184 protein-coding genes, 1 tRNA gene and 2 pseudogenes are annotated in these 212,015 nt (G+C 71.9%); 110 read left to right on the top strand and 77 right to left on the bottom strand.

Annotation, left to right across the window (positions count from 1 at the left end; translation table 11 throughout):
- The first annotated feature begins 1,046 nt into the window (after positions 1-1,046).
- A complete protein-coding gene (gene rny / locus AB0I21_RS02385; protein ID WP_360558443.1) occupies positions 1,047-2,831 on the top strand; it encodes a ribonuclease Y in 1,785 nt (594 codons plus the stop codon).
- 104 nt (positions 2,832-2,935) lie between these two features.
- Here the strand turns inward: rny and AB0I21_RS02380 are convergent, their stop codons facing one another.
- The 5 genes from AB0I21_RS02380 to AB0I21_RS02360 all read right to left on the bottom strand — a co-directional run bounded on the left by AB0I21_RS02380 (position 2,936) and on the right by AB0I21_RS02360 (position 9,439).
- Positions 2,936-5,980, bottom strand: coding sequence for an ABC transporter substrate-binding protein (locus AB0I21_RS02380; RefSeq protein ID WP_360558442.1), 3,045 nt, complete (start codon positions 5,978-5,980; stop codon positions 2,936-2,938).
- A 52-nt stretch (positions 5,981-6,032) separates the two neighbouring features.
- A complete protein-coding gene (locus AB0I21_RS02375) occupies positions 6,033-6,896 on the bottom strand; it encodes an amino acid ABC transporter permease (RefSeq protein ID WP_344507747.1) in 864 nt (287 codons plus the stop codon).
- Positions 6,893-7,549: an amino acid ABC transporter permease gene (locus AB0I21_RS02370; RefSeq protein ID WP_344507745.1), complete on the bottom strand. Its 657-nt coding sequence runs from the start codon at positions 7,547-7,549 to the stop codon at positions 6,893-6,895. The genes AB0I21_RS02375 and AB0I21_RS02370 overlap by 4 nt, the downstream gene beginning before the upstream one ends.
- A 146-nt stretch (positions 7,550-7,695) precedes the next feature.
- Positions 7,696-8,655 carry a glutamate ABC transporter substrate-binding protein gene (locus tag AB0I21_RS02365; RefSeq protein WP_360558440.1) on the bottom strand — a complete coding sequence of 320 codons (960 nt, stop codon included), beginning with the start codon at positions 8,653-8,655 and terminating at the stop codon, positions 7,696-7,698.
- A 28-nt stretch (positions 8,656-8,683) separates the two neighbouring features.
- Positions 8,684-9,439 (bottom strand): amino acid ABC transporter ATP-binding protein, encoded by a 756-nt coding sequence (locus AB0I21_RS02360; protein ID WP_360558438.1) that lies wholly within the window; start codon positions 9,437-9,439, stop codon positions 8,684-8,686.
- Positions 9,440-9,549: 110 nt separating this feature from the next.
- Between AB0I21_RS02360 and AB0I21_RS02355 the strand changes: the two genes are divergently transcribed.
- Positions 9,550-10,332 carry a 5'/3'-nucleotidase SurE gene (locus AB0I21_RS02355; RefSeq protein WP_360558436.1) on the top strand — a complete coding sequence of 261 codons (783 nt, stop codon included), beginning with the start codon at positions 9,550-9,552 and terminating at the stop codon, positions 10,330-10,332.
- Between the two features lie 13 nt (positions 10,333-10,345).
- On the top strand, positions 10,346-11,818 hold the full coding sequence (gene miaB, locus AB0I21_RS02350) for a tRNA (N6-isopentenyl adenosine(37)-C2)-methylthiotransferase MiaB (protein WP_360558435.1): 1,473 nt from the start codon (positions 10,346-10,348) through the stop codon (positions 11,816-11,818).
- 283 nt (positions 11,819-12,101) lie between these two features.
- Here the strand turns inward: miaB and AB0I21_RS02345 are convergent, their stop codons facing one another.
- Together AB0I21_RS02345 and hflX are read right to left on the bottom strand one after the other, a co-directional pair.
- Positions 12,102-13,661 (bottom strand): hypothetical protein, encoded by a 1,560-nt coding sequence (locus AB0I21_RS02345; protein ID WP_360558433.1) that lies wholly within the window; start codon positions 13,659-13,661, stop codon positions 12,102-12,104.
- 119 nt (positions 13,662-13,780) lie between these two features.
- Complete coding sequence (gene hflX, locus AB0I21_RS02340; protein ID WP_360558431.1) at positions 13,781-15,181, bottom strand: GTPase HflX; 1,401 nt, start codon at positions 15,179-15,181, stop codon at positions 13,781-13,783.
- A 113-nt stretch (positions 15,182-15,294) separates the two neighbouring features.
- On the opposite strand from hflX, the pseudogene AB0I21_RS02335 reads away from it, so the two are divergent.
- Positions 15,295-16,695 (top strand): annotated as a pseudogene (locus tag AB0I21_RS02335) (NAD-dependent malic enzyme); the annotation flags it as partial.
- 132 nt (positions 16,696-16,827) lie between these two features.
- On the opposite strand, the gene dapF reads toward AB0I21_RS02335, so the two are convergent.
- Genes dapF through AB0I21_RS02320 form a run of 3 tightly spaced genes read right to left on the bottom strand, consistent with a single transcriptional unit; the run spans position 16,828 to position 19,218 of the window.
- The gene (dapF, locus tag AB0I21_RS02330) at positions 16,828-17,679 is read right to left on the bottom strand and encodes a diaminopimelate epimerase (RefSeq protein WP_354888565.1); all 852 of its coding nucleotides are present in this window, start codon (positions 17,677-17,679) and stop codon (positions 16,828-16,830) included.
- A gap of 4 nt (positions 17,680-17,683) precedes the next feature.
- Positions 17,684-18,595: a tRNA (adenosine(37)-N6)-dimethylallyltransferase MiaA gene (miaA, locus tag AB0I21_RS02325; protein WP_360558454.1), complete on the bottom strand. Its 912-nt coding sequence runs from the start codon at positions 18,593-18,595 to the stop codon at positions 17,684-17,686.
- Complete coding sequence (locus AB0I21_RS02320; protein WP_360558453.1) at positions 18,586-19,218, bottom strand: class III extradiol dioxygenase subunit B-like domain-containing protein; 633 nt, start codon at positions 19,216-19,218, stop codon at positions 18,586-18,588. The genes miaA and AB0I21_RS02320 overlap by 10 nt, the downstream gene beginning before the upstream one ends.
- 232 nt (positions 19,219-19,450) lie before the next feature.
- On the opposite strand from AB0I21_RS02320, the gene AB0I21_RS02315 reads away from it, so the two are divergent.
- Entirely contained in the window at positions 19,451-20,659 is a 1,209-nt protein-coding gene (locus tag AB0I21_RS02315) for a DUF349 domain-containing protein (RefSeq protein ID WP_360558429.1), read from the top strand.
- Positions 20,660-21,349: 690 nt separating this feature from the next.
- Here AB0I21_RS02315 and lexA read toward each other — a convergent pair.
- Positions 21,350-22,030 carry a transcriptional repressor LexA gene (gene lexA / locus AB0I21_RS02310; protein WP_344503255.1) on the bottom strand — a complete coding sequence of 227 codons (681 nt, stop codon included), beginning with the start codon at positions 22,028-22,030 and terminating at the stop codon, positions 21,350-21,352.
- Between the two features lie 254 nt (positions 22,031-22,284).
- Here lexA and AB0I21_RS02305 point away from each other — a divergent pair, with 254 nt between their 5' ends.
- From AB0I21_RS02305 to AB0I21_RS02295, 3 genes are all read left to right on the top strand, one after another.
- Positions 22,285-22,749: a LysM peptidoglycan-binding domain-containing protein gene (locus AB0I21_RS02305; RefSeq protein WP_360558427.1), complete on the top strand. Its 465-nt coding sequence runs from the start codon at positions 22,285-22,287 to the stop codon at positions 22,747-22,749.
- Between the two features lie 266 nt (positions 22,750-23,015).
- A complete protein-coding gene (gene nrdR / locus AB0I21_RS02300; RefSeq protein ID WP_360558425.1) occupies positions 23,016-23,564 on the top strand; it encodes a transcriptional regulator NrdR in 549 nt (182 codons plus the stop codon).
- 65 nt (positions 23,565-23,629) lie between these two features.
- On the top strand, positions 23,630-26,479 hold the full coding sequence (locus AB0I21_RS02295; RefSeq protein WP_360558423.1) for a vitamin B12-dependent ribonucleotide reductase: 2,850 nt from the start codon (positions 23,630-23,632) through the stop codon (positions 26,477-26,479).
- Positions 26,480-26,532: 53 nt separating this feature from the next.
- Here the strand turns inward: AB0I21_RS02295 and AB0I21_RS02290 are convergent, their stop codons facing one another.
- The gene (locus tag AB0I21_RS02290; RefSeq protein WP_360558421.1) at positions 26,533-27,441 is read right to left on the bottom strand and encodes a LysR substrate-binding domain-containing protein; all 909 of its coding nucleotides are present in this window, start codon (positions 27,439-27,441) and stop codon (positions 26,533-26,535) included.
- Between the two features lie 22 nt (positions 27,442-27,463).
- Between AB0I21_RS02290 and AB0I21_RS02285 the strand changes: the two genes are divergently transcribed.
- The 4 genes from AB0I21_RS02285 to AB0I21_RS02270 are packed head-to-tail and all read left to right on the top strand — an operon-like array spanning position 27,464 to position 29,628.
- Positions 27,464-28,306 (top strand): NAD(P)-dependent oxidoreductase, encoded by an 843-nt coding sequence (locus AB0I21_RS02285; protein ID WP_360558419.1) that lies wholly within the window; start codon positions 27,464-27,466, stop codon positions 28,304-28,306.
- Positions 28,306-28,698, top strand: a complete 393-nt coding sequence (locus tag AB0I21_RS02280) for a RidA family protein (RefSeq protein ID WP_360558417.1) — start codon at positions 28,306-28,308, stop codon at positions 28,696-28,698. Before AB0I21_RS02285 ends, AB0I21_RS02280 begins: the two co-directional genes overlap by 1 nt.
- A gap of 58 nt (positions 28,699-28,756) precedes the next feature.
- Positions 28,757-29,020 carry a hypothetical protein gene (locus AB0I21_RS02275; RefSeq protein ID WP_360558416.1) on the top strand — a complete coding sequence of 88 codons (264 nt, stop codon included), beginning with the start codon at positions 28,757-28,759 and terminating at the stop codon, positions 29,018-29,020.
- Positions 29,021-29,031: 11 nt separating this feature from the next.
- On the top strand, positions 29,032-29,628 hold the full coding sequence (locus AB0I21_RS02270) for a hypothetical protein (RefSeq protein ID WP_360558415.1): 597 nt from the start codon (positions 29,032-29,034) through the stop codon (positions 29,626-29,628).
- Positions 29,629-29,671: 43 nt separating this feature from the next.
- Here AB0I21_RS02270 and AB0I21_RS02265 read toward each other — a convergent pair whose 3' ends face one another.
- On the bottom strand, positions 29,672-31,555 hold the full coding sequence (locus AB0I21_RS02265) for a hypothetical protein (protein ID WP_360558413.1): 1,884 nt from the start codon (positions 31,553-31,555) through the stop codon (positions 29,672-29,674).
- A gap of 45 nt (positions 31,556-31,600) precedes the next feature.
- On the opposite strand from AB0I21_RS02265, the gene AB0I21_RS02260 reads away from it, so the two are divergent.
- Positions 31,601-32,752: an acyltransferase gene (locus AB0I21_RS02260; RefSeq protein ID WP_360558411.1), complete on the top strand. Its 1,152-nt coding sequence runs from the start codon at positions 31,601-31,603 to the stop codon at positions 32,750-32,752.
- Positions 32,753-32,761: 9 nt separating this feature from the next.
- Here the strand turns inward: AB0I21_RS02260 and AB0I21_RS02255 are convergent, their stop codons facing one another.
- The gene (locus tag AB0I21_RS02255; RefSeq protein ID WP_360558409.1) at positions 32,762-33,718 is read right to left on the bottom strand and encodes a carbohydrate kinase family protein; all 957 of its coding nucleotides are present in this window, start codon (positions 33,716-33,718) and stop codon (positions 32,762-32,764) included.
- A 349-nt stretch (positions 33,719-34,067) separates the two neighbouring features.
- Here AB0I21_RS02255 and AB0I21_RS02250 point away from each other — a divergent pair, with 349 nt between their 5' ends.
- Positions 34,068-35,120, top strand: a complete 1,053-nt coding sequence (locus tag AB0I21_RS02250) for an XRE family transcriptional regulator (protein ID WP_360558408.1) — start codon at positions 34,068-34,070, stop codon at positions 35,118-35,120.
- Positions 35,121-35,132: 12 nt separating this feature from the next.
- Here the strand turns inward: AB0I21_RS02250 and AB0I21_RS02245 are convergent, their stop codons facing one another.
- Positions 35,133-35,666 carry a hypothetical protein gene (locus AB0I21_RS02245; RefSeq protein ID WP_360558406.1) on the bottom strand — a complete coding sequence of 178 codons (534 nt, stop codon included), beginning with the start codon at positions 35,664-35,666 and terminating at the stop codon, positions 35,133-35,135.
- Positions 35,667-35,683: 17 nt separating this feature from the next.
- Positions 35,684-36,865 (bottom strand): L-2-hydroxyglutarate oxidase, encoded by a 1,182-nt coding sequence (lhgO, locus tag AB0I21_RS02240; protein ID WP_360558405.1) that lies wholly within the window; start codon positions 36,863-36,865, stop codon positions 35,684-35,686.
- A gap of 67 nt (positions 36,866-36,932) precedes the next feature.
- On the opposite strand from lhgO, the gene AB0I21_RS02235 reads away from it, so the two are divergent.
- Positions 36,933-37,988 (top strand): lysylphosphatidylglycerol synthase transmembrane domain-containing protein, encoded by a 1,056-nt coding sequence (locus tag AB0I21_RS02235; protein WP_360558403.1) that lies wholly within the window; start codon positions 36,933-36,935, stop codon positions 37,986-37,988.
- A 45-nt stretch (positions 37,989-38,033) separates the two neighbouring features.
- Here AB0I21_RS02235 and AB0I21_RS02230 read toward each other — a convergent pair whose 3' ends face one another.
- A complete protein-coding gene (locus tag AB0I21_RS02230; RefSeq protein WP_360558401.1) occupies positions 38,034-38,762 on the bottom strand; it encodes an NAD(P)H-binding protein in 729 nt (242 codons plus the stop codon).
- Positions 38,763-38,917: 155 nt separating this feature from the next.
- Between AB0I21_RS02230 and AB0I21_RS02225 the strand changes: the two genes are divergently transcribed.
- Together AB0I21_RS02225 and AB0I21_RS02220 are read left to right on the top strand one after the other, a co-directional pair.
- Positions 38,918-39,325: a hypothetical protein gene (locus tag AB0I21_RS02225; RefSeq protein ID WP_360558399.1), complete on the top strand. Its 408-nt coding sequence runs from the start codon at positions 38,918-38,920 to the stop codon at positions 39,323-39,325.
- On the top strand, positions 39,322-39,747 hold the full coding sequence (locus AB0I21_RS02220) for a hypothetical protein (protein WP_360558398.1): 426 nt from the start codon (positions 39,322-39,324) through the stop codon (positions 39,745-39,747). Before AB0I21_RS02225 ends, AB0I21_RS02220 begins: the two co-directional genes overlap by 4 nt.
- Here the strand turns inward: AB0I21_RS02220 and AB0I21_RS02215 are convergent.
- Together AB0I21_RS02215 and AB0I21_RS02210 are read right to left on the bottom strand one after the other, a co-directional pair.
- Positions 39,744-40,091: a helix-turn-helix domain-containing protein gene (locus AB0I21_RS02215; protein WP_344503215.1), complete on the bottom strand. Its 348-nt coding sequence runs from the start codon at positions 40,089-40,091 to the stop codon at positions 39,744-39,746. The two genes, AB0I21_RS02220 and AB0I21_RS02215, sit on opposite strands and share 4 nt — an antisense overlap.
- Complete coding sequence (locus tag AB0I21_RS02210; protein WP_344503254.1) at positions 40,091-40,771, bottom strand: metal-dependent transcriptional regulator; 681 nt, start codon at positions 40,769-40,771, stop codon at positions 40,091-40,093. Before AB0I21_RS02210 ends, AB0I21_RS02215 begins: the two co-directional genes overlap by 1 nt.
- 203 nt (positions 40,772-40,974) lie before the next feature.
- Between AB0I21_RS02210 and AB0I21_RS02205 the strand changes: the two genes are divergently transcribed.
- On the top strand, positions 40,975-42,135 hold the full coding sequence (locus AB0I21_RS02205; protein WP_344503253.1) for an acetoin utilization protein AcuC: 1,161 nt from the start codon (positions 40,975-40,977) through the stop codon (positions 42,133-42,135).
- A 220-nt stretch (positions 42,136-42,355) separates the two neighbouring features.
- Here AB0I21_RS02205 and AB0I21_RS02200 read toward each other — a convergent pair whose 3' ends face one another.
- Positions 42,356-42,625 (bottom strand): DivIVA domain-containing protein, encoded by a 270-nt coding sequence (locus tag AB0I21_RS02200; RefSeq protein WP_360558395.1) that lies wholly within the window; start codon positions 42,623-42,625, stop codon positions 42,356-42,358.
- 40 nt (positions 42,626-42,665) lie between these two features.
- On the opposite strand from AB0I21_RS02200, the gene AB0I21_RS02195 reads away from it, so the two are divergent.
- Entirely contained in the window at positions 42,666-45,245 is a 2,580-nt protein-coding gene (locus AB0I21_RS02195) for a GNAT family N-acetyltransferase (RefSeq protein ID WP_360558394.1), read from the top strand.
- 391 nt (positions 45,246-45,636) lie between these two features.
- Here the strand turns inward: AB0I21_RS02195 and sigB are convergent, their stop codons facing one another.
- The 6 genes from sigB to AB0I21_RS02165 form a co-directional block, all read right to left on the bottom strand.
- Positions 45,637-46,635: an RNA polymerase sigma factor SigB gene (gene sigB / locus AB0I21_RS02190; RefSeq protein ID WP_344503211.1), complete on the bottom strand. Its 999-nt coding sequence runs from the start codon at positions 46,633-46,635 to the stop codon at positions 45,637-45,639.
- 111 nt (positions 46,636-46,746) lie between these two features.
- Entirely contained in the window at positions 46,747-47,169 is a 423-nt protein-coding gene (dtd, locus tag AB0I21_RS02185) for a D-aminoacyl-tRNA deacylase (protein ID WP_360558392.1), read from the bottom strand.
- A complete protein-coding gene (locus AB0I21_RS02180) occupies positions 47,166-48,629 on the bottom strand; it encodes a methyltransferase (protein ID WP_360558391.1) in 1,464 nt (487 codons plus the stop codon). Before AB0I21_RS02180 ends, dtd begins: the two co-directional genes overlap by 4 nt.
- 17 nt (positions 48,630-48,646) lie before the next feature.
- Positions 48,647-48,988 (bottom strand): hypothetical protein, encoded by a 342-nt coding sequence (locus AB0I21_RS02175; protein ID WP_344503208.1) that lies wholly within the window; start codon positions 48,986-48,988, stop codon positions 48,647-48,649.
- A gap of 44 nt (positions 48,989-49,032) precedes the next feature.
- Positions 49,033-49,479, bottom strand: a complete 447-nt coding sequence (locus tag AB0I21_RS02170) for a hypothetical protein (RefSeq protein ID WP_360558390.1) — start codon at positions 49,477-49,479, stop codon at positions 49,033-49,035.
- 43 nt (positions 49,480-49,522) lie between these two features.
- Positions 49,523-49,984, bottom strand: coding sequence for a heme-degrading domain-containing protein (locus tag AB0I21_RS02165; RefSeq protein WP_344503206.1), 462 nt, complete (start codon positions 49,982-49,984; stop codon positions 49,523-49,525).
- Positions 49,985-50,168: 184 nt separating this feature from the next.
- Between AB0I21_RS02165 and AB0I21_RS02160 the strand changes: the two genes are divergently transcribed.
- On the top strand, positions 50,169-50,600 hold the full coding sequence (locus tag AB0I21_RS02160; protein WP_344503205.1) for an SRPBCC domain-containing protein: 432 nt from the start codon (positions 50,169-50,171) through the stop codon (positions 50,598-50,600).
- Here AB0I21_RS02160 and AB0I21_RS02155 read toward each other — a convergent pair.
- The 4 genes from AB0I21_RS02155 to AB0I21_RS02140 form a co-directional block, all read right to left on the bottom strand.
- Positions 50,584-52,404, bottom strand: coding sequence for a glycosyltransferase 87 family protein (locus AB0I21_RS02155; protein WP_360558387.1), 1,821 nt, complete (start codon positions 52,402-52,404; stop codon positions 50,584-50,586). The two genes, AB0I21_RS02160 and AB0I21_RS02155, sit on opposite strands and share 17 nt — an antisense overlap.
- A gap of 184 nt (positions 52,405-52,588) precedes the next feature.
- Positions 52,589-52,936: a type II toxin-antitoxin system PemK/MazF family toxin gene (locus AB0I21_RS02150; protein WP_360558385.1), complete on the bottom strand. Its 348-nt coding sequence runs from the start codon at positions 52,934-52,936 to the stop codon at positions 52,589-52,591.
- Positions 52,923-53,153 carry a ribbon-helix-helix domain-containing protein gene (locus tag AB0I21_RS02145; RefSeq protein ID WP_360558383.1) on the bottom strand — a complete coding sequence of 77 codons (231 nt, stop codon included), beginning with the start codon at positions 53,151-53,153 and terminating at the stop codon, positions 52,923-52,925. Before AB0I21_RS02145 ends, AB0I21_RS02150 begins: the two co-directional genes overlap by 14 nt.
- A 219-nt stretch (positions 53,154-53,372) precedes the next feature.
- Positions 53,373-54,032, bottom strand: coding sequence for a DUF998 domain-containing protein (locus AB0I21_RS02140; protein ID WP_360558381.1), 660 nt, complete (start codon positions 54,030-54,032; stop codon positions 53,373-53,375).
- Between the two features lie 273 nt (positions 54,033-54,305).
- Here AB0I21_RS02140 and AB0I21_RS02135 point away from each other — a divergent pair, with 273 nt between their 5' ends.
- From AB0I21_RS02135 to AB0I21_RS02120, 4 genes are read left to right on the top strand one after another with little or no spacing between them, the layout of a single operon-like run.
- Entirely contained in the window at positions 54,306-55,253 is a 948-nt protein-coding gene (locus tag AB0I21_RS02135; protein WP_360558380.1) for a hypothetical protein, read from the top strand.
- A 54-nt stretch (positions 55,254-55,307) separates the two neighbouring features.
- Positions 55,308-55,901, top strand: a complete 594-nt coding sequence (locus AB0I21_RS02130; RefSeq protein ID WP_360558378.1) for an HhH-GPD-type base excision DNA repair protein — start codon at positions 55,308-55,310, stop codon at positions 55,899-55,901.
- On the top strand, positions 55,876-56,361 hold the full coding sequence (gene mscL, locus AB0I21_RS02125) for a large conductance mechanosensitive channel protein MscL (RefSeq protein ID WP_360558376.1): 486 nt from the start codon (positions 55,876-55,878) through the stop codon (positions 56,359-56,361). Before AB0I21_RS02130 ends, mscL begins: the two co-directional genes overlap by 26 nt.
- A gap of 28 nt (positions 56,362-56,389) precedes the next feature.
- Positions 56,390-56,764: a DUF3099 domain-containing protein gene (locus AB0I21_RS02120; RefSeq protein ID WP_360558375.1), complete on the top strand. Its 375-nt coding sequence runs from the start codon at positions 56,390-56,392 to the stop codon at positions 56,762-56,764.
- A gap of 244 nt (positions 56,765-57,008) precedes the next feature.
- On the opposite strand, the gene AB0I21_RS02115 is transcribed toward AB0I21_RS02120, so the two are convergent.
- Both AB0I21_RS02115 and AB0I21_RS02110 read right to left on the bottom strand, forming a co-directional pair.
- Positions 57,009-57,902 (bottom strand): PfkB family carbohydrate kinase, encoded by an 894-nt coding sequence (locus tag AB0I21_RS02115; RefSeq protein WP_360558373.1) that lies wholly within the window; start codon positions 57,900-57,902, stop codon positions 57,009-57,011.
- Entirely contained in the window at positions 57,899-58,843 is a 945-nt protein-coding gene (locus tag AB0I21_RS02110) for a pseudouridine-5'-phosphate glycosidase (protein ID WP_360558371.1), read from the bottom strand. The genes AB0I21_RS02115 and AB0I21_RS02110 overlap by 4 nt, the downstream gene beginning before the upstream one ends.
- Before the next feature lie 26 nt (positions 58,844-58,869).
- Between AB0I21_RS02110 and AB0I21_RS02105 the strand changes: the two genes are divergently transcribed.
- Together AB0I21_RS02105 and AB0I21_RS02100 are read left to right on the top strand one after the other, a co-directional pair.
- Positions 58,870-59,148, top strand: coding sequence for a DUF3039 domain-containing protein (locus tag AB0I21_RS02105; RefSeq protein WP_360558369.1), 279 nt, complete (start codon positions 58,870-58,872; stop codon positions 59,146-59,148).
- 142 nt (positions 59,149-59,290) lie between these two features.
- Entirely contained in the window at positions 59,291-61,003 is a 1,713-nt protein-coding gene (locus tag AB0I21_RS02100) for a DEAD/DEAH box helicase (protein WP_360558368.1), read from the top strand.
- A 1,173-nt stretch (positions 61,004-62,176) separates the two neighbouring features.
- Here AB0I21_RS02100 and AB0I21_RS02095 read toward each other — a convergent pair.
- A complete protein-coding gene (locus AB0I21_RS02095; protein WP_344503192.1) occupies positions 62,177-62,410 on the bottom strand; it encodes a hypothetical protein in 234 nt (77 codons plus the stop codon).
- 295 nt (positions 62,411-62,705) lie between these two features.
- On the bottom strand, positions 62,706-64,352 hold the full coding sequence (locus AB0I21_RS02090) for an RNA polymerase sigma factor (RefSeq protein WP_360558365.1): 1,647 nt from the start codon (positions 64,350-64,352) through the stop codon (positions 62,706-62,708).
- A gap of 251 nt (positions 64,353-64,603) precedes the next feature.
- Here AB0I21_RS02090 and AB0I21_RS02085 point away from each other — a divergent pair, with 251 nt between their 5' ends.
- Positions 64,604-65,401: an inositol monophosphatase family protein gene (locus AB0I21_RS02085; protein ID WP_360558364.1), complete on the top strand. Its 798-nt coding sequence runs from the start codon at positions 64,604-64,606 to the stop codon at positions 65,399-65,401.
- Positions 65,402-65,438: 37 nt separating this feature from the next.
- On the opposite strand, the gene AB0I21_RS02080 is transcribed toward AB0I21_RS02085, so the two are convergent.
- Positions 65,439-65,975 (bottom strand): LytR C-terminal domain-containing protein, encoded by a 537-nt coding sequence (locus AB0I21_RS02080; RefSeq protein WP_360558363.1) that lies wholly within the window; start codon positions 65,973-65,975, stop codon positions 65,439-65,441.
- Between the two features lie 357 nt (positions 65,976-66,332).
- Here AB0I21_RS02080 and AB0I21_RS02075 point away from each other — a divergent pair, with 357 nt between their 5' ends.
- Positions 66,333-66,629 (top strand): DUF4193 domain-containing protein, encoded by a 297-nt coding sequence (locus AB0I21_RS02075; RefSeq protein ID WP_344503188.1) that lies wholly within the window; start codon positions 66,333-66,335, stop codon positions 66,627-66,629.
- Between the two features lie 79 nt (positions 66,630-66,708).
- Positions 66,709-67,506, top strand: a complete 798-nt coding sequence (locus AB0I21_RS02070) for a hypothetical protein (protein ID WP_360558361.1) — start codon at positions 66,709-66,711, stop codon at positions 67,504-67,506.
- Here the strand turns inward: AB0I21_RS02070 and AB0I21_RS02065 are convergent.
- On the bottom strand, positions 67,493-67,933 hold the full coding sequence (locus AB0I21_RS02065) for a DUF3093 domain-containing protein (RefSeq protein WP_344503186.1): 441 nt from the start codon (positions 67,931-67,933) through the stop codon (positions 67,493-67,495). The genes AB0I21_RS02070 and AB0I21_RS02065 overlap by 14 nt on opposite strands.
- Positions 67,934-67,984: 51 nt before the next feature.
- On the opposite strand from AB0I21_RS02065, the gene dut reads away from it, so the two are divergent.
- The 4 genes from dut to AB0I21_RS02045 all read left to right on the top strand — a co-directional run bounded on the left by dut (position 67,985) and on the right by AB0I21_RS02045 (position 70,407).
- Positions 67,985-68,446, top strand: a complete 462-nt coding sequence (gene dut / locus AB0I21_RS02060) for a dUTP diphosphatase (protein WP_354888485.1) — start codon at positions 67,985-67,987, stop codon at positions 68,444-68,446.
- 80 nt (positions 68,447-68,526) lie between these two features.
- Positions 68,527-69,210, top strand: coding sequence for a DUF3710 domain-containing protein (locus AB0I21_RS02055; RefSeq protein WP_360558451.1), 684 nt, complete (start codon positions 68,527-68,529; stop codon positions 69,208-69,210).
- A gap of 63 nt (positions 69,211-69,273) precedes the next feature.
- Positions 69,274-69,681, top strand: coding sequence for an OB-fold nucleic acid binding domain-containing protein (locus AB0I21_RS02050; protein WP_360558358.1), 408 nt, complete (start codon positions 69,274-69,276; stop codon positions 69,679-69,681).
- A 6-nt stretch (positions 69,682-69,687) separates the two neighbouring features.
- Positions 69,688-70,407: a DUF3159 domain-containing protein gene (locus AB0I21_RS02045; protein ID WP_360558356.1), complete on the top strand. Its 720-nt coding sequence runs from the start codon at positions 69,688-69,690 to the stop codon at positions 70,405-70,407.
- Positions 70,408-70,968: 561 nt separating this feature from the next.
- On the opposite strand, the gene AB0I21_RS02040 is transcribed toward AB0I21_RS02045, so the two are convergent.
- Positions 70,969-71,679, bottom strand: a complete 711-nt coding sequence (locus AB0I21_RS02040; protein WP_344503251.1) for a TrkA family potassium uptake protein — start codon at positions 71,677-71,679, stop codon at positions 70,969-70,971.
- On the bottom strand, positions 71,676-72,341 hold the full coding sequence (locus AB0I21_RS02035) for a TrkA family potassium uptake protein (RefSeq protein WP_360558354.1): 666 nt from the start codon (positions 72,339-72,341) through the stop codon (positions 71,676-71,678). The genes AB0I21_RS02040 and AB0I21_RS02035 overlap by 4 nt, the downstream gene beginning before the upstream one ends.
- A gap of 97 nt (positions 72,342-72,438) precedes the next feature.
- Here AB0I21_RS02035 and AB0I21_RS02030 point away from each other — a divergent pair, with 97 nt between their 5' ends.
- A complete protein-coding gene (locus AB0I21_RS02030) occupies positions 72,439-74,448 on the top strand; it encodes an APC family permease (RefSeq protein ID WP_360558352.1) in 2,010 nt (669 codons plus the stop codon).
- 8 nt (positions 74,449-74,456) lie between these two features.
- Positions 74,457-75,620, top strand: coding sequence for a TRAM domain-containing protein (locus tag AB0I21_RS02025; protein ID WP_360558350.1), 1,164 nt, complete (start codon positions 74,457-74,459; stop codon positions 75,618-75,620).
- Here AB0I21_RS02025 and AB0I21_RS02020 read toward each other — a convergent pair.
- The gene (locus tag AB0I21_RS02020; RefSeq protein WP_360558348.1) at positions 75,617-77,158 is read right to left on the bottom strand and encodes a TROVE domain-containing protein; all 1,542 of its coding nucleotides are present in this window, start codon (positions 77,156-77,158) and stop codon (positions 75,617-75,619) included. The genes AB0I21_RS02025 and AB0I21_RS02020 overlap by 4 nt on opposite strands.
- Before the next feature lie 111 nt (positions 77,159-77,269).
- A tRNA-Ser gene (locus AB0I21_RS02015) sits at positions 77,270-77,337 on the bottom strand.
- A gap of 88 nt (positions 77,338-77,425) precedes the next feature.
- Between AB0I21_RS02015 and AB0I21_RS02010 the strand changes: the two genes are divergently transcribed.
- The 10 genes and pseudogenes from AB0I21_RS02010 to AB0I21_RS01965 form a co-directional block, all read left to right on the top strand.
- The gene (locus AB0I21_RS02010; protein ID WP_360558346.1) at positions 77,426-78,208 is read left to right on the top strand and encodes an RNA ligase family protein; all 783 of its coding nucleotides are present in this window, start codon (positions 77,426-77,428) and stop codon (positions 78,206-78,208) included.
- Positions 78,209-78,255: 47 nt separating this feature from the next.
- On the top strand, positions 78,256-78,981 hold the full coding sequence (gene aroD, locus AB0I21_RS02005) for a type I 3-dehydroquinate dehydratase (RefSeq protein WP_360558345.1): 726 nt from the start codon (positions 78,256-78,258) through the stop codon (positions 78,979-78,981).
- Positions 78,982-79,208: 227 nt separating this feature from the next.
- Positions 79,209-79,478, top strand: coding sequence for a hypothetical protein (locus AB0I21_RS02000; RefSeq protein WP_354888463.1), 270 nt, complete (start codon positions 79,209-79,211; stop codon positions 79,476-79,478).
- 1,145 nt (positions 79,479-80,623) lie between these two features.
- Positions 80,624-82,318 (top strand): hypothetical protein, encoded by a 1,695-nt coding sequence (locus AB0I21_RS01995; RefSeq protein ID WP_360558344.1) that lies wholly within the window; start codon positions 80,624-80,626, stop codon positions 82,316-82,318.
- Between the two features lie 31 nt (positions 82,319-82,349).
- On the top strand, positions 82,350-83,600 hold the full coding sequence (locus AB0I21_RS01990) for an ABC transporter substrate-binding protein (protein WP_360558342.1): 1,251 nt from the start codon (positions 82,350-82,352) through the stop codon (positions 83,598-83,600).
- Between the two features lie 105 nt (positions 83,601-83,705).
- Positions 83,706-85,658, top strand: a complete 1,953-nt coding sequence (gene dxs / locus AB0I21_RS01985; protein ID WP_360558341.1) for a 1-deoxy-D-xylulose-5-phosphate synthase — start codon at positions 83,706-83,708, stop codon at positions 85,656-85,658.
- A 612-nt stretch (positions 85,659-86,270) separates the two neighbouring features.
- The gene (locus AB0I21_RS01980) at positions 86,271-87,689 is read left to right on the top strand and encodes a PQQ-binding-like beta-propeller repeat protein (RefSeq protein WP_360558339.1); all 1,419 of its coding nucleotides are present in this window, start codon (positions 86,271-86,273) and stop codon (positions 87,687-87,689) included.
- 31 nt (positions 87,690-87,720) lie between these two features.
- On the top strand, positions 87,721-89,094 hold the full coding sequence (locus tag AB0I21_RS01975) for a PQQ-binding-like beta-propeller repeat protein (protein WP_360558338.1): 1,374 nt from the start codon (positions 87,721-87,723) through the stop codon (positions 89,092-89,094).
- A gap of 150 nt (positions 89,095-89,244) precedes the next feature.
- On the top strand, positions 89,245-90,501 hold the full coding sequence (locus AB0I21_RS01970; RefSeq protein ID WP_360558337.1) for a hypothetical protein: 1,257 nt from the start codon (positions 89,245-89,247) through the stop codon (positions 90,499-90,501).
- Positions 90,429-90,848 (top strand): annotated as a pseudogene (locus tag AB0I21_RS01965) (SPFH domain-containing protein); the annotation flags it as partial. The gene AB0I21_RS01970 and the pseudogene AB0I21_RS01965, both read left to right, overlap by 73 nt.
- Positions 90,849-90,907: 59 nt before the next feature.
- On the opposite strand, the gene AB0I21_RS01960 reads toward AB0I21_RS01965, so the two are convergent.
- Entirely contained in the window at positions 90,908-92,275 is a 1,368-nt protein-coding gene (locus AB0I21_RS01960; protein WP_360558335.1) for a PQQ-binding-like beta-propeller repeat protein, read from the bottom strand.
- A 181-nt stretch (positions 92,276-92,456) separates the two neighbouring features.
- Here AB0I21_RS01960 and AB0I21_RS01955 point away from each other — a divergent pair, with 181 nt between their 5' ends.
- The 3 genes from AB0I21_RS01955 to AB0I21_RS01945 all read left to right on the top strand — a co-directional run bounded on the left by AB0I21_RS01955 (position 92,457) and on the right by AB0I21_RS01945 (position 96,161).
- Positions 92,457-93,122 (top strand): response regulator transcription factor, encoded by a 666-nt coding sequence (locus AB0I21_RS01955; protein WP_344503167.1) that lies wholly within the window; start codon positions 92,457-92,459, stop codon positions 93,120-93,122.
- A complete protein-coding gene (locus AB0I21_RS01950) occupies positions 93,119-94,321 on the top strand; it encodes a HAMP domain-containing sensor histidine kinase (RefSeq protein ID WP_360558333.1) in 1,203 nt (400 codons plus the stop codon). Before AB0I21_RS01955 ends, AB0I21_RS01950 begins: the two co-directional genes overlap by 4 nt.
- A gap of 82 nt (positions 94,322-94,403) precedes the next feature.
- Positions 94,404-96,161: a diguanylate cyclase gene (locus AB0I21_RS01945; protein WP_360558331.1), complete on the top strand. Its 1,758-nt coding sequence runs from the start codon at positions 94,404-94,406 to the stop codon at positions 96,159-96,161.
- 105 nt (positions 96,162-96,266) lie between these two features.
- On the opposite strand, the gene AB0I21_RS01940 is transcribed toward AB0I21_RS01945, so the two are convergent.
- From AB0I21_RS01940 to AB0I21_RS01925, 4 genes are all read right to left on the bottom strand, one after another.
- Complete coding sequence (locus tag AB0I21_RS01940) at positions 96,267-97,361, bottom strand: peptidoglycan DD-metalloendopeptidase family protein (protein ID WP_344503162.1); 1,095 nt, start codon at positions 97,359-97,361, stop codon at positions 96,267-96,269.
- A gap of 123 nt (positions 97,362-97,484) precedes the next feature.
- The gene (locus tag AB0I21_RS01935) at positions 97,485-99,554 is read right to left on the bottom strand and encodes a 3-hydroxyacyl-CoA dehydrogenase NAD-binding domain-containing protein (RefSeq protein ID WP_360558330.1); all 2,070 of its coding nucleotides are present in this window, start codon (positions 99,552-99,554) and stop codon (positions 97,485-97,487) included.
- A complete protein-coding gene (locus AB0I21_RS01930; RefSeq protein ID WP_344503160.1) occupies positions 99,551-100,744 on the bottom strand; it encodes an acetyl-CoA C-acyltransferase in 1,194 nt (397 codons plus the stop codon). Before AB0I21_RS01930 ends, AB0I21_RS01935 begins: the two co-directional genes overlap by 4 nt.
- Positions 100,745-100,845: 101 nt before the next feature.
- Positions 100,846-102,120 (bottom strand): HRDC domain-containing protein, encoded by a 1,275-nt coding sequence (locus AB0I21_RS01925; protein ID WP_344503159.1) that lies wholly within the window; start codon positions 102,118-102,120, stop codon positions 100,846-100,848.
- A 520-nt stretch (positions 102,121-102,640) separates the two neighbouring features.
- Here AB0I21_RS01925 and AB0I21_RS01920 point away from each other — a divergent pair.
- Together AB0I21_RS01920 and AB0I21_RS01915 are read left to right on the top strand one after the other, a co-directional pair.
- Entirely contained in the window at positions 102,641-103,582 is a 942-nt protein-coding gene (locus tag AB0I21_RS01920; RefSeq protein ID WP_344503158.1) for a trypsin-like peptidase domain-containing protein, read from the top strand.
- Positions 103,583-103,675: 93 nt separating this feature from the next.
- Complete coding sequence (locus AB0I21_RS01915; protein ID WP_344503156.1) at positions 103,676-104,494, top strand: hypothetical protein; 819 nt, start codon at positions 103,676-103,678, stop codon at positions 104,492-104,494.
- A 45-nt stretch (positions 104,495-104,539) separates the two neighbouring features.
- On the opposite strand, the gene AB0I21_RS01910 is transcribed toward AB0I21_RS01915, so the two are convergent.
- Positions 104,540-105,088 (bottom strand): DUF3000 domain-containing protein, encoded by a 549-nt coding sequence (locus AB0I21_RS01910; RefSeq protein ID WP_360558329.1) that lies wholly within the window; start codon positions 105,086-105,088, stop codon positions 104,540-104,542.
- Between the two features lie 81 nt (positions 105,089-105,169).
- On the opposite strand from AB0I21_RS01910, the gene hemE reads away from it, so the two are divergent.
- A complete protein-coding gene (gene hemE, locus AB0I21_RS01905; protein WP_360558327.1) occupies positions 105,170-106,177 on the top strand; it encodes a uroporphyrinogen decarboxylase in 1,008 nt (335 codons plus the stop codon).
- Here the strand turns inward: hemE and AB0I21_RS01900 are convergent.
- Both AB0I21_RS01900 and AB0I21_RS01895 read right to left on the bottom strand, forming a co-directional pair.
- Complete coding sequence (locus AB0I21_RS01900) at positions 106,174-107,334, bottom strand: HEAT repeat domain-containing protein (RefSeq protein ID WP_360558326.1); 1,161 nt, start codon at positions 107,332-107,334, stop codon at positions 106,174-106,176. The two genes, hemE and AB0I21_RS01900, sit on opposite strands and share 4 nt — an antisense overlap.
- Before the next feature lie 126 nt (positions 107,335-107,460).
- On the bottom strand, positions 107,461-108,216 hold the full coding sequence (locus tag AB0I21_RS01895) for an SDR family oxidoreductase (protein ID WP_360558324.1): 756 nt from the start codon (positions 108,214-108,216) through the stop codon (positions 107,461-107,463).
- Between the two features lie 58 nt (positions 108,217-108,274).
- On the opposite strand from AB0I21_RS01895, the gene hemG reads away from it, so the two are divergent.
- The 4 genes from hemG to AB0I21_RS01875 all read left to right on the top strand — a co-directional run bounded on the left by hemG (position 108,275) and on the right by AB0I21_RS01875 (position 113,976).
- On the top strand, positions 108,275-109,648 hold the full coding sequence (hemG, locus tag AB0I21_RS01890) for a protoporphyrinogen oxidase (protein ID WP_360558322.1): 1,374 nt from the start codon (positions 108,275-108,277) through the stop codon (positions 109,646-109,648).
- A gap of 4 nt (positions 109,649-109,652) precedes the next feature.
- A complete protein-coding gene (gene hemQ, locus AB0I21_RS01885) occupies positions 109,653-110,351 on the top strand; it encodes a hydrogen peroxide-dependent heme synthase (RefSeq protein WP_344503150.1) in 699 nt (232 codons plus the stop codon).
- 959 nt (positions 110,352-111,310) lie between these two features.
- Positions 111,311-112,429 carry an ATP-dependent DNA ligase gene (locus tag AB0I21_RS01880; protein ID WP_360558320.1) on the top strand — a complete coding sequence of 373 codons (1,119 nt, stop codon included), beginning with the start codon at positions 111,311-111,313 and terminating at the stop codon, positions 112,427-112,429.
- Positions 112,426-113,976, top strand: a complete 1,551-nt coding sequence (locus AB0I21_RS01875) for an alpha/beta hydrolase (RefSeq protein ID WP_360558319.1) — start codon at positions 112,426-112,428, stop codon at positions 113,974-113,976. Before AB0I21_RS01880 ends, AB0I21_RS01875 begins: the two co-directional genes overlap by 4 nt.
- On the opposite strand, the gene ligD is transcribed toward AB0I21_RS01875, so the two are convergent.
- Together ligD and AB0I21_RS01865 are read right to left on the bottom strand one after the other, a co-directional pair.
- Positions 113,977-114,993, bottom strand: coding sequence for a non-homologous end-joining DNA ligase (gene ligD, locus AB0I21_RS01870; protein ID WP_360558318.1), 1,017 nt, complete (start codon positions 114,991-114,993; stop codon positions 113,977-113,979). It abuts the gene before it with no gap.
- 48 nt (positions 114,994-115,041) lie between these two features.
- Positions 115,042-116,595: a hypothetical protein gene (locus AB0I21_RS01865; protein ID WP_360558316.1), complete on the bottom strand. Its 1,554-nt coding sequence runs from the start codon at positions 116,593-116,595 to the stop codon at positions 115,042-115,044.
- A gap of 154 nt (positions 116,596-116,749) precedes the next feature.
- On the opposite strand from AB0I21_RS01865, the gene msrB reads away from it, so the two are divergent.
- Together msrB and AB0I21_RS01855 are read left to right on the top strand one after the other, a co-directional pair.
- On the top strand, positions 116,750-117,160 hold the full coding sequence (gene msrB, locus AB0I21_RS01860; RefSeq protein ID WP_360558315.1) for a peptide-methionine (R)-S-oxide reductase MsrB: 411 nt from the start codon (positions 116,750-116,752) through the stop codon (positions 117,158-117,160).
- 28 nt (positions 117,161-117,188) lie between these two features.
- The gene (locus tag AB0I21_RS01855; RefSeq protein ID WP_360558313.1) at positions 117,189-117,629 is read left to right on the top strand and encodes a hypothetical protein; all 441 of its coding nucleotides are present in this window, start codon (positions 117,189-117,191) and stop codon (positions 117,627-117,629) included.
- Here the strand turns inward: AB0I21_RS01855 and AB0I21_RS01850 are convergent.
- Both AB0I21_RS01850 and AB0I21_RS01845 read right to left on the bottom strand, forming a co-directional pair.
- On the bottom strand, positions 117,626-118,393 hold the full coding sequence (locus AB0I21_RS01850) for an ABC transporter permease (RefSeq protein WP_360558311.1): 768 nt from the start codon (positions 118,391-118,393) through the stop codon (positions 117,626-117,628). The genes AB0I21_RS01855 and AB0I21_RS01850 overlap by 4 nt on opposite strands.
- Entirely contained in the window at positions 118,386-119,339 is a 954-nt protein-coding gene (locus AB0I21_RS01845) for an ATP-binding cassette domain-containing protein (RefSeq protein WP_344503142.1), read from the bottom strand. Before AB0I21_RS01845 ends, AB0I21_RS01850 begins: the two co-directional genes overlap by 8 nt.
- Before the next feature lie 80 nt (positions 119,340-119,419).
- Here AB0I21_RS01845 and AB0I21_RS01840 point away from each other — a divergent pair, with 80 nt between their 5' ends.
- The 8 genes from AB0I21_RS01840 (at position 119,420) to AB0I21_RS01805 (ending at position 128,487) form a co-directional block, all read left to right on the top strand.
- Positions 119,420-120,172 (top strand): TetR/AcrR family transcriptional regulator C-terminal domain-containing protein, encoded by a 753-nt coding sequence (locus AB0I21_RS01840; RefSeq protein ID WP_360558309.1) that lies wholly within the window; start codon positions 119,420-119,422, stop codon positions 120,170-120,172.
- Positions 120,173-120,263: 91 nt separating this feature from the next.
- Complete coding sequence (locus tag AB0I21_RS01835; protein ID WP_360558308.1) at positions 120,264-122,621, top strand: hypothetical protein; 2,358 nt, start codon at positions 120,264-120,266, stop codon at positions 122,619-122,621.
- A gap of 18 nt (positions 122,622-122,639) precedes the next feature.
- Positions 122,640-123,542 (top strand): methyltransferase domain-containing protein, encoded by a 903-nt coding sequence (locus tag AB0I21_RS01830; protein WP_360558307.1) that lies wholly within the window; start codon positions 122,640-122,642, stop codon positions 123,540-123,542.
- The gene (gene dgt / locus AB0I21_RS01825; protein WP_360558305.1) at positions 123,539-125,068 is read left to right on the top strand and encodes a dGTP triphosphohydrolase; all 1,530 of its coding nucleotides are present in this window, start codon (positions 123,539-123,541) and stop codon (positions 125,066-125,068) included. Before AB0I21_RS01830 ends, dgt begins: the two co-directional genes overlap by 4 nt.
- Before the next feature lie 5 nt (positions 125,069-125,073).
- Entirely contained in the window at positions 125,074-125,538 is a 465-nt protein-coding gene (locus AB0I21_RS01820; protein ID WP_360558303.1) for a GNAT family N-acetyltransferase, read from the top strand.
- Between the two features lie 182 nt (positions 125,539-125,720).
- Complete coding sequence (locus AB0I21_RS01815; RefSeq protein ID WP_360558302.1) at positions 125,721-126,677, top strand: hypothetical protein; 957 nt, start codon at positions 125,721-125,723, stop codon at positions 126,675-126,677.
- 8 nt (positions 126,678-126,685) lie between these two features.
- The gene (locus AB0I21_RS01810; protein WP_360558300.1) at positions 126,686-128,059 is read left to right on the top strand and encodes an FAD-dependent oxidoreductase; all 1,374 of its coding nucleotides are present in this window, start codon (positions 126,686-126,688) and stop codon (positions 128,057-128,059) included.
- Positions 128,056-128,487 (top strand): GNAT family N-acetyltransferase, encoded by a 432-nt coding sequence (locus AB0I21_RS01805; protein ID WP_360558299.1) that lies wholly within the window; start codon positions 128,056-128,058, stop codon positions 128,485-128,487. The genes AB0I21_RS01810 and AB0I21_RS01805 overlap by 4 nt, the downstream gene beginning before the upstream one ends.
- A gap of 852 nt (positions 128,488-129,339) precedes the next feature.
- On the opposite strand, the gene AB0I21_RS01800 is transcribed toward AB0I21_RS01805, so the two are convergent.
- The 6 genes from AB0I21_RS01800 to AB0I21_RS01775 all read right to left on the bottom strand — a co-directional run bounded on the left by AB0I21_RS01800 (position 129,340) and on the right by AB0I21_RS01775 (position 137,579).
- The gene (locus tag AB0I21_RS01800) at positions 129,340-130,266 is read right to left on the bottom strand and encodes a DNA-3-methyladenine glycosylase 2 family protein (RefSeq protein WP_360558449.1); all 927 of its coding nucleotides are present in this window, start codon (positions 130,264-130,266) and stop codon (positions 129,340-129,342) included.
- A 41-nt stretch (positions 130,267-130,307) separates the two neighbouring features.
- Entirely contained in the window at positions 130,308-131,249 is a 942-nt protein-coding gene (locus AB0I21_RS01795; RefSeq protein WP_360558297.1) for a hypothetical protein, read from the bottom strand.
- Entirely contained in the window at positions 131,246-133,723 is a 2,478-nt protein-coding gene (locus AB0I21_RS01790; RefSeq protein ID WP_360558295.1) for an SMC family ATPase, read from the bottom strand. The genes AB0I21_RS01795 and AB0I21_RS01790 overlap by 4 nt, the downstream gene beginning before the upstream one ends.
- A 1-nt stretch (position 133,724) precedes the next feature.
- Positions 133,725-134,876, bottom strand: a complete 1,152-nt coding sequence (locus tag AB0I21_RS01785) for an exonuclease SbcCD subunit D C-terminal domain-containing protein (RefSeq protein WP_360558293.1) — start codon at positions 134,874-134,876, stop codon at positions 133,725-133,727.
- Positions 134,877-134,898: 22 nt separating this feature from the next.
- A complete protein-coding gene (locus tag AB0I21_RS01780; protein ID WP_360558291.1) occupies positions 134,899-136,662 on the bottom strand; it encodes an ATP-binding protein in 1,764 nt (587 codons plus the stop codon).
- Between the two features lie 200 nt (positions 136,663-136,862).
- Positions 136,863-137,579 carry a pyrimidine reductase family protein gene (locus AB0I21_RS01775; protein WP_360558289.1) on the bottom strand — a complete coding sequence of 239 codons (717 nt, stop codon included), beginning with the start codon at positions 137,577-137,579 and terminating at the stop codon, positions 136,863-136,865.
- Between the two features lie 177 nt (positions 137,580-137,756).
- Here AB0I21_RS01775 and AB0I21_RS01770 point away from each other — a divergent pair, with 177 nt between their 5' ends.
- The 9 genes from AB0I21_RS01770 (at position 137,757) to AB0I21_RS01730 (ending at position 149,394) form a co-directional block, all read left to right on the top strand.
- Positions 137,757-138,302, top strand: a complete 546-nt coding sequence (locus AB0I21_RS01770) for a plasmid pRiA4b ORF-3 family protein (RefSeq protein ID WP_360558288.1) — start codon at positions 137,757-137,759, stop codon at positions 138,300-138,302.
- 481 nt (positions 138,303-138,783) lie between these two features.
- Positions 138,784-140,028: an extracellular solute-binding protein gene (locus tag AB0I21_RS01765; protein WP_360558287.1), complete on the top strand. Its 1,245-nt coding sequence runs from the start codon at positions 138,784-138,786 to the stop codon at positions 140,026-140,028.
- Positions 140,029-140,115: 87 nt separating this feature from the next.
- On the top strand, positions 140,116-141,102 hold the full coding sequence (locus AB0I21_RS01760) for a sugar ABC transporter permease (protein ID WP_360558286.1): 987 nt from the start codon (positions 140,116-140,118) through the stop codon (positions 141,100-141,102).
- 198 nt (positions 141,103-141,300) lie between these two features.
- Entirely contained in the window at positions 141,301-142,182 is an 882-nt protein-coding gene (locus AB0I21_RS01755) for a carbohydrate ABC transporter permease (RefSeq protein ID WP_360558447.1), read from the top strand.
- Positions 142,179-143,582 (top strand): GH1 family beta-glucosidase, encoded by a 1,404-nt coding sequence (locus AB0I21_RS01750; protein WP_360558284.1) that lies wholly within the window; start codon positions 142,179-142,181, stop codon positions 143,580-143,582. Before AB0I21_RS01755 ends, AB0I21_RS01750 begins: the two co-directional genes overlap by 4 nt.
- A gap of 16 nt (positions 143,583-143,598) precedes the next feature.
- Positions 143,599-144,615 (top strand): LacI family DNA-binding transcriptional regulator, encoded by a 1,017-nt coding sequence (locus AB0I21_RS01745; RefSeq protein ID WP_360558445.1) that lies wholly within the window; start codon positions 143,599-143,601, stop codon positions 144,613-144,615.
- Between the two features lie 38 nt (positions 144,616-144,653).
- Positions 144,654-147,089, top strand: coding sequence for a glycosyl transferase (locus tag AB0I21_RS01740; protein ID WP_360558282.1), 2,436 nt, complete (start codon positions 144,654-144,656; stop codon positions 147,087-147,089).
- 103 nt (positions 147,090-147,192) lie between these two features.
- Positions 147,193-148,251 carry a LacI family DNA-binding transcriptional regulator gene (locus AB0I21_RS01735; protein ID WP_360558280.1) on the top strand — a complete coding sequence of 353 codons (1,059 nt, stop codon included), beginning with the start codon at positions 147,193-147,195 and terminating at the stop codon, positions 148,249-148,251.
- Positions 148,252-148,974: 723 nt separating this feature from the next.
- Positions 148,975-149,394 carry a hypothetical protein gene (locus tag AB0I21_RS01730; protein WP_360558279.1) on the top strand — a complete coding sequence of 140 codons (420 nt, stop codon included), beginning with the start codon at positions 148,975-148,977 and terminating at the stop codon, positions 149,392-149,394.
- 132 nt (positions 149,395-149,526) lie between these two features.
- Here AB0I21_RS01730 and AB0I21_RS01725 read toward each other — a convergent pair whose 3' ends face one another.
- Both AB0I21_RS01725 and AB0I21_RS01720 read right to left on the bottom strand, forming a co-directional pair.
- Entirely contained in the window at positions 149,527-150,738 is a 1,212-nt protein-coding gene (locus AB0I21_RS01725; RefSeq protein ID WP_360558277.1) for an acyl-CoA dehydrogenase family protein, read from the bottom strand.
- Complete coding sequence (locus AB0I21_RS01720; RefSeq protein ID WP_360558276.1) at positions 150,738-151,763, bottom strand: phosphotransferase family protein; 1,026 nt, start codon at positions 151,761-151,763, stop codon at positions 150,738-150,740. The genes AB0I21_RS01725 and AB0I21_RS01720 overlap by 1 nt, the downstream gene beginning before the upstream one ends.
- A gap of 256 nt (positions 151,764-152,019) precedes the next feature.
- On the opposite strand from AB0I21_RS01720, the gene AB0I21_RS01715 reads away from it, so the two are divergent.
- The 7 genes from AB0I21_RS01715 (at position 152,020) to AB0I21_RS01685 (ending at position 160,020) form a co-directional block, all read left to right on the top strand.
- Positions 152,020-152,793, top strand: a complete 774-nt coding sequence (locus AB0I21_RS01715; RefSeq protein WP_360558274.1) for an amino acid-binding protein — start codon at positions 152,020-152,022, stop codon at positions 152,791-152,793.
- A 1-nt stretch (position 152,794) separates the two neighbouring features.
- A complete protein-coding gene (locus AB0I21_RS01710) occupies positions 152,795-153,331 on the top strand; it encodes an ACT domain-containing protein (protein WP_344503117.1) in 537 nt (178 codons plus the stop codon).
- Positions 153,332-153,439: 108 nt separating this feature from the next.
- Positions 153,440-154,687 (top strand): cytochrome ubiquinol oxidase subunit I, encoded by a 1,248-nt coding sequence (locus tag AB0I21_RS01705; RefSeq protein ID WP_360558272.1) that lies wholly within the window; start codon positions 153,440-153,442, stop codon positions 154,685-154,687.
- Entirely contained in the window at positions 154,684-155,643 is a 960-nt protein-coding gene (locus AB0I21_RS01700; protein ID WP_360558270.1) for a cytochrome d ubiquinol oxidase subunit II, read from the top strand. Before AB0I21_RS01705 ends, AB0I21_RS01700 begins: the two co-directional genes overlap by 4 nt.
- A 15-nt stretch (positions 155,644-155,658) precedes the next feature.
- Positions 155,659-157,503: a thiol reductant ABC exporter subunit CydD gene (cydD, locus tag AB0I21_RS01695; protein ID WP_360558269.1), complete on the top strand. Its 1,845-nt coding sequence runs from the start codon at positions 155,659-155,661 to the stop codon at positions 157,501-157,503.
- Positions 157,500-159,071: a thiol reductant ABC exporter subunit CydC gene (cydC, locus tag AB0I21_RS01690; RefSeq protein ID WP_360558267.1), complete on the top strand. Its 1,572-nt coding sequence runs from the start codon at positions 157,500-157,502 to the stop codon at positions 159,069-159,071. The genes cydD and cydC overlap by 4 nt, the downstream gene beginning before the upstream one ends.
- Positions 159,072-159,336: 265 nt before the next feature.
- Positions 159,337-160,020 (top strand): hypothetical protein, encoded by a 684-nt coding sequence (locus AB0I21_RS01685; RefSeq protein ID WP_360558266.1) that lies wholly within the window; start codon positions 159,337-159,339, stop codon positions 160,018-160,020.
- 3 nt (positions 160,021-160,023) lie between these two features.
- Here AB0I21_RS01685 and AB0I21_RS01680 read toward each other — a convergent pair whose 3' ends face one another.
- Positions 160,024-160,356, bottom strand: coding sequence for a helix-turn-helix transcriptional regulator (locus tag AB0I21_RS01680; protein WP_344503111.1), 333 nt, complete (start codon positions 160,354-160,356; stop codon positions 160,024-160,026).
- A gap of 184 nt (positions 160,357-160,540) precedes the next feature.
- Here AB0I21_RS01680 and AB0I21_RS01675 point away from each other — a divergent pair, with 184 nt between their 5' ends.
- Positions 160,541-161,863: a hypothetical protein gene (locus AB0I21_RS01675; protein ID WP_360558264.1), complete on the top strand. Its 1,323-nt coding sequence runs from the start codon at positions 160,541-160,543 to the stop codon at positions 161,861-161,863.
- Positions 161,864-161,873: 10 nt separating this feature from the next.
- Here AB0I21_RS01675 and AB0I21_RS01670 read toward each other — a convergent pair whose 3' ends face one another.
- The 4 genes from AB0I21_RS01670 to AB0I21_RS01655 form a co-directional block, all read right to left on the bottom strand.
- Positions 161,874-162,725, bottom strand: a complete 852-nt coding sequence (locus tag AB0I21_RS01670; protein WP_360558262.1) for a hypothetical protein — start codon at positions 162,723-162,725, stop codon at positions 161,874-161,876.
- A gap of 64 nt (positions 162,726-162,789) precedes the next feature.
- The gene (locus AB0I21_RS01665; RefSeq protein WP_360558261.1) at positions 162,790-163,719 is read right to left on the bottom strand and encodes a CPBP family intramembrane glutamic endopeptidase; all 930 of its coding nucleotides are present in this window, start codon (positions 163,717-163,719) and stop codon (positions 162,790-162,792) included.
- A 5-nt stretch (positions 163,720-163,724) separates the two neighbouring features.
- Positions 163,725-164,435: a CPBP family intramembrane glutamic endopeptidase gene (locus tag AB0I21_RS01660; RefSeq protein WP_360558260.1), complete on the bottom strand. Its 711-nt coding sequence runs from the start codon at positions 164,433-164,435 to the stop codon at positions 163,725-163,727.
- 79 nt (positions 164,436-164,514) lie between these two features.
- The gene (locus tag AB0I21_RS01655; RefSeq protein ID WP_360558258.1) at positions 164,515-165,759 is read right to left on the bottom strand and encodes an Ig-like domain-containing protein; all 1,245 of its coding nucleotides are present in this window, start codon (positions 165,757-165,759) and stop codon (positions 164,515-164,517) included.
- A 430-nt stretch (positions 165,760-166,189) separates the two neighbouring features.
- On the opposite strand from AB0I21_RS01655, the gene gltB reads away from it, so the two are divergent.
- From gltB to AB0I21_RS01600, 11 genes are all read left to right on the top strand, one after another.
- Positions 166,190-170,758 (top strand): glutamate synthase large subunit, encoded by a 4,569-nt coding sequence (gltB, locus tag AB0I21_RS01650; protein WP_360558257.1) that lies wholly within the window; start codon positions 166,190-166,192, stop codon positions 170,756-170,758.
- The gene (locus tag AB0I21_RS01645; protein ID WP_360558255.1) at positions 170,751-172,223 is read left to right on the top strand and encodes a glutamate synthase subunit beta; all 1,473 of its coding nucleotides are present in this window, start codon (positions 170,751-170,753) and stop codon (positions 172,221-172,223) included. Before gltB ends, AB0I21_RS01645 begins: the two co-directional genes overlap by 8 nt.
- 58 nt (positions 172,224-172,281) lie before the next feature.
- Positions 172,282-173,052: a neutral zinc metallopeptidase gene (locus AB0I21_RS01640; protein ID WP_360558253.1), complete on the top strand. Its 771-nt coding sequence runs from the start codon at positions 172,282-172,284 to the stop codon at positions 173,050-173,052.
- Between the two features lie 81 nt (positions 173,053-173,133).
- Positions 173,134-174,222 carry a hypothetical protein gene (locus tag AB0I21_RS01635; RefSeq protein ID WP_360558252.1) on the top strand — a complete coding sequence of 363 codons (1,089 nt, stop codon included), beginning with the start codon at positions 173,134-173,136 and terminating at the stop codon, positions 174,220-174,222.
- The gene (locus AB0I21_RS01630) at positions 174,219-175,295 is read left to right on the top strand and encodes a S8 family serine peptidase (RefSeq protein WP_360558251.1); all 1,077 of its coding nucleotides are present in this window, start codon (positions 174,219-174,221) and stop codon (positions 175,293-175,295) included. The genes AB0I21_RS01635 and AB0I21_RS01630 overlap by 4 nt, the downstream gene beginning before the upstream one ends.
- A gap of 103 nt (positions 175,296-175,398) precedes the next feature.
- Positions 175,399-175,803 carry a hypothetical protein gene (locus tag AB0I21_RS01625; protein ID WP_344503101.1) on the top strand — a complete coding sequence of 135 codons (405 nt, stop codon included), beginning with the start codon at positions 175,399-175,401 and terminating at the stop codon, positions 175,801-175,803.
- Positions 175,803-176,939 (top strand): hypothetical protein, encoded by a 1,137-nt coding sequence (locus tag AB0I21_RS01620; RefSeq protein ID WP_360558249.1) that lies wholly within the window; start codon positions 175,803-175,805, stop codon positions 176,937-176,939. The genes AB0I21_RS01625 and AB0I21_RS01620 overlap by 1 nt, the downstream gene beginning before the upstream one ends.
- A 35-nt stretch (positions 176,940-176,974) precedes the next feature.
- Positions 176,975-178,006: a S8 family serine peptidase gene (locus tag AB0I21_RS01615; RefSeq protein WP_360558248.1), complete on the top strand. Its 1,032-nt coding sequence runs from the start codon at positions 176,975-176,977 to the stop codon at positions 178,004-178,006.
- Positions 178,007-178,157: 151 nt separating this feature from the next.
- Positions 178,158-179,237, top strand: coding sequence for a hypothetical protein (locus AB0I21_RS01610; RefSeq protein WP_360558246.1), 1,080 nt, complete (start codon positions 178,158-178,160; stop codon positions 179,235-179,237).
- A gap of 38 nt (positions 179,238-179,275) precedes the next feature.
- Complete coding sequence (locus tag AB0I21_RS01605; protein ID WP_360558244.1) at positions 179,276-180,313, top strand: S8 family serine peptidase; 1,038 nt, start codon at positions 179,276-179,278, stop codon at positions 180,311-180,313.
- Positions 180,314-180,344: 31 nt separating this feature from the next.
- Complete coding sequence (locus tag AB0I21_RS01600) at positions 180,345-181,505, top strand: mechanosensitive ion channel family protein (RefSeq protein WP_360558242.1); 1,161 nt, start codon at positions 180,345-180,347, stop codon at positions 181,503-181,505.
- Here the strand turns inward: AB0I21_RS01600 and AB0I21_RS01595 are convergent.
- On the bottom strand, positions 181,502-182,608 hold the full coding sequence (locus AB0I21_RS01595) for a low temperature requirement protein A (RefSeq protein WP_360558240.1): 1,107 nt from the start codon (positions 182,606-182,608) through the stop codon (positions 181,502-181,504). The genes AB0I21_RS01600 and AB0I21_RS01595 overlap by 4 nt on opposite strands.
- A gap of 102 nt (positions 182,609-182,710) precedes the next feature.
- Between AB0I21_RS01595 and pyk the strand changes: the two genes are divergently transcribed.
- The 4 genes from pyk (at position 182,711) to AB0I21_RS01575 (ending at position 186,256) form a co-directional block, all read left to right on the top strand.
- On the top strand, positions 182,711-184,141 hold the full coding sequence (gene pyk, locus AB0I21_RS01590) for a pyruvate kinase (protein ID WP_360558238.1): 1,431 nt from the start codon (positions 182,711-182,713) through the stop codon (positions 184,139-184,141).
- Between the two features lie 19 nt (positions 184,142-184,160).
- On the top strand, positions 184,161-185,039 hold the full coding sequence (locus tag AB0I21_RS01585; RefSeq protein ID WP_360558236.1) for an acyl-CoA thioesterase II: 879 nt from the start codon (positions 184,161-184,163) through the stop codon (positions 185,037-185,039).
- A gap of 3 nt (positions 185,040-185,042) precedes the next feature.
- Positions 185,043-185,498: an Rrf2 family transcriptional regulator gene (locus AB0I21_RS01580; RefSeq protein WP_360558235.1), complete on the top strand. Its 456-nt coding sequence runs from the start codon at positions 185,043-185,045 to the stop codon at positions 185,496-185,498.
- Positions 185,499-185,755: 257 nt separating this feature from the next.
- On the top strand, positions 185,756-186,256 hold the full coding sequence (locus AB0I21_RS01575; protein ID WP_344503090.1) for an NAD(P)H-dependent oxidoreductase: 501 nt from the start codon (positions 185,756-185,758) through the stop codon (positions 186,254-186,256).
- Between the two features lie 33 nt (positions 186,257-186,289).
- Here the strand turns inward: AB0I21_RS01575 and AB0I21_RS01570 are convergent, their stop codons facing one another.
- Together AB0I21_RS01570 and AB0I21_RS01565 are read right to left on the bottom strand one after the other, a co-directional pair.
- The gene (locus tag AB0I21_RS01570) at positions 186,290-186,514 is read right to left on the bottom strand and encodes a hypothetical protein (protein ID WP_344503089.1); all 225 of its coding nucleotides are present in this window, start codon (positions 186,512-186,514) and stop codon (positions 186,290-186,292) included.
- A gap of 49 nt (positions 186,515-186,563) precedes the next feature.
- Positions 186,564-187,019: an Rrf2 family transcriptional regulator gene (locus AB0I21_RS01565; protein WP_344503088.1), complete on the bottom strand. Its 456-nt coding sequence runs from the start codon at positions 187,017-187,019 to the stop codon at positions 186,564-186,566.
- A 224-nt stretch (positions 187,020-187,243) separates the two neighbouring features.
- Between AB0I21_RS01565 and AB0I21_RS01560 the strand changes: the two genes are divergently transcribed.
- The 3 genes from AB0I21_RS01560 to xylB all read left to right on the top strand — a co-directional run bounded on the left by AB0I21_RS01560 (position 187,244) and on the right by xylB (position 191,184).
- Positions 187,244-188,473, top strand: a complete 1,230-nt coding sequence (locus AB0I21_RS01560) for an ROK family transcriptional regulator (protein WP_360558233.1) — start codon at positions 187,244-187,246, stop codon at positions 188,471-188,473.
- 133 nt (positions 188,474-188,606) lie between these two features.
- On the top strand, positions 188,607-189,767 hold the full coding sequence (gene xylA / locus AB0I21_RS01555) for a xylose isomerase (protein WP_360558231.1): 1,161 nt from the start codon (positions 188,607-188,609) through the stop codon (positions 189,765-189,767).
- A 4-nt stretch (positions 189,768-189,771) separates the two neighbouring features.
- On the top strand, positions 189,772-191,184 hold the full coding sequence (xylB, locus tag AB0I21_RS01550) for a xylulokinase (RefSeq protein ID WP_360558230.1): 1,413 nt from the start codon (positions 189,772-189,774) through the stop codon (positions 191,182-191,184).
- A 467-nt stretch (positions 191,185-191,651) separates the two neighbouring features.
- On the opposite strand, the gene AB0I21_RS01545 is transcribed toward xylB, so the two are convergent.
- From AB0I21_RS01545 to AB0I21_RS01530, 4 genes are all read right to left on the bottom strand, one after another.
- Positions 191,652-191,912, bottom strand: coding sequence for a DUF4235 domain-containing protein (locus tag AB0I21_RS01545; protein ID WP_344503084.1), 261 nt, complete (start codon positions 191,910-191,912; stop codon positions 191,652-191,654).
- On the bottom strand, positions 191,909-192,295 hold the full coding sequence (locus tag AB0I21_RS01540; protein ID WP_360558229.1) for a DUF3618 domain-containing protein: 387 nt from the start codon (positions 192,293-192,295) through the stop codon (positions 191,909-191,911). The genes AB0I21_RS01545 and AB0I21_RS01540 overlap by 4 nt, the downstream gene beginning before the upstream one ends.
- The gene (locus AB0I21_RS01535) at positions 192,292-192,771 is read right to left on the bottom strand and encodes a phage holin family protein (protein ID WP_360558228.1); all 480 of its coding nucleotides are present in this window, start codon (positions 192,769-192,771) and stop codon (positions 192,292-192,294) included. The genes AB0I21_RS01540 and AB0I21_RS01535 overlap by 4 nt, the downstream gene beginning before the upstream one ends.
- A 690-nt stretch (positions 192,772-193,461) precedes the next feature.
- The gene (locus AB0I21_RS01530) at positions 193,462-194,952 is read right to left on the bottom strand and encodes an MFS transporter (RefSeq protein ID WP_360558226.1); all 1,491 of its coding nucleotides are present in this window, start codon (positions 194,950-194,952) and stop codon (positions 193,462-193,464) included.
- A gap of 49 nt (positions 194,953-195,001) precedes the next feature.
- Here AB0I21_RS01530 and AB0I21_RS01525 point away from each other — a divergent pair, with 49 nt between their 5' ends.
- The 3 genes from AB0I21_RS01525 to AB0I21_RS01515 all read left to right on the top strand — a co-directional run bounded on the left by AB0I21_RS01525 (position 195,002) and on the right by AB0I21_RS01515 (position 197,370).
- Positions 195,002-195,829, top strand: coding sequence for a TetR/AcrR family transcriptional regulator (locus AB0I21_RS01525; protein WP_360558225.1), 828 nt, complete (start codon positions 195,002-195,004; stop codon positions 195,827-195,829).
- Positions 195,826-196,380, top strand: coding sequence for a hypothetical protein (locus AB0I21_RS01520; protein ID WP_344503078.1), 555 nt, complete (start codon positions 195,826-195,828; stop codon positions 196,378-196,380). The genes AB0I21_RS01525 and AB0I21_RS01520 overlap by 4 nt, the downstream gene beginning before the upstream one ends.
- A gap of 150 nt (positions 196,381-196,530) precedes the next feature.
- The gene (locus AB0I21_RS01515) at positions 196,531-197,370 is read left to right on the top strand and encodes a DUF1028 domain-containing protein (RefSeq protein ID WP_360558223.1); all 840 of its coding nucleotides are present in this window, start codon (positions 196,531-196,533) and stop codon (positions 197,368-197,370) included.
- Positions 197,371-197,394: 24 nt separating this feature from the next.
- Here AB0I21_RS01515 and AB0I21_RS01510 read toward each other — a convergent pair whose 3' ends face one another.
- A complete protein-coding gene (locus AB0I21_RS01510; protein ID WP_360558221.1) occupies positions 197,395-198,327 on the bottom strand; it encodes a LysR family transcriptional regulator in 933 nt (310 codons plus the stop codon).
- Between the two features lie 87 nt (positions 198,328-198,414).
- Here AB0I21_RS01510 and AB0I21_RS01505 point away from each other — a divergent pair, with 87 nt between their 5' ends.
- On the top strand, positions 198,415-200,013 hold the full coding sequence (locus tag AB0I21_RS01505; protein ID WP_360558219.1) for an aminotransferase class III-fold pyridoxal phosphate-dependent enzyme: 1,599 nt from the start codon (positions 198,415-198,417) through the stop codon (positions 200,011-200,013).
- On the opposite strand, the gene AB0I21_RS01500 is transcribed toward AB0I21_RS01505, so the two are convergent.
- A complete protein-coding gene (locus AB0I21_RS01500; protein ID WP_360558218.1) occupies positions 200,010-200,633 on the bottom strand; it encodes a response regulator transcription factor in 624 nt (207 codons plus the stop codon). The genes AB0I21_RS01505 and AB0I21_RS01500 overlap by 4 nt on opposite strands.
- On the bottom strand, positions 200,623-202,236 hold the full coding sequence (locus AB0I21_RS01495) for a GAF domain-containing sensor histidine kinase (protein ID WP_360558216.1): 1,614 nt from the start codon (positions 202,234-202,236) through the stop codon (positions 200,623-200,625). Before AB0I21_RS01495 ends, AB0I21_RS01500 begins: the two co-directional genes overlap by 11 nt.
- On the opposite strand from AB0I21_RS01495, the gene AB0I21_RS01490 reads away from it, so the two are divergent.
- The 3 genes from AB0I21_RS01490 to AB0I21_RS01480 all read left to right on the top strand — a co-directional run bounded on the left by AB0I21_RS01490 (position 202,230) and on the right by AB0I21_RS01480 (position 204,891).
- Positions 202,230-202,889: an SDR family oxidoreductase gene (locus tag AB0I21_RS01490; RefSeq protein WP_360558214.1), complete on the top strand. Its 660-nt coding sequence runs from the start codon at positions 202,230-202,232 to the stop codon at positions 202,887-202,889. The two genes, AB0I21_RS01495 and AB0I21_RS01490, sit on opposite strands and share 7 nt — an antisense overlap.
- The gene (locus tag AB0I21_RS01485; protein WP_360558212.1) at positions 202,886-203,908 is read left to right on the top strand and encodes an S-adenosylmethionine:tRNA ribosyltransferase-isomerase; all 1,023 of its coding nucleotides are present in this window, start codon (positions 202,886-202,888) and stop codon (positions 203,906-203,908) included. The genes AB0I21_RS01490 and AB0I21_RS01485 overlap by 4 nt, the downstream gene beginning before the upstream one ends.
- A gap of 557 nt (positions 203,909-204,465) precedes the next feature.
- A complete protein-coding gene (locus AB0I21_RS01480) occupies positions 204,466-204,891 on the top strand; it encodes a hypothetical protein (protein ID WP_360558211.1) in 426 nt (141 codons plus the stop codon).
- Positions 204,892-205,247: 356 nt separating this feature from the next.
- Here AB0I21_RS01480 and mug read toward each other — a convergent pair whose 3' ends face one another.
- Positions 205,248-205,877, bottom strand: coding sequence for a G/U mismatch-specific DNA glycosylase (gene mug / locus AB0I21_RS01475; RefSeq protein ID WP_360558209.1), 630 nt, complete (start codon positions 205,875-205,877; stop codon positions 205,248-205,250).
- Between the two features lie 48 nt (positions 205,878-205,925).
- On the opposite strand from mug, the gene AB0I21_RS01470 reads away from it, so the two are divergent.
- Both AB0I21_RS01470 and AB0I21_RS01465 read left to right on the top strand, forming a co-directional pair.
- Complete coding sequence (locus AB0I21_RS01470) at positions 205,926-206,351, top strand: ester cyclase (RefSeq protein ID WP_360558208.1); 426 nt, start codon at positions 205,926-205,928, stop codon at positions 206,349-206,351.
- Positions 206,352-206,367: 16 nt separating this feature from the next.
- The gene (locus tag AB0I21_RS01465; RefSeq protein ID WP_360558207.1) at positions 206,368-206,778 is read left to right on the top strand and encodes a RidA family protein; all 411 of its coding nucleotides are present in this window, start codon (positions 206,368-206,370) and stop codon (positions 206,776-206,778) included.
- Positions 206,779-206,881: 103 nt separating this feature from the next.
- Here AB0I21_RS01465 and AB0I21_RS01460 read toward each other — a convergent pair whose 3' ends face one another.
- Positions 206,882-207,547 carry a pentapeptide repeat-containing protein gene (locus tag AB0I21_RS01460; RefSeq protein ID WP_360558206.1) on the bottom strand — a complete coding sequence of 222 codons (666 nt, stop codon included), beginning with the start codon at positions 207,545-207,547 and terminating at the stop codon, positions 206,882-206,884.
- 108 nt (positions 207,548-207,655) lie between these two features.
- Between AB0I21_RS01460 and hrpA the strand changes: the two genes are divergently transcribed.
- Positions 207,656-211,738 (top strand): ATP-dependent RNA helicase HrpA, encoded by a 4,083-nt coding sequence (gene hrpA, locus AB0I21_RS01455; RefSeq protein WP_360558205.1) that lies wholly within the window; start codon positions 207,656-207,658, stop codon positions 211,736-211,738.
- The last annotated feature ends 277 nt before the right edge of the window (positions 211,739-212,015 follow it).

Raw genomic sequence — 212,015 nt, 5'->3', positions numbered from 1 at the left:
CGCGGTTGGCTGGTCCGGGAGCGCTACCCGCGCGGTTGGCTGGTCCGGGAGCGCTACCCGCGCGGTTGGCTGGTCCGGGAGCGCCACCCGCGCGGTTGGCTGGTCCGGGAGCGCTACCCACGCGGTCGGCTGGTCCGGGAGCGCTACCCGCGCGGTTGGCTGGTCCGGGAGCGCTACCCACGCGGTTGGCTGGTCCGGGAGCGCCACCCACGTGGTCGGCTGGTCCGGGAGCGCCCCACGCGGGCGGCTTGATCGAAGGACGGGGCTGGCCGCGATCACGGCCAGATCCGTCCGTTGATCACGCGGCCCGGCCCGGTCGCCACCCCCGAGAGAAGCGTCACCGCGTAGAAACGGGTGCCGGAGGGTATGGGCGTGGCTCAGGCGCCGGCGAGGTGAGGGCAGCTAGCAGAACGCCACCTGGCGTCAGCGGCGTGGCGGGGAGGGTGGAGTGCGACGAGCTTCGATGGTGTGGTTGGTAGGCGCACGGTCTGTGGTGGAATGATTGCAGCAGGGCTGATGCCGAGGTTGAGCAGCTTGCGAACGGACGACTACTGGCGGTCGACAATTTTGAGGTGAGTGCGACCGACATGCCGGAAAGGTCTGGTCAAATGTCACTGGTAGGGTGTTTCGCCTGGCGGGGGTCTTGACGGACTTAAGTCCCGTATGGTGCCCGATCATGAGTCCTTGACCGAAGCGCCCTTCACGACCTAGCCTCGGCGTTACCAGATGGAGACCGCCCAACCACCGCGGGTTTACCGCACAACATAGATCGCGTCACAGATCAGCAACGTTTATGCACGACATATAAGCGCCACGCCTTGCGGGAGGTGTGGTGTCGACCGGTCTTCGGGGCACCCTGTGTCCCGATATTGATACATCTTGATGGCAGGCTGTGGTCGGGCGTCTCCTCCACAACATCCCGCGTTGCGCCACCCTGCGCAGCGCCGAGCGGAGCGAGGTGACGTCGTGACGGAGTGCGCCCCTGCCATCCTCCGCGAACGACTCGCAGGTCGTCAGCACGCGACCAGTGCCGCCGAGGTGACCGCGTGACCGGCCTGCAGGTCGTGCTCCTCGTCGTGGTCGTCGTCATCGGCCTCGGCGTCCTCGCCGCGCTGCTGGTCTCGCTGAAGATCATGCGCCGGCTGCACGCCACGGCCGCCGCGCCCGCTCAGCCTGTCGCCGAAGATCCCGCGTTCCTCGCCGAGAAGGACCGGCAGGAGCACTCGCTCGCATCCCTGCGCACCGCCGCCGAGGACGCCACCGCCGCCGTGGACGAGGCGAGGGCCGTGGCGGCCGCTGCGCGTACCGAAGCCGCCGCCGCGAAAGCGGAGGCCAGCTCCGCCAGGTCGGAGGCGCGACGCATCCTCGACGCGGCGCGGGCCGAGGCCGACTCGCTGCTGGAGCGGGCGCACCGGCAGGCCGAGGTCGACGCGGAGCAGGCCAGGGCGGCCGCGCGCCGGGCGGGGGAGCGGGAGGTCAGCCAGCTGACCACGGTCGCGAAGGAGCAGTCGCAGGACGCGGAGCGGCGCCAGCGCCGGCTCGACGAACGGGAGCGACTGCTCGCCGAGGAGGCCGAGCGGCTCGCCGAGCGCGACCGGCGCATCACCAGCACCGAGGCCGACCTGCTCGAACGCGAGGCGGCCTTCACCCGCCGCGAGGTCGAGATCGCCGCCGGCGAGGAGCGGCACCGCGAGGAGCTCGAACGGATCGCCGGCCTGACGACCGAGGCCGCCCGGGTCGAGGTCATCGAGACGATCGAGGCGCAGGCGAAGCGGGAGGCCGCCCTCCTCGTCCGCGACATCGAGAACGACGCCCGCAACACCGCCGACCAGCGGGCCCGGCACATCGTCGTCGACGCCATCCAGCGGGTCGCCAGCGAGCAGACCGCCGAGAGCGTCGTCAGCGTCCTGCACCTGCCCAGCGACGAGATGAAGGGCCGGATCATCGGCCGCGAGGGGCGCAACATCCGCGCGTTCGAGTCGACGACCGGGGTCAACCTGATCATCGACGACACGCCCGAGGCGGTCCTGCTGTCGTGCTTCGATCCGGTCCGGCGCGAGATCGGCCGGCTCACGCTGGAGAAGCTCGTCCTCGACGGCCGGATCCACCCGCACCGGATCGAGGAGGTGTTCGAGCAGGCGAAGCACGAGGTCGAGCGCCTCTGCCTGCGCGCCGCCGAGGACGCCCTGGTCGAGGTGGGGATCACCGATCTGCATCCGGAGCTGATGACGCTGCTGGGGCGGCTGCGCTACCGCACCTCCTACGGCCAGAACGTCCTCAAGCACCTCGTCGAGACCGCCCACATCGCCGGCATCATGGCCAGCGAGCTGCGCCTCGACCCGAAGCTCATCAAGCGCAGCGCGTTCCTGCACGACATCGGCAAGGCGCTCACGCACGAGGTCGAGGGCAGCCACGCGCTGATCGGCGCCGACGTCGCCCGCAAGTACGGCGAGTCCGAGGACGTCGTGCACGCCATCGAGGCCCACCACAACGAGGTCCTCCCGCAGACGATCGAGGCCGTCCTCACCCAGGCCTCCGACGCCTGCTCCGGTGGCCGTCCCGGCGCCCGCCGGGAGAGCCTGGAGGCGTACGTCAAGCGCCTCGAACGCATCGAGGAGATCGCCGCCGGCAAGTCGGGCGTCGAGAAGGTCTTCGCGATGCAGGCCGGCCGCGAGATCCGGGTCATGGTCCGCCCCGACGACGTCGACGACATCGGCGCCGCCGTCCTCGCCCGCGACGTCGCGAAGCAGATCGAGGAGGAGCTGACCTACCCCGGCCAGATCCGCGTCACCGTCGTCCGCGAATCGCGCGTCACCGAGATCGCCCGCTAGGAAGCACCGAGGGCCTCCGGCCCGCCGAAGGAACGGCCTGCCGAAAGCGCCCATGTACCCCCCGACACAGGCGGCCGGACGTGGGCGGACGCCCGCAGCGTGCGTTACGGGGCGATCGTGCTCTCCGACGACGCGTAGCCGCCGCCGATCTTGTAGGACCAGATCTGGGGGTCGGGGACCGAGAGGTCGCCGTTCGAGGCGAACTTGTACGGCCGGGCGATGCCCTTCGCGTCGTACTTGTTGACGAAGGCGAGCATGTCCTCGCGGGTGGCCTTGCCGGCCGTGAAGCCGGCCAGGATGATGCTCGCGCCGTCGTAGGCCTCGGGGCCGTAGTAGCCGGCGCTGGTCTTGTACGCGGCCTGGTAGCGCGACGCGTAGTCGTTGCCGGCGTGGTCGCTCGGGATGCAGGGGCAGGTGACGACGATGCCGTCGGCGGCCTTGCCGAGCGTGTCGACGAACAGCTGGGTGAAGAGCCGGTCGCTGACAACGACCGCGATCGCGGGCTTCGCGGCGCGCAGGGCCTTCAGGAACGCGGTGCCGTCGTCGGCCTCGCCCGCGTAGTACACGGCCTCGGGGGCGGCGTTCGTGACCTGGGTGACGGCGGCGGAGAAGTCGGTGGCGGTGCGGCGGATCGAGACGCTCGTGGTGACGCTGCTGCCGAGCGTGGCGCTGACCGCCTGCCGGGCGACGCCGCCGAAGTCGGAGTCGTCGTAGACCAGGACGACCTTCGAGGCGCGCAGCGTGTTCTTGATGTACCGGGCGCCGGCCGCCGCCTGGTCCTTGTCGTTGGCGATGAGCCGGTGGAACGTGGACCAGCCCTTCGCGGCGAGGTCGACGTCGGGTGCGAACGTCGTGAAGAACGGGATGCCGGCCTTCTCCAGGACCGGGGCGGCGCCGAGGACCTCCGCGCGGTACGAGGGACCGACGACGCCGATCACCTCGCTGTCGGCGACCAGGGTCTCCGCGGCGGCCTTGCTGCCCTCCTCGGTGCCCTTCGTGTCGAACTCGACGAACCCGACGTTGCAGCCGGCGTGCTTGGCGTTGTAGTCGTCGACGGCCAGCTTGGTCGCGTTGCGCATGCCGTTGCTGTCCTTGGAGCCGGTCCCGGCCAGGATGCCGAGGAACCCGACCTTGTGCCCGCAGGCCGGCGAGACCGCCGGCCCCGCCTGGTTGGTCGGGCTGCTGCCGCCACCGCCCGGCTCGACGTCGTCACCGTTGCGGTTGACGGCCCAGACGATGCCCGCGACGACCAGCAGCAGGGCGAGCACCCCGCCACCGACGGCGGCGACGAGCGTCTTGCCGCCCCGGCCGTTCGCGGAGGGCGGCGCGGACGACGGGTAGGCGGGCGGCCCGGACGCCGGCGGACCCGACGTGGGCGCCCAGCCCTGCACGGCGTTGACCGGAGGCCCGGCCGCGGGCGGCGCGCTCACCTGCGGCCGCTGTACCGGCGGCGCCTGCTGGAACTGCGCCGGCGGGACGACCGGCCGCTGCTGCACCTGCGGCTGGACCGGCTGCTGGAACTGCGCGGGCGCCTGCTGCGGAACGACCGGCGGCACGGGCTGCTGCGGGACAACCGGCGGAACAGGCTGCATCGGCGGCTGGTACTGCGCGGGCTGCTGCGGCACGGGCTGACCGACGGGCGGCCGCTGGACCGGCTGCTGCGGCACCGGCGGCTGCTGGACCGGCTGCTGCGGCACCGGCGGCTGCTGCGGAGGAACGGGCGGCTGCTGCGGCTGAGCCGGCGGCTGCTGGTACACCTGCGGCGGCTGCTGACGGCTCGGCACCACCGGCATCGATCCGGTCTGCAGCAGCGGCGGCAACCCCGGGTTCATCGACGGCATGCTGAACCCCGGGGACACCGGCGTCGCCGACACGGGCTGCGCCGAGACGTCCCCGCTGACCTCATGCGACGGCCCACCAGAAGTCGGCCCGCCAGAGGACGGCCCACCGGACGAGGGCCCACCGGACGACGGCGCACCGGACGACGGCCCGCCAGAGGACGGGACAGGCACCGGGCCGAACGGCCCCGACGCGACCGGCGTCGGCGCGCCCCCGACGTGCGCCCGCCCCGTCGGCGGCGCGAGGTGCAGCGCGCCCTCCGCCACCACCAGCTCGGGCTGCTCGATCGCCGTCGGTGCCAGCCCGAACGCCCGGTGCAGCAGCGTCGCGGCGAGCGGGATGCGCGACGAGCCGCCGACCAGGAACACCGCCGCCAGGGGCTGCCCGGCGACGCCCGCCGACGACACCGCGAGCTGCGTCGCCGTCACGGTCCGGTCGAGGATCGGCCGTGCGAGCTGCTCGAGCTGCTCGCGCCCGATCGGCACGCTCTCGTCGTACAGCGGCACATGGACATACGTGGTCGCGGCGCGGCTGAGCATCTCCTTGGCGAGCCTGGCGTCCTCCCACAGCTGCCAGGCGGCGCGCCGGTCGGACTCGCTCTCGGGGTTGGTGAGGCGGCGCCACTGGTCGCCCTCGCGGCCGGTGAACGCGCGGCCCAGGTACGCCACGACCGCGGCGTCCACGTCCAGACCGCCCGCGTCGGGAAGGCCCTCGCTGGCGAGGACGTCGAAGCCACCGCCGGCGTTGCGGCGGACCACGCTCGCGTCGAAGGTGCCGGCGCCGAAGTCGTACACGACGGCGATGCCGCCGACAGGGACGTGGGTGCCGACGGTACCGACGAAATAGGACGCGGCGGCGACCGGCTCCGACGAGAGGAAGGGGCTCGGGAAGCCCGCGGCGACGGCCGCCTGCGACAGCGTCTGGCGGCGCTGCGGCGGCCAGGTCGCCGGGTGGGTCAGGTTGACCTCGTTGGGGTACGCGCCGGCGACCCGGTACGTCTCGGCGGCGACCCGGCGCAGGACGGTCGTGACGAGGTCGAGGACCGGGACGTCCTGCTCGCCGAGCCAGACGGTGCCTTCCTCGACGCGGCGCTTCGGGTACGGCTCGAAGCGGTGCGGCTGCAGGCGCGCCGAGTGCACCGCGTCACGCCCCGTGAGGACGGTGCCGTCGGCGTTGACGTACACGGCGGAGGGCAGCAGCGGCGAGCCGTCGAACAGCAGCGGCTTCGTGCGCCCGTCCGGCCAGCGGAGGACGGCGACGGTGTTCGAGGTGCCGAAGTCGATGCCCAAACGAAAGCCGGTGTCCGCCACCCGCGCAGCGTACGTACTACGCGCAACGTTGCCAATCAACCAACGGCCAAGCTCATACGGCCTGGTTGACGTCGGCCAGCTTGACGGGGCGCGCGGCCGTCTTCACCTGCTTGGGGCCGCCCATGAGCCGCTTCTGCAGCCAGAAGGCGAACCACGACAGCAGGCCGCAGGTGCCGATGTAGACGGCGGCGACGACGAGGTACCCGGGGACGTACGGGAAGCCGAAGAGCAGCCGGCCGCCGAACTGCTTGCCGTAGTACAGCAGCTCCGGCAGCTGGATGATGAACCCGAGCGCGGTGTCCTTCAGCAGCACGACCAGCTGGCTGACGATCGCCGGGAGCATGGCCCGGACCGCCTGCGGCAGCAGGATCGACGTCATGACCTGCGACTTGCGCATGCCCAGCGCGTACGCGGCCTCGGACTGCCCGCGGTGCACGGCGAGGATGCCGGCCCGGAAGATCTCGGACAGGACCGCGCCGTTGTACAGCGTGAGGCCGATCACGAGCGGCCAGAACGGGCCGACCTTGTAGCCGAGCTGGATCGGGCCGTAGTACGCGAAGAAGATCAGGATCAGCAGCGGGATGGCGCGGAACAGCTCGACGAAGCCCGACGCCGGCGCGCGGAAGACCGCGTGGTCGCTCAGGCGCGCGGTCGCCAGCAGCGCGCCGAGGAGCAGCGCGAGCACGGCCGCGGCGCCGGCGGCGCGCAGCGTGGTGAGGTAGCCGTCGAGGAGGTCCTGCTGGATCTTCGTGTACTGGAACTGCTCCCAGCGGAGCGCCTCGAACTGGCCGGTGTCGTAGAAGCGCCAGACGACGTACGCGAGCAGCGCGACGATGCCGAGTGCGCTGACGATGCCGATGATGCGGTACCGCACGCGGGCCTTGGGGCCGGGCAGGTCGTAGAGGACGTTGCTCATCGGGCGACCTTCCAGCGTCGTTCGAGCATCCGTTGCAGGGTCACCAGCGGCACCACGAGGATCAGGAACCCGATCGTGATCCACAGCAGGCCGTAGATCTGGTTCTCGCCGCGCTCCGAGAGGTAGAACGTGATCGCGCCGGCCTCGGCGACGGAGAAGCCGGCCGCGACGGTGGTGTTCTTCAGCATGGCGTTGAGCACGCTGACCAGCGGCGGCACGACGGTGCGGAACGCCTGCGGCAGCACCACGTTGGTGAGCACCTGCAGGAACGTCATGCCCAGCGCGCGGGCCGCCTCGGCCTGCCCGACGGGCACCGTGTTGATACCGGAGCGCAGCGCCTCACACACGAACGCGCTCGTGTACGCGGTCAGCGCGACGCACGCGCCGGTGAAGAACTCGAAGTTGACGCCGAGCTTCGGCAGCGCGAAGACCTGCAGCGCGAAGATCAGGGTGAGTGGCGTGTTGCGCAGCAGCAGCACGTAGGAGCTGCCGAACGCGCGCAGCGCCGGGATGGGGGAGACCCGCATCGCCACCAGCAGCGTGCCGAGGACGATCGATCCGACGGCGGAGATCAGAAAGAGCTTCACCGTCTCCCAGAAGTGGGAGCCGATGACGTCCCAGTTGTCCGTCAGGACATGAAAAAAGTCGCTCACGCCGGGGTGACCTCCACTTCCGCCCTTTGTTGCTCGTCCACGGCACGCGCTTTGTTCGCGGGACGCGCTTGGTTCATGGGACGCGCTTTGAGTTCATGGGACGGGGCGCCGCCGTTCGGATTGGCGGCGCCCCGTCTGTGGCTGGATCAGTACTTCTCGAGGGTGGGCGGGCTGCCCGCCGAGCCCGACTTGCCGAGCGTGCCGTCGTAGATCTTCTGCCAGGTGCCGTCGCTGAACGCGGCCTCCAGCGAGGCGTTCACGAAGTCGCGCAGGGCCTTGTCGTCGTGCCCGAGGCCGATGCCGTACTTCTCCGGGTAGGCCTTGCCGGTGGCCGGGTCGAGGAACGGCTTGCCGACGACCTTCAGCTGCGACGGAGCCTGCGCCGCGAAGCCCTTCAGGATCGCGTCGTCGGTGGTGACCGCGTCGACCTTCTTGTCCAGCAGCTGCGACACGCACTCGGAGTAGGTCTTGAACTCCACGATCTTGTCCGTCAGCTTCTGGTCACGGACCCGCTGGATCGGCGTGGAGCCGGTCGCGGAGCAGACCGTCTTGCCCTTGATGCTGTCGGAGCCCGTGATCGAGGAGTCGTCCTTGCGGACCAGCAGGTCCTGCGCGGCGACGAAGTACGGGCCGGCGAACGACACGTCCGCCTTGCGCTTGTCGGTGATCGAGTAGGTGCCGACGTAGTAGTCGACCTCGCCGCCCTTGATCGCCGTCTCGCGGTTGGCGGAGGCGATCTCCTTGTACTCGATCTTCGCCGGGTCGATGCCGAGCTTCGACGCGATCAGCTGGGCGATCTCGATGTCGAAGCCGCAGCGCTTGCCGGCGGCGTCCTTGTAGCCCAGGTTGGGCTGGTCGAACTTGACACCGATGACGACCTTGCCGGCCGCCTTGATGCGGTCGAACGTCGGGCTGCCCGTGATCGCCACGCCGGTGGCCGGGGTGAACGTGGTGCCGGACGAGGTGCAGGTGTCGCTGGCCGGCGCCGCAGCGCCGGAGCTACCGCCCTCGGCCGACGGCGTGGGCGTGCCGTCCTTGCCGCAGGCGGCCAGGCCGAGCGCGAGCGTGACGGCGGCGGCTGCCGCTGCGATCCGCGTGATGCGCATGATGGTCGCTATCCCCTTTCGTGGGTTTCTAGTGCGTCAGGATCTTTGACAGGAAGTCTTTGGCGCGGTCGGTGCGCGGGTTGGCGAAGAACGTCTTCGGGTCCGCCTCCTCGACCAGCTGGCCGTCGGCCATGAACACGACCCGGTTGGCGGCGTGCCGCGCGAAGCCCATCTCGTGCGTGACGACGACCATCGTCATGCCCTCGCTCGCGAGGCCCGTCATGACCTCGAGCACCTCGCCGACCATCTCCGGGTCCAGCGCGCTCGTCGGCTCGTCGAAGAGCATCGCCTTGGGCTGCATGGCGAGGGCCCGGGCGATCGCGGCGCGCTGCTGCTGACCGCCGGACAGCTGCGCCGGGTACTTCTCCGCCTGCGCGGCGATCCCCACCCGGTCGAGCAGGCCGAGCGCGCGCTCCCGCACGACCGCCGGCTTCTCCTTGCGGACCTTGACCGGGCCGAGCATCACGTTCTCGAGGATGGTCTTGTGCGCGAACAGGTTGAACGACTGGAACACCATGCCGACCTCGCTGCGCAGCCGCGCCAGCGGCCGGCCCTCCTGCGGCAGGCGGGTGCCGTCGAAGACGATGTCGCCGTTGTTGATCGGCTCCAGGCGGTTGATCGCCCGGCACAGCGTCGACTTGCCGGAGCCGGACGGGCCGATCACGACCACGACCTCGCCCCGGGCGATCGACAGGTTGACGTCCTTGAGGACGTGCAGCTCGCCGAACCATTTGTTGACGCCGCTGAGCACGATCAAAGGCTCGTTCGTCATCATCCGCCCCATCGCAGTGCTTGGCTCCGTCGGTGCGCTCGACGTTAGCGGTGCTCATGCCCACGAACAGCCGCATAGCGGTCACGGACGGATAACGGCCGGTGGTTGTCACAATGATGACCATGCGCATCCTGGTGACCAACGACGACGGCATCGACAGCCCCGGCCTGCACGCGCTCGCCGCGATGGCCGTCCGCCAAGGCCACGACGTGGTGATCGCGGCGCCGGCCCGGGAGGCCAGCGGCTCGGGCAGCTCGCTCACCGGCGTGGAGGCCGACGGCCGCATCGCCACCGAGACACGTGCCGCGTTGTTCGCCGATGTACCGACGTACGCCGTCTCCGCGTCGCCCGCGTTCATCGCGCTGATGGCGACGCGCGGCGCGTACGGGCCGGAGCCGGACGTCGTGCTCTCCGGGATCAACCGCGGCCCCAACACCGGCGCCGCGGTCCTGCACTCCGGCACGGTCGGCGCCGCGTTCACCGCCGTCGCGAACGGCTGCCGCGCCATGGCGGTCTCCCTGGACGTGCCGTTCCGCGCGACCTCCGGCGAGCCCGAGGAACGCTGGGACACCGCCGCCGAGGTCGCCGGTGACCTGCTGCCGCTGCTGGCGCCGGGGTTCGTGCTCAACGTCAACGTGCCCAACCTGGACGCCGGCGACCTGCGCGGCATCCGCCGGGCGACCCTGGCCCAGTTCGGCACGGTGCAGATGGTCCTGATGGAGCAGGGCCACGGGTACGTGCGGATGTCCCTCGAACAGAGCGACCACGGCGCGGAGCCCGGCAGCGACGACGCGTGGCTGCTGGACGGCTACGTCGCGGTCACGCCGATCCGCCCGCCGCACGAGGCCGGCGACGTGCTCCTGCCGGGGCTGGTGGATACCGCCGGAGAGCACGTCGGCGGCTAGACTTCTCGCTGCTATGACTGAGACCCCTCGCAGCTTCAAGGTCATCACCTACGGCTGCCAGATGAACGCGCACGACTCCGAGCGCATCTCCGGCCTTCTCGAGGACGCCGGCTACGTCCCGGTGCCCGCCGACGCCGAGCCCGACGTCGTCGTGTTCAACACGTGCGCCGTGCGCGAGAACGCCGACAACCGCCTCTACGGCAACCTCGGCCACCTGCGCCCGACGAAGCTCGCCCAGCCCGGCATGCAGATCGCCGTCGGCGGCTGCCTGGCGCAGAAGGACCGCGGCGACATCGTCAAGAAGGCCCCCTGGGTCGACGTCGTCTTCGGCACCCACAACATCGGCTCGCTGCCGGTGCTGCTGGAGCGCGCCCGCCACAACGCCGCCGCCGAGGTGGAGATCCTCGAGTCGCTGGAGGTCTTCCCCTCCACGCTGCCGACCCGGCGGGAGTCCACCTACGCCGGCTGGGTCTCCATCTCCGTCGGCTGCAACAACACCTGCACCTTCTGCATCGTCCCGGCCCTGCGCGGCAAGGAGAAGGACCGCCGCCCCGGCGACATCCTCGCCGAGGTCCGCGCCCTCGCCGCCGAAGGTGTCCTGGAGGTCACGCTCCTCGGGCAGAACGTGAACTCCTACGGCGTCGAGTTCGGCGACCGGCTCGCCTTCGGCAAGCTGCTGCGGGCCTGCGGCGACGTCGAGGGCCTGGAGCGGGTCCGCTTCACCAGCCCGCACCCGAAGGACTTCACCGACGACGTCATCGCCGCGATGGCCGAGACGCCCAACGTCTGCCACTCGCTGCACATGCCCCTGCAGTCCGGCTCCGACGCTGTTTTGAAGGCGATGCGCCGCTCGTACCGCGCGGACCGCTACCTGGGCATCATCTCCAAGGTGCGCGACGCCATGCCCGACGCCGCCATCACCACCGACATCATCGTCGGCTTCCCCGGCGAGACGGATGCCGACTTCGAGCGCACCCTCGACGTGGTCCGCGCCGCCCGCTACTCCAGCGCCTTCACCTTCCAGTACTCCAAGCGCCCCGGCACCCCCGCCGCCACCATGGACGAGCAGGTCCCGAAGGCGGTCGTGCAGGAGCGGTACGACCGGCTGATCGCCACCCTGGAGGAGATCAGCTGGGACGAGAACAAGAAGCTCGTCGGCACCCCGGTCGAGGTCCTGGTCGCCGTCGGTGAGGGCCGCAAGGACGGCGCCACCGGCCGCATGTCGGGCCGCGCGCGCGACGGGCGCCTCGTGCACTTCGCCACCGACCCGTCGGTGACGCTGCGCCCCGGCGACATCGTGCACACCACCGTCACGTACGCCGCCCCGCACCACCTCAACGCCGACGGCCCCCTGCTGTCCCACCGCCGCACCCGCGCCGGCGACGCCTGGGAAGCCGGCCGCGTCACCCGCACCCCCGGCGTCTCCCTCGGCATGCCCACCATCGGCACCCCACCCCCGTCCCCCTCCCCGGCTCGCTCCTGCTGATCCACCCCACGCCGCTCGCTCATGATCCGGAAGACTTCTTGTCGCCATAGCCACAACAACTCTTCCGGATCACGAGAACCCGTCCACGCCCGCAATCGGCAAGCTGGCCCTCCCGTGATCCCGTGCGGTTCTGGTGGTCAGGGCTACCGGAACCATCCGGGATCATGGGAGACGGGGCTGGTGGCAACCGGTTGAGCGGTCGACGGGTTGTGTTCTGTGATCCCCTGCGGGGTTACCGGAACCGTTCGGGATCAGGAGAGAGCACAGGGCGGGGGCGCGGGGTTCAGCGGTGGGGGGCGTAGCCGCGCTCGTAGCCGTCGTGGTCGCCTGGGTGGCCGGAGCCGTAGGCGCCGCGCTGGTCGTAGCCGGGCTGGGGGGCGCCGTACATGCCGCCGCCCTGCGGGGCCGGGGGCGGGAAGCCGCGGGGCTGGTCGTAGGACGGCGGGGCGAAGCCGGGCTGGTGGTTGAAGTCGCGCGGGTCGGACGGGTGCGAGCCGCCGCCGAAGCCGCCGTTGCCCGCGTTGCCGCCGCCGCCGAAGCCGCCGTCGTTGCCGCCGAAGGGGCCGGGGTCGCTGGAGAAGCCGCCGGCGGCGCCGGACGCGCCGTAGACCGTGCCGCCGGGGGCGGCGGCGCCGCGGGCGGCGGATGCGCCGGGGCGGGCGCCGTAGACGGTGCCGGTGGTGTTGTCGTCGGACGGCGGGGCGTCGTCGTCGCCGGGGCGGGGGGCGGAGCCGCGGATCGGGCCGGAGGTCGCGGCCGCGAGGCGGCGGGCGGCGCGGGAGCGGCGGATGCCGATGATGCCGGCGACCACAAGGATCAGGCCGAGGATGCCGACCGCGGCCACCATGTACGTGATGTCCTGCAGCGTCAGGTTTTCCAGGAACGACCGGTCGTCGGGCTTCGGGGTCGGCAGGACCGCGCCGCCGCCCTTGCCGGGCGTGACGTTCTGCGGGGTGTACCGGAGGATCGGCGCCTTGACGTCGGCGGGGACGTCGGAGGCGGTGATGTACTGCTTGCCGTCGGTCGAGTAGGTGATCGCCTCACCGCGGGCCTCGTTGGGCAGCGGGGTGATGCGGGGCTTGCCGCTGGTGATCGCCTTGACGACGTCGCCGTCCTTGACGTCGAACTCGTAGGCGTCGGAGTAGGTGCGGATGACGACGCGGGTGCCGTCGGGGGCGGAGGCGGCGCCGGTGATCGCCTTATAGCCGAGGAAGGAGAGCGGGTTGGGCGTCTTCGTCTCCTGGGGCGCGAACGTGCCCACCTGCTTGAGCTTGACGCCCTTGGTGGTGTTGGGCTGCAACGGGCCCTCGGGCACCCAGATCTCGCCGACGGGCTCCTTGGTGATGATGATCGGCGTGCCGTCGCCGTTGAGCAGCAGGGCCTCGGCGTCGCGCTTCTTGCCGTCGGGGTACGCGAGGCGGTTGATGACCGGGGCCTTCGCGCCCTTCGCCAAGGTCCAGACCGCGACCGTGGGGCGCGGCGCGGCGCTGCCGCCGGACGCTTCCGTGTTGTCACCGATGTCGGCGATCCACAGCGTCTCGTTCTTGTCGATCGCGAGGTCCTCGGGGTCGCGGGCGACCGGGTCGTAGTTGACCGGGGTGCCGACGACCTTGCAGCTCGCGTCGAGGGTGAAGATCCTGGCCTTGCCGCCGGCGGGGGCGCTGTCGTTGATCGCGTAGTAGCCGGTGGCGGTCGCGACGAGACCGGAGATCTCGTTGATCTTCGATGAGTCGGGGGTGCAGACGGTCTGGCCCGCGCCCGCGACCGGGGACTGGCCGGTGGTGGCGGACGGGCTCGGAGCGGCCGCGGCGGGGGCTCCGAGCCCCAGGAGCTGACTCGTCACCACGCCACAAGCCGCACTCAAAGCCAGGCCCACCCGCTGTCGCATCGCACAAGTTTGGCAGAGCCGGACCAGATGTGGGTGCGCCCGGTCCGGCTCTCACTCGCAGTGATCGGATAAACCTACGACTTCACGGCAAATGGGGCCAGCTCCGCCGCAAGGGCGTCGTTGATCCGTGCCCGGATCCGCGTGCCCTCCGCCAGGTGGGCGGTCTCCAGCACCTCACCGATCGTGTGGACCCTGGCGACCAGGTCGCCCCGCTCGTACGGCACGACGGCCGTCAGCTCGATCGCCGGCCACGGCAGCCGCTGCTCCAGCGCGGCCTTGACCGCGTCGATGCCCGAGCCGGTGCGCGCGGAGGCGAACACGGCGTCCGGCCAGAGTGACTTCAGCCGCAGCTGGGTCTCCTCGTCGGCGGCGTCGATCTTGTTGACGACGAGCAGCTCCGGCACGGTGTCGGCGCCCACCTCGGCGAGCACCTCGCGGACCGCGCGGACCTGCTCCTCGGGGTCGGCGTGCGAGCCGTCCACGACGTGCAGGACCAGGTCGGCCTCGGCGACCTCCTCGAGCGTGGAGCGGAACGCCTCGATCAGCTGGTGCGGCAGGTGCCGGACGAACCCGACCGTGTCCGACAGGGTGTAGAGCCTGCCGTCGTCGGTGCGGGACCGCCTGGTCGTCGTGTCCAGGGTGGCGAACAGCGCGTCCTCCACCAGTACGCCGGCGCCGGTGAGCCGGTTGAGCAGGCTCGACTTTCCGGCGTTGGTGTACCCGGCGATCGCGACGCTGGGCACCCGGTTGCGGCGCCGGGTGGCGCGCTTGGTGTCGCGGATCGTCGCCATCGCGGCGATCTCGCGCTTGAGCCGGCTGATCTTCGTGCGGATCCGGCGCCGGTCGGTCTCGATCTTGGTCTCACCGGGGCCGCGGAGGCCCACGCCGCCGTTGCCGCTGGCGGAGCCACCGGCCTGCCGGCTCAGCGCCTCACCCCAGCCTCGCAGCCGCGGCAGGAAGTACTGCAGCTGCGCGAGCTCGACCTGGGCCTTGCCCTCCTTGCTCTTCGCGTGCTGGGCGAAGATGTCCAGGATCAGCGCGGTCCGGTCGATGACCTTGACGTTGACCTTCGCCTCCAGGGTCCGCAGCTGCGAGGGGGACAGCTCCCCGTCGCAGATGACGGTGTCGGCGCCGCTGCTCTGCACCACGGCCCGCAGCTCGTCGACCTTGCCGGAGCCGATGTAGGTGCTGGAGTCGGGCCGGCTGCGGCGCTGGATCAGCCCGTCGAGGACCTGCGACCCGGCGGTCTCGGCGAGCGCGGCGAGCTCCGCGAGGGAGTTCTCCGCATCGGTGGCGGTGCCTTCGGTCCACACCCCGACGAGCACGACCCGCTCGAGGCGCAGCTGGCGGTATTCGACCTCGGTGACGTCGGCGAGCTCGGTCGACAGACCTGCGACACGGCGAAGCGCATGCCGCTCCTCGAGCTCCAGGCCGTCGCCGTCCTCGGCGAGATCCCAGGATTCTGCGGCAGTCACTCGCAACATGTTCTCCTAAAGTCGATCAGTACAACCCTCCAATCGTGACACTTCATCGGCCATACGGCACTTGATATGTCCCCCCGCGCCGCCGGGTGAACGTGCGAGTGAGAATGGGGTACGTGACGACTGCCACGCACCGATTGCCCAGCGCCGGGTTCTCAATCACGATCCGTGTCTCCGTCCGTGCCGACGCCTCGGCGATCGGGCGCCTTACCACCGCGGTCGGCGAGGCGGGGGGTGTCGTCACCGCGGTCGACGTCGTCGACTCCGACAGCACCGCCGTCGTGGTCGACCTGACCTGCGACACCGCCGACTCCGCGCACGCCGAGCAGGTCGTCTCCTGCCTCGAGAAGCTCGACGGCGTCGACGTGCGGAAGGTGTCCGACCGCACGTTCCTGCTGCACCTCGGCGGGAAGATCGAGGTCACCCCGAAGGTCGCCCTGCGCAACCGCGACGAGCTGTCACGGGCGTACACGCCCGGGGTGGCCAGGGTCTGCCTCGCGATCGCCGAGAACCCGGACGACGCCCGCCGCCTCACCATCAAGCGCAACACGGTGGCGGTCGTCACCGACGGCTCCGCCGTGCTCGGCCTCGGCAACATCGGCCCGGCCGCCGCGATGCCCGTCATGGAGGGCAAGGCGGCGCTGTTCAAGCGGTTCGGCGGCGTCGACGCGTGGCCGGTCGCCCTCGACACCCAGGACACCGAGGAGATCATCGCGATCGTGCGGGCGATCGCCCCCGCCTACGGCGGCATCAACCTCGAGGACATCGCCGCGCCCCGCTGCTTCGAGATCGAGGAGCGGCTGCGGGCGATGCTGGACATCCCCGTGTTCCACGACGACCAGCACGGCACCGCGATCTGCGTCCTCGCCGCGCTCACCAACGCGCTGCGGGTGGTCGGCAAGTCCATCGGTGACATCAGGGTCGTCGTGAGCGGTGCCGGCGCGGCCGGCACGGCCATCATCAAGCTGCTCCTGCACCAGGGCGTCGGCGACGTGATCGCCACCGACCGGCCGGGTGCCCTGCACCGCGGCATGTCCGGCCTGTCGGGTGCGTGGCAGTGGCTCGTCGACAACACCAACAAGTCCGGCTACTCGGGCGGCCTCAAGGGCGCGGTCCGGGGCGCGGACGTGTTCATCGGGGTCAGCGCCCCGAACCTGCTCACCGGCGACGACATCGCGACCATGGCGCCCGGCTCGATCGTGTTCGCCCTGGCCAACCCCGACCCGGAGGTCGACCCGCGGGAGGCCCGCGAGCACGCGGCGATCGTCGCGACCGGCCGCTCCGACCAGCCGAACCAGATCAACAACGTGCTCGCCTTCCCGGGCGTCTTCCGCGGGATGCTCGACGCGCAGGCGCGCGAGTTCACCGAGGCGATGGCGATCGCGGCGGCGCGGGCGATCGCGGACACCGTCGGCGAGGACAAGCTCAACCCGAGCGTCATCGTGCCCAGCGTCTTCGACGCGAGGGTCGCCCCGGCCGTCGCCGCCGCTGTCAGGGCCGCCGCGAAGGGCGTCCACCTGGACAGCACCGTCGACGGCACGGCGGAGGCGGAGCCGACGCCCGTCGAGCAGCCGTAAGGCCACCAGGCCGGCCCGGGGCGAAACAACCCCCTGGGCCGGCTCAACGGCTGCGGAGCCGGGTCAGAAGGTCGGGGCCAGCTGCCGGATCGCCTGGGCGTCGACGTCACCGTGCGCGACGATCACGGCCGGCCCGGCGAGCAGGAACTCCGAGCCGGTCTGCGTGATCGTCAACCGGCCGCCCGCCACGTCCACGACGACCACGCCGGTCTCCAGGCCGGCGTGCTCGAGGGCGACCGCCGCCACCGCGCACGCGCCGGAGCCGCACGACTGGGTCTCGCCGGAGCCGCGCTCGTAGACGCGCATCCGCCGGTACAGGTCGGCGCCGGCCGGAGGCGACCCGGCCGCGGCGAACTCGACGTTGACGCCGGCGGGGAAGATCAGCGGATCGATCCCGGGGGCGTGGCTCAGGTCGAGCCGCTCCAGGGTCGGCTCGTCGACCGGGCACACCAGGTGCGGGTTGCCGACGTCCACCGCCGTGCCCTCGAACACGCGTCCCTCGCTGGTGGCCTCGCTCTGCACGTACACCCGCGGCATCGGCATCCCGGCGGCGATCTCCTCACCGATGGTGACCGGCACCACCCCCGCGCGGGTGACCAGGTTGAACGACCCCTCCGGCGCGACCAGGCCGGCCTCGGCGAGGTAGCGGGCGTAGACGCGCACACCGTTGCCGCACATCTCGGACTGGGAGCCGTCCGCGTTCCAGTAGTCCATGAACCACTCGGCCGTCCCCGCGGACGCCTCGGCGTCGGGGTGGGCGGCGCTGCGGACCACGCGCAGGACGCCGTCGGCGCCGATGCCCCGCCGGCGGTCGCAGAGCGCGGCGACGAACGTGGGCGTCAACGGCAGCACGCCGTCGGGGTCGGGCAGGATGACGAAGTCGTTGCCCGTTCCATGTCCCTTGGCGAAGCGCATGGCGTCAATCTTGCCGCACGACCTCCAGCGCCGTCGCAGTGATGTCACCAGCACCACCATCGAGCCACACGATCCGGTCATCCCGGCGGAACCACGACCGCTGCCGCCGGACGAACCGCCTGGTGGCCCGGACCGTCTCGGCCTTCGCCTCCGGCTCATCCGACAAACCGGAAAAGTGGTCCAATACCTGTTTGTAGCCGAGCGCGGCGCCGGCGGTCCGGCCGTCGCGCAGGCCGACCTTCTCCAGGGCGCGTACCTCGTCGACCAGGCCCGCGGCCCACATCGTGTCCACCCGCGCCTCGATGCGCTCGTCGAGCACCGCCGTGTCGACGTCCACGCCGAGCTGCAGCGACTCGTACACGGGACGCGGTTGTGACGGCAGGCGTGCGGTGAACGTGGTGCCGGTCAGCGCGTTGACCTCCAGCGCGCGGACGATCCGGCGGCCGTTGCCGGGCAGGATGCGCTCCGCGGCCTCCGGGTCGGTGCTCCTGAGCCGGGCGTGCAGCGCCTCCGGGCCCACCTCGGCGAGCTCCTGCTCGAGCGCCGCCCGCAGCGCCGCGTCCGTGCCCGGGAAGTCGAAGTCCTCCAGCACGGCCCGCACGTAGAGGCCCGAGCCGCCGACCAGCAGCGGAACCCGTCCGCGGGCGGCGATGTCGTCGATCGCGGCGCGGGCGAGCCCCTGGTACACCGCGACGCTCGCCGGCTCCGTCACGTCCCAGATGTCCAGCACGTGGTGCGGCACCCCGTCACGCTCGGTGACGGAAAGTTTCGCGGTGCCGATGTCCATGCCGCGGTACAGCTGCATCGAGTCCGCGTTGACCACCTCACCGCCGAGCTCGTGGGCGAGCCGGAGGCTGAGCGCCGACTTGCCGGCGGCGGTCGGGCCGACGACCGCGACGACCCGGGTCACCGCCAGCTCGCGACGAGGTAGCCGACGCCGTACGGGGCGGAGCGGTGCAGCAGCTCGGTCGTCTCGGGCCTGCCCACCGCGCCCGCGAGCACCTGCCACGGCGCCCGGCCGACCGCGAGCAGCTCGGTGGCGAGGGCCGGGTCCAGGTCGAGCAGGGCCGCGGTGTCACCCTTGGCGAGGGCGTCGGCGACGGCCGCGTCGAAGCCCTCGGCTCGCGGGTCGTCGTAGCCGGGCGACTTCTCGCCGTGGCACGCGGATCCGTCTCCGAGGATCAAGAGCGCGGCGTCGGTACTGGTCAGCTGCTGCCCCAGTGCTGCGCACTCGCCGGGGGTCGCGTCGGCGGCGACGCTGTAGAACTGGATATTTCCGAAATGTGCGTCCTGGAGCAGCCAGGCGCCGATGAGCAGGCTGAGCGGCAGCGGGCTACTGGTCTCCTCGCCGACGCGTTTGTCGATGCCCCACGGGGCCAGGGTCCCCCCGAACGGTGGCTCACGGCGTACCGTCGACGTGTCGGCACCGACCACGACCAGGGACTCGGCGCCGGACAGGTGCGCCACCGCCACGCGGCAGGCGGCCCGCAGCTCGTCGAGCTCCCCGGCGGCCCCCGCGGCCACCTCCGGCACGAGCATCGGCGGATGTGGGCAGACGGCGGCGGCGACGAGTGGCACGGTCTTAACGTTATCGGGACGGTCTTTGTGGCATCCTGCGGCCCGTTCGGCACCGGAATGGTCACGGTTCGGCCGCAGGCCCTCGACCGCCCCCGGGGCGCACCTGTGAGAATGCCCTGGGGAACTTTGCTGTGCGATGGCGGCGTGACAGTGGGATACCCGATCCCACGGACGCCGGGAGCGAGGATGGCAGATGAGCGAGCCTACGACGTTTGGACGGATCGACGCTGACGGCAACGTCTTCGTGAAGACGGCAGCCGGAGAGCGGGCCATCGGATCGTGGCAGGCCGGCACACCGGAGGAGGGCCTTGCCCACTTCGCCCGCCGGTTCGCCGACCTGGTGACCGAGGTCGACCTGATCGAGGCCCGCCTCGGCAGCGGCGCCGCCGACGCCGGTCAGTCGCTGTCCACCATCAAGCGGCTGCGCAGCGGCCTCGACGAGGCCCACGTGGTCGGTGACATCGACGGGCTCGCCGCCCGCCTCGACAAGCTGACCTCGATCGCCGAGGAGAAGGCCGGCGCCGCCCGCGCGGCCCGCGACGCCGCCCGCGCCGAGGCGCTCACCCGAAAGACCACCCTGGTCGAGGAGGCCGAGCAGATCGCGGCCGACGCGACCGGCTGGAAGACCGCGGGCGACCGCCTCAAGGAGATCCTCGACGAGTGGAAGTCCATCCACGGCGTCGAGAAGAAGGCCGAGAGCGAGCTGTGGAAGCGGTACGCGGCAGCCCGCGACGCCTTCACCCGCCGCCGCGGCGCCCACTTCGCGACCCTCGACGCCAGCCGCAAGCAGGCCCAGGGTCGCAAGGAGGAGCTCGTCGTCGAGGCCGAGCAGATCGCCGAGTCCACCGAGTGGAACGCGACGGCCGCCCGCCTCAAGGAGCTCATGACCGAGTGGAAGGCCGCGCCCCGCGCCGCGAAGGAGACCGAGCAGAAGCTCTGGGAGCGGTTCCGCGCCGCCCAGGACTCGTTCTTCAAGCGCCGCAGCGAGGTCTTCAGCGCCCGCGACGCCGAGTTCAAGGGCAACCTGGACGCCAAGCAGGCCCTCCTGGTCCAGGCGGAGGCGCTCGACGTCGACGCCGACCCGAAGGGCGCCCAGGCGAAGCTCCGCGACATCCAGGCGGCCTGGCACGAGGTCGGCCGCGTGCCCCGCGAGGCGCAGACCGGTCTGGACCGGCGCCTCCGGGTGGTCGAGGACAAGGTGAAGACCGCGATGGACGCCGCCTGGCGCCGTACCCCGCCGGAGGCGAGCCCTCTGCTCGCCCAGATGCGGGAGCAGGTGGCCCGCGCCGAGCAGCAGCTGGCCTCGGCCCAGGCCGCCGGCGACCAGCGCCGCATCAAGGAGGCCGAGAAGGCTCTGGAGAGCAAGCGCAAGTTCCTGGCGATGGCCGAGCACACCGGCTGACCCTCGAGACTTCTCCAGTGGCGGGACCCCGAGCCCGTCCGACATAGAAAGTTGACCACTACACGCCGCGGCGTGTAGTGGTCAACGTCGTTTATGCCCCCACGATGATCCGGAAACTTCTGGTCGCCCGAGCCGCAATAAGTCTTCGGGATCATGAGAAGTGGCTTCGCGGGCCGCTTGCCTGCCGAGGTGCCGCTGGGGGCGGGGTGTCGGTGGATGCTGACCGGTAGGCGCTCTTTTCCGTGATCCGGAAGAGTTGTGGTCGCTCAGGCAACAACAAGTCTTCGGGATCATGAGAAGTGGCTTCGCGGGCCGCTTGCCTGCCGAGGTGCCGCTGGGGGCGGGGTGTCGGTGGATGCTGACCGGTAGGCGCTCTTTTCCGTGATCCGGAAGAGTTGTGGTCGCTCAGGCAACAACAAGTCTTCGGGATCATGAGGGTGGGCTGCTCGTGTGCCGGGGTGGTGATGTCCCGCGGTGGTCGGCGGGGTGTGGTGGGTGCTGGCTGGGTCGGGCGGGGTTTTCCGTGATCCGGAAGGGTTTGGTCGCTCAGGCAACAACAAGTCTTCGGGATCATGAGAGAGGGCGGCTACAGGTGGGGGAGCGGAGACGAAGGGGAGCAACGCGAAGGCCCGCTCGGCCGGGTGGCTGGGCGGGCCCTGAGGCGGGGTGGTGCGGGGAGGAGGGGGAAGGTCAGATGCGGCGGACGACGGTGACGACGCGGCCGAGGATGGTGGCGTGGTCGCCCTCGATCGGGTCGAAGGCGGGGTTCTGCGGCATGAGCCAGACGTGGCCGTCGCGGTTGCGGTAGGTCTTCACGGTGGCTTCGCCGTCGATCATGGCGGCGACGATGTCGCCGTTGTTGGCCGTGGGCTGCTGGCGGACGACGACCCAGTCGCCGTCGCAGATGGCGGCCTCGATCATCGAGGAGCCCTTGACCTGGAGCATGAAGAGGGTGCCCTCGCCGACGAGCTCGCGGGGGAGGGGGAAGACGTCCTCGACGGCCTGCTCGGCCAGGATGGGGCCACCGGCGGCGATGCGGCCCAGGACCGGCACGTAGGCGGGGGCGGGGCGGGCGGCGCGCTCGGCCTCCTCGTCGACGGCGACGAGCTCGCTCGGGGGGCGGACGTCGACGGCGCGGGGACGGTTGGGGTCGCGGCGCAGATAGCCCTTCCGCTCCAGCTCCTTCAGCTGGTAGGCGACGCTGGAGGGGGAGACCAGGCCGACGGCCTCGCCGATCTCGCGGACGCTCGGGGGATAGCCGTTGCGGTCGACGGCGCTGCGGATGAACTCCAGGATGCGCCGCTGGCGGACGGTCAGGTCGGCGGCGAACAGGTCAGGGAAGGCGCTGACCACCGCGGTGACCGCGCGCATCTCCGGCTCGCCTCCGCGGCGGCGGGTGCCGGCCCGGCGGCTGCTGCCGCTGCCGATCGCGGTGACCTCGGCGGATTCGGCGGATTCGTCGGTGCGGTCGTCGGCTGACACGTCGTCCTCCCTCTTGTTGGCACCCGCGGTGGGAAGGCCGCGGGTGCGGACGGGCCTTGAGGGGCCCGCCACCTGACCGCCACCGGGTGTGACGGCGCCGGCTGTCGCAAATTTCGGGTATCCCGATCAATCGTCTCGATCGTGTGTGGATCACCGTATCGCCGAGGTGTGACAGTTTCAAACATCTGTACTACGTGGCGCGCCGATTTTTCGGCGTGTTGCTGGACTCGGGTCTTCCCGCTCTGGTAGACCATCGTACGTCCGTTCGATCGAACGGCTGTACGGAATCGAGGGTTGAGATGCGACAGCACCCGCGAAACCCACCCATCCGGCTCACCCGGCGCGGCCGTGTCGTGCTCTTCTGTCTGCTGCTGGTGGTCGCCGGCGGGCTGTTCACGCTCGTCGCGGCGCCCGGGCAGGCGGCCGACCAGCCGGGGCCGGCACCCGTGGTGATCGTGCAGCCGGGCGACACGCTGTGGGACATCGCGACCCGGCATTCGGGGGGCCGTGGGCGCGACGCGACCATGGAGGAGATCCGCCGTCTCAACAACTTGGACGGCTACAGTGTCGACGCCGGACAGCGGCTTACCCTGCCTCGGCAGCGCTGATCAGGACAAATGTGCGGCGGCCGCTGAGAGCCGCGACACGCAGGGGGCGGAAATCTCCGTTCAACTTGCGTCCACGTAGCGGTCAGGCATAGCGTCTACCCCTAGATGTAGTAGTTACAGGGCTGTAAGCCGTCCACAGGTTGTGGATTCGGCAATCACCCTTACTTACGGTGAAGAACCAGCGGAGGCCAGCATCCAAGGCCGACCGTTGGGCATTCGCGTGCGTTTTGTCAGGACATATCCGACGTAGAATGGAAGGCCATCGCATGCGCTGCCCGTACTGCCGCCACGCCGACTCCCGGGTGGTCGACTCCCGGGAGGCCGAGGACGGCCAGATCATCCGCCGCCGGAGGTCCTGTCCCGAGTGCAGTCGGCGGTTCACCACCGTCGAGGAGGCCGTCCTCGCGGTCGTCAAGCGCAGCGGGGTGACCGAGCCGTTCAGCCGAACCAAGATCATCGCCGGGGTCCGGAAGGCCTGCCAGGGCCGGCCGGTCGACGAGGACGCGATCGCCGTCCTCGCGCAGAAGGTCGAGGAGACCGTGCGCGCCAGGGGTGCCGCCGAGCTGCCGAGCCACGAGGTCGGCCTCGCCATCCTGGCGCCGCTGCGGGAGCTCGACGAGGTGGCGTATCTCCGCTTCGCGAGCGTCTACCGGTCGTTCGACTCGCTGCAGGACTTCGAGCGCGAGATCGCGTCGCTGCGCGCGGCCTCGAACCGCCCGGCCAGCGCGACACAGCACCAGAGCACCGCACAGGGCGCCCCGCAGCACCAGGCGGCGCCGCCACAGGGGGAGCGCGCCGCAGAACCGGTCGGCTGAGCGGCGCCAGTACAAGCGACGAGACACGAACCAGAACACCACCGAAGACAATGAGGGGGCCGCGGATGGCGGGGGAGACGAAGACCAAGGCAGCGTCGCGCAAAGAGGCACAGGGCCTGCGCGTCGAGCGGGTGTGGACGACCGAGGGGGTCCACCCTTACGACGAGGTGACGTGGGAGCGTCGCGACATCGTCATGACCAACTGGCGCGACGGCTCGATCAACTTCGAGCAGCGCGGCGTCGAGTTCCCCGACTTCTGGTCCGTGAACGCGGCGAACATCGTCACCACCAAGTACTTCCGCGGCGCCGTCGGCACCGACGCCCGCGAGCGGTCGCTGAAGGAGCTGATCGACCGCGTCGTGACGGTGTACCGCAAGGCCGGCGAGGACCACGGGTACTTCGCGACGTCCGCCGACGCCGAGGTGTTCGCCCACGAGCTGACCTGGATGCTGCTGCACCAGGTGTTCAGCTTCAACTCGCCGGTGTGGTTCAACGTCGGCACCCAGTCGCCGCAGCAGGTGAGCGCCTGCTTCATCCTCGCCGTCGACGACTCGATGGACAGCATCCTCGACTGGTACAAGGAAGAGGGGCTGATCTTCAAGGGCGGGTCGGGCTCGGGCGTGAACCTGTCCCGGATCCGCTCCTCGAAGGAGCTGCTCAGCAGCGGCGGCACCGCCAGCGGCCCGGTCAGCTTCATGCGCGGCGCCGACGCGTCCGCCGGGACGATCAAGAGCGGCGGCGCGACCCGCCGCGCCGCGAAGATGGTCATCCTGGACGTCGACCACCCGGACGTCGAGGAGTTCATCGAGACCAAGGCGCGCGAAGAGGACAAGATCCGCGCCCTGCGCGACGCCGGCTTCGACATGGACCTCGGCGGCAAGGACATCGTCAGCGTCCAGTACCAGAACGCCAACAACTCCATCCGGGTCTCCGCGGAGTTCATGCAGTCGATCGAGGAGGACGCGGAGTTCGCGCTCCGCTCCCGTCTCGACGGCAGCGTCGTGTCGACGGTCAAGGGCCGCGAGCTCTTCCGCAAGCTCGCCCAGGCCGCGTGGGAGTGCGCCGACCCCGGCATCCAGTACGACGACACGATCAACGAGTGGCACACCTGCCCGGAGACCGGGCGGATCACCGCGTCCAACCCGTGCAGCGAGTACATGCACCTGGACAACTCCAGCTGCAACCTCGCCTCGCTCAACCTGATGAAGTACCTCAACGCCGACGGCTCGTTCGCGGTGGAGAAGTTCGTCAAGTCGGTCGAGTTCGTCATCACCGCGATGGACATCTCGATCTGCTTCGCCGACTTCCCGACCGAGAAGATCGGCGCGACCACCCGCGCGTACCGGCAGCTCGGCATCGGCTACGCCAACCTCGGCGCGCTGCTCATGGCCAGCGGTCTCGCGTACGACTCCGACGGTGGCCGCGCGGTCGCCGCGACGATCAGCAGCCTCATGTCGGGCACCGCGTACCGGCGCTCGGCCGAGCTGGCCGGGATCGTCGGCGCCTACGACGGCTACGCCCGCAACGCCCTGCCGCACCAGCGGGTCATGCAGCAGCACGCCACGGCCAACGACGCCATCACCACCGTCGGCGGGGTCGACGTGGCCATCAAGGTCGCCGCCACCGCCGAGTGGGCCCGGGGCAACGAGATCGGCGCCCGGCACGGCTGGCGCAACTCGCAGGCCAGCGTCCTCGCCCCGACCGGCACCATCGGCCTGATGATGGACTGCGACACCACGGGCGTCGAGCCGGACCTGGCGCTGGTCAAGTTCAAGAAGCTCGTCGGCGGCGGCTCGATGCAGATCGTCAACCAGACCGTCCCGCGCGCCCTGCGCAACCTGGGCTACCAGGAGGAGCAGGTCGAGGCGATCGTCGAGCACATCTCCGAGCACGGCCACGTCGTCGACGCCCCCGGCCTCCGTGCCGAGCACTACAGCGTCTTCGACTGCGCCATGGGCGAGCGGACCATCGCCCCCATGGGTCACGTACGGATGATGTCGGCGATCCAGCCGTTCATCTCCGGCGCCATCTCCAAGACGGTCAACATGCCGGAGGCGGCCACCGTCGAGGACGTCGAGGAGATCTACTTCCAGGGCTGGAAGCTCGGCCTCAAGGCCCTCGCGATCTACCGCGACAACTGCAAGGTCGGCCAGCCCCTGTCGGCCGTCAACAAGTCGAAGAAGGAAGAGCCGGTCGCGGAAGCGCCCGTCGTGCAGGAGGTCGTCAAGACCGAGAAGGTCATCGAGTACCGCCCGGTCCGCAAGCGGCTGCCGAAGAAGCGCCCCAGCTCGACCGTGTCGTTCTCCGTCGCCGGCGCCGAGGGGTACCTGACCGCGTCGTCGTACCCGGACGACGGCCTCGGCGAGGTCTTCCTGAAGATGTCGAAGCAGGGCTCGACCCTGGCCGGCGTCATGGACGCCTTCTCCGTGGCGATCTCCATCGGCCTGCAGTACGGCGTCCCGCTGGAGACCTACGTCAGCAAGTTCGTCAACATGCGGTTCGAGCCGGCGGGCATGACCGACGACCCGGACATCCGCCTGGCCTCGTCGGTGATGGACTACATCTTCCGGCGGCTGGCGCTGGACTTCCTGGACTTCGACACCCGCTCGGAGCTGGGCATCCTCACGAGCGCCGAGCGTGCCGCCCAGCTGCGCGCCGAGGCGGGCGAGCCGGACGTCGACCTGACCGAGATGCGCAACTCCGCCCCGGTCGCGGCCGCTACGAAGCCGGTGGCGAAGCCGGTCGAGGTCGAGACGCCGGCGCCGCGCAAGGTGGGCTCGTCGACCGAGCTGCTCGAACTGGTCCAGGGCAAGGCCGCCGACGCGCCGCTGTGCTTCACCTGCGGCACGAAGATGCGCCCCGCCGGCAGCTGCTACGTGTGCGAGGGCTGCGGCTCCACCAGCGGCTGCAGCTGACCTTCCGTCAAAGGGGGGGGAGCCGGGTGTCCGGCTCCCCCCTTTGCATGCGCTCAGGTGACGGCGAGGTCCCGCAGGACGGCCAGGAAGCCGGTGACCGTCGCGGGCGTCGTCCGGCCGGCGAGGGTGGCGGCCAGGACGGTGCGGGGTGGGAACTCGGCGGGGTCGAGGGGGAGCAGGCGGACGTCGGCGGGGGCGGCGCGGGCGGCCAGGGCGGGCACGAGGGTCACGCCGAGGCCGGCGGCGACGAAGCCGAGCTTGGCGGTCCACTCGGCGGCGACGAAGTCGATCCGGGGGCGGAAGCCGAGCCGCACGCTCGGGCCGAGCAGGGTCTCCTCCGGGGTGGCCGAGCCCGCGATCCACGCCTCGTCCGCCAGCGCGGCCAGCGAGACCGGCGCCGCGGGCGGTACCGACGCCGCTGACGCCAACTCGTGGTGCCGGGGGACCGCGAGGAGGACGGGTTCGTCCAGGATGTGGTGGGTGGTGAAGCGCGGGTCGTCGAACGGGCGGTCGGCGCTCGTCGTCACCAGGGCCACGTCGGCGTCGCCGGCGAGGAGCGCGGCCAGGAGACGGCCGGTGACGCCCTCGATGAGCGACAGGCGGACATCCGGGTGGCCGGCGCGGAAGCGGGCCAGGGCGCGCGGGACCAGCGCGGCGTCGGCGGTGGCGAACGCGCCCACCCGCAGGCGGCCGGCGGTGCCCGCGTGCACGGCGGTGACCTCGCGCCGGGCCAGGGCCAGCCGGTCGAGGACGGCGGTCGCGTGCTCCAGCAGGCAGCGGCCCTCCCCGGTGAGCGCGACCCCGCGCGGCAGCCGGTCGAACAGGCGCGCCCCGACCTCCAGCTCCAGCGCCGCGACCTGCCGGGACACCGCCGACTGCGTGTAACGCAGCGTGGCCGCGGCCGCGGTGATCGAGCGCTGCCGGGCGACCTCCCGGAACACCTCCAGCATCTCCGTCTGCACGCTCCAGACATTCCCACACCGCATGGCGACGATGCCAGACATTCGTTGGTCGCATCGGTCGTACGCCCATACGGTCGGACGCATGCAGAAGATCGCTGTGCTCGGGCTCGGCAGCATGGGGGCGCCGATCGCCCGCCGGCTGGCCGCGCACGGGTTCCCCGTCACGGGATGGAGCCGCACGCCGCGCCCCGTCGAAGGCGTCGCCGTCGCCGCGTCCGCGCGGGAGGCCGTCCGCGACGCCGACGTCGTCATCACGATGCTCACCGACGGCCCCGTCGTCATGTCCGTCGTCGCCGCCGCGGAGCTGCCGCCCGGGGCGACCCTCGTCGAGATGTCCACGATCGGCCCAGACGCCGTCCGGGAGCTCGCCGCCGCCCTGCCCGCCGGCGTGGACCTGGTCGATGCCCCCGTGGCCGGTAGCACCGGCGCCGCCGAGGGCGGGACGTTGAGGATTTTCGCCGGCGGTACTGCCACCGCTGTCGACCGGGTCGCACCGGTGCTCGCCACGCTCGGCGACGTCCGCCGGTGCGGCCCGTCGGGCGGCGGCGCGGCGATGAAGGTGGTGCTCAACACCGCGCTCGTGACCGCGCTGGCCGCGCTGGCCGAGGCGCTGCAGGTCGCCGACGACCTGGGGGTCCCGCGCGCCGACGCCCTGGACGCGCTGGCGTCCGGCCCGCTGGGCAACGCCGTCCAGCGCCTGTCCGCCAAGGCCCGCTTCCCGGTCCGGCTGGCGGCCAAGGACCTCGCCCTCAGCGTCGCGGGCCGGGACCTGCCGGTCGCGCTCGCCGCCGGCCGGCACCTCGCGGCCGCCGACCCCTTGGCGGACCTGTCCACGATCGCCGTCTCATCCCCGAAAGGAACCTGATGCTCGTCCTTGACAACCCGTCCGGCGTGGCGGCACCCGTCGGTGCGTACTCGCACGTCGCCCGCATCGACGCCGGCACCGGTGCGCTGCTGTTCCTGTCCGGTCAGATCGCCCTCGACGACGACGGCGCGCTCGTCGGCCCGGGTGACATGGTCGCCCAGGCCGCGCGCGTGTTCGAGCTGATCGGCGCGCTGCTGTCCGCGCACGGCGCCACCTTCGCGGACGTCGTCAACGTCCGGACGTACCTGACCGACATGGCGATGCTGCCCCTGTACGGCCAGGTCCGCCGCGCCGTCTTCACCGGCCCGCCGCCGACCAGCACCACGGTCGAGGTGTCCCGGCTCTTCCGCGACGGGGCGCTGCTGGAGGTGGAGGTGGTCGCGGCGCTCTGACCTGATCCTTACGTTGTCCCGCGGGGTGCGCTTACCCGCGGGACGCACCATGTCCCCCATGAGACGAACCATCGCCGTCGCGCTCGCGGTCGTGCTGCTGTTCGCCGGCGGGTGCGGGCGCCAGCAGCGGCGCGGCCATCAGCCAGCCGCGGTCTCGACCCAGACGCCGGCCGCGCCGGCCGCCGCCACCACCTCGACCGGCACCGCCGGCTCCGTCGGCTCCGCCGGTACCACCGGCACCGCCGGGGATGTCGACCAGCTGCTCGACCAGGTGGAGCAGCAGCTGTCCGGCGACGCCCAGCCCGCCGACGACGAAGACTGAGAGGGACCTTGATGAAGCGCACCCTGATCGCCCTGACCCTTGTGCTCGCCGCCGTCTTCGTCCCAGGCGCCGCCTGGGCCGAGCCGTCCGCGCGCGCCGCGACCCTGGAAGGGGCCAAGACCGCCGTCGCCGGCCGCATCGACAAGCGGCTCGACGCGCTGAAGAAGTTCGAGACCAACCTGGCCGGCGCGAAGCAGGTCCAGTCCGGCCACCGCGACACCCTCACGAAGCTCATCGCCGACCAGCGCACCGGCCTGACCGCCCTGCGCACGAAGGTCCAGGGCGAGACGACCGCCGCCGCCGTCAAGGCCGACGCCCAGTCGATGGTCTTCGACTACCGCGTCTTCGTCCTCACCGGCCCGAAGGTGCGTCTCACCGCCGCCATCGACACCGAGCTCGCCGTCATCGCCGCGATGCGCTCGCGCCCCGGCGCCGACACCGCGAAGCTGGACGCGGTCGAGGCCACCCTGAAGGGCAAGGTCGACGCCCTCCTGGCCCTGAAGCCGGGCTCCGACGGCGACGCCCTGCGCTCCCAGGTCCAGCCGGTCCGCGCCGCGGCCAAGTCCGCCCACGCGTCCCTGAAGGCGCTGCGCAAGCCCACGAAGTAGGGCCGCGCCCCCGACCCGCGGCGGTCACGCCGCGGGACGGGGTTCAGGGGCGGACGATGTCGATCGCGACGGCCGGGTGGCGGTCGCGGAGTGCCTCGGCGCGGGTGTACGCGTCGTCGGTGAGGGCGAGCAGGCGCATCGGGCCCGGCATCCGCACCACGACGGCGTCGAGGCGGTCCGGGGAGTTGATCGGGCCGATGTGGTAGGTGGCGCCCGCCATCTCGCCGGAGGTGCGGTGCAGCGTGGAGATGAAGAGAGTCAGGCGGTAGGAGTCGTAGCCGGGGTCGTCGCCGATCACGACGGTCGGGTCGCCGGGGGCGAGGGTCAGGGCGGCCCTGGCGTAGGCGAGCTGGTCGGGGGTCGCGCCGGCGAGCCAGCTCCGCTGGGTGTCGAGGTGGTCGCGCTGGTCGCCGGCCCGTTCGCCGCCGATGAGGGCGACGATCGCCATCAGCACCGACGCGGCCCGCAGATGCGGCGAGCCCAACGGTCGCCGGGGCAGGTGCAGCGCCAGGGCGCCGAGGCCGGCCAGCAGCAGCACCAGGACCAGGAACAGGGCCTTGTTGGCGTAGTAGCCGCTGCCGGAGCCGAAGACGCGCTGCACCGCCAGCATCCCGGCGGCGAAGCCGGCCACGGGGACGAACGTCAGGGCGTACGAGCGCCAGATCCGGCTCCTGCGGCCGCGCCTGGTCAGCACGCCCGACGCGACGACGCACAGCAGGACGGCGAGGCCCTCGCGGCCGACCCGGAGGGAGCCGACGCTGAGCAGCGCACCCGCCTGGCCGGCGACGAGGACGCCGATGGCGAGGGGCACGGCGCTGGTGACGGCGATCGCGAGCGCGACGGCGGGGATGCGGCGCATGCGGTGGTTGCGGCGCTCCCGCATGAGCCACAGGATCGCGGCCAGGCCGACCGGGGGCAGGTACAGGTAGTACGTGAACCCGACCGCCGCCAGCAGCGCCGCGACGAGCAGCAGCTGCTGCCGCGGGCGGGGCACGGGCCGGACGAGGACGGTGAGGAGCATGAGCGCCTCCGCCAGGCCGAGGACCTGGCTCGGGTAACCGAACCGGACGAGGTCCAGCGGCTCGCCGAACGCGCACAGCCCGGCGATCCCGGCCGCGAGCACGGCGGTGCGCGCCGGGGTCAGGCCGCCGGCGCCGATCCACTGTGCGGCCCAGACGACGGTCGCGACGAGCAGCAGGTAGCCGCCGGTGACGAAGGCCAGGTAGTGGTCGAACATGCCGGTGCCGGTGCCCATGCTGACGGCGGACGACCTGGCGAACCCGTCGAGCAGCGCGGCGGTCAGGTGCGAGCCCTGCGGGTAGGACACCATCCCCTCGTAGACGAGCGTCCTGCCCTGGCCGGGGTGCTGGAAGAGGTACCCGCCGGCGTGGCGGATCGCGTCGAAGAGCGCCGTGTGCCGGGCGAGGTCCTCGCCCTCCATGACCTGTGCGAGACGACCGGTCCGGCCGTCGCGCAGCAGCGGCCAGGCGACGATCGCGCCGGCGGCGGCGACGGCGAGCGCGGCGATCGCGTCGGTGGGTCCGAGGCGCGGCAGCCGCGGGCGGCGGCCGGTCTTCGCGGCGGCGACGATCAGGGCGGTGGCGGCGGTGCCGCCGGCGGTCACCGGGTGCAGGCCCCACGGCCACACGGCGAAGACGAGCGCGCCGAGGCAGGTGAGGCCGAGCAGCAGGCCCATGGCGAGCATGATCCGGTCGAGGACGGTCCGGCCGCCGCGCAGGAGCGCCGCGGTGGCGAGCAGAAGCAGCGGCGGGACGACGTACGCGACTCCGGCGAGGTACAGCAGGGCGATGATCAGCCAGGCGGCCGCGACCAGCGCGGCGGTGACCAGTTGCTTGGGTGTGGCGTCCGGCTTCGGCGACGTGTGGGGGAGGAGGGTGTCCGTCTTCGGGGGTGAGGATACTGACACAACTCACTTAACGACGAAGTCGGGCATCTGGTCGTTTGTCAGGATGTGTTGGCTGATCGGTACTCGCCCCGCTCGAATGCGCTCGGCTTCCTGCGGCTGTGCCTGGCCCTCGCGGTCCTGGTAGGACACTCGTGGCCGCTCGGGCTGGGGCGGGCGACACCGGGGCTGGGGTTCACCGGCGGTCAGGCGGACCTCGGCGCCCTGGCGGTGGACGGGTTCTTCGTCCTGTCGGGCTTCCTCGTCACGGCGAGCGCCGGCCGCCTGGGCGCCGTCCGGTTCGCCTGGCACCGGTGCCTGCGGATCTTCCCCGGCCTGTGGGCGTGCCTGCTGGTCACCGCCGCCTGCGCCGGCTGCTTCGCGACGTTTCCCGCGGCGCTGGCGTTCGCCCGGCGCAACGCCCTCGGGCAGCCGCACCAGTGGGGCATCGGCACGCTGTTCACCGACACCCCCTACGGCCGGCTCACCGGCGGCGTCTCCGTCGTGAACGGGTCGCTGTGGAGCCTGTCGTTCGAGCTGTTCTGGTACGGCGTGCTCACCGCCCTCACCGCCTGCGGCGTGGTCCGCCGCTCCCCGCGACTCGTCCTGCTGCTCACCGCCGGCGCCTACTCGGTCCTGCTCAGCGACCTCCTCCACCAGCTGCCCGAGACGCACACCGTCCCGCACCCCCGCGGGTCGTTCGGGCCGATCCCCTTCTTCGGGTCGCTCGACACCCAGCTGCTCATCTACCTGGGCTTCCTGTTTCTCCTGGGGGCGTCGGCGCAGCTGTACCAGGACCGCATCCCGGCGCACCCGGCGCTGGCGGCGGCCGCGGCGGCGCTGCTGCTGGCCACGCTCCGGTTCGGCGCCTTCCCCGTGCTCGGCTACCCGGCGCTCGCCTACCTGCTGCTGTGGGCCGCCTGCTCCCTGCCGTCGTGGACCCACCGGATCGGCCGGACCCACGACTACTCGTACGGCATCTACATCTACGCCTTCCCGACCCAGCAGACCCTCGCCGCCCTCGGCGTCCACCAGTGGGGCCTGCCCGCGTACGTCACGGCGTCGGCCCTGGCCACGGCCCTGCTCGCGGCAGCCTCCTGGCACCTCGTCGAGCGCCCGGCCCTGCGCCTCAAGCACTGGACCCCGCCGCACCCCCGGCGCCCGGTGGCCGCCCCGCCGATCCGCCAGGTCACCCGCGACGTGGTGACCGCCGACCGCTGAACCCGCCGGTCATCGCACCTGCCGGACCGTCACCTCCGACAGCAGGCGCCGGAACGGGGCGGGCCGCAGCGGCGCGTACGTCTGGCAGCCGTACTCGGTGGTGGCCAGCGAGCCGACCGCGGTCGCGGTCGCCAGGCACTCCGGCAACGGCCGCCGCTGCGCGTACAGGGCACAGAACGCCCCGGCGAACGCGTCGCCCGCGCCCGTCGAGTCGGCGACCGTCACCGCGGGCGGCGTGGCGGTGCAGCGGGTGTCGCCGTCCGTGCAGTACGTCACGCCGGGGCCGTCCGTCACGACCACCACGCCGGCGCCGAGGCGCTGGAGGGCCTCGGCCGCCGCCGCGGCGCCGGACAGCCCGGCGGCGCGGACGGAGTCCATCTTCATGAAGACGACGCCGGCCGACTCCATCATCCGGACGAAGTCCGGCGTGTCCCAGGCGGACGCGACGAAGTACGGCTCGAGGTCGAACGCCACCAGCGCGCCGGCCTTCCGTGCGGCGACGCCGATCTCGCCGCACCACGCGGCGTCCAGGGCGACCGGGTAGACGACGTCCCAGTCGCCGCCGGCCGCCTCGGACACGCACCACTCCACATCGGGCAGAGGCAGCCCGGAGTCGAGGATCACCATGGACTTCTCGGCGCGGTGGTCGATCGTCGTCACCGCCGTGAGGCTCCCGCGGCCGGCGGCCTCGGCGGAGCCCCGCAGGTCGATCCCCAGCGCCTCCAGCCGGCGGCGGATCGCCGCGGCCTCGGGGTCGTCGCCGAACGTGGTGACGAGACGGGTCCCGGGGCAGAACTGCCTGGCGGCGACGGCGAAGTTGGCGGCCATTCCGCCCGCGAACCAGCCGAGCCGGGCCCCGTGGACCTTCTCGTCCCGCTCCGGCAGTGATGCGACGCGCAGATAATGGTCGGCGGACACCATGCCGATCGCCAGAACGGTCGGTGACTCCGTGCGGTCCGCGGACATTCCGCCGCCTTTCGGTATCTGATTTCAGGCGTGATTACGGGACGTTTTCAACAGCGGAGGAATGCGGGTGTGCGGGGCGTTCTCAGGTGCCGCGAACTGCGGTGATGAGCGCGGCGAGGGCCGACAGGAGTGCCGCGAGCGTCAACCAGTTCACCTGGTAACGCCGCACCCGCCGGGTCGCCTTCCGGTCTGTCATGCTTACCTCCTCGGAAGCGACGGATCATCGTGAAGACAATTCTTCCGTGCCGGTCGAGCGGGTGTCCGGAAATTGGTTGACCATTGGCGGGTATTGACCCTTCTTGACCGGCCGTGCTCAACTGGGGAACAGGTTGACCCGGGGGGAGACCAGATGCCGCTGCAGCCGCCGTCGAGCCGCGCACTGCCGGACGGCCCGCTGCGGACGCTGGTGGTGGAGCTGCACCATCTGTACCGGCAGGCCGGCTATCCAGGGGTCAAGAAGATCAGCGGCGAGATCCGTGACCGCGACGACCTGCCCGACGCCGTCAGTCACGAGACCGTCAGCAAGATCCTGCAGGGGGAGGTGCTGCCCCGCTGGAGCAAGCTGGAGAGCCTCGTGCGGGTGCTCGCCGGGTGGTCGGTCGACCGGCCGGTGCCCGACGAGGAGGCCAAGCGGTTCCAGCGGCTGTGGCACGTGGCCGGCGGCTCGCCCGACGACGAGGCGGCGAGCCGGCTGCCCGCGCAGCGCACCGAGCCACGACCAGAGCCACGGCCGGAGCCGCGCCCCGAGCGGGAGCCCGCGCCGGCGCCCGGCGAGCACGACCTCGTGGTGGAGCGGGAGGACGCGCACCTGTCGTATGCGGACGGCGTGTACCACTGCAGCATCAGGCGGGCGCTGTACAACGGGATCGACGAGCCGATCACGCAGTTCCCGATCGAGATCCGTGCCGACCGGTTCCCCGACGACCCGGAGCGGTCGAACCGGCACCACCACGCCAACCCGTTGACGTGGGACGAGCTGCAGCTCAGCGCGGCCTGCGGCGACGAGCCCATGCACTGGCGGCCGTACACCGACCGGGAGGCGCTCAAGGAGGTGTGGCTGCTGTTCGAGAACGCGCGGGGCCAGTTCCCGCTGTATCCGGGGCAGCGCACCGTCATCGCGTACTCGTGGAAGGTGAGCGACCGGCAGTGGGGGCCGTGGCTGCAGCGCAACATCCGGCTCCCGACGCGGCGGCTGAGCGTGGTCGTCGACTTCCCGGAGGACGTCGACCCGGTCGTGTGGGGCGTGCGCAGCTCCCTGTGGCACCGGGACGTCCCGCTGCGGACCGCCATCGTGCGGGAGGCGCCAGGGGACGGGCGGGTGACCTTCTCCTGGTCGACGGACCGCACCGCGCTGCAGGACCGGTACCGGATCGAGTGGCGGTTCCGCGGCGACGGGACCTGACCACCGGAGCGGTCAGAGGCTGCTGAGGTCGATCAGCTTGGCGAGGTCCACGAGCTTCGGCAGGAGCTCCGTCGCCTTGTCGTCGCCGGTGCCGGCGGGGAGGTGGACCGTCAGCTGGATGATGCGCTTGTTGCCGGCCAGCCAGCCGACCTCGACGGCCGGGCCGGTGCCCTCCGCGGCGGGGGACTGCCGCTGGTACGCCGCGGCGCCGAGACCCTGGACCGGGGCGGCGCCCTTCGGCTGGACGGCGGTGGCGTAGATGTCGGGGCCGATGGTGGTGGCGCTGACCGACAGGATCAGGTCGGGGAGCGGGGCCTTCTGCGGCTGGAGGACGCAGGTGAACGTGTTCTCCAGCGTCGCCGCGGCGGCCGCGCCGTACTGCAGGCCGAGCTTCGCGTTGACGACCGGGAAGTCGAGCAGCTGGCAGGCGCCGCCGGAGGCCGCCGCCGGGGCGGTGGACGGGGTCGCGGCGGCCGGGCTCGCGCCGGCGTCGTCGCAGCCGGTGAGCACGAGCAGCGCCGTGAGCGCCGCGACAACCCTTCGCACGACGCGCACCCTACCGCCTACTTCGGCAGGCGGTCGACGATGTACTTCGCGATCTCCAGGGAGCTGGTCGCGGCCGGGGACGGGGCGTTGAGGACGTGCACCTGCCGGCCTTCGGCGACGATGAGGAAGTCGTCGACGAGGGCGCCATCGCGGGTGATGGCCTGTGCCCGTACACCTGCCGACGCCGGAACGAGATCGGCGGTCGTCACCGCGGGCACCAGGCGGGCCAGGCTCTCGGCGAACCGCTTCTTCGACAGGGAGCGGCGGACCTCGGTGAGCCCGTACCGCAGGTGCTTGCGGGCCAGCTGCCACATGCCGGGGTAGGCGATCGTGTCGGCGACGTCGCCGGGGCGGACGCGGGACCACGAGTAGCCCTCGCGGGCGGTGGCGAGGACCGCGTTGGGGCCGGCGTGGACGCTGCCGTCGACCATCTTCGTCAGGTGCACCCCGAGGAACGGGAACTGCGGGTCCGGCACCGGGTAGATCAGGCCGTTCACCAGGTGGCGGCGCTCGGGTCGCAGCTCGAAGTACTCGCCGCGGAACGGGATGATCCGGGCGGGCGGGGTGATGCCGGCCATCTTCGCGACCCGGTCGGCGTGCAGGCCGGCACAGTTGACGAGCACGTCGGCGAAGATGTCGCCGACCTCCGTGTGCACGACCGTCTCGCCGTGCAGGGTGGAGATGCCTCTCACCCGCGCGCCGAGGCGCAGCGTCGCGCCGGCCTTCTCCAGCAGGGTCGCGAGGGTCTCGCACACGGCGCCGAAGTCGGCGATGCCCGTCGAGGCGACGTGGATGCCCTGCACGCAGGCGACCTCGGGCTCGAGCTCCCTCGCCTCCGCGGCGTCGACCAGCCTCGCCGGCAGCCCGTTGGCGACGGCCCGCTCGTGCAGGCCGCGCAGCCGCGGCAGCTCGGACTCCTCCGTCGCCACGATCAGCTTGCCGGTCACCTTGTGCGGGATGCCGTGCTCCCGGCAGAAGTCCACCATCGACGCGCTGCCCGCCTTGCACAGCGTGGCCTTGAGGCTGCCGGGCTTGTAGTAGACGCCCGCGTGGATGACGCCGGAGTTGTGCCCGGTCTGGTGCGCGCCCCAGCGCTGCTCCTTCTCCACGACCGTGACCTCGGCGTCAGGGTGCTCCAGGGTGATCCGGTGCGCGGTGGCCAGGCCGACGATCCCACCACCGATGACCACGAACCGCACGCTGCCTCCTCAAGCCCCTGATTGGCGCTGGGTACCTCGCATCCTAGCCGTGCTAGCGTTCCCGACCGTGGGTCAGCCTGTCGTCGAAGTGGCACCAGCCAAGCCGTGGCGGGCCCGCCTGATCACCGCCGTGCGCATCCTGGCCGCCGCCGGCATCGTCTACTTCATCGTCGCCACCACGGTCCAGCAGTGGTCCGATGTGGCGGCGACGTTCCGCGCGCTGTCGTGGCCGTCGCTGATCGCGTCGCTCCTCGCGGCCGTCGCCTCCCTGTGGACGACGATGATGGCGTGGCGGGCGATGGTCGGCAGCATCGACCACCCGCTGCGGGTCCGCGACGCCGCCCCCATCATGCTGGTCGGCTCCCTCGGCAAGTACCTGCCCGGCTCGGTCTGGGCGTATGTCGTGCAGATGGAGCTCGGCCGCCGCGCCGGCGTCTCCCGCTCGAAGGTGTTCATCGGCTCGGTGCTGGTCAGCGGCCTCGGCGTCACGTCCGGGCTGATCCTGACCGCCCCCGGCTTCGGCACCGCCCTCGACGGCGTCAAGGCCTCGAGGCACGAGGTCTTCGGCTCCGTCGCCGTCTGGGCGTCGGTGATCCTGCTGCCGTTCGCGGTCGCCTGCTGCTACCCGCCGCTGCTGACCTGGATCGTCGGCCGGGCCATGCGGGTGCTGCGCCGCCCGCCGCTGGACCGGCCGATCACCTGGCGCCCGATCCTCTCCAGCGTCGCGTGGTGCGTGGCCGGCTATGTCACCGCCGGCCTGCACGTCTGGCTGCTGGTCCGCTCGCACCTGCCGGGCCTGTCCGGCCTCACCGGCAGCGTCTTCGCGATGGCCCTCGCGATGAGCATCAGCACGTTCGTCATCGTGGCCCCCTCGGGCCTGGGCGCCCGCGAGTTCCTGATGGCGATCGCCCTGGCCGGCCTGGGTGTGCCGTGGGCGACGGCGTGGGCTCTGACGCTCGTGTCGCGCCTGCTCTTCACCGTCGCCGACGTGGCCGCCGCCGGCGTCGCGGGCGCCGTGGGCCTGCGCCGCATCCGCCACGCGCCGTCACCCGCGCCGTCGCCGTCACCCGCGCCGTCGCCCGCGCCCTCGCAGTCGCCGACGCAGTCGCCGTCGCAGTCCTGAGCGGCCTCCCCGGGTTCCCGGCCGGTCGTGGGGCTGGGCCCGCGGTCACAGCTTCCGGGCCAGGTACTCCTCCCACGTGCCGGTGCCGCCGCCGGGGCCTGTCCCCGCCCCGCCGCGCAGCGCCCGGAACACCTTGCCCGGCAGCCTGACCGGGATCAGCAGCCGCCGCTTCCCGGCCCGCTCGAGGTACACCCGCCACAGGTCACGGGCGCTGCGCCGCTGCGGCCCGGACAGGTCGGCGGGCGTCGCCGGCAGCTCGCCCTCGACGATCTCCGCGAGCCGCACCGCCACGTCGTGCACCTCGACCGGCCGCAGGTCGAACGCCGGATAGAACCCGACGAGCGGCAGCTTCGTCATACCCTTCGCGATCGTCAGCACCAGGTCGTGGAACTGGCTCGCCCGGAAGCTCGTCCCGCCGTACCCGGCCACCATCTTCTCGATGGTCACCTTGTCGTTGTAGTAGCCGAACGGGATCCGGTCGACCCCGACGATCGACACGAACACCAGCTGCGGCCGCTGCGGCGCCCGGTCCATCGCCTCGATCAGCTTCCCGGCGGCGGCGACGTCCCTCCGCCCGTCGGTGGCCGCGTGCACGACCACGTCGACCCCGTCGAGGGCCTCGGCGAGCCCCGCCCCGGTGAGCAGGTCGCCATGGGCGTAGCCCGGCTTCGACCGGCTGAGCCCCCGCACGTCATGCCCACGTTCCCGCAGGACGGCAACCACGTCCCGCCCGAGCGTCCCGGTCGCCCCGGTGACAAGCACTGTTCGCTTCATGGCCTACCTGACGCCCCAGCTCCAAGAACGTGACACGGTGTGGCCACCGTCTCATCGATAGTATGTTGGCATATGGCAATACGTATGGTGCCTGCGCTAGCGTGCGTACGTCACGTACTTGACGTACGCACGCCGCAGGGTCGATCGTGAACTGCGTGCACTACACCAGCTATTCCGAGGCCAGAGCGCATTTCAAGGACCTCCTCGACGACGCCGGGCGGGGGCGGGTGGTGACGGTTCAGCGGGAGCACCGCAGCGCGGCGGTCGTCGACCAGGAGCGCCTGCGGGCGCTCCTCGCCTCGTCGGTGCCGGCCAGGGCCGAGGTCGTCGCCGAGGCCGGCGGGTGGTCGATCTTCATCCCCGGACTCCCGCTCGCCGCCGACGGGGCGACGTTCGGGGTCGCCGTCGACGAGATGGTCGATGCGTTGCGTGAGTACGCCGAGGACTGGCAGGACCGGCTCCTGGACGCCCCGAACCACGCTGGCAACTGGGGGCTCGTCCAGCTCGTCGGCCTCAGCACCGACGAGCAGCTCCGGGACTGGCTGGTCGGACCGGGAAGATGAGGCATCCGGCGCCGACCCGGCAGGACCACGAGCGGTTCTGTCAGGTGGACGGATGGGTGCGCGTCCGCGACGCACACGGACGCACCGGGACCCATCACCTGATCCATGAACTGACGCTCAAGGACGGGCGGACGCTGCGGACCGGGATCTCCCACCCGCCGGACCGCACCGGATATGGGCCCGCGCTGTGGGCGCACATCCTGCGCGATCAGCTGCAGGTGTCGGAGGCCGAGTTCTGGGCCTGCGTGCGCGACGGCGCCAGGCCGGACCGTGGGGAGCCGGTCCGCCGGCAGCCGTCGCTGCCGGCCGACCTCGTGCACCTGTTGATCACGCGGGTCGGCGTGGATGAGCGGGCAGTGGCCGCGATGACCAGGGACGAGGCGCTCGACCGGCTGCGACGGTTCTGGTCAGAGGGTGGCTAGGCGGTGGTGCGGGCGTCGTAGTGTTCGCGGGCCTGGGCGACGTCGGCGCGGTGGCGTTCTGCCCAGGTGGTGATGGCGAGGAGGGCGGCGTGGAGTTCGGCGGCCATGGGGGTGAGGGAGTACTCGACCCGTGGCGGGACCGTCGGGTAGACGGTCCGCACGAGCATCCCGTCACGCTCCAGGTTGCGCAGCGTGAGGGTCAGCATGCGGCGACTGATGCCGGTGATGGCCCGCTCCAGCTCGGTGAACCGGATCGGGCCGTCGGCGGCGGCCACCATGATGCACACGCTCCACTTGCCGGCGACGCGGTCGACCAGCTCCTGGACCGTGCACCCGGGATGCATCAGTGGGCCGCGACGAACACCCGCGACGCGACCTCCCGGGGCAGCCGGATGCGCTCGCCGGCCCGGTCGATGCTGACGCCGTCGCGCTCCTGGGCCACGGTGACCGTGGCGCCGGGGTCGATGCCGGCGGTGTGGAGCTGGCGCAGGACGTCGGCGTCGGTCTGGACGCTCTCGCAGATGCGGCTCACCACGACGGCCCCCGCGAGGCCCGGGAAGGCGAGGTTGCGCTCGGGGTCGGACAGGTCGTGGGGCGTGGCGCTGCCCTCGAGGCTCTCCAGTCCCGGGATCGGGTTGCCGTACGGCGAGCGGGTCGGGCGCCCCAGCAGCTCATACACCCGCTGCTCGACGGCGTCGCTCATGACGTGCTCCCAGCGGCACGCCTCTTCGTGCGCCTCCTCGTAGGGCAGGCCGATCACGTTGACCAGCAGCAGCTCGGCGAGGCGGTGCTTGCGCATGACGGCGACCGCGTGCACGCGGCCCTCGTCGGTCAGCGCGAGGTGGCGGTCACCCTCGACGATCAGCAGGCCGTCACGCTCCATGCGGGCGACGGTCTGGCTGACGGTGGGTCCGCTCTGGTGGAGTCGCTCGGCGATGCGGGCGCGCTTGGGGACGACGCCCTCCTCCTCGAGCTCCAGGATCGTCTTCAAGTACATCTCGGTGGTATCGACCAGGTCGTTCACTGCCTTGCCCTCCCGGTACGCGATGGTACTCGTCGCGTACGTCAAGATTGGAACGTGACAGCCAACCAGGCGATCTTGGACGGTGCCGTCGTCGCCGAGCTGGTGTGGGAAGCGGGGGTCACCGCTTCACGCAATCCTACCGGCGCGCGCAGGGTACCCGCGCACAGTGGAATGGAGGGGCCGGTCACGTGAACACACTGGTCATGTGGGACGACGCGCTGCTGCGGTACGACATGGGCGAGCATCCCCTCGATCCGGTGCGGGTCGAGCTGACCATGGCACTCGCCCGTGAGCTGGGCGTCCTCGACCGTGAAGGGGTCACGCTGCGGGCGCCGGAGCCGGCGAGCGACGACGTGCTCGGCACCGTCCACGACCCGGACTACATCGCCGTGGTCCGCGCCGCGTCGACCGGCCGGCGGCTGAGCATCATGGGGCTCGGCACGTCGGACAACCCGACGTTCCCCGGCATGCACGACGCCAGCGCCCTCATCGCGGGCGCCACCCGCGCCGCGGCGGAGGCGGTCTGGCTCGGCGAGGCGGACCGGGCCGTCAGCATCGCCGGCGGGCTGCACCACGCGATGCCCGCCCGCGCGGCCGGCTTCTGCGTCTACAACGACCCGGCGGTCGCGATCGCGCGCGTGCTGGAGCTCGGGGCCGAGCGGGTCGCGTACGTCGACATCGACGTACATCACGGCGATGGGGTCCAGGAGATCTTCTACGACGACCCGCGGGTCCTGACCGTCAGCCTCCACGAGTCGCCGCGGACGCTCTTCCCGGGGACCGGCTACCCCGACGAGACCGGCGGACCGGGCGCGGAGGGCTCCGCGGTCAACGTCGCGCTGCCGCCCGGCACCGACGACGCCGCCTGGCTGCGCGCGTTCCACGCCGTCGTGCCCGGGGTGCTGCGCGCGTTCCGGCCGCAGCTGCTGTTCACGCAGTGCGGCGCCGACACGTACCGGCACGACCCCCTGGCCAACCTGTGGCTGACGGTGGACGGGCAGCGGGCCGCGTACCTCGCGCTGCGCGACCTCGCCACCGAGGTGGCCGGCGGCAAGTGGGTCGCCAGCGGCGGCGGCGGGTACGCGCTCGTCGAGTGCGTCCCGCGGGCCTGGACGCACCTGCTCGCGGTCGTCACCGGCGAGGCCATCGACCCGCAGACGCCGATCCCGGCGTCGTGGCAGTCGCTCGCCGCGAGCAAGCGCTCCAACAACCCCGTGCCGACGTCGATGACCGACGGAGGGTCGGGGGAGTGGACGCCGTGGGTGCCGGGCCAGACCCCCGACGCCGTGGATCGGGCGATCATGGCGACCCGCGCGGCTGCGTTCCCGTTCTTCGGCCTCGACCCCCACGACCCGCGCGACTGACGCCGAACAGCAGGACCGTCACCGTCAGGCCGCCGCTGTACGCCGGACCGTCACGGTCAGGCCGACGCCGACGGCCGTGGCCGACGTCGTACGGCACCGTCTCGACGTGGCTGCGCCCCCGGCTCGTCCGCGACCTCGACGAGCTGCGGCCGGACCTGCACGCCGACGCCGCAGGCCGTGGCCCACGCCGTACACCGGCGGCGAACGGCACAAGGTCGAGCTAATGCTGCACGACGGCCTCGAGCCTGGTCAGGCGCTGCTTGATCCGGTCGAGCTCGGCCAGCATCGCCGACTCGGCCGCCGTCGACGTGCCGAACGAGGTCTCCGGCGAGGGCGTGCCCCGCAGCGTGGACAGCTCGTCGTGCAGCGCGGTCAGCGCCTGCGCGACGACGTCCAGGAACGCGTCGACCTCGTCCTCGTCATAGCCGCGCTTGCCGAACGCCGCCTTCGTGAACCGGACGGCTTGCACGTCGGCCGGGGTGAGCATCATCCGCACACCGTACTAAACCCGGCAGTGCGAACATGAAGGCGTGACCGAAACACCGGAGCGGGCCGCGGACGTCCTGCTGTCGGACGGCACGACCGTCCACTTGCGACCGATCCGCCCCGACGACGCCGACCGGATCGTCGCGCTGCACTCGCGGTTCTCGGAGCGGACCAGGTATCTGCGGTACTTCTCCGCGTACCCGCGGATCCCGCAGCGGGACCTCGACCGGTTCGTCAACGTCGACCACCACGACCGGGAGGCGTTCGTCATCGAGCACGGCGGCGAGCTCATCGCCGTCGGCCGCTACGAGCGGCTCGGCGCCGGCTCGCACCAGGCGGAGGTCGCGTTCGTCGTCGAGGACGCGCACCAGGGCCGCGGCATCGGCTCGGTGCTCATCGAGCACCTCGTCGCCGCCGCGTCGCAGGAGGGCATCACCGAGTTCGAGGCCGACGTCCTGCCGGTCAACCAGGCGATGCTGCGCGTGTTCATGGCCGCCGGCTTCTCCATCGAGCGCGAGTTCGCCGACGGCGTCGTGCACCTGTGGTTCCCGATCGCGGCGACCCCCGACTCGATGCGCGTGCAGTGGGCCCGCGAGCAGCGCGCCGAGACCCGCTCGATCGGCCGGCTGCTCAACCCGCGGGGCGTCGCCGTCTACGGTGCCCGCGCCGACGGCACCGGCATCGGCGCCGCCATCCTCGCCCACCTCAAGGCGGCCGGGTTCACCGGCCCGATCGTCCCCGTGCACCCGTCGGCGCCGACCGTCGGCGGCCTGCCGGCGGTGCCCGTCCTCGCCGGCCATCCGGAGCCCGTGGATCTGGCGGTGGTGTCGGTACCGGCGGAGGCGGTGCCCTCCGTCGTCGCCGACTGCGCCGCGGCCGGGGTGCACGGGCTCGTCGTCGTGTCCGCCGGGTTCGCCGAGGCCGGACCCGCCGGTGCCGAGGCGCAGGCCGCCCTGCTGCGCGCCGTCCGCAGCCGCGGCATGCGCCTCGTCGGCCCCAACTGCCTCGGCATCGCCAACACCGACCCGGGTGTCCAGCTCAACGCGACCCTCGCGCCGCTCCTGCCGCGCCGCGGCCGGGTCGGCTTCTTCAGCCAGTCCGCCGCGCTCGGCACCGCGCTGCTCGCCGAGGCCGACCGCCGCGGGCTCGGCCTGTCGACCTTCGTGTCCGCCGGCAACCGCGCCGACGTGTCCGGCAACGACGCCCTCCAGTACTGGCGCGAGGACCCCCAGACGGACGCGGTGCTGCTCTACCTGGAGACGTTCGGCAACCCGCGCAAGTTCGCCCGCATCGCCCGCGAGCTGGCCCGGCGCAAACCGGTCGCCGCCGTCGCGAGCCCCGTGCGGCCGCCCGCCCTCGACGCCGTCGCCACCGGCCCCGACGCCCGTGGGGTCGCCGCCCTCTTCGCCAGCTCCGGCGTGATCCGCGTCGACACGGTCGCCGAGCTCTTCGACGTCGGCCTGCTCATCGCCGGCCAGCCCCTGCCGACCGGCGACCGCGTCGCCGTCGTCACCAACGCCGCCGCCCTCGGTGTCCTGACCGTCGCGAAGGCGCCGGCGGCCGGGCTGCGCGTCGCCTCCGTCCGCGACCTCGGCCCGTCCGTCGGCGACGCGGACTTCGTCCAGGCCGTGCGGGAAGCGCTCGCCGACGACTCGGCCGACGCGGTCATCGCCGCCTACGCGCCCGCTCTGGCCCTCCCGGGCGAGCTCGGCGTCGCGGAGCTGCTGCGGGCGCTGGAGCCCGGCCGTCCCCTCGCGGTCGTCCTGCCCGCCGACCCGTCCTTCGCCGTCGCGCCCGCCTACCGCTCCGGCGACCCGTTGGCACTGCCGACGTATCCGGCGGTCGAGGAGGCGGTGCGTGCCCTGGGCCGCGTCGCCCGCTACGCCGCCTGGCGCCGCGAACCCGTCGGCACCGTGCCGTCCTTTCCGCCCGCACCCGTCTCGTCCTCTGTGGACTCGGTGGACTCGGTGGACTCCGTGGACGCGCTGCTCGCGGCGTACGGCATCCCGGTGGTCCCGTCCTTGCGCGCTTCCGGCGCGTCGGTCCCGGCGGTCGCCGAGTCGCTGGGTCTGCCCGTCGCCCTGAAGGTCGCGACGAAGCCGTGGCGGCACCGCATCGACCTCGGCGCGGTCCGGCTCAACCTCACGTCGCCCGGCCTGGTCATGGAGGCCTACCAGGAGCTCGAACGCCTCTTCGGCGCCGGCGTGGAGGTCCTCGTCCAGCCGATGGTCGCCCCCGGCGTCGCGTGCGTCGTCGAGGTCGTGGACGACCCCGCCTTCGGCCCGGTCGTCGGCTTCGGCCTCGGCGGTGAGGCCGCTGACCTGCTCGGCGACCGCGCGTGGCGCCCCGCCCCGCTCACCGACCGCGACGCGGCCGCCCTGGTCCGGGCCCCGCGCGCCGCGCCGCTGCTGACCGGGTACCGCGGCTCCGCACCCGTCGACCTGGACGCCCTCGCCGACCTGCTGCTGCGCATCGGCCGCCTGGCCGACGACCAGCCGACCGTGTCGTCGCTGTCCCTGAACCCGATCCTGGCCCGCCCCGAAGGCCTGGCGGTCCTTCACGCGACCGCCACGTTCACGTCCCCGCTGCCGCGCCCCGACAGCGGCCCCCGCCGCCTGTACTGAGGCGCTGTGCTTCCTCCACCCCACCGCTGCCACGGAGCATCCCGATGCGCCGCGCCGAGACGTGCTGCGCCGAGACGCGCTGCGCCGAGGCGCGAGGCAGGGCCAGCGGCTGCGCCGCATCCGGTGGCCGCCCCCGGCCTGCGTCCAGCAGCGGGGTGCCCCGGTGCTGTGATCCAAGGACGGTTCTGGTCGCGCGGGCGGCCGGATCCGTCCTTGGATCACCGCGAAGATCGATCCGGGCGCCTGGTGTCAGGGGCGGCATCCGGCCGCATGCCGTCGCGGCGCTGCCTGATCCGTGGAACGACGGCGCCTTGGTCGACAGGGACGTCTGGCTGTCGCCGCAGCCACAGGTTCCTGTCGATCAAGGCGTTGCGTTGCTCGGAAGCGGAGCTCAGCTGGCGTAGGCCTCGAGGCGCTTGGCGCGGGACGGGTGGCGGAGCTTCAGGAGGGTGACCTTCTCGATCTGGCGGATGCGCTCGCGGGACAGGCCGAACTCGCGGCCGACCTCGTCGAGGGTGCGCTGGCGGCCGTCGTCGAGGCCGAAGCGGAGCCTGATCACGGCCTGCTCGCGCTGGGAGAGGGTGGAGAGGACGATCTCGACCTCGGACTTCAGCATGCCCTGGGAGACGCTGTCGCCGGGCTCCTCGCGCGGGTCGATGCGGGCGACGAAGTCGCCGAGGGCGCTCTCGCCGTCCTCGCCGACGGCCTGGTCGAGGCTGACCGGCTCGCGGTCGTACGAGATCAGCTCGATGACCTGGTACTCCTCGATGCCCAGGGCGGCGGCGATCTCGGCGACGACCGGCTCGCGGCCGAGGGTGGCGGAGAGGTCGCGGCGGACCCGGACCATGCGGTTGACCTGCTCGACCATGTGCACCGGGATGCGGATGGTGCGGGCCTGGTCGGCCATGGCGCGGGTGATGGCCTGCCGGATCCACCAGGTGGCGTACGTGGAGAACTTGTAGCCCTTGGTGTAGTCGAACTTCTCCGCGGCGCGGATGAGGCCGAGGTTGCCCTCCTGGATGAGGTCCAGGAACGCCATGCCACGGCCGGTGTACCGCTTGGCGATGCTGACCACCAGGCGCAGGTTGGCCTCGAGCAGGTGTGCCTTGGCGGCGCGGCCCTCGCGGACGACGACCTCGTAGGTGTTCATCCAGGCGGGGTGGACGTCGCCCGCGCTGAGCTTCTCCTCGGCGTAGAGCCCGGCCTCGATCCGCTTGGAGAGGTCGACCTCCTGCTCGGCGGTGAGCAGCTTGGTCCGTCCGATGGTGTTGAGGTATGCGCGAACGAGGTCCGCTGAGACGCCCGTGTTGTCGATCTGGGGCTCGTGCTGCTCGTCGGTCTCGACGTCGACTGCGTTGAACTCCGTGGTGTCACTCAGCGGCTGGGCCACTTCGCTCGCCTCCCGTGTGCAAGTGGCGCGATCATTCCTACGGGAGAAGCTTCGCCCAGCGGGCGTGAAGTGGCGGTGAGGCGGCCGAGCCGTGGCACGAATCCGTGAGTCCTAGATTTCGAGCATCACCGTGTGGGGTCCGACGTTCACGCTCTCGACCAGCATGTGGGTCCGGAAGCGCCCGGTTTCCACCACTGCGCCCCGGTCTCGCAGGTGCTGGCAGAACGCCTCGATGAGCGGCTCCGCCGCCTCCGGGCGGGCGGCGGCGATCCAGGTGGGGCGGCGGCCCTTGCGCGCGTCGCCGTACAGCGTGAACTGCGAGACGACCAGCAGCGGCGCGCCCAGGTCGGCGGCGGACTTCTCCTCGGGAAGGATGCGCAGCTCGTGCACCTTCCGGGCAAGGGTCGCAGCCGTCGTCAAGTCGTCGGTGTGCGTGACGCCGACCAGCACGAGCAGGCCGTCGTCGATGGCGCCGACGACGGAACCGGCGACGGTGACCGACGCGCGGCTCACCGTCTGCACGAGCGCCCTCACGAGGCGGGCAGCAGGATGCCGCGCTCCACGAGGTGGGCGACCAGGGGGACCGCCACGTCGGCGAGGACGTCCGGCGGTACATCGTGCGCGGCCGCCAAGACGTCGACCTGGTCGCGCAAGGTGACGGAGCCGTTGCAGGCGCCGACGAGGGTGAGGGCCACCGGGTCGACCTCCTCGCGCCACCGCAGCCCGTCGGGCAGCGCGAGGACCTGGCGGCCGACCTCCCATCCGTCGGGCCCCTGGGTGGCCTCCTGCCGCAGCGTGAGGCCCGGCGCCGCGGCGAACCGCGTGCCCAGCAGGTCGCCCGACCGCAGGAAGTCCTGGCGGGCGAACCAGTCGCCGATCAGCGGCCCGAGCGGCCCGTCGACGGTCTGCCGCAGGTCCTCGATCCGCACCGTCGGGTCGTCGTGGCCGCCGGCGCGCAGCGTGATGAGGCCGAACCCGACCGCGTCGACCTTCCGCGCGTCGAACCAGTCGAGCCAGGCCGCCGCGATCGCCGGCTGTCGCGCGGGGTCGACGGAGGCGTCGGAGAGCCACAGGTTGACGTACGCGACCGGGCCGGACACCTCCCGCTGGATCACCCACGCGTCGAGGCCGGTGCCGGCGAGCCAGTCGGCGACCCGGTCCTCCCACGGCTCGCCGCTGACGTGCAGCCAGTTGGCCAGGAACTGCATGTGACCGCCGTCGGTGAGCAGGCCGGGGGCGGCGGCGACGAGCTCGGCGCAGACCGCGTCCCCGGGGCGGCCGGAGTCACGGTACGTGTGGTCCGTCGTCCCCGGTCCGGCGACGAACGGCGGGTTGCTCACGACCAGGTCGAAGCGGCGCCCGGCGACCGGTGCGGTCATGTCCCCGTGCAGCAGCTCCCAGTCCAGGCCGTTGAGCGCGGCGGTCGTCGCGGCGAAGCGCAGCGCGCGGGGGAGCAGGTCGGTCGCGGTGACCTTCGCCGCGTGCGTCGACAGATGCAGCGCCTGCACGCCGCAGCCGGTGCCCAGGTCGAGCGCCGTGGCCACCGGGTCGCGCAGGGCGGCGGCGGCGAGCGTGGTGGAGGCGCCGCCGATGCCGAGCACGTGGTCGCCGGGCAGCGGCCGCCCGGGTCGCATCCCGGCGGACAGGTCGGCCACGACCCACCAGTCGCCGTACGGCTCCAGCTCGACGGCCGCCCGTACGCCGTCCCCATCCGCTTCCAGGAGCGGCAGCGCGGCGGCGAGCGGCAGGGGATCGAGCGCCTCGGCGACGGCGGACAAGGACACGGTCTGGCCGCACACGAAGAGCCGCACGAGGGTGGCGAGCCGGCCGGGCTGCTCCTCGGTGCGCTTGAGCGCGGCGCGGAAGTCGTTGCGGGCGAGGGCGGCTGTCGCGGCCTCACCCAGCAGGTCCTTGATGCCCTGGGAGGTGTACCGGGCGGAGGTCAGCGCCTCGCGGAGCCGGGCGAGACCGTCGGCGTCGAGCAGTGCGTCCACCCTGACATCCTGCTACGTCAACGTTGGTCGATTCCTAAACAGGCCACGACGCGCGTGGCGTCGGCGGTGAGGAAGAGCTGGAAGTGCGTCGGCGGGTCCTCGACCTTCGCCTCGCCGATGCGCAGCGGCCGGCCGCCGGCGATCTGCAGCCGGGCGATCGCGTCGTCGCCGCCGAGCATCGGGGTGCCGATCTTCGCCATGTGCTGGGCCCGCCGCGAGTAGCTGCGCGCGAGCTGATCGGCCGGCACGGTGTCGTCCCACACGACGTATTCCGCGCCGGCCCGGATCGCGTCCTTGCAGGCCACGAACGCTTCCCCCGGCACCTCGTCGAGGAGCCGGAGCAGTGCTTCACGCTCCATGACCTATGTGACCATAAAGCCGGACTTTTCGTTAGCCCCGCGCTTCACTTTCCGCAGTTCTTCAGCTTCTTGACCACGGACGCCGGGACCTGCGAACCGCAGACGCCGTCGGTGCCGCCGGCGATCGCCAGCCACTGCTTCTTCGCGGTGTCGTACTGGAACAGGACCGTCGCCTTGTCCATCGCCTCGGGCTGGGTCACCGCCGTCGCCCAGTCGTCGGCGCAGCTGATGTCGGTCAGCCCCTTGCCGATGTCGACCGCGTTGGAGACGTCGAGGTTCGCCACGAACGCCTTCTCCAGCGTCGCCGCGTCGACCGGGCACCCCGCCTGCGGGCTCGCGCCGGGCTTGGTCGGCGCCGGGCCGGTCTGCGGGGTCAGGGACTCTTGCACGCTGGGTGCCGCGACCGCGCCGTTGTTCGTCGGCGCGTCGTCGGAGCAGCCGGTCAGTGCGAGGGCCGCGGTGGCGGCGACGCACACGAGAAGTCGCTTCATCACACGCGGAATCCTCGGCCCGCCCGGGCGCTGAGACAACCCTCTATCTATCGAGGAACAGCCCTACTGCCTCGACGACGAGCGCGTGGTCCTCGGCCTGCGGCAGCCCCGACACGGTCACGACCCCGACGACGCCGACGTCCACGACCCGGATCGGGAACGCGCCGCCGTGCGTGGCGTAGTCGGCCGGGTCGACGCCGTACGCCGCGTCCATCGCCTTGCCCTGCGCGGCCATCCGCCGCCCCACCAGATACGAGGACGCGTTCAGCCGCTCCACGACCCTGATCTTGCGCTCGATCCAGCGGTCGTTGTCGGGTGCCGTGCCGGGCAGTGCCGCGTGGAACAGCTGGTGACCGTGCCGGCGGATGTCGATCGTGATCGGCAGCCCGCGCTCCTTGCCCAGACGCACCAGCAGCGACCCCAGCGTCCAGGCGTCGTCGTTGTCGAACCGCGTGAACCGCAGCCGCTCCTCCTGCGCCTCAAGCTCGGCGATCAGGTCTTCCACGCAAGGCTCCTCGGGTCGTCGTCGCGGCCACTGTACGGGTGGGCCTGCTGCTGCTCGGGTCGTCGTCGCGGCCACTGTACTGGTGGGCCTGCCGTTGCTCGGGTTGACGTCGCGGCCACTGTACGGGCGGCGGGGCCAAGTCGGGCGCAAGCGCCTCCCAAGTCACCCCGGGCACGATTCGGGTATGAGGACTTCGACCTGCAGCCTGTACATCGCCGCCGACCCGGCCCGCGTCTGGCAAGCGATCACCGAGCCCGCCTTCACCCGGCGCTTCTACCTCGGCCTCGCGGTCGACTCGCAGTTCATCCCGGGCGCACCCATCGTCTACCGGGCCGCGGCCGGCCCCGTCCCCGACGTGCTGCACGGGCACATCGTGCACGTCGAGGAGGGGCGGCTGCTGGTGCACAACCTGTACACCGGCATCGGCGCGGAGCAGGAGGTGCACTGCTGGCTGACCTGGGAGATCACCGCCGCCGAGCCTGGTCTCTGCCGGGTCTCGCTCACCTGCGACGACCTCGACCGCGAGCCCGACCCGGAGCGCGACGACGCCTGGTCGCGGATCCTGAGCCGCCTCAAGTCGGTGCTGGAGGCGGAGCGGTTCACGCCAGGTTCGTGAAGCTGGCCGCGACCTCCCCGCTCGCGTCCAGCACGTCGAGGCGGCCGTGGCTCAGGTTCGCGCTGCGGAACGAGAACGTGCGCACCCCCGCCTCCGCCTCCAGCAGCGGGATGCTGCGGGCCGCCCCGCCCGGCGCCGAGGTGTACCGCAGCCCCGCCACCTCGGCCCCGACCACGCCGTTGACCCGGACCTTCGTCTTCTCCCGCCGGATCATGTACGCGATCGGCTCACCCGCGGCCGGCGCGCCGTTGAAGTAGAAGTAGCGCGGGTTGGTGAGGTCGTCCGCTTCGTAAGCCTTGAACGTCGGGTCGGCGCCGGCCGGCAGCGGCGTGAGCGCGAGCGCCGCGAGCCCCGCCACGGCCGCGACCGCGATCCGCCTCGTCGTGCGGAGCCGCACGCGCCGGTCGAGCCGCAACGCGGCGCCCCCGACCCCCGCGACACAGACCGCGACCAGCCCCAGCGAGCGCGCGTTCTCCAGCAGGAACTGCCAGCCCGGGTACAGCGCCACGCCGCGCAGCACGACCCCCAGCGACAGCGTCATCACGACCAGCAGCACGACCCCGGCCACCCGCCGCCACGCCCCCTCGGCCGCGACCAGCAGCATCGCCGCGAGCACCGTCCACACCTGGTGGTGCGTCCACGACACCGGCGACGCCGCCACGGTCGCGCAGCCCACCAGGACCGCCGCCCGCACCGGATCCCCGTGCAGGTGCAGCGCCCTGGCCCGCAGCAGCGCGGCCCCGCAGATCGCCGCGATCAGCACCGCCCACACGACCGGCAGCGTCGCGGGCGACAGCCCGATCCGCAGCAGCATCCCGTGCACCGACTGGTTGCCCAGCGAGGCGAGGTCGCCGATGCGCGACGTCTGGAAGATGGTGCCGCCCCAGTACCGCACGCTGGCCCCCGGCATGAGCACCGCCGCGACTCCCGCGCACGCCACGAACGCCGCCCCGGCCCGCGCCGCGTCCTTGTACCGCCGCGCCACCAGGAAGTACACGACGAACAGCAGCGGCGTGAGCTTGATCGCCGCCGCCACCCCGACCAGGGTCCCCCGGAACCGCGCCGGCACCACCTGCCCCGCATCGACCAGCGCCAGCAGCACGATGAAGATGCTCACCTGCCCGAACCGCAGGTTGCTCTGCACCGGCGCCGACACCAGCAACGCCGTGGCCACTCCCGCCGCCATCAGCCCCCGCGTGAAGAACCGGCTCCCCGCCCCTCCGCCGCTCTGCGCCGTGGTGCCTGTCGCGGTCGCGGCGCCGGGCGCGGTGCGGGTGCGGGCTGCGGCGCCGGGCGCGATGCGGGCTGCGGTGTGGGCTGCGGTGCCGGGCGCGGTGTGGGCTGCGGTACCGGGCGCGATGCGGGCTGCGGTGCCGGGCGCGGTGCCGGGCGCGGTGCCGGACGCGGTGTGGGCTGCGGTGCCGGGCGCGGTGCGGGTCGCGGTGCCGGGCGCGGTGCGGGTCGCGGTGCCGGGCGCGGTGCGGGCTGCGGTGCTGGATCTGGTCACCGTCCGGGCGATGGCGATCACGGCCGCGCAGGTCATCGCCAGCCACAGCACGCCGAGGGTCGCCTCGGGCAGCATGCTCAGCGGCCGGAAGAGCACCATCGCGAACGGCGGATACGTGAACGGCCCCCCGTTCTCGGCCACGTAGTCGTAGAGCGGCCCGTCGAACTTCGCCGCCCCGTAGTAGATGTGCAGGTCCGACAGGCGCTGCGCATCAGGCCGCCGCCACACCAGCGCGGCCGACACCGCCGCGATCCCCCCGAACACGGCCCACGCCGCGACCACCCTGCGCTCGAACATCGCACCAGGCTATGGCGCCCGTTCAACCCCGCCGGCCCCCGCTCATCAGCGTTTCCCGAGGTAGCGACCCTGTCCCGGCGCCCAGCCGCCCCTGTCCTTGTCCGGAACGCTACAACCGTCCGGTGGTCGCGCTCACAGGCGACGCAGCGCCGACGTCTCGGTGCGGTGCATCCCGGTTGCTCCGTCAGGTGGACAGATGGACCCGCAGGGCGTCGTCGAGGCTGCGAACGGTGTCCTCCTTGAGATTGCCGAGACGTCGGCGCAGCCGACGCACGTCGACGGACCGGATCTGCTCCGCCTGTGCCTTCGAGTCGATGGGGAGCCCGCCGTCCCCGGCGCGGATCAAGACCTGGAACGGGTGGATGCGGGCGGTGTTGGATGTCAGCGGAATGACCGTCACGACGCCCCGCCCCTGCTGCTCGGCGACCTTGTTGGCGGCGTTGTTGCTGACCAGCACCGCCGGACGGACCTTGTTGGCCTCCGAGCCGGTGGCGGGGTCGAAGTCGACCATGAAGACATCACCGCGGCGCATCGACGATCCCGTCGCCGACCGCACTGTCCCACAGCGCCGCGTCGTCGGTGTGCTCCCACTCGTCCCAGGCATCCGCATAGGACTGCTCCATCTCGCTCAGGCGGAGCAGCTCGATGGCCTGGTGCAGCACCGACGACCGGGAGGCGTCGCCGCGCCGGCGCGCATAGGCGTCCACGAACGAGATGTCGTCTGCCGGCAGGCTCACACTCACCTTCATACCGACAATCCTACCTCGGGGTCTTCGCCTTGCTACCAGTCTTCCTACCAGAGGTATTACCAGGATCGCCGGTCGCGGTGAGCTTGGAATATTTGCATATGACCACATGCGTAGAACGGTAGTGGTTGCACGGCGCCGTCGCAACTGGGTGGCCCGAGTCCTGCACGGACATGTGGCCGGCTCCTGCCGCGACGGCGCCTGGCAACTCCGCCGGGCCCTTCAGCATCCGGGGAGGGTTCGGTACAGCTTGACGGAGACGGCCGCGAGCCAGGTCCAGATGACGATCACGGCCGCGACGAAGCCCAGGGTCAGGGCCGGCGCGCTGTTGCCGGAGGCGATCCCGGCGAAACCGGCGAGGAACAGCACGCCGGACACCCGGCTGTACACGGCCCAGCCCTTGTCGCCCTCGCGGCCGAAGCGGCGGGCGACGACGAAGCACGCCACGATCACGCAGAGGAAGCCGACGCCGCCCGCGGCGAGGTGCCCGATGCCGTGCCAGCTCACCGTTCCCGGTCCTTCTGGTGTACCGGCGGGGAAGCCCATCGCCGGGTCGGCCCGCAGCGCACCGGCCGCCACGAGGCTCGCCCCGTAGACCGCAACGAGCCGCGCCGCCCACGGACTTCCCGGCAGCGCGCGGTGCAGCCCGACGGCGGCCGCGATCACCATCAGCCCGGTCAGGACGAAGTTGGTGATCTGGATCCAGCCGAGTCCGCCGGTGGACAGCAGGCTCCAGGCATGCCGGGTCAGATCGAACCCGTCACGGGTCAGCGCCTGCGCAAGGCTGACGCCGACGTAGAACGGCCCGGCGAGCACGCCGTAGCCGAGCAGCGACCGGGTGACCCGGTTGGCACGGATGTGGTCCGGAACGGTGGTGGTCATGGCGGGGGTCCTTCCTTCGTGGCGACCTGTCACCCGTCTCTCGAACAACCGCCCCACGATCCGACACGACGCGCATGTGACGCCGGTCACATCCATGCTGCGATCGTGACACCCGCCCCCCCTCGGGAAATCTCGTTGCCGATTCCCGCAGAGGCGAACGCACTGCTGGACCGGGATCCGCTCGCACTTCTGGTCGGGATGACGCTGGACCAGCAGATGCTGCGACCCTGAAGAACCATGGCTCCAGCCGTGCGGTCGGCGGAAGGAGTGATCGTGGCGCAGGGTGATTGGGAGGCTGGCGAGGAGGACCGGGAGTGGCTGCCGGATTTCGACGTGCGGGCCGTCGTGGCAGCCCTCCCGCCCGGCCCGGTGGACCTGGACGATCCCCGGTGGAAGGTGTTGAGCGGCTACGGTCCCTCACTTTCCGAGATTCGTGCTGTCGTCCGACGATTGCATGGCGATGATCCTGCCGATGTGCAGAGGGCGTTCACCAGTCTTGGATGGCTTGTCTGCAGCGATGGAAATACGGGGATGTCCGGTGCGTTCGTGGTGCCGTCGTTGATGCGGGTGGTGGAGGACAGGGCATCCGTGGTGCGGGCCTGGGCGTTGAAGAGGGTCGGTGACCTTGCGCGGTCGGATGCTCTCCGTATGGCGGTGCGGCCGTGGATGCTGCGGATCGCGCAGCCGGTTCCGGTCTACGATTCCAGCGGGTATCAGGAGAATTGGGCGGTCGAGGCCGTCCGGATGATGGTGGGCTGTTACGCCGGCCCGCTGACCGAGCTGCTGCACGATGACGATCCCGGCATCCGGGGACGTGCGGCCTATGTCCTGGTTACCGCTCTGCCGGTCGCCCGGGGTCTCACCGGGACCCTGCGGTCGAGGCTTGCCGTCGAGACCGATGCGGTGGTGAGGGTGATTCTGGTCATCTGCCTCGCGCAGCATGATCGAGAGCTGGACCGTGTTCCCGAGGCGCTGGAGTGGACACAGGCGCTGTGGTCTGACGTGAAGGCGCCGATCGAGGACCGCCTGGGCGGAGCGATCGCCTGGCTCAATCTCACCACGGCGGCAATACCGCCGCAGTTGCAGCGCCTGCGGGACGAGGTGCCGATGTCCGACGTCGTCGAACTGGCGCGGCACCTTCCCTGGATCTCGTGGCTCGACGATGAGACCGGCGGGCTGGAGGCCTGGTGGCGGGGCCAGGACGAGGCCCGCACCGACTGAGCCGCTTCGTGTCGCGCGCCACCACGCGCGACCCGCGTAGGGGAAACTGTCGGCATGCCGTTCTCGTTGCCGATCCCCGTCGAAGCGAACGCCCTGCTGGACCGGGACCCGCTCGCGCTGCTGGTCGGGATGACGCTCGATCAGCAGATTCCGCTGGAGAAGGCGTTCTCGTCGCCCTGGGTGCTTTCGCAGCGGTTGGGGCATGAGCCGACGGCGCAGGAGCTGGCGGAGTTCGACCCTGACGCGCTGGTGGAGATCTTCGCGACGCCGCCGGCGCTGCACCGGTTTCCGAAGGCGATGGCGGCCCGGGTGCAGGAGGTGTGCCGGGTGCTCGTCGACCGGTACGACGGGGACACCGCCGCGATGTGGACCGGTGTCGCCTCGGGGGGCGAGCTGCTGCGGCGGGTGCAGGCGCTGCCGGGCTTCGGCAAGCAGAAGGCGCAGATCTTCGTGGCGCTGCTCGGCAAGCAGTACAGCGTGCAGCCCGACGGCTGGCGCGAGGCTGCCGGCGGATACGGCGAGGTCGGCTCGCACCGCTCCGTCGCCGACATCGTCGACGGCGACTCCCTCGGAAAGGTCAGGGAGTTCAAGAAACAGATGAAGGCGGCGGCGAAAGCGTCGGGTGCGCCGGGGCGGCCGGGGTCGTAGTGTGCCTAACGTGCTGAAGGGTTTCAAGGACTTTATCTCGCGCGGCAATGTCATCGAGCTTGCCGTCGCCGTCGTCATCGGGGCCGCGTTCAACGACGTGGTCAAGGCGTTCACGGACGGCTTCCTGCAACCACTGATCAAGCTGACCGGCGGCATCGGGGTCGACGACAAGAACCAGGGGCTGAAGATCGGGTCGCAGTTCCTGGCGTGGCCGGCGTTCCTGAACTCGGTGATCGGGTTCCTGCTGACCGCGGCGACCGTCTACTTCCTCGTGGTGCTGCCGATGAACAAGCTGGCCGAGCGACGCAAGCGGGGCATCGAGCCGGAGCCGGCCGCGCCCGCCGAAGACATCCGGCTGCTGACCGAGATCCGCGACCTGCTCGCGACCGGCAGTGTCAACCGGCCGACGGACCACAGCGGCGGTGTGCATGCGGCGCCGGTGAAGCCGTCGGACACCTGATCCGCGAAACGTGGCAGACTCGGTGGTGATGATGGGACGCAGGCCGAAACCGCAGCTGATCACCACCGCCGAGCGTTCGCCCGAGCAGGAGCTTCGATCCCGCGAGCGGCGGTATGTGGCGATGATGCTGCTGCGCGGCCTCTGCGTGATCGTCGCGGCGGTGCTGGTCACGGCGAAGGTGCCGCTGCTGTGGCTGTGGCTGAGCCTGCTGGTGGCCGGGGCGCTGGTCCTGCCGTGGGCGGCGGTGCTGCTCGCCAACGACAGGGGGCCGCGGCCCGAGCACCTGCTCCGCAACAAGCTGCAGTCCCGGCGGCAGCCGCAGCAGTCGCACCCCGATCCGGGCCACGCGCTCAGCGACCGTGAGCACGCGGAGCCCAAGGAGCCCAAGGTCATCGACGGCTGACGGGCCCGGGTCGGCCCGGGGTCGGGCGCGGAGCTACGGCCGGCCGCCGGCGCGCATGCATTATGATGGGCGGCGTCACCGACAAGAAATTTGGTCGGTGGTGCTAAGGTTGCAGGTAAAGCAGCGCGCCGCCACCGGCCTGGCTCCGTGTCGACCCGGCGGGCCACGGCTGCGGCGACGGGCCCGGGTCGGCCTGGGGCCGGGCGCGGAACTACGGCGGGGTCGGGCGCGGAGCTACGGCCGGCTACGGCCGGCCGCCGACCTTGGACACGGCCAGGGCGCCGAGCCGGGCGCCGCCGGCCAGCGCTTCCGTGGGCGACGCGCCGGTGAGCCACGCCGCGAGAAACCCCGCGGCGAACGCGTCGCCGGCGCCGGTCGGGTCGATCACCCGCGCGACCGGCGCCGCCGGTACATGGACGGGTGCGGCGGAAGGTCCGGCCCAGGTCGCCCCGGCGGCCCCGGACTTCACCACCACAGCGCCGGCCCGGTCCAGCAGCGCCGTCGCCAGCGAGGCCGCGGTGCCGTCCCCGGCGAGGACCTGCGCCTCGTCCAGGTTGGCGAAGAGCAGGTCGACGTCCGGTACCGACGACCAGAACGACGACCCGAGGCGCTGCAGCGGCGCGGCCGACGCGGCGTCGAGGCTGGTGGTGAGGCCGCGGCGGCGCGCCTCGACCAGCGCGTGACGGCCGGCGGGCGCGCAGTCGGGGTCGAACAGGACATACGCGGACAGGTGCAGGTGCCTGGCGCCGGGTGTCGCGGCGAGCGCCAGATCGAGGGCGCGGTCGACGTCGGCGGGGGACAGGAGCTGGTTGGCGCCCCGGTCGGTGAACATCGTCCGCTCCGCGTCGGAGGCGAGCACCACCACCGTCCCGGTCGCGACCTGCGGCACGCGGCGGACGGTGGTGGTGACGCCGGCCGCGACCAGCTCGGCCAGGCGCGCGGAGCCGGGCTCGTCGTCGCCGGCGACCCCCGCGAACACCACCGGGTGCCCGACAGAGCCGAGCCAGGCGGCCGTGTTGGCCGCGGACCCGCCGCCCCGGATCGCGACCGAGGCGAGCGTGTCGGAGCCGATGGCGAGGGGCCCCTCGTGGACCGTGACGATGTCGGTGACCACGTCACCGACGACGACGACCGTCACAGCGCCGCGGCGATGCGGGCCGCCAGGTCGGCGTTGCGCAGGATGATCCTCACGTTCACGTCCAGCGAGCGGCCCTCGGTGGCGGCGTGGAAGTGTGACAGCAGGTGGGGGGTGACGTCCTTGCCCGTCACGTGGTCGCGCTCCAGCCCGGCGAGGCCCTCGGCCAGGACGCGGTCGTGCAGGTCGGGGTCGAGCTGCTCGTCGACCGGCAGCGGGTTGGCGATGATCGTCGCCCCCTGGTGTACTGCCTGAGCCCGGGCCGCCCGCACGATGGCCGCCGCGCTGGCCGGGTCGTCGACGGACCAGTCCAGATCGAACCCGCCGTCGGTGAGGTAGAAGCCGGGGAAGCGGCGGGTCCCGTACCCCACGACGCTCACGCCCAGCGTCTCCAGCCGCTCCAACGTGGCGCCGACGTCCAGGATCGACTTCACCCCGGCGCAGACCACGGTGATCGGCAGCCGGGACAGCGCCGTCAGGTCGGCCGACTCGTCGAACGTCGTGCCCGCGCCACGGTGCACCCCGCCGAGCCCGCCCGTGGCGAAGACCGCGATGCCGGCCGCGACCGCGATCGCCGAGGTCGCCGCCACCGTCGTCGCGCCGTCGGCCCGGCCCGCCGCGGCGGGGGCCAGGTCGCGCACGGAGAGCTTCACGACGTCGTCGCTGCCGGCCAGGTGCACGATCTCCTCGTCGGACAGGCCGACCACGATCTCGCCGCCGAGCATGCCGATCGTCGCGGGGACGGCGCCCGCGGCCCGCACGGTCGCCTCGATGTCCCTCGCGACGGTCAGGTTCGACGGCCGGGGCAGCCCGTGCGAGATGATGGTGCTCTCCAGCGCGACGACCGGCGAGCCGGCTTCCCTGGCGGCCGCGACCTCGGCTCCGTAACGGATGGCATGGTTGATCACCACGCAACGATAACCCCGCTCGCCGTGCGGCATCATGGCCGTCGGCCTGGCAGACTGGGACCGTGACAACGACTCCCGAGACTCCAGGCGGTGGCGGCTCGACGCTCACGGACGAGCGCGTCGAGGAGCAGACCGACTATCGCTATGACGCCGGCGACCACGAGAAGTTCTCGCACTATGCGCCCAAGGACAAGATCATGCAGGCCATGATCGAGGGCACGCCGGTGCGGGCGCTGTGCGGCAAGCTGTGGGTCCCGTCGCGCGACCCGAGCCGGTTCCCGGTTTGTCCGGTCTGCAAGGACATCTACGAAAACGTGGTGCAGAACGACGACCCGTCCTGACGGTCGTCCTCCTCTCACAGTGACGTTCGGCGCGGATCGGCACCTGGCCCGTCCGCGCCCGCTAGGCTGAGCAACGCCTTCGCGGTCCACCAAGACCCGGAGGCGTTTCCGTGTGGGTTCATGGTCCTCGAGGGGGTGCCGCATGCCGCCGCGTCCGGTGGTGCAGGCAGGACAGACGCTCCGGGTGTGGCAGCGCAAGGCCTTGATGGAGTACCTGCGCGGCAAGCGCGATGACTTCCTCGCCGTCGCCACGCCCGGCGCCGGCAAGACGACGTTCGCCCTGCGGATCGCCCTGGAGCTGTTCGCCGACGGCACCATCGACAACGTCACGGTCGTCACGCCGACCGAGCACTTGAAGAAGCAGTGGGCGGAGGCCGCCGCCCGCGTCGGGATCGACCTCGACCCGGGCTTCCGCAACGCCGACGTGCACACGTCCTCCGACTTCCACGGGACGGTCGTCACCTACGCGCAGGTCGGCATCGCTCCGGAGGTACACAAGCGGCGAACGATCACAAGAAAGACCCTTGTCGTCCTGGACGAGATCCACCACGCCGGCGACTCGAAGTCGTGGGGCGACGGGGTCAAGGCCGCGTTCGAGCCCGCCGTGCGTCGGCTGATGCTGACCGGCACCCCGTTCCGGTCCGACGAGAACCCGATTCCGTTCGTGCAGTACGAGCGGGGCAACGACGGCATCGCCCGCTCCCGCTCCGACACCACCTACGGCTACGCCGAGGCCCTCGCCGACGGCGTCGTGCGGCCCGTCATCTTCCTCGCCTACTCGGGTGAGACGCGCTGGCGCACCTCCGCCGGCGACGAGCTGGCCGCCCGCCTCGGCGAACCGATGACCCAGGACCTCATCGCCCAGGCGTGGCGCACCGCCCTCGACCCGACCGGCGACTGGATGTCTCAGGTCCTGCGCGCCGCCGACGCCCGCCTGCAGGTGCTGCGCGGCGGCGGCATGCCCGACGCGGGCGGCCTCGTCATCGCCAGCGACCAGACCGCCGCCCGCGCCTACGCGAGGGTCCTCGGCGAGATCACGGGCGAGAAGGCCGTCGTGGTCCTCTCCGACGACCAGGGCTCCTCCGGCCGCATCGCCTCGTTCTCCGCGTCGCAGGAGCGTTGGATGGTCGCCGTCCGGATGGTTTCCGAAGGCGTCGACATCCCGCGCCTGGCCGTCGGCGTGTACGCCACCAGCGCCTCCACCCCGCTCTTCTTCGCCCAGGCGATCGGCCGCTTCGTGCGCGCCCGCGGCACCAACGAGACCGCGACCGTCTTCGTGCCGAGCGTGCCGCACCTGCTGGAGCTCGCCTCCGAGATGGAGGCGCAGCGCAACCACGTCCTCGGCGCCCCGAAGACGAAGGAAGGCTTCGAGGACGACCTGCTGGAGCGCGCCCAGCGCGAGGAGAAGGCCGGCGACGACCTCCTGAAGAGCTTCGAGGCCCTCTCCGCGACGGCCGAGCTCGACCAGGTCATCTTCGACGGGACCGCCTTCGGCGTGCCGGCGCAGACCGGCTCCGCCGAGGAGGAGGAGTACCTGGGGCTGCCCGGCCTCCTCACCGCCGACCAGGTGTCCACGCTGCTCAACAAGCGCCAGGCCGAGCAGCTCGCGGCCGAGAAGCGTCGCGCCCCGGCCGCCGCCGCCACCATGGCTCCCGAACCTCCGAAAACCGCCGGCGAGCGCCGCATCGTCCTGCGCCGCCAGCTGAACACCCTGGTCGCCGCCCACCACCACCGCACCAACCTGCCCCACGGCAAAATCCACGCCGAACTCCGCCGCCTCTGCGGCGGCCCCCCGAGCGCCCAGGCGACGATCGAGCAGCTCGAGGAGCGGATCGCCACCATCCAGACCATGTAACCCGCCCTTACTCAAGGCGGCACCCGCCGCTGCGCCGTTTCTCGTGCCACTGAGCCCGGGTGAAGATCCGATTCGTCGCGTTTGAGCCATCGGCCGCCGGTGAGAATGCGCGTTGGGGACCGAACAACGGCGCGGCTGGGTTGTCGCCGTTGCCGATGGTGATCGAAGGACGGGGCTGGTCGTCCGGGCGACCGCAGCGATCCTTCGATCATGGCCGCCGCCGTGGCGGTTCTTGTGCCGTTTGGTCCGGGTGGTGGTGCGATTGGTCGCGGTTGGAGCGATGCCGCCGCTGGTTGTGCGCGCTGGGGGAGTGAGTGGCGACGCTGTTGGGTTGTCAGCGGTGATCGAAGGACGGGGCTGGTCGTCGGGGTGGCCGTGGCGGTCCTTGGATCATGGTGGCGGCCAGCGGCGTGGTGGTTTTGCTGAATGATGATGCGATTGGTCGTGTTTGGGTGAATCTGCGGCTGGGGTCGCGCGAGTGAGTGGTGACGCGGGTGGTCCGTGACGGTGAGTGCGGCGGTGGCGGTTGTCGGGGGGATCGAAGAAGGGCGCTGGGTGGGTTGATCTTTCCGTTCCCGGGGTGGTCGGACTGGTTGTCGATCATGGGGGTGGTGGGCGTGGGCCGGGAAGTGGGGCTTCAGTGCGGCCCGTGATGGTGGGACGGCATGCAGCGGCACCAGCACGCGCGGCCGTCGGTGAGAGGGTGGCCAGCGCAAGAGCGCGCGGCCGCCGGGAAGGAGCCGCTGCCGGCGAGGGGGTGCGCAGCGTCAGAAGAGGCGGCCAGCCCGAGTCAGGAAGGAGCACGGCCGGGAGAGTCCGCCGTCGACGAGGACGCGAGAGTTCGCGGCATCAGGAGGAGTGGCCAGCCCGAGTCAGGAAGGAGCACGGTCGCCGGGAAGAGCCCGCCGACGGCGAGAGGGTGCGCAGTCGTCAGAAGAAGCGCTGCGGCGGGCGAGAGGCGTGCGTGGCCGTCGAGAGGAGTCAGGGCGCGCGTGGATGCCCGAAAGGGCGCCGGTGCGAGCGTGGTCACCGGAAGGAGCGCGGGGCCGCCAGGGGAGCGGTGGTCGGCGGGCGAGCGCGCGGGAGTCAGGTGAGTGCCGGGAACGGGGCCGGGCCTGGAGATGGCCGTAGGGCGCCCGGGATGCCCGGGACGCCCTACGTGCGGGGTATTGGTCAGCTGGCCGTGATCTCGGTGCCGCGCCACGTGAAGTCCGGGGCGACGGCCACCTCCACCGCGATCTTGACCAGTTGGTCGGCGTACTTGTTTGCGTGATGTCCACAGAAGATCAGGTCGCCGCCTTCGGCGAGCCGAACTCGTAGTTTGCCTGCCGCGCTGCAGCGGTCGCACCGTTCCTCGGCGGCTGGGGGCGCTGCCGTCTCCGGCGGCGGCGTGAGGGTCGGGGTCATCGCCTTCCTCCTCTGATCGTCACCGACGAACGCTTCCTTGCGTCGTTCACAGATGGTTCAACACCGTGTTGCCCGACATCGTTCCCACCTCGCGTGCGGGACCGATGTCACATTTCTGTCGTGCTCGCGGAAGCCGGAACTGCAACACCCGCTACGTGCTTCCTATCGCGCCACGGCGGCGATCACAAGTGGGTTGAGGCGGCGGCGCCCCTCCCTCATGCCCTCGGTGACCGGAAACACACCCGGGCCGCCCCAAAAGGGACAGCCCGGGTTCGCGCACAGCGGAATGCGAGGATCAGTCGAGGTAGTCGCGCAGGACCTGCGAACGCGACGGGTGGCGCAGCTTCGACATGGTCTTCGACTCGATCTGGCGGATGCGCTCGCGGGTCACGCCGTAGACCTGGCCGATCTCGTCGAGGGTCCGCGGCTGGCCGTCGGTGAGGCCGAACCGCAGCCGCACCACGCCCGCCTCCCGCTCCGAGAGGGTCTGCAGCACCTGCTGGAGCTGGTCCTGCAGGAGCGAGAAGGACACCGCGTCGACCGCGACGACCGCCTCGGAGTCCTCGATGAAGTCGCCGAGCTGGCTGTCGCCCTCGTCGCCGATGGTCTGGTCGAGGGAGATGGGCTCACGCGCGTACTGCTGGATCTCCAGCACCTTCTCCGGCGTGATGTCCATCTCCTTGGCCAGCTCCTCCGGGGTGGGCTCGCGGCCCAGGTCCTGGAGCAGCTCGCGCTGGATGCGGCCGAGCTTGTTGATCACTTCGACCATGTGCACCGGGATGCGGATGGTGCGGGCCTGGTCGGCCATGGCGCGGGTGATGGCCTGCCGGATCCACCAGGTGGCGTACGTGGAGAACTTGTAGCCCTTGGTGTAGTCGAACTTCTCGACGGCGCGGATGAGGCCGAGGTTGCCCTCCTGGATGAGGTCCAGGAACGCCATGCCGCGGCCCGTGTACCGCTTCGCGAGCGAGACGACCAGACGCAGGTTGGCCTCGAGCAGGTGGTTCTTGGCGCGCTCGCCGTCGCGGGAGATCCACATGAAGTCGCGGCTGGCCGGCATGACCATCGGCTCGCCCGCGTCCTCGGCGGCCCGCAGCCGCTCGGCCGCGTAGAGGCCCGCCTCGATCCGCTTGGCCAGCTCGACCTCCTGCTCGGCGTTCAGCAGGGGGACCTTGCCGATCTGCTTCAGATAGGCACGGACCGAGTCGGCCGACGCCGTCAGCTCCGCGTCGCGGCGGGCCTGCTTGAGCGCCTCGGACTCCTCGTCGTCCCACGCGAAGTCGTCGTCGGTCGCGGTGGCCTCGGCGTCGGCCTCGACGGCCTTCACGACCTCGACCGGCTCCTCGACGACCACGTCCTCGATCTCCGCCGCGAGCTCGGCGTCGTCGATCTCCTCGAGCTCCGGCTCCTCGCCGGCGCCCTTCGGGGCGGCCGGGTCGGCGTCGCCGGGGACGGCCTTCTTGACGGGCCCGGCGGCCTTCTTCGCCGGCGCCGCCTTCTTGGCCGGCGCGGCCTTCGCCGGAGCGGTCGCTGCCGCGACCGGGGCGGCCTTCTTGGCGGGAGCTGCTGGTGTCGGTGCCTTCTTCACGGGCGCCCTCTCCACCCCCGAATCCGGTGTGGACTCGACGGCTGTCAGCGGCTTGGCGACCGGCGCCTTGCGCGCGGGTGCGGCCTTGGCGGTGGCCGCCTTGGATGCAGGGGTCGCGGACCGTGCCGCCGCGACCCGGCGCCGCCCGTTGGCGGAGTCGTCGACGACGACGGTGACTCCCGCCTCGGCGAGACTCCTGAGCAGCTTCTTGGCGTGTGCGGGGGTCACATCTGCGGTGTCGACCGCCTGCGCGACCTCCGCCGACGTGAGGTGGCCGCCATTGGCGGCCGCACGCGCGATCAGCGAGTCGGCGAGCGAGCGTACGTCGACGCTGGGCTGGTGAGCTGCTGTCACGAACGACCTTCCGGTGCGATGAGCGAGCGACGGCCGGTGCGGCCGAGTTCGCGCACGGCGCGGCCGTGCTGAGTGGGCCTGGGTGCTTTTGGTGGCGCCCGTGTGCCGTGCGTCCGGGGCGGATTCACGAGCGACAGCGGGCAGCGCGTGAATTGTAACGCTCTCTCGCCCCAACATCCCGCCTAGCGGGCCTAGACGCCACGTTGTGACCGAACGGATGGGCGGATCAGGGCCCTGACAGGATGGGTCGTATGGATCGCGGACACGAACTGCTGGCCCTCGCGGTGCCCATCGCCCGGGGGGCTGCGGCCCTCGCCAAGGCCATGCGCGCCGCCGGCGTGGACCCCGTGGCGACCAAGTCCACGCTCACCGACGTGGTCACGGCCGCCGACCAGGCGGTCGAGCGGCAGGTCCGGGAGGCCATCCGGCGCGCCCGGCCGGGCGACGCCGTGCTGGGCGAGGAGTACGGAGACTCCCAGCAGGCGAGCGCGGTGCGCTGGATCCTCGACCCGATCGACGGCACCGTGAACTACCTCTACGACCTGCCGCAGTACGCCGTCTCGCTCGCCGCGGAGGTCGACGGCGTCGTGGTGGCGGGGGTGGTCATCAACGCCGCGACCGGCCGCGAGTGGACCGCGGTGCTCGGCGGCGGCTCCCACGCCGACGGTCGGCGGCTGTCCGGCTCCCGGCAGACCGATCTCCGTCAGGCGCTCGTCGGCACCGGCTTCGGGTACGCCGCCGACCGCCGCCTCCACCAGGCGGCCGTGCTCGCCGGTCTGATCGGCGACATCCGCGACGTGCGTCGCCTCGGGGCCGCCGCGATCGACCTGTGCCTGGCCGCGGAGGGCAGCCTCGACGCGTACTACGAGAAGGGCCTCAACGCCTGGGACCACGCCGCGGGTGGCCTGGTCGCCGCGGAGGCGGGTCTGCTCGTGACGGGCCTGGCGGGCGCCGTGCCCGGCCCGGACATGGTGGTCGCCGCCCCGCCGGCGCTGCACAAGGCCCTCCACGACCGCCTGGTGGAGCTGGACGCGGACAAGGGCCCTTGAGAGGCCCTGAGAGGCACTGAGAGGCCCAGAGGAGTTTCTAGGCCTCGGCGCAGGTGCCCTCGGGCAGCTCGGGGTTGCCCAGCGCGCCGATCGACTGCTTGACCTCGGTCACCGTCGGCAGCTGCTGGAACTTCGCGCCCAGGATGACGTCGACCTTGTCGTCCTGCCGGTTCTTGTCGAACTCGTCCTCGGACTTGTCGAGGAAATACGCCCGGACGAGCCACGCGGCGCCGACGGCCTTCGGGCCGAAGCGGAGGACCGCGACCTTCGTCTCGGGCTTCTTCACCGCCGGGTTGGGCGCCGCGTTCTGCACCGTGGCCTTGAACCCGCGGCTGGCGAAGTCATTGGTGATCTCGCCGGCCAGGCCGGGCTTCGAGGTGGCGTTGAAGACGTTGAGGTTGACCTGCTTCTCCTCGGGCAACCTGCTGTTGACCATCACCGCGTCCTGCGCGCATTCGTTGGCCGACACCGGACCGGTCTGGCGGTCCTTGATCAACGCGATGGTCACGAACACCGCCGCGGTGACCACGAGCAGCCCAACCAGGGCCAGTGCCCTCACCCGCGCGAAACTCATGGCCGTGTTATCTCCCCGCCCCAGAGCGACTCCGTCACCAGATAGACGCTCTGGCTGCCGGGAAGGTTAGCGCCTGTCGGAGATCCATGTTGAAGTCCCCACCCGGCATACCGCAAAGTTCCTACTCGCCGTTGCGGGATGACTCCCCACGGAAACCGTCAGGTGGAGGTAAGGTCGCATCCGCCGCGCCCGGCGGGCAACTTGTCGGGACGACGTTGTGTCGCATGGGTCACATTGGGAACAAGTTTCCGCGAGTGGGCGTACAACAAACGCACGAGGGCGGTAAGGTACGCCGCCCGTTGGACGTTACACCGGGCGCGACACCTACGGGCGAATGAATTGGGAGTGTGAACACCGATGGCCACCGACTACGACGCGCCGCGTCGCGACGAGGTCGACCTGGGGGAGGACAGCCTCGAAGAGCTGAAGTCCCGCCGGACCGATGCGCAGTCGGCGATCGTCGACGTGGACGAGACCGACCTGGGAGAGACGTTCGAGCTTCCCGGCGCCGACCTCGCCGACGAGGACATGACGGTCAAGGTCCTGCCGATGCAGGCCGACGAGTTCCGCTGCTCGCGCTGTTTCCTGGTGCACCACCGCAGCCAGCTCGCCGCCGAGCGCAACGGGGAGCTGATCTGCCGGGAGTGCGCCTGACCGCAAGTTGATCACGCGGATCTGGCGAAGGCGTGCTTGAGTCGTAGGCGGCACCGTTTCACACCTGCGGAGGTAGACGATGGCCCAGCCCGACGAGCTCGCCGAGAACCAGCCCGTGGAGGGCACCCAGGGCGAGGCGGCAGACGAGGCCGAGCTGTCAGCCGCCGTGACGGCCCTGACCGACGAAGGCGTCGAGCAGAAGGAGCGCCGGCGCCTGCTCGGCCGGCTGGTGCGCCTCGAGATCCGCGAGCGGGGCGTCAAGGACCTGTTCCGGCCGAAGAAGGCGATCGCCTGGATCACGGACAGCGTGACGAGGGTCGCACCGCATATTCCCGTGCGCGACCTGGACACACTGGTCGCGCACCACGGAGGGCTGACCGGCGACGCGCTCGCCGAGCGGCTCATCCGCAACGCGTCCCGGGTCACCGCCGGCATCGGCGCCGCGGGCGGCGGTGTGGCCGCCGTCGAGTGGGCCGTGACGCCCAGCCTGCTGTCCGCGCCGGTCCTGCTGGCCGCGGAGACGGTCGCGGTGGTCGCCGTGGAGATGAAGCTGATCGGCGAGCTGCACGCCGTCTACGGCCGCCCGGTGGAGGGCACCGGCGCCGAGCGCGCCGTGGTGCTGGTCCAGGCCTGGGCGGAGCGCCGTGGCGTCAACCCGCTGCGGGTCGGCGGCAGCGTCGCGGCCGCCATGGGCACCGCGCTGCGCAAGGAGCTGCGTGACCGGCTGCTCAAGCGCTTCGGGCGCAACCTGAGCACCCTGGGGCCGTTCCTGACCGGGGCCGCCGTCGGCGGGTTCCTCAACCGCCGCGCGACCCTGTCCCTCGGCGCCGACATCAAGAAGGACCTGCAGCCGGGCCGGAAGGTCATCGAGGGCTGAGCGCCGCCGCGAGCTTCTCCGGGTGGCGGGTGCTGATCAGCCAGTACGGCGTGGGATCGGCGTCGTCCGCCACGTCGACGCGGACCGCACCGGCGACCCACGGACGCTGGATCACGAACGCCTCCGGGTCCGCGTAGGGCCCCAGCAGGTCGCGCTTGTCCGCGGCCGACAGCGCCGTCACCTCACCGATGTATCGCAGCGGGATGTGCGCGTCGTCGACCCGCAGCTCGCCGTTGGACACCTCGACACGGATGCGGCCCAGCCGCCACAGCCCCACGGTGGCCAGCGGCAGCAGCACCACGTACGGGATCCAGGTCGCCAGGCCGGGCGCGCCGAGCTTGACCTCGGCCGCGAGGAGCGCTGCGACCGCCACCGCGGGCAGCCAGAGCCACCACGCGACGGTGAGACGCTCACGGTACGAAGTCACGTGTGCGAGGGTACGTGTCCGGAGCCCGGGGACACCCGGCAGGATGGAGGCATGACGGTGGAGGTTCACGTCCGGCGGCTCGACCCCGAGCTGCCGCTGCCGGCGTACGCGCACCCCGGCGACGCCGGCGCCGACCTGGTCGCGGCCTGTGACCTCGACCTCGCGCCCGGGGAGCGGGCGCTGGTCCCCACGGGGATCGCCATCGCCCTGCCCGACGGTTACGTCGGGCTCGTCCACCCGAGGTCGGGTCTCGCGCACCGCCTCGGTGTGACGGTGCTCAACGCGCCGGGCACCATCGACGCGGGGTACCGCGGGGAGATCCTGGTGAACCTGGTCAATCACGATCGGGTGATCACGGCCAAAATCAGCCGGGGTGACCGGATTGCCCAGCTTGTGGTCCAGCGCGTGGAGCGGGCACACTTCCACGGCGTCGACCATCTTCCCGATACTGTGCGCGGAGCCGGCGGTCACGGATCAACCGGTGGTCATGCTGAACTGGAGGAAGAGCAGTGATCTTCTCGCGCAAGAGCGGGAGCGGGCGGCACGCGAAGGACGACACCCGCGCGGGCGGTGCCCGCAGGCTCGAGGAGGAGCTGGGCCTGGTCGACGACGACCCTGAGGAGCCCGTCGCGTCCAAGGCCGACCGGCCCGAAGGCCCGTACGACATCACCGAGGCGCCCGCCGGCATCCCCCAGCTCGACCTGGGTGCGCTCAAGGTGCCCGCGGTCGACGACGTGGAGGTCCGCGTACAGGCGGACAACGAGGGCAAGATCCAGCAGATCGTGCTCGTCAACAACGACAGCGCGCTGCAGCTCGGGGTCTTCGCCGCACCGCGCAGCGAGGGCATCTGGGACGAGGTCCGCGCCGAGATCCGCAAGCAGCTGTTCACCGACGGCGTCGCGGCCGAGGACGCCGACGGCGAGTGGGGCACCGAGCTGCGCGCCCGCGTCCGCACCCCCGACGGCCTGACGGACATCCGCTTCGTCGGCATCGACGGCCCCCGCTGGCTCGTCCGCGCGGTCTTCCAGGGCCCCGCCGCCGTCGACCCGGGTGTCGCGCCGCCGCTGGTGGCGTGCCTGCGCAACCTGGTGGTCGACCGGGGTCACGAGGCCATGCCGGTCCGCGAGCCGCTCCCGCTGCACCTGCCGAAGGAGGTCGCCGAGGCGACCGCCAACGACGGCCCGGCCGAGGTCCCGCTCACCGCCGCGGCCAACGGTGCCGATGGGGCCAACGGGGCGGACCGCAGAAAGCCGTCACCGAGGCCCCGGCGCAAATAACACCCGTGAGCTGTACCGTCGTAGTGGGTGTCATGTCTGGCCGAGGAGGGTGGCACCGACGTCATGACCACGGACAGTGAGAAAGCCGTCGATCCGTCCGTCGAGCAGGCGCGCGGGCTGCGGAGGTTCTTCCGCCGCCTCACCGCCAGCGAGGCGGAGCTCGACGCCGAAGAGCTGCAACGCGACGCCAAGCAGTGCGGCAGCATGCCCGCGCTCGCCTGCGTCCGCGGTCAGGTCGTGAGCCTGAAGGGCCGGTTGCGCACGGTGGTCTACACCCCGCGCACCAACCTGCCCACCCTCGAAGCGGAGCTGTTCGACGGCAGCGACCTGGTGACCCTGGTCTTCCTGGGCCGCCGGCACATCGCGGGCATCGAGCCGGGTCGAGCGATCACGGCGAGGGGGCGCATCGCGGTCCGCGACGGCCGTAAGGTGCTCTACAACCCGTATTACGAGCTCGACACACCCAGATGAGGCCGGATGCAACCAGGTAAGACCGCGGAGACCGACCCCGACGAGGAAGCCCCGCTGCCCCCGTTCTCGGTGCAGATGTCCGAGCAGCTGGGTGGCGTGCGCGGCCTCATCGAGTCGAGCATCCCGATCACGCTCTTCATCGTGGTCAACTTCCTGGGCGACCACTTCGGCTGGTGGTCGCTGCGGACCTCTCTGATCGTCGCGGTCGCCGCCGCCCTCTCCATGGCCGTCTACCGGCTCAGCCGCCGCGAGTCGGTCCGCCACGCGGTCAACGGCGTCGTCGGCATCGCGATCGGCGCGTACCTGGCCTGGAAGAGCGGCGACGCCAAGGACATCTACCTGCCGGGCATGGCCCTCACCGCCGCGTACGCGGTCGGCATGCTGGCCTCCGTCGCCTTCCGCCGCCCGCTGGTCGGCTGGCTCTGGTCCGTCATGCTCGACAAGGGCGGCAACCGCTGGCGCGAGAACCCCCGCCTGCGCCGCGCCTTCGCCTGGCTCACCGTCCTCTGGGCCGTCGTCTACCTGGCGAAGCTCGGCGTGCAGATCCAGCTCTGGCGCGCCGGCGACGCGGACCTGCTCGGCGTCGCCCGCCTGGCGCTCGGCTGGCCGCCGTACGCCCTGCTGGCCGCTTTGACCGTCTGGCAGGCCCGCCGCATCATCCGCGCCTCCGAACCCGAGACCGACCGGCCCGAGCCCGCCCGCCCGGAGGTCCGCCCCGCCGACTGACGGCGCCGCCGGCCACGACCTTTCAAGCAGTGCATGGCTCCGGTCCGCCGTGGTTGCGGCCGTTGCTCCCGCAGCCAACGGTCGGGCCCTGGGGGCCCTCCCTGCACGTCCGCGTGGAGTTGCGCAATCCGCGGCGCCGGCCGGGGCGCCTCCGCGCCCCGTCCGGCCAAGGCCGCGACGCGACCTGCCGGTCGCGACAGACCCGCTGTGCCCCTGCATGATCCAGAAGACTTCTTGTCGCCACAGCAACAACAACTCTTCCGGATCACGTGGAAAGCCGACCGGCAGCTGGGCCGGCGTGGCGGGCGCCCCCGGACGCTGAAGCGTCCGCAAGACTGCCACCGCCATGATCCGGAAGACTTTGTGTCGTTATAGCAGCAACAAGTCTTCCGGATCATGAGAAAGGGCGACCAGTAGGTGGCGGCTGGGGCGAGGCGGTCGTGCGGCCGTACACGGGGCTGCCGCTGTGGGAGTTTCGTATTTTCCGTGATCCGGAAGACTTTGTGTTGTCGGGGCAGCAACAAGTCTTCCGGATCATGAGAAAGGGCAGCGCGGGGCGGGTCAGAAGAACTGGGGGCCGCGCTTCTTGCGGGTGTTCTCGACCGAGTCGGCGCCGAGGATGACGGCGCGGACCGCGTCCTCCATCTCCGACGTGACGACGAACACCAGCTCGTCGCCGGCCTCCAGCGGGTCGTCGGGGGTCGGGACGAGGACGCGCTTGCCGCGCAGGATGGCGACCAGCGCGGAGTCGTGCGGCAGCGGCACCTCGCGGACCGGGTGGCCGACGTACGGCGCGGTCTCCGGCAGCGTGATCTCCACCAGGTTGGCCTCGGACTGGCGGAAGGTCATCAGCCTGACCAGGTCGCCGACGGAGACGGCCTCCTCGACGAGGGCGGCCATGAGGCGGGGCTTGCTGACGGAGACGTCGACGCCCCACTGCTCGTTGAAGAGCCACTCGTTCTCGGCGCGGTTGATGCGGGCGACCACCCGCGGCACCGCGAACTCGGTCTTGGCCAGCAGCGAGACGACCAGGTTGACCTTGTCGTCGCCGGTGGCGGCGACGACCACGTCGCAGGAGGAGAGGTCGGCCTCCTGCAGCGAGGACAGCTCGCACGCGTCGGCGAGGATCCACTCGGCGGCGGGGACCCGCTCGGGGCGGACCATGCGCGGCACCCGCTCGATGAGCATGACCTGGTGGCCGTTGTCGACCAGCTCGGTGGCGATGGAGCGGCCGACGTTGCCGGCACCGGCGATGGCGATCCGCATGATCAGTGTCCCCCTTCGGGTGCGGAGCCGGTGACCTTCGTCACGGACGCGATCATCTCGTCGGTCACGAGCATGAAGGCGAGGTCGCCGTCCTGGATCACGGTCGACGAGGTCGGGAGCATGGCGAGGCCGAAGCGCATCAGGTACGCGAGCCGGGTGCCGCTGCGGGCCTCCAGGTCGCCGACCGAGTGCCCGATCCAGTCGGGGTGCATCGGGATCTCCATGATGGAGACCGTGCTGGTCGGGTCGCGCCAGATCTCGACGTTGCCCTCGGGGACCAGGTGGCGCAGCATGCGGTCCGCCGTCCACCGGACGGTGGCGACGGTCGGGATGCCGAGCCGCTCGTACACCTCGGCGCGCTTCGGGTCGTAGATGCGGGCGACGACCCGCTCGACGCCGAAGGTCTCGCGGGCGACCCGGGCGGAGATGATGTTGGAGTTGTCGCCGGAGGAGACGGCGGCGAAGGCGTCGGCGCGCTCGATGCCCGCGGACAGCAGCACGTCGCGGTCGAAGCCGATGCCGGTGACGGTCGCGCCGGTGAAGTCCCCGCCCAGGCGCCGGAAGGCGTCGGCGTCTGAGTCGATCACCGCGACCGAGTGGCCGCGCTGCTCGAGGCTGATCGCGAGGGTCGAGCCCACGCGTCCGCACCCCATGATCACCACGTGCACGTAACGCCTCCGATGTGTGCGGCTCTCGTGTTGAGGATGCCATGCGCCGGTCGGACCGGTGTATCCGGCAGGCGCGCGACCCGTACGCTTAGCGGTCGTGGCCAGTCCCACCTCCCTGATGAAGCGGCTGCTCCTGGGCCGACCGTTCCGCTCGGACCGGCTGAAACACACGCTGCTGCCCAAGCGCATCGCCCTCCCGGTCTTCGCCTCCGACGCGCTGTCGTCGGTCGCGTACGCGCCGGACGAGATCCTGCTGACGCTGTCGATCGCGGGTGCGACCTCACTGCTCGCGTCGCCGTGGATCGGCCTGGCCGTCGCTGTGGTGATGCTCACGGTCGTGGCGAGCTACCGGCAGAACGTGCACGCGTACCCGTCCGGCGGTGGCGACTACGAGGTGGCGTCGGTCAACCTCGGCCCGCGGTTCGGCGTCGCGGTCGCCAGCGCGCTGCTCGTCGACTACGTGCTGACCGTCGCCGTGTCGACCGCGTCCGGCGTGGCGAACCTCGGGTCGGTGGTGCCGTGGGTCGCCACCCACAAGGTCGCCATCGCGATCATCGCGATCGCCGTGCTGACCGCGCTCAACCTGCGCGGCATCCGCGAGTCGGGCAGCGCGTTCGCGATCCCGACCTACGGGTTCATGATCGTGATGATCGGCATGATCCTCACGGGCTTCTTCAAGATCTTCATCCTGGGTGACGAACTGCGGGCGCCGAGCGCCGGGCTGCAGATCGCGGCCGAGCAGGTGCACCTCAACCAGTGGGCGATGGCGTTCCTGCTGCTGCGGACCTTCTCGTCCGGCTGCGCCGCGCTCACCGGTGTCGAGGCGATCTCCAACGGCGTGCCCGCGTTCAAGGAGCCGAAGAGCAAGAACGCGGCGACCACGCTGCTGCTGCTCGGCAGCATCTCGATCACGATGCTGCTCGGCATCATCCTGCTGGCCCGCAAGACCGGCCTGCAGTTCGTCGAGGACCCCGCCCGACAGATCATCAGCGGCCCGCACGACTACGTGCAGAAGACGGTCACCACCCAGCTCGGCGAGACGGTCTTCGGGTCCGGCTCGATCATGCTGTACGTCGTCGCCGTCATCACCGCGCTGATCCTGTTCCTCGCCGCCAACACCGCCTTCAACGGCTTCCCCGTGCTCGGCTCGATCCTCGCCCAGGACCGCTACCTGCCCCGCCAGCTGCACACCCGCGGCGACCGGCTCGCCTTCTCCAACGGCATCATCCTGCTGGCGCTCGCCGCGATGGTGCTCATCATCGGGTTCCAGGGCGAGGTCACGCGGCTGATCCAGCTGTACATCGTGGGCGTGTTCGTGTCGTTCACGCTGTCGCAGGCCGGCATGATCCGGCACTGGAACCGGCTGCTGCGCACCGTCCGCGACAAGAGCACCAGGTCCCGCATGATCCGGTCCCGGACGATCAACATGATCGGCCTGAGCATGACCGGCGCCGTGCTCATCGTCGTGCTCATCACGAAGTTCCTGCTCGGCGCGTACATCGCCATCATCGCGATGATCGTCATCTACTTCCTGATGGTCGGCATCAAGAAGCACTACGACACGGTCGCCCGCGAGCTGACCCCGTCGGAGGACCGGCCCGTCCTGCCGTCGCGCAACCACGCGGTCGTCCTCGTCAGCAAGGTGCACCGCCCGACGCTGCGGGCCGTCGCCTACGCGCAGGCCACCCGGCCCGACTCGCTCACCGCGCTGACCGTCAACGTCGACGACCACGACACGCGGGCGCTGCAGGCCGAGTGGGAGCGCCGCGGCATCCCGGCGCCGCTGACGGTCGTCGACAGCCCGTACCGCGAGATCACCCGCCCCATCCTGGACTTCGTGCGGTCGAAGCGGCGCGACTCGCCCCGCGACGTGGTCACCGTCTTCATCCCCGAGTACGTGGTCGGGCGCTGGTGGGAGCACCTGCTGCACAACCAGAGCGCGCTGCGGCTGAAGGGGCGCCTGCTCTTCGAGCCCGGTGTCATGGTGACCAGCGTGCCCTGGCAGCTGAGCTCCATCGACGACGTCGACATCGCCAAGCTCGACGCCGCGTTCACGCGCGGGCCGCAGCGAGGCCCACGCCGTACACAGGAAACACCCGCCGAATGAGCGACCGGATGACCCTGCTGGAGCTCGAGGTCGGCTCGGTCGCCCACGGCGGGCACTGCGTGGCCAGGCACGACGGCCGGGTGATCTTCGTCCGGCACGCGCTGCCGGGGGAGCGGGTCCTCGCGCGGATCACCGACGAACGCAAGGGCTTCCTGCGCGCCGACGCCGTCGAGATCCTGCTGCCGTCGCCGGACCGCGTCATCCCGCCGTGCCCGTTCTCCGGCCCCGGGGCCTGCGGCGGCTGCGACTGGCAGCACGCCGACCCCGCCGCGCAGCGCCGCCTGAAGTCCCAGGTCCTCGGTGAGCAGCTGGCGCGACTCGCCGGTGTTTCCGCGTCGGTACCGGTGGAGGCCCTCCCCGGTGGCGCGCTCGGCTGGCGCACCCGGGTCCAGTACGCCGTCGACGACGAGGGACGGGCCGGGTTTCACCGGCACCGCTCGAGCGAGGTCATCCCCGTCGACCGCTGCCGGATCGCGCACCCGGCGATCCAGGCGCTGCCCGTCACCACCCGCCGCTGGCCGGCCGGCTCGACCGTCGAGGCCGTCGCGGCGTCCGGCGGCGAGACCGCGGTGCTGACCCGGGCCGGGCGCAGCGGCGCGCTCACCGGACCGCCCGTCCGTGTCCGCGAGGTCGCCGCCGGGCACGACTGGAGCGTCGACGCCGGCGGCTTCTGGCAGGTGCATCCGCACGCCGTCGCCGCCTTCACCGGCGCCGTGCTGGAGATGCTGCGGCCGGCGGAGGGGGAGCGGGCCTGGGACCTGTACGGCGGGGTCGGCCTCTTCGCCGCCACCCTCGCCCCGCACTGCGGCCCGGTCACCGTCGTCGAGGGCGACCGGCGGGCCGTCGCCGCGGGCCGCAAGGCGCTGCGCTCGGTGGCCAACGTCCGGTTCGTCAACGACGACGTGGCGGCGGCGATCGGCAACCCGCGCTGGCGCAGCGTCGACCTGGTCGTGCTGGACCCGCCCCGGGCGGGCGCGGGCCGCGAGGTGGTCACGGCCGTCGCGGCCAGGTCACCGCGCGCCATCGCCTATGTCGCGTGCGACCCGGCCGCGTTCGCCCGCGATGCCGGTCTGCTGCTGGGCCTCGGGTATCAGCTGCCGGAGATCCGTGCCTTCGACAGTTTCCCGATGACCCAGCACTTCGAGACGATCGGGCTCTTCACCCGGATCTAGAACGGCCACGTCCCGCGCTCGCCGGCCTCCAGCAGCGGGATCATGCCGAAGCCCGCGTCGGTGAGGCCGCCGAACGTCCAGCGGTTGCGCTCCTGCGGGGTGTGGCCCATGCGGTACCCGGCGAGGTTCCACGTGAACAGCGGCGTGCCCGCCGGCAGCGACGTCGACACGTCACCGTCGAACGACGCCTGCTCGTCGGTCAGGATCACCACCCGGTCCTGCTTGCGGTAGTGCTCCCGCACCGCGGAGGCCGTGTTGGTACCGCCGTTGTGGAAGTGCCCCTTCGCCTTGAACCGGTCGATGCCGCGCAGCAGCGACTCGCCCGGCTCGACCGGGAACACCGTGGTCCGGGTCGAGAACGACACGACCTTCGCCCGCTCGCACCGCAGCGCCAGCGCCAACCCGAAGATCACCGCCGCGTCCCACCGCATGAGCGTGCCGTCCTTGGAGAACACCGAGTGCATCGACCCCGACGTGTCGATCAGGATCAGCGTGTCACCGGCCAGGAACGGGATGCTCTCCAGGCTCTGGTGCAACGCCCGATCCAGCGCCCACGCCCACCGCAGCGACGGCGCCGCCCGGTACGCCGACAGGAACCGCATCGGCAGCTGCCGCGACCGTGCCACCTCGCCCGGATCCGCCAGCTTCGCCGCGACCTGCCCCGCGACCGCGTCCGACACCCCGGCCTGGTCGAAGTTCCGCAGGTTCCGGAGCAGGGCCATGTACCCCATCGACGGGATGAGGGCTTCCCACAGGCGGTGCTTCGGCAGCCGGGAGCCGCCCAGCGACAGCGCGTCCTCCCAGGTCATGCCGGCGGCGCGCAGGCGCCCGGCGTCGAGCAGCACGGACGGATCCCCGGCCGCGTCGGCCCGCAGGCGGGCGTTGGCGGCGATCATCGGGAGCGACTCGGCCACGCGCGGCTCGGGCCGGTTGTGCCGGCGGTCGAGCGCGAACGTGAACAGGTCGCCCTGCGCCGGGCCGGCCGGGGCCGGGTGGGTCAGGTCGAGCACGTCGGCGAACCGGAACGCGTGGCTGGCGGTGTCGTACTTGAGCAGGTTGCGCTCCGTGTACAGCCGCTTCGCCGCGTCGGCGACGCCACGCTTCACCGGCTTCGGCACCGACCGGCCGTAGCGCGACGCCCAGTACGCGAGGAGCTCACCCGGCTCGTCGGCGCGCTGCAGCACGTCGGCGACGACCTGCCGGTGCTCGCCGGTGCCGTTGACCAGGCCGGCGGCGAGGCGGGCGCGGACGTACTCGGCGGCGCCGACCAGCGACGCGGAGCGCAGGTTCGCCCCGCCGCGCAGCCAGCGCAGGAACCGGGCGGTCCACTCCGGGTGGCGCACCGCGGCGGCGCCGACGAGCTCGCGGTAGCGCTGGTCGCGGTCGCCGGCCGACTCGTAGAACGTCTGCTCGCCGACCATGTTGGCGACGGCGAGCAGGAACAGCTCCGACTTCAGGTCGCGCGAGTAGCCCGGGCCTCCCTGGTAGGTGACCCCGTCGGGGCGCCGCTTCGTCTGCTGGTTGTTGAACTTCGCCATCTGGAATCACCTTCTTCTGGCCTCAGGCATGAAGATGTCCCGTCGTGGTGACCCGAGATCCAGGCGGCGCCGGCACAAAGTGCTCTGTCCGCTGAGCTACACCCCGATGCGCCGGGGCGGCAGGATTCGAACCTGCGACCTCTCGATGAACAGTCGAAGTATCCGGTGCCTGCGCACCGGGTCACCACGGCGGGACATCTTGTGCCGGGAACCGTAGCAGCGGTTAATCGCGTGCCGCGCCGTATTTCCCTGCCCGATGATGTGGCGATGTTCGATGTCCGTGCCGTCGATCTGCGGCTGCTCAACTCGCTGACGAAGTATCCGTCGATTCCGACGTACCACACCCTGGATCCCCGCAACGGGGGTCTGACCTCCCCTGCCACGGTGTTTCCCGGCGACGTCATCGCGACGGAGAAGGTCGACGGGACCAACAGCCGGATCGTCCTGCTGCCCGACGGCTCGTACCTCATCGGATCGCGCGAGGAGCTCCTGTACGCGAAGGGCGACCTCATCGGCAACCCTGCCCTCGGCATCGTGGGGCAGCTGAAGCCGGTCGCCGCGGGTCTGCCGGCCGGGGACGGGATCCGTGTGTACTTCCTGGAGCTCTACGGCGGCAAGGTCGGCGGGGCGGCCAGGCAGTACACGAGCGACTCCACGCTCTTCGGCTGGCGGCTCTTCGACGTGGTCGACCTGCCCGACTGGTCCACGCCACTGTCGTGGACGCCTGCCGCTGTCTCCGCGTGGCGCGAGTCCGGCGGCCAGCCTTTCGTGCCCGAGGAGCGGCTGGCCTCGCTCGCCGCGGCGGCGGGACTGGCGCTGACGCCGCGGCTGTGGCACCGGGCCGGCTCCGCGCTGCCGCCGGGGATCGCGGAGATGCAGGAGCTGCTGACCGGCTCGCTGCCGGCGACGCTGGTGGGGCTCGACGGTGCGCCGGGCCGGGCCGAGGGGATCGTGCTGCGCGCGCCCGACCGGTCGGTGATCGCGAAGGCCCGCTTCCAGGACTACGAGCGGACCCTGCGCCGGCGGGGATCTGTCGTACCGCGCACGTAGACTCCCCCTGTCGCTTCGCTTGGGGCGGACGGTGGGGGGAGTGCTGCATGGCAACGCTGCGGGAGCGGCTCGCCGAAGAGGTGCCGCTGGTCGCGGTCAGCTTCGGCGACGAGGACGCCGGGCGGGACGCGGCGCAGGCCCGTGACCTGCGCGTCGACGTCGCCGAGCTGCGCGTCGACTGGTATGCCTCGACCGACCCCGAGCACGCGCTGCGCCAGGTCCGGTCGTTCGCCGGCGTGCCGACGCTCGCCACGATCCGCTCGAAGGACGAGGGTGGCTACTGGGCGGGCGACGAGCCCTCCCGCCTGCGGCTCTACGAGACCCTCATGCCCGAGGTCGACGCCGTCGACGTCGAGCTGGCCTCCACCGAGATCCGCGCCGGTGTCGTCGCCGCCGCCCGCTCCCACGGCACGGTGGTCGTGCTGTCGCACCACGACTTCACGGCCACCCCGGCCGCGGCGCGCCTGGACGAGCTCGCCGAGGAGGGCTTCGCCGCCGGCGCCGACCTGGTCAAGATCAGCACCATGGCCCAGGGCCCCGACGACCTGCGCACCCTCACCGACTTCACCCTCCGCCATCACCACCGCGGCGTGATCGCCATCGCCATGGGCCCCGAAGGCGCCGCTTCCCGGCTCATGCTGCCCGTCCTCGGCTCGCGGATCACCTATTCGTCCATCGGCGGCCGCCCCGCCCCCGGCCAGCTGCCCTTCGAGGAGACGGTGCGGCTGCTGGAGCTGTTCTCGCCCCGCTTCGCCCACCGGCGTGCCGCATGACCGAGCCGGCCGAGCCTCAGCGCCCGTCCCAGCCTTCCTCGCCGGATCCTGCGGCTTCGTCGGAGCCTCCACCGCCGGTCGGGTCGTCGGACGCGGCCGGGGCCGGGGGGTCTGGTGCTGCGCCGCCCGGGGGTTCGCCGCCCGGGGGCGCGGGAGCGGGGACCAGTGGCGGCGAGGGCCGGCCGCGACGGGATCAGTGGCGGCCGGTGCGGCGGACGGTGGCACAGGTGACGATCGCGTTCACCGTGCTGTTCCTCGTGCCGCTGATCAGGCTGGTCCTGGGGCTCGACTCCGGCGGGCCGAAGGTCGAGCGCAGCCCTGCCGCCTGGACCGTCTGGATCGCGAGCCTGACGGTGATGGTCGTGGCCGCGCTCGTCGCGGTGAAGGCGCTGCGCACCGACGACAGGAGCACCGAGGTCAAGCTGTCGTGGTGGTGCGGCGGCTTATGGCTCGTCGGCTTCGTGCTGACGATCGTCTACTCAGGCATGCTCGGCTGACCGGGCCCCGAGCTCGCCGGTTCCCGTTGGTCCGCTGACAAGCCAGCGAGCCGCCGGTCGTGGCTGGTCGAGCGGCGGGTTCTTGCTCAGGGCGGGTGGCTGGTCGAGCGGCGGGTTTGCCGGCGAGGGTTGGTGCTGGTCCGGTAGCTGGTTGCCGGACGCGGTTGGTCGGTGGCGGTTTGTCGCCGGGAGTAGGCGCTGGTCGGGCTGTGGGCCGCCGGTCGGGGTTGGCCGGGCTGCGGGCCGCGGGTCGGGGTTGGTCGGGCGGTGGGTTTCGCTCCGAGTGGGGTGGCTGATTGGGCTGCGGGTTGGCTGGTCGGGGTTGGTTGGGCGGCGGATTTGCTCGGGGTGGGGTGGCTAGTTCTTGCTCAGGGCGGGTGGCTGGTCGAGTGGCGGGTTTGCTGGCGAGGGTTGGTGCTGGTCCGGTAGCTGGGTTTGCCGGACGCGGTTGGTCGGTGGCGGTTTGTCGCCCCGGAGTAGGTGCTGGTCGGGCTGTGGGCCGCGGGTCGGGGTCGGTCGGGCGGTGGGTTTCGCTCCGAGTGGGGTGGCTGATTGGGCTGCGGGTTGGCTGGTTGGGGTTGGTTGGGCGGCGGATTTGCTCGGGGTGGGGTGGCTAGTTCTTGCTCAGGGCGGGTGGCTGGTCGAGTGGCGGGTTTGCTGGCGAGGGTTGGTGCTGGTCCGGTAGCTGGGTTTGCCGGACGCGGTTGGTCGGTGGCGGTTTGTCGCCGGGAGTAGGCGCTGGTCGGGCTGTGGGCCGCGGGTCGGGGTCGGTCGGGCGGCGGGTTTCGCTCCGAGTGGGGTGGCTGATTGGGCTGCGGGTTGGCTGGTCGGGGTTGGTTGGGCGGCGGATTTGCTCGGGGTGGGGTGGCTAGTCGGGCGGCGGGTGTGTTTGGTGGGGGTTGGTCGGTTGGTCGGGTGGTGACTGGGCGGTGGGGTTCTCCGGGGTTGGTCGGCTGGTCGGGTAGTCGGTTTGGCGTCTGGTGGGGGTTGGTCGGTTGGTCGGGTGGTGACTGGGCGGTGGGGTTCTCCGGGGTTGGCCGGCTGGTCGGGCGGTCGGTTTGGCGCCTGGTGGGGCGGCGGGGTGTGCGGCGGGGCCCTATCTTCTGTGTCGTGCCGCATGGCGCAGTCCGCGATACGGAGGAACCATGACCCAGCCCCCTGGGCCCGACGAGTCCACGGGACCGGCCCAGCCGTCCGAGCCGGTGCCGCCGGTGGATTCCGGGCAGCCGCGCACCGTTCCGCTGCCGGGCGAGTCCGGCCCGGAGGCTGAGGGTGTCGCTCCTCCTGTGCCGGGTGCGGTTGCCGGGGAGACCGGCTCCGCCGGTGCCGCGTCGGCGGACGGCAGCGAGGCCGGTGCCGGAGATGGTGCGCGGATCAGGCCGCCCGTCCCCGCGGCGCAGGAGCACGGGGCGGGCGCGTACGGGCAGCCCGGCCATCCGGGTCAGCCGCAGCAGCCCGGGCAGCCCGGGCAGCTAGGACAGTCGCCGTATCCGGGGCAGCCCGGCTATCAGGGGCAGCCGCCGTACCCCGGGCAGCCCGGCTATCAAGGACAGCCGCCGTATCCGGGGCAGCCGTACTACCCGGGGCAGGCGCCGTATCCAGGGCAGGCGCCGTATCCGGGGGAGGGGCAGTTCGGTTACCCGGGGCAGCCTGGTGCGTATGGGGCGCCGCAGTATCCGGCTGGCGGGTATGACCAGTCGCAGTGGTACGGGGGTGCGTACGACCCGTCGCAGGCGTACGCGATCTATCAGATGGTGCCCGTCGCGGGGGTGATCGGTGAGGGTGACCCGCTGGTCAGTCCCGACTTCGCGGGCTGGTGGCGGCGCAGTATGGCGATCCTGCGGCGGGGCTGGGACAAGCTCGCGTTGCTGCAGCTCATCGGGTTGGTGGTGATGCTGGCGTACAGCGTGCCGCTGTCGATGGTGAGCCTGGACGTGTCGGACGACCTGAGCCAGACGGACCCGGTCACGGGGGCGCCGGTCCCGTCGGATCCCGGGCCGTTGTTCGCGGCGTTGGGGCTGATCCTGCTCGGGTCGTTCGTCGGGGTGTTCGTCTCGTTCGTGGTGTCGATCGCGTCCAACCATGTGGCGGTGACGATCGCGGCGGGGCTGCGGCCGCGGCTCGGTGCGGCGCTGCTGCTCGCGGCGCGGCGGGTGTTTCCGCTGCTGGGGTGGCAGGTGCTGGCGGGGCTGATCATCTGCGTCGGGTTCTGCGCGTGCTTCCTGCCGGCGATCTACCTCGCCGCGGTGTTCACGCTGTTGCCGGCGGTGGTGACGTTCGAGCGGGGCGCGTCGGCGATCTCCCGCTGCTTCAAGCTGTTCCACCAGGATCTCGGGGCCTCGATCAGCCGGATCGCGACGGCGCTCGCGCTCGGTTTCGCCGCCGCGTTCGTCGGGGCCATCATCAGCATCATCGTCCAGGGCGGGACCGGCGGGGCGTCGGCGCTCTCGCTGGAGCCGGTGAGGGTCACCGGGGCCGACGGGAAGATCGTGCTCGGGATCGTGCTCGCCTCCGTCGTGTCGGAGGTGATCGCCCGGGCGGGTGCGGTGGTGACGGCGCCGATGTCACTGGCGACGTACGCGGACATGCGGGCCAGGGTCGAAGGGCTGAGCACGGCGACGCTGGCGAACGAGATCGGCCTGGCACCCGAGGCCGCCCAGCACAACGGCCAGCAGCCGGGCCAGCACGCAGGCCAGCACGCAGGCCAGCACGCAGGCCAGCACGCAGGCCAGCACGCAGGCCAGCACGCAGGCCAGCACCAGGAGCAGCCGCCGGTGCCCGTACAGGAGCAGCAGCCGGAACAGGGGTCGGACCAGGACTGGATGCCGCCGAACCGCTGACGAGGGCGCAAACCGCGAAGATACTGAAAAAGTGGGATTTAGCCGGAGAACGCTGCTCGTCGCCGGCGGGCTGACCGTCCTCGGGCTGCCCGGCTGCGCGGTCAGCGGGGACGAGATCGGCGACGACGGGTCCGGCAAGGTCGAGGTGTTCTCGTGGTGGGCGGGGCCCGGCGAGAAGGAAGGGCTGGAGGCGCTCGTCGCCGACTTCCGCCGGGTCAATCCCGGGGTCGAGTTCGACAACGCCGCCGTCGCGGGCGGGGCGGGCACGGTCGCCCGGACCGTGCTCGCGACCCGGCTGGAGAACGACGACCCGCCCGACTCCTACCAGGCGCACGCTGGTCTCGAGCTCGACAACGACGTCGCGGCCGGCTACCTCGAGGACGTCCGCTACCTGTACGACCAGCAGCGCTGGCGCGAGCGGCTGCCGAAGGGCCTGGTCGAGGCGCTGACGTTCGACGGCAAGATCTACTCGGTGCCGGTGAACATCCACCGCGCCAACCTGCTCTGGCACAACCCGGCGGTGCTGAAGGCGCACGGTTTGACCCCGCCGATCAGCTGGTCGCAGTTCCTGAGCCAGGCGGCCGTGCTGCGGGGCAAGGGCGTCCTGCCGCTGTCGATCGGACCCACCTGGACGCAGAAGCACCTGCTCGAGTGCGTGCTGCTCGGCGAGCTCGGCGCCGACGGGTACACCGGACTCTGGAACGGCGCGACGGACTGGAGGAGCGCGCGGGTGCAGGAGGCGTTGACGCTGTTCGTGCGGGTCCTCGACCAGTCCGACGTCGCGACCGCCGCCGGGGACTGGCAGCCCGCGCTGGACAAGGTCGTCGCCGGCACCGCCGCCTACAACGTGATGGGGGACTGGGCCGACGCGTACCTGCGGACCAAGGGCCTCGCGTTCCAGCAGGGCTACTCGGTGGTGGCGAGCCCCGGCTCGGAGAAGGTGTACGACTTCCTCTCCGACTCGTTCACGCTGCCGCGCGGGGCGCCGCACCGGCGGGCCGCCGAGCAGTGGCTGATCGAGTGCGGCTCGGTCAGCGGGCAGGACGCGTTCAACCCGCAGAAGGGGTCCGTGCCGGCGCGGCTCGACGCCGACAAGGCGAAGTACACCGGCTATCTCGCGCAGGCGATCGCCGAGTGGACCGACAGCTCCACCCGGGTGGTGGGGTCGCTCACGCACGGTGTCGTCGCCGGGACGAAGCGCAGCGCGGCGATCGACGCGGCCCTCACGCTGTTCGTGCAGGACAGGGACACCGTGAGGTTCGCCGCGGCGGCAAGTGGTTGAAGCCGTGTGCGACAGCCGGTGACCAGGTAACGAGCATGTGTGGAAGCTGTCAAGATTCGTCCGGCCGACGTGCGCCGATGCGCGCCCCCGTTAGAGTTGAGCCCCATGAGCACTGAAGAGACCGAGGCCGCCACCCTGCTGAGCTCGATCCGCAGCCCGGGTGACCTCCGTGACCTCTCGACGGAGCAGTTGGAGGTGCTCGCGGCGGAGATCCGCGACTTCCTCGTCGCCAAGGTCTCCCGCACCGGCGGCCACCTCGGCCCCAACCTCGGTGTGGTGGAGCTGACCCTCGCCCTGCACCGCGTCTTCGACTCGCCGAAGGACCGCATCCTCTTCGACACCGGCCACCAGGCCTACGTCCACAAGATCGTGAGCGGCCGCCAGGACGGCTTCGACCTGCTCCGCCAGCGCGGGGGGCTCACCGGCTACCCGAGCCAGGCCGAGAGCGAGCACGACATCATCGAGAACTCGCACGCCTCGACCGCGCTGTCCTATGCGGACGGCCTGGCGAAGGCGTTCGCGCTGCGCGGCGAGCCGCGGCACGTCGTCGCGGTCGTCGGTGACGGCGCGCTCACCGGCGGTATGTGCTGGGAGGCGCTGAACAACATCGCCGGCGCGAAGAACCCGCTCGTCATCGTCGTCAACGACAACGGGCGCTCCTACTCCCCGACGATCGGCGGCCTCGCCGACCACCTGTCCAACCTGCGGCTCAACCCGAGCTACGAGAAGGTCCTCGACCTGGTCAAGGACTCCCTCGGCCGGACGCCGCTGGTCGGCCCGCCGCTGTACGAGGTGCTCCACGCGGTCAAGAAGGGCATCAAGGACGCGGTCGCGCCGCAGGCGATGTTCGAGGACCTCGGCATCAAGTACGTCGGACCCGTCGACGGCCACGACCAGGTCGCGGTCGAGTCGGCGCTGCGCAAGGCGAAGTCGTTCGGCGGCCCGGTGATCGTGCACGCCGTGACCCGCAAGGGCTTCGGCTACCGGCCCGCCGAGGAGGACGAGGCCGACTGCCTGCACGGCCCCGGCAGCGCCTTCGACATCGAGACCGGCAAGCTGCTCGCCCCGGCCGCGGTGAAGTGGACCGGCGTGTTCGCCGACGAGCTCGTCGCGATCGCCGACGAGCGCGCCGACATCGTCGGGATCACCGCCGCCATGGCGGAGCCGACCGGCATCGCGAAGCTGATGAAGAAGTACCCCGAGCGGGCGTACGACGTGGGCATCGCCGAGCAGCACGCGGCGACGTCGGCGGCCGGGCTCGCGATCGGCGGCCTGCACCCGGTGGTCGCGGTCTACGCGACGTTCCTCAACCGGGCGTTCGACCAGGTGCTGCTCGACGTGGCCATGCACAAGCTGCCCGTGACGTTCGTGCTCGACCGGGCCGGCATCACCGGCCCCGACGGCCCGTCGCACTACGGCATCTGGGACATGGCGGTCTTCGGCGTGGTCCCCGGCCTGCGGCTGGCCGCGCCCCGCGACGCGCAGACCGTCCGCGAGGAGCTGCGCGAGGCCGTGAGCATCGAGGACGGCCCGACGATCGTGCGTTTCCCGACCGGCGCGGTCCCCGCGGACCTGCCCGCGGTGCGGCGCGTCGGCGGGGTCGACGGCTTCGGCGGGGTCGACGTGCTCAGCGAGCACGAGCGCAAGGACGTGCTGCTGGTCAGCGTCGGCGCGTTCGCGCACCTGGCGGTCGACGCGGCCGCCCGCCTCGCCGAGCAGGGCTATGGCGTCACCGTCGTCGACCCGCGGTGGGTCCGGCCGGTGCCGGTCGAGCTCGTCGCCCTGGCCCGCGAGCACCGCCTGGTCGTCACGATCGAGGACGGCGTCCGCACCGGCGGCGTCGGCGACGCGATCGCCAAGTCGCTGCGCGACGCCGACGTGTGGGTCCCGCTGCGCGACCTCGGCGTCCCGCAGGCCTGGCACCCGCACGGCACGCGCGCCGAGATCCTCTCGGAGCTGGGCCTGACCGCGCAGGACGTGTCCCGCCAGGTCACCGAGTGGGTCAGCCGCCTCGACGAGACCGAGCAGCCCGCGGTCCCCGCCCGCGCCCGCACCTGACCCCCAAGCACCACCCGAAACGGCGGATCCTGCCCTGGATCCGCCGTTTCGCCTGTGTACGGACCGAGCCCGCACCTCGCGAAGCGCAGAGCACGACGGGAACGCCGGCCACAGCGTCGGGGCGCAACGGAAGACCCTGGGCCTTCGGACAAGCGAAGCACGGCGGCCGCCGCGCAGGCCCGACCCACCCGCTGCGGCCTCAACGACCCGCCCGGCCACGCCCCGGCCGGTTGCTACAGCCGCGATCTGACCTCACCGTCACGTTCTTCCCCCGCCCGGATGGCCGCTCGCCATCCGGAATCGCTGGTCTTCGCGGACTCGGCCCACTCGAAGGACACGTCTGGCCTTCCTCGTTCGACCAGCGCAATCCGGCATGGTCGCCGCCGCTGTAGATACGTCACGGTCGCACCTTGTGGCGCCGGCCGCGGTGGCCCGCCACCGGATGCGGCGCGCACGCGCGATCCCAGCCGGCGCGGGACGCGCGGCTGTGCGCCGCGCAGCGGCGCATCGGGGTGCGGGTGAGCATCCCCGCCGGGACCCGCCGCGTCAGCGGTGGGGCGGAGGCACAGCGCGGGCACGCAACCGGGGCGGCGGCGTGGGACTCTGAGTGGCATGGCTGAGACCGTGATCGAGCTCGACCTCAGCAGCCCGTGGGAGCCGCCGGAGGTTCCCGCGCCGCCGCGGCGGCGGCTGAGGACCCGGTTGGTGGCGGTCTGTGTGGTGCTCGTCGCCGCGCTCGGCTCGCTCGGCGCGGCCGGCCCGGGGACGCGGCTCACCCCGCTCTACCGGATCGGGGACCAGGTGCGCAGCGGCACGGTCTTCGGCGACCTGCTGTTCGTCGACCGGTTTCAGCAGTCGGTGTCCGACCCGCGGATCGAGGCGCACCGCCGCTCCGATGGTGCGCGCCTGTGGGACTTCCCGACGACCCCGCAGCAGCAGCCGGCGAGCGTCAGCGCCGGCGCGCTGATCCTGATGCGGTACTCCGATACGGACAACGGGTTCAGCACCACGCTGACGGTGGTCGACTCGGCCACCGGCCGGCAGCTGTGGTCACGGCAGAACGCCTCGCTCATCGGTACCCGCGACAACCTCGTCATCGTCGAGCAGCAGCCCGAACAGCGCAGGATCGTCGTGTTCACGCCGGAGGAGCAGCAGCAGCCGGACCCGAGGGTCAACCACGCCTGGGACGGGCCGCCGCGGCATGTGCTCGTGCTCGACGAGCGCACCGGGGCCACGGTCTGGGAGCACCAGGCGCCGCCCCGTGCCGCGCTCGACTACACCTGGGAGGGCCGGTACCCCACCGGCCGCGTCACCGGCGTCAACCAGCTCGACCCGTCGGGGCTGGTGACGCATCGCGACATCCGAACCGGGGCCGTGCTGTCGACCATGCGGCTGGCCTGGTCGGGCGTGCCGGCCATGTTCACCACCGGGGCCAGCTGGCAGTTCGCCCCCGACGCGGTCCCGCACCGTGCCCTGGTCTACCCGGACGGGGAGCGCGGCGCGATCGTGTTCGACCTCGCCGACGGGCGGGCGCTGTTCCGCACCGACGCGTCCCGCTACGACGGCCTGTACCCGTGCGCGGCCGACCTGTTCTGCGCCACCGACGACCGCGGCCTCGTCACCTTCGACAGCACCACCGGCGCGCCCAGATGGCGGCTCGGCCCCTACCGGGAGGTGATCGGCGGCGCGGGCGGCCGGCTCCTGGTCAGCACGTTGGAGCAGGCGACGGGCGACGCGCCCCCGCTGGCCGTCGTCGACGCGCGGACCGGGAAGATCGTCATGGACCTCGCCGGCTGGCGGCTGATCCGCGAGGTGAGCCCCCAGCGGCTCCTGCTGTGGCGCCCGCTCGACCAGCGCACCGCGGTGCTCGGCCAGCTCGACCCGAGGACCGGACGCATCACCGTCTTCGGCCGGTCCGCGGACTGGTACGGGCCACCCAGTTGCAGCGCCGACGGCGACACCCTCGCGTGCGTCATGGTGGGTGAGCTGACCGTCTGGCGCCTGCCGCCCCGCCCGGACACTGACGGGTGACGCGACAGAGGGGTCATGGCACCCTGGGGCCGTGGCGGAGACCGTGATCGAGCTCGACCTCAGCGTCCCGTGGCAGCCGCCGGAGCCGCCCGAGCCCCGGCGCCGGCTGCAGGGGCGGTGGGTCGCCGTCGCCACGGTCCTCGCCGTGACCCTCGGCCTGCTCGTCTCGGCCGGCCCGCGGTCCGGGGCGGGTCTGCTCTACACGATCGAACAGCAGGTCCTCCGGGCGCAGACCGCCGGCGGGAGGCTGTTCTTCGCCCGGTACCAGGGAACCGACCCCGGACCGATGATCGAGGCACACGACCTCATCGACGGCGAGCTGCTGTGGCACCGCTCGGCCGAGGCCCAGCAGCAGCTGGTGACCGCGGGCGACGACGTGGTCCTGCTGATGAGCGAGGACCGGACCGGCGCCGGCGACTCCAGCGCCCTCGTCGTGCTCGACGCGGCCACCGGCCAGGAGCTGTGGACGCGCTCGCACCTCACGTTCACCGGCACGACCGGCGACGTGGTCATCGTCGAGGACGTGCCCGACGAGCGGCGCGTCGAGGTCGAGTGGCCGGACTCCGAATCGGACGTCAACCGTGCCTTCGCGCAGCCGGAGCGGCGGTTCCTGGGGCTGTCCGCGCGGACCGGGGCGCAGGCCTGGGCCGTCACGGTCCCGCAGGGGTCCGACGTCAACTTCAGCTACTCCAACATGTACCAGTCGCGGCTCGACCGGTTCGACGTGCTCGGCCGGGACGGGCGGCTGACGCGGTGGGACGCCCGGACCGGCCGGGTCCGCGCGACCCATCAACTCGCCTGGTCGGGCGTCTCGGCCATGTTCGACGCCGGATGGCACGACGAGACGGGCCGCGCCGCCGACCGGGTCATCGTCTACCCCGACGGTTCGCCGAGTTCGCAGGTGTACGAGCTGCCGACCGGCCGACTGCTGTTCCACTGGCCCGGCGCGCAGGGCGGTGACCTCTTCCGCTGCGCGGCGGACCTCTTCTGCGCCGGCGACAGCGGCGGCATGGACGCCTACGACAGCACCACCGGCCAGCACCGCTGGCACCTCGACGAGCAGACCCACGTGCTCGGCATGGCCGGTCGGCGCCTGATCACCGGCTCGCGCGACGACCCGTCGGATCCGGGGCCCGTCGCGCTCGTCGACAGCCGCACCGGCACCGTCTTCAAGCAGCTGCCCGGCTGGCACGTGCTCACCACCGGGCGGCGGCCGCTGCTGTGGCGGCTCGTGGACATGCGCACCGCCATGCTCGGCGAGCTCGACCCGGCGACCGGTGTGGTCGCCGTCTTCGCCCGCGCCGAGAACTGGTTCGGCAACCCGGAGTGCTCCGTCGACGGCGAGGCCCTCGCCTGCGTCGTGGTCGGCGGCCTGTCCGTGTGGCGCCTCCCGTCCCGGCACTGACCGCCCACGTACCCGTACGCGGTCTCCGGACCGCCCCTCGTCCGGCGGCCGGTCCGAGTGGCGGTGCGGTCCGAGTGGCGGTGCGGTCCACCGTTGTCCGTGTGGCGGCTGCCGGGCCGGTGATGATCGGCGCACAATGGAGCCGTGCCGGTGAGCACGGTCACCATCGATCTGGGCGTCATCGACGGCGGTTGGGACCACGTCGACGACGACACCGCCGGGCTGCCCCGAGGCTGGGGGCTGGCCGCTGTCCTGGCGATGCTGCTCTGCCTGGTGTCCGCGGCGCCGGCGCCGGGGCGCCCGCACGAGGTGACCCGCCAGCCGCTGCGCAACGGCGACTACCACGTCGCCGGCGGGGCGCTCTTCGTGCTCGACAGCGACCGCACCCCGACGCCGGTGGAGGCCTACGACGCCACCGACGGCACGCTGCGGTGGATGTTCACCCCCGAGGGGCTGGCCCAGCTGTCGTACGTGGACATCCGCGGCGAACTGGCCGTCCTCTCGCCGGACCTGTGCCGCTCCGGCGTCACCGGCACCACCGTCGCGGTGACCCGGGCGACCGGGCGGGAGCAGTGGCGGGCCGTCGGCGTGCCCGTGCGCACCCCGCCCGGCGGCACCGGCACCGTCGTCATGCGCAGCCTCTGGTCCGACGGCTGCCGTGCCCTCGCCGACAACACGCCCACCGCGGGAGTGCTGCGCTGGCAGCTCATCGACACCGCGGGCCTCGTCCAGTGGGACACCGCCGTCGACCCCGGCACCCGCGTGGCCGTCGACGCCGCCTCGACCGGTGCCACGTGGGCGGCGCTGCTGGACGGCGCCGGCGGGCTCAGCACCGTCGACCTCGTCACCGGCGCGCGCACCGCCCCGGTCCAGGGCATCGCCGGGCCCGCCGACGACCTCGTCGCCGTCGTCGGCGACCTGCTGCTCGTCGCCCGGTCGGACGTGCCGACGGGCAGCACCCGGATCACGGCGTACAGTCGCGCCCTCGTCGAACGCTGGAAGGCCCAGGTGCCGACCGGCATCGGCAGCCCGCTCACGATCCTGCCGTGCGACGCGGCGCTGTGCGTCAGCGGCGAACGCACCGCGGCCGTCGACCCGTCCGACGGCGCGCTGCTGTGGATCGTGCCGAGGGCGCTGCCGGCCGTCGCACCCGGCGGCGCCCCGGCCATGGCCGCCGACACCGGCATCACCGTCCCGCCCGGCTGGCGGTTCCTCGCCGCCGCGGGCCCCCGCGTCCTGATCGGCCTGCAGACCGACCGCGACACGCTGCTCGCCTGGTCCGACCGCGGCCCGGCGCCGGCCCCGTCGGTCTCGGTCCCCGGCGCCCTCGTCTCGTGCGAGATCGACGCGGCCCTCGTCGCCTGCGCCACCGAAAGCGACGAGGTCGTCCTGCTCCGCCTGCCGTAGACCCGCGTTTATCCGGCTGTGCGGGACCGGGGTGCGCCGGCGTGTTCGGGCCGGGGCGGCACGCGTACCGGCGGCGCGGCACCCGCCTGGAGCGCGTCGACGTGCGGCCGCGGCTCGTCGCCGTCACGGGGCAGGAGATGCTCACCGCCGACCGTCTCGTCGTGAGGGTCTCCGCCACGCTGCGGCTCGCCGTCGCCGACCCGGCCCTGTTCGTCACCAGCGCCCCGGATCCGCTGCAGGAGTTGTACCTGCGGACCCAGGTCGAGCTCCGCACCGCGGCCGGCGAGGCGGACCTGGAGGCGCTCCTCGCGGCTCGCTCGCAGCTGCCGTCGCGGCTGACCGGCGCGCTCGCGGAGGCGGCCCGCGGCTTTGGCGTCGAGGTGCTGGAGGTGACCGTGTGGACGGTTCACAGCCGCCACAGGCGGAGGCTGTCGCCGTCGGCCAGGCACGACAGGCGGTGGCCGCGCAGCGCGCACCGGGAGGGGACCGGGCTCACCTGGCCGATGATCTCGACCTCCCCGGTGCGCAGGTTCACCCGCCCGATCTGTGAGCCCTTGCCGTCGGGCTTCTGGACCAGCGCCCACGTGGCGCCGGCGGTCGCGGCGGTCCCGGCGGCGTCGTCGAGCTCGCCCGTGGCCGTCGGGATCAGGCCCCAGCCGGTCAGCTCGCTGCGGTCGTCGCCGGTCTCCCAGTCGACGATGCGGATCCGCATGAAGTCCTCGCGGTCCCGGGCGACCAGTACACCGGAGCCGACCGCATCCATCTGGATCTGCCGGCGCCAGCGCTGCACGCCGGTCCGCGGGTCGATGACGGCGATGTCGCGCCAGTTGGGCACGCACACCATCGGGCCGCACGCGACGACGACCGGACCGTAGGCCAGCTCGGCGATCGGCACCGGCTCCGCCGACTGGAAGAGCAGCCGCCACCGGAACTCCAGCGGCGTGTGCCCGTAGCTGGTGATCATCGCCCCGTCGAGGCCGACAGCGACGACCACGAGCATGTCGCCGACGATGCGGACGCTCTGCGGCGGGCCGTCGGCGAGCTCGGGCACCTCCGCGGCGCTGAGCACCGCACCGGTCGCGGCGGCCCGGATCTCGGTGTGCCCTGTCGTATACCAGATCGCGAACCAGTCGCTGCCGGGCACGTCGGGGGAGACCAGCCGGCCGCCGGCCGGCATCTGGAACTGCCACCGCACGATCCCGGTCTCCGCGTCGATCGCCGCCAGGTGGACCGGCGTCTGCGGGGTGTTGCGCTGCGGCACCGCCGGCGGGCAGGTGCCGGTGCGCTCGTCGACGAGCAGCAGCCCGGGCCGATCGTCGATGCGCAGCACCGCGACCGGTGCGCCCGCCGCGTACCACTGCTGGCTGCCGTCGGCCGGGTCGAGCCGCTCCAGGCTCCAGCCGGTGGCATCGGTGCACGGGCGGTGGCGGATGTAGGCGCGGTCCGCGGCGAGGTAGACCTGGCCGGAGTTCGGCAGGATCCTGCGGCTCCAGCGCTTCTCGCCCGTGCCCCAGTCGTACGCGGTGACGGCCGGGTCCTCCCGCAGCGCGTACAGCATGCCGCGGTCGGCGACGAACCCGACGGTGTGCTCGGCCAGGACGCCGAGGTCCTCCACGGACGAGCCCGCGCCGGAGCCGCCGGTGAACGTCGCGAGCAGCGCCAGCACCATCACGAACGGCCACTGCCGCCGGCCTGGCACCGCCGGTGGCGGCCCGGCCTCCAGCCGATCGTCCTGGTCGTTGACGACACCGAGATCGATCAGCCGCTCTTCCACATGTTCAGGGTGCCCGGCGCGGGCCATGGTCGCCAACGGTCCGGTATACGTTGGCTGACGCCGCCGCTTCCGACGACGGCCGCCGCCGCCTCCAGCGGCGGTGCGAGCCGCCTCGCGGCGGCTCACGCGGACTTCACAGCCGGTGCCTGACACTGGCCCGACCGGGTGGGGGTGATGTGGCGTGCGCGTGCTGGTGGTCGAGGACGAGCGGCACCTCGCCGACGCGATCGTGCGAGGGCTGCGACGACAGGGCATGGCGGTCGACGTCTCGTACGACGGCACCCAGGGCCACGAGATGGCCATGGTCACCCGTTATGACGTGGTCGTGCTGGACCGCGACCTGCCCGGCGTCCACGGCGACGACATCTGCGCCGACCTGGTCGCGTCCGGGGCGCTGACCCGGGTCCTGATGCTGACCGCGAGCGGCAGCGTCGCCGACCGGGTCGAAGGGCTGCAGATCGGCGCCGACGACTACCTGACGAAGCCGTTCGCGTTCGACGAGCTGGTCGCGCGGGTCCAGGCGCTGGGCCGCCGGGCGACCCCCGCGGCCCCGCCCGTGCTGACCATCGCCGACCTCGTGCTCGACCAGGCCAAGCGGGTCGCGACCCGGGGCGGGCAGCCGCTCGACCTGACCCGCAAGGAGTTCGGGCTGCTGGAGGAGCTGCTGAAGGCCCGCGGCGCCGTCGTGTCCAGCGAGGAGCTGCTCGAGCGCGTGTGGGACGCCAACGCCGACCCGTTCACCACGACCGTGCGGGTCACGATGATGACCCTGCGCAAGAAACTCGGCGACCCCGCGCTCATCGAGACCGTCGTCGGCGCCGGATACAGGACCAGGCCACCCGAATGACGATCTACGACGCCCGCCGCGCAGCCGTGTTCCGCCCGACGCTGCGGCTGCGGCTCACCCTGCTCAACGGCATCCTGCTCGTCGGCGCCGGGCTCGTGCTCGTGGTGCTGGCCTACATCCTCGTCGACAGCGCGATCCGGCCCGCCGACGAGCTGCAGCCCGGCACCCGGATCGTCCTGCAGGACGGCAGCGAGGTCGACGCCCGCCAGTGGCAGACGGAGCTCGCCGACGCCGCCGAATGGGAGCTCGTGACCCGCGGCAGCCTCGCGCTGCTGCTCATCGGCGCGGTCGGGGTCGCCGGCGCGTACGTCGTCGCCGGCCGGGCGCTGCGCCCCCTGCAGAAGGTCACCACCACCGCGCAGCGGCTCACCGGCGAGACCCTCGACGCCCGGATCAACTACGACGGCGCCGACGACGAGGTGTCGGAGCTGGCGAAGACGTTCGACGCGATGCTCGACCGGATCAGCGAGGCGTTCGACACCCAGAAACGCTTCGTCGCCAACGCCTCGCACGAGCTGCGGACCCCTCTCGCCGTCATGCGGACCGAGGTCGACGTCACCCTCGACGACCCGGAGGCCGACGTCGAGGAGTTCCGCCGCATGTCCAACGTCGTGCGCGACGCGTCCATGCGGGCCAACGCGCTCGTCGAGTCGCTGCTGCTGCTGGCGCGGACCGAAGCGCAGGCCGGCCGGCGGCTCGGGCGGAAGGTCCCCACCGACCTGGCCACCGGCGTCACCGCCGCCATGTCCGCGATGGGCAAGGAGATCACCCGGCTCACCCTGGACGTGACCACCGACCTGGCGCCGGCGCGGGTCGTCGGCGACCCCGGGCTGCTCGAACGGCTCGCCGGCAACCTCGTCGAGAACGCCGTCCGGTACAACCACCTCGGCGGGCGCATCTGGGTCCGCACCGGCACGGACGAGACCCTCGCCTGGCTCGTCGTGGGTAACACCGGCTTCGAGGTCGCCCCGGCCGACGTGCCCGTGCTCTTCGAGCCCTTCCGGCGCGGCGGGCGGGAGCGCACCGGTGCCCGCGGCTCGGGGCTGGGCCTGTCGATCGTCCGCGCGGTCTGCGAGGCGCACGGGGGAGGGGTCAGCGCCGTCGCCCTGGACGGCGGCGGCCTCGAGGTGACCGTCAGCCTCCCCGCCGCGGCGGTCACGCCGGTGCTGACGGGCACGGCGCCGGTCAAATCTCAGTGACGCTGTGATCGCGGGCACAGTTTCTCAGTTCCGCCCTCTTCGCCGCCGATGAGACCTCCACAGACACGTCGGAGGAACCCGGATGCGGCTGCGCAGTTGGCTGGTCGTGGGCATCAGCGCCGCCCTGCTGCTGGCGATCGGGGCGGTCGGCATCTCGGTCAACCGTTCCGCGCTGCGGGCCGCGGAGACCGTGCACCGCGCCGACACCCTCGCCCTCGCCACCAACAACGGCGGCCTGGTCGAGCAGCTGCTTCTTCTTTCGGCGAAGGAGCTCAACGACTTCGTCGCCAGCCACCCCCTGTCGCTGACCCCCGGTGACGCGGGCGACCGGGCCGCTCTCGTCGAGTACGCCAAGAAGTCGACGTTCTTCTCGTACGGCGTCGTCCTCACCGACCTCACCGGCAACCCGGTCAACGCCACGAAGGCCGCGAACCTGTTCCCCGACCAGGCGGCGGTCGGCTGGAAGTCGCTGATCTCCGGGCTGGCGCTGGGCAGGCCCGGCTTCTCCTCCCTGATGACGGTCAAGGACACCCTCGTCCAGGCGGTCGCCGTGCCCATCGTCGTCGGCAGCGATCCCGTCGCGCTCATCTATGGCTTCATCCCGGTCCTGAAGGGGCAGCTCCAGGTGTACCTGGAAAAGCTCAGCGACCCGTCGCACCTCTCCCTTGTCGTGGACGCCGGCGGCATCGTCGGCGCCTCCAGCGACCCTTCGGCGGTCGGCACCATGGTCGACTCGGAGATCATCAAGAAGATCGGCTCCGAGGAGTCGGTGTTCGTCACGTACCGCTCCGGCGGCCGGTCCATGATCGCCGCCGTCCACGGTGGACTGCCCGGCGGCTGGGCGTACGTGCGGACCCAGTCCACCGCCACCTTCGACGGCCCGGTCCGCAACCGCAGCCTCACCATCAACCTGGCGCTGCTCACCATGCTCCTCGTCGGGGTCGCCGGGCTCGCCGTCCTCGGGTACCGCTCGCAGCTCGTCCGACGCCGTGCCGAGGAGCGCTTCGCCGCCCTCGTCGAGCACGCCCCGGACGTCGTCACCGTCCTGGACGACGACGGGTCCGTCGTGTACTCCAGCCCCAGCGGCAAGCGGATCCTCGGCTTCGTCGCCGTCGGCACGTCCGTCTTCGACCTGCTGCACCCCGACGACCGCCAGCACGTCCGCGAACGCTTCGCCGCGCTGCTGGACGAGAAAGGCGGCCTGGAGCGCATGCAGGTCCGGGTCTCCCAGGCCGACGGCAACCACCGCTGGTTCGACTTCACCGCCTCCAACCAGCTGCACAACGCCGCACTCAACGGCGTCGTCATCAACGCCCGCGACATCACCGACAGCCGCGAGATGCAGGACCGCCTCGCCCACGACGCCCACCACGACCCGCTCACCGGCCTGCCCAACCGCCGCCGCCTGCAGGAGCGCCTCACCGCCTCCCTGCAGCACACCCCTGTCGGCGTGCTCTTCGTCGACCTCGACGGCTTCAAGCCAGTCAACGACGAGCTCGGCCACGAGGCCGGCGACGAGCTCCTGCGTCAGGTCGGCGGGCGCCTCTCCCTCTGCCTGCGCCCCACGGACGTGCTGGCCCGCGTCGGCGGCGACGAGTTCGTCCTGCTCCTGCCCGGCGTCGTCACCCCGGACGACGCCGCCGCCCTCGCGACCAGGCTGCGCGCGTCACTGTCGGAACCCTTCGACGTCGTGGGCAACGAGGTCCGCATCGGTGCCAGCGTCGGCCTCCACCTCGCGGGCCCGGGCGAGGACCCGGACGAGGTCCTCCGCACCGCCGACCAGGCCATGTACGCCGCCAAACGCGGCCCCGACCGCCCCGGCCGCCACCGCGCGCTGTAGTCCCCCCGCTGCCGCGGCGGGTCCCGGCGGGGATTCTCACCCGCGGCCCCAATGCGCCGCTCCGCGCCGCAACCCGCCGCGGCAGCGGTGGGGGGAATTACAGCGTCAGCCGATGGGGGCGCCGTGGGTGCGCATGAAGGGGAGAGGGTCGATGGCGTTCTGGGGGCCGGTGGGCGGGGCGTTGATGTGGACCTCGAAGTGCAGGTGCGGGGCCGAGGAGTTGCCGGAGCTGCCGACGTAGCCGATGACCTGGCCGGCCTTGACCTGCTCGCCGGGCTGGACCAGGGCCTTGCGGACCATGTGGCAGTACAGGGTGGCGATGCCGCCGGGGTGCTGGATCTTCACGTACCAGCCGCAGCCGCCGACCGAGGCGCTGCCCGTCTGGTCGCAGCTGTGGCCGGCCTCGATGTTGCAGACGACCTCGGCGACGGTGCCGGCGGAGGCGGCGTGGATCGGGGTGCCGGTGAAGGACATGATGTCGACGCCGATGTGGCTGGGGTTGTTGGCGGTACGGAAGCCGGGACGGGCCCGGAACCCGGGCAGCGGGTTGGTCCACGCGCCGAAAGCCGGTGCGGCGGGGGCGGCGACGGGCTGGTTGGCCGCGGTGCACGGGGGCGGGGTCGCGGTGCGGCGCACGTAGGCGTCGGAGACGAACGTGCCTTCCGGCAGGCGGTTCCACATGGGGGTGACGCGCTGCGTGCCCACGATGTTCTCGCCGCGCTGCTGGCAGACGAGCGTCAGCGGGGTGCCGTCGGCCAGGGCGGCGATGAGCGGGGCGCCGTGCGCGGGGCCGGTGCGGGCCTTCAGCGGGATGGAGCCGGAGGCGACGGTGCCGGTGGTCGTGTTCGCGGCGGCCGGCACCGCGGCGGGAGCGACGGGCGCGGCCGGGCCGCAGGCGGGGATGGCACCGCCGCGGCGGATCCACGCGTCGGAGACGTAGGAGCCGTCGGTGAGCCGGTCCCACAGGTCCGTGACCCGGACGCTGCCCTGGTTGATGAGCTGGCCCTTGACCTGGCAGTCGATGGCGACGGAACTGCCGTGCGGCAGGGTCCGTAGCGGTGCCGTCCACACGGCGCTGCCGGCCCGGACGTTCAGCGGGCGTTTCGGGGAGACCACGGTCGCCGTAGAGGCAGCCTGCGCATCGACCGGATACGCCAGCGTCAGCAGGAACAGCGCGGCGACGGACATGATTTTGCGCATGGTGCACCCCCGGGGACGAGTGAGCCGTGCAGCCGGGGGGACTGCGAGCGAACCCCGCCAACGCTAGGCGCCGGCGGGGTCCAAATCCGATATTTACCGAAACATCTGCTCGATAGGGTGAACTTACGGCGCGTTGGCCACGCCCGGCGGGAGGAAGCGGGCGCCGGTCACCTTCTCGGAGATGCCTTCGCGGTCGAGGTACGGCGTGACCCCGCCGAGGTGCAGCGGCCAGCCCGCGCCGAGGATCATGCACAGGTCGATGTCGCGCGGGTCGGCGACGACCCCCTCGTCCAGCATCAGCCGGATCTCGCGGGCCAGGGCCGCCGTCGCCTCGTCGCGCAGCTCCTCGGCCGTCGACGGTGAGGAGCCGACCTCCAGCAGCGCCAGCACCTCCGGGTCGGGGTTGCCCTCGGCGTCGGTGAAGCCGCGCTTGCCGGCCGCGACGACCCGGCCCAGGTTGGCTGACACGCCGAACCGGTCCGGGAACGCCGCGTGCAGCGTCCCCGCCACGTGGTGCGCGACGGCCGGGCCGACCATGCCGAGCAGCGCCATCGGCCGCATCGGCAGGCCGAGCGGGTCGAGGGCGGAGTCGGCCACCTCGATCGGGGTGCCGTTGTCGACGGCGGCGGTGACGACCCCCAGGAAGCGGGTCAGCAGCCGGTTGACCACGAACGCCGGCCGGTCCGCCACGAGCACCGAGGACTTCTTCAGCGCCTTGCCGACGGCGAACGCGGTGGCGAGCGTCGCGTCGTCGGTCTGCTCGGCGCGGACGATCTCCAGCAGTGGCATCATCGCGACCGGGTTGAAGAAGTGCAGCCCGACGACCCGCTCGGGGTGGGCGAGCCCGGCGGCCTGCTCGCTGACGGACAGCGAGGAGGTGTTGGTCGCCAGGACGCAGTCGTCGCGGACGATCTTCTCGACCTCGGCCCAGACCTGCTTCTTGACGCCGAGGTCCTCGAAGACGGCCTCGAGGACCAGGTCGGCGTCGGCGAAGGCGGCCTTGTCGGCCGAGCCGCTGACGAGGCCCCGGTACTTGGCGGCCTTGCCCGGGTCGAGGCGCTTCTTCGACACGAGCTTGTCGATCTCGGCGAGCACGTAGCCGACGCCCTTGTCGACGCGGGCCTGGTCGAGGTCGGTGAGCACGACCGGGACCTCGAGCCGGCGCACGAAGAGCAGCGCCAGCTGCGAGGCCATCAGGCCGGCGCCGACGATGCCGACCTTGTTGACGTCGCGGGCGAGGCCCTTGTCGGGCGCGCCCGCGGGCCGCTTCGCGCGGCGCTGCACGAGGTCGAACCCGTAGAGGCTGGCCCGGGACTGGTCGCCCATGAGCAGGTCGGCGAGCGCCTCGTCCTCGGCCGCCGTGCCCTCCTCAAACGGTGCGCTGCGCGCCAGCGCCAGCAGCTCGAGGGCCTTGTTGGCGGAGTTGACGGCGCCGTGCAGCCGCTCGTCGAGCTGGTGCTTGGCGAAGAACAGCACGCCGTCCCACATGTCCCGGTCGATCTCCGGGCGCGTGACGGTGACCGTGCCGTCGACGACACCCTCCGCCCAGGCGAGGGACCGCTCCAGGTAGTCGGCCGGCTCGAAGATCTCGTCGGCGATGCCGAGCTCGCGGGCCTGGGCCGGCTTGAGGGTCTTCTGGGTGAGCGGGTTCTGGATGATGACCTGCGCGGCCGGCGCGATGCCGATGAGGTTCGGCAGCAGCTGGGTGCCGCCCCAGCCGGGCACGAGACCGATCGCGACCTCGGGCAGGGCGAGCGCCGCGGCGCCGGCGGAGACCGTCCGGTAGTGGCAGTGCAGCGCCACCTCCAGGCCGCCGCCCATCGCCGCGCCGTTGATGAAGGCGAACGTCGGTACCGTGGAATCCTTGAGCTTGCGGAACACCTTGTGGCCGTAGCGGCCGAGCTCCAGGGCCTGCTCGCGCTCGGTGAGCAGCGGCATGGCGGTGATGTCGGCGCCGACGCAGAAGATGTACGGCTTGCCGGTGACCGCGATGAACTTCGGCGCGGCCGCGATCGCCTCGTCGATGGCCGCGTCGAGGCTGGCCAGCCCGCCGGGGCCGAACGAGTTGGGCTTGGTGTGGTCGAAGCCGTTGTCGAGCGTGATGACCGCGGCGCGGTCCCGTGAGGGCAGCGTCACGAAGCGCAGCAGCGCCTTGGTCACGACCTCGTTCGGGTTGCTGATGGTCGTGCTCACTTGCCGCCCTCCCAGTTCGGGTTCTCCCAGATCACGGACGCGCCCATGCCGATGCCGACACACATGGCGGTGAGGCCGTAGCGGACCTCGGGGTGCTCGGCGAACTGCCGCGACAGCTGCGTCATGAGCCGCACGCCGGAGGACGCCAGCGGGTGCCCGACGGCGATCGCGCCGCCCCACGGGTTGACCCGCGGGTCGTCGTCGGCGATGCCGAAGTGGTCGAGGAACGCCAGGACCTGCACGGCGAAGGCCTCGTTGAGCTCGAACAGGCCGATGTCGTCGATGCCCAGGCCGGCCTGGCGCAGCGCCTTCTCGGTCGCCGGGACCGGGCCGAAGCCCATGACCTCGGGCTCGACGCCGACGAAGCCGTAGGAGACGAGGCGCATGCCGACGGGCAGGCCCAGCTCGCGGGCGACGTCCTCGGCCGCGATGATGGCGGCGGTGGCGCCGTCGTTGAGGCCCGCGGCGTTGCCGGCGGTGACCTTGCCGTGCGGCCGGAACGGGGTCTTGAGCGTGCCGAGCTTCTCGAGGCTGGTGTCGCGGGGCGCCTCGTCGACCGTGGCCAGGCCCCAGCCGGCCTCCGGGTCGCGGGTGGCGACGCTGACCAGGTCGGGCTGCAGCTTGCCGGCCTTGTAGGCGGCGGCGGTCTTGACCTGCGACGCGTAGCCGAACTTGTCGGCGCGCTCCTTGGTGATGCCGGGGAGCCGGTCGTGCAGGTTCTCCGCGGTGGCGCCCATGACGAGCGCCGAGGGGTCGACGAGCTTCTCGGCGATGATGCGCGGGTTGGGGTCGACGCCCTCGCCCATCGGGTGGCGGCCCATGTGCTCGACGCCGCCGGCGATCGCGACGTCGTAGGCGCCGAACGCGATGCCGCCGGCGACGGTGGTCACCGCGGTCAGGGCGCCGGCGCACATGCGGTCGATCGAGTAGCCGGGGACGGTCTTGGGCAGGCCCGACAGCAGGGCGGCGGTGCGGCCGATGGTCAGGCCCTGGTCGCCGATCTGCGTGGTGGCCGCGATCGCGACCTCGTCGACCCGCTCCGGCGGCAGCTGCGGGTTGCGGCGCAGCAGCTCCCGGATACAGCGGATGACGAGGTCGTCGGCGCGGGTGTTGGCATACATCCCACCGGCCTTGCCGAACGGGGTGCGCACGCCGTCGACGAAGACGACGTCGCGGACGGGACGGGGCACGGGTGTCCTCCTAGCGACGAATTACCGGCAATGTTACTCGCCAGTAAGTCCGCCGCGCCTGTGGATCCGCCCACACCCCGCCGTCCTGCCCGGAAGGCGCCCTACTCGGAAGGCACCTCCAGTGCCGCGGTGAGGCCGGGCGTCACCAGCGCGACCTGCCACGGGCGCGCGCCGTAGCCGGACAGCACCGCGCCGACGGCCTCCTCGGTGAGCTCCTCCGGAGGGGACCAGGCGAGCCGCCGTACCGAATCCGGGGTGATCAGGTTCTCCGGCGGCACCCGGTTGGCGGTGGCGAGGCTGGTCACCAGCTCGCGGCAGCGCGCCAGCCGGCCCGCCGCGACCGGGTCCCGCTCGGCCCACCGGTGCGGCGGCGGGGGACCGTCGGACGGCGGGGTGGTGGGCAGCTCCCGGTCGGTCAGCGTCCTGGCGTCCGACAGCGCGGCCAGCCACGTCGGCGCGAGCCGGCGCACCGACCGCCCGCCGAATCCGGCCAGGGCCAGCAGCGTCCGCTCGTCCTTCGGGTCGGCCTCGGCCGCCGCGATGATGGCCGCGTCGGCGAGGACGCGGCCGGGGCTCGCGTCACGGCGGGCGGCGATCTCGTCGCGGGCGTGCCACAGCGCGCGGACCCGGGCGAGCGCGCGGGCGCCCCGGACCCGGTGGATGCCCGACGTGCGGCGCCACGGGTCGGCCCGCACCCGCGGCGGGTCGCCGGCGGAGGCGACCAGCGCGGCGAACTCCTGCGCCGCCCACTCCGTCTTGCCCTGCTCGTGCAGCTCCTCGGCGAGCGTGTCGCGCAGCTGCAGCAGCAGCTCGACGTCCAGCGCCGCGTATGTCAGCCATGAGGTCGGCAGCGGCCTCGTCGACCAGTCGGCCGCCGAGTGGTGCTTCTCCAGGGTGTACCCCAGCAGCGACTCCGTCAGGGCGGCCAGGCCGACCCGTTCGAAGCCGCACAGCCGCGCCGCGAGCTCCGTGTCGAAGAGCCGGGTGGGGCGTAGCCCGAGCTCCGTCAGGCACGGCAGATCCTGACTGGCGGCGTGCAGGATCCACTCGGTGGGCGAGATCACCTCGTCGAGCTCTGGCAGCTGTCCGAAGGGCAGGGGGTCGATCAGGACGGTGCCGGCACCGGCACGGCGCAGTTGCACGAGATAGGCCCGGTGCGTGTACCGGTAGCCGGAGGCGCGCTCGGCGTCCACGGCCACCGGGCCGCTGCCCTGAGCGAACCGCTCAACGGCACGCGCGAGCTCGGCCCGGTCGGTGATCGGCTCGGGCGTCCCGTCTCGGGGGGCGGTCAGCAGGACGGGCTCGGTCTTGTCGTCCGGTTTGTCCGGACTGTCTGGCTCCTCGTCCCGACGCCGCGCGGGGGGTTCGTCGGTCACCCGGACCACGGTACGTTGCGGCACCGGAACGCCGATGCAGCCGGGTCCGGCGCGTCGGTTTCCGTCCGCCCGCGGACCGCTCCGGCGGCCGGTTCACGGACCGCTCCGGCGGCCGGTCCACGGGCCGTTCCGGCGGCCGGTTCACGGACCGTTCCGGCGGCCGGTCCACGGGCCGTTCCGGTGGCCCGCGACACGTCATTTCGGGACGGACAAAGCCCGCCCGTGCCGGTACGGTCGCGAGCGCGGGCGGAACTGGTACTTCCGGTTCTGTCCGTTGGTTGCCTCGGAGGTCGCGGGGCTTGTGCGAGCGGTTTAGGGTGGGGCCGACTGCGAGGCCGCACATCGACCGGGTCGCGGGACAAACGGGTGGAAAAGTGACAGGAAGGAAACGAGAAGCATGACGGCCGGGTATGACCCTTCCAACCCGGTGGCTTCCGGAACCTCCGATTCGTACGATCGTCCGCGGCACACGGACCGATTCGGCGAAGATTCGGAGCGGCTCGGTCCACTTCCTCCACGTATGACCCAGACCGGAGCGTTCCCGGCCGCCGGCGTGTCGCCCGCGGACGGGCCGGCCACCGGTGGCTTCCCGGCCCAGCCGACCAGCGCCTGGCCGGTTTCGGCACCAGCCGGGCCGGCGCCGCACAGTGGGCCGCCGCACCTCGTGCAACACCCGCAGCAGCCGGCCGCGGGCCGTGGCCGCAGCGGAGTCCTCGCCCTGGTCATCGCCGTGGTCCTGCTCGTGGTCGTCGGCGTGCAGGCGGCGTTCATCATTCGTCTCGAGTCCCGCCTGGACAAGGCCGAGAAGGCCGCCACCGCCGCGAAGACCACGGACGAGACCCGCCTCAAGGCGCTCGAGGACCGCGCCGACAAGCTCGAGGCGAAGACCGGCGGCAACCTCGACGCCGCCGCGGTCGCCGAGAGCGTCCGCCCGAGCGTGTTCCGCGTCACCACCAAGTACGCGACCGGCACGTCGTTCGCGCTCGGCAAGGCCCCCTCGGGCGGCGGCACGAACCTCATCACGAACTACCACGTCGTGCAGGAGGCGTACGAGAAGGGCGAGCGCGACGTCAGCATCGAGCGGACCAACCAGCGCTTCCCGGCGAAGATCATCGAGGCGCACCCCGACAAGGACCTGGCGCTGCTGCACACCGACGAGGAGTTCGCCCGGCTCGTCCCGGCCGCGCAGGTGCCGAAGGTCGGCGAGCCCGTGCTCGTCGTCGGCGCGCCGCTCGGCCTGGAGGACACCGTCACCACCGGCGTCGTCAGCGCGTTCCGCTCGATGAGCGGCGAGGACCTCATGCAGTTCGACGCGGCGATCAACCCCGGCAACTCCGGCGGCCCCGTGTTCAACGCCAAGAAGGAAGTGGTCGGCGTCGCGACGTTGAAGGCGCGCGAGGCCGAAGGCATCGGCCTGGCCATCCCGATCTCGGTGGTCTGCCAAACGATCAGCATCTGCTGACAGCTGCACCACGCCGCCGCGTCCCGGTCGCGACGGCAGCTACACCCCTGGCCGGGGCGCTTGCCCGGAAGGATTCTCAGGAGGAAAACGACCATGACATACCCCGGCAACCCCCAGGGGAACCCGAACGAGGGCTACGCCTACCCCGACCCGAACGCGCCGCAGGGGGCCTACCCGCCGCCGGCCGCGCCGCAGAACCCGTACGGCGCCCCGGTGCCGCCGCAGCCCGCCCCGACCCATGACCAGGGTTACGGCCAGCCGCAGTTCAACCCGTACGACCAGGGCACGCAGCAGATGCCGGCCTACGGCGAGCCGCAGCCGGCCGCCTACAACCTCGAGCCGTCGGTCTCCGCGCCGCCGACCTCGCCGATGATGGCGAACCCGCCGATGTCGGCCCCGCCGATGTCCGGCCCGCCGATGTCGGCGCCGCCCACCGCGTACGGCCCCGTCTCCGGCCCGCCCGGGTACGCCCAGGGCGGCTACCAGACCCCCGGCCAGGCCCCGAAGAAGAGCGTGGCGGTGCCGATCCTCGCCAGCCTGCTCGCCCTCGCGGTCATCGCCGCCGGCGTGTTCGTCGGGCTGTACTTCGACAAGAGCGGCAAGCTCGACAAGTCGGAGAAGCTCGCGTCGCAGCGCCAGGACACCATCACCTCGACGCAGGGCGAGCTGGACAAGACCAAGGGCGACCTGAAGTCGAAGGCCGACGAGCTCGCCAAGGCGCAGCAGGAGCTGCGCGGCGTCACGGCCGACAGCACCGAGGCGAAGCGTCAGCGCGACGTCATCGGCAAGTGCCTGTCGCTGCTGATCGAGGCGCTGGACGCGTCCAACAAGGGCGACAAGACGACGCTGCAGAACAAGATCACCGAGATGAAGAAGCCGTGCGACGAGGCCGACACGCTGCTCGGACTCTGAATCACCGAGAGGGCGGGCTCTTTTCGAAAGGGTCCGCCCTCTGCTTTATCGGAGTGCTGTCACGCCCGGCGGGGGCAGGCCGGCCGTCGAGGCGAGCAGCGCGCACCAGGCGCTCACGTGGGCCTGCAGGTCGCCGTCGGTCGGCGTCCATGACGCCCGGATCTCCAGGTCGGCCGCGGTCGGCGGGCCGGCGAGGTCGCCGAAGCGGGTCGACAGCGTCTGCGTGACCGTCCCGCCGATCGCCGTGTAGGACGCGCCGTGGCTTTCGAGGGCGTCGGTCAGCCAGCTCCAGCCGACCTGCGGCAGCAGCGGGTCCGCGGCGAGCTCCGCCTCCATCTCGGCCGTCACGTACGTGACGAGCCGCATCGTGCCGTCCCACGCGTCGTGGCCGGCCGGGTCGTGCAGCAGGATCAGCCGCCCGGTCGCGACCTCGTCACCGTCGCGCAGCACGGTGCCGCTCATGGCGTGGGCGAACGGCGCGAGCCGCTGCGGCGCCGGCATCTCCTCGAGCTCGATCTCGGGCCGCGCCGTGAACGCGCGCAGCTCCTCCACCGCCCGGGTGAACGTTGGGGGAGTCGCGGTCGATGGCGCCATACCGGAAGCGTAAGGCCGCGGAGCCGCTCGGGGGGTGCCGCCGCGCCGCCGAAGTGCACGCAGTGAAACGATGACCTCGCTATGACTGACAACTTGCTGCTGCGTGCCGCCCGCGGGCAGGCGGTGCCGCACCCGCCCGTCTGGTTCATGCGCCAGGCCGGCCGATCCCTGCCCGAGTACCGCGCGGTGCGCGCCGGCATCGGCATGCTCGAGTCGTGCCGCCGCCCAGACCTGGTCTGCGAGATCACCCTCCAGCCGGTCCGCCGCCACAACGTCGACGCCGCGATCCTCTTCAGCGACATCGTCGTGCCGCTCCAGGCCGCCGGCGTCGACCTGGACATCGTCGCCGGCACCGGCCCCGTCGTCGCCTCACCCGTCGCCACGATGGCCGACGTCGACTCGCTGCCGACGCTGGACCCTCAGGCGGTCGGGTTCGTCGCCGAGTCGATCCGGCTGCTGCTCGCCGAGCTGGGCGAGACCGCGCTGATCGGTTTCGCCGGGGCGCCGTTCACGCTCGCCAGCTACCTCGTGGAGGGCGGGCCGTCACGGCACCACGTGAAGACGAAGGCCCTCATGTACGGGGCGCCCGACGTCTGGCACGCCCTGTGCGCGCGGCTCGCCGACATCACCCTCACGTTCCTCCAGGTGCAGGCCGACGCGGGCGTGCACGCGGTGCAGCTGTTTGACTCGTGGGCCGGGGCGCTGTCGGAGGCCGACTACCGGCGCTTCGTCCTGCCGCACTCCCGTCGCGTCCTTGACGGGATCGCCGGCATTCCGAAGATCCATTTCGGCGTCGGTACCGGCGAGCTCCTGCCGGCCATGGCGGAGGCCGGCGCCGACGTGGTCGGGGTCGACTGGCGCACGCCGCTGGACGTGGCCGCGGCGCGGGTGCCCGGCAAGGTCCTCCAGGGCAACCTCGACCCGTGCGTGCTGTTCGCGCCTTGGGAGGTCGTCGAGCAGGAGGCGCTCCGGGTGATCGCCGAAGGTCGCAAGGCGCCCGGGCACATCTTCAACCTCGGGCACGGCGTCATGCCCGAAACGGATCCCGACGTGCTGACCCGCCTGGTGTCCCTGATCCACGCGTCCTAGTAGGTGGGGCTCCAGCGCCACCAGCCGTGGTCGCCGGCGAGCTGGGCCAGTCGCGAGCCGAGCATCAGCGACGTGGCGCGGGCCTCGCCGGCGAGCCGGGCATGCACCTGCTCGGCGATCTCCGGCGCCCGGTACTCGGCGTGCTCCAGCAGCTGGAGCGTCACCGACCACCAGTAGCGGTCCTCGTCGCTGGCGTGCGGGGCGCCGCAGGTGAACCACTCGGCCAGCCCGTCGAGCAGGTCGTCGCCGACACCGTCGGGGTCCGTCAGCCGCAGCGCCGCGCACACCCGCGCCACCACGTCGTCGTCCCAGCCCGACAGGTGCCCGCGGACCAGCGTGTGCAGCGACGGGTGCCCGAGCGCGCCGGCGGCGTCGATCTCCAGCGAGAACACGTTGTCGCGGGCGAGCCGCTCCTGCAGCACCGGCAGGATCCGCTCGTCGCGGCGCCGGGCCAGGCCCAGCAGCGCCTCGCACCTGGTGTCGTCGTGCGGGTCGTCGAGCCGCACGACCAGCGCGTCGCGCAGCACCGGGGCGTCGACCTCCGACAGCTGGGTGCCGAGCGCGAAACACGCCCAGTCGCGCACGTCGTCGTCCGGGTCGTTGCTCAGCACCAGCAGCGCCCGCACGGTGTCGTCGGGCGGTGCCTCACCCAGGACGCTCGGCAACGCCTGCGCGACCGCCCGCCGCACCCGTGCGTCCGCGTGGTGGATCAGCGGCAGCAGCAGGGGCAGCGCCTCGTCGTCGTAGCACCAGGCGACCGCGTCGGCGAGCTCGGCCGGCGTCGTCGTCGTGTCCGCCAGCAGCGCCGAGATCGTCCTCGCGGTCGGCTCCACGTCGTCGACCGGCACCGCCCGCGCGGCGGCCGCCGCTGCCGCCGCCGCGGCGGCCACAGCCGGGTCGGCCGGGTCGCTGGGGTCGGTGGGGTCGGCCAGGTGGTCGGCCAGGTCGGCGATGACGTCGGCGAGCGGGTCCGAGCCGCCGTTGCCCGATTCGAGCCGGCCGGTGCCGATCTGCCACGGGTCGGTGGTCCAGGGCTCGGCGGTCCACGCTTCGGCGGACCAGGGTTCGGCGGACCAGGGCGGGTGGCCACCGCCGGGGGCCGGCGCGCGGTCGCTCGGCTCGTCCGGGGACGGTCGGGAGGACGCGAGGTCGCTCATCCGAGAGAGTGTGCGCGCCTCCGGCGAGATCTTCCAGAGGGGTTCGTCCCACAGATGGACATCTCGCTGGTCAGAATCGCCCGACCCGACGACATATCGACGCACTTCGGGTGTACGTCCCAGGGCTCACCGTCCCCGGCTGTCCAGTCGCAGCGACTGCCACGAGCCGTCCACCGCCCACCCGCCGTCGACGGAGAGCGCGGCGCCGTTGACGAACCCGGACCGCTCCGGGTCCGCGAGGAACGCCACCGCCTTGGCGATGTCCTCGGGCTGCGCGAACCGCGCCATCGGCACGTGCTCGGTGATGTCGGTGTCCGCGTACGCCCCCGACGCCTGCGACTCGTCGTCCATCTCCGTCTTCACCCAGCCGGGGCAGACGGCGTTGACCCGGACGCCACGCCCGCCCCATTCCACCGCGAGCGTGCGCGTCATGCCGATCAGGCCGTGTTTGCTCGAGTTGTACGCCACCCGGTCGGCCACACCCATCAGCCCTGCGACCGAGGCCACGTTGACGATCGACCCCGAGCCGCGCACGAGCATCCGCCGCCCGAACGCCTTGCACAGCAGGAACGGACCGGTCAGGTTCACGTCCAGGACCCGCCGCCACTGCGCCGCGTCGGTCTCCTCGGCCGGCGCGATCGACGCGATGCCGGCGTTGTTCACGAGGACGTCGCAGCCCCCGTACACCGACTCGACCTCGGCCACGAACCGCGCCACGGTCGCCTCGTCCGACACGTCCCCTTCGAACATCAGTCCGTCGAGGTCCGCCGCCCTCGTGTCGATGACCGCCAGCTGGTACCCCTCCTCGGCCAGCAGCTCAGCGGTCTTCCGCCCGATGCCCTGCGCCGCACCCGTGACGACTGCCACTCGCGTTTCTGTCATACGCCGACCATAGACTCGGGGACATGAGCGGGGCGGCACCTGATCGGGGGGCGAGGGCGTGACCGAGGGAGCGCGGCGGCGGGTCGCGGTGATCGGCGGCGGCATCGCCGGCCTGGCCGCGGCGCACCGGCTGCGCGAGCGGGCCCCGCACTTCGACGTGATCCTGGTCGACCAGAGCGACCGGCCGGGTGGCAAGCTGCGCACCGTCGAGCTGGCCGGCGGCCCGGTCGAGCGCGGCGCCGAGTCGTTCCTGTCCGGCGACCCGGCCGGCGGCCCGAGCGCCGCCGTCCGCCTGGCCGAGCAGGTCGGCCTCGGCGACGCCATCGTGCACCCCGCCACCTCCAAGGCCGCGGTCGCCGCCGGCGGCACCCTCCACGACCTGCCGCCCGGCACCCTGATGGGCATCCCCGTCGACACCGACCCACCCGAGCGCCCCGCCGCCGCGCCCCTCCTGCGCCCCGGCGAGGACGTCACCGTCGGCGCCCTGGTCCGCCCCCGCCGCGGCGACCTCGTCGTCGACAGGTTCGTCGAGCCCCTCCTCGGCGGCGTCTATGCCGGCCGCGCCGACCACCTGTCCCTGCGGATGGCGCTGCCCGCCCTGGCCGACGCCGCGGAGCGCTCCGACACCCTCACCGGGGCGGTCAGGGCCGCCCTGGCCGCCCGGCGGAGCACGCCCGGCGCGCCGGTGTTCAGCGCGATCCGCGGCGGCATGAGCCGGCTGGTCGACGCGGTCGCCGCCACCCTGCCCGACGTCCGGCTCGGCCTGCCCGTGCGGGACCTGCGCCGGGACGGCTCCCGGTGGCGGCTCACCATCGGCTCGACCCACTCGCCGTCCACGCTGGCGGCCGATGCCGTCGTCCTCGCCGTGCCCGCCACCCCCGCGGCGCGCCTGCTGTCCACCGCCGGCCTGCGTGGCGTGCCGCTGGACTATGCCAGCGTCGGGCTCGTCGCGCTGGCGCTGCCGGCCACGAAGCTGCCCGAGCTGTCGGGGTTGCTCGTGCCGGCGACGGAGGGGTTCGCGGTCAAGGCGGTGACGTTCTTCGACCAGAAGTGGTCACACCTGCGGCGGTCCGGGCTCACCATCGTCCGCGCCTCCGTCGGCCGGGCCGGCGACGAGGCGCAGCTCCAGCGCTCCGACGCCGATCTGCTCGACCTGGTCCGTGCCGAGGTGGCCCGCCTGATCGGCGCCGACCGGCTGCCCGACCCCGTGGACGCGGCGGTGTTCCGGTGGGGAGGGGCGCTCCCGCAGTACGCGCCGCATCATCGCGACCGGGTCGGGCAGCTGCGGGCGGAGCTGACGGCCCACAGCACCGCACCCGGACATCCGCCGCTCACGGTCGCCGGCGCCTCCTATGACGGCGTCGGGATCCCGGCCTGCGTCACGTCGGGGCGGACTGCTGCCGACGCCCTGCTCGAGGCACTGGAAGGATAGGGACATGACCACCAACGCCGCGCGCATCCGCGAGCTGAATGACTCGATCCGCTACACGATGTGGTCGGTGTTCCAGGCGAAGACCCCGCTCGACCCGTCGGCCCGCGCCGAGGTCGCCGCGGAGGCGGCCGGGTTCCTCGCCGACCTGGCCGCGAAGGACGTCGTGGTCCGCGGCACCTATGACGTGGCGGGGCTGCGGGCCGACGCCGACCTCATGATCTGGTGGCACGCCCCGAGCGCCGAGGCGCTGCAGGAGGCGTATGCCGCGCTGCGCCGCACGGCCCTCGGCGCCCACCTCGCGCCCGTCTGGTCGCAGATGGCGCTGCACCGGCCCGCCGAGTTCAACAAGAGCCACATCCCGGCGTTCCTCGCCGACGAGGAGGCCCGGGCCTGGGTCTGCGTGTATCCGTTCGTCCGGTCGTATGAGTGGTATCTCCTGCCCGACGAGGAGCGCCGCGCCATGCTCGCCGAGCACGGCAAGATGGCCCGCGGGTATGCCGACGTCCGCGCCAACACGGTGGCCAGCTTCGCGCTCGGCGACTACGAGTGGATGCTCGCGTTCGAGGCGGACGACCTGCACCGGATCGTCGACCTGATGCGGGACCTGCGCGCCTCGACCGCCCGGCGCCACGTCCGCGAGGAGGTCCCCTTCTATACCGGCCGCCGCCGGGACATCGCCGACCTGGTCGCCAACCTGCCGTAGCCCCACCCGGGCGATGGCCGCCGCGCGATCCGGAAACCCTGTGCCCGCCCGCCCGCCCGCTCGCACGCCCGCACGCCCGCTCGCGGCGCGCCGCCGAGCGATGACCGCGCGACTTCAGACGACCTTGCGCTGGTGCGTCTGCGGTCCGCGGCTGGGGTGCGGCGTGGGTGGTGGTCGCGTGATCCGGAAGACCCTGTGCTCTTGCGTCCGCGGTGCGCGGCCGGGTGCGCGACGTCGGCGGTGGTGGCGTGATCCGGAAGATCGTGTGAGTCCGTCTGCGGGGCGCCTTGGGTGCGTGGCGCCGGGCGGGGTTTCCGTGATCCAGAAGAGTTTGTGTTTTGTAGGCCTGCGGTGCGTCGTCGGGTGCGCAACGTCGGCGGTGGTGGCGTGATCCGGAAGTCCTCGTGTTGTGCGTCTGCGGGGCGGGGCGTGGGGTGGTGGTTTGCATGATCCGGAAGACTTTGTGTTTCGTAGGTTTGCGGTGCGTCGTCGGGTGCGCGACGTCGGTGGTGGTGGCGTGGTCCGGAAGATCGTGTGGGTCCGTCTGTGGGGCGCCTTGGGTGCGTGGCGCCGGGCGGGGTTTCCGTGATCCGGAAGAGTTTGTGTTTTGTGGGTCTGCGGTGCGTCGTCGGGTGCGCGACGTCGGCGGTGGTGGCGTGATCCGGAAGTCCTCGTGTTGTGCGTCTGCGGGGCGGGGCGTGGGGTGGTGGTTTGCGTGATCCGGAAGACTTTGTGCGTCGGGATGCGGCGTTGGGTGTGGGAGGTCGGCAGCTGGGGGAGCGCGGCTGGGGTGTGCCACGGCGTCGGCGCTGTCCGCACCGTTCGCGCGTCCTTCGAGATGCCGTCGCGTGGTCCGGAAGGGCTTGTGTGTCCCGGAGGCGGTGTGGGGGCGGGAGGCTGGCGGATCATGGGGGAGCGGCTGGGGCATGCCCGGGGCCGGAAACAGCTAGTGTGGCAGGGTGGATCTGCCGGTGATGCCTCCCGTCGAGCCGATGCTGGCCAAGAGTATTCCCAGCCTGCCGAGCGCGGAGGGGATGAGCTTCGAGCCGAAGTGGGACGGGTTCCGCTGCATCGTGTTCCGCGACGGTGACGAGGTCGAGCTCGCCAGCCGGGGCGGCAAGACGCTGACACGCTACTTTCCCGAGGTCGTCAAGCAGGTCCTGGCGCAGCTGCCGGAGCGCTGCGTCGTCGACGGGGAGATCATCGTGATCCGGCGTGGGGAAGGCGAGCCGAAGCTCGACTTCGAGCTGCTCGGGCAGCGGATCCATCCGGCGGCGTCGCGGGTCAACCTGCTGGCGGAGCAGACGCCGGCGTCGTTCGTCGCGTTCGACCTGCTCGCGGTCGGGGACGAGGCGCTGGTCGAGGTGGGTTACGCGCAGCGCCGCGCCAGGCTGGTCGAGGCGCTGTCGGGCGTCGTGGCGCCGGTGCACGTGACGCCGGTGACGACGGACATCGAGGTGGCGCGGGACTGGTTCGCGCGGTTCGAGGGCGCCGGGCTCGACGGAGTGATCGCGAAGCCGGCCGGGGGCGCCTACGAGCCCGGCAAGCGCAGCATGTTCAAGATCAAGCACGCGCGCACGGCCGACGCCGTCGTGGCTGGGTTCCGGTGGCACAAGGACGGGCCGATCGTCGGGTCGCTGCTGCTCGGGCTGTATGACGAGGAGGGCCGCCTGCACCACGTCGGGGTGGCCGCGTCGTTCACCCGGGAGCGCCGGGCCGAGCTGGTCGAGGAGCTCGAGGCGTACCGGGAGGGCGTCGTCGACCACCCGTGGAACTGGGCGGGCCAGATCCCCGGCGCCGCCGCCGCGAGCCTCGAGTCGGTGCCGGCCGGCGACGCCGCGACCAGGCTCCCGGGCGGTGTGAGCCGCTGGACCGGCAAGAAGGACCTGTCGTTCGTGCCGCTGCGGCCGGAGCTCGTCGTCGAGGTCGGCTACGACGCGATGGAGGGCGACCGCTTCCGGCACACCGCCCAGTTCAAGCGCTGGCGGCCCGACCGCGAGCCGCGCTCGTGCACGTATGAGCAGCTCGACCGGCCCATCCGCTTCGACGTGGAGTCCGTGCTGGCAGGGCGGCCTTGAGCGCTCGCGTCGCACGGCGTTCACTCGCGGTCCTGCTGGTCACGGCGCTGCTCGGCGGGTGCGGCAGCCTTCCCACCGACCCGTCGCAGGAGGCGCGGCGGCTGGACCGGCCGTCGGTCGCGCCCACGACCTCGTCCGGCGTGAAGGTCGAGCCGGCGCAGTGGAAGCCGTGCCCCGACGTCTACAAGGGGATCTTCTCCAGCCCGCCGCAGAACGTGAAGTACGACTGCGCCACGGTCAAGGTCCCGCAGGACTGGCACAACCCCGAGGGATCCGGCACGTTCGACGTCGCGATGGTCCGCGGCCGGTCGACGACGCAGCGGGACCGGGTGGGGTCGCTGTTCATCAACCCGGGCGGACCGGGGGCGTCGGGCGTCGAGTATGCCGTCTACCGGTCGGTGTACCTGCCGGCCGAGGTCGTCCGCCGCTTCGACGTGATCGGCTTCGACCCGCGCGGCATCGGCAGGTCGTCGCCGGTGAAGTGCTTCTCCGACGCCGACCTGGACGCCAACTTCGGCATCGACCCCGACCCGCAGACCGACGCGACGTTCGGTGAGTCGGTCGCGCTGACCCGCAAGCTCGCGCAGAGCTGCGGCGACAAGTACGGCGACAAACTGCGCTACTACTCCACCGAGCAGACCGCCCGGGACATGGACGCGCTGCGGGCGGCGGTCGACGAGCAGCAGATGACGTACCTCGGCTACAGCTACGGCACCCTGCTCGGCGCCGTCTACGCGCAGCTGTTCCCGAAGAACGTGCGCGCGTTCGTGCTCGACGGGGCGGTCGACCCGACGCTGTCGATGAAGGACTCCGCGGAGAAGCAGGCCGCCGGGTTCGAGCACGCCTTCGACAACTTCACCACCTGGTGCAAGGCCAACGTGACCGCCTGCCCGATCGGGCCCGACCCGCGGGCCGTGGTCACGAAGGCGATCGCGGATGCCCGGACCAGCCCCGTGCCGGGCAAGGGGCGCAACGCGACCGCCGGCTGGGTCTTCACCGCGGTGGTGTCGTCGCTGTACAGCGAATCCGGCTGGCGGGTCCTTGCGCAGGCGATGCAGGACCTGCGCAACGGCAAGCCGGAGAAGATGTTCCAGCTCGCCGACTCGTACGCGGAGCGCGACCCGGAGGGCAAGTACACCAACATGTTCGACGCCAACGCCGCCGTCGGGTGCGCGGACAGCGACGACACCCCGACGGTCGAGCAGGCCAGGGCGTTGCAGCCGCAGTGGCGGCAGAAGTACCCGCTGTTCGGCGGAGCGCTCGCGCTCAACCTGATCTGCGCGCAGTGGCCCGGCAAGCGCGACCCGTACCCGACGGGCGCGGCGACCGGCTCGGCGCCGATCGTCGTCATCGGCACGCTCGGCGACCCGGCCACCCCGTACGAGCAGGCGCCGGCGCTGGCGAAGATGCTGGGCGTCGGCACGCTGATCACGTGGAAGGGTGAGGGGCACACCGCCTACCCGAAGACCGGCTGCGTGATCGACGCCGTCAACCGGTACCTGATCGATCTGCGCGTCCCGCCCGCCGAGCTCACCTGCGAGAAGTAGCTACTGCTCCACGTTGTTGCGGGCCCGGCTCGGCTGGACCCGCATCGGCTCGCCGGGCATCTTCGGATACTCCGGCGGGTACGGCATGTCGCCCTCGCCGTTCGCCGCGTCACGCTCGGCCCACTCCAGCAGCGGGGTGATGTCGTGGGGCGACTCGTCGATGCCGGCGTGGGCGTCGCCGAGCTTCGCGATCCGCTCCGGCACCGTCCGCAGGTCGAAGTCGTCGGGCTCGACGTCCGGCAGCTCCTCCCAGCGCAGCGGCGTCGACGCGGTGGCCCGGGCGTTGGCGCGCAGCGAGTACGCGCACGCGATCGTCCGGTCGCGGGCCATCTGGTTGAAGTCGACGAACACCCGCGCGCCCCGCTCCTCCTTCCACCACTTGGTGGTCACGAGGTCGGGTCGGCGCCGCTCCACCTCACGCGCCAGGGCGATCACCGCCCGGCGCGCCTCGACGAACGTCCACTTCGGCTCGATCCGCACGTACACGTGGACACCGCGCCCACCGCTGGTCTTCGGCCAGCCCTTCCAGCCGAGCTCGTCGAGGACGGCCTTGAGCTCGCTCGCCACGACGGCCGCGTCGGCGAAGTCGGTGCCCGGCTGCGGGTCCAGGTCGATGCGCAGCTCGTCGGGGTGGTCGACGTGCGCCTTACGCACCGGCCACGGGTGGAACACGATCGTGCCCATCTGCGCCGCCCACGCCACGTGCGCGAGGTCGGCGGGGCACAGCTCGTCGGCCTTGCGCCCGCTGGGGAACGCGATCTGCGCCGTCTCCAGCCACGGCGGCACGCCCCGGGCGGGGACCCGCTTCTGGAAGAACATCTCGCCGCCGATCCCCTCGGGGAACCGCTGCAACGTCGTCGGCCGGTTGCCCAGCGCCCGCATGATCCCGTCGCCGACGGCCACGTAGTACTCGAACACGTCGCGCTTGGTGAAGCCGCGCTCCGGGAACATGACCCTGTCGGGACTGGTCAGCCGCACCGGCCGCCCAGCGACCTCGATCTCCAGCGCATCGGCCATGCCAAGCACCCTACGCGTCGCGGCTCTGTCGTGCGGGTAGCCTCGCGGTCACGGCCTGCGGGTCGTCTGAGGGCTGGGCCTGCGCCGCGGCATCGGCGCCGGTGCCCGGCCCGCGCGGCCGCGGTTCGCCGGCGTCCTGCGCGTCGGCTCCTGCTCCTGGGCGGTGTCCTCGCCCCGGTCGCCCAGCCTGGTGAAGTACAGGATGCCGGCCCCGCCGATGATGAACGCGAACCCGATCGTCGTCATCATCGACGACGTGCCGGTCACCGGCAGCGTGCCGGCGGACGTGCCCGTACCCGAGCCCGCGGCACTGCCGCTGCCCGATCCGGTGCCGCCGGGCGTGGTGCCACCGTTGGCGTTGCCACCCCCGCCGCCCGGGGTCGTGCCGCCGTTGGCGTTGCCCCCGCCACCACCGGGCGTCGCCCCGCCGGGGGTCGTCCCGCCGCCGGGCGTGCCACCGCCGCCGGGCGTGCCACCGCCGCCGGGCGTGCCACCGCCACCGCCGGGCGTGCCGCCACCGCCGGGCGTGCCGCCACCGCCGGGCGTGCCACCGCCACCGCCGGGCGTGCCGCCGCCACCGCCAGGCGTGTTGCCACCGTTGCCATTGCCGCCACCGCCACCGTTGCCGTTGCCGCCACCGCCGGGCGTGCTTGGCCCGCCCGATCCGGTCCCGTTGCCGCCGCCGTTGTGCGGGCCACCGGGTCCGCCGCCGTACCCACCGCCGCCGTTGCCCTGGCCGCCGTTCCCGTTGCCATTGCCGCCGCCGTGATGCCCGCCGCCGTGACCGGCATTGCCCCCGCCGTTGCCGTTGCCGCCACCGTGCCCGGCGTGGCCGTGGCCGCCGCCGTTGGTCGAGCCACCGCTGCCGTTGCCGTAACCGCCGCCGGAACTGTGCCCGCCGTTGCCGGAGCCATGCCCGCCGTTGCCGGGGTGCCCGCCGCCCTGACCGTGGCCGCCGTGTCCGTAGCCGCCGCCGGCCGAGCTGCTGTTGCCGGAGCTGTGCCCGCCGGGGCCGTGGCAGCCGTGTCCGTGGCCGCCGGCCGAGCTGCTGTTGCCGTAGCCGCCGCTGGCCGAGCCGGCCTGACTGTGGCCCCCGTGTCCGTAGCCGCCGCCGGCCGAGCCGCCGTTGCCGGAGCTGTGCCCGCCCTGGCCGTGGCCGCCGTGTCCGTGGCCGCCGGCCGAGCTGCCGTTGCCGTAGCCGTTGTCGGAGCTGTGTCCGCCCTGGCCGTGGCTGCTGTTGCTGTAGCCGCCGGCCGAGCCGGCCTGACCGTGGCCGCCGTTGCCGTTGCCGTGGTTGCAGCCGCAGCCGGGGCCGTCGTCATCGCCGCCGGTGGAGTGGCCGGCGTAGAGGGGGCCGCCGGTGCCGGCGTGGGTGGGGGCGTCGTACCGCCAGTCGCGGGTGTCGTCCGGGCCGTAGCCGGCGGGACCGCCGCCCGGGTGGGAGGTCTCGCCGCACAGCTCGAGGGTGCCGCTCCACGACGTGCCGCAGCCGTCGACGCGCATCTCGGTGGCCGAGGACGCGGCGTGCGCCGCGGTGGCCAGCGGCGTGATGCCCGCCGCGCCCGCCGCGCCGACCGCGACCGCCTTGTAGAGCAACCTCATCGTCCTGTCCCGTCCACTCGCCCGCTGTGCAACAAAAGTCCGAATCGTGGCTTTCGTCGGTCCAACGAGGTGGGGGCGGAGACGTCGCGGGCCAGGGGCGTCACGTTCTCGGGCCGTAATGGTCGTCCGGCGCGGGGCCGCCTACCGTTGAGGCATGACCGAGCCACTTGTCGACCTGCCCACCACCGACGCCGAATGGCGCGTGCGGCTGTCCCCGGAGGAGTTCCGGGTCCTGCGCCGCGCGGGCACCGAGGCACCCTGGACCGGCGAGTACGTCAGCACCAAGACCGCCGGTGTCTACAACTGCCGGGCGTGCGGCGCCCAGCTCTTCGAGAGCTCGTCCAAGTTCGACTCGCACTGCGGCTGGCCGAGCTTCGACGACGCCATCCCGGGCACCGTGAAGGAGATCGAGGACCACAGCCTGGGCATGGTCCGCACCGAGATCCGCTGCGCCAGGTGCGACTCCCACCTGGGCCACGTCTTCCGCGGCGAGCGCATGACGGACAAGGACACCCGTCACTGCGTCAACAGCCTCTCGATCAGGCTGGATCCGGCCTCTAGCTAGACATTTGCCGATCTGCCATGATCACCGCGTGCCCCGAAGATCGACGTGGGCCAGGGTGATCATGGCGGTCCTGGCCCTGCCGCTGCTGCTCGGCTGCCTGAACTGCTGCGACGCCATCCCGTCCTCGGTCGACGACGTCCTGCCCGAGAAGGGCCGCCCGCAGTTCACCCAGGACCAGGTGGTCGGGGTGTGGACGAGCGAGTGCGGCGGCAAGGTCAGCATCCGTGACGACGGCACCTACCACGCGGAGGGTCTCGTCCTGGACGACGACGGGGACGTCCCGCCGTTGACCGGCGACGGCAACTGGTCCGTCGTCGCGAAGGACGAGCACAACGACCAGCGGGTCTTCCTGGAGTTCGGAGCGCACGGAGCCGTCCAGCTCAAGGCCGAGCGCGCCGACGAGTTCGAGCATCTGGAGATTCAGGTCGACGACGCTCAGGACGCCCACGACTGCCGGATGAACCGCTAGGCACGGGTCTTCGAGCGGAAGAGCAGGGCCGCCGCGGTCATCGACACGACCATGATGGCCACGCACCAGGCTGCCGCCTTCCACGGGGCGGAGCCGACCGGCTGGTCGAGCAGCAGGCCGCGCAGGCTCTCGGTGATCGGCGTGACGGGCTGGTTGCCGGCGAAGCCGCGCAGCCACGACGGCATGGTGTCGATCGGGACGAAGGCGCTGCTGGCGTACGGGAGGAACGTGATCCCGAACGTGTAACCGCCGGCCGCCTCGGGGGAGGACGCGAGCAGTCCGAGCGCCGCCGCCAGCCATGACACGGCGGCGATGGTGAGCACGAGCACGCCGAGAGCGGCGAGCCACTGCGCTGCGGAGGCGTGCGGGCGGAACCCGATCGCGAACGCGACGCCGAAGACCAGCGCGCTGGAGAACACGTTGCGGGCGAGGCTGGCGGCGACGTGGCCGGCGAGGACGGCCGGGCCGCCGACGTCGAGGGAGCGGAGGCGGTCGATGATGCCGCCAGTCATGTCGCTGGCGACGGAGCCCGCGGTCATGGCGGAGCCGAACGTGACGCAGAGCAGCATGACGCCGGGCACGACGTAGGTGACGTAGGCGGTGCCGGTGTCGATGGCGCCGCCGAACAGGTAGACGAAGACGACCATCAGCATCACCGGCAGCACCAGCGACATGATGAGCGCCTCGACGTTGCGGCGGCCGAGGCGCAGCGACCTGCCCCCCATGGTCAGCCACTGGACGGGGGCGGTGGCGAGGCTAGACATTGGCGGGCTCCTTCACTGACGCGGACGCAGAGGTGAGGGCGAGGAAGACGTCGTCGAGCGTGGCGCTGTGCAGCGAGAACCGGAGCACGTCGGCACCGTGGGGGTCGATCTCGTCCAGGACGGCGCGGACGTGTGCGGCGCTGCCGTCGGTGGTGACGCCGACGGTGAGACGGCCGGCGTCGTGCTGCACCACCCGGGCGCCGAAGTGGGCCAGCGCCGTGTCCCAGGACGAGCGCGACGCCATCTCCAGGTCGAGGCGCTGGTCGCCGAAGCGCGCCTTCAGCTCGGCCGGGGTGCCTGAGGCGACGACCCGGCCGTGGTCGACGACGGCGATGCGGTCGGCGAGCTGGTCGGCCTCCTCCAGGTACTGCGTGGTGAGGAAGACGGTGACGCCGGTGCTGACCAGGCCGGCGATCACCTGCCACATCGCCTGCCGGCTGGTGAGGTCCAGGCCGGTGGTCGGCTCGTCGAGGAAGATCACCGACGGGGTGCCGACGAGGCCGGCGGCGAGGTCGAGCCGGCGCCGCATGCCGCCGGAGTAGGTGCCGGCGCGCCGGTCGGCGGCGGCGGTCAGGTCGAAGCGCTCGAGGAGCTCGCCGGCGCGCTTCCTGGCCGCGGCGGCGGTGAGGCCGCTGAGCCTGCCCATCATGCGGAGGTTCTCGGCGCCGGTCTGCAGCTCGTCGACCGCCGCGTACTGCCCGGTGAGGCTGACCGCTGCGCGGACCTGCCGGCGCTGGCGGACCACGTCGTAGCCGGCGACGCGGCACCGGCCGCCGTCGGGGCGCAGGAGCGTGGCGAGGATGCGCACCGTGGTGGTCTTGCCGGCGCCGTTGGGTCCGAGCAGGGAGAACACGGTGCCGGCCGGCACCGCCAGGTCGACGCCGGTGAGGACGTCGAGCCTGCCGTACGACTTCGTGAGGCCGGTCGCCTCGACGGCGAGGGTCATGGGGCACGCTCCAAGATTGTTTACTGCGTATGTCGTACGCACTACTGCGTAAGTTATACGCAGAAGTAGGATCTGAGTCAATGGAGAAGGAACTGCCCTCGAACCTGGCCGTCGCCTGGGGCCTGCGTGCCCGGCCCGGCAAGGGGCCGCGACCCGGGCTGACGCTGGATCGGATCGTCGCCGCGGGCGTGCAGGTGGCCGCGGCGGAGGGCCTCGGCGCGGTGTCGATGAGCCGGGTGGCGGCCGAGCTCGGCGCGGCCACGATGTCGCTGTACCGCTACGTCGCCGCGAAGAACGAGCTGCTCGACCTGATGGTCGACGCCGCGGTCGGCCACCCGCCGCCGCTGCCGCCGGGCGAGGGCTGGCGGGAGGGGATGCTGCGCTTCGCCCGCACGCACCTGGCGATCCTGCGGCGCCAGCCGTGGATGGTGCGGGTGCCGATCACCTCGCCGCCGCTGACGCCCAACCACGTCGCCTGGATGGACCACGGCCTCGCGGTGCTGGCGGGGACGCCCCTCGAGGAGCACGAGAAGCTCTCCACGATCATGACCGTGAGTGGCATCACCCGGAACTGGGCAGTGCTGACCGCCGACATCACCGCGGCGGCGCAGGCGTCGGGGACGACCGCCGACGAGGCGATGCTGACCTATGGCCAGCTGCTCGGCAGGCTGGCCGACCCCCAGCGGTTCCCCGCGATCGGCAGGCTTCTCGCGACCGGCATACTCGACGTGCCCGACGAGACGCCGGACACCGACTTCGAGTTCGGCCTGGCGCGCGTCATGGACGGCATCCAGACCCTGATCGACCGAAGGTGCGCCGGGGACACCTGCTGACCGCAGGATGCCGCGAAACGGGTGCTCCCTGTCAGCGTTGATAATGTGCGACGGTCATCTCGGGAGAACGGCGGAGCATGTGGCGGTAACCGTGGAACAGCCGACGTCGGCGACACCTTCGCCAGCCCGCGCCCGGCGAAGGCCGCCCGCCTGGGTGCCGCCGGTCACGCTCGGTGTTCTCATCATCATCGGACTGCGGTTCTACGGGGTCCCGGTCTGGACGACGGCGATCTTCGCCGGCTACGTCGCGCTCGGGATCGCGCTGCCGGGCATGCTGCTCTGGCGGGCGGTCCGCGGCCGGTCCGGCTGGCTCGTCGAAGACGTCGCGGCGGGTCTCGCCGTCGGCTACTCGTGCGAGGTGATGACCTACATCGCCGCCAGGTGGATCGGCGTGCCCCTGCTGACGGCCGCATGGCCGGTCGCGACGATCGCGGTCTTCCTGCTCGTGCCGAAACTGCGGCGCTACTGGCGTGGCACCGACCGCGCCGATGAGAAGACGCCGTTCTGGTTCTCGGCGATCCTGTCGGGCGGCGGGCTGGTGCTCTTCTACTGGAGCATCATCCGGTTCTTCCGCACGCACGGTCTGGTCGAGCCCGGCTCGCTGAGCCCCGACATCGACTCCCCGTTCCACCTGGCGCTGCTCGGTGACGCCAAGCACCACATGCCGCTCGCCTCGCCGTGGCTGCCGGAGCAGCCGGTGCTCTACCACTGGTTCGTCTACGCCGAGATGGCCTCCACCTCCTGGATCACCGGGATCGAGCCGGAGGTCCTGCTGCTGCGCCTGTCGCCGCTGCCGATGATCCTCGGGCTGCTGGTGTTGATGGCCGTCCTCGGCAAGAAGCTCACCGGCCAGTGGTGGTGCGGGGCGGCCGCCGTGGTCGTCACCTTCTTCGTGCTCACCCCGACGCCGTACCAGTGGCCGCTGAACACATGGTTCTCCGCCTACGGCACCAACGTCTACGAGGACGGCTCGTCGCTGCGCGCCCAGCTGTGGACGAGCCCGACACAGACGTTCGGCGCGATTCTGTTCGCCGCGCTCGTGCTCGTGCTGGTGGACGTGCTCACGGAGCGCAACCGGAAGCGCTGGCTGCTGGTGGTCCTGCTGATGGCGGCGATCACCGGCGGCAAGGCGACGTTCCTGCCCATGCTGCTCGCCGGCGTGCTCCTGGTCATCGCGGTGCGCCTGCTGGTCCGTCGCCAGGTCCGCCCGCCCGCGCTGATCGTCGCGGGCGTCGCGTTCCTCGCGCTGCTGTTCGCGCAGTTCGTCCTGTTCGGCGGGGCGGCGCAGGGCCTGGCGATCGACCCGCTGCACTTCGCCCAGATCTCCGGCGCGCCCTTCACGGCCAAGTTCGCGGTGCCTGGCCAGGCCGGGCTGCTGCGGCTGCTGCTGGTCGCGGCGATCACGGTCGCCTGCTGGGCCTGCATCTGGCCGGGCCTGGTCGGGCTGACGCGGTTCGTGTGGCGGCGCCGCCCCGACCTGCAGATTCCAGCCGAGCCGGTCGTCCTGGTGCTCGGGATCGGCCTGTCCGGCATCGGCGCGCTGTTCGTCTTCGGGCACGAGGGCGGCGCCGAGGGGTGGTTCATGGTCTCCGGCCGCCCGTACCTGTCGCTCGCGGCGGTGGTCGGCCTGGCGATGATCACGCCGTCCGGCGTGCCCACCCGGCGGATGCTGACCTGGGTGTACGGCGCGATCGCCGTCGGCGCCGCGAGCCTGATCGTGATCCACCAGCTCGGCCAGACGTGGGTCCCCACGGCGGCCCGCGCCGGCAGCTCCGCCAAGAGCGCGTTCTACCTCGTCTGGCCATATGCGGCGGTGTTCGGGCTGCTCGGCATCGCCGTGCTGCTCGTGATCCGGTCGTCCTTCCCGGCCAAGGGCACCGTCGTCGTCAGCCTGCTGGCCGGCGCCTGCCTGGTCACGACGCCGCTGCACCTGCACGAGACGACCCGCCAGGCCGAGGACACCGGCTGGCGCGACATCAACCAGTACCAGCAGTTCATCCCGGCGGGCACGATGCAGGCCGGGCGATGGCTGCGTGACCACTCCGCCCCCGACGACCTGGTCGCCACGAACGCGCACTGCTTCGTCCTCGCCGGCGAGAACCCGACCCAGTGCGACAACCGGCATTTCGCCTTCGCGGCGTACAGTGAGCGCCGCTTCCTGATCGAAGGCTGGGGATTCACGAGCCGTGCCCATGAGGTGGCCGCCGAGATCGGTGTGAACGACGTGGTCGTGCCGTACTGGAACCAGCAGCTGCTCTCCGACAATGACGCGGCGTTCATTTCGCCGTCGGCGGCGACGATCGACAAGCTGCGCGACCAGTATGGTGTGCGGTGGCTGTTCGTCCTCGAGGCCTCGGACCCCTCCGCAGTCTCAGCCTCGCCGTCGCTTGGTGAGTTCGCGCAGCTCAGGCACCGTGCAGGGAAGATCGCTGTCTACGAGATCCGCTGAGGGATGATGAACGACACTGTGACTGACGCCCCCGCGATGGAGCCGACCTCCGCGGGCCGCCAGGCCCGCCTGGCACAGGTGCTGGCCTGCCCCGCCTGTCACGCACCGTTACAGCTCGACGGCGGCGAGATCGTCGCCTGCGCGGCCTGCGGTCACACGGGCAAGCGCCTCTGGAAAAACGGCAGTGGTCAGCTGAAGTTCGGCGGGTTCGACTCCGAGGAGCTCACCGCCGACGCGCTGAACCGGATCAAGGAGCACGTCAAGAAGCGGTTCAACAAGGTGTACCCGACGGCGATCAAGGTGCTGTCGCCGGTCATGGACCGCAACCTGATCATGCCGTTCCTGCGCAGCTTCAACCTGGAGCACGACCTCGTCGCCGACTTCGGCTGCGGCACGCACCGCCGCGACCAGCGGGTCATCTGCATGGACGGCGGCACCTACCCCAACGTCGACATCGTCACCGACCTGCGGCGCCTGCCGCTGGCCGAGGGCAGCCTCGCCGGCGGGATCAGCATCGCCGTCCTGGAGCACGTGCCCGACCCGGCGGCGCACATCGCCGAGATGCACCGCGTGCTGCGCCCCGGCGGCCGGATGCTCGTGTTCGTGCCGTTCATGCAGCCGTTCCACGCCTCGCCGTACGACTTCCAGCGCTACACCGAGGTCGGGCTGCGCGAGCAGTTCCCGCAGTTCGAGGTCCTCAGCGTCAAGGTCGGCGCCGGCCCGACGTCCGGCATGCTGTGGACGCTGCAGGAGTGGCTGGCGATGCTGCTGTCGTTCGGCAGCATGCGGCTGTACCGGGCGATCCTGCCCCTCACCTGGATCCTGTCCCCCCTGAAGCTCCTCGACCTGCTGCTGGCGCACCACCCGGCGGCCGCGGTGACCGCGAGCGGCTTCGTCATCGAGGTCCGCAAACCGGCATGAGGGAGTCGCGACTTTTCGGCGGCCGGGGCCCCTCCTCCGGGGACCTGACCGGCAACCCGTTCCGTGCGGACCGGGACCGGATCGTCGCGTCCCCGTTCTTCGCCCGCCTCGGCGGCGTCACCCAGGTGATCAGCCCGGGCGGGTCGGGGCTGCTGGTGCACAACCGGCTCACCCACAGCCTCAAGGTCGCGAGCGTCGCCCGCGGCATCGTGGAGCGGCTGTGCTCGCCCCAGTGCGGAGCGCAGCCGCTGCTGGACAAGCTCGGCGGCTGCGACGCCGACGTCGTGGAGGCGGCGGCGCTCGCGCACGACCTCGGGCACCCGCCGTTCGGGCACCTCGGGGAACGGGTCCTGGACCGGCTCGCCCGGCAGCGGCTCGGGCTGCCGGACGGGTTCGAGGGCAACGCGCAGTCGTACCGCATCGTCACGAGCACCGAGATCAGCGGCTCGACCGTCGGGCTGGACCTCACCGCCGCGGTCCGGGCGGCCATGGCGAAGTACCCGTGGACCCGGCGGACCTACCCTTCGCCACACGTACACCTGATGCGTCCGACGCCTCGTGGTGCCGGGGTGGACCCGGAGGACCCCTCGGCCGGGTCGATGAAGTTCGGCGCCTACGTGACCGAGCTCGCCGACCTGCGCCAGGCCCGCGCGCCGTTCGACGGGCTGCTCGCGCAGTGGCAGCAGACCGCGGAGGCGTCCGTGATGGACACCGCCGACGACATCGCCTACGCCATCCACGACCTCGAGGACTTCCACCGGGTCGGGGTCCTGCAGCAGGGCGCCGTCGCCACCGAGCTGATGGCGTGGCAGCGCGACGCGACCGCGCTGCGCTCGTCCGACCTCAGCCTCGCCGAGCTCCGTGCCTCCGCCCGCCGGCCGGGGCACTCGGTGGAGCTGCTGCGCCGCGACCTGTTCCGCAAGGACGGCTGGATCAGCGACGACGACGCGTTCTGGGCGGCCGTCGAGCACGTGCGGCACGAGCTCGTCGACGGGCTGCTCGCGGCGCCGTTCGACGGCTCGATCGAGGCGGAGCAGGGCGTCGCGCGCTTCTCGGCCAGCTGGACGCGGCGGCTCATCGACGCCATCAACGTGCTCCCGGATCCGCCGATGCGCGCCGGGCACGTCGCGCTCGGCACCGCGCAGTGGCACGAGGTGCAGGTGCTGAAGTTCGTGCACCACCGGTTCGTCCTGGAGCGGCCCGACCTGGCGCTGCACCAGCGGGGGCAGGCCCGGCTGCTGAGCGCGCTCGTCGAGGCGCTGCACGCGTGGCTGGTCGACCCCGACGAGGCGGCGCGGCTGCCGCGGCGGCTGCACGACCTGGTCGACATGGCGTACGCGGAGGTCCGCGACCTGACCGCGGCCGACTACGGTCTCGCCTCGGGAGACCTGGACCGGATGGCGATGGCCCGTGGCCGGGCGATCGTCGACTTCGTGGCGGCGCTCACCGACGGGCAGGCGGTCGGGCTGCTCGACGCGCTGTCCGGGCGGTCGCGGCAGCTGTGGACGGACGCCTTCGTATTGTGAGCGCCATGCTCACGCTGCGCCCGCTCACCCCGTCCGAGTTCACGTCCTTCATCGCCGCGCTGAAGGCGGCCTATGCGCTCGACGAGGTGCAGGCGGGGCGCGGCTCCCCGGCCGAGGTTGAGGCGCGGATCGAGCGGCAGTTCGCGACGTGGCTGCCCGACGGCCTCGCCACCGAGGGGCACCTGCTCTACGCGGGCGTGGTGGACGGCGACGTGGTCGGGCACCTGTGGATCGGGCTGCCGACGCCCGACCGGGCGCAGGCGTGGATCTACGAGATCTCCGTCGAGGAGGCGCACCGCCGCCGCGGCCACGGCCGGGCGCTGATGCTCGCCGCCGAGGAGGAACTGCGCGCCCGCGGCGTGACCCGGGTCGGCCTCAACGTCTTCGGTCACAACCCGGGGGCGCTGCGCCTGTACGAATCGTTGGGGTTCGAGACGACTTCGCGGCAGATGTCGAAGACACTTCCGTAAACACGCGCATCAATAGGTGGACAACGTCACTCTGGTACCACTAGAAAGGGTCAGTGACCACCGAGAGTGATCTTCCGGCGACTGGGCGACGCGTGGACTGGCGCCGCTTTCACTGGGGGCCGATCGGCGTCGCGGTCGCCGGCGTCGTGACGGTGACACTGACGGCGATCATGGTGTATCCGTTGACGCAGCCCGATCGCCGGGCATCCGTGGACGGCCTGACCCCCGAGGAGCGCCGCTCCGCGGAGCGGGCGGGGCTGCCCGGCTCCGGTGCCTCGCCGTCGCCCTCGGCGTCCCGGTCCCCGTCACCGTCGGTGTCGGCCGGCGCGTCGCCGTCCGCCGTGCCGAGGGTCGTGTCGCGGGGCGGTGGGAAGCCTTCCGCCGGCAACACCGGCGTGATCGCCGGCACGGCGCTGACCGTGCTCACGGGCGACCAGACGCTGTCCGTCGACAACGCCGTGATCTCGAACGCCGACATCCGCGGGTACGTCCGCATCACCGGGAAGAACGTGACGATCCGCAACTCGATCGTGCGGGGCGGGGCGGCGCGCTGCTCGGCCGCCGTGATCGAGGTCGTCGGCAGCGCGGTCATCGAGGACGTCGAGATCGCCCCGGCCAACCCCAACGCGTGCCTCGACGGCGTGTGGGCCACCGCCACGACCCTGACCCGGGTCAACATCCACGGCACCGTCGACGGCGTGAAGGCCGGCAACGACGTCGTCATCCAGGACTCCTGGATCCACGACCTGACGTTCTTCAGCACCGGCGCCCCGGGCGCGACCGTCAACGACGCCGTCGACACCCGCGGCAAGCGCCGCATCACGTTGCGGCACAACGTGCTCTACCCGGGCGCCGAAGCCAACGCCGCCTTCCAGATCACGCAGGAGGGCGGCGCCAGCGGTGACGTGCGCGTCGAGAACAACTGGCTCGACGGCGGCTCCTGCGTGCTCAACTTCGCCCACCGCGGCGGCGGCCCCACCCCGATGACCGGCATCGCCGTGGTGAACAACCGCTTCGGCCGCAACACCAGATACGTCTGCCCCATTCTCATCAGTACGCAGACCACGCTGAGCGCCAATTCCGGAAACGTCTGGGACGACACCGGCGCGCCGATCCCCGCGCCGGACAAACACGATTAAATGATCTGGTGACCGCTTCGCTGGAACGTCTGGTCGTCATCGGCGGCGACGCCGCAGGGATGAGCGCCGCCTCGCAGGCCCGCCGCCGCCGAACCGCCGCCGACCTGCGGATCGTGGCGTTCGAGAAGGGGCAGCACGTCTCCTATTCGGCGTGCGGCATCCCGTACCTGGTAGCCGGCGACGTCTCCGCACCGGACGACCTGGTCGCCCGCACGCCCGAGGAGTTCCGCAAGCTCGACATCGACCTGCGCCTCGGCTGCGAGGTCGTGGGGATCTCGCTGCCCTCCCGCTCCGTGACCGTCCGGTCGGGGGAGCGCACCTACGACGAACCCTTCGACCAGCTCGTCATCGCCACCGGCGGCGTGCCGGCCCGCCCCGACGTCCCGGGCGCCGACGCCGACGGGATCCACGGCGTGCAGACGCTGGAGGACGGCATCCGGCTGCTGTCGTTCCTGGACGACCGTGCGCCGAAGCGCGCGGTGGTCGTCGGTGCCGGGTACATCGGCCTCGAGATGGCGGAGGCGATGATCCGCCGCGGCCTGGAGGTCACCCTCATCGACGCCGCCGACCAGCCCATGCGCACCCTCGACCCCGACATGGCCGGCCTCGTCGCGAACGCGCTGCGCGACCTCGGCGTCGACCTGCGGCTGTCGTGCCGCCTCTCGGGCTTCTCGTCGGACGCCGGCCGGGTCACCGCGGTCCGCACCGACGCCGGGACGCTGCCGGCCGACGTCGTCATTCTCGGCCTCGGTACGAAACCCAACAGCGCCCTCGCGGCCGACGCCGGCATCGCGGTCGGTGCGTCCGGCGGCATCGTCGTCGACCGCCGCCAGCGCACGTCCGCGGAGGGCGTCTGGGCCGCCGGCGACTGCGTCGAGGTGCACCACCTGATCTCGCAGCGCCCCACCGCGATCGCCCTCGGCACCCACGCCAACAAGCAGGGCCGCGCCGCCGGCATCAACATCGGCGGCGGCTACGCCACCTTCCCCGGCGTCGTCGGCACCGCCGTGTCGAAGATCTGCTCGCACGAGGTCGCCCGCACCGGCCTCACCACCGCCGAGGCTTCGGGTGCGGGCTTCGAGGTGTTCTCCGCCGTCACCGAGTCGACCACCCGCGCCGGCTACTTCCCCGGGGCCCTCCCCATCACCACGAAGCTGATCGCCGAACGCACCACCGGCCGCCTCCTGGGCGCCCAGATCGTCGGCCAGGAAGGCGCCGCGAAGCGCATCGACGCCCTCGCCGTCGCCCTCTGGCACGGCATGACCGTCGAGGAGATGACCGGCCTGGACCTCTCCTACGCCCCGCCCTTCGCCCCGGTCTGGGACCCCGTCCTCATCGCCGCCCGCAAGACCGCCGAGCAGCTGGCTAGGCTCAGGCCGTGATCATCCACAGCGCGCCCTTCGCCTCGTTGGACGTCTTCACCCTGTACGCCATCCTCCGCCTCCGCAGCGACGTCTTCGTCGTCGAGCAGGCGTGCCCCTACCCCGAGCTGGACGGCCGCGACACCGAACCCGCCACCGTCCACATCTGGCTCACCGACCCCGCCGGCGCCGTCACCGCCTGCCTGCGCGTCCTCACCGACCCGGACGGCACCGCCCGCATCGGCCGCGTGGTCACCGCCGCCACCCACCGGGGTCAGGGCCTCGCCGCCCGCCTTCTCGCCGAGGCGGTAGCCCTGATCGGCCCCCGCCCCGCGGTCCTGGACGCCCAGACGACGGCCATCCGCGTGTACGAACGGTTCGGCTTCGTCGCCACAGGCACCCCCTACCTCGAGGACGGCATCGAACACATCACCATGCGCCGAACCTGAGCTGCAATTCCCCCACCGCTGCCGCGGCGGGGCCCGGCGGGGCAGGCCAAGCGCCGCATGCGCGCCGCATCCGGTGGCCGGCGCCCGTGTTTCGCTGCGATCGGGTAAACGCGTGCGCACCTGTGGCCGGCCTCTGAACAAAAGCCGCCAATCAGGGCATTGGCCAACGTCTGTGCAAGGGGTCGGAGTGGACGTGCCCGCGATCGACCCCGCGCGCCGCAACCACGCTGCATGTTCGGGGCGAGCCTCGGGTGGTCGACACCACCGACCGGCACCGAGCAGCGCAACGCTCGCGCAGTTCCGCGGAATCATCCCGAGGCGATTTCTCATGATCCGGAAGACTTTGTGCTGCTATGACGACAACAACTCTTCCGGATCACGGAATTCTGATCGGAGGTCATCGATCTACTGCGATGGGTGCCCGCCAGGACCGTGGTGGGGCGGATTTCTCGTGATCCGGAAGACTTTGTGTGGCTATGGCGACACACACTCTTCCGGATCATGGGGAGTGGGGCGAAAGGCGGCCGTGCGGCTGAGATCGTGCTGCGAGTTGACCGGCACGCCACCGCGAGCCAAGCGATCGTCGGCGGGCTGCCCAGGGTGATCGGGCCGCAAGGTTCAGCGGCTGGAGGGTTGCCGTCACCGCCCCGGTTTCTCGTGATCCGGAAGACTTTTTGCTGCTATGACGACACAAAGTCTTCCGGATCATGGGAGGGGTGCGGAGGGCGGGCACCGGATGCGGCGCGTATGCGGCGCTTGGTCTGCCTCGCGCCATAGCGCGGGCAGTGCGGCGCGGGTGAGCATCCCCGCCGGGACCCGCCGCGGCAGCGGTGGGGCGGAAGCACAGCCAGGTCAGAAGCGGGCGAAGCTGCGGAGGGGCATGCGGGGGCCGAACTTGGGGGCGGTGATGCCGGCGGCGGCCAGCAGGCCGCAGACGCGGCCGCGGTGGCCGGCGTACGGGGCGAGCAGCTCCAGCATGTGCTCGTCGGTGCCGCGGGCCGCGCCGGTCAGGGCGTAGGCCACGATGTTCTTGATGTGGTAGTCGCCGACGGAGACGGCGTCGGGGTCGCCGTAGGCGGCGCGGGTGACCTCGGCGGCGGTCCAGGGGCCGATGCCGCGGATGGTGAGCAGCCGCGCGACGGCGTCGGCGGCGGTGGTGCAGCGCTCCAGGCGGGATGCTTCGGCGGCGACGCGGCGCAGGGTGTCGGCGCGTTTCTGCTCGATGCCGAAGGGGTGGAACACCCAGTAGGGCGCGGCGGCGATCGCCTCGGGTGGAGGGGGCAGGCGGAGCCGGGGATGCGGGCCGGGGGCGGGGTCGGTGCTGAAGTGGCGCAGGAGGCGCACGTAGCCGTCGCGGGCCTCCTTGCCGGTGACCTTCTGGCCGAGGACGGCCGGGACCAGGTGGTGGAAGACCCGGCCGGTGGCGCCGATGCGCAGGCCCGAGTGCTCGCGGGCGAGGCGGTACAGGAGCGGGTGCTGCCGGGCGAGGTCGAGGAATCCGGTGAGGTCGTCCCGGAACCCGGCCACGGCGTCGGCACGGTCGAGGAGCCAGTCGGCGCCCGGGCCGTAGGCGGTCGCGACCAGCGAGGAACCAGCGGCCGGCGAGGAGCCAGCGGCCGGCGAGGAGCCAGCGGCCGGCGAGGAGCCAGCGGCCGGCGAGGTTCCCGTGAGCGTCAGCTGGAGTGTGCCCGGGCCGTCGGGTGTACGGGTGGCGAACCAGCCCTCCCGCGCGCCGACGGACAGCGTCGGGTCGCCGTTGATGAGGCACAGGCCGCGCAGCGTCCCCGCCAGGTCGTAGCGGGGCGGGCAGTCGAACGTCCTCACCGGGCGGCCTTGGCGAGGGCGCGGTGCAGGAGGCGGGCGTCGCCGAGCATGGCGCGCAGCTTACGCTCCAGGCCCGCGATCGGGATGAGGTTCTGCGGGGCCCGCGGGTCCTTGTAGGCGCTGGAGGCGAAGCGGGGCAGCGTGACCGCCGACAGGTGCGCGAGGGCGATCGCGTCGGCGGGGAGCAGGTCGGCGGAGCACTCGGCCCGCACGATGCCCGCCCACGGTGACCCTTCCGGCCCCGGCAGCCGGAGGTACCAGGCGAACCGGTGCCACGAGGTGCCGAGGAGGAACACGGGGGAGCGCTGGCCGCCGCGCAGCCCGGTGACGACGGCGGTCAGGTCCGCCGGCAGGTACTCGACGCGGTGGGTCTTGATGTAGCCCAGGGCGCGGGGCAGGTGCGCGCGCTCCTGCAGCGGGCCGTCGACGATGAGCAGGTCGCCGTCGTCGCGCTCCTCGCCGGACACGCCGACCTCCAGTGCCCGCATGTGCCGCTGTACGCCCAGCGCCAGGTCCTTCGGCTCGCCCCGGGAGACCCGGATCGCCGGGTAGCGGACGGCGCCGGCGACCAGGGGCGGGGCCAGCTCGAACGGGGTGAACAGGCCGCGCTCGATGCGGGTCGTGGCGATCGCGGCGGCGCCCCGGTCGAGGTCGCAGCGCACGACGCCGGCCGCGTAGGAGGCGGCGACGCCGGGGTACGTGACGCCGTCGTCGCCGGTGGCCCAGACCCGCGCGTCGATGCGCTGGACGCCGTCGACGACGAGGACGGTGCCGGGCGGCCGCAGCCCGGCGGGCGCGTCGACGCCCCGCCAGGCCTGGGCGGGCAGCTCGACGTCGGGCTGGATCTGCGCGCTGCTCTGCGCCTGCGGACCGTCCGCGGCGGCGGCCTCGAACGCCACCCCGTATGACGGGTCCCACGCGTCGACGTGAAACTTCACAGCCCGACCCGCTCCACCCGGGCGGTGCGCGCGTCCCTGCGCACCTCGAACCTGACGGGGATGCGCTCGGCGAGCGCGCCGACGTGCGTGACGACGCCGACCATCCGGTCGCCGCGTGCGGCGAGGGCCTCCAGGGTCGCCGCGACGGTGTCCAATGTGGACTGGTCGAGGGTGCCGAAGCCTTCGTCGAGGACGATCGACTCGAGGCTCGCCGACGCCGTGGACAGGCCGGCCAGCTGCTCCGAGAGGGCGAGCGCGAGGGCGAGGGACGCCTGGAACGTCTCGCCGCCGGACAGTGTCCGCACCGCTCGCCGCAGGCCGGCGTCGTGGTGGTCGACGACGTAGAACTCGCCCTTCTCGTGGCCGAGGTCGTACTGCCCGCCGGACAGCTCCCGCAGCGTCCGCGACGCGCCGTCGACGAGCGTGTCGAGGGCCTCGGCGAGCAGCCACCGCTCGAAGCGGTCGGCCCGCAGGTGCTGGGCGAGGGCCTTCGCGACCTGCGCCTCCCGCGCGACCTCGTCGCGCTGCGCGGTCAGCCTGGCGGCCTCGGCGCGCCGCTCCTCGATCCGCCGGTGCGCCGCCTCGGCCCGCTCCACGGCGACGGCGGCCTCGCGGGCCGGGTCGGCGCCGGGCGCGGGCAGCCCCGCGTCGGCGAAGCGTGCCCGCAGCTCGTGGCGGACCGCGGTGACCCGCGCCTCGGCGTCCTGGACCGCCTCGGCCGCCGCGGGGCGGCGGGCCTGCCGCTCGCCGGCGGCGGTGCCGGCCCAGCCGGTCAGCGCCGCCCACGCGTCGGCGAGGTCGTCGCGGTCCGCGGGCGGCGGGCCGAACGCGGCGAGCGCGTCGCGGGCCGCGTCGAACGCCTTCCACGCCGCGCGCAGCTGGTCCTCGGCCCGGTCGGCGGCGCCGGCGGCCCTGCGGTGCGCCTCGCGTGCCTTGCGGACCTCGGCGCCGGCCTTCTCCAGCCCACTGTGGAGCTTCGCGATGGTGTCGAGGTCGCGGCGCAGGGCGTCGGGCGCAGGCGCGCCGTCCAGCGCCCGGTCCAGTGCGGACATCCGGGCGTCGACCTGCTCGGCGTGCGCCCGCGCCGCGGCGAGCCCCCGGTCGAGGTCGCGCACGATCTTGTCCTGGTCGGCGACGACCCGTTCGGCGGCGTCGCTGCGCTTGCGGGCCGCGTCGCCGGCCGCCTTGGCCGCCGCGACCGCCGGCTCGAGCGGCGTCTCCGGCAGTGTCCGCACGGTCTGGGTGCACACCGGGCACTCGTCGCCGACCCGCAGGTGCGGCCGCAGCGCGGTGGCCCGGTCGACGGCGACCGCGGTCTGGTAGGCCTCCCTGGCCGCCTCCAGCGCTCCCATCGCGTCGGCGGCCTTGGTACGAGCCACCCCCAGCGCGGCGGCGGCCTTCCCGTGCTCCTGCTCGGCCGCCGCGACGGTCGCGTGGACGGTGGCGGCCTCGCCGGCGAGCCGGTCGCGCTCGGCGTGCGCGTCGAGGAGCCGCCGCAGCGCGGTCTGGTCGCCGGCGCCCTGCAGCTCGCCGCGCAGCTTCTCCTCCCGCTCCTCCACGGTGCGGACCGCGTCGGCGGCGGCCGTGACCGCGGCGCGGGCCTGCGCCGCGCCCGCCGCCAGGGTGCCCGCGTCGGCCGGCACCCGCAGCCGGGTCAGCCGGTCGATGTCGGCGTCCAGGTCGGTGAGCGTGGCCGCGGCGGCGACGGCGAGCTTCGCCGCGTCGGCCAGCTGCGGCCCGATCCGGTCGACGTCACCGGCGAGCGCCCGGAGCGTCTCCGCCCGCGCGACCGCCGCGGCGAGGGCCGCGTCGTCCACGTCGGACATGCCGCTGAGCTGTTCGCCGAGGACCTTCAGCTTCGCGTCGGCGGCGCTGCCGCGCAGGTTCGCGCGCTCGCGGATCTGCCCGTACACGTCGAGACCCAGCAGATTGACGAGGATCTTCTGCCGTTCGGCCGGCTTGGCGTGCAGGAACGCCGCGAACTCGCCCTGCGGCAGCACCACGCACTTGGTGAACTGCTCGTAGGGCAGGCCGATCACGCTCTGCACCGCCAGGTCGACCTCCATGGGCGTGCCGGCGAGCACGGTGCCCATGTCCTCGGCGCTGAGCCCACTGTCGAAGCGCGACAGGTCGAAGCCGTGCGGGAGCGCCTCCAGGCCGGCGTGCTTGGTGCTGACCGCGCCCTTGCCGTCGCGGCGCACGACCCGGGCGAGGACGTAGCGCACGCCCGCGGACTCGAACACGAACCGCACCCTCGCCTCGGTCGCCGACGGGGCGAGCGCGTTGGCGATCGCGCGCCGGTCGCCCCAGCGTGGGACGGTGCCGTAGAGCGCGAACGTGATCGCGTCGAGGATCGTCGACTTGCCGGAGCCGGTCGGCCCGACGAGCGCGAAGAAGTCCGTGTCGGTGAAGTCGACGGTCGTCGGCCGCCGGAAGACGGTGAACCCGTCCAGGTCCAAGCGAATGGGCCGCATGTCAGTTCCTCGCCTCCTGGACTTCGTCGTGCAGCTGGTGGAACAGCTTGACCGTGGCGTCGTCCGCGTGGCCCTTCTGGCCGAGGTAGTCGGCGAACAGCTCGCCCGCGGACCGGCCGGCGCGCGCCGCGGCCCGCTCGGCGGCCTTCGGGTCGGGCAGCAGCTTCGGGTCGATGCGCACCTCCAGGGCCTTCGGCAGCAGCTCCTGGACCTCCTCGCGGAGTCCCGCCCGGGGCTGCTCCGACACGTACACCCGCAGCCACGCCTCACCGGTGTCCAGGGTGGCCAGCTGGGCGAGCGTGCCACGGACCGTCCGCAGCGGGGTCGCGACCGGCAGGGGCACCTCGCGGACCCGCGCCGCGGTGCTGGTGGTCACGTCGACGACCGCGACGGCGGAGAAGTTCTCCTCCTCGCCGAAGTCGATCGGCAGCGGGCTGCCGCAGTAGCGGATCGGGCAGGGCCCGTTGACGGCCTGCGCCCGGTGCAGGTGGCCGAGCGCGACGTAGTGCGCCGAGGACGGGAAGACCGACGCGGGCACGGCGTAGCCCATGATGGTGTGCGCCTCGCGCTCGCCGCCGCCCATCGTCGCGCCGATGACCGTGAGGTGCCCGGTGATCAGGTTGACGGTGTCGCGCCCGAACCCCTTGGCGAGGGTGGCGAGCAGGCCGCCGATGTGGTGCGCGTAGCTCTGCGCGCTCTCCGCCGCGCTGAGGTCGAACATCTCCGCCGCCCGCAGCGCGTACCGCTGGGACACGAACGGCAGCGCGGCGAGCCGCCACTCCTCGCCGTCCCGCGTCCGCCCCGGAAGCAGCAGCTCCTCGGGCTTCGTGAGGGCGCCGCGGATGGTGATGCCGGCCGCGTCCGCCCACGGCCGGAGCGCGTCGAGGGCCTGGCCGTTGTCGTGGTTGCCGCCGATGACGACGACGTCCGCGCCCGTCTTGCGTAGCGCCGACAGCCCCCGCGTGACGATCTTCGTGGCGTCGGCGGGCGGGCTCGCCGAGTCGTACAGGTCCCCGGCGACGATCACCAGGTCGGGCTGCTCGGCCTCGGCCACGTCGACGAGTGCCTTGAGGGCCGCGATGTGGTCGTTGGCCCGCGACTGTCCTTTGAGGACCTTGCCGACGTGCCAGTCCGAGGTGTGCAGGATCCGCACCGGTGCAGTCCTTTCGCAGTGACTAGAAGGGGATCTCGTCGTCGGTGATGCCGCCGCCGACCCGCGCGACGACCGCGAACGAGTCGTTGGCCTGGGCGATCGAGCGCAGCGTCGCACTCGGCGCGGCGCCCGCCTCCGCGGGCCGGGTCGCCCACGACGGGAACGGGAACTCGATGCACAGCGGCACCGGGATCTCCGGCTGCGACACGAACATGGTGCCGGGCTTGGCGAGCAGGGCCCGCTGGCGCTGGGCCGGGGGCAGGAACCCGTACTCGGGCCGGGACGCCTCCGCGGGGTCGAGCCGGCCTACGACCCGGATCGCGGAGTTGGCCACGATGCGCCGCTCGACCTCGCTCGCCGTCTGCTGCGCGCCGATCAGCACGACGCCCAGGGACCGCCCGCGCTCGGCGATGTCGAGCAGCACCTCCTTGATCGGGCTGGTGCCCTCCCGCGGCGCGTACTTGTTGAGCTCGTCGAGCACCACGAACAGCAGCGGCTTCGCCGTGCCCGCCTTCTCCTTGCGCTCGAACTCGCTGCGCAGCGTCACGCCGACCACGAAGCGCTGCGCCCGGTCCGGCAGGTTGTGCAGGTCGACCACGGTCACCTGGGCGCTCTCGGCGGTGTTGACCGCGTGCGGGCGGCGGGTGGCGAGGTCACCTCGGATCAGCCGGGACAGGTCCTTCTTGCTGCCGATCAGCCGGCGGGCGAACGCGTTGACCGTGCCGAGCCCGACCGCGCTGCCCGCCCACTGCCCGCGGGTCGCGTCGTCGTTGAGCTGCTCCACCAGGTAGTCGACGAGGTCGGCGTACGAGTTGAGGCGGGTGCCGTCGACGGCGACGCCGCCCTCCGCGGGCTGCGCGATGCGCGCCAGGTGCGCCGTGACCGAGTGGACCACCATCGTGTACTGCTGGCGCTCGTCGTCCGCGTCGGCGAACACGTACGGCAGCAGGCGGTCGGTGCAGAACTCCTGCAGCGTCCAGTAGAAGCTGTCGACCCCGGTCAGCCGGCTGCTGACGTCCGGCGTGCCGGAGGCGTCGCCGGCCCTTGGCGGCGCGTAGACCCGCACGTCGGGGAACGGGCCGGCGACCAGCCCGAGCCGCGCGTAGTTGGCCTCCGTCGCCGCGTCGAGGCGGCTGTTGGGGTGGTCGAGGAACAGCAGGTCCTCGCCCTTGACGTTGAAGATGAGCGCGCGGGTGTTGGCGGTCTCGCCGGCGCCGCCCAGGACGCCGGACCGGAACACCGAGTAGAGCAGGAACGTGGCGAAGCTCGTCTTCGTCGCCACCCCGGAGATGCCGGAGATCGACACGTGGGCGCCGCGGCTGCCGTCGAGGAAGTCCGCGTTGAGGAACATCGCGGCGCCGTCCCGGCCGAAGCCCATCGGGATCGTGCGGTCCATCCGGTCGAAGTAGAGGGCGCCGGCCCGCGCGTCGCCCTGCGCGCGGTGCACGACGGCGCCGGGAGTCGGCGGGACGTACACCTCGGGATCGACGCGGGTCGTGGTGATCTCGGCCGCCTCCTGCACCGTCGCCGGCAGTGTGCCGTCGGCGACGAGGAACACGTCGGAGTCGAACACGACGCCCTCGTGCCGGGCCCTGACCGCGGTCACCACGCCGGCGATCTTCACCGACGGCTGGCCGGGGAGCTCACGCTCGGTGACGACGACGTCGTCGAGCTGGAGGTAGGCGTCGTCGTTCACGGCGACCCAGAACGTGAGCGGGGTCGCGTCGGCGGTGCCGAGGACCCGGCCGACGACCGGCCCGTCCTTCGTCTCGTCCGTAACGTCCATCCGGTCGACCCCCAGTACATGTGTTCGCCTGTGCATCGTGCCCCAAGACCACCGGAGGATCGAAGCCACCACGCCCACCTGTGGATGCGTTCACGTTCGTTCATACGGCCAAATCGCCGCAAAACACGCATAAGACGGTCGCGCGTCCACAGGTTGGGGACACTTGTCCACAGGTCTGTGGACAGCGGTGTGGATTCGGTTCAGCGCCCGTACCGCAGCAGCAGCTGACCATCGGCCAGCAAGGCGTGACGCAGCGTGAGGTGCTCGGGCGTCGGTGCCAGAGGTCCGGCGGTGATCCTGCCCGCTCCGGGGCCGGCGAGCAACGGCGACACCGTCAGGCACAGCTCGTCGACGAGGCCGGCCGCGGTGAGCGACCCGAACAGTCGCGGCCCGCCCTCGCTGAGGATCTGGGCGTGGCCGTCCGCGCGGAGGCGTCCGATCGCCGTGGCCAGGTCGACGTGGTGGTCACCCGCCCGGATGACGTCCGCCACCGGCTCGAGGTGGGTGGTGTCCGTCCCGTTCCGCGTGACGACGACCGGCCGGACCGGCGCGTCGGCGAGGGCGGGCTGCGCGGGGTCGAGGTCCGCCCGGCCGGAGACGATGACCAGGGTCGGGTACTCGCTCAGCCCGTGCTCCAGGCGCCACCGCCGCCGCTGCTCGTCCAGGCGCAGCGCGCGGTAGCCCTCGTCGCGGACCGTGCCGGCGCCGACGAGCAGCGCGTCGCAGCGCATCCGCAGGATCCCGAAGACCCGCTTGTCCTCCGGCCCCGACAGGCCCGCCGACCTGCCGTCGAGCGTCCCCGCGCCGTCGAGGCTCGCCACGAAGTTCACCCGCACGGAGGGCTCCGGCGGCGGCGCGTACAGGTCGACGAGTGTTGCCTGGTCGACGTCTCCCGGATGCGGGTACAGCTGCTGCACCAGCCAACCTTAGGGCCCCGGCGCGCCCGTCACGGGAGGGGTGGGCGCCGGCTCGCGGTGCTGGCAGTCGCACCGGTTGCCGCCGGGGCAGTCGGCGTGCCGTTTCTCCCGACACGCAGGACAGATCACCACTTCAGGGTGCGCCGCCACACCGCCTCGGTCAACAATGACTGCACCATGGCGCGCGCGATCATCCAACTCCGCATCACGCTCGACGGCGTCGAGCCCACCGTGTGGCGACGGGTCCTCATCCCGGGCGGCTTCACCCTCGACCGTGTCCACCGTGTCGTGCAGTTCGCGATGGGCTGGGGCGACCGTCACCTGCACGTCTTCGACATCGACGGCGTGCAGTACGGGGTGCCCGACCCCGACGGCCTGCTCGACGTCCGGGACGAGCTCGACACCCGCCTGGACGCGGTCGCGCAGAAGGACGCCCGCCTGCGGTACACCTACGACTTCGGCGACTGGTGGGAGCACGACCTGGCGGTCGAGGACGTGTTCCCCGCCGATCCGGACACGGCCTACCCGGTGTGCACCGCCGGCGAGCGCGGCTGCCCACCCGACGACGTAGGCGGGCCCGACGGCTACCGCGATCTGGTCGCCGTCCTGGCCGACCCGGACCACCCGGACCACGCCGCGATGCGCGAGTGGCTCGGCCGCTCCTTCGACCCGACGTCCTTCGATCCCGCCCGGGTGAGCACGCTCCTGCGCCGCATGACGTAAGCCCGACGACCGTCGATCGATTACATCGATCCATGACGCTTTCAGGAACTGTCGTGCGACGACAGCTGTCGATGGCGCGCGTCCTCGTGCCTGGATTGACATCCGTCGCTGAGATTGCCGCGCTGGAAGCGGCCATGTCGCGGTAAAGGCGGACAAAACCGCTCGTCGAAATCTTGCGGTAACGAAATGGGAACGCTCCCATTGCCCCATTGACACGTGGCAGACGAGGCGCCAGTCTCATGGGAGCGCTCCCGTGGCTGTGGCCGGTGACACACCCCGCGGCCACGGGGCCACTCAAATGCTCGACCCGCCATACCCCGCGACACCCGAACGACGGACTTCACACCCGGGTCCGCCGTCGATGCATCACACCCCCACCACACACCCATCACGACCTGAGAGAGGGGTCAGGATGAGCGTCACCTCACGCCGTCTGCGTTCGATCGCCGCGGCCACGCTCGCCGTGGGTCTTACCCTCGGTATGACCACCGCGTGCAGTGCGAAGAAGGACGACGAGCCCAGCGCCGACGGCACGGGCCCGGTCACCATCTCGCTGTCCTACTTCGGCACGCCCGGCTTCAACCAGGCGGTCAAGGACTTCGAGGCCGCCAACCCGAACATCAAGGTCGACGTGAAGAACGAAGGCCAGACCAAGGACTTCGCTCCGAAGCTCGCCCAGTGGATCTCCGCCGGCAGCGGCGCGAGTGACGTGGTCATGCTCGAAGAGGGCATGCTGCTGCAGTACCTGAAGGACAACAAGGGCTTCGCCAACCTGCTGGACCTGGGCGCGGCGTCGCTGGAGAAGGACTACCTGTCCTTCAAGTGGAAGAACGCCTTCACCGCGGACGGCAAGAAGCTCGTCGGCCTCGGCACCGACGTCGGCCCGCTCGCCATGTGCTACCGCACCGATCTCTTCCAGAAGGCCGGCCTGCCGGTTGACCGCGACGCGGTCAGCAAGCTGTGGCCGACCTGGCAGGAGTACGTCAAGCAGGGCGAGATCTTCAAGTCGAAGAACACCGGCGCCGCCTGGACCGACTCGGCGACGAGCGTCATGCAGCCGTACATCATGCAGAACGCCGACAGCTGGTTCTACGACAAGAGCGACAAGTACATCGGTGACACCAACAAGGCCGTCAAGGACGCCTACGACCTGGGCATGGACATGGCCGCCAAGGGCCTGACCGCCAAGCTCGCCCGCTGGCAGGCGGACTGGGACGCCGCGTTCAAGAACGCCGCGTTCGCGACCGTTCCGTGCCCGCCGTGGTACACGGGTGTCATCAAGGAGCGCGCCGGCGACGCCGGCAAGAACAAATGGGACATCGCGACCATCCCCGGTAAGGGTGGCAACTGGGGCGGCTCCTACCTCGCGGTCCCGGAGCAGAGCAAGCACAAGAAGCAGGCCTTCGAGCTGATCAAGTTCATCACCGGCAAGCAGGGTGGCCTGGACGCGTTCGCCGAGGCGGGCCCGCTGCCCTCGTCGATCGCCGCGCTCGACGACCCGAAGATCACCGAGGCGAAGAACGACTACTTCAACAACGCGCCCGTCGGCAAGATCTACGCCGCCGCCGCCAAGGAGCTCAAGCCGATCTACCTCGGCCCGAAGCACCAGGCGCTGTGGGAGAACGGGTTCGAGCCGGCCATGCAGGCCGCCGAGCAGGGCAAGCTGAGCGCCCAGGCGGGCTGGGACAAGGCCATCAAGGACAGCAAGGCACTCGCCGAAGGCTGACCGATGCGTTGACGGCGGAGGCGGCGTCGAACCTGACGCCGCCTCCGTCCTCCACATAGCCCGTTGATCGGAAGGGATCCACCCCCCATGGCTACCAACGTCGGCGAGGTCACCGGACCTCGCCACGGGCGCGCCCCCGCCGGGCCACCGAAACCAGCGTCGCGGCGCTCCGTGCGGGTCGGGCGGCTCGACCTGCGACTGTCGCCGTACCTGTTCGTCGCGCCGTTCTTCGTCCTCTTCGCGGTGTTCGGCGCGTACCCGCTGGTCTACACCGCCATCCTGTCGACCCGGAAGAACACCCTGACGGGTGGCGACGCGGGCTTCGTCGGGCTCGAGAACTACCGCAAGGTCCTCTGGGACGAGCACTTCTGGATCGTCATCTTCAACACGTTCGGCCTGTTCATCGTCGCGACCGTGCCGCAGCTCATCTTCGCGCTGCTCATCGCGAGCTGGCTCAACAAGAAGATGCGGGCCCGCACCGCGATCCGCATGGGTGTCCTCATCCCCAACATCACCTCGGTCGCCGCCGTCGGCATCGTCTTCGGCCTCATCTTCGCCGACCGCTACGGCTTGGCGAACTGGCTTCTGGACGCCGTCGGCCTGCAGCCCGTCGAGTGGCGCAACAGCCGCTGGTCGTCGTGGACCGCGATCGCGTTCATGGTCGACTGGCGCTGGACCGGCTACAACGCCCTCATCTACCTGGCGGCGATGCAGGCGATCCCGAAGGAGCTGTACGAGTCGGCGTCGCTGGACGGCGCGTCCGCGGCCCGCCGGTTCTGGCGGATCACCGTGCCGCTCATCCAGCCGACGATCCTCTTCACCGTGATCATCTCGACGATCGGCGGCATGCAGCTGTTCACCGAGCCGCTGCTGTTCAACTACGGCCGCATCCAGGGTGGCTCGCTCAACGAGTTCCAGACCGTCGCGATGTACATCTACGAGACCACGTTCACGAACAACTACAACGTGGGCCGCGGCGCCGCGATCTCCTGGCTGCTGTTCGTGATCATCCTGATCTTCGCACTGATCAACTTCGCTCTGGTGCGCCGATCCGTCAAGGGGCAGACCTCATGAGCGGCCAGCGAAGCGGCTCGGGCCGCTCATCATGTGTCAGGTTTGGCTCAGGCCGACGCCGGAGCGCAGCGGAGGTGGTGGCATGAGCGGCCAGCGAAGCGGCTCGGGCCGCTCATCATGTGTCAGGTTTGGCTCAGGCCGACGCCGGAGCGCAGCGGAGGTGGCGGCATGAGCACGACTATGACTCGGCCTAGGAGCATGCCGGGCACGCCGCCGCCGGGGAAGAAGGGCCGGGTCCGCAGCGCCTCGTCGGCGCTGTGGGACGCCAGCCCGCTGACGTACCTCGCGCTGATCATCACGATCGTGCTGTCGATCTTCCCGATCCTGTGGTCCTTCATCGTGGCGTCGCGCGACAACAGCGCCGTCACCGACATCCCGCCGCCGCTCACGCCCGGCCCGAACTTCTTCGACAACGCCTCGCGGGTGCTGGCCAACACCGACGCCAACTTCGTCTACGGCCTGATCAACTCGGCCATCGTGTCGTCGTGTGTAACCTTGTCAGTGGTGTTCTTCTCCACGCTCGCCGGCTTCGCCTTCGCGAAGCTGAAGTTCCGCGGGAAGAACGCCCTGCTGCTGATCATCATCCTCACGATGATGATCCCGACCCAGGTCAACATCATTCCGCTGTACCTGCTCATGGTGAAGTTCGACTGGACGAACACCCTCCAGGCGGTCATCGTGCCGTTCCTGGTCAAGGGCTTCGGCGTGTTCATGATCCGGCAGTACGCGGAGTCCGCGATCAGCGACGAGCTCATCGAGGCCGCCCGCGTCGACGGCGCCTCCACCTGGCGGACGTACTGGTCGGTCGTGCTGCCCGCGCTGCGTCCGGCGGCGGCCGTGCTGGGCCTGCTCACGTTCATGGAGACCTGGAACGACTTCCTCTGGCCCTACGTCGTGCTCAACGGCGACACCCCGACCGTGCAAGTTTCACTGAACATTCTCGCCACCGGTTATTACAAGACCGACTACGTGCAAGTCTTTACCGGGACAGCTCTTGCGATCGTGCCGCTGCTCCTGGTGTTCATCGCATTCGGCCGTCAGATCATCGGCGGCATCATGGAAGGTTCGGTCAAGGCGTGACCAGCATCGACCCGCTGACGTTCCCACCCGGTTTCGTGTGGGGTGCGGCGACCGCGTCGTACCAGATCGAGGGGGCCGCCCAGGAGGACGGCCGCACCCCCTCGATCTGGGACACGTTCAGCCACACCCCGGGCAAGACACTGGGCGGGGACACCGGCGACGTGGCCTGCGATCATTACCACCGCTTCCGCGAGGACGTGGGGCTGATGAAGGACCTGGGCATCAACGCCTACCGGTTCTCCGTCGCGTGGCCGCGTGTCCAGCCGGGCGGGTCGGGGCCGGCCAACGCCAAGGGCCTGGACTTCTACCGGCGGCTCGTCGACGAGCTGCTGTCGCACGACATCACCCCCTGGGTGACGCTGTACCACTGGGACCTGCCCCAGGAGCTGGAAGACGCGGGCGGCTGGCCCGCCCGCGACACCGCGGCCCGGTTCGCCGACTACGCCACGCTCGTGCACGGCGCGCTCGGCGACCGGGTCCGCCACTGGACGACGTTCAACGAGCCGTGGTGCTCGGCGTTCCTCGGCTACGCGTCGGGCGTCCACGCGCCGGGCCGCCAGCACGCGCCCGACGCCCTGGCCGCCATGCACCACCTGCTCCTCGGCCACGGCCAGGCGATCGAGTCGATCAGGGCCGCGGATCCCACCGCGCAGCTGGGCATCACGCTCAACCTGTACGCGATCTCCGCGGCCGACGAGACGAAGCCCGGGGACCTCGACGCCGCCCGGCGCATCGACGGGCTCGCCAACCGGATCTTCCTCGACCCGGTGCTGCTCGGCTCGTACCCGGCGGACGTCGTGGCCGACCTGCGGGGGATCAGCGACTTCGGCTTCGTCCGCGACGGCGACCACAAGCAGATCGCGCAGCCGCTGGACCTGCTGGGCATCAACTACTACAGCCGCCACGTGGTGGCCGGCGAGGACCCCGACGTCCCCGCCGAGCCCTACTGGCGGGCGCCGACGTCGTGGCCCGGCAGCGAGACCGTCCGGTTCCTCAAGCGCCCCGGCGTCCCCGTCACCGACATGGACTGGGAGGTCGACGCCCCGGGCCTCACCGAGACGCTGACCCGCGTCGCCCGCGACTACCCGGCGGTCCCGCTGTACATCACGGAGAACGGCGCCGCGTACGTCGACACCGTCACCGACGAGGGCACGGTGGAGGACACCGACCGGGTCGCCTACTTCGACGCGCACTTCCGGGCCTGCCACGACGCGATCGCCGCCGGCGCCCCGCTGAGCGGCTACTTCGCCTGGTCGCTGCTGGACAACTTCGAATGGGCGTGGGGCTACACCAAGCGCTTCGGCATGATCCGGGTCGACTACGACACGCAGCAGCGGACGGTCAAGGCCAGCGGCCACCGGTTCCGCGAGGTCATCAAGCACAACGGCCTCGGCGAGTAACGTGCGCCGCCCGACGCTGGACGAGGTGGCCGCGCGCGCCGGCGTCGGGCGCGGCACGGTCTCCCGGGTGATCAACGGCTCGCCGCAGGTCAGCCCGGAGGCCCGCGCCGCTGTCGCCCGCGCCGTCGAAGAGCTCGGGTACGTGCCCAACCGGGCCGCCCGCGCCCTCGTCACCCGCCGCACCGACTCGGTCGCCCTCGTGGTGTCCGAGTCGGAGGAGCGGGTCTTCGGCGAGCCGTTCTTCGCCGGCATCGTCCGTGGCGTCAGCAACGTCCTGGCCGACACGTCCCTGCAGCTGTGGCTCGCGATGGCGCAGTCGCCGTCGCAGCGGCTCATGGTCGAGCGGCACCTGTCCGACCAGCACGTGGACGGGGTGCTGCTGCTCTCCCTGCACGACGACGACCCGCTCCCGGCGCTGCTCGGCAAGCGGGGGCTGCCGACCGTCCTCGGCGGGCGGCCGGCGCACATGCTCGAGATCGAGCAGGCGGGCGGGGGCGACAACGAGGTCGCCTACGTGGACAACGACAACGAGGGCGGCGCTCGCACCGCCGTCGAGCACCTGATCGGCCTCGGTCGCCACTGCATCGCGGTGATCGCCGGCCCGCAGGACATGGCGGTGGGCATCGCCCGCCTTCGCGGTTACCGGGAGGCGCTGCGCCTGGCGTCCCTCCCGCACGATCAGCGACTCATCGCGTACGGCGACTTCAGCGAGGCGAGCGGGGCCGACGCGATGCACCGCCTCATCCATCTCAACCCCGGACTCGACGCCGTCTTCGCCGCCTCCGACCTGATGGCCGCCGGCGCCATCCGCGCCCTGCGTGAGCTGGGCCGGCGGGTGCCCGCCGACGTGGCCGTGGTCGGGTTCGAGGACTCCGCCGTGGCCCGGCAGACCCAGCCGCCGCTCACCACCGTGCACCAGTCGGTGGAGGGCATGGGGCGCGAGATGGCCAGGCTCCTGCTGGCCCGCATCGCCGGCGGGCCGGCCCACTCGACTGTGCTCGACACGCACCTCGTGGTCCGCGAGTCCGCCTGAAGCAGCGCAGTCTCTATCCCCCCAGCAGGAGGCACACCGTGCGCTTCGGCCACTTCGACGACGAACGCCGCGAGTACGTCATCGACCGACCAGACACCCCGCTGCCCTGGATCAACTACCTCGGCACCGAGGCGTACTTCGGCATCATCTCCAACACCGCCGGCGGCTACTCGTTCTACCGCGACGCCCGGCTGCGCCGGCTGACCCGCTACCGGTACAACAACGCGCCGATGGACCTCGGCGGCCGCTACATCTACCTGCGCGACGAAGCCGAGTTCTGGTCGCCCACCTGGCAGCCGACGCAGACCGAGCTCGACGACTACGAGTGCCGGCACGGGCTGTCCTACACGCGGGTCGCCTCCCGGTACCGCGGTATCAAGGCCGAGACGCTCTACTTCGTGCCGCTCGGCGAGACCCTCGAGGTGTGGCGGCTCAAGGTCACGAACGAGCGGGACACGGCCGTGTCGCTGTCGGCGTTCTCGTCGATCGAGTTCTGCCTGTGGGACGCGCAGGACGACGCCACCAACTATCAGCGCAACTTCAACACCGGCCAGGTCGAGGTCGTCGACGGCGTCATCTACCACAAGACGGAGTACCGGGAGCGCCGCGACCACTTCGCCTACTTCGCGTGCAGCGAGCCGCTCGCCGGCTTCGACACGTCCCGGGAGGCGTTCCTCGGCCCCTACCGTTCCTGGGACCGGCCCCTCGCCGTCGAGCGCGGCGAGTCCGGCGACTCGATCGCCCACGGCTGGCAGCCGCACGGGTCGCACCACGTGAAGCTCACCCTCGAACCGGGGGAGACCCGCGAGATCGGCTTCGTCCTCGGGTACTGGGAGAACCCCCGCGACGCGAAGTTCGACCCGCCGGGCTCGCAGACCATCAACAAGGCCGGCGCGCAGGCGAAGGTCGCCACCTGGCTGGCCCAGGAGACCGTCGACGCCGGCCTCGCCGCGCTCGCCGCGCGCTGGGAGGAGCTGCTCGGCGGGCTGCGCGTGCAGACCCCCGACGCCGACACCGACCGCATGGTGAACATCTGGAACGCGTACCAGAACATGGTCACGTTCAACATGAGCCGGTCGACGTCGCTGTACGAGTCGGGGATCGGCCGCGGGATGGGCTTCCGCGACTCGAACCAGGACCTGCTCGGCTTCGTCCACATGATCCCGGAGCGGGCCCGCGAGCGGATCCTCGACATCGCCGCCACGCAGCTGCCGACCGGTGGCGCGTACCACCAGTACCAGCCGCTGACGAAGCGCGGGAACAACGACATCGGGTCCGGCTTCAACGACGACCCGCTGTGGCTCATCCTCGGCGTCTCCGCGTACATCAAGGAGAGCGGCGACTGGAGCATCCTCGACGAGCCCGTGCCGTTCGACAACGCGCCCGGCAGCGAGCAGTCGCTGTACGAGCACCTCAAGCTGTCGCTCCGGTACACCACCGAACGCCTCGGGCCGCACGGCCTCCCGCTGATCGGCCGGGCCGACTGGAACGACTGCCTCAACCTCAACTGCTTCTCCGACACGCCCGGCGAGCCGTTCCAGACCACGGAGAACGCCACCGGCGGCGTGGCGGAGTCGGTGTTCATCGCCGGCCAGTTCGTCCTCGCCGCCCGCTCGCTCGCCGAGCTGGCTGTGCACAAGGACGACGATCCGGCGGCCTACCTGACCGCCGCGGAGAAGATGACCGGCTCGATCGCCGAGCACGGCTGGGACGGCGCGTGGTTCCGCCGCGCGTACGACTTCCACGGCAACGTCATCGGCTCCGCCTCCAACGACGAGGGGCAGATCTTCATCGAGCCGCAGGGCATGTGCATCATGGGTGGCGTCGGCCTGGACGACGGCACCGCCGTGCGCGCCCTGGCCAGCGTCCGCGAGCGGCTCGCCACCCCGCACGGCATCGTGCTGCAGCAGCCGGCGTTCTCGTCGTACCGCATCGAGCTCGGCGAGATCTCCTCCTACCCACCGGGGTACAAGGAGAACGCCGGGATCTTCTGCCACACGAACCCGTGGCTCATGATCGCCGAGGCGATGGTCGGCAACGGCGACGGCGCGTTCGACTACTACAAGCGGATCAACCCGTCGGCCCGCGAGGAGATCGGCGACCTGCACCGCTGCGAGCCGTACGTGTACGCGCAGATGATCGCCGGCCGCGACGCGCCCACCCACGGCGAGGCGAAGAACTCCTGGCTGACCGGGACCGCCGCGTGGAACTACGCGGCCGTGACGCAGTGGATCCTGGGCATCCGGCCGGAGCTGTCCGGCCTGCGGATCGCGCCGGTCATCCCCTCGTCCTGGTCCGGTTTCTCGGCGGTACGGCGCTTCCGCGGCGCGACGTACACCATCACCGTCCACAAGGAGCCCGGCGTCGCGGCGACCTCGTGCTCGCTCACCGTCGACGGCGTGCCCGTCGACGGCGGTGTCCTGCCGGTCGCCCCGGCCGGCAGCTCGGTGCAGGTCGAGGCGCATTTGTCGTAGATCGTTTGGTTTTACTTCTGGTTTGCTTCGGTTTTGCCGCCGCGGTGTCGCGATTCTGGGGCACCGCGGCTGCAAGATCGCTAACGTGTGCGCACAATGGGGCGTGTCTTCCACCAACAGCCGCCCCCGTTCCGCGGGCCGCCCCACCCTCGACGAGGTCGCCTCGCGCGCCGGCGTGGGGCGGGGCACGGTCTCGCGGGTCGTCAACGGCTCGCCACAGGTGAGCCCGGAAGCGCGGGCGGCCGTGCAGAAGGCGATCGACGAGCTCGGCTACGTCCCCAACCGCGCCGCCCGCGCCCTCGTCACGCAGCGCACCGACTCCGTCGCGCTCGTCGTGTCGGAGTCGGAGGAGCGGGTCTTCGGCGAGCCGTTCTTCGCCGGCATCGTCCGCGGCGTCAGCTCCGCCCTCGCCGACACCCAGCTGCAGCTGTGGCTCGCCATGGCCCAGTCCCCGGCGGAGCGCCAGCGCGTCGAGCACCACCTCACCAACCAGCACGTCGACGGCGTCATGCTGCTCTCCCTGCACGACGCCGACCCGCTGCCGCAGCTGCTGGAGCAGCGCGGCCTGCCCGTCGTCCTCGGCGGCCGCCCCGCCCGCATGCTGTCGTCCGCCGGCGGCGCCTCCTCCGACGTGGCCTTCGTGGACGCCGACAACGAGGGCGGCGCCCGCCTGGCCGTCGGCCACCTCCTGGACCGCGGCCGCCGCCGGATCGCCGCGATCGCCGGCCCGCAGGACATGGCCGCCGGCGTGTCCCGCCTCGCCGGCTACCGCGAGGCCCTCGACCGCGCCGGCCTGCCCGTCGACGAGTCCCTCATCGCCTACGGCGACTTCAGCGAGGCCTCGGGCGAGGTGGCCGTCCGTGAGCTGCTCGCCCGCGACCCCTCGGTCGACGCCGTCTTCGCTGCCTCCGACCTGATGGCCGTCGGCGCCCTGCGGGCCCTGCGCGAGCTCGGCAAGCGCGTCCCGTCGGACGTCTCCCTGGTCGGCTTCGACGACGTCGCCATCGCCCGCCAGACCGACCCGCCCCTGACCACCGTCCACCAGCCCGTCGAGGCCATGGGCCGCGAGATGGTCCGGCTGCTGCTCGCCCGCATCGCCGGCGCCGCCCCCACCGCCGTCATGGTCGAAACCCACCTGGTCGAACGCGCCAGCACGCTGTAATGCTGTGATTCCCCCACCGCTGCCGCGGCGGGGCCCGGCGGGGATTCTCACCCGCACCCCAATGCGCCGCTCCGCGGCGCACTGCCCGCGCTATGGCGCGAGGCAGGCCAAGCGGCGCTTGCGCGCCGCATCCGGTGGTCGCCCTCCGCGCCTTCCCCATGATCCGGAAGACTTTGTGTCGTCATAGCAGCACAAAGTCTTCCGGATCATGAGAAGACCGCGCCCGCCATCACCCCGAACGGCTGTGATTCCGGAACCGCTGCCGGACATGATCCCGAGCGTTGTGGTCTTCGCGTTTCACATGATCCGGAAGAGTTTGTGTCGTCGTGGGCGCACGAAGTCTTCCGGATCATGAGGATGTGCGCCGGGGGCCGGGGCCGGGGGCAGTGGGGTGGTGTCGCCCGGCTGCCGGTCTCCGTTGGCCGCCGCTTGATCGAATGACGGATCTGGCTGTGATGGTGGCCAGAACTGCGATTCGATCAACCGTGGAGCGGCGCGAAGGTCGGTGGCCGGCGGTGGCGCGGGGGAGTGGGCACCGGATGCGGCGCGCATGCGGGTGAGGCTGCCGCGCGTCAGCGCCGGCAGTGCGCCGCACAGCGGCGCATTGGGGTGCGGGTGAGAATCCCCGCCGGGACCCGCCGCGCAGCGGTGGGGCGGAAGCACAGCGCCGTTTGCGGGAGGTGGGGATCGGGAAAAGCGGTCAATGGAGGAGAGGTGGCTGAGATGACCGCACAGTGGAAGAAGGGTAAGCGGCGCGCGGAGAGCGTGGCTGAGGACGCCTGGGACTATCTGGTGTCCGCGGTCGAGTCGGCGCGTTCGGTCGGCGGGTCGGTGAAGGACCGGGCGTATGACCTCGCGGATGAGGCGTCGAGCCGGTACGGCGCGGCGTCGGACCGGGTCGGGTCCGCGGCGGACGAGGCGTGGCACCGGGCGAGCCTGGCGTTCGACGCGTTGTCGGGGCGGAAGCAGCGCAAGCCGTGGGGCTGGATCGCGATCGCCGTGCTCGGTGGGATCGCGGTCGGCTGGGCGGCCGCCGCTTCGGCACCGAAGGCGATCCAGGCGGCGCAGGAGCGCTTCGAGGACGTGGAGGACCTGCCGTCCGCCACGTACGAGGCACCGGCCCCGTACCGCGTCGCGGAATGAACGAACGGGCCGTCCCCCGGAGGCAGGGGGCGGCCCGCTTTCAAGCCCGTCTCCAGGCCCGTCTCCAGGCCCGTCTCCAGGCCCGTCTCCAGGCCTGTCTCCAGGCCCTCTTTAGGGCCCGTCTTCAGGAGCTCAGCTGTACTTGCGCAGCTCACGCTTGGCGAGGGACGCGCGGTGCACCTCGTCGGGGCCGTCGGCCAGGCGCAGCGTCCGGGCCTGTGACCAGAGGGCGGCGAGCGGGGTGTCCTGGCTGACGCCGGCCGCGCCGTGGGCCTGGATGGCCTTGTCGACGACCCATTCGGTCATCTGCGGCACCGCGATCTTGATCGCCTGGATCTCGGTGTGGGCGCCCTTGTTGCCGACGGTGTCCATCAGCCAGGCGGTCTTCAGGACCAGGAGCCGGGCCTGTTCGATCCGGACGCGGGACTCGGCGATCCAGTCGCGCACCACGCCCTGCTCGGCCAGGGGGCGGCCGAACGCGATCCGGTCGCTGACCCGCTCGCACATCAGCTGCAGGGCGCGCTCCGCCATGCCGATGAGCCGCATGCAGTGGTGGATGCGGCCCGGGCCGAGACGGGCCTGCGCGATCGCGAACCCCGAGCCCTCCTCGGCGATGAGGTGGTCGGCGGGGACCCGTACATCGGCGAACTCCACCTCCGCGTGACCGCCGTGGGCGGCGTCGGTGTAGCCGAACACGTGCATGCCGCGCTTGACGGTGACGCCCGGGGTGTCCCGCGGGACGAGGATCATGCTCTGCTGCCGGTGCCGCTCGGCGGAGGGGTCCGACTTGCCCATCACGATGAAGATGGCGCAGTTGGGGTTCATGGCGCCGGAGGACCACCATTTGCGGCCGTTGATGACGTACGAGTCGCCGTCGCGCTCGATCCGGGTGGCGATGTTGGTCGCGTCGGACGAGGCGACGTCGGGCTCAGTCATGCAGAAGGCGGACCGGATCTGGCCCTCCAGCAGAGGCTTCAACCATCGGTCCTGCTGTGCCGGTGTACCGAACCCGGCGAGGACCTCCATGTTGCCGGTGTCGGGCGCGGCGCAGTTGAGCGCCTCGGGCGCCAGGTGCGGGCTGCGGCCGGTGATCTCGGCGAGCGGCGCGTACTCCAGGTTGGTGAGGCCGGCGCCGAAGCGGTCGTCGGGCAGGAACAGGTTCCACAGGCCGCGGTCGCGGGCCGACGCCTTCAGCTCCTCGATGACCGCGGGGCGCGCCCACGGGTCGTCCAGCGCGGCCAGCTCCGCCTCGAAGCGGGGCTCGGCCGGGTACACCTCCTCCTGCATGAAGTCGGTGAGCTTCTCGTGCAGCTCGGCGGTGCGCGTGTCGAAGCGGAAGTCCATCAGCTCTCTCCGTTGATCGCTGCGAGACCCTGCGCGAGCAGGGGCGGGACCAGCGCGCCGATCTGGTCGAAGCCGGCGCCGACCGTCTGGCCGCTGGTGTAGCGGAAGTGGATGCCCTCGAGGATGACGGCCAGCTTGTAGCAGGCCATCGCGACGTACCAGTGCAGGTCGTCCAGCGCCGCGCCGCTGGAGACGGCGTAGCGCTGGAGCAGCTCGTCGCCGGACGGGAACCCGGCGTCGGCCCCCAGTCCGTCGGCGATCGGGTTGAAGCCGAGCTTCAGGCGGTCCAGCACCGTCCAGTACGCCAGCAGCAGCCCCAGGTCGGTGAGCGGGTCGCCGATGGTGGCCATCTCCCAGTCGAGGACGGCCGCGACCTTCAGACGGGCGGGGTCGACGATGAGGTTGTCGAGCCGGTAGTCGCCGTGCACGATCGCGGTGGTGGCGGAGACGGGGATCGTGGCGGCGAGCCGGTCCCGCAGCTGCGCGGCGTCGGGCAGGTCGCGGCTCATCGACTGGGCCAGCTGCTTCGACCAGCGCCGGACCTGCCGCTCCAGGAAGCCCTCGGGCCGGCCGAAGTCGCCCAGGCCGATCCCGGCGGGGTCGACGCGGTGCAGGTCGGCGAGGGTGTCCATCATCGCGAACGCGACCTCGCGCCGCGCCTCCTCGCTGAGCGCGTCGGTCTGCCCGCGGCTGCGCAGCACCACCCCGGGCACCCGGGACATCAGATAGAACGGCGCGCCGAGGACGCTGTCGTCCTCGCACAGCAGCAGCGCCTCCGGGACCGGCACGGTCGTGGGGCCGAGCGCGGAGATGATCCGGTGCTCCCTGGCCATGTCGTGCGCGGTGGCGAGGACGTGCCCGAGGGGTGGGCGGCGCAGCACGAAGACCTCGTTGACGATGTAGGTCAGGTTGGACCGGCCGCCGGCGATGAGCTCGGCCTGGATGGGTTCGGTGACGAGCCCAGGAGCCTTGTCCTGGAGGTACGCCGCGAGGCGGGCGAGGTCGAGACCGGGCGGGGTGCTCATCCGGCCAGTCCAGGGGTGAGACGCGTTCTCTGTCAAGAGTCGAGCCAGGTATTTCACCGCCAAATGTCCGTTTACCTGGGGCTTTGGGGGGACTCGGAGACGTTCCGGCATCGATACGGCGGCGAAACGGCGCGGAAACCCGGGATCGGCAAGCTGTTCTCAGCACCAAAGAACGGCAGTACCGGAGAAACAACAGGTGACGTACACCAACGGCGGCGTACACGTCAGCCAAGGACGAACAGGGAGGTCGACGTCGATGCTGTTGCGGCTGAGAGTGGCGCTACCTGACCGTCCCGGCTCGCTCGGGCAGGTCGCCCGGACGCTGGGTGTGGTCGGCGCCGACATCGTTTCGGTCGTTGTGCTGGAACGGGTCGGTGGCCGCGCGGTGGACGACCTCACCGTGGTGTGGCCGGCTTCGGCCTCCGTCGATCGTGTCCTCACCGGTCTTGCGGCGATCCCAGGCGTTCGCGTGGACGGTGTGTGGCGCGGCACGGAGCTGTCGGAGCCGAGCAGTGGCCGCGAGGTCGCGCTCATCGGACAGGTGGCGGCAAACCCGCAGCACGGCCTGGCAACGGTCGTGGACGCGGCGCCGGCCCTGTTCGGAGCGGACTGGGCGGTCGCGATCCTCATCGGATCGGAATGGGCGGGCGGCGGCGCGCGAGCCCAGGCATGGTCCGACTCCTCGGTGATCTGCGCCAGCTGGCGCACTCCGGATGTCCCCCCACAGGTGGACATCGCACCACTCCGGCCTCGCGCGATCAGCGCTGCTGACGGCATCCATCTTGCTGTCGCGCCTTTTCAGCGTGGAGGTCTGGTCCTTGTCGTCGCCCGCGGCGGGGCGGACGGCGACGCTGGAGCACCACCGTTCCACGGTTCCGAGGTGGAGCGGCTGGCGCAGCTGGTCGGTGCAACCGCATCTGTGCTCGGGGATCGGCTGGCGGGGCCCGGCTTGGCGGAGCTGGGTAAGGCGGGAGGCTCCGTTGCAGGAGCCCCCGCGCCCGCCGGCGCAACCATCCCCAGGGTGGCGTGAGATGACCCTCTGGCGCATCCGCGCGACGGTCGACGACCGTCCCGGTTTCCTGTCCGTGCTGACCGCGAGCCTCGCGCTGCGCAAGGTCAACATCCTGTCGGTCCAGGTGCACACCACCGAGTCCGGCGCCGTCGACGACTTCCTCGTGGAGGCGCCCGACGAGCTGACCGTCGCCGACCTCACCGAGGCGGTGCGGCGCGGCCGGGGCCGCGACGCGTGGGTCGCCCAGGCCGACGTGCGGGGCCTCATCGACGAGCCGACCCGGGTCCTCGCCCTGGCGGGGAAGGTCCTGGACGGCTCGGCGACCCTGGAGGAGGCGATCGCGGCGCTGCTCGGCGACTGCGACATCTCCTGGCGGGCGGACACGTCCACGGGCGCCGAGGGCTACACGTCGACCGGCATGCAGCTGCAGGACCCGGCCGGCGGCACCCTGTACGTCCGGCGTCCCGCGCCGGCCTTCACCCCTGCCGAGTACGCCCGGGCGCACGCGCTCGTCGCCCTGGCCCGCGTCGCGGGGAAGCGCAACACGGCAGCCTGAGACGTTCCTCAGCAGCGCTCGTCCTTGGCGGAGGACGGGCGCTGCTTTTTTGTGCCCCGACATGTAGTCTGCCGATATGTTGGTCGGGTACATGTCGGGGGGCAACCTATGAATGCGCTGGATGCCGCGCGGTGGCAGTTCGCCGTGACGGCCTCGCTGCACTTCCTCTTCGTCGCGCTCACGCTCGGTCTGGTGTTCTTCGTGGCGTCGGTGCAGACCCGCTACGTGCGGACCGGCGAGGAGGTGTACGGGCGGATGGCCCGCTTCTGGGGCGTGCTGTACGCGATCAACTACGCGGTCGGCATCGCCACGGGGCTCGTCATGGAGTTCGAGATCGGGCTGAACTGGAGCGGCCTCAACCGGCTCACCGGCGACGTGTTCGGCGCGCCGCTGGCGATGGAGACCCTGATCGCGTTCGTGCTCGAGTCGACGCTGCTCGGCATGTGGCTCTTCGGCTGGGGCAAGCTGAACAAGAAGCTGCATCTGGCCCTGATCTGGGGCGTCGCCGCGACCGCGCTGCTGTCCGCGTTCTGGGTCATGGTCGCCAACTCGTTCCTGCAGCACCCCGTCGGCTACGCGCTGGACGCGGCCGGCACCGTCCGGCTCACCGACTTCGGCGCGCTGCTCATCAACAGCGCCCTGTGGTTCGCGCTCGGCCACACGGTCTCGGCCGCCATGCTGACCGGCGGCATCTTCGTCGCCGGCGTTAGCGCCTGGCACCTGCGCCGCCGCGACACCGAGGACGGCTTCTTCCGCACGTCGCTGCGCAACGGCCTGCGCTCCGCGCTGGTCGGTGTGTTCTTCACCATCGGCTTCGGCTACGCCCAGTTCGGCCCGCTCACCGACAACCAGCCGACGAAGCTCGCCGGCGGCGACGAGGCCGTCGCCCAGCAGGCGGCGATGGTCGCGAAGCACGGCCCCGGCGACTACCTCCCCGGCAGCATCGTCGGTATGTCCCTCGGCGTCATGATCATGGTGGCCAACCTGCTGTTCCTGATCCTGCTCGTGGCGCAGCTGCTCACCATCCGCGACACGATCATCAAGCGCCGCTGGGCCCGCCCGATGCTGTGGGTGCTCACCGCCCTCATCCCGGTGCCGTTCCTGACCGCGATCGCCGGCTGGATCGTGCGCGAGGAGGGCCGCCAGCCGTGGGCCGTCTACGGGCTGCTCAAGACCGCCGACGCCGTGTCGCCGATGAGCGACCGGGCGCTGACGCTGTCGACGATCGGCTTCACGGTGCTCGTCGCCGGCCTCGCCCTCACCGACTGGTGGCTGCTCGCCCGCAGGGCCAGACGCGGCCCCGGCGACGAGTTCCTGCCCGAGACTCTGCCCGCACGCGAGGAGGTGCTGGTGTGAGCACGTTCTGGTTCGCAGTTCTGGGGCTGTTGTTCGCGACGTACTTCGCGCTCGGCGGGCTCGACCAGGGCGTCGCGCTGCTGCTGCCGCTGTACAGGAGCGACGACGCCAAACGGGGCGCGCTCAACGCCGTCGGGCCGATGTTCCTCGGCAACGAGGTGTGGATCGTCGGTGCGGTCGGCGTCCTCGTCGCCGCGTTCCCCCGGCTGGAGGGGGAGCTGTTCGGCGCCGCGTACCCGGTGATCGTCGCCGTGGTGCTCGGCCTCATCGCCCTGAACGCCGGCGTGCAGCTGCGCGGCCGGGCGGTGCGCCGCGGCGGGTTCGACGCGCTCATCACCGGCGGCGGCCTGGTCCTCGCCGCCGGCTGGGGCCTGCTGCTCGGTGTCGTGTTGCACGGTGTACCGGTGGACGCCGGCGGCCACGTGCACGGCTTCGCGCCCCTCGCGAGCCCGGCCGTGTGGCTCACCGCGCTCGCCAACGTCGCCCTCGTCGTGGCCAACGGCGCGGCGTACCTCAACTGGCGCGGCGTCGGCGCACCGTCGAGGACCGGGCCCGCCGCCGCGGCCCTCGTGGCGCTCGCGGCCGGCGCCTGGTATCTGCAGGGCCCGCCGGACATCCGCAACCCGTTGCTCGCCACCGTCCTGGCCGCGGTCGTCGTGGCCGCGCTGGTCTTCGCCGGCGTCGCGAAACGTCCGGGACGCGCGTTCGTGGCCACGCTTGTGGCGTGCGCCCTACCCGTGATCGCGGTGGCCCTGGCCAGGTACCCGGGCGTGCTAGCGTCCACGATGGACCCGGGTGCGACGGTGACCGTCGAGAGCGCGGCCGCCGGTGGGGACACCCTCCGGCTGCTCGCCATCGGCGCGGCGCCGCTGCTGCCCGTGCTGGCCGCCGTGCAGATCTCCTGCTGGTGGCTGTTCAGGCGGCGGGAGAGTCAGCCCACCCCTCTCTACTGGTAGGGCGCGCGGACGTTCATGGACAGAAGACTGCTGCGGCTCGGGCCGGTCAGGCACTACGCGACGGTGCTGGCCGGCTCGGCCGTCCTGGCCGCGATCCTGATCGTCGGCCAGGCGGTCAGCCTCGCCACGTTGCTGACGGGCTTCACCACGAACGCCGCCCTGACCTGCCTCGCGTTCGTCGTGCTGCGCGGCGCGCACGGCGCCGTCGCGGGGGCGGTCGCCGGGCGCGCGACCGCCCGCGTCAAGGCGCACCTGCGGGCGGAGCTGCTCGGCGCCGCCACCGCCCGCGGTCCCGGCTGGCTCGGCGGGCAGCGCGCCGGCGAGCTCGCCACCCTCGCCGGTCGCGGCGTCGACGGGCTCGACGGGTACCTCTCCTCCTACCTGCCGCAGGTGTTCCTCGCCGCCACCGTCCCGCTCGCCACGCTCGGCTGGCTCGCGTTCACCGACCTCACCTCCGCGATCGTGGTCGGCGTGACGCTGCCCCTCATCCCGGTCTTCGGCGTGCTCGTCGGCAAGCAGACCGGCGCCCGCACCAAGCACCAGTGGCACCTGCTGCAGCGCCTCGGCGGCCACTTCCTCGACACCGTCATCGGCCTGCCGACGCTGCGTACGTTCGGCGCCGAACGGTCCCAGGTCCGCCGGGTCCGGGCCATGGCCGACGCCTACCGGGTCGCGACGATGCGGACGCTGCGCCTGGCGTTCCTGTCCGCGCTCGTGCTGGAGCTCGTCGCGACCGTCTCGGTGGCGCTCGTCGCGGTGCCCGTCGGCCTGCGGCTCCTCGACGGGAAGCTGACCCTCGCCGCGGCGCTGGTCGTGCTGTTGCTCGCCCCGGAGGCGTACCTGCCGCTGCGGGCGCTGGGCACCAAGTTCCACGCCAGCCAGGAAGGGCTCGCGGCCTCCGCCGAGATCTTCAAGGTCCTCGACGCCGCGCCGGTCCCGCCGGCACGGGCGACGCCCCGACTCCCGGACGCGCGCTTCGCGGGTCTCGTGTTCGACCGCGTGGAGGTGCGCTACGGCGACGTCGTGGCCCTGCGCGACCTCACCCTCGAGGTGCTGCACGGCGACAGGGTCGCCCTCGTCGGCCCGAGCGGCGGCGGCAAGTCCACGCTCCTGTCCTTGGTGCTCGGCTTCGTCACGCCCGCGTCGGGCCGGGTGCTCGTCGACGGCGCCGACCTCGCGGACCTCGACCTCACCGCGTGGCGGGCCCGGCTCGCATGGATGCCGCAGCGCCCGCACCTCTTCGCCGGCACCGTCACCGACAACATCCGCCTCGGCGCTCCTCCCGCCTCGCCAGGCGCTTCTCCCGATTCGTCAGGCGCTCTTTCCGGTCTGCCGGGCGTTGCTTCCGGTCTGCCAGGCGCTCTTTCCGGTCTGCCAGGCGTTGCTTCCGGTCTGCCGGGTGCTGTTTCCGGTCTGCCGGGTGCTGCTCCGGATTCGTCGGGTGCTGCCTCCGGTTTATCAGGCGCTCCGCGCCCGCTAAACCGGAAATATCAGCATTCGCCGGCGTTCGACCAGGAGGTCGTCGACGCCGCCGTCGCCGCGGACGCCGACGCGTTCGTCCGGGCCCTGCCTCAGGGGTACGACACCGACCTCGGCCGGCACGGGCTCTCCAGCGGCCAGCGGCAGCGGCTCGCCATGGCCCGGGCGTTCCTGCGGCGCGACACGGCGGACCTGCTGCTGCTCGACGAGCCGACCGCCCGCCTCGACGCGGCGAGCGAGGCGGCGGTGATCGACGCCGCCGCCCGGCTGGCGGCGGACCGCACCGCCCTGCTCGTCGCGCACCGGCCGGCGCTGCTGTCGATCGCCACCCGCGTCGTCGAGATCAAGGACGGCGTCGCGTCCGCGGTGGTGGCCGCGTGAGGCTCATCCCCGCGTCCGCGCTCGTCCGGCTGGTCCTCGCCGGGCTCCTCGGCGTGCTGACGGAGGTCGCCGGGATCGGCCTCGTCGGCACCGCCACCTGGATGATCGTCCGGGCGGCCGAGCAGCCACCCCTGGCGGCGCTGTCGGTGGCGATCGCGGCGGTGCGTGGTTTCGCCCTGATCAAGGGCGGTCTGCGGTACGCCGAGCGGCTCGCCGGCCACGACGCCGTCCTCCGTGTGCTGGCCGATCTGCGGGCCCGCGCGTTCGCCGCGCTCACCGCGTCCCGGGGGCGGGTGTCGTCCGGCGACGTGCTGAGCCGGGTCGTCTCCGACGTCGACGGGGTGCAGGACGCCGTCCTCCGCGGGGCGCTACCGGCCGGGGTCGCCGCCGTCGTCGGCCTCGGCGGGGTCGCGGGGCTCGCCGTCGCCGACCCTGCCGCGGGGCTAGCGCTGCTGGCCGGGCTCGTGGTCGCCGGGGTCGTGCTGCCGTGGGCCGGGCACCGCCTCACCGCCGCCCGGAGCGGGGCGATCGCCGCGGCCCGGGGCGAGCTGACGGCCGCGACCGTCGACGTGATGCACGGGGTGGCGGAGCTGTCCGCGTTCGGGGCGCTGCCCGCGGCACTCGCCGACGCCGAGGCGCGGGGCCGCCGGCTCGCCGCGCTGGAGGCCCGGTCCGCGACCGTGGCCGCGGTCGTCGGCGGGGTCGCCGCGGTCGTCCCGGCCGCGGTGGCGGTCTGGGTCGGCGTGGTCGCCGGCGGTTCGTCGGCGGCGGTGCTCGCGCTGGTCGCGCTCGCCGTCGGGGAGGTCGTGGTGCCGCTCGCCGCGGCCGCCGTCCGGCAGACCGAGCTGCGCGGCGGGCTGCGCCGGGTCCGTGCCCTGCTCGCCACCACCGTCGACGACCTGCCTTCGGACGAGCACGGCGGGCCGCTGGCCGGCACCGTGGACCTGGCGCTGCGGGGCGTGACCGTCCGGTACGGCGACGACCTGCCGCCCGCCCTCACCGACGTCGACCTCGCGCTGCCGGCGGGGAGCCGGGTCGCGGTCGTCGGGGCCAGCGGGTCAGGAAAGTCGACGCTCCTCGCCGCGATCGCCGGCCGGGTGCCCCTCGCGTCCGGCACCGTCGACGGCATGCCCGGCGGGGCAGCGGCGTGGCGGGTGGCCGGGGGCGTGTTCGCCGACGCGCACGTCTTCCACGCGACGGTCCGCGACAACCTGCTCCTCGGCCGCGACGGGTTCGACGACGCGGCGCTCCGGCAGGCGCTCGTGGACGCCGGGCTGCCCGAGTACGCCGACCGGCTCGACGACCTCGTCGGCGAGGACGGCGGGAAGCTCTCCGGCGGCCAGCGGCAGCGGCTGCTCCTGGCGCGGGCGCTGGTGGCGGCGCCGCCCGTGCTGCTGCTGGACGAACCGACCGAAGGCCTCGACGCCGGCGCGGCCGACGCCGTCCTCGACAGCGCGCTGCGGGCGGCGGGGGAGCGCACCGTGGTCGTCGTGACGCACCGCGCGGCGGAGCTCGGCCGGTTCGAACGCGTCGTGCGCGTGGAGGAAGGCCGGACGACCAGCGCCTGACGCCGCCGGGGCCGCACGCGTCAGGAAAGGCCGGACGAGCGGCGGCTGGGGCGTGCGCGTCGGGCAAAGCCGGACGAGCGGCGGCTGGAACGTGCGCCTAAGAGAGCGCCGCCGGGGCCGTACGCGTCAGAAAGAAGGCCGGACGAGCGGCGGCCGGAACGTGCGCCTGAGAGCGCGCCGCTGGGTCGTGGGAGTGGGGGAAGGCCGGACGAACGGCGGTTGACGCCGGACAACCACCATGTGGGAACCTTGAGCGGTGGACGGGGTGACCCATGGAGCCGGCCCGATCGACGTCTATGTCGACGGCCTCGCCGCCGCGCTGCGTGGGCCGCGTCGGCACCGGCAGGAGATGATCATTGAGGCGCGGGACAGCCTGTTCGACGCCGCCGAGGCCTACGCTGACGAGGGCCACGAGCCGCTCGACGCGCAGCGCCTGGCCGTCGCCGACTTCGGCACCCACCCGCAGGTCGTGCCCGGCTACCAGACCGAGCTCGCCGCGCTGCAGGGCCGCCGCACCGCGACGTGGATCGCGCTCGTGCTGCCGGTCATGACGCTGCTCGAGCCGCTCATGTGGTGGAACACGAAGTGGAGCACCGACGAGCGCGCCAGCCACGTCTACTGGGTGCTCGTCGACCACTTCCAGTACACGTCGTTCCTCGCCGCGGCGGCCGCCGGGCTCGCGATCGTCGGGTTCGGGTGGGGCAGCCGGTTCCTGCGCGACGGCCTGCGGTATGCCCGCCTCGTCGGCCAGGCGACGGTCGTGTTCCTCGGCATGCACGCGCTGCTGGGCCTGACCGTCTTCGCGTTGAGCCTGCACCAGTGGCCGGCCGCCGCGACGTGGCCGCCGGTGCTCATCGGCATGGCCGTCAACACCGCCGCGTTCGGCTATGCGGGGTGCCTGGCGATCCGGTGCGTGTCGGCCACCAGTACACCGGCGGCAAGGGCCTGACGGTCAGGCCGTCGCGGGCGGTGGGAGCAGCACCGCGCCGATCGTGGCGGTGAACTCCTGCCACGCCGACCGCTCCTCCGCCAGGACCTTCCGGCCGGCGCTGGTCAGCCTGTAGGTGCGGCGCTCGCGACCGCCGACCGTGGACCAGGCGCTCTCGACATACCCCGCGCGCTCCAGCCGGCGCAGCGCGGGATAGACCGTGCCCGTCGGCAGCGCCAGCGAGCCGCCGCTGCGCTCCTGGAGGGCCTCGATGATCGCATAGCCGTGGCGGGGCTCGCCGTCCAGCACCGCGAGCAGGAGTGCGTCGAGATGCCCGCGCAGCGCGTCCGCCTTCATGTGTAGCGAGTCTACGGGTTTGGCGCCCCCGGCGCCATTTCCCGGCGCCCCCGGGCCTGGCCGTTCCCGGCTTCCGGGACCGGCCACCCGGCTTGGCCGGACGTGGTTTACCGGGGGCGCGTCTGGGAAGACCGCGGTTGGGTGATCGGGTGACCGGTGGACGGACCGGAGGTCGAGGAGCGGTATGAGGCGGCGGGTCGAAGCCACGCAAGACGTCGAGGCGCTGTGGCCGAACGGGCTGGGCACCACGCTCGCCATCGCGTCGGGCCGGGCGCTCGCGTACCGTGGCGGCGTCGCCCGGCCGGTCGTCGCCGCTCCACAGTGGACAATGGACCGGACGGGCCGGATCGGCGCCCCGCCGGGCAGCCGGTCCGACGGCGCCGGCCGGCACGCCCGCCGCGAGCTCGACGCCGAGGACGTCGCCGCGTGGTTCGTCGGCCAGCTCCCCGAAGGCTCCTACAACGGACTCGTCCTCGGCTCCCCGCACGGGGCCGCCGTCCACCTCGCGATGGCCCTCGGCGTGCCGTGGCTGCCGGTCGCGTTCGAGGTGCCGACCCCCGAGGTCGCCGCCGGCGAACGACCCGCGCAGGACGGTGAGCGCCTCGCCCGGGACATCCTCACGGACAACCCCGACGTCGGCATCCGGCAGGTGTACGACCCGGTGTGGCGCGGCTGGTCCGGTGCCGCGACCGCCTATGCGGTGGTGCGCTGGCGCCGGCTGCCGCTGGCCTACCGCCGGCTCATCGCCGAACGCCTGAACCCCGACGCCCCGATCGTCGTGGTCCGGGACGTCAGCCGCTGGCAGACGTCCGCCGGTGACGACGGCTACTCCTTCCAGCTCGGCAGCCGCGCCAGCGGCCTCGGCCCCGGCGACTACCGCGACGACCGGTCACTGCGCGGCCGGTCCCCGCGCGCCGACAGCGATGGCGAACGTGCCGTCGACCGCGGCCTGGTCGAGGACCTCCGCCGGTACGGCTCAGCGCACGGCCACGCCATCCGTCAGGTCCTCTACCGCCACCCCGACGTGCTCAGCGGCGCCGTCGCCGACCTCTACCGGAGCTGGCTGCGCGCCGGCACCCGCACCGCCGCCCGCCTCGTCGTGGAATGCGGCCGGCTCCTGGACCCATGGCACGTCCTGCGCGCCGGCCTGGTCCCGTACTGGTGCGAGCACCCCCTGCGCTCCGCGGTCCGCTCCCTGTCGTGGTGGCTGGCCGGCAGCGAACCCTTCACCTCCGTCGACGTCTTCGCCGAACCCCCGGGCATGCCGCTGCCGACCGTCGCGCGGCTGGAGGAGTGGCAGGCCGTCGCGGCCTTCGCCACCCGCCACGGCCTCGTCGACCGCCGCTGCGCCCGCGCCTACCCTTCGGGCGTCGTGCCGGGCCACCACGCCACCCAGGTCCTGCGGATGCACCCCTACGACCTGCCCTACCTGCCGTTCCTGACCGTCCCGGCGGCCCTGTCCGCCATGACCCACAGCGCCCAGACCGACGGCCTCCTGGTCCTCTGACCGCGATGCGTCAGGGGGAGTCCTCGGACTTCTCCTTGTTCTTCTGGACCTTGCTGATGACGTCGTGGAGGGGCTTGGTGCCGCTGCCGACGACGATGCCGGTGACGATGGCGTCGATCCAGACGGGGATGCCGTCCCAGGACTCGCCGGCGATGGAGTGCAGCAGGTACAGGCCGCCGGCCGAGGACGCGACCGTGGCCACGGCGGTGGCGATGCCCCAGGAGACGAGGCCGCGACTGGCCCGGCCCTTCTCCAGCATGGACTTCGCGTGGGCGACCTGGATCAGGTCGTCGAGGGTCGCGTCGTGGTACTTGTTGGCGAGGTTGGCCACGGCGGCCTCCAGCTCGCCGCGGGCGTGCTTGCCGGGCAGGAACCTGGCGAACGGCTCCAGGATCCGCTCGACGGCGGTGGCGAACGCGAACAGCACCGCGAAGAACGTCGTCGCGTCGGGCAGGTGGATCGCCTGGGCGTTGATCTTGTAGTGCCAGAGCGCCCAGGAGCCGAAGCCGCCGGCGGCGACCAGGAGGAACGCCGACACCAGGGAGAGCACCGACGCGGGCTGCGGCGGCACCGCGGCGGCCTCGCCGCCCGGCGTGGGCTCGGGCGGGCCGGCCGCGGCGATCGCGATCCCCACCTCGTCGCCCTGCACGGCGGCCCCGGCGCCCGGCGCCGCGGCGGCCTCGGCGCTCGCGGACTGGGCGCTCGCGGACTGGGTGGAGGCGCCCGGTGCGAACGGGGCGGACTGGGCGGGCACGTGGGCCCGGCCGACGGCGGGAGCGTCGGCGGCGGGCGTCACCGAGGCGGCCGCGACGACGCGGCTGGAGTGGGGACCGAGCACGTTCGTGCGACGGACGAGAGCCATGGCCGAGACGCTAGCGCCGCATCGATCCGCATGCGATATCCGATTGCCGATATCGACCCGGCGCTCACTCCGGCGTCGCGCTGCGTAACGTCAGCGGCCCCGGGTTGACAGCCGGCGAGGCAGCAGGCGAGGCAGCCGGGGCGGCGGCCGGCGAGGCGGCGGCCGGTGCGGGGGCAGTCGAGCCGGCGGCCGGGGCGGCGGCCGGTCCGGGGGCAGGCGTGGCGGCGGGCGATGGAGGCCGGCGTTCGACCCACCGTGCCACCAGCGGCCCGGCGACCAGGGCGGCCACGTCGAACACGGCGTGCACGACGATCGGCGCGAAGAGCCCGCCGGTGAAGTCGTACAGCAGCGTGAACAGCGACCCGAGCACCGTCGCGCCCAGGACGCCGCGCCAGCCCTGGTACAGGTGGGCGGCGCCGAACAGCAGCAGCGACAGCCCCGCGGCCACCCATGCGTCCAACCCGAGGATCCCGACGCCGGCGGCGATGAACAGCCCTCGGTACACCACCTCCTCGCCGATGCCCACGGACACGGAGAGCAGGCCCGCCAGCCAGCGCTCGGCCGCCGTGACCGGCTGCAGGAACCGGATCCGGGCCAGGGCCTCCTCGCCGCCGCGCCGGCCGGGCGTGCGGGCGCCGTCGCGGCGGGCCCGCGCGAAGCGGGCGTGGTTGACGACCACGACCAGCGCGAACCAGGCCGAGACGCCGGCCGCGAGCGCGACGTCGCCGGCCCCGACCGGGCGCAGCCCCAGGGCGGCGAGCCCGACGCCGTCCGTCGCCGCGACGGCGGACGCGGCCAGCGTCAGTGCGATCGAGGTGATGATGCCGCCGCGGTACAGGCGGATCCTGCCGCCCGGGGTGGCGACGAGGCGTTCGCGGGCGGCGCGGGCCTTCGCCGTCGCCGCGCGGACGCCGCCGGCGGTGGTCACGAGCGCGACGAGCAGCACCAGGACGGTGGCGGCCGGATCGAACCCGGGGGTGACCCATTCGAACATGCCGTTCATGATGCGGCCGCCCGCCGGGCGAGCAACATCGGCACGAGCAGCAGCGACACCAGGTCGACAGTGATGTGCAGGGCGATCGGCACGAGCAGGTTGCCGGTCAGCGCGTACAGGACGGTGAACACGACCGCCGCCCCGGTGGTGGCGACCACGCCCCGCAGGCCCTGGTAGCGGTGGCCGAGCCCGAACAGCAGCGCCGAGAGGACGGCCGCCGCCCACGCGGGGAGGCCGAGGACGCCGACGCCGGCGGCGATGAACAGGCCACGGAACACGATCTCCTCGCCGGTCCCGGCCGCGACGGCCCCGGCGGCCGCCCAGCGTCGCTCCAGCGGCGTCGTGGGCCGCAGGAACGCGAGCGGATCGTCGTCCGGGTCGATGGGGCCGGACCGGACGGTCAGCACCGCGGCGGTGCCGGCGGCCGCGGCGGACAGGGCCAGCGCGATCGCGGCGTCGCCGAGGGTCACGGGCCGCAGGCCGAGGTCGGTGAGGGTCAGGCCGGGGCCGACGAGGGCCGCCTCGAGGGCGATGAGGGCGGTCAGGGTGTTCGTCGCCGCCGACCGGCGGAACGCCGCGACGAGGCCGCCGGCGGCGATCCGCGCCCGCATCCGGTCCGGTGAGGCCCGCAGGACCGTGACGGTCAGGACGACGATCACCAGCACCGTGAGGATCACCTCGGTGGCGTGGAACGTCGGGTCGATCCAGTCGAGCACGGCAGCCATCATGAGACAGCGAAGGGGCCGCTGTCAGCCCGCCGTTGCGGTGGGCGGGGACAGCGGCCCCTTCAAGGCGTCACGCGGAGGGCGACACGGTCACCGAAGGACTGGCGCTCGGGTCCGCGGCCGGCGCGGCCGGCGGCGGGAGGGCGCTGCCCTTGACGTACTCGTCCCAGGTCTTGTCCCAGTCGGTCCAGCCGTTGCCCCACGCGAGCTTGCGCGGGGTGTTCTTGACGATGTGGATGTCGCCGATCTTCGTCAGGTCGAACAGGAACTTCGCGTTCTTCTGCGAGACGTTCGTGCAGCCGTGCGAGACGTTGCGCTTGCCCTGGTCGCCCTCGGACCACGGGGCCGCGTGGATGTACTCGCCGCCGCTGGTCATGCGCTGCGTCAGGTACACGGTCTCGCGGTAGGGGTCGGACGGGTCGGTCGACACGAACAGCTCGGACTGCTGCTTGTCCATGATCACCATGGCACCGCTGGAGCTCGGCGTCTTGGCCTTGCCGAGGCTCACCGGGATGGTCTTGATGACCTCGCCGTTCTTCTCCACCGTCATCTGGTGGGTCTTGTCGTCGGTGACCATGACGATCTTGTCACCGATGGTGAAGTTGGTCGTGACGTCCTTGGTGCCCCAGCCGGTCTTGGTCAGCTGCAGGCCACCCGTCGCCAGGCGGACGCTGACCTTCGTGCCGGTCTGCCAGTACTCCTTCGGGCGGAAGTGCACCTCGCCGCCGTTGAACCAGTACCAGGTGCCGACCTGCGGAGGCGTGCTGGTGACGAGCAGCCGCTTCTCGACGCTCGCCCGCAGCTCCTGAGGGACGCTGGAGCCGAAGCGGACGACGATCGGGATGGCCACCCCGTAGACCTTGTTGTCGGACAGGGCGGTCGACACGTTGACCGTCTTGCCGGGCTTCGCCATGGTCGTGAACGTGACCTTCTTCCCGGCGGTGTCGCCGGCGGAGGTCACGGTCGCCGTGTACTGCGTGCCGTATTTGAGCTGCTTCGCCGGGATCCAGGTCGTGCCGTCGGAGCGCAGGCCGCCGTCGACCGCCGCACCGGAGGCGTCCGTCAGGGTGACCGACGCATTCGCGCCGGGCGCCGCCTGCAGGGCGAGCTCGGTGGCGGTGGAGACGCCGGTCGCGCCGTCGGCGGGCGCGGTGAGGGTCGCGGTTGGCTGCGCGGCGGACGCGGAAGCCGAGGGGCCGCCGGCACTGTTGCTGTTGTCGCTCCATTTGGGCTTTTCGTCAGCGCTGCAAGCAGAGAGGGCGATCAGGCCGGCAAGGGCGGTGATCGTGGCCAGTGCGCGTGCGGAGACTCCCATGTCCACACCTCCTTCGTTGGGCTAGCGTTGTTGAGGTCGAGCATGCGCCGGTGAACTACGCCGGTGTATCCCAGGTTTGTGCCAGCCGGTTCAACTCGTCGCCGAACTGGTGGCGGGCGATCTTGCCGTGCATCATCGTAGGAAGTAACGGACGGCCCGAGCCATCCGCTCCTTGGACGTGTTCCAGACTGCCGGAGGTTGCGTCCCGATTCGGTAACGGACCATCCGCAGCGCCCCCACCTGCGGCTCGTGGGATTTGTCACGATCTCACGTTGTAGGCCGTCCGGCGGTACAGGCGGTACGTTGGTCGGCATCGCGCGTGGCGGCCGGTCGGGACAACACATGAGGATCGCGCCGCAATCTTCGCGTACACTGGCAAGACTGCTCCGTAAGGTGTTTTTAGGGCCGACGTTGTCCCGACTCGCAATCGATGACGTCAGGAGGCCCGATGGGTTACCCGGGACCGCAGCCGCAGGGTCTGTACGACCCTGCTTTTGAGCACGACGCCTGCGGGGTCGCGTTCGTGGCCGATATCCACGGCCGCCGGTCCCATGACGTCGTGCACAAGGGGCTGTCCGCGCTGCTGCGCATGGACCACCGAGGTGCCCGCGGGGCCGAGCAGAACACCGGTGACGGTGCCGGCATCATGATCCAGATCCCGGACGCGTTCCTCAGGGACGTCACCGCCGGGACCGGGATCGACCTGCCGCCCGCCGGCTCCTACGCGACCGGCCTGGCGTTCCTGCCCGTCGACGACGAGGCCGCCCAGCGCGCGATGCGCGTCCTGGAGAAGTACGCCCTCGTCGAGGGTGCCCACGTGCTCGGCTGGCGCGACGTCCCGACCGACGCCTCCGACCTCGGCGCGACCGCGCTCGCCGCGATGCCGCGCATCAAGCAGGTCTTCATCAGCGCGGAGCGGCTCGGCGCGCCCGGCGCCGTGCTGTCCGACCTGGACCTGGACCGGGTCGTCTACTGCGTGCGCAAGCAGACCGAGCGGGAGACCCGCGAGCGCGGCATCCAGCTCTACCTGCCGTCGCTGTCCTCGCGCACCATCACCTACAAGGGCATGCTCACCCCCGACCAGGTCGTGTCGTTCTTCCCCGACCTGTCCGACGAGCGCGTCACGTCGGCGATCGCGCTGGTCCACTCCCGCTTCTCGACCAACACGTTCCCCTCGTGGGAGCTGTCGCACCCGTACCGGCTGATCGCCCACAACGGGGAGATCAACACCATCCGGGGCAACCGGAACTGGATGGCGGCCCGCGAGGCCCTCCTGTCGACCGAGAACCTGCCCGGCAACATCCGCCGGCTCTTCCCGATCTGCACGCCCGAGGCGTCCGACTCCGCCAACTTCGACGAGGTGCTCGAGCTGCTGCACCTGGCGGGCCGGAGCCTGCCGCACGCGGTGCTCATGATGATCCCCGAGGCGTGGGAGAACGACCCTCGGATGGACCCGCTCCGCAAGGCGTTCTACCGCTTCCACGCCTGCCTGATGGAGCCGTGGGACGGCCCGGCGAGCGTCGCCTTCACCGACGGCACGGTCGTCGGCGCGGTCCTGGACCGCAACGGGCTGCGCCCCGGCCGCTGGTGGCAGACCGCCGACGGCCTCATCGTGCTCGCCAGCGAGGCGGGCGTGCTCGACCTCGACCCGGCGACGATCGTGGCCAAGGGCCGCTCGGCGCCCGGCAAGATGCTGCTCGTCGACACCGCCGCCGGCCGCATCAAGACCGACGACGAGATCAAGTCCGAGCTGGCGCAGGCCGAGCCCTACGGGGACTGGCTGCACGCCGGGCTCATGGACCTCGACACGCTGCCCGAGCGGGAGCACGTCGTCTACACGCACGACTCCGTGCAGCGTCGCCAGCAGACCTTCGGCTACACCGAGGAGGAGCTGAAGATCCTCATCGGGCCGATGGCGCGGGCCGGCGCCGAGCCGCTGGGCTCGATGGGCACCGACACGCCCGTCGCCGTGCTCTCGACCCGGCCGCGGCTGATGTACGACTACTTCACGCAGCTCTTCGCCCAGGTCACGAACCCGCCGCTGGACGCGATCCGCGAGGAGATCGTCACCAGCGTCGCCGCGACCATCGGCCCCGAGGGCAACCTGCTCAAGCCCGGCCCGGCGTCCTGCCGGCAGATCGCCCTGCCGTACCCGGTCATCGACAACGACGACCTCGCGAAGCTGCTGCACATCGACGACGACGGCGACCTGCCCGGCTTCAAGGCCGTCCGGGTCTCCGGCCTGTACCCGATCCGCGACGGCGCGACCGGTCTCAAGCGGCGCCTCGTGGAGATCATGCGCGGCGTGTCCGAGGCGATCGAGGACGGCGTGCGGGTCCTGGTCCTGTCCGACCGCGACTCGACCGTCGACCTGGCGCCGATCCCGTCGCTGCTGCTCACCGCCGCCGTCCACCAGCACCTGGTGCGCGAGCAGACCCGCACCCAGGTGTCGCTGGTCGTCGAGTCCGGCGACTGCCGCGAGGTGCACCACGTCGCGCTGCTGTCCGGGTTCGGCGCCTCGGCGGTCAACCCGTACCTCGCCTTCGAGAGCGCCGAGGACCTCATCGCCACCGGCGCGCTGCCCGGCGTCGACCCCGAGAAGGCGATCTACAACTACGTCAAGGCGCTCGGCAAGGGCGTCCTGAAGATTATGTCGAAGATGGGCATCTCGACCGTCAGCTCGTACTGCGGCGCCCAGGTCTTCGAGGCCGTCGGTCTCGACCCGCGCCTCGTCGAGCGGTACTTCACCGGCACCCCGAGCAAGATCGGCGGCATCGGCCTCGCCGAGATCCACGCCGAGATCGCCGCGCGGCACGCCCGCGCCTACCCGGCCAACGACGCCGAGCGGGCGCACCGCCGGCTCGAGGTCGGCGGCGAGTACCAGTGGCGCCGCGAGGGTGAGCTGCACCTGTTCAACCCGGAGACGGTGTTCCTCCTCCAGCACGCGACCCGGTCCAAGCAGTTCGACGTCTTCCGGCGGTACACCGCGAAGGTCGACGAGCTCGCGGGCCAGGCCGGATCCCTGCGCGGCCTGTTCGAACTGCGCACCGGGGTCCGCCCCGCCGTGCCGATCGAGGAGGTCGAGCCGGCCACCGAGATCGTCAAGCGCTTCGCGACCGGCGCCATGTCCTACGGCTCCATCTCCATGGAGGCGCACGAGACCCTCGCCATCGCGATGAACAACATCGGCGGCAAGTCCAACACCGGCGAGGGTGGCGAGGACCCCGAGCGCCTGCACGACCCGCGCCGCCGCTCCGCCATCAAGCAGATCGCCAGCGGACGCTTCGGCGTGACCACCGAGTACCTGGTCAACGCCGACGACCTGCAGATCAAGATGGCCCAGGGCGCCAAGCCCGGCGAGGGCGGCCAGCTGCCCGGCAACAAGGTGTGGCCCTGGATCGCCAAGACCCGCCACGCCACCCCCGGCGTCGGGCTGATCTCCCCGCCGCCGCACCACGACATCTACTCCATCGAGGACCTCGCCCAGCTGGTCTTCGACCTGAAGAACGTCAACCCGGCGGCCCGCGTCCACGTGAAGCTGGTCTCCGAGGTCGGCGTCGGCACGGTCGCCGCCGGCGTGGCGAAGACCAAGGCCGACGTCATCCTCATCTCCGGCCACGACGGCGGCACCGGCGCCTCGCCGCTCAACTCGCTCAAGCACGCCGGCACGCCGTGGGAGCTCGGCCTCGCCGAGACCCAGCAGACGCTGCTGCTGTCGGGGCTGCGCGACCGGGTCAGCGTCCAGGTCGACGGCCAGCTCAAGACCGGCCGTGACGTCGTCATCGCGGCGCTGCTCGGCGCCGAGGAGTTCGGCTTCGCGACCTCGCCGCTCATCGTGTCGGGCTGCATCATGATGCGCGTCTGCCACCTCGACACGTGCCCGGTCGGCATCGCCACCCAGAACCCGGCGCTGCGCAAGAAGTTCACGGGCTCGCCCGAGTTCGTCGAGAACTTCTTCTGGTTCATGGCCGAGGAGGTCCGCGGCTACCTGGCCGAGCTGGGCTTCCGCACGCTCGACGAGATGATCGGCCACACCGAGCTGCTCGACGTCCGCTCGGCCGTCGACCACTGGAAGGCCGGCGGGCTCGACCTGACCCCGCTGCTGCACGTCCCGCCGCTCGCCGACGACGCCGCCCGGCGCCAGACCACCAAGCAGGACCACCGCCTGGAGCGGGCGCTGGACAACCAGCTCATCGCCGCGGTCACGCCCGCCCTCGACGAGGGCACGCCGATCAAGCTGGAGATCGCCGTCCGCAACGAGCACCGCTCCGTCGGCGCGATGCTCGGCGGCGAGATCGTCCGCCGGGTCGGCGGCGCGGGCCTGCCCGACGGCACCGTGGACGTCACGCTGCGCGGCACCGCCGGGCAGTCCTTCGGCGCCTGGGTCCCGCACGGCGTCACCCTCCGGCTCCTCGGCGACGCCAACGACTATGTCGGCAAGGGCCTGTCCGGCGGCAAGCTCGTCGTGACCCCCGACCCGACCGCCACGTTCGTCGCCGAGGACCAGATCATCGGCGGCAACACGGCCCTGTACGGGGCCACCGGCGGGACGCTGTTCATGCGCGGCAAGGCGGGGGAGCGGTTCGCCGTGCGCAACTCCGGCGCGACCGCCGTCGTCGAGGGCGTCGGCGACCACGGCTGCGAGTACATGACCGGCGGCACCGTGGTCGTGCTCGGCCCCACCGGGCGGAACTTCGCCGCCGGTATGTCGGGTGGCGTCGCGTACATCTGGAACCTCGACCACACGCTGGTCAACGCCGAACTGGTGGACCTGGAGCCGGTCACCTCCGCAGAGGCGCTGCGCTCGCTGGTCGAGGCGCACCTCGCCGAGACCGGTTCCGCGGTGGCCGCGCGCATCCTGGACAATTGGGACACTTCCGTGGCAGCCTTCACGGCGGTCGTGCCGCGCGACTACAAGCGCGTCATGGAGGCCAGGCGGTCCGCCGAGGCGGCCGGCCGCGACGTCGACGAGGCGGTCATGGAGGTGGCGCGTGCCTGACCCGAACGGTTTCCTGCGGTACGAGCGGCGCCTGCCCGCCCGCCGCCCCGTCCCGGTCCGGCTGCGCGACTGGCGCGAGGTGTACCCGCCCGCGTCCGACGAGCTGATCGCCGAGCAGGCGACCCGCTGCATGGACTGCGGCATCCCGTTCTGTCACGACGGCTGCCCGCTCGGCAACCGCATCCCCGACTGGAACGACCTCGTCCGCACCGGCAACTGGGACTTCGCCATCGAGGCCCTGCACGCGACCAACAACTTCCCGGAGTTCACCGGGCGGCTGTGCCCCGCGCCGTGCGAGGCCGCGTGCGTCCTGTCGATCGCCGGCGGCCAGCCCGTCACGATCAAGCAGGTCGAGGTCGAGATCATCAACCGTGCGGTGGCCGCCGGCCGGGTCACCCCCCGTCCGGCGCCCGAGCGGTCCGGCAAGAGCGTCGGCGTCGTCGGCTCGGGCCCCGCGGGGCTCGCCGCCGCGCAGCAGCTGGCCCGCGCCGGTCACGACGTCGTGGTGTACGAGCGGGACGACGCCCTCGGCGGGCTCCTGCGCTACGGCATCCCCGACTTCAAGCTGGAGAAGGGGCACATCGACATGCGGCTGGACCAGCTGCGCGCCGAGGGTGTCCGCTTCGAGACCGGCGTCAACGTGGGCGTCACCGTCTCCGTCGACGACCTGCGGGCCCGCCACGACGCGCTCCTGCTCGCCTGCGGCGCCCTGGCCGCCCGCGACGTCGAGATCGAGGGCCGGGGGCTTTCCGGGGTACACCTCGCGATGGAGCACCTCGTCGAGGCCAACCGGGTCGTCGCCGGGCGCGTGCCGTCCGCGTCGATCTCCGCCTTCGACAAGAACGTGATCATCATCGGCGGTGGCGACACGGCGGCCGACTGCCTCGGCGTCGCGCACCGGCAGGGCGCGAAGTCCGTGCTCCAGCTCGACCAGTACCCGGTGCCCCCGTCCACCCGCGACGAGGCGCGCGACCCGTGGCCGACGTGGCCCTGGATCCTGCGCAACTACCCCGCGCACGAGGAGGGCGGCGCGCGCGCCTTCGCGGTCGCCGTCACCGCCTTCGAGGGCAACGACGACGGCGAGCTCACCGGCGTGCGCATCGCCGAGGTGCAGGTGTCCAGAGTGGACGGCCGGCGGGTCGTCACCGAGATCCCCGGCACCGAGCGGCTCTACCCCGCGGAGCTGGTCCTGCTCGCGATCGGCTTCGAGGGCACCGAACCCGGCCCGCTGCTGACCAACCTCGGCCTGACCCGCAACCGTCGCGGCGGCATCGACACCGGCGCCGACTGGCAGTCGGCCACGCCGGGCGTCTTCGTCGCCGGCGACATGCACCGGGGCGCGTCACTCATCGTCTGGGCCATCGCCGAGGGCCGCTCCGCGGCGGCGTCGATCCACGCCTACCTCGGCGGCGACGGCACCCTACCGGCACCGGTCGAGCCGAGCGCGGGCGCCCTGACCGCCTGACGGGTTGCTAATCGGGAGCGGTCCTGTTCGCGGGGCCGCTCCCGGGTACCCCTCGGCCATGAAACGCCCGCTCATCCTCTCGCTGCTCGTCGTGGGCCTCGCGGTGCTCCCCTCCGAGGCCGCCTTCGCCGACACCACACCGTTCTGGGCGCCGACCATCCCGTCCGCGCCGCCGTTCCCCGCGCCGCGTCCCTCGTACACGCCCCCGGCCTACTCCGCGCCCACGTATTCCCCCTCGACGCCCGTGCCGGCCGCGGCGCCCGACTCCACGTTCGCCAACGACGTCCGCATCGCGGTGAAGGTCGTCGAACGCTACTGGAGCTCCCGGATCGTCGGCTTCAAGCCCGTCTCCCGCATCGTGCCCTACCGCATCGACGGCGAGGTCATGTGCGGCTCCCAACCGATCCCGACGCAGAACGCCGCCTACTGCCCCATCGGCGACTTCATCGCGTACGACGTGAACTGGTCGGAGGAGGTCTACAAGGACCTCGGCGACGCCTTCGTCTTCTACCTCCTCGGCCACGAATACGGCCACGCCATCCAGCAACGCCTCGGCATCGAGTACGCCTTCACCATCTACCAGGAGCTCCAGGCCGACTGCTTCGCCGGCGCCTACATCGGCGACTCCATCAAGGTCGGCGACTTCACCCTCGAGGACGGCGACCTGGACGAGCTGCGCAACGGCCTCCTCTCCGTCGCCGACCCCGACGACGAACCCTGGTTCCAGGAAGGCGCCCACGGCTCCGCCGCCCAACGCACCGGCGCTTTCTTCGACGGCTACGAGCAGAGCCTCGAAGCCTGCGACATGCCCTCCTCCTACCACGGCTGACCCTGCGGTACCGTCACGACTGTCAATTGCACATCGTGGCGGGGAGGACGCGATGAGTGATCACCATCCGGTGCCGGTCTGATGGCCGAGACCTACCACCGATGGCGCCTGCCCCAGCTGTGGGAGATGGTCGCCGCCGACAACGCCACGGACGCCCACCTGCACCTGGCCACCTTGCGCCGCCAGCAGACCGCCCTGGAAGCCCAGCGCGACCACCTGCGCTCCCTACGAGACCACCTCGCCAACTCCTGGCCCCCATCCAAGAGCGAAGCCTCCACGGCGTTCATCGACGCGTTGAACGACATGATCGACGCCATGACGGGTGCGGCTCGTGGAGCGGGTGAGGTCCGTGCAGCCCTCGCCCACATCGTCAACGTGATCCAGGAGTCACGTTCGACCCTGGCGTCGTTGGTCACGGAGTACGACAAGGTGTCCAAGGTCGCCGATCCCAGAATCACGCAGCATGCGAAGAGCGCATTGGATCAACGGGCGCGAGACGCGCTCATCGCGGCCGACGCCACGGTGGTGCACGCCCTGGGGATGCTCGATGCGCCCCTGCCGATCTACACCCGATTCAGTGCTCAAGAGACGATTCCGGCAGCCGTACCCGGTACGACGCAACCTGGCGACGCTGGAAACGGAGCAATGAACCTCACGTCGGGCGGACGCGACGCACTCGTGTCGCTGCCCGCACCGCGATTCGAACCGCCGATGCCGGTGCCTGACGACGAAGTCGGCCTTGCCGGCAGTCAAACCGGCAACACTCCCGGACTTGCGGTGTCCGGAAGCACGTCGGTACCTGCCTGGTCGGCCGGCGGCGAACCGCTGACCTATCCCGTCATCGGCTCACGCGGCGGGCTCGGGGTGCCCGGCCCTGTCGCGGAGGGCGGATCGGCGGTTCGCCCGTTGGGCACGCCGATGATCGGCGGGTCGCCGCCTGCTGGATCGGGGCGTGCGGGTTCTGCACCTGTTGCGGGCATGCGACGTCCGGCGGCCATGACCAGCGGACATGGGGATCAGTCGTCCGATCAGTACGCCGCGCGTCGCCGAACACCACAGGCAAACGGTGAAGGCACCTGGACGGTCCTGGAAGGGGTGCCACCCGTGCTCGAGGCCAAGCCGCCGACCACGCACGACCCCGGTCCGGGCGTGCTCGGGATCGACCGTTGAAGCTCACTGCTCGTGTTGTCGCTTTGGTGTTGTCGATCGCGGTCATGCTGGCGTTGCCGGTCGGTGCCGCCGCAGACGAGATTCGCGACCGCCAGTGGCACCTGGCCGCCCTCGACATCCCAGCCGCGCAACGCCTGAGTCAGGGTGAAGGCGTGCTGGTGGCGGTCGCGGACACCGGTGTCGACGCGCGGCGCGGTGAGCTTGCCGCTGCGGTGGTCGCCGGCAAGGAGTTCGGCGAGCAGGCCGGCGGCGACGGCAGGACCGACACCGACGGCCACGGCACGGCAATGGCTGGGCTGATCGCCGGTCGTGGACTCGCCTCCAACTCCGGGGTGCTCGGCGTGGCCCCGAAGGCGCAGATCCTGCCTGTCCGCACCATTCGCAGCGAGTTCGGCGGCTCGCCCGTAAACCTCGGTGCGGGCATCGACTGGGCCGTCTCACAGAAGGCCAAGGTCATCTGCATCGCCGCCGGAACCAGTGAATATCCGGAGGTCAGGCGAGCGGTGGAGGCTGCCATCGCCGCCGACGTGGTCGTCGTCGCCGCTGCCGGCAACACGACGAACACGCGGCAGGTCGCGTTTCCGGCGAACGTCCCAGGTGTCGTGGCGGTCGCCGGGACTGACAAGAGTGGCAATCACGCCGCCATCTCCACCACCGGGCCGGAAGTGCTGCTCGCCGCACCGGCGGTGGCCATCGTCTCGACAGGTGCCTTCGACAGGTATGTAACCGGTGAGGGCACGAGCAACTCGACGGCGATCGTGGCTGGGGTGGTGGCGCTGGTGCGGTCGAAGTTTCCGCAGTTGCCGGCCGCGGAGGTGGTACGGCGGTTGACGGCCACCGCTGTCGACCGGGGCAAGCCGGGACGGGACGACGAGTTCGGGTACGGCATCGTCAATCCGGTCGGGGCGTTGACGGCTTCTGTCCCGGCGGCCTCGTCCTCCGCCTCGGCATCGCCATCGCCATCGCCTGGGTCGTCTCAGCGGCCGGGTCGGTCGCCTGTTGTGTGGGCGGTTGTTGGTGCGGGGCTGGTGCTCGGGTGCGCCGGTCTCGTGGCCTGGCGTCGGCGGCGGTAGGTGTTGTCACGCTTTGCGGTTGGTGCGAAACGGGGCGTCTTGAGGTTCTGAACGTGCGGTACCGTCACGTCTGTCTATTGCACATCGTGGCGGGGAGGACGCGGTGAGTGATCATGCGGCGGGGTTCAGCGTCGACCTGGAGGCCGTCCGGTCGTTCGGGGCCGGCTTGCGGGCCGACCTGAGCGGCCATCTGTCGCCGGAGCACGACCAGATCCTGCGCACGTTCGTCGACACCCCGACGTTCGGGACCCGCACGGCCAGCCCAGACGTGCAGGCGGCGGCGACGCTGTACCACCGGAAGCTCATCGAACTCCTGGACCTGATGGACGCCTTCATCCACAACGGCGCGGTGTTCGTGCAGGCAGCCGAGGAGGTCGCGGCGGCATACTCCCACGCGGACACACTGAGCGGCGACCAGTTCAAGACCGCGCTGGCCGTCGCCTCAGCCAAGGTCGACGACGCGCTGTGGGCCGCCCAGCACGACCCGAGGACTGGCAGGTCACTCTGATGGCCGAGTCGTACCAGCGCTGGCGCCTGCCCCAACTCTGGGAGATGCTGACCGCCGACGACCCCGAACACGCCCACCTGCACCTGGCCACCTTGCGCCGCCAGCAGACCGCCCTGGAAACCCAACGCGACCGCCTGCGGCTCCTACGAGACCACCTCGCCGAAGGATGGCCGCCTGAGCGCAGTGGGGCGGCGTTGGCATTCCAGCAACGCGTCAACGACATGATCGAGGCGATGACACAGGCGGCGATTGGGGCCGCCGAGGTCAGGACGAACCTGGCGCACATCGTCGCGGCGTTGGGCGACGCTCGCACCGATCTCGCGCCACTGGTCGCCAAGTACGAATCCGCTGTTCCGCACCCTGACCCGAGAATCGTGCGACAGGTGCAGAAGTCGTTGGATGAACGGGCGCGTGAGGTCTTCATGGGCACGGACAAGGTGGTGGCCGAGGCGACAGCGAGATTGGCCGTGACTCTGCCCACCTATGGTGTCATTCGCGACCGTGTCCAACTGGAGTCGGCTGTTCCGGCACAGGTTCCCGGAAGCGACCCGCGTACGCCAAGAGGCGGCGATCGTGGCTTTGTTGCTTCTCGTGTTTCGGGCCGGCCAGCGTCTCCCGCGTTCGAGCCACCTGCTCCGATCCGCCACGACGACATCGACGAAGGCTTCGATCTGGCGGTCGATCGGCGCGTCGAACCGCAAATCTCCGCGGTCGGCGGCAGTCCTCTGGATTCCAGCGCATCCGGCGGCTTCGGTACGCGAGCCGTGTCGGCAATTTCGAACGGCGTCATCGGGGGTCCCGTCATCGTTCCTGGTCAGTCGGAGTTGCGAGCGCCGAATGTTCGCGGACCGATGGTGGGAATGCCGCAGACCGGTGCTTCCGTGATGCCGCGGACCGGTGTTGGAGGAGCACCGATGAGCCGCGGGGCGCCGGGCGGCCCGGCGGTCAGATCTGGAACGAGCGCTTCCGGTGGATACCGTGATCGCTCATTCGAGGAGTACGCGACACGACGGCAGGCGTCACATGCCGATCCTGACGGGCAGTGGGTCGCGCCCGAAGGTGTGGCACCGATGATTGAAGCGCCGAAGGACCGGCCGCACGATCCGGGCCCCGGAGTCCTCGGAATCGACCGTTGACCAGACGTCGAGCGCTTGCCCTCGTGCTGTCGACCATGATCGCAGTCGTCACGGCATCACCGAATGCGGCCCGGGCTGACAGCGTGCGGAGCAGACAGTGGCACCTCGCTGCGCTCGACGTCATCAAGGCGCAGCAATTGAGCCAGGGCGCAGGCGTCATAGTCGCCGTTGCGGATACCGGAGTCGATGATCGGCATCCCGAACTTGCCGGAGCTGTGATCGCGGGCAAAGAGTTCGGCGAAGGCGCGACGGGGGATGGCAAGGCCGACACCGACGGACACGGCACTGCGATGGCTGGTCTGATCGCGGGCCGAGGACTTCCTGGCGAGAGCGGAATCCTGGGCATCGCACCCAAGGCCACGATCCTGCCCGTTCAAACCGTTCACAGCGAGTTCGGCGGGTCACCGACCAATCTCGCGGCAGGTGTCGAGTGGTCCGTTCAGCATGGCGCGAGAGTCATCTGCATCGCGGCCGTCACCAGTGAGTATCCCGAGGTCAGGAGTGCGATTGAGGCGGCCATACGCGCCGACGTCGTCGTGGTCGCCGGCACGGGCAATGCTCCTGCCACGAGACACGTGGGGTTTCCGGCGAAGATTCCAGGCGTGCTCGCGGTGGGCGGAACGGACCGAGACGGCAACCACGCGGCGATTTCGGCGACAGGCCCGGAGGTACTGATCGCCGCACCCGCGGTCGACATCATCTCGCTGGACGTTTTCGGCAAGTACGGCACAGCCGACGGAACCAGCAACGCGACGGCGATCGTGGCTGGGGTGGTGGCGTTGGTGCGGGCGAAGTTTCCGCGGTTGTCTGCTGTGGAGGTGGTGCGGCGGTTGACGGCTACCGCGACGGATCGGGGGAAGCCGGGGCGGGATGAGGAGTTCGGGTTCGGGATTGTTGATCCGGTGGCGGCGTTGACGGCTTCGGTGCCGAGTGTGGTGCCGTCGGTGGCTTCGTCTGGGGTGGGGGTGCCGGAGGAGCGTGGGGGGTGGTCGGGGGTTGTGTGGGTGGTTGTCGGTGGTGGGGTGCTGCTGGTGTTTGTGGGGCTGCTGGTCAGGCGGCGGAGGTAGCGGGTGTCGTGCTGTGCGGGTGGTGCGAATCGAGGGCGTTGTGGGGTTCTGAGTGTGCGGTACCGTCACCGTTGTCTATTGCGCATCGTGGCGGGGAGGACGCGGTGAGTGATCATGTGCCGGTTGGGTGGTGTGTGGTGGGGCCGGTCTGATGGGTGAGACGTACAAGCGGTGGCGGTTGCCGCAGTTGTGGGAGATGGTCGCGGCGGACGACGAGGACGATGCTCACCTGCACCTGGCGACACTGCGTCGTCAGCAGACCGCCCTGGAGACGCAGCGCGACCGCCTGCGGATCCTGCGGGACCAGCTCGCCGAAGGGTGGCCGCCGGAGAAGAGCGAGGCGGCGAGCGCGTTCGTCCAGCGGCTCAACGACATGATTCGAGCAATGTCTCTGACCGCGGTGGGTGCGGCGGAGGTGCGGAGCCGGGTGGCGCTCGTCGTTGACGCGCTGGGTCAGGCTCGTGCTGAGCTTGCGCCGCTGGTCGAGGAGTATCGGCGAACGGAGCATCTGCCCGACCAGCGGGTGGGGGAGCAGGCGCGGGGGCTGCTGGACGAGCACGCTCGGCGCATTCTCAGGGAAGCTGATGCGGCGGTGGCGGATCCTGCGGCCGGGATGGATGTCCAACTGCCTGTCTACGAGCCGTTCGGGATGCAGACCGATGTCGTCGCTCCGCCGAGTGGTGGGGTGGGTGGCGGAGGCGCCACGGGTGGAAGCGTAGCGAGGCTCGGGGGAGGCGTTCCTGCGATGCCGCGGTTCGATCCGCCCCGGCCCGCTGTGACTCTGCCCGGGGAGGAGTTCGGGCTGGCGGTCGGGCCTGCGGAATCTGTACCGGCGACGCCAAGAGACATTCTTCCTGCGGCTGGCGCGGCTGCGGGACCCGGTGGTCCGGCCGCGCCGTCGCTGTTGGGTCCGGGACGGGTGCTGGGCGGTGTGAGGCTCCCGGTCGAATCGACGATGCCGGGTTCGGCCGCGGCGGGTGGCATACGCGGCGTCAACAGCGGTGGGGGACTGGCCGGTCGGCCGGTGGCGGGTGCGCCAGGGGTTGGTGGCGCGGCCCTGCGTGGAGCGGCCGGCGTCGGCCATCGCGACAACTCCGCCAGCACGCGTCGCGTGCCGCGGGAGGGTGCGGGCGAACAATGGTCGGTGGAGCAGGGGGTGCCGCCGGTGATCGATGTTCCGCCGGTCCGTGCACATGATCCGGGTCCGGGCGTCCTCGGACTTGACCGTTGAAGGCGGTTCGCTGGGCAGTGGTGCTCTGCCTGGTGTCGGTGACGACCGTCGTCGGGTTTCAGCGGCTCGCGGCGGCTGACAGCATTCGTGACCGGCAGTGGCATCTGCAGGCGCTGCGGATTTCGCAGGCCCAGACGATCAGCCGGGGTGCGGGGGTTGTTGTCGCGGTCACGGATACCGGTGTCGATGATCGTCACGGAGAGCTGGCCGGCGCGGTACTCAACGGTAAGGAGTTCGGGGAGCAGCCGACCGGCAACGGCAAGGCTGATACGGACGGACACGGCACGGCCATGGCCGGCCTCATCGCCGGGCGTGGCCTTCCCAACAACGCCGGAGTGCTCGGTATCGCGCCGGAGGCGACCATTCTGCCTGTGCAGACGCTGCACAGCGAGTTCGGTGGTTCGCCGATCGATCTGGCGGACGGCATCATGTGGGCGGTCGGCCAAGGCGCGAAAGTCATCTGCATCGCGGCAGGGACGAGCGAATATTCGCAGGTGAAGGATGCGGTCGCGGCCGCTGTCAAGGCGGATGTCGTGGTGGTGGCGGGGGTCGGTAACACGCCGAAGAGCAAGCAGGTGGGGTTTCCGGCGAAGTTGCCTGGGGTGGTGGCGGTGGCGGGGAGTGACAAGGGCGGGAATCATGCGGCGATTTCGGCTACTGGGCCGGAGGTGGTGCTGGCGGCGCCGGCGGTGGAGATCGTTTCGATTGGGGCGTTCGGGAAGTATGTGGTTGGTGAGGGGACGAGTGACTCGACGGCCATTGTGGCTGGGGTGGTGGCGTTGGTGCGGGCGAAGTTTCCTGGGCTGTCCGCGGCTGAAGTGGTGCGGCGGTTGACGGCGACCGCGACGGATCGGGGGAAGCCGGGGCGGGATGAGGAGTTCGGGTTCGGGATTGTCGATCCGGTGGCGGCGTTGACGGCTGAGGTGCCGGCGGCTGGGGTTCAGGTCACGGGGGTGCCGGGGGCGGGTCGGGGACGGGGGCCGGGCGGTGGGGGTTGGGGCGTCGGGTGGGTCGTGGTGGCGGTGGTGGCGGTTGGCGGGGTGGTTGGCTGGTGGGTGCGACGCAGGACACGTTAGGCGGCCAGGGGGCCCGGGTACCTAGCGCCGAATGCGAGACACGCTCATCGACACGCTCAAGCCGCTGGGGATTGCGCTCGGGGCGGCGCTCGTTGCGTTGGTGGTGGTGCAGGGGGTGCATCTGGTCCTGTTGTGGGTGGGGCGGCGGTCGGTGTTGCTGACCGAGCTGGCGAACAGGGCGCACCGGCCGGCGCAGTGGGTGGTGGTGCTGTCGGCGATCTACTTCTCGGTTCGGTGGACGGCGGACGAGGCGGACTGGCGGCCCACGTTCCTGCACGTGGAGCAGCTGCTCATCATCGGTACGGCGGCATGGCTGGTCGCCGGGTTGCTGGTGGTGGCGGAGGATGCGGCGCTGGCGCGGTTCAGGACGGACGTGCCGGACAACCGGCAGGCGCGGCGGGTGCACACGCAGGTGGTGATGATCCGGCGGGTGACGGTGGCGACGATCGCCGTGATCGCCGGTGCGGTGATGCTGATGACGTTCCCGCAGGCGCGGATCCTCGGCACGAGCGTGCTGGCGAGTGCCGGGTTCGTCGGCATCATCGCGGGTCTGGCGGCGCAGAGCGTGCTGCGGAACCTGTTCGCGGGGCTGCAGCTGGCGTTCAGTGACGCGGTGCGGCTCGGGGACGTCGTGATCGTCGAGTCGGAGTGGGGGCGGATCCAGGAGATCACGCTCTCGTACGTCGTGGTCCACGTGTGGGACGACCGGCGGCTGATCCTGCCGACGTCGTACTTCACGGAGAAGCCGTTCCAGAACTGGACGCGGACGGAGGCGGCGCTGCTGGGGGACGTCATGCTCGACGTCGACTGGTGGCTGCCGGTGCCGGAGGCGCGGGAGGAGCTCCGCCGGGCGCTGGAGTCGACCGACCTGTGGGACGGGCGGGTGTCGGTGCTGCAGGTGGTGGAGGCCACCGGCACCGCGATGCGGCTGCGGGCGCTGGTCAGCGCGACCGACGCGCCGAAGCTGTGGGACCTGCGGTGCTTCATCCGGGAGCACATGGTGACGTGGATCCGGGACGCGCACCCGTCGTCGCTGCCGCGGACGCGGGCGGAGATGACGTCGGCGCTGCCGCTGCACGCGACGCTGACGGGGCAGACGCACACCGCCGACGGCGACGCGCGGGTCTTCAGCCACAGCGTCGACGGCCGGGCCCGCGCGGAGGCGTTCACCGGCGGGGAGCGCGAACATTAACAGCGCTGGGCGGCGCGGGAGCGCAGCAGGATCAGCCGGGCGGCCACCAGTACCGACGCCACCACTGCTGTCACGACCAGCGACGGTCCCACGAAGGTGGCGGCCAGGATCAGCGCCGCGGCGGTGGGCTCCAGCCAGGTGCGTGGGCGGATGTGCAGGAACCACAGCGCCATCAGCAGTGTGGCCACCGGGATGGTGACGGGCGCGCCGGAGAGGTCGGGCCGGTCGACGATGACCGCGATGCCCGCCCCGATCGCCGCCGCCGACGCGAACACCACGTAGTGCCCGTATCCCCACACGAACGCGTGCCGGTTGTCGACGAGGATCCGGTGGGCGGGCTGATCGAAGTACAGCCACCAGAACGCGAACACGATGACCAGTCCGCTCACGGCCACCCACCACAGCCGGTCCTGCACGAAGCCCGCCTGGACCGCCACGGTCGTGGACAGCACGATCTCGCCGAGCACGATGATGAACAGCAGCCCGTAGCGCTCGGCGATGTGGTGCGGGTGCCACGGGGTGGGGTGGTAGCGCTCCGCCCACATCGGCACGGCCAGCTCCGCGGCGACCATGACGGCGAAGAGCACCAGGTGCGGGGTGCCGTGGGTGAGCAGGATCAGCGACCAGCCGACCATGCAGGCCGCCACGCCGAACGCCATGCGGCGGGCAGTGCGCCGGGTCTCGTCCCGGGCGGACGCTCTGAGCCACTGCGTGACCAGGGCGGCGCGCATGATGACGTACCCGACAGTGACGGTGCCGAAGTGCCCGTGGAAGGCGTCGGTGACGCCGGCGGCCAGGACGAGCACCCCGGCGATCTGCACGAGGGTCGTCAGCCGGTAAGCGACGTCGTCGGTGTCGTACGCGGAAGCGAACCAGGTGAAGTTCATCCAGGCCCACCAGATGGAGAAGAACACCGTCAGATAGGCGACGATCCCGTGCGCCACGTCACCCTCGGCGATCGAGTGGTGCAGCAGTTGCCCCGCCAGCGCGATGGCGACGACGAAGCACAGGTCGAACAGCAGCTCGAGCGGCGTCGCGACGCGGTGCGGCTCGTGGGTGTCGCGGATGCCCATCGGCCGGTGCCACTGGGGGCTGGATGACATCGTCCGATTATCTCCGGGAACGGCAGGTGGACAGTGTCTCAACTGATGGCGCCACCGTGGGTCGGCCGAATCGTCACCGGGCGGAGGGGCTAGCCTCAACGTGTGACTCGACGCGCAAAAATCGTCTGTACGCTCGGACCCGCCACATCGTCGCCCGAGCGGATTCGCGGCCTCGTCGACGCCGGGATGGACGTCGCGCGGCTCAACTTCAGCCACGGCAGCCATGAGGACCACGCCGCGGTGTTCAACCTCGTCCGTGAGGCCGCCGCTGCCGCCGGCCGTTCCGTGGGCATTCTCGCCGACCTCCAGGGTCCCAAGATCCGGCTCGGTCGCTTCGCCAACGGACCGCACGAGTGGCGCACCGGAGACACGGCCGTCATCACCAGCGACGACATCGTCGGCACCGCCGACCGGGTCTCGTGCACCTACACCAAGCTGCCGCAGGAAGTGAAGGCCGGCGACCGGCTGCTGATCGACGACGGCAAGGTCGCCGTCGAGGTCACCAGCGTCGAAGGCAACGACATCACCGTCCTCGTCACCGAGGGCGGCATGGTCTCCAACAACAAGGGCGTCTCGCTGCCCAACGTCGCGGTGAGCGTCCCCGCCCTGTCCGACAAGGACGCCGAGGACCTCCGGTTCGCGCTGCAGCTCGGCGCCGACTGGATCGCACTGTCGTTCGTGCGCTCGCCCGACGACATCAAGCTCGTCCACGAGATCATGGACGAGGAGCGGGTGCACCGCCCGGTCATCGCCAAGGTCGAGAAGCCGGAGGCGGTCGCCGCCCTCGAGCAGATCGTCTCGGCCTTCGACGGCGTCATGGTCGCCCGCGGCGACCTCGGCGTCGAGATGCCGCTCGACCAGGTGCCGCTCGTGCAGAAGCGGGCCGTCCAGCTGTGCCGCGAGTCGGCGAAGCCGGTCATCGTCGCCACGCAGATGCTCGACTCCATGATCGAGAATGCCCGCCCGACCCGCGCCGAGGCGTCCGACGTCGCCAACGCCGTGCTCGACGGCGCCGACGCCGTCATGCTCTCCGGCGAGACCAGCGTCGGGCGCTACCCGATCCTGACCGTCTCCACGATGGCCCGGATCATCGCGACCACCGAGGGCGGCTCGCTGTCGGTGCCGCGGCTGCAGCACGACCCCCGCACCCGCGGCGGCGCGCTCACCTCGGCCGCGTCCAACATCGCCCGCAACATCGGCGCGAAGGCGCTCGTCGCCTTCTCGCAGACCGGTGACACGGTCCGCCGCCTCGCCCGGCTGCACTGCGAGCTGCCGCTGCTCGCGTTCACGCCCGAGCCGACGGTGCGCAACCAGCTGGCCCTGTCGTGGGGCGTGCAGACGTTCGACGTGCCGTTCGTCCAGCACACCGACGAGATGTTCCAGCAGGTCGACATGGCCATGGTCGGCCTGCCCTGGCTCAGCGCCGGTGACGACGTCGTCATCGTCGCGGGCTCCCCGCCCGGCACCCCCGGCTCGACCAACACGCTGCGGGTCCACACGCTGGGAGCACTGTCACACGAACAGAGCGAGTAGGAACCTCTAGATTGCAGGAGTGGACGAGCATGCGACTGGACAGGCGGCGGTAGACGCCCTCGTCCGACTCCTTGACCTGGAAGCGCTGGGGGACGACCGGTTCCTGGGCATGAGCCCGCCGGTCGGCCCCCAGCGCGTGTTCGGCGGGCAGGTCGCCGGCCAGGCGCTCGTCGCCGCCGGCCGCACCGTCGACCCGGAGCGCCAGGTGCACTCGCTGCACGGGTACTTCGTCCGCCCCGGCGACCCGGCGGAGCCCATCACGTACGCGGTGGAGAACATCCGCGACGGCCGCTCCTTCTCCGTGCGCCGCTCCGTCGCCAAGCAGCACGGCAAGGTCATCTTCTTCATGTCGGCGTCGTTCCACGTCCCCGAGGACGGCCTGGACCACCAGGAGGCCGCGCCCGCCGACGTGCCCCCGCCGGAAGAGGTGCCGACCATGGCGGAGCGCCTCGCCAAGTACCCGGAGCGCGCCGGCATCTGGTCGATGATCCAGCGCCCGATCGACGTGCGCTATGTCGGCGAGCCCGGCTGGGTCCGCCCCGGCGACCGCCCCGCCTCCCCGACGCAGCGCGTCTGGATGCGCCTGGACGGCAAGCTCCCCGACGACCCGCTGCTGCACGCGTGCGCGCTCACGTTCGCCTCCGATCTCACCCTGCTGGACTCGGTGCTCGCCGTGCACGGCGCCGTCTGGGGCCCCGGCGGCTACGGCGGCGCCAGCCTCGATCACGCCCTGTGGTTCCACCGCGGCTTCCGCGCCGACGAGTGGTTCCTCTACGACTCGATCAGCCCGTCGGCCTCCGACGCCCGCGGCCTCGCCAACGGCCGCATGTTCACCCGCGACGGCCGCCACATCGCGACCGCCGTGCAGGAAGGCCTGTTGCGGCGCGTGGGAGGATGAGTCATGCGCCTTTCAGCCCGGGTCGACTATGCCCTCCGCGCGGTGGCGGAGCTGGCGTCCTCGGCCGGTGACGGCAAGCTGGTGACCGCCGACCGTCTCGCATCGGCCCAGCAGATCCCGCCCAAGTTTCTCGAGAGCATCCTCCTGCAGCTGCGCCGCGGCGGCATCGTCGTCGCCCAGCGCGGCCCCGAGGGCGGCTACCGGCTGGCCCGCCCCGCCGGCGAGATCAGCCTCGCCGAGATCATCCGCGTGATCGACGGCCCCCTCGCCAACGTCCGCGGGCAGCGCCCCGAGGAGCTCGGCTACCACGGTGCCGCCTCCGCCCTGCAGGACGTGTGGATCGCCCTGCGCGCCAACGAGCGGCTCATCCTCGAGACGGTCACCATCGAGGACGTCGTCACCGGCGAGCTCCCCGAGCGCGTCCGCGACCTCGTGGCAGACCCGCGAGCCTGGGTCTGACCTTTCAAAAAAGCTTCCCTGCTCCGGTCCGCCGTGGGTAAGGCCGTTGCTCCCGTCAGCCGCCGGTCGGGCCCTGGGGGCCCTCCCTGTCCGTCCGCGTGTAGTTGCGCAGACCGCGGCGCCGGCCGGGGCGCCTTTTCCATGATCCGGAAGACTTTGTGTCGTCATAGCAGCACAAAGTCTTCCGGATCATGAGAAAGAGGCCACAACGGTAGGCGCTATTTCCGATCTGTGCGGTAGGAGATAGGATCGGCGGCATGATCGTTGTGCTTTCGGGGAATCCGCGGCCGCACTCTCGCACGTTGCACCTGGCGGAGGAGGTCGGGGCGGCGTTGGCGGAGCGGCTCGGGCAGCCGGTGCCGCACACCATCGACGTGGCCGCCCTGGGCACACGGCTGCTGCAGACCGGGGACGGCGCGGTCGCCGACGCGCTCAGCCGGCTCCGGCGGGCGAGCGTGCTGGTGGTGGCGACGCCGACGTACAAGGGCACGTACACGGGCGTGCTGAAGGTCCTGCTCGACCAGCTGCCCGCCGAAGGTCTCAAGGACGTCGCCGCCGTGACCGTCGTGACCGCCGGCGTCCGTCCGCAGGCCGACGCGACCGAGCGGCATCTGCGCGAGCTGCTCGGCGAGCTCGCCGCGGTCCCGGTGACCCCCGGCCTGGCCGTCGTCGAGTCGGAGCTGGCCAACGCGGGCACCGCCGCCGCCGAGTACGTCACCCGGATCGCCGACGAGTTCACCGCCGACACGACCGCCTGAGCGCCGGAAGGCGACGCGGGCGGGAGGCCCGGGTCAGCGGCTGATGAGGTTGCCCGCCATGGCGAGCGGGGAGTCGTCGGCGGTGTCGGCCTGGTCGCTGAGGACGTTCAGCGAGCGGGCGATGCTCACCAGCGCGTAGGTCTGCGTGACCTGCAGCGTCCGGTCCATCTTCAGGTCGTCGGCCATGTCCAGCTCGTCGCGGATGGCGTGCAGGAAGCCCTCGGCCGCCTGCAGGTAGGGGTCGTGCGCCTTAGACATGACCTGAGCGTAGGGCGGGAACCCGCCGCTCACCCGCTGTTCAGGAGTTTCAGCGCGGCTGCCAGGCCTGCGGCGGGGTGGTGAGCCGCCTGATGTGGGCGGGCATCCGGCCGCGGACGACGTCGGCGAGGCTGACCTCGTCGAGGACGTTGCGGACGGCGGCCCGGACCGCGACCCACAGCTGCTGCAGGTGCTCGGCGGTGCCCGAGTACATGGCCTCCTCGGGGCGCACGCCACGGACCTCGGCCAGGGGGCCGTCGACGGCGCGGAGCACGTCGCCGACCATGATCTCCGATGGCTGGCGGGTCAGCACGTACCCGCCGTCGACGCCGCGCTGGCCGCGGACGAGGCCGGCCCGGCGCAGGTCCCCGAGGACGGCCTCGAGAAACTTTCGTGGCATCTCCTGCTCGTCGGCGAGGCCGGCGGCCGAGACGACCGCGGGGTAGGCGGCCGCCAGGCCGAGCGAGGCGCGCACCGCGTAGTCGCCGCGTGCCGAGATGTGCATGACTGAGACTGCCTTCCCGCAGAGAGTGTCGCCGTGCCCGCGACGGGCCGTCGGAGCCTGCCGCGGGGCCAGCTTTGTGGAGCTAGCCGGTGGGGAATGTCCGATACCAATGTAGGGTGCGCGCCTCCGGGTGATCGCCGGGGTAGCGTTGTCGGATTATGCGACCAGACGAACGTGTGGGTGAGCGCTCACCCGAGCCCCGCCGCGGTGCCGATCACAACGTGATGCGCGAGGTCAACCGTTCGCTGGTGCTGGCACTGGTCAAGGAGGGCGGGCCGGTCTCCCGCGCGAGCATCGCCAGGTCGACGACCCTCGCGAAGCCGACGGTGTCGGCGATCGTCGACGAGCTCATCGCCGACGGGCTGGTCCGCGAGATCGGGCCTGGGTCGACCGCGGTGAGCGGCGGGCGCCCGCCGATCCTGCTGGAGTTCAACGCCCGCTCCCAGTTGGTGGTCGGCGCCCACATCGGCGCCCGGCGCACCACGGTCGCGATCGGCGACGCCGCGGGGGAGGAGATCGCCCGGCGGGAGTTCCCCACGCCGACGGCGCTCGCGGCCGGTACCGACGCCGCAGCCGCGACAGGAGGCGGGGTGGCGCCCGCGGAGGCGCTGCGGATGGTGGCGGCCGAGGCGCGCGCCGCGATCGAGAGCACGGTGCTGCCGTCGGCCCGGCTGGCGGCGGTCGGTGCGGTGCTGCCCGGGCTCACCGACTTCCACACCGGCGTCTGCCTGCTCGCGCCCAACCTCGGCTGGCGTGACGTGCCGGTCCGCGACATCCTCGCCGCCGAGCTCGGCGCCCCCGTCTACGTGCACAACGCGGGCCAGGCCGCCGCCGTCGCCGAGAATCTGGAGGGTGCCGGCGGCCGCGTCGGCGATCTGGCGCTGCTGTACGCCGGGACCGGCCTCTCCGCCGGCGTCCTGTCCGACGGCCGGGTGTTTCACGGCGTCGGCGGCACGGCCGGCGAGATCGGCCACAACGCCGTCCCCGGCAACGAGGAGCCCTGCAACTGCGGCAACGTCGGCTGCCTGGAGACGGTCGCGTCCGGCCCGGCGATCGTCCGGGCCGTGCGGCGGGCGCTGAAGGACGGCGCGACGTCGAGCCTGGCGAACCTGGAGACGTTCGACGCGCGCGACGTGACCGCGGCGGCCCGCGCGGGCGACGCCCTGGCCGCGTCGGTGATCGCCGAGGTCGGCGCGCACCTGGGCCTGGCCGCGTCGTGGCTGATCAATGCGTACAACCCGGCGGTCGTCGTGGTCGGCGGCGGTCTCGCCCCGATCGGCGACCTGCTGCTGGACCCCCTGCGGGCCGCCGTGGCCCGGCACGCCCTGGCACCGGCGCTGCGCGGCGTCGAGATCCGCGCCTCGGTGCTGGGCCCGGACGCCGAGGTGCGGGGCGCGGTGCTGCTCGCGTTGCAGCACTCCGAGACGTACTACAGAGTCGTCTTTCGGGCCTGAAACGCGGTAAAACCCGAAAAAAGGGATAGTGGGAGAGGTCTGAAACAGGTTAGTTCTGTTATTGAACTAACCCCGTCCGGCGGCGTAGGGTGCAAGGCGTCCGCCAACGAACACCCCCGCTAAGAGGTATCGAATGAACGATTACCAGCCCACCCGCGACGACAAGTTCTCGTTCGGGCTGTGGACCGTCGGCTGGCAGGCGCAGGACGTCTTCGGCGGGCCGACCCGGGCGCCGCTCGACTCGGTCGAGGCCGTGCACCGCCTGTCCGACCTCGGCGCCGCGGCCGTCACGTTCCACGACGACGACCTGTTCCCGTTCGGCAGTGACGACGCGACCCGCGACCACCTGATCGGCCGGTTCAAGGACGCGCTCAAGGCGACCGGCATCCGGGTCGAGATGGTCACCACGAACCTCTTCAGCCACCCGATCTTCAAGGACGGCGGGTTCACGTCCAACGACCGCGCGGTCCGCCGGTTCGCGATCAAGAAGGTGCTGCGCAACATCGACCTCGCGGCCGAGCTCGGCGCCGAGACCTACGTGCTGTGGGGCGGCCGCGAGGGCGCCGAGTCCGGTGGGGCCAAGGACGTGTCGGCGGCGCTCGACCGGTACCGCGAAGGGCTCAACCTCCTCTGCGCGTACGTGCGCGACCAGGGCTACGACATCCGCTTCGCCCTCGAGCCGAAGCCCAACGAGCCCCGCGGCGACATCCTCCTGCCGACGATCGGTCACGCCCTCGCGCTGATCTCCACGCTCGACGAGCCGGACCGGGTGGGCCTCAACCCCGAGGTCGGGCACGAGGAGATGGCCGGGCTCAACTTCGCCCACGGCATCGCCCAGGCGCTCTGGCACGGCAAGCTCTTCCACATCGACCTCAACGGCCAGCACGGTCCCCGCTTCGACCAGGACCTGCGCTTCGGCGCCGGCAACCTGCGCGGCGCGTTCTGGACCGTCGACGTGCTGGAGACCGGCGGTTACACCGGCTACCGCCACTTCGACTACAAGCCGCCGCGCACCGAGGACTACGACGGCGTGTGGGAGACCGCGCGGGCCTGCATGCGCAACTACCTGATCCTCAAGGAGCGGGTCGCCTCGTTCCGCGCGGACCCGGAGGTCGCGGCGGCGCTCGAGGCGGCGCGGGTCGACGAGCTCTACGAGCCGACCCTCGGCGAGGGCGAGACGATCGAGTCGCTGCGGGCCGAGGAGTTCGACGTCGACAAGCTTGCCGCCCGTGGCGGCGCGTTCGAGTACCTTGACCAGCTGGCGATGGAGCACCTGCTGGGCGTCAGGTCATGACGGCATGACCCGGCGTCTCGTGGCGGGCGTGGACACGTCCACCCAGTCGACGAAGGTGCTCGTCTGCGACGCCGACACCGGTGAGGTCGTGCGGGAAGGTCGCGCCGGGCACCCCGACGCGACCGAGGTCGACCCGGCCCACTGGTGGCGGGCGTTCGGCGAGGCGACCGGAGACGGGCTCCTCGACGACGTCAAGGCGATCGGCGTCGGCGGGCAGCAGCACGGCATGGTGCTGCTCGACGAGGCCGGCGACGTCGTCCGCGACGCCTTGCTGTGGAACGACACCAGGTCCGCGGCGGCCGCCACGGACCTGATCGCCGAGCTGCCGGGCGGGGCCGCCGACTGGGCCGCCGCGACGGGGCTGGTGCCGGTCGCCAGCTTCACCGTGACGAAGCTGCGGTGGGTCGCCGAGCACGAGCCGGACAACGCCGCCCGCGCGGCGAGCGTCCTGCTGCCGCACGACTGGATCACCGACCTGCTGCGCGCCGACCGCGGTGCGGACAGCCCGACGACCGACCGCGGTGACGCGTCCGGGACGGGGTACTGGTCGCCGGCGGACGGCTCGTACCAGATGCGGCTCCTGCGACTCGCGTTCGGCAGGGAACTGGCCGTGCCGCGGGTCGCCGGGCCGGCCGAGGTGGTGGGCGAGACGGTCGCCGGTGCTCTTCTTGCGCCGGGCACCGGCGACAACATGGCCGCGGCGCTCGGGCTCGGACTGCGCCCGGGCGACGTGGTCGTGTCGCTCGGCACCTCGGGCACCGTCTTCGGGGTGTCGGAGCGGCCGGTCACCGACGTCAGCGGGACGGTCGCCGGGTTCGCCGACGCGACCGGCCGGCACCTGCCGCTCGTCGCGACCCTCAACGCGGCCCGGGTCCTGTCGACCGCCGCCGCGCTGCTCGGGGTCGACCTGTCCACATTGGACCGGCTGGCCCTCTCGGCGGCGCCGGGGGCGGGCGGGCTGACGCTGCTGCCCTACCTCGACGGCGAACGCACCCCGAACCTGCCCGACGCCCGTGGCCTGCTCAACGGCATCACCCGCGGCAACGCGACCCCGGCGAACCTGGCCCGGGCCGCGGTCGAGGGGATGCTCTGCGGGCTCGCCGACGGCATCGACGCGGTGCGCGCCCTGGGCGTGCCGGTGGAGCGGGTCCTGCTCATCGGAGGTGCGGCGGCGTCTGCGGCGGTACGGGAGATCGCTCCCGCGCTGTTCGGGGTGCCGGTCGGCGTGCCGGATCCGGGGGAGTACGTCGCGCTGGGAGCCGCCCGGCAGGCGGCGTGGGTGCTGGACGGGGGCGCGGAGGCGCCCGCGTGGCGCGTTCCGGGAGCGGCCTCGGCCGATGCGCCGGCGCCGCAGTCGGCGGAGACCCGGAAGGTGTACGCCGACGTCCGGGACCGGGCTCAGGCGCTGCTGCGGTAAGCGGTACTGCCCGCGGGTGTTTGGTGAGGCACCCGATGGGGAGGCGGGCCGGGACGGTTGTTGGGGCGTCCCGGCCCGAGCCGCGTCTGGCCGGCCCTGTGTCTTCTTGTTCGAGGTCTTATTGTTCGAGGTCTTATTGTTCGAGCCGCCGAACCGGTGGTGCCGCGTGTCCGGGGTTCCGGTGCCGGACCGTCCGCCCGAACGGCCCGGCACCGGACTCCCGCGCGCCGGCACCGCTCCCTCGCGCGGTGCCGGCGCTGGATCACGCTTGCAGGACAGACTGTGGGCCGCTCGTGTTGCGCGGGACGGTTCGAGGACGGGAGTGCGTGCGTTGCCGGCCTCGTCGTGTCCTCCGGGCGGTGGACACGAAGAAGGGCCTCCCCGCTCGGGGAGACCCTTCTCACGCTTGCCTCTTGATCTGGCCGGTCGCCGGTTCGGTGGCCTGTTCAATCGGGCCGGTCGCCGGTTCAGTCGGGCCAGTCGCCGGTGAGGCGCCGTACGCCCGCCGCGCCGCCGCGGTCGATCGCGGCCTTCACGACGGCGAAGATCGCGCCCTGCAGCGCGGCCGCGGCGAGCACCTCGCCCCAGCCGTAGTCCCGCGAGGTCGCCTGCGGTGCCTCGTCCTCACCGGAGAGCCGCTTCCAGATCTGCTTGAACACGATCCCCGCCGCGACGCCGCCGGCCACGCTGAACGCGATGCTGAACGGCTTGTACAGGACCTTGTTCACTCGTTCCCCTTCCGGTAACCGACCAGCGCGGCCAAGATGAGCAGCCCGGATGCCACCACCCACGGCGCGGGGCGATCCCGGACCGACTGGACCATCCGCTGCAGCGTGAGCTCCAGCGTCAGGCGAGGGTTGGTCCGCAGCTCGCGACTGGCGTACGCGGCGTTGACCGCGACCTGCTCCACACCCTCCCGCATCCGCAGCTTCGCCGCGTTCACGGAGGTGGAGACGGCGTCCTGCGCGCGGGTCTTCACGTCGGCCTTGGCCGCGAGGGCCTCGACGGTCTCACCCAGCCCCGCCCGGGTCCGGGCGATCTCCTGCCGGAGCGCCTCGGGATCGGTGGGGACGTGCCCGTTGTGACTGTTCTTCGAGTGCGTCGCGGTCATCGGTGCCCCCCGTTCTTCACGGAGTGCGTGATCGTGTCGATGTCTGCCTTGACGCTGGCGACCGCGTCCTGCGGCACCGGCGACCCGGCCTTGCTCACCTGCGACTTGCCGAGCAGCGCGAGGACCCCGGCGACGGCCAGCAACACCACACCGACCAGCAGGGCCGACAGCCACGCCGGAATGACCGCGGCGAGAGCGATGATGACGGCGGCGAGGACGGCACCCACGCCGTAGAGCGCGACGAGTCCGGCTCCACCGAACATGCCGACACCCATCCCGGCCCGCTTGCCCTTCTGCGCCAACTCGACCTGGGCCAGCTTCAGCTCGTCCCGCACCAGGGTGGAGATCTGTTCGGCGGCAAGCTTGACCAGGTCCGCCGTCGAACGGTGGTCCGCTGCCGAGGTGGCAGTCCCCGCGATGGCCGGGGGTTGCACGCGCGGCGCGGTGGCCGGCCGGTCGTTCACGGTGTACGTCATGGCTTCTCCTCTCGCCCGCATGTACGTGTTTCCCCGCGAACGCCCGGGTTAACCCACGTCACGCCACCTCCCGGACCGGATGGGGAGCCCCTGCCCGAGGCCGCCACGCCGCTCCTCCGGACGATGAGGAGGCCGTACAGGCAGGGCGTGGGCGGGGTGCCTCGGACCGGGTGAGGCGAGCCCGCTCGGGGCGGGTGAGGCATGCGCCTCCAGCCGGGCGTAGGCCGGCCCATCGGACCGGCGCCTCCGGCTCAGTGTGGGGGACCTGCCCGCCGCCGATGGCCTGGGTCAGGTCAGCCACCGCCTCTGGCCAGGTGTGGGCTGCCGCCTCCGGCCAGGCGTGGTCAGGCCTCGGACCGGACGCGGTCGGGCAGGAGGATCGACAGGCCCGCGACGAGTGCCAGCAACCCGAGCTCCCAGCCACAGCATTGCCGCAGCCCCGATTTCTCGTGAACGCCCGGGCTAACCCACATCACGCCACCTCCTGGACCGGGCGGGGAGCCCTGTCCGAGGCCGCCGCGCCGCCCCTCCGGACTCAGGCTGGGCGTGGGCAGGCGCCCCGGACAGGGTGAGGGCGGGCACCTCGGACCGGTTGGGGGCCGGCGGCTCCGGTAGGTGCAGGCCGGCACCTACCGGCTCTGTGTGTGGGCCTGCCCGTCGCCGATGGCCTGGGGCAGCCGGCGTCTCCGGCTAGGTGTGGGCCGGCGCTTCCGGCCGGGCGTGGGTGGGCGCCTCGGGCTCGATGTGGGCAGGGGTCTCGGGCCGGGCGCGGGCGGGCAGGAGGAACGACAGGCCCGCGGCGAGTGCCAGCAGGCCGAGCTCCAGCCACAGCACCTGCCGCAGCCCCGAGTCGAAGTCGCCGCCCGCCCAGGCGAAGAACGCCGTGCCGAGCGCGGCCACGCCGATCGCGCCGCCGACCTGCTGGGCGGCGGTCAGGGTGCCGGACGCCGAACCGACCTCGTGCTCGTCGACGGCGGCCAGGACGATGTCGAAGTACGGCGCCATCGAGCAGCCCATGCCGACGCCCAGCACCAGCAGCGACGGCAGCAGCGCCACGGACGACACCGGACCGTCGGTGACCGTCAGGGTGACCAGCAGCGCGACCACCCCCGCGGCCAGCACGGCGGTGCCGCCGACCAGGAGCCGCCGGCCGCCGAGCTTGGCGCTGAGCACGTGCCCCGCCACCGCGCCGACGGCCGTGCCGAACGCCCACGGCGACTGGGTGAGACCCGCGCGCAGCGGCGAGAAACCGAGGCCCAGCTGCAGATAGATGCTGAGGATGAGGGTGAGGCCCATCAGGCCCGCGAAGAAGATCAGGCCGACGAGCAGTCCGGCCGTGAACCGTTGCTTGGCCAGCAGGCTGGGCTCGATGAGCGGGCTGCGTCCCTCGCGGTGCAGGCGCTGCTGGTACCGCTGAAACCCCCAGAACATGGGAACGGCCAGCGCCATCATCGCCCACGCCCACCAGGGCCAGCCGAGCTCGCGCCCCTGCACCAGCGGGAAGACGAGCAGCAGTAAGGACGCGCTGAGCAGGACCGTGCCGGTCAGGTCGAGCCGGAGCTTCGCCTCGTCGCCGGGGGTGGGCCGCGGCAGCACCAGCCAGGCGCCGATCAGCGCCGCGACGCCGACGGGCAGGTTGATGAGGAAGATCATCCGCCAGCCGGTGCCGAACAGGTCGGCGTCGACGAGGACGCCGGCGAGGATCGGGCCACAGACCGCGGACAGGCCCATCACGGGGCCGAACGCGCCGAACGCCGCGCCGATCTGCTCCGGCGGGAACGCCGCCTTGATCAGCCCCAGGCCCTGCGGGATGAGGACGGCGCCGGCGAGGCCCTGCAGGATCCTGCACACCACGAGCGACGCCGGGCCGGGCGCGATCGCGCACAGCAGTGACATCAGGGTGAACCCGGCGGCACCGGCGAGGAACATGCGGCGGCGACCGAAGATGTCGCCGAGCCTGCCGCCGGTGACCAGGCCGACGGCGAACGCGAGGGTGTAGCCGGCGGCGAGCCACTGCAGGAAGGCGGTGCCGCCCTCGGGACCCACCAGATCGGCGCGTATGGACGGGCCGGCGATGGCGATGATCGTGGCGTCGAGGAGGTCCATGACCTCGGCGGCGAGGACCACGGCGAGGACCGCCCAGCGCCAGCGGTACGTGTTCGAACGCTGTTCGTTGTTCACGAACACCGTTCTACTCGCGAACACTGTTCGTGTCAAGTACGATTGGCGGGTGCCATCCGTCCCCGATTCCAGTGCCGTGCCCTCGTCCAGCGCCGTGGTGGAGACCAGCGCTCTGCACGGATCGGCGGTGCCGGCGCCGCCCTGGCGGACCCGGCGGAAGGCGCCTGCGGCGCGGCAGCCGCTGAGCGCGGAGGCGGTGATCGAGACCGCGCTGCGGCTCGTCGACCGGGACGGGCTCGACGCGCTGAGCATGCGGCGGGTGGCGCAGGATCTCGGGACCGGACCGGCCTCGCTGTATGCGTATTTCGCCAACAAGGATGAGCTGCTGGAGCAGCTGCTCGACCGGGTCGTCGGCGAGATCCCGCTGCCGGTGCTCGACGCGTCCGGCGACTGGGCGGCGGTCGTGAAGCGCAGCTGCTGGGACAGCCGGGCGGTGTTCCTCGCCCACCGCGACCTCGTCAAGGTCGCCCGGGCCAACATCCCCGTGGGGCCCAACTCGCTGCGCTACACCGAGGCGATGCTCGCCGTCCTCCGCGGCGCCGGCATCCCCGACAAGGTCGCCGCGTGGGGCATGGACCAGATGTCGCTGGTGATCGTCGCCGACGCCGTCGAGACCTCGATCCACGTCAGCCACGGCCGGCAGTCGGAGGCGGACGCCGCGCCGTACCTCGCGCAGATCCGGGACTACTACGCGTCGCTGCCGGTGGATCGCTTCCCCAACCTGGTCGCGATGGCGCCGGCGATGACCGAGGGGAGCGGCGACGAGCGGTTCGCGTTCGCGATCGACCTCATGGTGGACGGCCTCGCGCGGCACGCCACCGGGCGTGTGGTTGAGTCGTCTCGGGTCTCGGGTTTCGTGGGCGGGGGCGGGAAATGACGGCGATCGTGGGGCTGGTGCACTCGGGCACCGTGTATATCGGCGGCGACAGCGCGGGCGCTTCGGGGTGGAGCCTCACCGTCCGCGCCGACAGCAAGGTGTTCCACAACAACGGCTACCTCTTCGGGTTCACCACCTCGTTCCGGATGGGGCAGCTCATCCGGTACGCGCTGAAGCCGCCGAAACCGGTCGGCGACATCGAGCGGTTCATGGCGACGCGCTTCATCGACTCCGTCCGCGAGGCGCTGAAGGCCGGCGGATGGGCCCGCCGGGACAGCGAGCGCGAGGAGGGCGGCACCTTCCTCGTCGGCGTGAAGGGGCGGCTGTTCACCGTCCACGACGACTACCAGGTCGCCGAGGCCGCCGACGGGTACGCGGCGGTGGGCGTCGGCGACGAGATCGCCCTCGGGGCACTCTTCGCGACCGCCGGCTCCCGGATGGCGCCGCAGCGGCGGGTCGAGGTGGCGCTGCGGGCGGCGGAGCGCTTCAGCGCCGGGGTGCGGGGGCCCTTCGTCTGCCTCTCCCAGCCGCCGGGCGCGCTGCCGACCTGAGGTGGTGCTGCGGACCGCCATGCCGTTCTGCTTGCGGTTTTTTCGCATGTACGGCGGTTCGTGGCGGTCGGGGCGGTTGTCCCTCCGGTCGAGGGGCCGTTCGAGGTGCGGTCGGGCCCGGGTCTCGCCGGTTCCGTTACGGTGTGCGCCATGACGTTCTCGATCGTCGGGCGGTCCGCTGACGGGCAGTCCCTCGGTGTCGCCGTGGCCAGCAAGTTCCTCGCCGTCGGCGCGGCCGTCCCCGCCGCCCGGGCCGACGTCGGGGCGCTGGCCACGCAGTCGTTCGCGAACCTGGCGTACCGCGTCCAGGGCCTGGCCCTGCTCGGCACGGGCACGACGGCCGCCGACACCGTCGCCGGGCTCACCGCCGCCGACCCGGGCCGCGCGACCCGGCAGCTCGGGGTGGTCGGCCGGTCCGGGGACGGGGCCACGTTCACCGGCGACGAGTGCTTTCCGTGGGCCGGTGGCGTGGCCGGCGACGGGTACGCGATCCAGGGCAACATCCTCACCGGCGCCGACGTCGTCCGCGACATGGAGGCCGCCTGGCTCGCCGACCCGGCCGCCCCGCTCGCCCGGCGGCTGCACGCGGCGCTCGCCGCAGGGGACCGGGCCGGTGGCGACAGTCGCGGCCGGCAGAGCGCGGCGTTGTTCGTCGTCCGGCGCGGTGCCGGGTACGGCGGCCTCAGCGACGTCGAGGTCGACCTGCGCGTCGACGACGACCCCGATCCGGTCACGCGGCTGGGCACCCTGATCGGCCTGTGGGAGCTGTACTTCCAGAAGCCGGACCCGGCGACGCTGCTGCCGCTGACGGGCGAGCTGGCCACCGAGGTGGCGGATCGGCTGGCGGCGCTGGGCTTCGCCGACCTGGCCGGCTGGGCCGGCGTGGAGAACCTGGAGGAGCGCCTCGTCGACGACGCCATCGACCCGCTCGTCCTGGCCCACCTGCGTGCCGGTTCCCCGTCATCCTCACCTTCACAGGATCGTCCGTAGGGCTTTGTCAGGTGGCGGGCTTCGTCAGGGGCGGGCTCGGGCTTCGTCAGGTGGCGGGCTCGGGCTTTGGCAGGTGGCGGCGCGGCGGAGGCTCTCGACGACCGTCGCGACCGAGGGCCGCGCCGCGGAGCTGCGCCGGACGGCGGCGGTGATCCGGCGCCGCATCGGGTCGCGGACCGGCCGCGCTGCCACCCGGTACCGTGGATCGACGGCGAGCTCAGGCAGCAGCGTCACCGACAGGCCCGCCTCGACGTGCGCCAGCAGCGGACCGTAGGAGGCGAAGCAGCCCGCGATCTCGGGCTCGAACCCCGCCCGCCGGCAGGCCGTCGTCACGAGGTCGAACGTCCACGTGCCCGGCAGCTCGACGCTCCACGGGTGCCGCGCGAAGTCGGCCAGGTCCACCGTCTCGCGGCTCGGCCCCGCCGTGACCAGCATGATCTCGTCGGTGGCGAGGACGGTGTAGACGACGTCCGGGACGATTGCGGCGTCGCCGGAGCCGAGGTCAGCCGTGACCACGACGTCGCACTCGCCGCGTTGCAGGGCCGCCACGCTCTCGGCAGGGTCCAGCTCCCACACCGTGACCCGCAGCCGGGGATGGTCCCGTCCGAGGTCCCGCACCGCGCCGAGGACGAACGTGTTGAGCGCACTCGTGAACGCGCCCAGCCGGACCCGTCCGGCCAGCCCACCCTCCACGGCGTCGAACGCCGCCAGCTCCTCGTGCGCGGCGCCCATCTGGTCGAGGATCACCCGCGCGTGCCGGGCCAGCGCCGCCCCCGCCGGCGTGAGCCGCAACCGGCGCCCCGCGCGCTCGAACAGCTCGGCGCCGGCCTCCCGCTCGAGCACGGCCAGCTGCTCGGACACGTTCGACGGACTCAACCGCGCCGCCTCGGCCACCGCCCGCACCGTGCCCAGGCTCTCCAGCAGCGTGAGCAGCCGCAACCGCCACGGATCCAGCACGCCGGCCTCCTGTTGTCCGGTGGTCCCGAACAGTATGTGCGGAATGATGCGCTGGAGCCTGACAATGCGCGCGCCTACCGTCGACCCATGAGCGACGACGACTTCTGGCAGGACGTGCGGCGGCATGTCATCCGGTACGGCGGAACGTTCACGCCGGAAATCATCGACCGAGCCGAAGGCAGCTACGTCTACACCGAGAGCGGTCGCCCGATCCTCGACTTCACCTCGGGCCAGATGAGCGCCATCCTGGGCCACTCGCACCCGGACATCGTCGCCACCGTGCGCCGCCAGGTCGGCACGCTCGACCACCTCTTCAGCGGCATGCTGTCCCGCCCGGTCGTCGAACTCAGCCGCCGCCTCGCCGCCTCCGCCGAAAAAGCCGCCGCCTCAGCGCAGCTGGACGGCTCGCCCGCTGCCCTCTCGGCACGACCGGCTGGCTCGCCCGCTGGCGTCTCAGCGCTGCCGGACGGTTCGCTCGCCGGGGCCTCAGTGTTGCTGGACGGTTCGGCTGCCGGGGCCTCAGTGTTGCTGGACGGTTCGCCTGCCGGCGCCTCAGTGTTGCCGGACGGTTCGCCTGCCGGCGCCTCGGCGCTGCCGGACGGTTCGCTCGCTGGGGCTTCGGCGCTGCTGGACGGGTCGTCGGCCGGGGCGTCGGGGCTGCCGGGCGCGTCGGTCAGCGGCGGACCCCTGGACAAGGTGCTTCTCCTGACCACCGGCGCCGAGGCCAACGAGGCCGCCGTCCGGATGGCGAAGCTCGTCACCGGCGGCCACGAGATCGTCTCCTTCGCCAAGTCCTGGCACGGCATGACGCAGGCCGCCGCCGCCGCGACCTACAGCGCCGGCCGCAAGGGTTACGGACCGAACGCCCCCGGCAACATCGCCATCCCGACACCGAACGCGTACCGACCGGACTTCACCACGCCGGACGGCTCCCACGACTGGCGCCGGCAGCTGGACGTCGCCTTCGACCTCGTCGACGCCCAGTCCGTCGGCAGCCTCGCCGCCTGCCTTGTCGAGCCGATCCTCAGCTCCGGCGGCGTCATCGAACCACCGCTCGGCTACTTCGCCGCGCTGCACCGCAAGTGCCGCGAGCGGGGGATGCTGCTGATCCTCGACGAGGCGCAGACCGGCCTGTGCCGCACCGGCACCTGGTACGCCTTCCAACGCGACGGCGTCGTCCCCGACGTCCTCACCCTGTCCAAGACGCTCGGCGCGGGACTGCCCCTCGCGGCGGTGCTCACCAGTGCCGAGATCGAGGAGCGCGCCCACGACCGCGGTTACCTCTTCTACACCACTCACGTCTCCGACCCGCTCGTCGCCGCCGTCGGCAACACCGTCCTCGACGTCCTCGAACGCGACCAGCTCGACCTCCGCGCCGCGACCCTCGGCACCCGCCTGCGCAACGGGCTTCTGGACATCCAGCGCCGCCACCCGGTCGTCGCCGACGTCCGCGGGCGGGGACTCCTGCAGGGCATCGAGCTGAAGGACGAGGGCGCCGGCGCGGACCGCATCGGCGCCGCCGTGACCCGGCGCTGCCTGGAGCTCGGCCTGCACGTCAACGTGGTGCAGCTGCCCGGGATGGGTGGCACCTTCCGGATCGCGCCGCCACTGACCAGCACCGACGAGGAGATCGACCAGGGCCTGGAGATACTGGACCAGGCGATCGGCGACACCGCGCAGCATTAGGCACCATCCAGGCCGGAGCGGACGGCGTACAGGGCGGCCTGAGTGCGGTCCTGCACGCCGAGCTTCGTGAGGATGGCGCTCACGTGGGTCTTCACCGTCTTCTCCGCCAGCCCGAGGACGCGAGCGATCTCCCGGTTGGACCGGCCACGGGCCATCTCGGCGAGCACCTCCCGCTCCCGGGCGGTCAGGTGCGCCAGCTCCGGCGCCGGCCCGCTGTCCGCCAGCAGCCGCGCGACCTCTGGATGCAGCAGCACGTGCCCGGCGTGGACGGCCCGGATCGCCGAGGCGAGCGCCGGCGGGTCGATGTCCTTGTACACGTATCCCGCCGCCCCGGCCCGCATCGCCGGCAGCACCGCCGACGGGTCGGTGAAGCTGGTGATGACGAGCACCTTCACCCCACGCAGCCCAGGCAGCGCCTCGACCCCGTCACCGCCGGGCATCTTCAGGTCCAGCAGCACCACGTCAGGCGACGTCTCAGCCGCCGCGGCGACACACGACGCGCTGTCCTGCGCCTCACCGACCACCACGATGTCGTCCTGCAGATCGAGGAACGTCCGCAACCCCTGCCGCACCACCGGATGGTCGTCGACCACGAGCACCCTGATCGGATCAGCAGCCACCGGGCACCTCCATGGTGACCGTCGTGCCGGCCCCCGGCTCGGACGACACCGTCAACCTGCCGCCCACGCTGCGGGCCCGCTCCCGCATCGACGCGAGCCCGAGCCGGCGCTGAGCGCCGGCGCCGTTGCCAGACCTGGCCACGCCCGCCCCCGTGCCAGCATCAGCCCCGGCGCTGACTGCTCTGCCCTCGCTGACTGATCGGCCCGCGTTGGCTGCTCTGCCAGCGCCGTCTGCTCCGCCCGCGCTGGCTGCTCTGTTTGTGTCGGCTGCTCTGCCTGTCTCGGTTGCACTGCCCGCGCTGGTTGCTCTGCCCGCGCTGGTTGCTCTGCCCGCGCTGGTTGCTCTGCCCGCGCCGGTTGCACTGCCCGCGCTGGTTGCTCTGCCCGCGCTGGCTGCTCTGCCTGCCTCGGTTGCATTGCCTGTGTCGACTGCTCTGCTTGCGCCGGGCGCTCTGCCTGCGCCGGAGCCGCTGTCGAAGCCTGTGCCGTCGTCCGTGATGCGCAGGACGAAGCCGCGGCCGGAGCGGCGCAGGTGGATGTCCACGTGTCGGGGGTCGCCATGGCGCAGTGCGTTGTGCAGGGCTTCCTGGGCGACCCGGTACGCCGCCTCCTGACGCTCCCCGGACAGCTTCGGCAGCTGGTCGCCGGTGAACCGGATCCGTGCGGTGTGGACCCGGTCGAGCAGCTCTGCCTGCCGCTGGAGCGCCGCCGCGAGTCCGTCGCCGTCGAGGTCGGCGGGGCGCAGGCCGACCACGATGGACTTGAGCTCGGCGGTCGCGTCCGCGGCGAGCCGGCGCACGGTTTCCAGCTCGGCGAGAGCCCGCTGCGGGTCGCGGGCCACCAGGGCGGCCGCCGCGTCGGTGGTGAGCCGGAGGCTGAACAGCTTCTGCGTCACCGCGTCGTGCAGCTCCCGTGCGATCCGTTGCCGCTCCTCCACGATGGACAGCTCGCGGCTGCGCTCATACAGCCGCGCGTTGACGATCGCGATGGCCGCGTGCGCGGCGAGCAGGCGCAGCAACTCCTCGTCGCGGGCGTCGAAACCACCGAACCGTGGAAGGCAGCGCTTGTTGGCCAGGAAGATCTCGCCGAGGATCTCGTCGCCGTCGACGATCGGCATGCCGAGGAAGTCGGACATCACCGGGTGCGCGGCCGGCCAGCCCTCGAACTGGGGATGCGTGCGGATGTCCGCCGAGCGGACCGGATTCGGGTCGTGGAGCATCGCGCCGAGCAGCCCGTGATGGCGGGGAATCGGCCCGATCGCCCGCCACTGGTCGTCGGACAGCCCGTCGGCGAGAAACTCGCGGAACGAGCCTTGGCCGTCGGGGATGCCGAGCGCCGCATACTCGGCGTCCAGGAGCCGCCGGGCGGCCGAGACGATCGTCTGGAGCACCTCGCGGACCGACAGGTGCGCGGTGACGGCGAGAACCGCAGCGCTCACCTCGCGGAGCTCATCGCGGTCGTAGGTGCTCATGGCTTCGACAGTACCGACGTCGGCGCGCTCTCCGCCTCGGCTCATGGACCTAGGTCGAAAGACCGGGACCAGAGCCCGTCCGATGCCCGATGTCGCCGGCCGCGGCGCTGCATAGCGTCGGTGACATGCCAACTGCCATCATCACCGGCGCCTCCCGGGGGCTCGGACAAGCGCTCAGCATCGCCCTGATCAAGGCCGGCTGGACCGTCGTCGCCGACGGCCGCACCCTGGCGGACACACCGTCGGATGCGCTGCCCGCCGAGGTGATCCGGGTGCCCGGCGACGTCACCGACCCCGCGCACCGTGCCGCACTCGTCGAGGCGGCGCTCGCCACCGGCCGGGTCGACCTGCTCGTCAACAACGCAGGCATTCTCGGCCCCAGCCCGCAGCCGCCGCTGGCCGACTATCCACTCGAGACGCTGCGCGAAGTCTTCGAGGTTAACGTCGTCGCACCCCTCGCCCTGACCCAGCTCGCGCTGCCCGCGCTGCGCAAGGCCGACGGTGCGGTCGTCACCATCACGTCCGACGCCGCGGTCGAGGCGTATGCGGGGTGGGGCGGCTATGGAGCGGCCAAGGCCGCCGCCGAGCAGGCAAGCAACGTGCTCGCCGCCGAGGAGCCCAACCTGCGCGTCTGGTGGGTCGACCCGGGAGACCTGCGCACCCAGATGCATGCCGAGGCGTTCCCCGGCGAGGACATCAGCGACCGCCCGCTGCCAGAGACGGTGGCCCCGGCGTTCGTCGACCTCGTCACCACGCGCCCCGAGTCGGGGAGGGTCCGGCTGTGACCGCCGCCGAGCTCGCCACGCCTGGCATGGACTTCGAGCTGCCGCCCGAGCTCGAAGCGCACGAGCCACCCGAGGCGCGCGGCACTCCTCGTGACGGTGTGCGGCTGCTGCAAGGCCAGGGGAGCACGGTGTCGCACCACCGCTTCACCGACCTGCCCGGCCTGCTGCGTGCCGGCGACCTGCTGGTCGTCAACACGTCCGGCACGCTGCCCGCGTCGGTGCCGGTCGCGGGTGCGCCGTTGCGGGTCCACTTCTCGACCGAGCTCGCCGACGGGCGCTGGCTGGTCGAGGTCCGCGGCGCCGACCTCGGCCGGCGCCCGGGGCAGCCCGGCCCGCTGCGACTGCCCGGCGGCGCCACCGTCACGCTGGAGGAGCCCTACTCGCGGGGCAGGCTGTGGTTCGCCTCCGTCACGACCCGCACCTCCGTCATCGACTTCCTGCATCGGCACGGGCAGCCGATCCGCTACCCCTACGTGCGGCGCCAATGGCCGATCGAGGCGTATCAGACGGTGTTCGCGACCCAGCCGGGCAGCGCCGAGATGCCGAGCGCGGCGCGGCCGTTCACCGACCGGGTGGTGACCAGGCTCGTCTCGGCAGGCGTGCAGATCGCGCCACTGGTCTTACACACGGGGGTGGCGTCGCCCGAGGCGCACGAGCGGCCGTATCCGGAGTGGTTCCGCGTGCCGCCAGGCACGGCGCGGCTCGTCAACGAGACACGGGCCGCGGGCGGCAGGGTCGTCGCCGTCGGCACCACGGCCGTCCGCGCCCTGGAGACGGTCGCCGACGAGGACGGCCGGGTCGCCGCCGGCGAGGGCTGGACCGACCTCATCGTCACGCCCGCCCGCGGTGTTCGTGCGGTCGACGGTCTGCTCACCGGCCTGCACGAGCCGAAGGCGTCGCACCTGGACCTGCTCGCCGCGGTCGTCGACCGCGACCTGCTCTCCCGCTGCTACGCCGAAGCGGTCCGCGCCGGCTACCTCTGGCACGAGTTCGGCGACGTCAATCTCCTGCTGCGATAAAGAAGACCCGATGTTGTCGCGGTTCGGGTGTGCGGCGGGTTGCGGCGACCGGGGCGCGCCGCCGACCTGGAGCCCGGCGTCGGCGAAGTTTGGCCGTGCGGCGAGGTGTCGGCGGGCGCCGTGGGTGGGCCGGAGAGGGCGTGGTGTGGCCGTGGGGCGCGGGGTGGGCCCGGGACGGTGTGGTTGTGGCCAGGCGGCGTGGGTGGGCCGGGGACGGCGCGGTGTGGTCGGGGATGGTGCGGTGTGGCCAGGCGGCGTGGGTGGGCCGGGGACGGTGTGGTGTGGCCAAGCGGCGTGGGTGGATCGGGGACGGCGCGGGGTGGGCCGGGGACGGTGTGGTGTGGCCAAGCGGCGTGGGTGGATCGGGGACGGCGCGGGGTGGGCCGGGGACGGTGTGGTGTGGGTGGATCGGGGACGGCGTGGGGTGGGCCGGGGACGGTGCGGTGTGGCCAGGCGGCGTGGGTGGGTCGGGGACGTCGTGGCGGGGCGGGAAGTCGTGGTGCTGGGTGGCGTGGACCTGGTGCTGTGAGGGTCGGAGTGCGGGTTAGGGTCGCTGCATGACGGTGAGGTGGTCGGGTGCGACGGTCGGTGAGGTCGCGGCCGCGGTTGAGCAGTTCGCTCGCAGGATTGCGGTGTTCGACGCGCCGCCCGGTGGCGGGGATGGTGGTCATGGCGAGGGTTACGGCAATGGCGCGGGTGGAGGTGATGTGTCAGGGCGTGGAGCGAGCGGTGTCGAGGTGAAGGTCGGCGATGCCGTCGTGCGGCTTTCGCCGGGGGTGGCGCGGGCGTTTGTGGAGGCGTTGGTTTCGTATCAGGACCCGCGGGACCGGGGGTCTTGTGACCACTGTGGTGGGGCGCGGCTGGATGACAACTTCGTCTGCGCGGACTGTGGGCAGCCGAGCGGGTTGTTCGGCCAGTTGTTGCGGGAGCGGGCTGCCAGGTTCGAGGGGCCGGCCGGGGAACTGGGGCTGGTCGGAGAGTAGAGACCGGTCGGGGGAGTTGGGCTGATCGGGGGAGTGGGGCTGGTCGAAGAGGTGGGCAAGTCGGGGGAGTGGGGCTGGTCCGGGGGAGGAGGGCCGGTCGGGGGAGTTGGGCTGATCGGGGGAGTGGGGCTGGTCGAAGAGGTGGGCAAGTCGGCGGAGTGGGGCTGGTCCGGGGGAGGAGGGCCGGTCAGGGAAGTGGGGCTGGTTGGGGATGAGGGCCGGTTGGAGAAGTGGGTCGGTTGGAGAAGTGGGTCGGTTGGGGAAGTGGGTCGGTCGGACGGAGTAGGGCCGGTCTCGTGAGCGGTGTGGTGGCCGCGCGAGGGTTCTGGGCAGGTGCGCGGGGTGTGTCGCCAGGTTCAGGTGCCAGGCGGCGAAGGGAGACCGGGCGGCGGCGTGGGGCCCGCGTCGAGGGAAGTCGGGCCGGCGGTGACGGACTGGTGCAGGGTGGCGAACTCGGTGGCGAGCTTGTCGAGGGTGAAGTGGGCGTTCAGGCCGCTGGGGTTGGGCAGGATCCACAGGCGGGCGCCGGCGAAGTGCTGGGTCTGCGGGCCGACCTGGACCCGTGCGGCGCCGAAGGCGGTGCGGAAGGCGGTGACGCCGAGGACGGCGAGCCACCTCGGGGCGAAGCGTTCGACCTTGTCGCGGAGGATCGCGCCGCCGGTGGTGAGCTCCTCGCGGGTCAGTTCGTCGGCGCGGGCGGTGGCGCGGGCGGCCAGGTTGGTGATGCCCAGGCCGTAGCCGGGGAGCAGGTGCTGCTCGTCGGGGCGTAGCTGGCGAGGGGTGAAGCCGCCGAGGTGCAGGGCGGGCCAGAAGCGGTTGCCGGGGCGGGCGAAGTGGTGGCCGGTGGCGGCGGACCAGAGGCCTGGGTTGATGCCGCAGAGCAGGACGTCGAGGCCGGGTGCGATGACGTCCGGGAGGACCTTGTCCGCCGCGGCGGCCAGGTCTGCACGGCTCGGCCGGTCGGGTCGGTTCAATGTCGACGCCATGCGGACAAGGATGCCAGCGGGGGCGTTCGGGCCGGGCAGAGTGCAGGGGTGGAGAACTCTTCGAAAGCTGTCGACCTCGATGCGGTGCTGGCGCTGTGGGATCAGCCTGTCGGGAGTCGTACCGACGCCGCCGACGACTTCAGGAAGTGGTATGCCGATCCGGTGCCGGTGAACGGCAGCCCGACGAGCGCTGAGGCTCTCGCGGAACGGGCGCGGGTGTTGCAGGTGGCGTTCGCGGATCGGCGGACCGAGCTGGTGCATCGGGTGGAGACCGCCGGGCGGCTGGTGATCGGCTTCTTCATGCATGTGCGGCATGTGGGGCCGTACGACACGCCGCTCGGGCGGGTGGAGGGGACCGGGCGGCAGTTGAAGATCCGGGTGACCGACATCCTGACCGTGGAGGACGGGAAGATCACTGAGATCTGGGTCATGTCGGACGAGGTGGACGTGATGCGGCAGCTCGGGGTCATCTGACGCTAGCGTGTGCGGCATGAGTGAGCGGCGGTTGATCTCCAGCGGGTCGACGTTCGAGCGGGAGATCGGGTACTCCCGGGCGGTCGTGGACGGTGACTGGGTGCACGTGTCGGGGACGACGGGGTTCGACTACTCGTCGATGACGATCTCTGACGACGTGGTGGCGCAGGCGCGGCAGTGCTGGCTGAACATCGACGCGGCGCTGCGGGAGGCCGGGGCGGGTGTCGGGGATGTGGTGCGGGTGCGGTACCTGCTGCCGGACGCCGCCGACTTCGAGCCCTGCTGGCCGGTGCTGCGCGAGTGGCTCGGCGACGTGCGCCCGGCGGCGACGATGCAGGTGTGCGGGCTGTCCGACCCCCGGATGCGGATCGAGATCGAGGTGACCGCCCGCCGCCGGAAGGGCGGCAACCTCGGCTGGCCCAGCTGAAGCGCCCAGCTGAAGCGCCCAGCTGAAGCGCCCAGCTGAAGCGCCCAGCTGAAGCGCCCAGCACGCGAAGACGACAGGCAAACCGGCAAGAGGGCTAAGAGAGCTAGTCCGAGATGGTGATGTTCAGCGCCGCGGCCAGGGTGCGTGACAGTGTGACCAGGTCGCCGGTGCTGATCGTGGCGCCCGCGAAGCTGGTCACGCCGCCCACGCCGGACAGGACGCAGTCGGTCAGCCGGGTGCCGTCCATGCTCGCGGCGGAGAACTGGGCGCCGGTCAGGTCGCAGCGGGCGAAGGCCGCGCCGGTCAGGTCGGCGCCGGTGAAGTCGGCGCCGGTCAGGTTGCAGTCCTCGAAGAGGACGGTGGCGAACCGGGTGGCGCGGAACACCGACAGGTCGATCCGGCAGTCGCTGAGCGTGACGTCGCGCAGCACGCCGTCGAGCCAGTGCAGGCCGGTCAGCCGCGAGTCCCTGACCGCCACCCGCAGCAGGGTCGACTGGTCGCCGTGCACGTTGGCGAAGTCGCTGCTCTCGACCAGGCAGTCGGTCAGCGACACCTTGACCAGGGAGGACCCGCTCAGGTCGGCGTGGTTGAAGCGGCACTGGTCGAACTCGGCGCCCTTGGTCGAGCGGGCGGTCAGGTCCAGGTCGTAGAAGCCGATCCCGCGGTAGGAGGCCTCGTCGTGGAGGTCGTCCTCGTCGACGGTCGCCAGCTCCAGCGCCTTCGGCGGCCGGGGCGCGGCGGGCGCCGTGAACGCAAAACGAGAGGGCATACGTGTGACGGTAGTGGCAGAAGTGACGATCCGCCGAGAATCGCGGAACCCGCGGAGCGGAAAATCACGCGGCAATCGCGGCGACGCGCGCCTATCCTTGCGAGCGTTATGTCTGACGTGCCCCAGCCCACCGGCGTGACCGAGCCCAGCAACGAGGGCGGCGGCGAAACAAGCGACAAGACCGGCGACCAGAGCAGCGCCAAGACCGGCGACCAGACCGGCGACAGAGGCAGCGACAGAAGCAGCGCCAGGAGCGGCGACAAGAGCGGCGGCAGGCAGAACCGGAGACGGTCCGGAAGTCGTACACACGCGGAAACAGCACCTGAGAACACCGCGGGTCAGGAGCTGCTGCGCGAGCTCCGCACGCGGCTGTCCGGGCTGATGCCGCAGGACCAGCACCGGCTCCGGCGCCGCATCGAGGGGGCCAGGAAGTCCCCGCACGCCCAGGCGATCGCCGAGGCCATCCGCGCCGACGTGGAGCGCGCCGAGCAGCGGGTCGAGGTCCGCCGGGCCGGGGTTCCGAAGATCACGTATCCGGAGCAGCTGCCGGTCAGCCAGCGCAAGGACGACATCCTCGCCGCGATCCGCGACCACCAGGTCGTGATCGTCGCCGGCGAGACCGGCTCGGGCAAGACGACCCAGCTGCCGAAGATCTGTCTCGAGCTCGGCCGGGGCGTGTCGGGGCAGATCGGGCACACGCAGCCGCGGCGGATCGCGGCGCGGACGGTCGCGGAGCGCGTCGCGGAGGAGTTGGGCAGCGAGCTCGGCGCCACGGTCGGGTTCAAGGTCAGGTTCTCCGACCAGTCCGGCGACCAGACGATGGTCAAGGTGATGACCGACGGCATCCTGCTCGCCGAGATGCAGCAGGATCGGCTTCTGCGCCGGTACGACACGCTGATCATCGACGAGGCGCACGAGCGCAGCCTCAACATCGACTTCATCCTCGGCTACCTCAGGCAGCTGCTGCCGAAGCGCCCGGACCTGAAGGTCATCATCACCTCGGCGACGATCGACCCGGAGCGGTTCTCCCGGCACTTCGGCGACGCCCCGATCATCGAGGTGTCCGGCCGGACGTATCCCGTCGAGGTCCGGTACCGCCCGATCGAGGCCCCCGACGAGGGCGAGGACGAGCGCGACCAGATCGACGCGATCTGCGACGCCGTCGAGGAGCTGCAGGCCGAGGGCCCCGGCGACGTGCTGGTGTTCCTCAGCGGCGAGCGCGAGATCCGCGACACCGCCGACGCCCTCGTCAAGCTCGACCTGCGCAACACCGAGATCCTGCCGCTGTTCGCCCGGCTGTCGTTCGCCGAGCAGCACCGGGTGTTCCAGTCGCACGCCGGCCGCCGGGTGGTCCTCGCCACGAACGTCGCCGAGACGTCGCTGACGGTCCCCGGCATCAAGTACGTGATCGACCCCGGCACGGCGCGCATCTCCCGCTACAGCCACCGGTTGAAGGTGCAGCGGCTGCCGATCGAGCCCGTGTCGCAGGCATCGGCGAACCAGCGGAAGGGCCGCTGCGGCCGCACTTCCGACGGCATCTGCATCCGGCTGTACAGCGAGGAGGACTTCGAGGGAAGGCCGGAGTTCACCGATCCGGAGATCCTGCGGACCAACCTCGCGTCCGTCATCCTGCAGATGATCTCGCTCGGCCTGGGCGACCTGGCCGCGTTCCCGTTCATCGACCCGCCGGACCGCCGGAACGTCACCGCCGGCGTGCAGCTGCTGGAGGAGCTCGGCGCGCTGGAGAGCGGCCAGCGGCTCACCCCGCTCGGCCGCCGGCTGTCGCAGCTGCCGGTCGACCCGCGCCTGGCCCGGATGGTCCTCGAGGCCGAGCGCAACGGCTGTGTCCGCGAGGTCATGGTCATCACCGCCGCGCTGTCGATCCAGGACCCGCGGGAGCGGCCCGTGGAGAAGCAGGCGCAGGCGCAGCAGCAGCACGCCAGGTTCGCCGACAAGGACTCCGACTTCATCGGCTACGTCAACCTGTGGAACTACCTGCAGGAGAAGCAGAAGGAGCTGTCCAGCAACCAGTTCCGCAAGCTGTGCAAGGCGGAGTTTCTCAACTACCTGCGGGTCCGGGAGTGGCAGGACATCTTCAGCCAGCTGCGGTCCGTGCTGCGCAGCATGGATGTGGTACCGAACGAGGAGCCGGCCGCCCCGTACAACATCCACGTCTCGCTGCTCGCCGGGCTGCTGTCGCACATCGGGCTGAAGGACGCGGAGAAGAACGAGTACCTCGGCGCACGGGGCGCGAAGTTCGCGGTGTTCCCCGGCTCGGCGCTCTTCCGCAAGACGCCCCGCTGGGTGATGGCGGCGGAGCTGGTCGAGACGACCCGGCTGTGGGCGCGGGTCGCGGCCCGGATCGAGCCGGAGTGGATCGAGCCGCTCGCCCAGCACCTGGTCAAACGCAACTACAGCGAGCCGCACTGGGAGAAGAAGCCCGCGGCGGTGATGGCGATGGAGAAGGTGACGCTGTACGGCGTCCCGATCGTCAGCTCCCGGAAGGTGAACTACGGCCGGATCGACCCGGCGCTGTCGCGCGAGCTGTTCATCCGGCACGCGCTCGTCGAGGGCGACTGGGAGACCCACCACGCGTTCTTCGCCGAGAACCGGCGGCTGCTCGAAGAGGTCGAGGAGCTCGAGCACCGGGTCCGCCGCCGCGACATCCTCGTCGACGACGAGACCCTGTTCGAGTTCTACGACCAGCGGATCGGCCCGGACGTCGTCTCCGGCCGGCACTTCGACAGCTGGTGGAAGCAGACCCGCCGGGACCAGCCGGAGCTGCTCACGTTCGACCCGGCGATGCTCGTCAACGACACCGCCGGCGGCGTCGCGAAGGACCAGTACCCCGACGCGTGGGAGCAGGACGGCCAGCGGTTCGCACTGACGTACCAGTTCGAGCCCGGCGCCGACGCCGACGGCGTCACCGTCCACATCGGACTGCCGCTGCTCGGCCGGGTCCGGGACGCGGACTTCAGTTGGCAGGTGCCCGGCCTGCGCGAGGACCTCGCGACGGCGCTCATCAAGTCGCTGCCGAAGGCGCTGCGGCGCAACTTCGTCCCGGCGCCCGACACGGCCCGCGACGCGCTTCTTGAGTTGCCGGTCCGCGACGGGCACCTCCTGGACGCCCTGGAGCGGGAGCTGCGCCGGATGACCGGCGTGACCGTGCCACGCGACGCCTGGGACCTGACGAAGGTGCCGGAGCATCTGAAAATGACGTTCCGGGTCGTCGACGACGGCGGCGCCGTGCTCGCCGAGAGCAAGAGCCTCCCGCAGCTGCGGGACCGGCTGGCGCCGAAGGTGCAGGAGACTGTGGCCGAGGCCGCGACGGACGTCACCCGTAGCGGCAGTACCAGCTGGGACTTCGGCACGCTGCCGCGCAGCCTGTCGCGGACCGTCGCCGGGCACACCCTCACCGTCTACCCGGCGATCGTCGACGAGGGCACGTCGGTGGCGGTCAAGGCGTTCGACCTGCCGGCCCGGCAGCGGCACGAGATGTGGGCCGGCACCCGCCGCCTGCTGCTGCTCACGCTGCCGCCGGCGGCGAAGTTCGTGCAGGGCCGCCTGTCCAACGAGGCGAAGCTCGCGCTGAGCCGCAACCCGCACCGCAACGCCGTCGACCTGCTCGACGACTGCGCGTCGTGCGCCGTCGACCAGCTCATGACCGACGCCGGCGGGCCCGTGTGGGACGGCGAGGCGTTCGCGAAGCTGCGCGACAAGGTCCGGGCCGACCTGGTCGACCTGACCCTCGACGTCGTCGGCAACGTGCAGCGGATCCTCGCCGCGTCCTATGACGTCGAGCAGCGCCTCGCCCGCACCAAGAACCCGCTGCTGCTTCCCGCGCTCACCGACATGCGCGGGCAGCTGGGGCGGCTGGTGTACCGCGGTTTCGTCACCGACACCGGATGGCAGCGGTTGCCGGACCTCGAACGGTACCTGCGCGGCATCGAACGGCGCCTGGAGAAGGTGCCGACCGACACCGCCCGCGACCGCGACCGGATGCTGACCGTGCAGGAGGTCCAGCGGGAGTACGACCAGCTGGTGTCCAGCATGACCATGAGTCCCGAGCTGCGGGAGATCCGCTGGATGATCGAGGAGTTACGGGTGGGCCTGTTCGCGCAGGCGCTCGGCACCGCCTACCCGGTCTCCGACGTGCGCATCTACCGGGCGATGGACGCGCTGCCGGACTGATCGCGGCCGGCCTCGGCGGTGGTGCCGGCCTCGCTCACCTTTGCGAACATAACCGAAATTTCGGATATGTTCGCGCAGCGGACATATCCGAGCTGTCCGGCTCTGCCCACCTTCGTGCTGTCCCGCCCCGCGCCGTGCTGTCAGCTCAGCCCACCGTCGCGCTGTCTGGCCCCGCGTCGTGGTGTCTGGCCCCGCGTCGTGGTGTCTGGCCCCGCGTCGTGGTGTCTGGCCCCGCGTCGTGGTGTCTGGCCCCGCGTCGTGGTGTCTGGCCCCGCGT

It is taken from the genome of Dactylosporangium sp. NPDC050588, assembly GCF_040654975.1.
Classification (GTDB): Bacteria; Actinomycetota; Actinomycetes; order Mycobacteriales; family Micromonosporaceae; genus Dactylosporangium; species Dactylosporangium maewongense.
Note: the sequence above shows the minus strand (reverse complement) of the source record. Positions and strands in the feature narration are given on the sequence as shown.

Excerpts from the sequence above, each read along its gene's own strand:
- AB0I21_RS02075 (WP_344503188.1), top strand. The coding sequence starts at position 66,333 with ATGGCCACCGACTACGACGCGCCGCGTCGCGACGAGGTCGACCTGGGG.
- AB0I21_RS02070 (WP_360558361.1), top strand. The coding sequence starts at position 66,709 with ATGGCCCAGCCCGACGAGCTCGCCGAGAACCAGCCCGTGGAGGGCACC.
- AB0I21_RS02150 (WP_360558385.1), bottom strand. The coding sequence starts at position 52,936 with ATGCGCCGCGGTGATGTCTTCATGGTCGACTTCGACCCCGCCACCGGC.
- dapF (WP_354888565.1), bottom strand. The coding sequence starts at position 17,679 with ATGCGCTTCGCCAAGGGACATGGAACGGGCAACGACTTCGTCATCCTG.
- AB0I21_RS02200 (WP_360558395.1), bottom strand. The coding sequence starts at position 42,625 with ATGATGCTCACCCCGGCCGACGTGCAAGCCGTCCGGTTCACGAAGGCG.
- aroD (WP_360558345.1), top strand. The coding sequence starts at position 78,256 with ATGGCAACGCTGCGGGAGCGGCTCGCCGAAGAGGTGCCGCTGGTCGCG.
- AB0I21_RS01620 (WP_360558249.1), top strand. The coding sequence starts at position 175,803 with ATGGCCGAGTCGTACCAGCGCTGGCGCCTGCCCCAACTCTGGGAGATG.
- AB0I21_RS02140 (WP_360558381.1), bottom strand. The coding sequence starts at position 54,032 with ATGACCACCACCGTTCCGGACCACATCCGTGCCAACCGGGTCACCCGG.
- AB0I21_RS02205 (WP_344503253.1), top strand. The coding sequence starts at position 40,975 with ATGTGGGACGACGCGCTGCTGCGGTACGACATGGGCGAGCATCCCCTC.
- AB0I21_RS02045 (WP_360558356.1), top strand. The coding sequence starts at position 69,688 with ATGCAACCAGGTAAGACCGCGGAGACCGACCCCGACGAGGAAGCCCCG.
- AB0I21_RS02020 (WP_360558348.1), bottom strand. The coding sequence starts at position 77,158 with ATGGCGAAGTTCAACAACCAGCAGACGAAGCGGCGCCCCGACGGGGTC.
- AB0I21_RS02270 (WP_360558415.1), top strand. The coding sequence starts at position 29,032 with ATGAAGCGCACCCTGATCGCCCTGACCCTTGTGCTCGCCGCCGTCTTC.
- AB0I21_RS01720 (WP_360558276.1), bottom strand. The coding sequence starts at position 151,763 with ATGAGCACCCCGCCCGGTCTCGACCTCGCCCGCCTCGCGGCGTACCTC.
- AB0I21_RS01460 (WP_360558206.1), bottom strand. The coding sequence starts at position 207,547 with ATGCCCTCTCGTTTTGCGTTCACGGCGCCCGCCGCGCCCCGGCCGCCG.
- AB0I21_RS01655 (WP_360558258.1), bottom strand. The coding sequence starts at position 165,759 with ATGGGAGTCTCCGCACGCGCACTGGCCACGATCACCGCCCTTGCCGGC.
- hemE (WP_360558327.1), top strand. The coding sequence starts at position 105,170 with ATGACTGACAACTTGCTGCTGCGTGCCGCCCGCGGGCAGGCGGTGCCG.
- AB0I21_RS01615 (WP_360558248.1), top strand. The coding sequence starts at position 176,975 with ATGATCGCAGTCGTCACGGCATCACCGAATGCGGCCCGGGCTGACAGC.
- AB0I21_RS01520 (WP_344503078.1), top strand. The coding sequence starts at position 195,826 with ATGACGGCGATCGTGGGGCTGGTGCACTCGGGCACCGTGTATATCGGC.
- AB0I21_RS01665 (WP_360558261.1), bottom strand. The coding sequence starts at position 163,719 with ATGTTCGAATGGGTCACCCCCGGGTTCGATCCGGCCGCCACCGTCCTG.
- AB0I21_RS01865 (WP_360558316.1), bottom strand. The coding sequence starts at position 116,595 with ATGAGGTTGCTCTACAAGGCGGTCGCGGTCGGCGCGGCGGGCGCGGCG.
- msrB (WP_360558315.1), top strand. The coding sequence starts at position 116,750 with ATGACCGAGCCACTTGTCGACCTGCCCACCACCGACGCCGAATGGCGC.
- AB0I21_RS01670 (WP_360558262.1), bottom strand. The coding sequence starts at position 162,725 with ATGGCTCTCGTCCGTCGCACGAACGTGCTCGGTCCCCACTCCAGCCGC.
- AB0I21_RS02360 (WP_360558438.1), bottom strand. The coding sequence starts at position 9,439 with ATGGGGCGGATGATGACGAACGAGCCTTTGATCGTGCTCAGCGGCGTC.
- AB0I21_RS01725 (WP_360558277.1), bottom strand. The coding sequence starts at position 150,738 with ATGGACTTCCGCTTCGACACGCGCACCGCCGAGCTGCACGAGAAGCTC.
- AB0I21_RS01560 (WP_360558233.1), top strand. The coding sequence starts at position 187,244 with ATGCGCGAGGTCAACCGTTCGCTGGTGCTGGCACTGGTCAAGGAGGGC.
- AB0I21_RS01535 (WP_360558228.1), bottom strand. The coding sequence starts at position 192,771 with ATGACGTACACCGTGAACGACCGGCCGGCCACCGCGCCGCGCGTGCAA.
- AB0I21_RS01940 (WP_344503162.1), bottom strand. The coding sequence starts at position 97,361 with ATGCGCAAAATCATGTCCGTCGCCGCGCTGTTCCTGCTGACGCTGGCG.
- AB0I21_RS01710 (WP_344503117.1), top strand. The coding sequence starts at position 152,795 with ATGACCCTCTGGCGCATCCGCGCGACGGTCGACGACCGTCCCGGTTTC.
- AB0I21_RS01480 (WP_360558211.1), top strand. The coding sequence starts at position 204,466 with ATGACGGTGAGGTGGTCGGGTGCGACGGTCGGTGAGGTCGCGGCCGCG.
- ligD (WP_360558318.1), bottom strand. The coding sequence starts at position 114,993 with ATGGCCGATGCGCTGGAGATCGAGGTCGCTGGGCGGCCGGTGCGGCTG.
- AB0I21_RS01580 (WP_360558235.1), top strand. The coding sequence starts at position 185,043 with ATGCGCCTTTCAGCCCGGGTCGACTATGCCCTCCGCGCGGTGGCGGAG.
- AB0I21_RS01715 (WP_360558274.1), top strand. The coding sequence starts at position 152,020 with ATGCTGTTGCGGCTGAGAGTGGCGCTACCTGACCGTCCCGGCTCGCTC.
- AB0I21_RS01675 (WP_360558264.1), top strand. The coding sequence starts at position 160,541 with ATGAGGCGGCGGGTCGAAGCCACGCAAGACGTCGAGGCGCTGTGGCCG.
- mug (WP_360558209.1), bottom strand. The coding sequence starts at position 205,877 with ATGGCGTCGACATTGAACCGACCCGACCGGCCGAGCCGTGCAGACCTG.
- AB0I21_RS01920 (WP_344503158.1), top strand. The coding sequence starts at position 102,641 with ATGACCCAGACCGGAGCGTTCCCGGCCGCCGGCGTGTCGCCCGCGGAC.
- AB0I21_RS02295 (WP_360558423.1), top strand. The coding sequence starts at position 23,630 with ATGGCGGGGGAGACGAAGACCAAGGCAGCGTCGCGCAAAGAGGCACAG.
- AB0I21_RS02320 (WP_360558453.1), bottom strand. The coding sequence starts at position 19,218 with ATGCTCGTGCCGGAGGTGGCCGCGGGGGCCGCCGGGGAGCTCGACGAG.
- lexA (WP_344503255.1), bottom strand. The coding sequence starts at position 22,030 with ATGCGCGCGGTCACCGCGGTGGTCAGCGCCTTCCCTGACCTGTTCGCC.
- AB0I21_RS01515 (WP_360558223.1), top strand. The coding sequence starts at position 196,531 with ATGACGTTCTCGATCGTCGGGCGGTCCGCTGACGGGCAGTCCCTCGGT.
- AB0I21_RS01755 (WP_360558447.1), top strand. The coding sequence starts at position 141,301 with ATGCCGGGCACGCCGCCGCCGGGGAAGAAGGGCCGGGTCCGCAGCGCC.
- AB0I21_RS01915 (WP_344503156.1), top strand. The coding sequence starts at position 103,676 with ATGACATACCCCGGCAACCCCCAGGGGAACCCGAACGAGGGCTACGCC.
- AB0I21_RS02100 (WP_360558368.1), top strand. The coding sequence starts at position 59,291 with ATGCCGCCGCGTCCGGTGGTGCAGGCAGGACAGACGCTCCGGGTGTGG.
- AB0I21_RS01760 (WP_360558286.1), top strand. The coding sequence starts at position 140,116 with ATGGCTACCAACGTCGGCGAGGTCACCGGACCTCGCCACGGGCGCGCC.
- AB0I21_RS02375 (WP_344507747.1), bottom strand. The coding sequence starts at position 6,896 with ATGAGCAACGTCCTCTACGACCTGCCCGGCCCCAAGGCCCGCGTGCGG.
- AB0I21_RS02085 (WP_360558364.1), top strand. The coding sequence starts at position 64,604 with ATGGATCGCGGACACGAACTGCTGGCCCTCGCGGTGCCCATCGCCCGG.
- AB0I21_RS02365 (WP_360558440.1), bottom strand. The coding sequence starts at position 8,655 with ATGCGCATCACGCGGATCGCAGCGGCAGCCGCCGCCGTCACGCTCGCG.
- AB0I21_RS02110 (WP_360558371.1), bottom strand. The coding sequence starts at position 58,843 with ATGATGCCGCACGGCGAGCGGGGTTATCGTTGCGTGGTGATCAACCAT.
- AB0I21_RS01680 (WP_344503111.1), bottom strand. The coding sequence starts at position 160,356 with ATGAAGGCGGACGCGCTGCGCGGGCATCTCGACGCACTCCTGCTCGCG.
- AB0I21_RS02160 (WP_344503205.1), top strand. The coding sequence starts at position 50,169 with ATGAGGACTTCGACCTGCAGCCTGTACATCGCCGCCGACCCGGCCCGC.
- AB0I21_RS01730 (WP_360558279.1), top strand. The coding sequence starts at position 148,975 with ATGACCGCACAGTGGAAGAAGGGTAAGCGGCGCGCGGAGAGCGTGGCT.
- AB0I21_RS02170 (WP_360558390.1), bottom strand. The coding sequence starts at position 49,479 with ATGAAGCGACTTCTCGTGTGCGTCGCCGCCACCGCGGCCCTCGCACTG.
- AB0I21_RS02155 (WP_360558387.1), bottom strand. The coding sequence starts at position 52,404 with ATGTTCGAGCGCAGGGTGGTCGCGGCGTGGGCCGTGTTCGGGGGGATC.
- AB0I21_RS02355 (WP_360558436.1), top strand. The coding sequence starts at position 9,550 with ATGCGCATCCTGGTGACCAACGACGACGGCATCGACAGCCCCGGCCTG.
- AB0I21_RS02285 (WP_360558419.1), top strand. The coding sequence starts at position 27,464 with ATGGCGACGATGCCAGACATTCGTTGGTCGCATCGGTCGTACGCCCAT.
- AB0I21_RS01705 (WP_360558272.1), top strand. The coding sequence starts at position 153,440 with ATGAATGCGCTGGATGCCGCGCGGTGGCAGTTCGCCGTGACGGCCTCG.
- AB0I21_RS02230 (WP_360558401.1), bottom strand. The coding sequence starts at position 38,762 with ATGAAGCGAACAGTGCTTGTCACCGGGGCGACCGGGACGCTCGGGCGG.
- AB0I21_RS02255 (WP_360558409.1), bottom strand. The coding sequence starts at position 33,718 with ATGTCCGCGGACCGCACGGAGTCACCGACCGTTCTGGCGATCGGCATG.
- miaB (WP_360558435.1), top strand. The coding sequence starts at position 10,346 with ATGACTGAGACCCCTCGCAGCTTCAAGGTCATCACCTACGGCTGCCAG.
- AB0I21_RS02120 (WP_360558375.1), top strand. The coding sequence starts at position 56,390 with ATGATGGGACGCAGGCCGAAACCGCAGCTGATCACCACCGCCGAGCGT.
- cydD (WP_360558269.1), top strand. The coding sequence starts at position 155,659 with ATGGACAGAAGACTGCTGCGGCTCGGGCCGGTCAGGCACTACGCGACG.
- AB0I21_RS01635 (WP_360558252.1), top strand. The coding sequence starts at position 173,134 with ATGGCCGAGACCTACCACCGATGGCGCCTGCCCCAGCTGTGGGAGATG.
- AB0I21_RS02010 (WP_360558346.1), top strand. The coding sequence starts at position 77,426 with ATGTTCGATGTCCGTGCCGTCGATCTGCGGCTGCTCAACTCGCTGACG.
- AB0I21_RS01850 (WP_360558311.1), bottom strand. The coding sequence starts at position 118,393 with ATGTCTAGCCTCGCCACCGCCCCCGTCCAGTGGCTGACCATGGGGGGC.
- AB0I21_RS02280 (WP_360558417.1), top strand. The coding sequence starts at position 28,306 with ATGCTCGTCCTTGACAACCCGTCCGGCGTGGCGGCACCCGTCGGTGCG.
- AB0I21_RS01995 (WP_360558344.1), top strand. The coding sequence starts at position 80,624 with ATGACCCAGCCCCCTGGGCCCGACGAGTCCACGGGACCGGCCCAGCCG.
- xylB (WP_360558230.1), top strand. The coding sequence starts at position 189,772 with ATGACCCGGCGTCTCGTGGCGGGCGTGGACACGTCCACCCAGTCGACG.
- AB0I21_RS01820 (WP_360558303.1), top strand. The coding sequence starts at position 125,074 with ATGCTCACGCTGCGCCCGCTCACCCCGTCCGAGTTCACGTCCTTCATC.
- AB0I21_RS01575 (WP_344503090.1), top strand. The coding sequence starts at position 185,756 with ATGATCGTTGTGCTTTCGGGGAATCCGCGGCCGCACTCTCGCACGTTG.
- AB0I21_RS01845 (WP_344503142.1), bottom strand. The coding sequence starts at position 119,339 with ATGACCCTCGCCGTCGAGGCGACCGGCCTCACGAAGTCGTACGGCAGG.
- AB0I21_RS01910 (WP_360558329.1), bottom strand. The coding sequence starts at position 105,088 with ATGGCGCCATCGACCGCGACTCCCCCAACGTTCACCCGGGCGGTGGAG.
- AB0I21_RS01490 (WP_360558214.1), top strand. The coding sequence starts at position 202,230 with ATGCCAACTGCCATCATCACCGGCGCCTCCCGGGGGCTCGGACAAGCG.
- AB0I21_RS01565 (WP_344503088.1), bottom strand. The coding sequence starts at position 187,019 with ATGCACATCTCGGCACGCGGCGACTACGCGGTGCGCGCCTCGCTCGGC.
- AB0I21_RS01950 (WP_360558333.1), top strand. The coding sequence starts at position 93,119 with ATGACGATCTACGACGCCCGCCGCGCAGCCGTGTTCCGCCCGACGCTG.
- AB0I21_RS02145 (WP_360558383.1), bottom strand. The coding sequence starts at position 53,153 with ATGAAGGTGAGTGTGAGCCTGCCGGCAGACGACATCTCGTTCGTGGAC.
- AB0I21_RS01840 (WP_360558309.1), top strand. The coding sequence starts at position 119,420 with ATGGAGAAGGAACTGCCCTCGAACCTGGCCGTCGCCTGGGGCCTGCGT.
- AB0I21_RS02275 (WP_360558416.1), top strand. The coding sequence starts at position 28,757 with ATGAGACGAACCATCGCCGTCGCGCTCGCGGTCGTGCTGCTGTTCGCC.
- AB0I21_RS02095 (WP_344503192.1), bottom strand. The coding sequence starts at position 62,410 with ATGACCCCGACCCTCACGCCGCCGCCGGAGACGGCAGCGCCCCCAGCC.
- AB0I21_RS01790 (WP_360558295.1), bottom strand. The coding sequence starts at position 133,723 with ATGCGGCCCATTCGCTTGGACCTGGACGGGTTCACCGTCTTCCGGCGG.
- hemQ (WP_344503150.1), top strand. The coding sequence starts at position 109,653 with ATGACCACCAACGCCGCGCGCATCCGCGAGCTGAATGACTCGATCCGC.
- AB0I21_RS02315 (WP_360558429.1), top strand. The coding sequence starts at position 19,451 with ATGAGCGAGCCTACGACGTTTGGACGGATCGACGCTGACGGCAACGTC.
- gltB (WP_360558257.1), top strand. The coding sequence starts at position 166,190 with ATGACGTCAGGAGGCCCGATGGGTTACCCGGGACCGCAGCCGCAGGGT.
- AB0I21_RS01640 (WP_360558253.1), top strand. The coding sequence starts at position 172,282 with ATGAAACGCCCGCTCATCCTCTCGCTGCTCGTCGTGGGCCTCGCGGTG.
- AB0I21_RS01780 (WP_360558291.1), bottom strand. The coding sequence starts at position 136,662 with ATGGACGTTACGGACGAGACGAAGGACGGGCCGGTCGTCGGCCGGGTC.
- AB0I21_RS01505 (WP_360558219.1), top strand. The coding sequence starts at position 198,415 with ATGAGCGACGACGACTTCTGGCAGGACGTGCGGCGGCATGTCATCCGG.
- AB0I21_RS01895 (WP_360558324.1), bottom strand. The coding sequence starts at position 108,216 with ATGACAGAAACGCGAGTGGCAGTCGTCACGGGTGCGGCGCAGGGCATC.
- AB0I21_RS01600 (WP_360558242.1), top strand. The coding sequence starts at position 180,345 with ATGCGAGACACGCTCATCGACACGCTCAAGCCGCTGGGGATTGCGCTC.
- dut (WP_354888485.1), top strand. The coding sequence starts at position 67,985 with ATGACGGTGGAGGTTCACGTCCGGCGGCTCGACCCCGAGCTGCCGCTG.
- AB0I21_RS02175 (WP_344503208.1), bottom strand. The coding sequence starts at position 48,988 with ATGGAGCGTGAAGCACTGCTCCGGCTCCTCGACGAGGTGCCGGGGGAA.
- AB0I21_RS01570 (WP_344503089.1), bottom strand. The coding sequence starts at position 186,514 with ATGTCTAAGGCGCACGACCCCTACCTGCAGGCGGCCGAGGGCTTCCTG.
- AB0I21_RS02050 (WP_360558358.1), top strand. The coding sequence starts at position 69,274 with ATGACCACGGACAGTGAGAAAGCCGTCGATCCGTCCGTCGAGCAGGCG.
- AB0I21_RS01540 (WP_360558229.1), bottom strand. The coding sequence starts at position 192,295 with ATGACCGCGACGCACTCGAAGAACAGTCACAACGGGCACGTCCCCACC.
- hrpA (WP_360558205.1), top strand. The coding sequence starts at position 207,656 with ATGTCTGACGTGCCCCAGCCCACCGGCGTGACCGAGCCCAGCAACGAG.
- AB0I21_RS01465 (WP_360558207.1), top strand. The coding sequence starts at position 206,368 with ATGAGTGAGCGGCGGTTGATCTCCAGCGGGTCGACGTTCGAGCGGGAG.
- dxs (WP_360558341.1), top strand. The coding sequence starts at position 83,706 with ATGAGCACTGAAGAGACCGAGGCCGCCACCCTGCTGAGCTCGATCCGC.
- AB0I21_RS01945 (WP_360558331.1), top strand. The coding sequence starts at position 94,404 with ATGCGGCTGCGCAGTTGGCTGGTCGTGGGCATCAGCGCCGCCCTGCTG.
- AB0I21_RS01900 (WP_360558326.1), bottom strand. The coding sequence starts at position 107,334 with ATGAGCGACCTCGCGTCCTCCCGACCGTCCCCGGACGAGCCGAGCGAC.
- AB0I21_RS01610 (WP_360558246.1), top strand. The coding sequence starts at position 178,158 with ATGGGTGAGACGTACAAGCGGTGGCGGTTGCCGCAGTTGTGGGAGATG.
- AB0I21_RS01765 (WP_360558287.1), top strand. The coding sequence starts at position 138,784 with ATGACCACCGCGTGCAGTGCGAAGAAGGACGACGAGCCCAGCGCCGAC.
- AB0I21_RS01980 (WP_360558339.1), top strand. The coding sequence starts at position 86,271 with ATGGCTGAGACCGTGATCGAGCTCGACCTCAGCAGCCCGTGGGAGCCG.
- AB0I21_RS02250 (WP_360558408.1), top strand. The coding sequence starts at position 34,068 with ATGCCGCTGCAGCCGCCGTCGAGCCGCGCACTGCCGGACGGCCCGCTG.
- AB0I21_RS02130 (WP_360558378.1), top strand. The coding sequence starts at position 55,308 with ATGCCGTTCTCGTTGCCGATCCCCGTCGAAGCGAACGCCCTGCTGGAC.
- AB0I21_RS01770 (WP_360558288.1), top strand. The coding sequence starts at position 137,757 with ATGGCGCGCGCGATCATCCAACTCCGCATCACGCTCGACGGCGTCGAG.
- AB0I21_RS01595 (WP_360558240.1), bottom strand. The coding sequence starts at position 182,608 with ATGTCATCCAGCCCCCAGTGGCACCGGCCGATGGGCATCCGCGACACC.
- AB0I21_RS02215 (WP_344503215.1), bottom strand. The coding sequence starts at position 40,091 with ATGCATCCCGGGTGCACGGTCCAGGAGCTGGTCGACCGCGTCGCCGGC.
- AB0I21_RS02220 (WP_360558398.1), top strand. The coding sequence starts at position 39,322 with ATGAGGCATCCGGCGCCGACCCGGCAGGACCACGAGCGGTTCTGTCAG.
- xylA (WP_360558231.1), top strand. The coding sequence starts at position 188,607 with ATGAACGATTACCAGCCCACCCGCGACGACAAGTTCTCGTTCGGGCTG.
- dgt (WP_360558305.1), top strand. The coding sequence starts at position 123,539 with ATGAGGGAGTCGCGACTTTTCGGCGGCCGGGGCCCCTCCTCCGGGGAC.
- AB0I21_RS02080 (WP_360558363.1), bottom strand. The coding sequence starts at position 65,975 with ATGAGTTTCGCGCGGGTGAGGGCACTGGCCCTGGTTGGGCTGCTCGTG.
- AB0I21_RS02025 (WP_360558350.1), top strand. The coding sequence starts at position 74,457 with ATGACCCTGCTGGAGCTCGAGGTCGGCTCGGTCGCCCACGGCGGGCAC.
- nrdR (WP_360558425.1), top strand. The coding sequence starts at position 23,016 with ATGCGCTGCCCGTACTGCCGCCACGCCGACTCCCGGGTGGTCGACTCC.